At 66.6% G+C, this 221,519-nt stretch carries 207 protein-coding genes, 1 tRNA gene, 1 pseudogene and 1 riboswitch (1 of these 210 cut by a window edge); of the genes and pseudogenes, 78 read left to right on the forward strand and 131 right to left on the reverse strand.

Annotated features, from left to right (window positions below; translation table 11 throughout):
• On the reverse strand, positions 1-1,639 hold the 5' portion of the coding sequence (locus N8I71_RS03850; protein WP_262876610.1) for a heme lyase CcmF/NrfE family subunit. It extends 347 nt beyond the left edge of the window; 1,639 of the gene's 1,986 nt are visible here — the first part of the coding sequence; it begins with the start codon at positions 1,637-1,639; its stop codon lies beyond the left edge, outside the window.
• A gap of 110 nt (positions 1,640-1,749) precedes the next feature.
• Positions 1,750-3,297, reverse strand: coding sequence for a DUF853 domain-containing protein (locus N8I71_RS03855; protein WP_262876611.1), 1,548 nt, complete (start codon positions 3,295-3,297; stop codon positions 1,750-1,752).
• Between the two features lie 539 nt (positions 3,298-3,836).
• On the opposite strand from N8I71_RS03855, the gene N8I71_RS03860 reads away from it, so the two are divergent.
• Positions 3,837-4,472 (forward strand): invasion associated locus B family protein, encoded by a 636-nt coding sequence (locus N8I71_RS03860; protein WP_262876612.1) that lies wholly within the window; start codon positions 3,837-3,839, stop codon positions 4,470-4,472.
• A gap of 63 nt (positions 4,473-4,535) precedes the next feature.
• Here the strand turns inward: N8I71_RS03860 and N8I71_RS03865 are convergent, their stop codons facing one another.
• The 4 genes from N8I71_RS03865 to N8I71_RS03880 are packed head-to-tail and all read right to left on the reverse strand — an operon-like array spanning position 4,536 to position 8,793.
• Positions 4,536-5,747, reverse strand: a complete 1,212-nt coding sequence (locus N8I71_RS03865) for a beta-ketoacyl-[acyl-carrier-protein] synthase family protein (protein ID WP_262876613.1) — start codon at positions 5,745-5,747, stop codon at positions 4,536-4,538.
• 10 nt (positions 5,748-5,757) lie between these two features.
• The gene (locus N8I71_RS03870) at positions 5,758-6,027 is read right to left on the reverse strand and encodes an acyl carrier protein (protein ID WP_262876614.1); all 270 of its coding nucleotides are present in this window, start codon (positions 6,025-6,027) and stop codon (positions 5,758-5,760) included.
• 35 nt (positions 6,028-6,062) lie between these two features.
• A complete protein-coding gene (locus tag N8I71_RS03875; RefSeq protein WP_262876615.1) occupies positions 6,063-7,163 on the reverse strand; it encodes a UDP-3-O-(3-hydroxymyristoyl)glucosamine N-acyltransferase in 1,101 nt (366 codons plus the stop codon).
• 31 nt (positions 7,164-7,194) lie between these two features.
• Positions 7,195-8,793, reverse strand: a complete 1,599-nt coding sequence (locus tag N8I71_RS03880) for a L,D-transpeptidase family protein (protein ID WP_262876616.1) — start codon at positions 8,791-8,793, stop codon at positions 7,195-7,197.
• A gap of 428 nt (positions 8,794-9,221) precedes the next feature.
• On the opposite strand from N8I71_RS03880, the gene N8I71_RS03885 reads away from it, so the two are divergent.
• From N8I71_RS03885 to msrA, 3 genes are all read left to right on the forward strand, one after another.
• On the forward strand, positions 9,222-9,782 hold the full coding sequence (locus N8I71_RS03885; protein ID WP_262876617.1) for a YcbK family protein: 561 nt from the start codon (positions 9,222-9,224) through the stop codon (positions 9,780-9,782).
• Positions 9,783-9,925: 143 nt separating this feature from the next.
• The gene (msrB, locus tag N8I71_RS03890) at positions 9,926-10,375 is read left to right on the forward strand and encodes a peptide-methionine (R)-S-oxide reductase MsrB (protein ID WP_262876618.1); all 450 of its coding nucleotides are present in this window, start codon (positions 9,926-9,928) and stop codon (positions 10,373-10,375) included.
• Positions 10,372-10,878, forward strand: coding sequence for a peptide-methionine (S)-S-oxide reductase MsrA (gene msrA / locus N8I71_RS03895; RefSeq protein ID WP_262876619.1), 507 nt, complete (start codon positions 10,372-10,374; stop codon positions 10,876-10,878). The genes msrB and msrA overlap by 4 nt, the downstream gene beginning before the upstream one ends.
• A gap of 100 nt (positions 10,879-10,978) precedes the next feature.
• On the opposite strand, the gene N8I71_RS03900 is transcribed toward msrA, so the two are convergent.
• The 5 genes from N8I71_RS03900 to N8I71_RS03920 all read right to left on the reverse strand — a co-directional run bounded on the left by N8I71_RS03900 (position 10,979) and on the right by N8I71_RS03920 (position 15,048).
• Positions 10,979-11,662: a hypothetical protein gene (locus N8I71_RS03900; protein WP_262876620.1), complete on the reverse strand. Its 684-nt coding sequence runs from the start codon at positions 11,660-11,662 to the stop codon at positions 10,979-10,981.
• Positions 11,634-13,151: a PucC family protein gene (locus N8I71_RS03905; protein WP_316249128.1), complete on the reverse strand. Its 1,518-nt coding sequence runs from the start codon at positions 13,149-13,151 to the stop codon at positions 11,634-11,636. Before N8I71_RS03905 ends, N8I71_RS03900 begins: the two co-directional genes overlap by 29 nt.
• A gap of 154 nt (positions 13,152-13,305) precedes the next feature.
• Positions 13,306-13,644, reverse strand: coding sequence for a light-harvesting protein (locus N8I71_RS03910; RefSeq protein WP_262876621.1), 339 nt, complete (start codon positions 13,642-13,644; stop codon positions 13,306-13,308).
• A gap of 12 nt (positions 13,645-13,656) precedes the next feature.
• Positions 13,657-13,812, reverse strand: coding sequence for a light-harvesting antenna LH1, beta subunit (pufB, locus tag N8I71_RS03915; RefSeq protein ID WP_109665289.1), 156 nt, complete (start codon positions 13,810-13,812; stop codon positions 13,657-13,659).
• Between the two features lie 294 nt (positions 13,813-14,106).
• Entirely contained in the window at positions 14,107-15,048 is a 942-nt protein-coding gene (locus tag N8I71_RS03920; RefSeq protein ID WP_262876622.1) for a 1-phosphofructokinase family hexose kinase, read from the reverse strand.
• 99 nt (positions 15,049-15,147) lie between these two features.
• Here N8I71_RS03920 and glgB point away from each other — a divergent pair, with 99 nt between their 5' ends.
• On the forward strand, positions 15,148-17,358 hold the full coding sequence (gene glgB, locus N8I71_RS03925; protein ID WP_262876623.1) for a 1,4-alpha-glucan branching protein GlgB: 2,211 nt from the start codon (positions 15,148-15,150) through the stop codon (positions 17,356-17,358).
• A 6-nt stretch (positions 17,359-17,364) separates the two neighbouring features.
• Here glgB and malQ read toward each other — a convergent pair whose 3' ends face one another.
• The 19 genes from malQ to N8I71_RS04020 all read right to left on the reverse strand — a co-directional run bounded on the left by malQ (position 17,365) and on the right by N8I71_RS04020 (position 40,410).
• Positions 17,365-19,281 (reverse strand): 4-alpha-glucanotransferase, encoded by a 1,917-nt coding sequence (gene malQ, locus N8I71_RS03930; protein ID WP_262876624.1) that lies wholly within the window; start codon positions 19,279-19,281, stop codon positions 17,365-17,367.
• Complete coding sequence (gene glgX, locus N8I71_RS03935) at positions 19,274-21,367, reverse strand: glycogen debranching protein GlgX (protein ID WP_262876625.1); 2,094 nt, start codon at positions 21,365-21,367, stop codon at positions 19,274-19,276. Before glgX ends, malQ begins: the two co-directional genes overlap by 8 nt.
• Complete coding sequence (gene glgA / locus N8I71_RS03940) at positions 21,364-22,794, reverse strand: glycogen synthase GlgA (RefSeq protein ID WP_262876626.1); 1,431 nt, start codon at positions 22,792-22,794, stop codon at positions 21,364-21,366. Before glgA ends, glgX begins: the two co-directional genes overlap by 4 nt.
• Positions 22,791-24,059 (reverse strand): glucose-1-phosphate adenylyltransferase, encoded by a 1,269-nt coding sequence (gene glgC, locus N8I71_RS03945; protein WP_262876627.1) that lies wholly within the window; start codon positions 24,057-24,059, stop codon positions 22,791-22,793. Before glgC ends, glgA begins: the two co-directional genes overlap by 4 nt.
• A 129-nt stretch (positions 24,060-24,188) precedes the next feature.
• On the reverse strand, positions 24,189-26,567 hold the full coding sequence (locus N8I71_RS03950) for a glycogen/starch/alpha-glucan phosphorylase (protein WP_262876628.1): 2,379 nt from the start codon (positions 26,565-26,567) through the stop codon (positions 24,189-24,191).
• Positions 26,568-26,883: 316 nt separating this feature from the next.
• Positions 26,884-27,699 (reverse strand): inositol monophosphatase family protein, encoded by an 816-nt coding sequence (locus N8I71_RS03955; protein WP_262876629.1) that lies wholly within the window; start codon positions 27,697-27,699, stop codon positions 26,884-26,886.
• A 27-nt stretch (positions 27,700-27,726) separates the two neighbouring features.
• The gene (locus N8I71_RS03960; RefSeq protein WP_262876630.1) at positions 27,727-28,740 is read right to left on the reverse strand and encodes an ABC transporter ATP-binding protein; all 1,014 of its coding nucleotides are present in this window, start codon (positions 28,738-28,740) and stop codon (positions 27,727-27,729) included.
• A 24-nt stretch (positions 28,741-28,764) separates the two neighbouring features.
• Complete coding sequence (locus tag N8I71_RS03965; RefSeq protein WP_262876631.1) at positions 28,765-30,951, reverse strand: ABC transporter permease; 2,187 nt, start codon at positions 30,949-30,951, stop codon at positions 28,765-28,767.
• A 3-nt stretch (positions 30,952-30,954) separates the two neighbouring features.
• Positions 30,955-31,977 carry an ABC transporter substrate-binding protein gene (locus tag N8I71_RS03970; protein ID WP_262876632.1) on the reverse strand — a complete coding sequence of 341 codons (1,023 nt, stop codon included), beginning with the start codon at positions 31,975-31,977 and terminating at the stop codon, positions 30,955-30,957.
• A 177-nt stretch (positions 31,978-32,154) separates the two neighbouring features.
• Positions 32,155-32,231, reverse strand: a tRNA-Arg gene (locus tag N8I71_RS03975).
• A 73-nt stretch (positions 32,232-32,304) separates the two neighbouring features.
• The gene (locus N8I71_RS03980; RefSeq protein ID WP_262876633.1) at positions 32,305-33,525 is read right to left on the reverse strand and encodes a cysteine desulfurase; all 1,221 of its coding nucleotides are present in this window, start codon (positions 33,523-33,525) and stop codon (positions 32,305-32,307) included.
• A gap of 50 nt (positions 33,526-33,575) precedes the next feature.
• Positions 33,576-34,163 carry a Yip1 family protein gene (locus N8I71_RS03985; RefSeq protein ID WP_262876634.1) on the reverse strand — a complete coding sequence of 196 codons (588 nt, stop codon included), beginning with the start codon at positions 34,161-34,163 and terminating at the stop codon, positions 33,576-33,578.
• Complete coding sequence (locus tag N8I71_RS03990) at positions 34,160-34,666, reverse strand: YIP1 family protein (protein ID WP_262876635.1); 507 nt, start codon at positions 34,664-34,666, stop codon at positions 34,160-34,162. Before N8I71_RS03990 ends, N8I71_RS03985 begins: the two co-directional genes overlap by 4 nt.
• A gap of 4 nt (positions 34,667-34,670) precedes the next feature.
• A complete protein-coding gene (gene sufD, locus N8I71_RS03995) occupies positions 34,671-35,987 on the reverse strand; it encodes a Fe-S cluster assembly protein SufD (RefSeq protein WP_262876636.1) in 1,317 nt (438 codons plus the stop codon).
• A complete protein-coding gene (sufC, locus tag N8I71_RS04000) occupies positions 35,987-36,742 on the reverse strand; it encodes a Fe-S cluster assembly ATPase SufC (protein WP_262876637.1) in 756 nt (251 codons plus the stop codon). The genes sufD and sufC overlap by 1 nt, the downstream gene beginning before the upstream one ends.
• A gap of 56 nt (positions 36,743-36,798) precedes the next feature.
• Positions 36,799-37,110, reverse strand: a complete 312-nt coding sequence (locus N8I71_RS04005; RefSeq protein ID WP_262876638.1) for a heavy metal-binding domain-containing protein — start codon at positions 37,108-37,110, stop codon at positions 36,799-36,801.
• Positions 37,111-37,147: 37 nt separating this feature from the next.
• A complete protein-coding gene (sufB, locus tag N8I71_RS04010; protein WP_262876639.1) occupies positions 37,148-38,668 on the reverse strand; it encodes a Fe-S cluster assembly protein SufB in 1,521 nt (506 codons plus the stop codon).
• 163 nt (positions 38,669-38,831) lie between these two features.
• Positions 38,832-39,890 carry a cysteine desulfurase family protein gene (locus tag N8I71_RS04015; protein ID WP_262876824.1) on the reverse strand — a complete coding sequence of 353 codons (1,059 nt, stop codon included), beginning with the start codon at positions 39,888-39,890 and terminating at the stop codon, positions 38,832-38,834.
• 58 nt (positions 39,891-39,948) lie between these two features.
• On the reverse strand, positions 39,949-40,410 hold the full coding sequence (locus tag N8I71_RS04020; protein ID WP_262876640.1) for a Fe-S cluster assembly transcriptional regulator IscR: 462 nt from the start codon (positions 40,408-40,410) through the stop codon (positions 39,949-39,951).
• Positions 40,411-40,587: 177 nt separating this feature from the next.
• Between N8I71_RS04020 and N8I71_RS04025 the strand changes: the two genes are divergently transcribed.
• Together N8I71_RS04025 and N8I71_RS04030 are read left to right on the forward strand one after the other, a co-directional pair.
• Entirely contained in the window at positions 40,588-41,241 is a 654-nt protein-coding gene (locus tag N8I71_RS04025) for an alpha/beta hydrolase (RefSeq protein WP_262876641.1), read from the forward strand.
• Between the two features lie 10 nt (positions 41,242-41,251).
• Positions 41,252-41,524, forward strand: coding sequence for a hypothetical protein (locus N8I71_RS04030; protein WP_262876642.1), 273 nt, complete (start codon positions 41,252-41,254; stop codon positions 41,522-41,524).
• Position 41,525: 1 nt separating this feature from the next.
• Here N8I71_RS04030 and N8I71_RS04035 read toward each other — a convergent pair whose 3' ends face one another.
• The 6 genes from N8I71_RS04035 to N8I71_RS04060 form a co-directional block, all read right to left on the reverse strand.
• Complete coding sequence (locus N8I71_RS04035) at positions 41,526-42,914, reverse strand: aspartate aminotransferase family protein (RefSeq protein WP_316249141.1); 1,389 nt, start codon at positions 42,912-42,914, stop codon at positions 41,526-41,528.
• 86 nt (positions 42,915-43,000) lie between these two features.
• Positions 43,001-44,278 (reverse strand): flavin-dependent oxidoreductase, encoded by a 1,278-nt coding sequence (locus N8I71_RS04040; protein WP_262876644.1) that lies wholly within the window; start codon positions 44,276-44,278, stop codon positions 43,001-43,003.
• Positions 44,279-44,305: 27 nt separating this feature from the next.
• Entirely contained in the window at positions 44,306-45,073 is a 768-nt protein-coding gene (locus tag N8I71_RS04045) for an SDR family NAD(P)-dependent oxidoreductase (protein WP_262876645.1), read from the reverse strand.
• 76 nt (positions 45,074-45,149) lie between these two features.
• Positions 45,150-46,664, reverse strand: coding sequence for a tripartite tricarboxylate transporter permease (locus N8I71_RS04050; protein ID WP_262876646.1), 1,515 nt, complete (start codon positions 46,662-46,664; stop codon positions 45,150-45,152).
• Positions 46,665-46,677: 13 nt separating this feature from the next.
• Positions 46,678-47,166 (reverse strand): tripartite tricarboxylate transporter TctB family protein, encoded by a 489-nt coding sequence (locus N8I71_RS04055; protein WP_262876647.1) that lies wholly within the window; start codon positions 47,164-47,166, stop codon positions 46,678-46,680.
• A 125-nt stretch (positions 47,167-47,291) separates the two neighbouring features.
• Positions 47,292-48,269 carry a tripartite tricarboxylate transporter substrate binding protein gene (locus tag N8I71_RS04060; protein ID WP_262876648.1) on the reverse strand — a complete coding sequence of 326 codons (978 nt, stop codon included), beginning with the start codon at positions 48,267-48,269 and terminating at the stop codon, positions 47,292-47,294.
• Between the two features lie 142 nt (positions 48,270-48,411).
• On the opposite strand from N8I71_RS04060, the gene N8I71_RS04065 reads away from it, so the two are divergent.
• Genes N8I71_RS04065 through N8I71_RS04075 form a run of 3 tightly spaced genes read left to right on the forward strand, consistent with a single transcriptional unit; the run spans position 48,412 to position 51,535 of the window.
• Positions 48,412-49,074 (forward strand): response regulator transcription factor, encoded by a 663-nt coding sequence (locus N8I71_RS04065; RefSeq protein WP_262876649.1) that lies wholly within the window; start codon positions 48,412-48,414, stop codon positions 49,072-49,074.
• Positions 49,071-50,531: a sensor histidine kinase gene (locus N8I71_RS04070; RefSeq protein ID WP_262876650.1), complete on the forward strand. Its 1,461-nt coding sequence runs from the start codon at positions 49,071-49,073 to the stop codon at positions 50,529-50,531. The genes N8I71_RS04065 and N8I71_RS04070 overlap by 4 nt, the downstream gene beginning before the upstream one ends.
• Positions 50,501-51,535: an ABC transporter substrate-binding protein gene (locus tag N8I71_RS04075; protein ID WP_262876651.1), complete on the forward strand. Its 1,035-nt coding sequence runs from the start codon at positions 50,501-50,503 to the stop codon at positions 51,533-51,535. The genes N8I71_RS04070 and N8I71_RS04075 overlap by 31 nt, the downstream gene beginning before the upstream one ends.
• Positions 51,536-51,541: 6 nt before the next feature.
• Here N8I71_RS04075 and paaZ read toward each other — a convergent pair whose 3' ends face one another.
• From paaZ to N8I71_RS04125, 10 genes are all read right to left on the reverse strand, one after another.
• Entirely contained in the window at positions 51,542-53,584 is a 2,043-nt protein-coding gene (gene paaZ, locus N8I71_RS04080) for a phenylacetic acid degradation bifunctional protein PaaZ (protein ID WP_262876652.1), read from the reverse strand.
• 7 nt (positions 53,585-53,591) lie between these two features.
• Positions 53,592-54,662, reverse strand: a complete 1,071-nt coding sequence (locus N8I71_RS04085) for a 2Fe-2S iron-sulfur cluster-binding protein (protein ID WP_262876653.1) — start codon at positions 54,660-54,662, stop codon at positions 53,592-53,594.
• Positions 54,663-54,672: 10 nt separating this feature from the next.
• Positions 54,673-55,140: a 1,2-phenylacetyl-CoA epoxidase subunit PaaD gene (paaD, locus tag N8I71_RS04090; protein WP_262876654.1), complete on the reverse strand. Its 468-nt coding sequence runs from the start codon at positions 55,138-55,140 to the stop codon at positions 54,673-54,675.
• Complete coding sequence (gene paaC, locus N8I71_RS04095) at positions 55,134-55,895, reverse strand: 1,2-phenylacetyl-CoA epoxidase subunit PaaC (protein ID WP_262876655.1); 762 nt, start codon at positions 55,893-55,895, stop codon at positions 55,134-55,136. The genes paaD and paaC overlap by 7 nt, the downstream gene beginning before the upstream one ends.
• The gene (paaB, locus tag N8I71_RS04100; protein ID WP_262876656.1) at positions 55,895-56,185 is read right to left on the reverse strand and encodes a 1,2-phenylacetyl-CoA epoxidase subunit PaaB; all 291 of its coding nucleotides are present in this window, start codon (positions 56,183-56,185) and stop codon (positions 55,895-55,897) included. The genes paaC and paaB overlap by 1 nt, the downstream gene beginning before the upstream one ends.
• Before the next feature lie 104 nt (positions 56,186-56,289).
• Positions 56,290-57,282, reverse strand: a complete 993-nt coding sequence (paaA, locus tag N8I71_RS04105; RefSeq protein WP_262876657.1) for a 1,2-phenylacetyl-CoA epoxidase subunit PaaA — start codon at positions 57,280-57,282, stop codon at positions 56,290-56,292.
• A 15-nt stretch (positions 57,283-57,297) separates the two neighbouring features.
• Positions 57,298-58,503 carry a 3-oxoadipyl-CoA thiolase gene (gene pcaF / locus N8I71_RS04110; protein WP_262876658.1) on the reverse strand — a complete coding sequence of 402 codons (1,206 nt, stop codon included), beginning with the start codon at positions 58,501-58,503 and terminating at the stop codon, positions 57,298-57,300.
• Between the two features lie 244 nt (positions 58,504-58,747).
• Positions 58,748-60,484: a methyl-accepting chemotaxis protein gene (locus N8I71_RS04115; protein ID WP_262876659.1), complete on the reverse strand. Its 1,737-nt coding sequence runs from the start codon at positions 60,482-60,484 to the stop codon at positions 58,748-58,750.
• A gap of 41 nt (positions 60,485-60,525) precedes the next feature.
• The gene (locus N8I71_RS04120) at positions 60,526-61,095 is read right to left on the reverse strand and encodes a hypothetical protein (RefSeq protein ID WP_262876660.1); all 570 of its coding nucleotides are present in this window, start codon (positions 61,093-61,095) and stop codon (positions 60,526-60,528) included.
• 226 nt (positions 61,096-61,321) lie between these two features.
• The gene (locus N8I71_RS04125; RefSeq protein ID WP_262876661.1) at positions 61,322-62,755 is read right to left on the reverse strand and encodes a sensor histidine kinase; all 1,434 of its coding nucleotides are present in this window, start codon (positions 62,753-62,755) and stop codon (positions 61,322-61,324) included.
• Between the two features lie 450 nt (positions 62,756-63,205).
• On the opposite strand from N8I71_RS04125, the gene N8I71_RS04130 reads away from it, so the two are divergent.
• Positions 63,206-64,558 (forward strand): cytochrome P450, encoded by a 1,353-nt coding sequence (locus N8I71_RS04130; protein ID WP_262876662.1) that lies wholly within the window; start codon positions 63,206-63,208, stop codon positions 64,556-64,558.
• Positions 64,559-64,623: 65 nt separating this feature from the next.
• On the opposite strand, the gene N8I71_RS04135 is transcribed toward N8I71_RS04130, so the two are convergent.
• The gene (locus tag N8I71_RS04135; protein ID WP_262876663.1) at positions 64,624-65,691 is read right to left on the reverse strand and encodes a response regulator; all 1,068 of its coding nucleotides are present in this window, start codon (positions 65,689-65,691) and stop codon (positions 64,624-64,626) included.
• A 422-nt stretch (positions 65,692-66,113) separates the two neighbouring features.
• Here N8I71_RS04135 and N8I71_RS04140 point away from each other — a divergent pair, with 422 nt between their 5' ends.
• On the forward strand, positions 66,114-66,833 hold the full coding sequence (locus N8I71_RS04140) for an acyl-homoserine-lactone synthase (protein ID WP_262876664.1): 720 nt from the start codon (positions 66,114-66,116) through the stop codon (positions 66,831-66,833).
• A gap of 118 nt (positions 66,834-66,951) precedes the next feature.
• On the opposite strand, the gene N8I71_RS04145 is transcribed toward N8I71_RS04140, so the two are convergent.
• The 4 genes from N8I71_RS04145 to N8I71_RS04160 all read right to left on the reverse strand — a co-directional run bounded on the left by N8I71_RS04145 (position 66,952) and on the right by N8I71_RS04160 (position 69,502).
• Complete coding sequence (locus tag N8I71_RS04145; RefSeq protein WP_262876665.1) at positions 66,952-67,224, reverse strand: hypothetical protein; 273 nt, start codon at positions 67,222-67,224, stop codon at positions 66,952-66,954.
• A gap of 239 nt (positions 67,225-67,463) precedes the next feature.
• Positions 67,464-68,084, reverse strand: coding sequence for a hypothetical protein (locus N8I71_RS04150; protein WP_262876666.1), 621 nt, complete (start codon positions 68,082-68,084; stop codon positions 67,464-67,466).
• A gap of 109 nt (positions 68,085-68,193) precedes the next feature.
• Positions 68,194-69,138 carry a fatty acid desaturase gene (locus tag N8I71_RS04155; RefSeq protein WP_262876667.1) on the reverse strand — a complete coding sequence of 315 codons (945 nt, stop codon included), beginning with the start codon at positions 69,136-69,138 and terminating at the stop codon, positions 68,194-68,196.
• 157 nt (positions 69,139-69,295) lie between these two features.
• Positions 69,296-69,502: a cold-shock protein gene (locus N8I71_RS04160; protein ID WP_262876668.1), complete on the reverse strand. Its 207-nt coding sequence runs from the start codon at positions 69,500-69,502 to the stop codon at positions 69,296-69,298.
• 473 nt (positions 69,503-69,975) lie between these two features.
• Here N8I71_RS04160 and N8I71_RS04165 point away from each other — a divergent pair, with 473 nt between their 5' ends.
• The 5 genes from N8I71_RS04165 (at position 69,976) to N8I71_RS04185 (ending at position 74,304) form a co-directional block, all read left to right on the forward strand.
• Positions 69,976-70,770, forward strand: coding sequence for a hypothetical protein (locus N8I71_RS04165; RefSeq protein ID WP_262876669.1), 795 nt, complete (start codon positions 69,976-69,978; stop codon positions 70,768-70,770).
• Between the two features lie 101 nt (positions 70,771-70,871).
• A complete protein-coding gene (locus N8I71_RS04170) occupies positions 70,872-71,087 on the forward strand; it encodes a hypothetical protein (RefSeq protein ID WP_262876670.1) in 216 nt (71 codons plus the stop codon).
• A gap of 350 nt (positions 71,088-71,437) precedes the next feature.
• Positions 71,438-71,550: riboswitch (guanidine-I (ykkC/yxkD leader) on the forward strand.
• Between the two features lie 85 nt (positions 71,551-71,635).
• The gene (locus N8I71_RS04175) at positions 71,636-72,700 is read left to right on the forward strand and encodes a putative urea ABC transporter substrate-binding protein (protein WP_262876671.1); all 1,065 of its coding nucleotides are present in this window, start codon (positions 71,636-71,638) and stop codon (positions 72,698-72,700) included.
• Positions 72,701-72,727: 27 nt separating this feature from the next.
• Positions 72,728-73,540 carry an ABC transporter permease gene (locus N8I71_RS04180; protein WP_262876672.1) on the forward strand — a complete coding sequence of 271 codons (813 nt, stop codon included), beginning with the start codon at positions 72,728-72,730 and terminating at the stop codon, positions 73,538-73,540.
• Positions 73,537-74,304, forward strand: a complete 768-nt coding sequence (locus N8I71_RS04185) for an ABC transporter ATP-binding protein (RefSeq protein WP_262876673.1) — start codon at positions 73,537-73,539, stop codon at positions 74,302-74,304. The genes N8I71_RS04180 and N8I71_RS04185 overlap by 4 nt, the downstream gene beginning before the upstream one ends.
• A 4-nt stretch (positions 74,305-74,308) precedes the next feature.
• Here N8I71_RS04185 and N8I71_RS04190 read toward each other — a convergent pair whose 3' ends face one another.
• Positions 74,309-74,608 (reverse strand): DUF6678 family protein, encoded by a 300-nt coding sequence (locus N8I71_RS04190; RefSeq protein WP_262876674.1) that lies wholly within the window; start codon positions 74,606-74,608, stop codon positions 74,309-74,311.
• Positions 74,609-74,800: 192 nt separating this feature from the next.
• Between N8I71_RS04190 and N8I71_RS04195 the strand changes: the two genes are divergently transcribed.
• The 3 genes from N8I71_RS04195 to N8I71_RS04205 are packed head-to-tail and all read left to right on the forward strand — an operon-like array spanning position 74,801 to position 76,538.
• On the forward strand, positions 74,801-75,934 hold the full coding sequence (locus N8I71_RS04195; RefSeq protein WP_262876675.1) for an agmatinase family protein: 1,134 nt from the start codon (positions 74,801-74,803) through the stop codon (positions 75,932-75,934).
• The gene (locus N8I71_RS04200; protein ID WP_262876676.1) at positions 75,924-76,361 is read left to right on the forward strand and encodes a hypothetical protein; all 438 of its coding nucleotides are present in this window, start codon (positions 75,924-75,926) and stop codon (positions 76,359-76,361) included. The genes N8I71_RS04195 and N8I71_RS04200 overlap by 11 nt, the downstream gene beginning before the upstream one ends.
• A 6-nt stretch (positions 76,362-76,367) precedes the next feature.
• Positions 76,368-76,538 carry a hypothetical protein gene (locus N8I71_RS04205; RefSeq protein WP_262876677.1) on the forward strand — a complete coding sequence of 57 codons (171 nt, stop codon included), beginning with the start codon at positions 76,368-76,370 and terminating at the stop codon, positions 76,536-76,538.
• Positions 76,539-76,601: 63 nt separating this feature from the next.
• Here the strand turns inward: N8I71_RS04205 and N8I71_RS04210 are convergent, their stop codons facing one another.
• The 4 genes from N8I71_RS04210 to N8I71_RS04225 all read right to left on the reverse strand — a co-directional run bounded on the left by N8I71_RS04210 (position 76,602) and on the right by N8I71_RS04225 (position 82,149).
• Positions 76,602-77,387 carry a carnitinyl-CoA dehydratase gene (locus N8I71_RS04210; protein WP_262876678.1) on the reverse strand — a complete coding sequence of 262 codons (786 nt, stop codon included), beginning with the start codon at positions 77,385-77,387 and terminating at the stop codon, positions 76,602-76,604.
• A complete protein-coding gene (locus N8I71_RS04215; RefSeq protein WP_262876679.1) occupies positions 77,384-79,423 on the reverse strand; it encodes an acetate--CoA ligase family protein in 2,040 nt (679 codons plus the stop codon). The genes N8I71_RS04210 and N8I71_RS04215 overlap by 4 nt, the downstream gene beginning before the upstream one ends.
• 4 nt (positions 79,424-79,427) lie before the next feature.
• A complete protein-coding gene (locus N8I71_RS04220; RefSeq protein ID WP_262876680.1) occupies positions 79,428-80,588 on the reverse strand; it encodes an acyl-CoA dehydrogenase family protein in 1,161 nt (386 codons plus the stop codon).
• 196 nt (positions 80,589-80,784) lie between these two features.
• Positions 80,785-82,149, reverse strand: coding sequence for an aminotransferase-like domain-containing protein (locus N8I71_RS04225; RefSeq protein WP_262876681.1), 1,365 nt, complete (start codon positions 82,147-82,149; stop codon positions 80,785-80,787).
• Between the two features lie 248 nt (positions 82,150-82,397).
• On the opposite strand from N8I71_RS04225, the gene N8I71_RS04230 reads away from it, so the two are divergent.
• Genes N8I71_RS04230 through N8I71_RS04270 form a run of 9 tightly spaced genes read left to right on the forward strand, consistent with a single transcriptional unit; the run spans position 82,398 to position 91,033 of the window.
• Positions 82,398-82,718, forward strand: coding sequence for an NIPSNAP family protein (locus N8I71_RS04230; protein WP_262876682.1), 321 nt, complete (start codon positions 82,398-82,400; stop codon positions 82,716-82,718).
• Positions 82,719-82,745: 27 nt separating this feature from the next.
• Complete coding sequence (locus N8I71_RS04235) at positions 82,746-83,621, forward strand: FAD binding domain-containing protein (protein ID WP_262876683.1); 876 nt, start codon at positions 82,746-82,748, stop codon at positions 83,619-83,621.
• On the forward strand, positions 83,618-84,118 hold the full coding sequence (locus N8I71_RS04240; protein WP_262876684.1) for a (2Fe-2S)-binding protein: 501 nt from the start codon (positions 83,618-83,620) through the stop codon (positions 84,116-84,118). The genes N8I71_RS04235 and N8I71_RS04240 overlap by 4 nt, the downstream gene beginning before the upstream one ends.
• A complete protein-coding gene (locus N8I71_RS04245; protein WP_262876685.1) occupies positions 84,115-86,499 on the forward strand; it encodes a xanthine dehydrogenase family protein molybdopterin-binding subunit in 2,385 nt (794 codons plus the stop codon). The genes N8I71_RS04240 and N8I71_RS04245 overlap by 4 nt, the downstream gene beginning before the upstream one ends.
• Complete coding sequence (locus N8I71_RS04250) at positions 86,496-87,473, forward strand: amidohydrolase family protein (protein WP_262876686.1); 978 nt, start codon at positions 86,496-86,498, stop codon at positions 87,471-87,473. The genes N8I71_RS04245 and N8I71_RS04250 overlap by 4 nt, the downstream gene beginning before the upstream one ends.
• Positions 87,474-87,488: 15 nt before the next feature.
• On the forward strand, positions 87,489-87,959 hold the full coding sequence (locus N8I71_RS04255; RefSeq protein ID WP_262876687.1) for an SRPBCC family protein: 471 nt from the start codon (positions 87,489-87,491) through the stop codon (positions 87,957-87,959).
• A complete protein-coding gene (locus N8I71_RS04260; RefSeq protein WP_262876688.1) occupies positions 87,959-88,765 on the forward strand; it encodes an alpha/beta fold hydrolase in 807 nt (268 codons plus the stop codon). Before N8I71_RS04255 ends, N8I71_RS04260 begins: the two co-directional genes overlap by 1 nt.
• Positions 88,758-89,357 carry a UbiX family flavin prenyltransferase gene (locus N8I71_RS04265; protein ID WP_262876689.1) on the forward strand — a complete coding sequence of 200 codons (600 nt, stop codon included), beginning with the start codon at positions 88,758-88,760 and terminating at the stop codon, positions 89,355-89,357. The genes N8I71_RS04260 and N8I71_RS04265 overlap by 8 nt, the downstream gene beginning before the upstream one ends.
• A 23-nt stretch (positions 89,358-89,380) precedes the next feature.
• On the forward strand, positions 89,381-91,033 hold the full coding sequence (locus tag N8I71_RS04270) for a UbiD family decarboxylase (protein WP_262876690.1): 1,653 nt from the start codon (positions 89,381-89,383) through the stop codon (positions 91,031-91,033).
• Between the two features lie 30 nt (positions 91,034-91,063).
• Here N8I71_RS04270 and N8I71_RS04275 read toward each other — a convergent pair whose 3' ends face one another.
• From N8I71_RS04275 to N8I71_RS04285, 3 genes are read right to left on the reverse strand one after another with little or no spacing between them, the layout of a single operon-like run.
• Complete coding sequence (locus N8I71_RS04275) at positions 91,064-91,552, reverse strand: TIGR02444 family protein (RefSeq protein WP_262876691.1); 489 nt, start codon at positions 91,550-91,552, stop codon at positions 91,064-91,066.
• Positions 91,545-92,273: a GntR family transcriptional regulator gene (locus N8I71_RS04280; RefSeq protein WP_262876692.1), complete on the reverse strand. Its 729-nt coding sequence runs from the start codon at positions 92,271-92,273 to the stop codon at positions 91,545-91,547. Before N8I71_RS04280 ends, N8I71_RS04275 begins: the two co-directional genes overlap by 8 nt.
• 6 nt (positions 92,274-92,279) lie before the next feature.
• A complete protein-coding gene (locus tag N8I71_RS04285; protein WP_262876693.1) occupies positions 92,280-94,037 on the reverse strand; it encodes a thiamine pyrophosphate-binding protein in 1,758 nt (585 codons plus the stop codon).
• 141 nt (positions 94,038-94,178) lie between these two features.
• Here N8I71_RS04285 and N8I71_RS04290 point away from each other — a divergent pair, with 141 nt between their 5' ends.
• Positions 94,179-95,609, forward strand: coding sequence for an aldehyde dehydrogenase family protein (locus N8I71_RS04290; protein ID WP_262876694.1), 1,431 nt, complete (start codon positions 94,179-94,181; stop codon positions 95,607-95,609).
• A 37-nt stretch (positions 95,610-95,646) separates the two neighbouring features.
• Complete coding sequence (locus N8I71_RS04295; protein WP_262876695.1) at positions 95,647-96,438, forward strand: sulfite exporter TauE/SafE family protein; 792 nt, start codon at positions 95,647-95,649, stop codon at positions 96,436-96,438.
• A 44-nt stretch (positions 96,439-96,482) separates the two neighbouring features.
• On the opposite strand, the gene N8I71_RS04300 is transcribed toward N8I71_RS04295, so the two are convergent.
• The 5 genes from N8I71_RS04300 to N8I71_RS04320 form a co-directional block, all read right to left on the reverse strand.
• Positions 96,483-97,994 (reverse strand): tripartite tricarboxylate transporter permease, encoded by a 1,512-nt coding sequence (locus tag N8I71_RS04300; RefSeq protein WP_262876696.1) that lies wholly within the window; start codon positions 97,992-97,994, stop codon positions 96,483-96,485.
• Positions 97,994-98,443, reverse strand: coding sequence for a tripartite tricarboxylate transporter TctB family protein (locus N8I71_RS04305; protein ID WP_262876697.1), 450 nt, complete (start codon positions 98,441-98,443; stop codon positions 97,994-97,996). Before N8I71_RS04305 ends, N8I71_RS04300 begins: the two co-directional genes overlap by 1 nt.
• 96 nt (positions 98,444-98,539) lie before the next feature.
• Entirely contained in the window at positions 98,540-99,505 is a 966-nt protein-coding gene (locus N8I71_RS04310; protein WP_262876698.1) for a Bug family tripartite tricarboxylate transporter substrate binding protein, read from the reverse strand.
• A 440-nt stretch (positions 99,506-99,945) separates the two neighbouring features.
• The gene (locus N8I71_RS04315) at positions 99,946-101,571 is read right to left on the reverse strand and encodes a UbiD family decarboxylase (protein WP_262876699.1); all 1,626 of its coding nucleotides are present in this window, start codon (positions 101,569-101,571) and stop codon (positions 99,946-99,948) included.
• A 61-nt stretch (positions 101,572-101,632) separates the two neighbouring features.
• Complete coding sequence (locus tag N8I71_RS04320) at positions 101,633-102,112, reverse strand: Lrp/AsnC family transcriptional regulator (protein ID WP_262876700.1); 480 nt, start codon at positions 102,110-102,112, stop codon at positions 101,633-101,635.
• 98 nt (positions 102,113-102,210) lie between these two features.
• Between N8I71_RS04320 and N8I71_RS04325 the strand changes: the two genes are divergently transcribed.
• The 8 genes from N8I71_RS04325 to N8I71_RS04360 all read left to right on the forward strand — a co-directional run bounded on the left by N8I71_RS04325 (position 102,211) and on the right by N8I71_RS04360 (position 110,860).
• Positions 102,211-103,674 (forward strand): aminotransferase class V-fold PLP-dependent enzyme, encoded by a 1,464-nt coding sequence (locus tag N8I71_RS04325; RefSeq protein ID WP_406676068.1) that lies wholly within the window; start codon positions 102,211-102,213, stop codon positions 103,672-103,674.
• Between the two features lie 352 nt (positions 103,675-104,026).
• Positions 104,027-105,043, forward strand: a complete 1,017-nt coding sequence (locus tag N8I71_RS04330) for a zinc-binding dehydrogenase (protein WP_262876702.1) — start codon at positions 104,027-104,029, stop codon at positions 105,041-105,043.
• Between the two features lie 13 nt (positions 105,044-105,056).
• On the forward strand, positions 105,057-105,473 hold the full coding sequence (locus tag N8I71_RS04335) for a PaaI family thioesterase (protein ID WP_262876703.1): 417 nt from the start codon (positions 105,057-105,059) through the stop codon (positions 105,471-105,473).
• A gap of 10 nt (positions 105,474-105,483) precedes the next feature.
• A complete protein-coding gene (locus N8I71_RS04340) occupies positions 105,484-106,263 on the forward strand; it encodes a VOC family protein (RefSeq protein ID WP_262876704.1) in 780 nt (259 codons plus the stop codon).
• The gene (locus N8I71_RS04345) at positions 106,260-107,774 is read left to right on the forward strand and encodes a class I adenylate-forming enzyme family protein (RefSeq protein ID WP_262876705.1); all 1,515 of its coding nucleotides are present in this window, start codon (positions 106,260-106,262) and stop codon (positions 107,772-107,774) included. Before N8I71_RS04340 ends, N8I71_RS04345 begins: the two co-directional genes overlap by 4 nt.
• A gap of 61 nt (positions 107,775-107,835) precedes the next feature.
• Positions 107,836-108,411: an amino acid synthesis family protein gene (locus tag N8I71_RS04350; protein ID WP_262876706.1), complete on the forward strand. Its 576-nt coding sequence runs from the start codon at positions 107,836-107,838 to the stop codon at positions 108,409-108,411.
• 12 nt (positions 108,412-108,423) lie between these two features.
• Positions 108,424-109,608, forward strand: coding sequence for an amidohydrolase family protein (locus N8I71_RS04355; protein WP_262876707.1), 1,185 nt, complete (start codon positions 108,424-108,426; stop codon positions 109,606-109,608).
• Positions 109,609-109,648: 40 nt separating this feature from the next.
• Entirely contained in the window at positions 109,649-110,860 is a 1,212-nt protein-coding gene (locus N8I71_RS04360) for an FAD-dependent oxidoreductase (RefSeq protein ID WP_262876708.1), read from the forward strand.
• A 30-nt stretch (positions 110,861-110,890) separates the two neighbouring features.
• On the opposite strand, the gene N8I71_RS04365 is transcribed toward N8I71_RS04360, so the two are convergent.
• The 11 genes from N8I71_RS04365 to N8I71_RS04415 all read right to left on the reverse strand — a co-directional run bounded on the left by N8I71_RS04365 (position 110,891) and on the right by N8I71_RS04415 (position 123,944).
• The gene (locus tag N8I71_RS04365) at positions 110,891-111,835 is read right to left on the reverse strand and encodes a LysR family transcriptional regulator (protein WP_262876709.1); all 945 of its coding nucleotides are present in this window, start codon (positions 111,833-111,835) and stop codon (positions 110,891-110,893) included.
• Between the two features lie 173 nt (positions 111,836-112,008).
• Entirely contained in the window at positions 112,009-112,674 is a 666-nt protein-coding gene (locus tag N8I71_RS04370; RefSeq protein WP_262876710.1) for a DUF4286 family protein, read from the reverse strand.
• The gene (locus tag N8I71_RS04375) at positions 112,671-113,105 is read right to left on the reverse strand and encodes a GlcG/HbpS family heme-binding protein (RefSeq protein WP_262876711.1); all 435 of its coding nucleotides are present in this window, start codon (positions 113,103-113,105) and stop codon (positions 112,671-112,673) included. Before N8I71_RS04375 ends, N8I71_RS04370 begins: the two co-directional genes overlap by 4 nt.
• Positions 113,074-114,039: a dihydrodipicolinate synthase family protein gene (locus N8I71_RS04380; RefSeq protein ID WP_262876712.1), complete on the reverse strand. Its 966-nt coding sequence runs from the start codon at positions 114,037-114,039 to the stop codon at positions 113,074-113,076. Before N8I71_RS04380 ends, N8I71_RS04375 begins: the two co-directional genes overlap by 32 nt.
• Before the next feature lie 2 nt (positions 114,040-114,041).
• Complete coding sequence (locus N8I71_RS04385; protein ID WP_262876713.1) at positions 114,042-115,295, reverse strand: flavin-dependent oxidoreductase; 1,254 nt, start codon at positions 115,293-115,295, stop codon at positions 114,042-114,044.
• A 294-nt stretch (positions 115,296-115,589) separates the two neighbouring features.
• Complete coding sequence (locus N8I71_RS04390; protein WP_262876714.1) at positions 115,590-116,951, reverse strand: dipeptidase; 1,362 nt, start codon at positions 116,949-116,951, stop codon at positions 115,590-115,592.
• Between the two features lie 18 nt (positions 116,952-116,969).
• Positions 116,970-118,802, reverse strand: a complete 1,833-nt coding sequence (locus N8I71_RS04395; protein ID WP_262876715.1) for an ABC transporter ATP-binding protein — start codon at positions 118,800-118,802, stop codon at positions 116,970-116,972.
• 2 nt (positions 118,803-118,804) lie between these two features.
• Positions 118,805-119,620, reverse strand: a complete 816-nt coding sequence (locus N8I71_RS04400) for an ABC transporter permease (protein ID WP_262876716.1) — start codon at positions 119,618-119,620, stop codon at positions 118,805-118,807.
• 4 nt (positions 119,621-119,624) lie between these two features.
• Entirely contained in the window at positions 119,625-120,566 is a 942-nt protein-coding gene (locus N8I71_RS04405; RefSeq protein WP_262876717.1) for an ABC transporter permease, read from the reverse strand.
• 68 nt (positions 120,567-120,634) lie between these two features.
• Positions 120,635-122,173 carry an ABC transporter substrate-binding protein gene (locus tag N8I71_RS04410; RefSeq protein ID WP_262876718.1) on the reverse strand — a complete coding sequence of 513 codons (1,539 nt, stop codon included), beginning with the start codon at positions 122,171-122,173 and terminating at the stop codon, positions 120,635-120,637.
• 112 nt (positions 122,174-122,285) lie between these two features.
• On the reverse strand, positions 122,286-123,944 hold the full coding sequence (locus tag N8I71_RS04415; RefSeq protein ID WP_262876719.1) for an amidase: 1,659 nt from the start codon (positions 123,942-123,944) through the stop codon (positions 122,286-122,288).
• A gap of 212 nt (positions 123,945-124,156) precedes the next feature.
• Between N8I71_RS04415 and N8I71_RS04420 the strand changes: the two genes are divergently transcribed.
• Complete coding sequence (locus N8I71_RS04420) at positions 124,157-124,825, forward strand: TetR/AcrR family transcriptional regulator (RefSeq protein WP_262876720.1); 669 nt, start codon at positions 124,157-124,159, stop codon at positions 124,823-124,825.
• 5 nt (positions 124,826-124,830) lie between these two features.
• Here the strand turns inward: N8I71_RS04420 and N8I71_RS04425 are convergent, their stop codons facing one another.
• Entirely contained in the window at positions 124,831-125,535 is a 705-nt protein-coding gene (locus N8I71_RS04425) for a GntR family transcriptional regulator (RefSeq protein ID WP_262876721.1), read from the reverse strand.
• 253 nt (positions 125,536-125,788) lie between these two features.
• Between N8I71_RS04425 and N8I71_RS04430 the strand changes: the two genes are divergently transcribed.
• The 15 genes from N8I71_RS04430 to N8I71_RS04500 all read left to right on the forward strand — a co-directional run bounded on the left by N8I71_RS04430 (position 125,789) and on the right by N8I71_RS04500 (position 140,070).
• The gene (locus tag N8I71_RS04430) at positions 125,789-126,463 is read left to right on the forward strand and encodes an aldolase/citrate lyase family protein (RefSeq protein ID WP_262876722.1); all 675 of its coding nucleotides are present in this window, start codon (positions 125,789-125,791) and stop codon (positions 126,461-126,463) included.
• Entirely contained in the window at positions 126,460-126,933 is a 474-nt protein-coding gene (locus tag N8I71_RS04435) for an OsmC family protein (protein ID WP_262876723.1), read from the forward strand. The genes N8I71_RS04430 and N8I71_RS04435 overlap by 4 nt, the downstream gene beginning before the upstream one ends.
• Positions 126,933-127,826: a polysaccharide deacetylase family protein gene (locus tag N8I71_RS04440; RefSeq protein WP_262876724.1), complete on the forward strand. Its 894-nt coding sequence runs from the start codon at positions 126,933-126,935 to the stop codon at positions 127,824-127,826. Before N8I71_RS04435 ends, N8I71_RS04440 begins: the two co-directional genes overlap by 1 nt.
• On the forward strand, positions 127,823-128,521 hold the full coding sequence (locus N8I71_RS04445) for a fumarylacetoacetate hydrolase family protein (RefSeq protein ID WP_262876725.1): 699 nt from the start codon (positions 127,823-127,825) through the stop codon (positions 128,519-128,521). Before N8I71_RS04440 ends, N8I71_RS04445 begins: the two co-directional genes overlap by 4 nt.
• The gene (locus N8I71_RS04450) at positions 128,518-129,405 is read left to right on the forward strand and encodes a polysaccharide deacetylase family protein (RefSeq protein ID WP_262876726.1); all 888 of its coding nucleotides are present in this window, start codon (positions 128,518-128,520) and stop codon (positions 129,403-129,405) included. Before N8I71_RS04445 ends, N8I71_RS04450 begins: the two co-directional genes overlap by 4 nt.
• Positions 129,406-129,452: 47 nt before the next feature.
• Positions 129,453-130,466, forward strand: coding sequence for a TRAP transporter substrate-binding protein (locus N8I71_RS04455; RefSeq protein ID WP_262876727.1), 1,014 nt, complete (start codon positions 129,453-129,455; stop codon positions 130,464-130,466).
• 64 nt (positions 130,467-130,530) lie between these two features.
• Positions 130,531-131,100 carry a TRAP transporter small permease gene (locus N8I71_RS04460; RefSeq protein WP_262876728.1) on the forward strand — a complete coding sequence of 190 codons (570 nt, stop codon included), beginning with the start codon at positions 130,531-130,533 and terminating at the stop codon, positions 131,098-131,100.
• A gap of 3 nt (positions 131,101-131,103) precedes the next feature.
• Positions 131,104-132,366 carry a TRAP transporter large permease gene (locus N8I71_RS04465; protein WP_262876729.1) on the forward strand — a complete coding sequence of 421 codons (1,263 nt, stop codon included), beginning with the start codon at positions 131,104-131,106 and terminating at the stop codon, positions 132,364-132,366.
• A 14-nt stretch (positions 132,367-132,380) separates the two neighbouring features.
• Positions 132,381-132,551 (forward strand): hypothetical protein, encoded by a 171-nt coding sequence (locus N8I71_RS04470; RefSeq protein WP_262876730.1) that lies wholly within the window; start codon positions 132,381-132,383, stop codon positions 132,549-132,551.
• A complete protein-coding gene (locus tag N8I71_RS04475; RefSeq protein ID WP_262876731.1) occupies positions 132,548-133,951 on the forward strand; it encodes an amidase in 1,404 nt (467 codons plus the stop codon). Before N8I71_RS04470 ends, N8I71_RS04475 begins: the two co-directional genes overlap by 4 nt.
• Positions 133,948-134,937, forward strand: a complete 990-nt coding sequence (locus N8I71_RS04480; RefSeq protein ID WP_262876732.1) for an amidohydrolase family protein — start codon at positions 133,948-133,950, stop codon at positions 134,935-134,937. The genes N8I71_RS04475 and N8I71_RS04480 overlap by 4 nt, the downstream gene beginning before the upstream one ends.
• Positions 134,934-137,189: a xanthine dehydrogenase family protein molybdopterin-binding subunit gene (locus tag N8I71_RS04485; RefSeq protein WP_262876733.1), complete on the forward strand. Its 2,256-nt coding sequence runs from the start codon at positions 134,934-134,936 to the stop codon at positions 137,187-137,189. The genes N8I71_RS04480 and N8I71_RS04485 overlap by 4 nt, the downstream gene beginning before the upstream one ends.
• Positions 137,190-137,362: 173 nt before the next feature.
• Entirely contained in the window at positions 137,363-138,037 is a 675-nt protein-coding gene (locus tag N8I71_RS04490) for a VPLPA-CTERM sorting domain-containing protein (protein ID WP_262876734.1), read from the forward strand.
• Between the two features lie 539 nt (positions 138,038-138,576).
• The gene (locus N8I71_RS04495; protein ID WP_262876735.1) at positions 138,577-139,584 is read left to right on the forward strand and encodes a hypothetical protein; all 1,008 of its coding nucleotides are present in this window, start codon (positions 138,577-138,579) and stop codon (positions 139,582-139,584) included.
• Positions 139,585-139,644: 60 nt separating this feature from the next.
• Positions 139,645-140,070: a hypothetical protein gene (locus tag N8I71_RS04500; protein WP_262876737.1), complete on the forward strand. Its 426-nt coding sequence runs from the start codon at positions 139,645-139,647 to the stop codon at positions 140,068-140,070.
• Positions 140,071-140,177: 107 nt separating this feature from the next.
• On the opposite strand, the gene N8I71_RS04505 is transcribed toward N8I71_RS04500, so the two are convergent.
• A complete protein-coding gene (locus tag N8I71_RS04505) occupies positions 140,178-140,507 on the reverse strand; it encodes a hypothetical protein (protein WP_262876738.1) in 330 nt (109 codons plus the stop codon).
• 428 nt (positions 140,508-140,935) lie between these two features.
• Between N8I71_RS04505 and N8I71_RS04510 the strand changes: the two genes are divergently transcribed.
• Positions 140,936-142,681 (forward strand): class I SAM-dependent methyltransferase, encoded by a 1,746-nt coding sequence (locus N8I71_RS04510; RefSeq protein ID WP_262876739.1) that lies wholly within the window; start codon positions 140,936-140,938, stop codon positions 142,679-142,681.
• On the opposite strand, the gene N8I71_RS04515 is transcribed toward N8I71_RS04510, so the two are convergent.
• The 5 genes from N8I71_RS04515 to N8I71_RS04535 all read right to left on the reverse strand — a co-directional run bounded on the left by N8I71_RS04515 (position 142,678) and on the right by N8I71_RS04535 (position 149,231).
• On the reverse strand, positions 142,678-143,238 hold the full coding sequence (locus N8I71_RS04515; RefSeq protein ID WP_262876740.1) for a hypothetical protein: 561 nt from the start codon (positions 143,236-143,238) through the stop codon (positions 142,678-142,680). The genes N8I71_RS04510 and N8I71_RS04515 overlap by 4 nt on opposite strands.
• Positions 143,235-144,899 (reverse strand): glycosyltransferase family protein, encoded by a 1,665-nt coding sequence (locus tag N8I71_RS04520; RefSeq protein WP_262876741.1) that lies wholly within the window; start codon positions 144,897-144,899, stop codon positions 143,235-143,237. The genes N8I71_RS04515 and N8I71_RS04520 overlap by 4 nt, the downstream gene beginning before the upstream one ends.
• Positions 144,896-147,163 carry a glycosyltransferase gene (locus tag N8I71_RS04525; RefSeq protein WP_262876742.1) on the reverse strand — a complete coding sequence of 756 codons (2,268 nt, stop codon included), beginning with the start codon at positions 147,161-147,163 and terminating at the stop codon, positions 144,896-144,898. Before N8I71_RS04525 ends, N8I71_RS04520 begins: the two co-directional genes overlap by 4 nt.
• Before the next feature lie 258 nt (positions 147,164-147,421).
• Positions 147,422-148,132 (reverse strand): class I SAM-dependent methyltransferase, encoded by a 711-nt coding sequence (locus tag N8I71_RS04530; protein WP_262876743.1) that lies wholly within the window; start codon positions 148,130-148,132, stop codon positions 147,422-147,424.
• 310 nt (positions 148,133-148,442) lie between these two features.
• On the reverse strand, positions 148,443-149,231 hold the full coding sequence (locus N8I71_RS04535; protein WP_262876744.1) for an enoyl-CoA hydratase/isomerase family protein: 789 nt from the start codon (positions 149,229-149,231) through the stop codon (positions 148,443-148,445).
• Between the two features lie 144 nt (positions 149,232-149,375).
• Between N8I71_RS04535 and N8I71_RS04540 the strand changes: the two genes are divergently transcribed.
• A complete protein-coding gene (locus tag N8I71_RS04540) occupies positions 149,376-150,137 on the forward strand; it encodes an SDR family NAD(P)-dependent oxidoreductase (protein WP_262876745.1) in 762 nt (253 codons plus the stop codon).
• A gap of 21 nt (positions 150,138-150,158) precedes the next feature.
• Positions 150,159-151,826, forward strand: coding sequence for a class I adenylate-forming enzyme family protein (locus N8I71_RS04545; protein WP_262876747.1), 1,668 nt, complete (start codon positions 150,159-150,161; stop codon positions 151,824-151,826).
• On the opposite strand, the gene N8I71_RS04550 is transcribed toward N8I71_RS04545, so the two are convergent.
• Positions 151,823-152,644: an SDR family oxidoreductase gene (locus N8I71_RS04550; protein ID WP_262876748.1), complete on the reverse strand. Its 822-nt coding sequence runs from the start codon at positions 152,642-152,644 to the stop codon at positions 151,823-151,825. The two genes, N8I71_RS04545 and N8I71_RS04550, sit on opposite strands and share 4 nt — an antisense overlap.
• A 205-nt stretch (positions 152,645-152,849) precedes the next feature.
• Here N8I71_RS04550 and N8I71_RS04555 point away from each other — a divergent pair, with 205 nt between their 5' ends.
• Positions 152,850-153,548 carry a GntR family transcriptional regulator gene (locus N8I71_RS04555; RefSeq protein WP_262876749.1) on the forward strand — a complete coding sequence of 233 codons (699 nt, stop codon included), beginning with the start codon at positions 152,850-152,852 and terminating at the stop codon, positions 153,546-153,548.
• Between the two features lie 11 nt (positions 153,549-153,559).
• Here N8I71_RS04555 and N8I71_RS04560 read toward each other — a convergent pair whose 3' ends face one another.
• From N8I71_RS04560 to N8I71_RS04570, 3 genes are read right to left on the reverse strand one after another with little or no spacing between them, the layout of a single operon-like run.
• Positions 153,560-154,984 carry a 2-oxo acid dehydrogenase subunit E2 gene (locus N8I71_RS04560; protein WP_262876750.1) on the reverse strand — a complete coding sequence of 475 codons (1,425 nt, stop codon included), beginning with the start codon at positions 154,982-154,984 and terminating at the stop codon, positions 153,560-153,562.
• Positions 154,985-154,986: 2 nt separating this feature from the next.
• The gene (locus N8I71_RS04565; RefSeq protein ID WP_262876751.1) at positions 154,987-156,000 is read right to left on the reverse strand and encodes an alpha-ketoacid dehydrogenase subunit beta; all 1,014 of its coding nucleotides are present in this window, start codon (positions 155,998-156,000) and stop codon (positions 154,987-154,989) included.
• A gap of 10 nt (positions 156,001-156,010) precedes the next feature.
• Positions 156,011-156,976 carry a thiamine pyrophosphate-dependent dehydrogenase E1 component subunit alpha gene (locus tag N8I71_RS04570; RefSeq protein ID WP_262876752.1) on the reverse strand — a complete coding sequence of 322 codons (966 nt, stop codon included), beginning with the start codon at positions 156,974-156,976 and terminating at the stop codon, positions 156,011-156,013.
• A gap of 164 nt (positions 156,977-157,140) precedes the next feature.
• On the opposite strand from N8I71_RS04570, the gene N8I71_RS04575 reads away from it, so the two are divergent.
• Together N8I71_RS04575 and N8I71_RS04580 are read left to right on the forward strand one after the other, a co-directional pair.
• Positions 157,141-158,304, forward strand: a complete 1,164-nt coding sequence (locus N8I71_RS04575) for an acyl-CoA dehydrogenase family protein (protein WP_262876753.1) — start codon at positions 157,141-157,143, stop codon at positions 158,302-158,304.
• Between the two features lie 4 nt (positions 158,305-158,308).
• Entirely contained in the window at positions 158,309-158,659 is a 351-nt protein-coding gene (locus N8I71_RS04580; protein ID WP_262876754.1) for a Rieske (2Fe-2S) protein, read from the forward strand.
• Between the two features lie 8 nt (positions 158,660-158,667).
• Here the strand turns inward: N8I71_RS04580 and N8I71_RS04585 are convergent, their stop codons facing one another.
• Genes N8I71_RS04585 through N8I71_RS04600 form a run of 4 tightly spaced genes read right to left on the reverse strand, consistent with a single transcriptional unit; the run spans position 158,668 to position 161,977 of the window.
• On the reverse strand, positions 158,668-159,420 hold the full coding sequence (locus N8I71_RS04585) for a ThuA domain-containing protein (protein WP_262876755.1): 753 nt from the start codon (positions 159,418-159,420) through the stop codon (positions 158,668-158,670).
• Positions 159,417-159,902 (reverse strand): MaoC/PaaZ C-terminal domain-containing protein, encoded by a 486-nt coding sequence (locus N8I71_RS04590; RefSeq protein WP_262876756.1) that lies wholly within the window; start codon positions 159,900-159,902, stop codon positions 159,417-159,419. Before N8I71_RS04590 ends, N8I71_RS04585 begins: the two co-directional genes overlap by 4 nt.
• Entirely contained in the window at positions 159,889-161,169 is a 1,281-nt protein-coding gene (locus N8I71_RS04595; RefSeq protein WP_262876757.1) for an aromatic ring-hydroxylating oxygenase subunit alpha, read from the reverse strand. The genes N8I71_RS04590 and N8I71_RS04595 overlap by 14 nt, the downstream gene beginning before the upstream one ends.
• 46 nt (positions 161,170-161,215) lie before the next feature.
• On the reverse strand, positions 161,216-161,977 hold the full coding sequence (locus tag N8I71_RS04600) for an SDR family NAD(P)-dependent oxidoreductase (RefSeq protein WP_262876758.1): 762 nt from the start codon (positions 161,975-161,977) through the stop codon (positions 161,216-161,218).
• Positions 161,978-162,154: 177 nt separating this feature from the next.
• Here N8I71_RS04600 and N8I71_RS04605 point away from each other — a divergent pair, with 177 nt between their 5' ends.
• From N8I71_RS04605 to N8I71_RS04615, 3 genes are read left to right on the forward strand one after another with little or no spacing between them, the layout of a single operon-like run.
• Complete coding sequence (locus N8I71_RS04605) at positions 162,155-163,432, forward strand: CaiB/BaiF CoA transferase family protein (protein ID WP_262876759.1); 1,278 nt, start codon at positions 162,155-162,157, stop codon at positions 163,430-163,432.
• On the forward strand, positions 163,416-163,835 hold the full coding sequence (locus tag N8I71_RS04610; RefSeq protein ID WP_262876760.1) for a Zn-ribbon domain-containing OB-fold protein: 420 nt from the start codon (positions 163,416-163,418) through the stop codon (positions 163,833-163,835). The genes N8I71_RS04605 and N8I71_RS04610 overlap by 17 nt, the downstream gene beginning before the upstream one ends.
• On the forward strand, positions 163,832-164,992 hold the full coding sequence (locus N8I71_RS04615) for an acetyl-CoA acetyltransferase (RefSeq protein ID WP_262876761.1): 1,161 nt from the start codon (positions 163,832-163,834) through the stop codon (positions 164,990-164,992). The genes N8I71_RS04610 and N8I71_RS04615 overlap by 4 nt, the downstream gene beginning before the upstream one ends.
• Here N8I71_RS04615 and N8I71_RS04620 read toward each other — a convergent pair.
• Positions 164,989-166,044, reverse strand: a complete 1,056-nt coding sequence (locus tag N8I71_RS04620) for an acyl-CoA synthetase family protein (protein WP_262876762.1) — start codon at positions 166,042-166,044, stop codon at positions 164,989-164,991. The two genes, N8I71_RS04615 and N8I71_RS04620, sit on opposite strands and share 4 nt — an antisense overlap.
• A 64-nt stretch (positions 166,045-166,108) precedes the next feature.
• Between N8I71_RS04620 and N8I71_RS04625 the strand changes: the two genes are divergently transcribed.
• On the forward strand, positions 166,109-166,861 hold the full coding sequence (locus N8I71_RS04625) for an SDR family NAD(P)-dependent oxidoreductase (protein ID WP_262876763.1): 753 nt from the start codon (positions 166,109-166,111) through the stop codon (positions 166,859-166,861).
• 27 nt (positions 166,862-166,888) lie between these two features.
• On the opposite strand, the gene N8I71_RS04630 is transcribed toward N8I71_RS04625, so the two are convergent.
• Genes N8I71_RS04630 through N8I71_RS04640 form a run of 3 tightly spaced genes read right to left on the reverse strand, consistent with a single transcriptional unit; the run spans position 166,889 to position 169,839 of the window.
• A complete protein-coding gene (locus N8I71_RS04630) occupies positions 166,889-167,761 on the reverse strand; it encodes an SDR family oxidoreductase (protein ID WP_262876764.1) in 873 nt (290 codons plus the stop codon).
• A 9-nt stretch (positions 167,762-167,770) separates the two neighbouring features.
• Positions 167,771-168,562, reverse strand: coding sequence for an enoyl-CoA hydratase/isomerase family protein (locus tag N8I71_RS04635; RefSeq protein ID WP_262876765.1), 792 nt, complete (start codon positions 168,560-168,562; stop codon positions 167,771-167,773).
• Complete coding sequence (locus tag N8I71_RS04640) at positions 168,559-169,839, reverse strand: aromatic ring-hydroxylating oxygenase subunit alpha (protein ID WP_262876766.1); 1,281 nt, start codon at positions 169,837-169,839, stop codon at positions 168,559-168,561. The genes N8I71_RS04635 and N8I71_RS04640 overlap by 4 nt, the downstream gene beginning before the upstream one ends.
• Before the next feature lie 175 nt (positions 169,840-170,014).
• On the opposite strand from N8I71_RS04640, the gene N8I71_RS04645 reads away from it, so the two are divergent.
• Genes N8I71_RS04645 through N8I71_RS04655 form a run of 3 tightly spaced genes read left to right on the forward strand, consistent with a single transcriptional unit; the run spans position 170,015 to position 171,473 of the window.
• Positions 170,015-170,518 carry a VOC family protein gene (locus tag N8I71_RS04645; protein WP_262876767.1) on the forward strand — a complete coding sequence of 168 codons (504 nt, stop codon included), beginning with the start codon at positions 170,015-170,017 and terminating at the stop codon, positions 170,516-170,518.
• Between the two features lie 26 nt (positions 170,519-170,544).
• The gene (locus N8I71_RS04650) at positions 170,545-171,102 is read left to right on the forward strand and encodes a nuclear transport factor 2 family protein (RefSeq protein ID WP_262876768.1); all 558 of its coding nucleotides are present in this window, start codon (positions 170,545-170,547) and stop codon (positions 171,100-171,102) included.
• Positions 171,103-171,152: 50 nt separating this feature from the next.
• Complete coding sequence (locus N8I71_RS04655) at positions 171,153-171,473, forward strand: 2Fe-2S iron-sulfur cluster-binding protein (RefSeq protein WP_262876769.1); 321 nt, start codon at positions 171,153-171,155, stop codon at positions 171,471-171,473.
• 15 nt (positions 171,474-171,488) lie between these two features.
• On the opposite strand, the gene N8I71_RS04660 is transcribed toward N8I71_RS04655, so the two are convergent.
• From N8I71_RS04660 to N8I71_RS04685, 6 genes are all read right to left on the reverse strand, one after another.
• Positions 171,489-173,120, reverse strand: coding sequence for a class I adenylate-forming enzyme family protein (locus tag N8I71_RS04660; protein ID WP_262876770.1), 1,632 nt, complete (start codon positions 173,118-173,120; stop codon positions 171,489-171,491).
• Positions 173,121-173,161: 41 nt separating this feature from the next.
• Positions 173,162-173,866: an ABC transporter ATP-binding protein gene (locus N8I71_RS04665; RefSeq protein ID WP_262876771.1), complete on the reverse strand. Its 705-nt coding sequence runs from the start codon at positions 173,864-173,866 to the stop codon at positions 173,162-173,164.
• The gene (locus N8I71_RS04670; RefSeq protein WP_262876772.1) at positions 173,863-174,630 is read right to left on the reverse strand and encodes an ABC transporter ATP-binding protein; all 768 of its coding nucleotides are present in this window, start codon (positions 174,628-174,630) and stop codon (positions 173,863-173,865) included. The genes N8I71_RS04665 and N8I71_RS04670 overlap by 4 nt, the downstream gene beginning before the upstream one ends.
• A complete protein-coding gene (locus tag N8I71_RS04675; protein ID WP_262876773.1) occupies positions 174,611-175,513 on the reverse strand; it encodes a branched-chain amino acid ABC transporter permease in 903 nt (300 codons plus the stop codon). The genes N8I71_RS04670 and N8I71_RS04675 overlap by 20 nt, the downstream gene beginning before the upstream one ends.
• Positions 175,510-176,400: a branched-chain amino acid ABC transporter permease gene (locus N8I71_RS04680; RefSeq protein WP_262876774.1), complete on the reverse strand. Its 891-nt coding sequence runs from the start codon at positions 176,398-176,400 to the stop codon at positions 175,510-175,512. Before N8I71_RS04680 ends, N8I71_RS04675 begins: the two co-directional genes overlap by 4 nt.
• Before the next feature lie 338 nt (positions 176,401-176,738).
• Positions 176,739-177,866, reverse strand: coding sequence for an ABC transporter substrate-binding protein (locus tag N8I71_RS04685; protein WP_262876775.1), 1,128 nt, complete (start codon positions 177,864-177,866; stop codon positions 176,739-176,741).
• A gap of 318 nt (positions 177,867-178,184) precedes the next feature.
• Here N8I71_RS04685 and N8I71_RS04690 point away from each other — a divergent pair, with 318 nt between their 5' ends.
• Genes N8I71_RS04690 through N8I71_RS04700 form a run of 3 tightly spaced genes read left to right on the forward strand, consistent with a single transcriptional unit; the run spans position 178,185 to position 180,495 of the window.
• Positions 178,185-178,619, forward strand: a complete 435-nt coding sequence (locus tag N8I71_RS04690) for a hypothetical protein (RefSeq protein ID WP_262876776.1) — start codon at positions 178,185-178,187, stop codon at positions 178,617-178,619.
• Entirely contained in the window at positions 178,616-179,017 is a 402-nt protein-coding gene (locus tag N8I71_RS04695) for a hotdog family protein (RefSeq protein ID WP_262876777.1), read from the forward strand. The genes N8I71_RS04690 and N8I71_RS04695 overlap by 4 nt, the downstream gene beginning before the upstream one ends.
• Positions 179,014-180,495 (forward strand): class I adenylate-forming enzyme family protein, encoded by a 1,482-nt coding sequence (locus N8I71_RS04700; RefSeq protein ID WP_262876778.1) that lies wholly within the window; start codon positions 179,014-179,016, stop codon positions 180,493-180,495. The genes N8I71_RS04695 and N8I71_RS04700 overlap by 4 nt, the downstream gene beginning before the upstream one ends.
• A 260-nt stretch (positions 180,496-180,755) precedes the next feature.
• Here N8I71_RS04700 and N8I71_RS04705 read toward each other — a convergent pair whose 3' ends face one another.
• From N8I71_RS04705 to N8I71_RS04770, 14 genes are all read right to left on the reverse strand, one after another.
• Positions 180,756-181,517, reverse strand: coding sequence for an enoyl-CoA hydratase/isomerase family protein (locus tag N8I71_RS04705; protein WP_262876779.1), 762 nt, complete (start codon positions 181,515-181,517; stop codon positions 180,756-180,758).
• Positions 181,514-182,818: a phenylacetate--CoA ligase family protein gene (locus N8I71_RS04710; protein WP_262876780.1), complete on the reverse strand. Its 1,305-nt coding sequence runs from the start codon at positions 182,816-182,818 to the stop codon at positions 181,514-181,516. The genes N8I71_RS04705 and N8I71_RS04710 overlap by 4 nt, the downstream gene beginning before the upstream one ends.
• Positions 182,815-183,114 carry a hypothetical protein gene (locus tag N8I71_RS04715; protein ID WP_262876781.1) on the reverse strand — a complete coding sequence of 100 codons (300 nt, stop codon included), beginning with the start codon at positions 183,112-183,114 and terminating at the stop codon, positions 182,815-182,817. Before N8I71_RS04715 ends, N8I71_RS04710 begins: the two co-directional genes overlap by 4 nt.
• A 166-nt stretch (positions 183,115-183,280) precedes the next feature.
• Positions 183,281-184,399 (reverse strand): AI-2E family transporter, encoded by a 1,119-nt coding sequence (locus N8I71_RS04720; protein ID WP_262876782.1) that lies wholly within the window; start codon positions 184,397-184,399, stop codon positions 183,281-183,283.
• Between the two features lie 34 nt (positions 184,400-184,433).
• Positions 184,434-184,799: a hypothetical protein gene (locus N8I71_RS04725; protein ID WP_262876783.1), complete on the reverse strand. Its 366-nt coding sequence runs from the start codon at positions 184,797-184,799 to the stop codon at positions 184,434-184,436.
• Positions 184,800-184,926: 127 nt separating this feature from the next.
• Positions 184,927-185,595: a hypothetical protein gene (locus N8I71_RS04730; RefSeq protein ID WP_262876784.1), complete on the reverse strand. Its 669-nt coding sequence runs from the start codon at positions 185,593-185,595 to the stop codon at positions 184,927-184,929.
• 193 nt (positions 185,596-185,788) lie between these two features.
• Positions 185,789-186,883, reverse strand: coding sequence for a helix-turn-helix domain-containing protein (locus N8I71_RS04735; protein WP_262876785.1), 1,095 nt, complete (start codon positions 186,881-186,883; stop codon positions 185,789-185,791).
• Between the two features lie 185 nt (positions 186,884-187,068).
• Entirely contained in the window at positions 187,069-188,595 is a 1,527-nt protein-coding gene (locus tag N8I71_RS04740) for an alpha/beta hydrolase (protein ID WP_262876786.1), read from the reverse strand.
• Positions 188,596-188,695: 100 nt separating this feature from the next.
• Positions 188,696-189,427, reverse strand: a complete 732-nt coding sequence (locus N8I71_RS04745) for an outer membrane protein (protein ID WP_262876787.1) — start codon at positions 189,425-189,427, stop codon at positions 188,696-188,698.
• A gap of 41 nt (positions 189,428-189,468) precedes the next feature.
• Entirely contained in the window at positions 189,469-190,500 is a 1,032-nt protein-coding gene (locus N8I71_RS04750; RefSeq protein WP_262876788.1) for a L,D-transpeptidase, read from the reverse strand.
• A gap of 24 nt (positions 190,501-190,524) precedes the next feature.
• Positions 190,525-190,830 (reverse strand): hypothetical protein, encoded by a 306-nt coding sequence (locus N8I71_RS04755; protein ID WP_262876789.1) that lies wholly within the window; start codon positions 190,828-190,830, stop codon positions 190,525-190,527.
• 16 nt (positions 190,831-190,846) lie between these two features.
• Positions 190,847-191,122, reverse strand: coding sequence for a hypothetical protein (locus N8I71_RS04760; protein WP_262876790.1), 276 nt, complete (start codon positions 191,120-191,122; stop codon positions 190,847-190,849).
• A 126-nt stretch (positions 191,123-191,248) separates the two neighbouring features.
• Positions 191,249-191,542 (reverse strand): hypothetical protein, encoded by a 294-nt coding sequence (locus N8I71_RS04765; RefSeq protein WP_262876791.1) that lies wholly within the window; start codon positions 191,540-191,542, stop codon positions 191,249-191,251.
• A 93-nt stretch (positions 191,543-191,635) separates the two neighbouring features.
• Positions 191,636-193,696: an SH3 domain-containing protein gene (locus N8I71_RS04770; protein WP_262876792.1), complete on the reverse strand. Its 2,061-nt coding sequence runs from the start codon at positions 193,694-193,696 to the stop codon at positions 191,636-191,638.
• Positions 193,697-194,311: 615 nt separating this feature from the next.
• Here N8I71_RS04770 and dctP point away from each other — a divergent pair.
• Entirely contained in the window at positions 194,312-195,391 is a 1,080-nt protein-coding gene (dctP, locus tag N8I71_RS04775) for a TRAP transporter substrate-binding protein DctP (protein WP_262876793.1), read from the forward strand.
• Positions 195,392-195,521: 130 nt separating this feature from the next.
• Entirely contained in the window at positions 195,522-199,190 is a 3,669-nt protein-coding gene (locus tag N8I71_RS04780; RefSeq protein WP_262876794.1) for a hybrid sensor histidine kinase/response regulator, read from the forward strand.
• Between the two features lie 403 nt (positions 199,191-199,593).
• On the opposite strand, the gene N8I71_RS04785 is transcribed toward N8I71_RS04780, so the two are convergent.
• The gene (locus N8I71_RS04785) at positions 199,594-200,565 is read right to left on the reverse strand and encodes an SGNH/GDSL hydrolase family protein (RefSeq protein ID WP_262876795.1); all 972 of its coding nucleotides are present in this window, start codon (positions 200,563-200,565) and stop codon (positions 199,594-199,596) included.
• Positions 200,566-200,836: 271 nt separating this feature from the next.
• Positions 200,837-201,148 (reverse strand): annotated as a pseudogene (locus tag N8I71_RS20605) (IS6 family transposase); the annotation flags it as partial.
• A gap of 209 nt (positions 201,149-201,357) precedes the next feature.
• Here N8I71_RS20605 and N8I71_RS04795 point away from each other — a divergent pair.
• Positions 201,358-201,948: a hypothetical protein gene (locus N8I71_RS04795; protein WP_262876796.1), complete on the forward strand. Its 591-nt coding sequence runs from the start codon at positions 201,358-201,360 to the stop codon at positions 201,946-201,948.
• A 216-nt stretch (positions 201,949-202,164) separates the two neighbouring features.
• Positions 202,165-202,395: a hypothetical protein gene (locus tag N8I71_RS04800; RefSeq protein ID WP_262876797.1), complete on the forward strand. Its 231-nt coding sequence runs from the start codon at positions 202,165-202,167 to the stop codon at positions 202,393-202,395.
• A gap of 53 nt (positions 202,396-202,448) precedes the next feature.
• On the opposite strand, the gene N8I71_RS04805 is transcribed toward N8I71_RS04800, so the two are convergent.
• The 14 genes from N8I71_RS04805 to N8I71_RS04870 all read right to left on the reverse strand — a co-directional run bounded on the left by N8I71_RS04805 (position 202,449) and on the right by N8I71_RS04870 (position 217,128).
• Positions 202,449-202,880 (reverse strand): serine integrase family protein, encoded by a 432-nt coding sequence (locus N8I71_RS04805; RefSeq protein ID WP_262876798.1) that lies wholly within the window; start codon positions 202,878-202,880, stop codon positions 202,449-202,451.
• 393 nt (positions 202,881-203,273) lie between these two features.
• On the reverse strand, positions 203,274-204,080 hold the full coding sequence (locus N8I71_RS04810) for an enoyl-CoA hydratase/isomerase family protein (RefSeq protein WP_262876799.1): 807 nt from the start codon (positions 204,078-204,080) through the stop codon (positions 203,274-203,276).
• 27 nt (positions 204,081-204,107) lie between these two features.
• Complete coding sequence (locus N8I71_RS04815; protein ID WP_262876800.1) at positions 204,108-206,360, reverse strand: 3-hydroxyacyl-CoA dehydrogenase/enoyl-CoA hydratase family protein; 2,253 nt, start codon at positions 206,358-206,360, stop codon at positions 204,108-204,110.
• The gene (locus N8I71_RS04820; protein WP_262876801.1) at positions 206,353-207,150 is read right to left on the reverse strand and encodes an enoyl-CoA hydratase/isomerase family protein; all 798 of its coding nucleotides are present in this window, start codon (positions 207,148-207,150) and stop codon (positions 206,353-206,355) included. The genes N8I71_RS04815 and N8I71_RS04820 overlap by 8 nt, the downstream gene beginning before the upstream one ends.
• Positions 207,143-207,928 carry an SDR family oxidoreductase gene (locus N8I71_RS04825; RefSeq protein WP_262876802.1) on the reverse strand — a complete coding sequence of 262 codons (786 nt, stop codon included), beginning with the start codon at positions 207,926-207,928 and terminating at the stop codon, positions 207,143-207,145. Before N8I71_RS04825 ends, N8I71_RS04820 begins: the two co-directional genes overlap by 8 nt.
• A 54-nt stretch (positions 207,929-207,982) precedes the next feature.
• Positions 207,983-209,584, reverse strand: coding sequence for an AMP-binding protein (locus N8I71_RS04830; RefSeq protein ID WP_262876803.1), 1,602 nt, complete (start codon positions 209,582-209,584; stop codon positions 207,983-207,985).
• A gap of 24 nt (positions 209,585-209,608) precedes the next feature.
• A complete protein-coding gene (locus N8I71_RS04835) occupies positions 209,609-210,826 on the reverse strand; it encodes an acyl-CoA dehydrogenase family protein (RefSeq protein WP_262876804.1) in 1,218 nt (405 codons plus the stop codon).
• A gap of 127 nt (positions 210,827-210,953) precedes the next feature.
• Positions 210,954-212,261: a TRAP transporter large permease gene (locus tag N8I71_RS04840; protein ID WP_262876805.1), complete on the reverse strand. Its 1,308-nt coding sequence runs from the start codon at positions 212,259-212,261 to the stop codon at positions 210,954-210,956.
• A gap of 1 nt (position 212,262) precedes the next feature.
• A complete protein-coding gene (locus tag N8I71_RS04845; RefSeq protein WP_262876806.1) occupies positions 212,263-212,877 on the reverse strand; it encodes a TRAP transporter small permease in 615 nt (204 codons plus the stop codon).
• A 46-nt stretch (positions 212,878-212,923) separates the two neighbouring features.
• Positions 212,924-214,087 carry a C4-dicarboxylate TRAP transporter substrate-binding protein gene (locus tag N8I71_RS04850; protein ID WP_262876807.1) on the reverse strand — a complete coding sequence of 388 codons (1,164 nt, stop codon included), beginning with the start codon at positions 214,085-214,087 and terminating at the stop codon, positions 212,924-212,926.
• A 202-nt stretch (positions 214,088-214,289) separates the two neighbouring features.
• Positions 214,290-214,925 carry a TetR/AcrR family transcriptional regulator gene (locus N8I71_RS04855; protein ID WP_262876808.1) on the reverse strand — a complete coding sequence of 212 codons (636 nt, stop codon included), beginning with the start codon at positions 214,923-214,925 and terminating at the stop codon, positions 214,290-214,292.
• A 675-nt stretch (positions 214,926-215,600) separates the two neighbouring features.
• Positions 215,601-216,236 (reverse strand): DUF3592 domain-containing protein, encoded by a 636-nt coding sequence (locus N8I71_RS04860; protein WP_262876809.1) that lies wholly within the window; start codon positions 216,234-216,236, stop codon positions 215,601-215,603.
• Positions 216,237-216,367: 131 nt separating this feature from the next.
• A complete protein-coding gene (locus N8I71_RS04865) occupies positions 216,368-216,718 on the reverse strand; it encodes a hypothetical protein (protein WP_262876810.1) in 351 nt (116 codons plus the stop codon).
• A 278-nt stretch (positions 216,719-216,996) separates the two neighbouring features.
• Positions 216,997-217,128 (reverse strand): hypothetical protein, encoded by a 132-nt coding sequence (locus N8I71_RS04870; protein WP_262876825.1) that lies wholly within the window; start codon positions 217,126-217,128, stop codon positions 216,997-216,999.
• Positions 217,129-217,634: 506 nt separating this feature from the next.
• Between N8I71_RS04870 and N8I71_RS04875 the strand changes: the two genes are divergently transcribed.
• On the forward strand, positions 217,635-218,018 hold the full coding sequence (locus tag N8I71_RS04875) for a hypothetical protein (RefSeq protein WP_262876811.1): 384 nt from the start codon (positions 217,635-217,637) through the stop codon (positions 218,016-218,018).
• A gap of 447 nt (positions 218,019-218,465) precedes the next feature.
• On the opposite strand, the gene N8I71_RS04880 is transcribed toward N8I71_RS04875, so the two are convergent.
• Positions 218,466-219,380 (reverse strand): sulfotransferase domain-containing protein, encoded by a 915-nt coding sequence (locus N8I71_RS04880; RefSeq protein ID WP_262876812.1) that lies wholly within the window; start codon positions 219,378-219,380, stop codon positions 218,466-218,468.
• A 518-nt stretch (positions 219,381-219,898) separates the two neighbouring features.
• Between N8I71_RS04880 and N8I71_RS04885 the strand changes: the two genes are divergently transcribed.
• Positions 219,899-220,189, forward strand: a complete 291-nt coding sequence (locus N8I71_RS04885) for a hypothetical protein (protein WP_262876813.1) — start codon at positions 219,899-219,901, stop codon at positions 220,187-220,189.
• The gene (locus N8I71_RS04890) at positions 220,179-221,264 is read left to right on the forward strand and encodes an ATP-grasp domain-containing protein (RefSeq protein ID WP_262876814.1); all 1,086 of its coding nucleotides are present in this window, start codon (positions 220,179-220,181) and stop codon (positions 221,262-221,264) included. The genes N8I71_RS04885 and N8I71_RS04890 overlap by 11 nt, the downstream gene beginning before the upstream one ends.
• Positions 221,265-221,519: the final 255 nt, after the last annotated feature.

A 221,519-nucleotide genomic window follows, 5' to 3' on the forward strand; every position in this document is an offset into this window, starting at 1 on the left:
GGCCGCGGACGTTCTCGTCCACCCGGACGAGTTCGATCTCGTAGGCGCCGACCTGGTAGGGTTCACCGATTTGCGCCACGCGGATATCCTCGACCTGGTAGCCGGTCAGGGTCACGATGCCGAACATGGTGATGCCGACGCCGGCATGGGCGATGGTCTTGCCCCAGTCTGCACGCGGCAGCCGCGTCAGCCGGCCAAGCCGGTAACCGATCCCGCCGCGGCCGGTGCGCGACCAGATATCGACGGCAGCGCCCGCGACAAGCCATGTCGACAGCGCGACGCCGATCGGCGCAAGCGCGGAATGGCCGGTGAACATCGCCCAGGCCAGAAGCCCGGTGGCGAGCGCCAGAACCATCGCAGGCACCAGGGCGCGCACGGCCTTGCCGAGGCTCGCCCGCTTCCACGGAAGCATCGCGCCGATGGGAAGCGCCACGGCAAGCGCGAAGACGAAGGGCGTGAAGGCGGCGTTGAAGAAGGGCGGCCCGACCGACAGCGTACGGTCGAAGAACATCTCGGCGATCAGCGGCCAGATCGTGCCGATGAAGACGACGAACGTCGACACGGCCAGAAGCAGGTTGTTCACCACGAGGCCCGACTCGCGGCTGACGGTCGCGAAGACGCCCTTGGCCTCCATCGCGCCCGCCCTGAGCGCGAAGAGAAGCAGAGCGCCGCCCATGAAGAAACCGAGAATCATCAGGATGAAGACCCCCCGCTCGGGGTCGTTGGCGAAGGCGTGCACGGACGTCAGCACGCCCGAGCGCACGATGAAGGTGCCGATGAGCGAAAAGCCGAAGGCGAGGATCGCCAGCAGGATCGACCAGGATTTCAGCGCCTCGCGCTTTTCCACCACGATGGCCGAGTGCAGCAGCGCGGCAGCGATCAGCCAGGGCATGAAGGACGCGTTTTCGACCGGATCCCAGAACCAGAAGCCGCCCCAGCCAAGCTCGTAATAGGCCCACCAGGACCCCAGGCCGATGCCGATGGTCAGAAAGACCCACGCCGCCAGCGTCCATGGCCGGACCCAGCGGCCCCAAGCGGCATCGACGCGCCCCTCGATCAGCGCCGCCACGGCGAAGGAGAACGCCATCGAGAGGCCGACGTAGCCGAGGTAGAGGAACGGCGGATGGAAGGCGAGGCCCGGATCCTGCAGGAGCGGGTTGAGATCCTGCCCGTCGAAGGGCGGTGTGCCGACCCGCAGGAACGGGTTCGACGTGAACAGGATGAAGGCGAAGAAGGCCGCCGCGACCGAAGACTGCACCGCAAGCACCCGCGCCTTGAGGGTGGGCGGCAGGTTGCCTCCGAACCAGGCGGCGCAGGCCCCGAACAGCGTGAGGATCAGCACCCACAGCAGGAGCGATCCCTCGTGGTTCCCCCAGACCCCCGTGACCTTGTAGAGCATCGGCTTCAGCGTGTGCGAATTCGCGATCACGAGGCTGAGCGAGAAGTCCGAGGTCACGAAGGCGTAGGTCAACGCCCCGAAACTGAACGCCGTCAGCAGGAACTGCGTCGTCGCGGCGGGTTCGGCCACGGCCATCCAGCCGGGGCGGTTCTGATGCGCGCCGATGAGCGGCACGATCATCTGGAAGACCGCCACCATGAAGGCGAGGATCAACGCGAAGTGTCCGAGTTCTACGATCATGACGTGTACTCTAGGCTTCTGGTGTCGGCGGGCCAAGTGGATGCGTCAGTGCGGCGCATCGAAAGTCACTATGTCGTGAACGCCCGCCCACCGGGTGGTGGCAAATGCCCTCAGCGGCCTCGGAAAAGGCCGCCGAGAACGCCCCGCACCATCGCCTGCCCCGACTTGGTGCCAAGCTGCCGAGCGAAGCTTTTGGCGAAGGTGGTGGCGATGCTGTCGGACCGCGAAGAGCTGGTGCGCGTGGACGAGCGATCCACGCCCGTTCCGGTATAGCGGCGCGCGGCCTTGAATTCGCGCTCTTCCTCCGCCTTGGCCTCGGTCTCGGCGCGTTCGGCTTCTTCCGCTTCCCGCGCGGCCTCCTCGGCGCGGGCGCGCAGGATCTCGAAGGCGCTCTCGCGGTCGACGCTTGTCTCGTATTTCCCGACCAGCGGCGACATCCCCATCAGGGCCGCACGCGTCGCGTCGGCCAGTGGCCCCAGCTGGGACGAGGGTGGGCGAATGAGCGTGCGTTGGGCCACGCCGGGGACGCCCTTCTTCTCCAGCATCGAGGTCACGGCCTCGCCCACGCCCACCTCGCGGATCGCGTCCTCGATGTCGAAATCGGGGTTCGTGCGGTAGTTCTGCGCCGCCTGCCTCAGGTCGCGCTGGTCCTTCGCGGTGAAGGCCCTGAGCGCGTGCTGCACGCGGTTGCCGAGCTGGCCCAGCACGTCCTCGGGCACGTCGGCGGGGTTCTGCGTGACGAAATAGACGCCGACCCCCTTGGATCGGATCAGGCGGGCCACCTGCTCCACCTTGTCGACCAGCGCCTTGGGGGCGTCGTCGAACAGCAGATGCGCCTCGTCGAAGAAGAACACGAGCTTCGGTTTGTCGGGATCGCCCACCTCGGGCAGCGTCTCGAACAGTTCGGAAAGAAGCCACAGCAGGAACGTCGCGTAGAGCCGGGGCGACTGCATCAACGTGTCGGCGGCCAGGATGTTGATCCGCCCAAGCCCTTCCGCGTCGGTGAGAAACAGGTCCGACAGCTCCAGCGCCGGTTCCCCGAAGAGCCTGTCGCCCCCCTGCCCCTCCAGCACCAGAAGCCGCCTCTGGATCGCGCCGATCGAGGCGGGCGAGACATTGCCATAGCGCAGCGACAGATCCTGGCGGTTTTCGCCCACCCAGACCAGAAGCGCCTGGAGATCCTTGAGGTCGAGGAGGCCGAGGCCCTGTTCGTCCGCGACGCGGAAGGCGATGTTGAGCACACCCTCCTGCGCCTCGGTCAGTTCCAGAAGGCGCGACAGCAGGAGCGGCCCCATCTCGGAGACGGTGGTGCGCACCGGGTGCCCCTTCTGGCCGAAGAGATCCCAGAACGTCACCGGAAAGGCGCGGTAAGAATAGTCGGCAAATCCGATCTTCGCCGCCCGTTCCGTGAAGGCGCCGTGAAGCTTGAAATCCGGGCTTCCCGACGCGCCGAGGCCGGAAAGATCACCCTTCACGTCCGACAGGATCACCGGAACGCCGTTGGCCGAAAAGCTCTCGGCGAGGATCTGGAGCGTCACGGTCTTGCCGGTCCCGGTGGCGCCCGCGATCAGCCCGTGACGGTTGGCGTATTTCAGGAGCAGTTCCTGAGGCGCGCCATACTCGGCGCCGCCCCCGCCGATGAAAATCCCTTCGTCCATGACGTTTTCCCGCCCCCTCGTGATTGGCGCCCCGATACGCGCGGGCGCGGTCCGGGCACGAAAATACAATCTTAATGTTTCTGCGCCAGTCTGTGTTTCGGTTCCGGCACTTCTGGCCGTCGGGACTGACTTCCTCCCTGTCGACTGGCCGCGTCCGCACACCACGGACGCGGCCTTTTTTCGCTGACGAACCGGGGCCGGGGCCCGCTTCGAGACGCCCGCCGGACGCCCTTGCAAACGAAAGAAATTGGTCGTTGACGCACGGACCCGTCTGGCATAGCGTCCGTCCCAGAAAGTCGGCCAGTCCGACAGGGAGAGAAAAAATGCAAAGGGTCCGCTTGCCGGACCCTTTCGCTATTTGGGCCGGCCACCTGCCGCGCGGCCGCACCGGCGGTCATTCGCCAGCGCCCCGCCGCACCTCGACCCGGTTGGTCTGCGTGGCCCAGTTTAGCCCCTGACACCGCGGGCGCTTCGTGGTAGCGAACGGTCCACGACAACAGGCAAGGCCATCAGGAAGAGACTGACTCATGCGGAAATTCATGCATCTTCTCCGTCCCATCGCCCTCACCGCCGCTGCCGCGACGCTGCCGTTCACGGCCATCGCCCAGGATACGGCGACAGAACGCGAGCCCGGCGAACCCTACGTGGCGGAGGTCTTCTCCGACTGGGAACTGCGCTGCATCACCGCCGCCGAGGCGGATCAGCCCGAACGCTGCGAGATGTTCCAGCTGCTTCTGGACGACCAGGACAACCCCGTGGCCGTCTTCCGTGTCTCCGTGCCCATGGTCCCGGCCGAGGATCAGGTCGCCGAGATCTCCATCGTCACGCCGCTCGAAACCCTGCTGGCGCCGGGTCTCCGGCTCCGGATCGACGACGGCGAGGCGGCGGGCATCCGCTACACGCTCTGCGAGCCCACGGGTTGCCTCGCGCGGGTGCCGCTGTCGAACGATAACGTCGAAGCCTTCAAGGCCGGCGGCGACGCCTTCCTCGAGATCCTCGCGCTGGTGCGCGGCGATCTGGGCGAGATCGGCGGCATTCCGATCCAGCTGACGGCATCGCTTCGCGGCTTCACCGCCGCCTACGACGCGCTGCAGGAAAGCCACGTCGCCTTTGCCGAACTCGTCGCCCAGCTTCAGGCCGAAGCGGCCGCCGCGAGCGAAGGCGCGACCGAGTAACGCGATCCACATTGCACGGACGCGGCCCGCCCCGGTGGCGGGCCGTTTTCGTTCCGGGAGGCGTCAGGGCGCGGCGCGCAGCGCGAGGACAGCGTTCAATCCGCCGAAGGCGAAGGCGTTGGACAGGACCGCTCCGACCTTTGCCTCGCGCGCCACGTTCGGAACGACGTCGAGCGCGCATTCCGGATCCGGTTCCTCGTAACCAATTGTCGGCGCGATGATGCCGTCCCGGAGCGCCATGATGCAGGCCAGGAGTTCGACCGCGCCCGTGCCGCCGATCAGGTGGCCGTGCATCGACTTGGTCGAGGAGATCATCAGGTCGTCGGCATGATGCCCGAAGGCATGGGCGACGGCCGCGCATTCGACCTTGTCGTTGGCCGCGGTGCCCGTGCCATGGGCGTTGATGTAGCCGATGGCCGATGGGTCGAGGCGCGCGTCGCGCAGCGCGCCGGTGATCGCTCGCGCGGCACCCTGCTGGCTCGGCATGACAATATCGGCGGCGTCCGACGTCATGGCGAAACCCACGACCTCGGCCAGGATCTCGGCCCCGCGCTGCTTCGCGTGCTCGTATTCCTCGAAGACGAAGACCGCTGCGCCCTCGCCCTGCACCATGCCGTTGCGATTGGCGCTGAACGGGCGGCAGGCGTCCTTGGACATCACGCGCAGCCCTTCCCAGGCCTTGATGCCGCCGAAGGACAGCATCGCCTCGGAGCCGCCGGTGATCATGACGTCGGCGCCGCCGCCGCGGATCAGCTGGAAGGCAAGTCCCATCGCGTGGTTCGACGAGGCGCAGGCGGTCGCGACCGAGAAGGACGGCCCCTTGAGGTTCCACTCCATCGAGACATGGCTGGCCGCCGCATTGTTCATCAGCTTCGGCACGACGAAGGGATGGACGCGGTTCTTCCCCTCCTCGTAGACCGAACGGTAGTTCTCGTCCCAGGTATTCACGCCGCCGCCCGCAGTGCCGAAGACGACGCCCGAGCGCGCGGCGAGATCGCCCGCGAAAGTCAGGCCCGCACCGTGCAGCGCCTGGCGCGCCGCGATCAGCGTGAACTGCGTGAACCGGTCATAAAGCGCGATCTGCTGGCGGTTGAACAGGGCCTCGGGGTCGTAGCCGGTGACCTGCCCGCCGATCTTGACCGACAGCCGCTCGACGTCCCGCAGCTCGAGCGGCCCGATGCCGCACCGCCCTTCGCGCATCGCCTCGAGCGTCTGCGGAACATCGTGGCCGAGCGCGTTGATCGTGCCCTGGCCGGTGATGACGACACGTCTCATGGGGTGCGGTTCACGTCGATTTCTGCTCGGCGACCAGCGCCTCGACAGCAGCGACGATGGCCGCGACCGACGAGATGTCGAAGTCGCTCGCCTCGGGCTCGTTGGCATTGAAAGGGACCTGGATGTCGAACGCCTCTTCGATGGCGAAGATCGATTCCACCAGCCCGAGACTGTCGATCCCGAGGTCCTGAAGCGTGGCATCCATCGACACGTCGCCGGGTTCCAGAACGGCCTGTTCGGCGATGATGGCGATCACCTTGTCCCTGATGCTCTCAGACATTGACCCACCTTTCCGACGCTACTCGCCCGCGTCCCTTACGGTGTCCGGTCGCCCTTGAAAACGGCTTTCTTGAGGTCTTCAACCGTCCGCGCAAGACGCGGCAGGCGACGGAGCGCCTTGTACATCTCCACATGCGTGTCCATCTTCACCGCCGGGCTGCCCATGAGCATCCGGCCGGAGGGCACATTGGAGTAGATCTTGGTCGCGCCCGCGGCCACCACGTCCGAGCCGATCTCGATATTGTCCGAGACCCCGCACTGGCCGCCGAGCACGACACGGTCGCCCAGAACCGCCGACCCCGCGAAGCCCACCTGCCCGCACAGAAGACAGTCGCGCCCGATGCGGCAGTTGTGCCCGATATGCACGAGGTTGTCGATCTTGGTGCCGTCGCCGATGACGGTATCCGCGACGGTGCCCCGGTCGATGGCCGCGTTCGCCCCGATCTCCACGTCGTCCCCGATCACAAGCGAGCCGAGCGAATGGATCCGCGTCCAGCTTTGCGCGCCGGCGCTCGCGTGATCGGCGGTGCCAAGGCTCTCGCGGGCGGTCTCGACGTGGGACTTCTCGGGTGTCACGAAGGAAAAGCCGTCGCCGCCGAGGACGGCGCCCGGCTGGATCACGACGCGGTCGCCGATGCGGACGCGCGCACCGATGCGGACACCCGAATGGATCAGGGCATCCGCCCCGATCACGGCGCCTTCGGCCACTGTGACATGCGATGCGATCCGCGCCTTCGGTCCGATAAAGGCACCGGGCCCGACGACGACGAAGGGGCCTACATGTGCGCCCTCGCCAATCTCCGCGGTCGGGTCGATCACGGCCGTCGCGTGGATGCCCGGCGCAATGACCGGCCCTGGGTCCATGCGTTGCGTGACCCCGGCGAGCGCGTAACGCGGACGCGGCGCCACGATGGCGGCCTCGAGCCCCAGCGCGCGCCAGTCCATGCCCGGCCCGATCACGGCGGCACGCGCGTTGCCCTTGGCGAGGTCGGCCGCGTAACGCTCGGCCATTGCAAGCGCGAGGTCGTCCCGCCCGGCCGCGGCCGGTTCCGCGACACCGGTGACAATAATGTCATCGGCGCCCAGGGCCTCTGCCCCGAGCGCCGCCGCGATGTCGCTGATCCTGTAACCCGTCATTATGCCCCCGCCTCTCCCGGCGGGGCCCCGATTAGCTCGCCGCGTCGGGCATGACCACCCCCATGGCACGGATCGCCTGTCCAAGACGCGCGTTCCGGCCATAGACGTCGTCACGGAAATTCAGGTCGCCATCGTCATCGACCCAGGCCGTCCAGTAGGTCAGGTGGACGGGGATATGCTGCTCGAGGTTCAGCTGCGTTTCCTGCCCGGTGTTGAGGATGCGCTGGAACAGTCCCACCGGATCGTCGGTCTGCCGCTCCAGCAGGTGATAGGCGAACTCGTGCGGGTCATCGAGCCGGATGCAGCCCGAGGAGAAGGTGCGCACTTCGCGCTCCATCAGGTACTGCTCGGGCGTGTCGTGCAGGTAGATCGCGTGCCGGTTGGGGAACATGAACTTCACGCTTCCCAGGGCGTTGCGCGGCCCCGGCGGCTGGCGCAGGTCGAAGGGGAAGCTCGACACGGAATACTGGCTCATGTCGATGGCGGCGGGGTTCACCACGCGCCCGTTCGACAGAAGCTGCATGTAGGTGCCGCCGCCCGCGATGATGTTCGGGATGTAGGACCGCATGGCGATCGAGCGCGGCACGTACCAGCTCGGGTTGATGACCATGTGCTCCATCTCGTCGGAGAACTCCGGCGTCTGCCGGTCGCGCGCGCCGACGACCGAGCGGGTCACGAACGTCGTCTCGCCGTTGTCGATCACCCGCACGTGGAAGTCCGCGAGGTTCACAAAGATCAGGCGGTCGGGAACCGTGCCATCGTTCAGCCAGCGCTGCCGCTCCATGTGCAGGACGACGTCGTTCCAGTGATCCTCGACCGAGCGGTTGACCGCCTGGATCGTCGAGCCGCCGGCGATCCCGTCCGGCGTGATGCCGTTGTCGATCTGGAATTCGACGACCGCGGCCTGAAGGCGCGCGTCGTATTCGGCGGTGATAGACCGCTCGAGATAGCCCATCGCGATCAGGCGGTTGCGCAGCGCCACCACTGCGGGACCGCTGTTGCCGGGGGCAAGACTTCCGGCCTGGACGATCGGGCCGTACCCACCCTGCCGCGCGAGATCCTCAAGCCGGAGCTTGGTGCGGAGCAGGCGCGCATAGGCGGGATCCTGCGGCGGAAGCGTCGCCATGAAGGCGTGCGGGTTCGCCTCCATGAACGCCGTCAGGAGTTCCAGCGGATCCTGACGCGGCAGGTCCTGGAAGATGTCGGGAATGATGTCGCCCGGGTCGAGGAAGCCGGAATGCACGTCCTGGGCGTATTGCAGGAACATGCGGCTGGCCATCACGTCGGCCTGGCCGCGCGCCCAGGGATTGGTCGCCTCGGCGAAGGCTGCGCGAAGCGCCTCGACGTCGTAGCGGTCTGCCGGAAGCCCGTGGGTCCGCGCGCCGTCGAGCGCGGCCACGAGGGCCGAACGGCGATCGACCGACTCGGATGAGGTCCAGACCGGCTGGAAATCGCGATCGCGGTAGAAGGCGGCGAGGCTTTCATCGGTCGATGAAGCCTCGGCGATGGCCTGGCGGAGCGCCGAGAAGGTCTGCGCCTCGGCGGTGGCGGGCAGCACGGTGACGGCGGCCACGGGCGCGAGGGCCAGGGCCAGTGCAGTCAGCGACGTGCGCGCGAATTTCAGCGTCATGATGCGGAGATCCCCAGTCTTTCGGTCAAGTCGTCGTCTTCGAAACGTGTCTTCCAAATGCCGTCATGACGCGCCCCGGGCCCCGGAGCGAGTCACATCTACGATACAACAGGCAGGATTCGATTACATTCACGGTTAAGCAAGTTTTTTCCTATACATAGGCGTCTGCGGGCCGGAACGCTGCGACCTTTTCGCACCCGTGCGGCGGTCCCACACCCTCGCCTAGCGCGGGAATTGGCCGCTTGCGGGGCGCGCGATGGGCAAAAAACTGCCGATGGGGCTCGGTTATTCACAGGGGGCGGTGACGGCACTTCCCGAAACATTACAGATGTGTCATCCAACCCGGGTGCCTGCGGGGATGGGGGCGCACCAATGCCGGGAAACGGCATGCGTCAAACGAGCTGGCGGAACTGAGGGGCATACGACCCATGGCAAACACCAATATCACGCGTCGCGCGCTTTTGCGTGCGTTCGCCGCAACCACAGTGGTGGCGGCACCGGTGATGGCGAATGCGACAGGCTTCCTTCGCGGTGCGGGCGATATCCGCCGCATCCGCATGTACAACGGACGAGCCGGCGAAAGCATCGACATGATCTACTGGGTCGAGGGCGAATACATCGCGCCCGCCCTCGAGGAGATCAACTATTTCTTCCGCGACTGGCGCGACAACACGGTGCACCGTATCGATGCGCGCACGGTCGACATCCTCACCGCCTCCCATCGCCTGATGGAGACGGACGAGCCCTACACGCTTCTTTCGGGCTACCGCAGCCCGTCCAGCAACGCGCTGCTGCGCAGCCGCTCCTCCGGCGTGGCGCGCAACTCGCTCCACATGCAGGGCGAGGCGGCGGACGTGCAGTTGCAGTCCCGCAGCGTGGGCCAGATGTATCAGGCCGCGCGCGCCTGCAACGCCGGCGGCGTCGGGCGCTACTCGCGGTCGAACTTCGTTCACATGGATTGCGGGCCGGTCCGGACCTGGGGCGGCTGAGCCGCCTCTTCCGAATTCGTCCCATTGCAGACTTGACGCCCCGGCCACTCGTCGGGGCGTTTTTGTATCTCCCGCGCGGCCGCGTGATTGGACAAGCCGCCCGCCCGTGCCCATATTCCGGGAAACGGACAGGAGGCGAATGGATGCCCGATTACACCAAGGACCCCGAGGCGATCTCGCGGCTGACGCCGGAACAGTACCGCGTGACGCAGACCGACGGGACCGAACGGCCCGGCACCGGCGAATACCTCAACAACAAGGCGCCGGGCATCTATGTCGATGTTGTCTCCGGTGAGCCGCTTTTCGCGTCCTCCGACAAGTACGAGTCGGGCTGCGGCTGGCCGAGTTTCGTCAAGCCGATCGAACCCGCGTACGTGATCGAGAAGCGCGACCTCTCCCACGGGATGGTCCGGACCGAGGTGCGCTCGAAACACGGCGACAGCCATCTCGGCCATGTCTTTCCCGACGGCCCCCGCGATCGCGGCGGCCTGCGCTATTGCATCAACTCGGCCTCGCTGCGTTTCGTCCACCGCGACGACATGGAGGCGGAAGGCTACGGCGATTACCTCGATCAGGTGGAGGATCTGGCATGAGCGAACGAGCGGTACTGGCAGGCGGCTGTTTCTGGGGGATGCAGGAACTGATCCGCCACAAGCCCGGCATCATCTCGACCCGCGTGGGCTATACCGGCGGCGACGTCCCCAATGCGACCTACCGCAATCATGGCACCCATGCGGAGGGGATCGAGATCATCTTCGATCCCGAGGTCATCAGCTATCGCGAGATCCTTGAGTTCTTCTTCCAGATCCACGATCCGACCACGCGGAACCGGCAGGGCAACGATATCGGCATGTCCTATCGCTCGGCCATCTACTACGAGGACGAGGCGCAAAAGGCCTGCGCCATCGACACGATCGCGGATGTGGAGGCTTCGGGCCTCTGGCCGGGTCGTGTCGTGACCGAGGTGGAGCCGGTCGGCGATTTCTGGGAAGCCGAGCCCGAGCACCAGGATTACCTGCAGCGCATCCCGCACGGTTATACCTGCCACTTCCCGCGCCCGAACTGGGTTCTCCCGAAGCGTCAGGCCGCCGAGTAACGACGCGAGGCTGCGGGCCGACATGAGAAGGCCGGGGTCCCTGCCCCGGCCTTTTCCGTGTCGCCCGATCCCGGCGACGTTCTTTCGACGTCGCGACGCGTCAGCGGTGTTCCTTGAGCGTCGCCCAGCCGAAGCGCTCCGAAATCAGCGGATGGCCCTTCATGATCGAGCTCTTCGTTCCGGTCCTGACAAGCGGCATCGGCCACCAGCCGCGCGACATGTGCCGTCCGCCATGCATGACCGAGGATCTCCGCGGCTTGGCGGACAAGAGCTTCTGCGGCCAGAAACGCTGGGACATGTAGCCCTTCGTCAGGTTCTTCGGCGCCTCGCGGCGGCGCGAGACCGTCGGCCAGTCGAACACGCCCGAAAGCGTCCAGTTCGCCCAGCCCGATCCCACGTAATCGTCCCGCGTCATCATGAGCGGGTGGTACTGGAGGATCGACGGCGTGTGCATGTCGAGGTCGGCGACCTCTTCAACATAGCGGTTCTGGTTCGACACGCCGGCGTCGATCCAGGGCTCGCTGTCGGCGGCTTCCTTGGCGCGGCGCGCGGCCCCGAACGGGGTGAAGGGCGCACGGCAGACGAAAAGCGCCCCGCCGTCCTTCATCGCCTTGGCGTAGCGCTCGGCATCGGCGGGGTCGACACGGGCCGCAGCCATGGCCTTCATGTCGGCCTCGGCGATGACACTCAGCGTCGCCTCGGGAAATCCTTCGGAGCGCAGCGTTTCGGCGACGCGGTTTGCGATGTCGGCTGATTCATAGAGCCGTGACACGATTGTCGTCATGGGTCTCCCTCTCCTTTTGCCGCCGCACCGGCGGCGTTGGCTCGATGGGTGCGGCGGACGTGTCCGGTCGATCCTGCCGATTACGATAGCGCGAGGTCTGGTGAAGGCGAGCCTGTTTTCTCCGGAGCACCACGATTGCAAGCAACGCGGCAAGGAGCAGCCCGAGCTCGAGGCTGAAAACGGGGGTATACGGCGTTTCGGGGCGGAAGTCCGCCGCGCCGGGAAGGGCCGTGACAAGGTCGCGGATGATCCCGCCAAGCGCCACGGCGATCCCGGCGGCGGTGGCCTGCACCGCGCCCCAGGCACCAAGCGCGAGGCCCACCTGCTCGCGCGGGGCGCTGCGCATGGTGGCCGTCAGCGTCCCGTGGCCGAAAAGCCCGGCGCCGAGACCGGCGAGCCCGGTGCCCGCGACGAAAAGCGCCGGGAGCGTAAGCGGACCGGAGGCAATGATCGCGGCAAAGGCCGGCAGCCCCGCGAGCGTGCCCCACCAGGCGACGTCGATCGGGTCGGCCCCGTCCAGAAGGACGCGCGAGGCGATCGCGAAGCCAATGAGCCCCCCGAAGGCAAAGACCGCCGTCAGCCGCGTCGTCATGGCGACAGACAATTCCAGGACCTGGCCGCCATAGGGCTCGAGCAGGACATCGGCCATCCCGAAGCCCATGGTCCCGAGGCCGATCACGACGAGAAGGCCCACCGCGGTCCGGCCGCGCACGAACAGGCGCCAGGCATCGATGAAGTCGTCATGCGTCTCCGCTTCCATGCGGCGGGCGCGGTCGCGGTCACGCGGCTCCTGCTTCCACAGCGCGAGGAGATTCAGGACAACGGTCACCACCGCCGCCCCCTGGACGACCTGAACAAGCTTTCCGGGTGTGTAATCCGTGAGGAGCGCGCCGAAGATCAGCGCGGCGCCGATCATGCCCACCAGCAGCATCACGTACATCAGGCCCACGACCTTCGGCTGATCCTCCACCGGCACGAGATCGGTGGCGAGCGCGAGACCGACGGTCTGCACCGTGTGGACGCCGGCGCCCACCAGAAGAAAGGCGAGTGCCGCGCTGGCATGGCCGATCCAGAGTGGAGCATCGGCTGCCTGGTCGTAGCCAGACAGCACCAGCAAGGCGAACGGCATGATCGCGAAGCCGCCGAATTGAAGCATCGTGCCCTTCCAGATGTAGGGCACGCGCCGCCAACCGAGCGCGGACTTGTGGATGTCGGAGCGATAGCCGATCAGCGCGCGGAACGGCGCGAACAGAAGCGGCAGGGAAATCATGACGCCAACGAGAGTGGCGGGAACGAACAGTTCCACGATCATCACGCGGTTGAGCGTGCCCACGAGCAGCACCAGCGCCATTCCGACGGTGACCTGAAACAGCGACAGGCGCAGAAGGCGCGATAACGGCAAATCGTCTGTCGCCACATCCGCGAACGGCATGTAGCGCGGACCGATCTGCCTGATCTTGCGCAGGGCGAAGTCGCGGGTCCTGAACATGGCGGGGTGGGACTAGCCCCTCCTTGATGAATGGGCGGGGGTACTGTGTCTTCGGCATTGGTCCGGGGTCAGGCCGGATCGGTAGGGTTTGGACGGGGGCGGGCCTTTGCCGTCCCCGTCCTATCTTCTGCGGTCGTTCTTCATCGGTCCGTGCCTATTGCATCAAGGCCGCGGAGGTCAGGTCATCCACAACGAGCGTCGCGGTCCTGCCGTCCGGCAGCACGACCCGAAGGCTCTCGTTGCCGTAGGCGTCAGCCTCAAGGTACATTGGAATGTCACCGGCTGCGGCGGATGCCGGAAGCACGTTCGTTCCCTGCTCGAGCGCGGCACTGTCGCCGGAGCCGAGCGGCTGCCCCTGGAGGAAATCACCGACCCACGAGGTGTTCGACAGGACGGCGACATGGACCGCGAATGATCCCACAGCGACGGCGGTGAGGAACATCGGGATCCCGACGGTCGGCTTCACGACAAGCCACATCTTTGCGTTGTTCATGATGTCGCCCCCTTATCCGAGCCAGGGCGTGGACACGGCCACGAGCACATGGGCGAGCAGCGCGATCGCGCCGAAGACGCGGGTGCCGTCGATGAGGTAGCTATGCACCTCTTCTGCTTCTTTAAGGGTCAGGCCCGTCGGCCAGACCTTGTCGGGATCATCGGACATAGTCCTCCCCTCCTCTTCGTTGCGTTGCACTATTCCGTCGCCGTGCAAGCAACACGGACGACGGACGACAGGTGCCCCTCAACTCCGGTGATCGGCAGAGGAGTTACCCGCGATCAAAGTGTCATGCCAAATTGACATTTGCAACTGTAAATCTGATTAGACCCTTCAAATAAAGGCGCTACGCCGCCAGCGCACTTGTCAACCTGCGCAACGGGGCTGGAAAAAGTGTCAGAAATTCCTGACAGATGCCCCGTGGGGCATGGCCGTCGTGGCCTGTGGGGGGTCAAGGAAACCTCAAACAGGACGGGCAAGGCAGTCCGACAGAATCACCTCGAACCCGGCGCGGTCGCAAAGTTGCGTCGCCTCGGTCGTCACGGCCGAACTCGCCGCGGAAACGCCCCAGCACAGGACCTCGGACAAGGGCAGGCCACGCGACAGGGCCAGCGTCGCGCCGGCGACGAAGCTGTCACCCGCCCCCGTGACGGAAACGACGGGCACATCGGCGGCCGGGGCGAACCAGCGGCCGTCGGCGGAGGCCAGCACCGAGCCTTCGGCACCGCGCGCGAGGATCGCGATCTCGGCGGCGTCCGCGGCCACGAGATCCTGCGCGGCCGCCGCGCTGATTTCGGGTGTCGGCAGGGAGCGGCCCATGAGTTCCTCGGCCTCGGCATGGTCCATCCGCAGGACGCGGAGCCTCAGACGCGCGCGCGCCACCTCTGCCAGCGCGGCGCCGGATGTGTCGCAGACCACGGCGGCCCCGGCCTCGGTCAACGCGCGGGCGAGATCGGCCATGGCCGAGGCCGGCAGGCCGGGCGGAAGCGATCCCGAAAGCACTGCGAAATCGCCGGCGCCCACCATCGGCAGCAGCGCGTCGCGGGCAGCGGTCAGATCCGCGGCGCTCCACTGGGGACCGGGAAAGATGAACCGGTATTGTCGGCCTGTCGTCTCCTCGATGACGGAAAGGTTCTGCCGCGTGTCGCCGGGCGCGGGAAGGGCCGCCACCGCAACCCCCGGCCCCGCCAGCAGCCGCATCAGGTCCGCGCCGATCGGCCCGCCCGCGGCCACCGCCGCCGTCGCCTCACCGCCAAGCAGCGCCACGGCGCGCGCCACGTTGATCCCGCCGCCGCCCGGATCGCGACGCGCGGGCGCGCAGCGCAGCTTGCGCCCCGCAACCAGCTCGGGCGTCCGGGTTTCGAGATCGAGCGCGGGATTGAGTGTCACGGTCAGGATGGTCATGGCCCATTGTTAGGACCTTGAACCCTCGGGGGAAACAGCGTCGTTCGGGTTGAGACGACATTCCGTTGCAGTCGGCCCGGGATTGTCTAGGCTCATGCCATGACAGAGACCCTTCCCCCGGAACCGCCGAGCCCCGGATCGGCAGAGGCGCTGTCCCGCCTGGTCAGCGGGACGCTCGACGATCCCTTTGCGCTGCTCGGGCCGCAAGGCTCGGGCAAGGCACGCCGCGTCACGGTCTTCGCGCCCGGCGCCGTGACGGTCTCGGCGGAAACCGGGGGCAAGGCGGGTCCCCATCCCCTGCCCCCCGTCGCGGGATTTGGCGGCGTCTTCGCGGGGCCCGTGCCGGGTGACGGCGCCTACCGCCTTGCCGCGCGGGCCTCGGAAGGAACCGAATGGACCTTCGAGGACCCCTACCGTTTCGGCCCGGTGCTTGGCGAAATCGACGAATACCTGATCGGCGAGGGCACGCACCGGCGTCTGTGGCACGCGCTCGGCGCGCACGTGATGGAGCACGAGGGCTGCCACGGCACCCATTTCGCGGTCTGGGCGCCGAATGCGAGCCGTGTCTCCGTCGTGGGCGGCTTCAACCTGTGGGACGGGCGGCGGCATGTCATGCGCCGGCGCGGCGCCACGGGGGTGTGGGAGCTGTTCCTGCCCGGCATCGGCGAGGGCACCGTCTACAAGTACGAGATCCTCGGGCCGCATGGCGAGGTCCTGCCCCTCAAGGCAGACCCGGTCGGCTTCGGCTCGCAGCACGCGCCCGAGAAAGCCTCGGTCGTCCGCGATATCCGGGGCTATGGCTGGCCGGACGCGGACTGGATGGACACGCGCGGCACCCGCAACGCGCGCAATGCGCCGATCTCGATCTACGAGGTGCACCTCGCCTCGTGGCGGCGCAAGGAAGGCGGGCGCCCGATTTCCTATGTCGAAGCGGCGAAGGAGCTGGTGGATTACGTCCACGACATGGGCTTCACCCATATCGAGCTCCTGCCGGTCTCCGAGCATCCTTTCGACGGGTCCTGGGGCTACCAGCCCGTGGGCCTCTTCGCGCCGACGATCCGCCACGGGCCGCCGCACGAGTTCCGCGACCTGATCGCCGCGGCACACGGCAAGGGCCTTGGCGTGATCCTCGACTGGGTGCCGGGGCATTTCCCGACCGATCCCCACGGGCTCGGCCGCTTCGACGGCACCGCGCTCTACGAGCATGCGGACCCGCGCGAGGGGTTCCACCAGGACTGGAACACGCTGATCTACAATTTCGGCCGGCGCGAGGTGAAGAACTACCTCGTCGCCAACGCGCTCTACTGGCTGGAGGAATACCACGCCGACGGGCTGCGCGTGGATGCGGTGGCCTCCATGCTCTACCGCGACTACAGCCGGGCCGAGGGCGAGTGGATCCCGAACCGCGACGGCGGCCGCGAGAATTACGAGGCGATCGCGCTGCTGCAGGAGATGAACGCGGTGGCCTACGGCGAATGCCCCGGCATCCTGACAGCGGCGGAGGAAAGCACGTCCTACCCCAAGGTCTCCGCGCCCACGGATCAGGGCGGCCTGGGCTTCGGCTACAAGTGGAACATGGGCTGGATGAACGACACGCTCGATTACATCAAGCGCGATCCGATCCACCGCAGGCACCATCACCACCAGATGACCTTCGGGCTGACCTACGCCTTTTCCGAGAACTTCATCCTGCCGATCAGCCATGACGAGGTCGTGCACGGCAAGGGCTCGATGCTGGGCAAGATGCCGGGAAACCGGGAAGAGAAATTCGCCAATCTCCGGGCCTACTACGGCTACATGTGGGGGCACCCGGGCAAGAAGCTTCTCTTCATGGGGCAGGAATTCGGCCAGGCGGCGGAGTGGAACCATTCAACCCAGATCGACTGGGCCGCGCTTTCGGACGGACGCCACGCGGGGCTGCAGCGGCTGGTGCGGGACCTCAACACGCTGTATCGCGGCACGCCCGCGCTGCATGTGAAGGATGCCGAGGCGGAAGGGTTCCAGTGGCTCGAAGCCGACGACGCGGCCAATTCGGTCTATGCCTGGATCCGGCGCGGCGGTCCCGGCGACGCCAATGCCGTCGTGGTCTGCAACTTCACGCCGGTCGAGCGGACGGCCTACCGGATCGGCCTGCCGCTTGCGGGCCGCTGGCGCGAGGCGCTGAACACGGATGCGGAGTTCTACGGCGGCGAGGGGCGCGGGAACCTGGGCGGCGTCGTGGCGGCCCCGGTTCCCCATGGCGATCAGGCCGCGAGCGCCGAGCTCTACCTGCCGCCTCTTTCGGTTGTCTACCTCGTGCACGAGGGCTGAGCCGGCTCAGCGCGTGTCGTTCATGATCCGCGCGGCGGCCAGCATCCCCGGCGCGGACGCAAGCTCCGCCGCGGCGAGGGGAAGGCGCTGACGCCAGTTGGGATATTCCGACGTCGTGCCCGGAAGGTTCGGCTGTGGCACGATCCCGAGGGCGCATTCCACCTGCACCATGGCGAGAGCGGATCCCGTCGCCCCAAGCGCGTGATGCATCGCGTCCGGAGAGGCGGGATCGGTCTCCGGGGGGGCGATCCTTGCGGTCATGGCGTCGAAGGCCGCCACTTCCGTCTTGCGGCGGGCACGTTCGGCTTCGGCGAAACCGGGCGTGATGTGCCCCAGCCGCGCCCGAGCGTCGATCTCGTGACCCTTCCGCCAGCCTGCCCAGGTCGGCAGATCATGGGTCGAGAAACTGGCGATGGAGGCACGCGGAAAACTTTCGGGCGCGCGGAAGGCCGGCGTCTTCCCAGGCCGACGCTCGAACAGCTGGAGCCGGCAGCCGAGGATGCCGGACGCCGCGAGCGCCGACCGCAAGCCCCGGGGCACGTTCCCGAGATCCTCGCCCACCACGACCGCACCGGCCCGCGCGGCCTCCATCCGCACGACGGCGAGCATGGCGTCCCGCGGCATCTGCACATAGGCGCCGGGCCCACCGCCCTCCGGCACCCAGAAGGCCCGGTCGAAGCCGAGGATATGATCGATCCGCAGCGCCCCCGACAGTGCCATCTGGCAGCGCAACGTCTCGGCCAGCGGCGCGAAGCCCGCAGCGACAAGCGCGCGCGGGTTGAAAGGCGCAAGGCCCCAGGACTGGCCATCGGCGGAAAACGCGTCGGGCGGCGCGCCGAGAGATGCCCCGAAGGCGAAGCTCTCGCGGTCTTCCCATGTCTCCGCCCCGGCGGGATGCGTGCCGACTGCGAGATCAAGGTAGAGGCCCATAGCCATACCCGCCGCCTTGGCGCGCGCATTGGCTGCGGCGAGGCCCGTCTGCGCGCGCCATTGCAGCCATGAATGAAACCTCATCTGCGCCATGAGCGTGGCCCGGGCGCGCGCGGCCGCCGGGCTGTCGGGGTCGCGGAGTTCGGCTGGCCATTCGGACCAGTAGGGCCCGTGGATGTCCGACAGCGCCTGATGGAGGGCGAACCGGTCGAGCGCGTCGCCTTCTTGCGACCGGAAATCCTCGAAAGCCGGATCGCCGCCTTGCGCCGCGAAGGCGGCGTATCCCTGTTCCAGCGCGGCGCGGCGCCGGGGGATTTCCGCGCCGTAGTCCACAAGCGGCCCCGAGGGTGCCGGGGACGACCCGTCGACCACGTGGAACGCGCTCAGACGGCGGCGGTGGGACGGTGTGTAGGGGCTGAAGCCGCCCGGATCGGCGAAGAACCCTGCGTGGATCGGATTGAGGCCGAGGAAGTCGCACCCGAGCCCGGCCAGACCCTCCGCCGCCACCGCGAGGTCGTCGTAGTCGGCAAGCCCCCCGACCGCGGCCGGACGCAGAGCGTGAAGCGGCAGCATCGTGCCCCAGGCGCGGGCGGGAATCGGCAGGCGCGCGGGCGCCACGATCAGCGTGCAGCGATGGCCTCGGACTTCCAGCCGATGAAGGCCGAGCGGCAGGGCGGGCAGCGTGTCGCCCCTGCCCTCCTCGCTGCCGCCATCTTCGCGCAGCAGCCGCCATTCGGCGCCCTCCGGCAGGAGCGAGCGCAGGGGAACGTCCGGCACGGCGATGGCCCAGTCCGGCAGGACGCGCCCGGTCTCCGCGGCCTCCAGCTCTGCCAGGCGCTCGGCGGCCTCCGCCTCGTTCCCGACCGGAAGCCCCATCGCCGAGAGAAGCGCGCGCATCGTGGCCCGCCCCGTTCGCCTGCGCCGCCGCGTCTGGTCGGTATAGGACGCCACGATGCCGACCCGCGCCGAGAGCGCCGACAGCGCGTTAGTCATCGTGGACCTCCAGCACGCAGGCCGCGACGGAAGGGCCCGGCACATCGAGCGTGCGGCCAAGCGGCTCGGCCCCGAACCAGCCTGTGGCCGTGGCGACCCGGTGGCTCCAGCGGGTGTCCCCCGGGATCGGCGGCAGGCGCACGGTCACGTCCTTCGATCCGGCGTTGAAGACGAGGAAGACCGCGTCCTCGCGTTCGGCGTAGGCGGGCGTGCCCGAGGCCATGCGCAATTCGGCGCAGAGGACCCGCGCATCGCCGTCGTCCCAGTCGGCTTGCGTCATCGGCGTGCCGTCCGGGCGCCACCAGAACAGGTCCTCCATCCCGTCGAGCGCGCGTTCGCGCGAATGCAGGAACCGCTTCTGCCGCAGGATCGGGTGACGCTTGCGGAAGGCGATCATGGACCGGGTGAAGCTCCGGAAGTCTTCGTCCGCGTTCTCCCAGTCGATCCAGCCGGTCTCGTTGTCCTGCGCGTAGGCGTTGTTGTTCCCGCCCTGCGAATTCCCGACCTCGTCGCCCGCCAGGATCATCGGCGTCCCCTGGCACAGCAGAAGCGTCGCCATCATGTTGCGCCGCCGCAGGTTTCGCGCGGCCCGGATGCGGGGGTCGTCGCTCGGCCCCTCGATGCCGAAATTGTCGGAATAGTTCTCGCCGTGGCCGTCGCGGTTGTCCTCGCCGTTGGCCTCGTTGTGACGCTCCAGGTACGCGACGACATCGGCGAGCGTGAAGCCGTCATGGGCAGTCAGCATGTTGACGGACGATGTGGCCGCCCGCCCCGAATGGTCGAACTGCAGCGCGGAGCCGGTCAGCCGGTCCGCCAGAACCGGCACATGGCCCGCATCGCCCCGCCAGAAGCGCCGCACGCCGTCGCGGAACTGATCGTTCCATTCGAGGAAGGGCGGCGGGAACGCGCCCAGCTGGTAGCCGCCGGGCCCGATATCCCAGGGTTCGGCGATGAGCTTGACCGTCGACAGGACCGGGTCGGCGCGGATCGCATCGAAGAAGGCCGCGCCCCGGTCGAAGCCGTTCGGCGTACGCCCGAGCGTGGAACAGAGGTCGAAGCGGAAGCCGTCCACATGCATCGCCTCGACCCAGTACCGCAGGCTGTCGAGGATCATGCGCAGGACCATCGGATGGTCCATGTTGATCGTGTTGCCAGTCCCGGTGTCGTTGATGTAGCCGCGATGATCCGGCGTGAGCCGGTAATAGGACAGGTTGTCCAGCCCCCGGAAAGACAGGGTCGGGCCGGTCTCGTTGCCCTCGCAGGTGTGGTTGTAGACCACGTCGAGGATCACCTCGATCCCGGCGGCGTGCAGACGGGCGACCATGTACTGGAACTCGGCGATCTGGCCCGCGTGGAGATACCGGGGCTCGGGCGCGAAGAAGCCGAGCGTCTGGTACCCCCAGTAGTTGCGTAGGCCCTTCTCGACGAGGAACCGGTCGTCGAGGAACGCCTGCGACGGCAGAAGCTCGATCGCGGTGATCCCGAGGTTCGTGAGGTAGTCCAGCACCGGATCCGAGCCGAGGGCCAGGAAGGTTCCCGGATGCTGCACGCCGGGAAACCGCCGGGTCAGGCCCTTCACATGGGCCTCGTAGAGGATCGTCTCGGCGATGCGCGTGCGCGGCGGGCGGTCGCCGCCCCACGAGAAGGTCGGGTCCTCGACGACGCAGCGCGGCATGAAGGGCGCGCTGTCGCGGCGGTCGAAGCTGAGGTCGCCGCGCACGTCGCCGACGGTATAGCCCATCAACGCGTCGTCCCAGACCGGATGACCGGTGAGGCGCTTGGCGTATGGGTCGATCAGAAGCTTGTTGGCATTGAACCGATGCCCGTGATGGGGCGCGTAGGCGCCATCGGCCCGCAAGCCGTAGAGCTGCCCGGGCCGCAGCCCCGAGACATATCCGTGCCAGACGTCGCCGTCGCGCTCGGGCAGGTCGAGCCGCTGGATTTCCCGCCGTCCGTCCTCCGAGAAGAGGCACACGGTGATCCGCGTCGCGTGTTCCGAGAACACGGCGAAGTTGACGCCCTCGCCGTCGAAGGTCGCGCCAAGGGGGGCCGCACGCCCCTCGGCCATGGTCAGGACAGGTCTCATTCGGCGCCGGAAACCTCCCGGTAGAGCCGCGCATAGGCCGCGGCCGAGGCCTCCCACCCCACGGGTTGGGCCATGGCATTCTCCTGCATCCGCGCCCAGGTTTCCCGGTCCTCGAACAGCGCGCAGAGATCCATCAGCCCCAGCGCCAGCGTTTCGGCCGTCAGGGGATGGACCTGCACGCCGGTGCTTGCGCCGGCCGCAAGCGCGGCGGGGCTTGCGGGAATGACGGTATCGGCGAGCCCCCCGGTCAGCGCGACCAGCGGGATCGTCCCGTAGCGCAGCGCGTAGAGCTGGGTCAGGCCGCAGGGCTCGAACCGCGAGGGCACGAGGAGCGCGTCGGCCCCGGCGACAAGGCGATGGGCGAGCGCCTCGTCATAGCCGATGCGGACCGCAACGCCGGGATGAGCCGTGGCGGCGGCAAGCCAGGCGGCCTCGAGCGCGGCGTCGCCCGCCCCCAGCATCACCAGCTGCCCGCCGCGATCCAGAAGCGCCGGAAGTGCGTCGAGCATCAGGTCGAGACCCTTCTGCTGGGTCAGCCGGGACACCACGCCACAGAGCGGACCGGACGATTTCTCCAGCCCGAACTCGCTGCGGAGCGCGGCGCGGTTCTTCGCCTTGCCACGCGGGCTTCGGTAGCGGGCGGCAAGCGCCTTGTCAGTGGCCGGGTTCCAGACCTCGGTGTCGATGCCGTTCAGGATCCCCGAAAGCTCCCCCGCCCGCGCCCGGATCACGCCATCCAGTCCCGCGCCGAATTCGGGGCGCGTCAGTTCCCGCGCGTAGGTGGGCGAGACGGTGGTGATCCTGTCCGACCAGATCAGCCCCGCCTTCAGCGTATTGATCCGCCCCCAGAACTCGAACCCGCCATCCTGGACGAAATCCTTCGGATCGAGCCTGAGCGCGGCCAGGCGGCCCGCGGGGGCCGCGCCGTGAAAGGCGATGTTGTGGACGGTGAAGACGCTCGGCACACGGCCCGCGCGCCGCGACATGTAGTAGGGCGCCAGCCCCGCCTGCCAGTCATGGCCATGCAGAAGATCGGGTTTCCACCCGGCCGCGCCTTCACAGGCGATGCGCGCCGCGATCCACGAGAGGGCGGCGAAGCGTTCGGGATTGTCCGACCAGTCGCGCCCGTCGGGGCCGAGATAGGGCGTTCCCGCCCGCCCATAGAGATGCGGCGCTTCCAGAACGAGAAGTTCCACGCCCGCCGCGCGCGCCGAGATCACGCGCCCCGGCCCGCCAAAGAGCGTGTTGTCCTCCATGACCGTCTCGCCCGCGCCTGCAGCCTGCAACACCTGCGGATAACCTGGCAGGAGAACGCGCATCCGCACCCCCTGCCCGTCCATGACCCGCGGCAGCGCGCCGACGACGTCCGCCAGTCCCCCGGTCTTGACGAAGGGAACGCATTCCGAGGCGACGGAGAGAACCTTCATCCGAGTGTCGCCGCCCTTCGGTCGAGCATGTCCTGGGTGATGAGCGTGACGCCGCCCTCGCTCACGCGGAACCACTTCTCATCCTCCACGGGGTCCTCGCCCACGATCAGGCCTTCCGGGATATGTACGCCCCGGTCGATCACGACCCTGGTCAGGCGTGCGTGTCGGGCCACGGTGACGTATGGGAGCACCACGGCTTCATCGAGGCTTGCGTAACTGTTGGTGTGGACCATCGTGAAAAGCAGGGAATTGCGGATCTCGGTCCCCGAGATGATGCAGCCGCCGGAGACCAGCGAACTGAGCGCCGTGCCGCGGCGGTTTTTCTCGTCATGGATGAACTTCGCGGGCGGCACGGATTCCGAATAGGTCCAGATCGGCCAGGTCGTGTCCCAGAGATCGAGCTCGGGCGTGAAATCGGTGAGGTCGAGGTTGGCCTTCCAGAAGGCGTCGACGGTGCCGACGTCACGCCAGTAGGCGGGGGCCTCGGCGCTCGTGCGGACGCAACTGTCGGTGAAGCGGTGCGCGACGGCTTTCCCGTTCTTGACGATGTCGGGAATGATGTCGCCGCCGAAGTCGTGGCTGGAATTGGGGTCCTCCGAGTCCCGGATCAGGAGGTCGCGCAGGAACGCCCACGAAAACACGTAGATCCCCATCGAGGCCAGCGCGACCGTGGGATCGTCCGGCGTGCCGGGCGGATCGGCGGGCTTTTCGAGGAAGCTCGTGATCCGGTCGGTGGCATCCACCGCCATGACCCCGAAGGCCGTGGCTTCCATCCGCGGGACCGTGAGGCAGCCCACGGTCACGTCCGCGCCGCTTTCGACGTGGTGCCGGATCATGCGCTCGTAATCCATCTTGTAGATGTGATCGCCCGCCAGGATCAGGACGTAGTCGACCTCGTAGCTGTCGACGATGTCGATGTTCTGCGTCACGGCGTCGGCGGTTCCCAGATACCACTGGTTCTCGTCGACGCGCTGGCTTGCCGGCAGGATGTCGAGATACTCGTTGCGCTCGGAGCGGAAGAAGTTCCAGCCGCGCTGACAGTGCCGGATCAGGCTGTGGGCCTTGTACTGGGTGGCGATCGCCATCTTGCGGATGCCCGAGTTCAGCGCGTTCGAAAGCGCGAAGTCGATGATCCGCGTCTTGCCGCCGAAATAGACCGCGGGTTTCGCCCGTTTGTCGGTCAACTCCTTGAGGCGGCTGCCCCGGCCTCCGGCCAGCACGAAGGCCATCGAATTGCGCATCAGTCGCGAAGTGCTGTCGACCATCCCCATTTTCCTCCCGGTTCCCATTGTATTGGACACGGGGCGCCCCAGACCCGATGCCTTTGCGTCGAGCCTAGGCGATCCCGCCCCGAAAACAACAGGCAAGCGGGCAGACCGCGGAGGATGAGGTGCCTAGAGAAGCGGTTCGGCCTTCCAGATGTCGGTCAGATACCCCCGGATCGTCCGGTCGGACGAGAACCAGCCGGACCGCGCGGTGTTGAGGGCGGCCATGCGCGCCCAGCCCTCCGCGTCGCGATAGGCGGCATCGACCTCCCGCTGCGCCCGCCAGTAGTCGGAGAAATCCGATGTGACGAGGAAATAGTCGTGCCCCGAGAGGTTTTCGACCAGATGCGCGTAGCGACCGGGCTCTTCCGGCGAGAAGACCCCTTCGCGCACCGCGTTCAGGGCAGCCGCCAGACGCGGGTCGGCGGCGATGGCGCGGGAGGCATGGCCCGACAGGGCGCGGCGGGCCGAGGCCTCCTCGGCGGTCATGCCGAACAGGAAGAAGTTCTCGGCACCGACATGATCGCGGATCTCGACGTTGGCGCCGTCGAGCGTACCGATGGTCGGTGCCCCGTTCAGCGCGAATTTCATGTTGCCGGTGCCCGAGGCCTCCTTGCCGGCGGTCGAGATCTGCTCGGAAAGGTCGGCGGCGGGGATCAGGCGCTCGGCCAGCGAGACGTTGTAGTTGGGCAGGAACACGATCTTGAGGCGGTCTCGCGTCAGGGGATCCGCGTTCACGACCTCGGCCACGTCGTTGATGAGGCGGATTATGTCCTTGGCGAAGTGATAGCCCGGCGCGGCCTTGCCCGCGAAGATCTTGACGCGGGGCGTCCAGTCGCGGCCGGGATCGGCCCGGATCGCCTGCCACAGCGCAATGGCTTCCAGGATGTTGAGGTGCTGGCGCTTGTACTCGTGCAGGCGCTTGATCTGGACATCGAACATCATCTTGGGGTCGAGGACGATGCCGTGCTCCGCCTCGATGAAGGCGGCCAGGTCCGCCTTGTTGGCCCGCTTGGCGGCCGCGTAGGCGTCGAGGAAGGTCGGGTCCGCGATGTGGCCCTCCAGCTCGGACAACCGCTCGAGGTCGGCGACCCACCCCTCGCCGATCCTGTCGGTGATGAGCGTCGCCAGCCGCGGGTTGCACGACAGAAGCCAGCGGCGCGGCGTGACGCCGTTGGTCTCGCTCACGATCCGGTCGGGATAAAGGCGGTTCAGCTCCTCGAAGACGGTGGTCTTCATCAGCTCGGTATGCAGCGCGGAGACGCCGTTGACCTTGTGCGCCATGACGAAGCTGAGCTCGCCCATCTTCACGACGCCCGGCTCGCGGATCGACGCACGACAGCCGGGGTTCGCGGCGCGGTGGGCCCGGTCGATGCGGTCGACGATCTCCAGATGCCGCGGCAGGAGGCGGCCGAAGAGATCCTCGGACCAGCGCTCCAGCGCCTCGGGCAAAAGCGTGTGGTTCGTGTAGGAAAGCGTGTTCCGCGCCAGGTCGACGGCTTCGTCGAACGGAAGGTTCTTCTCGTCGTGGAGAAGCCGGACAAGCTCCGGCCCCGCAATGGCGGGGTGCGTGTCGTTGAGCTGGATCGCCACCTTCTTGGGCAGAAGGCGCAGATCGTGGTGCTCGCCCTCGAAGCGGCGGAGGATGTCGTGAAGCGACGCGGCGGTGAAAAAGTATTCCTGCTTCAGCCGCAGTTCCTTGCCGATCTCGGTCGTGTCGTCGGGATAGAGGACCCGGCTGATCGTGCGCGCGGTCTCCTCGCGCGAGGCCGCGCCGACGAAATCGCCGCGATTGAAGCTGTCGAGATCGAAGCCCGCCTCAGATCGCGCCGACCACAGCCGCAGCGTGTTGGCCCAGACCCCGTTCCAGCCGACCACGGGCGTATCGTAGGCCGCCGCGATCACCGCCTCGCCCGGCTCCCAGGTGCCGCCCTTCGCGACGCCGCCGAAGCCGATGCGATAGCGCGTCTCGGGGCGCTCGAATTCCCAGGCGTGCGGCTCCTGAAGCCAGGTCTCGGGCAGTTCCACCTGCCGCCCGTCGACGATGCGCTGGCGGAAGAGGCCATGCTCGTAGCGGATGCCGTAGCCGTGGGCGGGCACGCCGAGCGTGGACATCGACTCGAGGAAACAGGCCGCGAGCCGTCCGAGCCCGCCATTGCCGAGTGCCGCGTCGGGTTCGTCGCTGATGACCACGTCGGGATCGCAGCCGAAGGCCAGCAGGGCCTCGTGCGCGGCATCGAGCAGGCGAAGGTTGACCAATCCGTCCTCGAGGAGCCGCCCGATCAGGAACTCCATCGACAGGTAGTAGACGCGCTTGGCGCCGGCCGCATAGGAGCGGCGGGTCGAGGCGAACCAGGCATCCACGATCCGGTCGCGGAGCGCATGGCTGAGCGCCATCCGCCAGTCGTAGACCGTCGCGTGCTCGGCATCCTTGCCGGCGGTATAGATCAGGTGGTGCAGGATCGCGGATTGCATGTCCTGCGCGCCGTAATGGGTGCTGTCGTGCATGAAATGGAGCCTCGAAAACGGATCACGGACAGATAAGTCGCGCGCGTTTTCCGTCAGCCCCCGGGGCGATTCAAGCCACGAGTTTCCACCGATCCGACAAATCGGCCGACCGTTGCACGCGCACGACCTCGTATGCCGCACCCTCCTCCCTGCCTTGGCGGGGCGACGCAATGGCGAGATGAACGCTTCGGCGGGCCGATTTCAAGACCGGACCGCATCAGAACGGACAGATCGCGCGGGCGCAGGCCCCTTCCCGCCGCACCCCCGGCCAGCGGCGTCGCCGGGATGGCGGGCCGACCACAGGGGGTCGCGCCCGTCATGACCAGTATTCGACTTCGGGCAATCCGTCCGGGAACTCGGCCGAGACGATGCTCTCCAGCGCGTCCCAGACCCCTGGCGCGGCCCCCATGGCAAGGCCAAGCCGCGCATCCGCCGGGTAGGGATGCGTGACACCTCCCGCCTCCCGGATCATGAGGAGCCCCGCGAGGCTGTCCCACGGGTTCATCGACGGCTCGATATAGCCCGCCAGCCGCCCCGCCGCGACGCAGGCCAGCATGTTGGCGCCCGAGCCGTTCCGGTAGTACATGCCGCCCGCCTCCATCAGCCTCCGGATGATGCCGGCGATGGGGGCCGCACCGCAGCGTTCGGATGCGCCCACCGCGACAAGGCCCTGGTCGATCCTCTTCGACGGATCGAGAGACAGGCGCACCCCGTCGAGCGTCACGCCCTGACCCGCGCGCGCGGCGAAATGTTCGCCCGTCACCGGCACGTCGATCACCCCGAAGAGCGTTTCGGCGCCTTCGATCAGCGTGATGACGACGCACCAATGCGGCAGACCCATCAGGAAGGGCACGGTTCCGTCGATCGGGTCGATCACCCAGGTCAGGCCGGACCTGCCCTCGGCCGCGCCCCCCTCTTCGCCGAGGATGGCGTCGTCGGGAAAGGCGGCGGCAATCTCGCCACGGATCATGTCCTCGACCGCCCGGTCGGCGATGGAAACGAGGTCCAGTTCGCCGTTCTTGGTCTCGATCTCGAGACTCGCGCGGTTTCGGTAGTAGTCGAGGGCGATCTGCCCCGCCCGGCGCGCGAGATCCGAGGCGAGGGCCGCGCGGGCGGCGATGGGGTCGGTCATGGGGGGCCTTTCGGAAGGTCGGTTCGGCTAGCGGACGAGGATGAGATCGGCGGGATCGATCTGCAGGTCGACCTTGTCGCCTGCGGTCAGGCGCGGCTCGGAGATCGGGCGGGACACGAGAAATTCGAGGTCCTCGTCCTGCACGACATATTCCATGCGACTGCCAAGGTAGCTTGCCGACAGGATGGTTGCGATCCCGCCGGGCGCAAGGCGGATGCGTTCGGGGCGGATCGTGGCCGTCACCTTGCCGGATTCGGCGCCGATAGGCAGCGCGAGGTGGGCGGCGTGGAACTTGCCCGCCTCGACACGCCCCTCGATCAGGTTCGCATCGCCGATGAAATCCGCCACGAAGGCCGAGGCCGGCCTTTCATAAAGCTCCGCCGGCGTGCCGATCTGGGCGATCTGGCCCATCTTCATCACCACGATCCGGTCGGAGACGGCCAGCGCCTCCTCCTGATCGTGGGTGACGTAGACGGCGGTCAGCCCGAAACGCTGCTGCAGGTCGCGGATCTCGGCGCGGACCTTGCGGCGCAGCTTCGCGTCGACGTTGGAAAGCGGCTCGTCGAACAGAAGCACGTCGGGCTGCTGCACGATGGCGCGGGCGACGGCGACGCGCTGCTGCTGGCCCCCGGAAAGCTCGGAAGGAAGTCGCGCCTCGAGCCCGGCCAGACCCACCTGGTCGAGGATCGCGTGCGCGCGGTCCCGCGCCTCGGCCTTGGCGACGCCGCGGATCGTCGGGCCGTAGGCCACGTTCTCCAGCACCGTCATGTGCGGGAAGAGGGCGTAGGACTGGAAGACCATGCCGACGTTACGCTCGGACGCGGGGTCCCTGCTGACGTCCCGGCCTGCGATCTTCACCTGGCCCTCGCTGGGAAGTTCCAGCCCCGCGATCAGCCGCAGCGACGTGGTCTTGCCGCAGCCCGAGGGGCCGAGGAAGGTGACGAGCTCTCCCCTGGCGATGGAAAAGCTGATGCGGTCCACCGCCGTGGCGCTGCCGTAGCGCTTCACCACGTCCACGAACTCGATGGCGGTTTCCGTCATGCCCCGTTCCTCACGCAGTGCCCCTCATTCCGCCGGCTCCGCGGCCGTCCGGCCCTGCAATTCCTGCCGGCGTCCCAGTTTCCGCGTGCCGACGAGGAACTGGATCACTACCACGCAGAGGATCATCACGATCATCAAAACCGCCGAATAGGCGATGGCGAGCGCGTATTCCCCGGCCTCGACGCGCCCCATGATGTAGGCCGTCGCCATGTTGTGCCGCGCCGAGACGAGGAAGATCACCGCCGAGACCGCCGTCATCGCGGTGACGAAGGAATAGACGAGCGCCGTGAAGACCGCCGGCCGGATCAGCGGCAGGACCACGCGGCGGAGCGTGGTGCCTCCCCCTGCCCCCATGGTCTGCGACGCCTCCTCCATCGACTTGTCGATCTGCGCGAGGGCCGCGAGCCCCGCGCGCATCCCCACAGGCATGTTGCGGAAGATGAAACAGATGATGAGGATCGCGGCCGTCCCGGTGATGTCGACCGGCGGCACGTTGAAGGCCGCGACGTAGGAGACGCCCACGACCGTGCCGGGGATGGCGAAGGACAGCATCGTGCCGAACTCGAAGGCGCGCCGGCCCGCGAAGTCCTGCCGCGCCACGAGCCAGGCGGTGAGTATGCCAACGAGCGTCGTCAGCGGTGCCGCGATGCCCGCGACCCAGAGCGTCGTGATCATCGAATCCCAGGCCGAGCCATAAAGCTCCAGCCCCGTCTCGGCGAACTCGAAGCGGAAGGCCGTGGAAAGATGGCCCAGCGTCGGCGTCAGGTCCCAGCGTCCGACATCGGTGACGAAACCGCCCACGGCGATGATGATGTAGACCGCCAGGGTGAACAGGACCCAGGGCAGCACCACCGCCAGCACCCCGATCTTCAGGATCGGCGGCAGCGGTGCGGCGAGGCCCGCGTCGGACTTGCCGGTAACGGTGACGTAACTCTTCTTGCCCATCCAGCGCATCTGCAGCCAGAACGCGATGAGCGTCAGCGCCAGAAGGATCATGGCAAGCGTCGCGGCATTGCCGAGGTCGTAGCGCGCGCCGACCACGGCGAAGAAGATCTTGACCGACAGGACTTCGTACCCGCCGCCCAGCACGATCGGGTTGCCGAAATCGGCGAGGCTTTCGATGAAGGCCAGAAGGAAGGCCGCCGCGAGGCCGGGCCGGAGGAGCGGCCATGTCACGGTGCGGAACGTCGTCATCGCCCGCGCGCCAAGCGTGCGCGAGGCCTCCTCGAGCGTGGGGTTGATGGCCTCCAGCGTCGACAGCAGGACAAGGAATGTGACCGGCGCGAAGGCCAGAACCTGCGCGATCAGGATGCCCGGAAGGCCATAGACCCAGCGCGTGGGCCGCACCTCCATCAGGTCTGCAACGAAACCGGTCACGAGGCCAGTGCGCCCGAACAGCAGGATGATGGCGACGCCGACGACGAAAGGCGGCGTGATGATCGGCAGGATCGAGATGGCGCGCAGCGCGCGTTTCATCCGGAAATCCGTGCGGTTGACCAGAAGGGCCAGCGCAAGACCGAGCGCTGTCGCCAGCGTTGCCGACAGGACGCCGAGGACGACGGTGTTCACCACCACCCCACAGCGACCGCCACCGGTGAAGCAGGCTACGCCCCAGAGATCCGGCGCGCTCAGCCGCGCCCAGAATGTGGCGAGCGCCAGGTTCCCCTCGGTGTCCACGAAGGCGGCCAGACCGAGCTTGAGGATCGGAAAGAAGACGAAGGTGGTCAGCAGCGCGACGATCGCGGTGATGCAAAAGGACGCGAAGCGTTCCCCCCGGCAGAAGCCGCGCGCCGCAACGAGGTCCGACAGAAGCCCGACAAGCGCCACGCCCGCCAGGAACCCGCCCCAGCCAAGGCCGGTCTGTCCCTCGGCCGCGCGGGCGAACACGCCCCCGACCCAGTCGCTGGACGGCCCCCGCAGACCGACCGCGAACCCCTGCCATACATAGAGGAAGGCCGCCGCGAGCGTGAGACCGAGCGCCAGCCGCGACACCTGCCAGCCCCGCGTCAGCGCCACCGCCCCAAGCGCCAGCGCGGCGGCGATCAGCGGCCAGAACCAGCCACGCCCCGACAACGCCTCGGCAAGCGCCGAGGCCGCCGGCCCCGCCAACAGCCCCGCCCCCTTGTACCAGGGCAGCGCCGTCAGCGAGAGCGCAAGAAGACCGAGCCAGGCCGCCCCGGCCCGGTCAGATGTCAGGGAAATCCTTGCCACGATCTACTGCGGCAACGATCCGATCTCGGCATCCCACCGCTGCAGCAGGCGCGTGCGCTCCTCGCTGGAGCCGTAAAGCGCGAAGTCGTAGTCGATGAGCGTGATCTCCTCGAGCCGCGGCGCCGCCTCGGGCGTCGCCGAGTTGATGTTCGACGGGATCTGGAAGCTGTTGGCCGTTGCGCCGATCTCCTGCGCGGCGGGGGTCAGCGCCCAGTCGTAGAACGCGCGTGCCGCCTCGGGGTTCGGCCCGCCCTCGATGATCGACATCGAGCCGACTTCGTAACCCGTGCCCTCGCAGGGCGCCACGGCCACGATCGGCGCGCCCTGCACCGTCTGGGCCACGGCGTCGTGCATGAAGACGATGCCGATCGCGGTCTCGCCCGTCGCCGCCGCGCGGATCGGGGCGGAGCCCGACTGCGTGTACTGGCTGATGTTGTTGTGGAGCTGCGCGAGATACTGGAACGCCTCGTCCTCGCCCATCAGCTGCACCATCGTGGCGAGCATCGTGTAGGAGGTGCCCGAGGAATTCGGGTTCGCGACCTGCACGTCATCCTCGAAGCGCGGATCGAGAAGGTCGGCCCAGCAGGCCGGCGGGTTCTCGGTCACGAGATCCGAATTGTAGCCGAAGCCGAGACCGCCTGCATAGATGCCGACAGTCCGGTACCCCGACGTCTCGGCCTGGCGCACGGACCAATCCTGCATCTGGTCGAGCATGGGCGAGCGGTATTCCGCGGTCAGCCCCTCCTGTGCCGCCTGCAGGTGCGGGTCGCCGGTGCCGCCCCACCACACATCCCCGCGCGGCTGTTCGCGCTCGGCGGCGATCTGGGCATAGGTCTCGCCCGAAGAGCGGCGCGTCATCAGCACGTTGATGCCGGTCTCGCGCTGGAATGCCTCGGACATCGCCCGGCACCACTCCTCCTGGACCGAGCAATAGAGCACGAGTTCGTCCGCCTGGGCCGCCACCGGCATGGTTGCAGAAAGTCCCGCTGCCGCGAACACCGCGGCAGAGATGTGTCTGATCGTCATGAGTTCCTCCCCTGAACTGCTTGTGACAGTTTCGTGACAGCGATTTGGCTTGGAACTTCGCCACTTGGCAAGCGTTATGTCCATTGGGGAACGGCAAGCTGCCGACGCGCGGCGCATACCCCGGAACCAGGCTGCCGCTCTGGCGCGGCTCGAAGGAAACGGAGGGATTTGGGGAAGTGGCGCACCCGAGAGGATTCGAACCTCTGGCCTCTGCCTTCGGAGGGCAGCGCTCTATCCAGCTGAGCTACGGGTGCAGCGCGGGCTTGCTATAACGGGGCGTGTGCCGCCCCGCAATCGGAAATGCGGGCAGAGGGGCCCGCTTGGGGCTCAGGCGAAAAGCTCGTGGCAGAGTTCGAGCGCTTCGACCAGCGCGTCGACCTCGCCTTCGGTGTTGTACATCCCGAAACTTGCCCTGCAGGTCGCCGTCACGCCGAGATGTTCCATCAGGGGCTGGGCGCAGTGGTGGCCCGCTCGCACCGCGACCCCCTTCTTGTCGAGCACAGTGGAGATGTCGTGGGCATGTCCCGCGCCCTCCATCGTGAAGGAAAAGATCGCGCCCTTGCGGGCCGATTTGCCCTGCACCGTCAGCCAGTTCAGCCCGTCGAGCCGCTCGCGCGCATAGGCCGTGAGCCGCGCCTCGTGGGCGGCGATATTCTCCATTCCCACGCCCATCATGTAGTCGAGCGCGGCACCAAGGCCGATCTGCTGGACAATGCCGGGCGTGCCCGCCTCGAACTTCATCGGCGGGTCGTTCCAGGTCACCATGTCGCGATGCACCTCGCGGATCATGTCGCCGCCACCCATGAAGGGGCGCATCTCTGCCATGCGGTCCGCCTTGATGTGCATCGCGCCGGACCCGGAGGGACCATAGAGCTTGTGGCCCGTGATCGCGTAGAAATCGGCGCCGAGCGCGTCGAGATCGACCGCCATGTGCACGGCCGCCTGGGACCCGTCGACCAGCACCCGAACCCCCTGGGCATGGGCCGCGTCGATCACGGGCTTCACGTCGAATACGGTGCCGAGCACGTTCGACATGTGGCTGATGGCGACAAGCTTCGTCCGGGGCCCGATGGCGTCGATCACCGCCTGGGGGTCGAGATCGCCGTTCTGGTCCACCTCCACCCATTTCAGCACCACCCCCTGCCGTTCGCGCAGGAAGTGCCACGGCACGATATTTGCGTGGTGTTCGGCGATCGTCAGGACGATCTCGTCGCCCGCCTCCATCCTCGGCATGGCCCAGCCATAGGCCACGAGGTTGATGCCCTCGGTCGTGCCCGAGGTGAAGACGATCTCGCGCTCGTCTTTCACGCCGAGGAACCGGGCGATCTTGCCGCGCACGGCCTCGTAGTTCTCGGTGGCGAGGTTCGACAGATAGTGCAGCCCGCGGTGAACGTTGGCGTATTCCATCGAATAGGCCTGCGTGATCGCGTCGATCACCACCCTGGGCTTCTGCGCCGATGCGCCATTGTCGAGATACACGAGCGGCTTGCCGTTCACCTCGCGCGAGAGGATCGGAAAGTCCGAGCGGATGGCGTTCACATCGTACATGGCATCTCCTTCACCCCCCGAGAGGGCGCGGATGGAACAAGGGGATCGGCTCAGACCACCGGTATCGTCAGGCCCAGCCATGACATGACGATGGTGAGCACGAAGGCCAGCCCGAAGGCCGACACGAGCGTGGCGACGAAGACCATGGCAAGCGAGGTGAACCCGTGCAGCACCGCCACGAAGTTCACCAGAAGCCAGAAGACCAGGACGATCGCGAGAAGCGTGATAATACCGGCCAGCGGCGGCACGATCAGGATCGCGAGGATCTGGATCACCTGCACGCAGATCAGGATGAACTGCAGCCAGATGACGAGCAGCATGGCCTCCTGGAAACTGCCGGTGCCGCCGAAGAAGCGGCCGATCCGGTGGATGGCCTGGATCATGACGACAAGGAAGACCACCTGCGCGATGGCCATCGCGACGGGCGATTGCGGCACCTGCGACTGCGCCGCCGCCCCGGTCAGCAGCAGGACGAACTCGCCCATGAACAAGGAGGTGACGATCACCAGCGCGAACATGAGCCACAGCGCCTGTGGCGCGGGCGCGAAGCTCAGCACCGTCGCCGCCCCCTCCCGAGGGTTCGACACCGTGTCGCGGGCCAGCCTCAGCAGGTTGCCCAATGTGGCGATATCCGTCATGCCGCCGCTTCCGCCTCCGGGCTTGTTTCGGCCTCCCTGAGACAGATGCCCCAGATCGACACGAAGGCCAAGAGCAGGCCGGCGCCGACCGCCGTTTGAGCCGGACCCGGCCCGATGAAACCGACGATCAACCCGTAGAACAGCCACGCCGGCGTGGAGGCGAGAAGCGCCCAGAACAGGGCCAGCCGCGCCGAGTAGAACGTGCCCCGCCCCCCGACCGCACGAGCAATCAGGTGGCTCACGCTCCCCAGCCCGTAAAGAAGAAGCGGCCAGATCATCAGCCAGGAGAAGAACGTGATCGCCAGACGCGCCTGAAGCGGCGCGCCCGCCTCGTTCAAGGCGACCTCGCGCGTGATCATCGGCCATTGCGCGACGAAGATTATGCCGCAGGCCAGCATGAGGAACATGAGGGCCCGGTCCTCGCGGCGGCCCTGGTCCAGAAGCCTGCGGATGACGGCGCGCGGCCTGCGCCACGTCGCCACGATGTCGCGCGAGACGCTCATGGGATCAGGCCTGCCGCCGCCTCTCCAGCCACTGCTCAAGCCGCGTGTGGATGTCGCCGCGCAGGCGCTCGTCCTCGATCTCCTCGATTGCCTCGGCAAGGAAGGCCAGCACCAGCAGATCGGTCGCCTCGGCCCTCGGCACCCCGCGCGAGCGCAGGTAATAGAGCGCCGTCTCGTCGAGCGCGCCGGTGGTCGACCCGTGCGAGCACTGCACGTCGTCGGCGTAGATCTCGAGTTCGGGCTTGGCCTGGAACGAGCTGTCCTCGTCCAGCAGAAGCGCCTGGCTGATCTGGTAGCCGTCGGTCTTCTGCGCGCCCGGCTTCACCAGGATCTTGCCCTGGAACACCCCCTCGGCCCCGTTCCTGAGCACCTTCTTGAACACCTGCCGGCTTTCGCAGCGCTGGGCGTCGTGGGTGATGAAGACCGTGTCGTCGTGGTGGAAGGCGCCCGATGCGCCATCGCCCATGGCGGCCCCTGCGACATGCGCCACCGCGTCGTCTCCGGCGATCTCGATGACATGCTCGTTGCGCGTCAGCACGCCGTTGGCCGTGAGGGAGAAGGACTTGTAGGTCGCGCCCTCGCCCACGCGGGCGAACATGTGCGTCACCGCCCGACGCTCGTGGTCGCGGCCCTGCGCGCGGACATGGTGGAAGGCGCCGCCATCGGCCACGTCGATCTCCATGCACTTGTTGAACCGCGCAGCGGCCGGGCCGTTCTCCAGCACGGTCACCTCGGCGCCCGGCTCGACCCGGACGAGATGGTGCAGGATCGCGTCCGAGCTCTCGTCCTGGTGCAGATAGACGAAGCTGACCGGTTTCGAGACCTTGCCCGTCGCGCGGATCACCACGCCATCGGTGGCGAAGGCGGTGTTCAGCGCCGCGAGCGGACGCAGGACCGGATCCTGCCCTCGGGTCTCGAGCACGCCGTAGAGATCGCGCGCCCAGTGGATGTCCTTCTTCAGCGCCTCGGAGAGCCGGTCGACCTCAAGCCCCTCACCGGTGAGGTCGTCGGACTGAGCGGCATCGAAGACCCCGTCCACGAAGACGATCTTGAGCCGGTCGATCCCGGAATAGAGCGGGACCTCGCCCGAGGCTTCGAACAGCGATGCCCGCGTGGCTTCGGCCTGCGTCAGGGTCGCGGGGTCCGTGTATTTCCAGTACTCGTCCCGACGGGTCGGAAGACCGGCCGCGCGCAGCCGCGCGGTTGCCTCGCGCCGCGCCTCGACCGCCCAGCCGGCCTCACCCGACGGCGCGGAAAGCGCCGCGATGCGCGCCTCCGTCAGATCGACGCGCGCCTGGACCTGTGCCGCCGACGCCGCCATCAGGCCACCTCCCCGAGAATGTCGGCATAGCCGTTCTCCTCGACCTCGAGCGCCAGTTCCGGGCCGCCCGACTTGATGATCCGGCCATCGGCCATGATGTGCACGACGTCCGGCTTGATGTGGTCGAGCAGACGCTGGTAGTGCGTGATGACGAGGAAACCGCGCCCCTCGCTGCGCAGCGCGTTGACGCCCTCGGCCACCAGCTTCATCGCGTCGACATCGAGGCCGCTGTCGGTTTCGTCGAGGATGCACATGCGCGGCTCGAGAAGTGCCATCTGCAGGATCTCGTTGCGCTTCTTCTCGCCGCCGGAGAAGCCCACGTTGACCGGCCGCTTCAGCATGTCGGCGTCGATCTGGAGTTCCTTGGCCTTCGCGCGGACGAGCTTGAGGAAATCGCCGGCGCTCACCTCATCCTCGCCGCGCGCCTTGCGCTGGGCGTTGAGCGCGGTGCGCAGGAAGGTCATGTTGCCGACGCCGGGGATCTCGACGGGGTACTGGAACGCGAGGAAGAGACCCGCCGCCGCGCGCTCCTCGGGTTCCATGTCGAGAAGATCGTCGCCGTCGAGCGTCGCCGTGCCGCCGGTCACCTCGTAGCCGTCCCGCCCCGACAGGACATAGGACAGCGTCGACTTGCCCGAGCCGTTCGGCCCCATGATGGCATGCACCTTGCCGGCTTCGACGGTCAGGTCGACACCCTTGAGGATCTGCTTGTCCTCTTCTTCAAGTTTGACCTGCAGGTTCTTGATCTCAAGCATTTTTGTTCCTCGATTTGTCCGTCTGAGCGCCTGTCGCGCGCGCCCGATGTTCCCGATCAGGCCAGCGTGACCGCCGTACCCGATGCAGAGACCATCAGCATGTTGTTGATGACTTCGTAGTCGAGATCGACGCCCACCACGGCGTTGCCGCCCATGGCGCGCGCGCGATCCTCCATCTCTTCCAGCGCGACCTTCCGGGCCTTGCCGAGTTCCTCCTCGTAGGCGCCCGAGCGCCCGCCGATGATGTCGGTGATCCCGGCAAAGAGATCGCGGAAGATGTTCGCGCCGAGAATGGCCTCGCCCACGACGATGCCATGGTATTCGGCGATGGAACGGCCCTCGACCGAAGGCGTTGTGGTCACGATCATGTTGCTCTCCAATGACTTGCAGCGCGACGTTCAGGTTTCAGCCGACCGAGCCTTCGAGGCTGATCGCGACAAGCTGCTGCGCCTCCATCGCAAACTCCATCGGCAGCGCCTGCAGGACCTCGCGGCAGAACCCGTTGACGACCAGCGCCACGGCCTCTTCCTCGTCCATCCCGCGCGAGCGGCAGTAGAACAACTGATCGTCGTCCACCTTGGAGGTCGTCGCCTCGTGCTCCACGCGGGAGGAGTTGTTCTTGACCTCGATGTAGGGAACCGTGTGCGCCCCGCACTTGTCGCCGATGAGAAGGCTGTCGCACTGGGTATAGTTGCGGCTGTCCTTCGCCTTCGGGTGCATCGACACCAGCCCGCGATAGGTGTTCTGCGCGCGGCCCGCCGAGATGCCCTTGGACACGATGCGCGACTTCGTGCGCTTGCCGAGGTGGATCATCTTGGTGCCGGTATCGGCCTGCTGGGCGTTGTTGGCGATGGCGATCGAATAGAACTCGCCCTGGCTGTCGTCGCCGCGCAGGATGCAGGATGGATATTTCCACGTGATGGCCGAACCGGTCTCCACCTGGGTCCACATCACCTTGGACCGGTCGCCCCGGCAATCGGCGCGCTTGGTCACGAAGTTGTAGATGCCGCCCTTGCCGTTCTCGTCGCCCGGGTACCAGTTCTGCACCGTCGAATACTTGATCTCCGCGTCCTCGAGCACGATCAGTTCCACCACGGCGGCGTGAAGCTGGTGCGTGTCGCGCTGCGGCGCGGTGCAGCCTTCGAGATAGGACACGTACGAGCCCTTGTCCGCGATGATCAGCGTCCGCTCGAACTGGCCCGTGTTCTCGGCGTTGATCCGGAAATAGGTCGACAGCTCCATCGGGCAGCGCACGCCCGGCGGCACGTAGACGAAGGAGCCGTCGGAGAAGACCGCCGAGTTCAGCGTGGCGAAGAAGTTGTCGGTGATCGGCACAACGGAACCGAGGTACTTCTTGACCAGATCCGGGTGCTTCTGGATCGCCTCCGACATGGAGCAGAAGATGACGCCCGCCTTCTCAAGCTCCGCCTGGAAGGTCGTGCCGACGCTGACACTGTCGAAGACGGCATCGACCGCGACGCGGCGCGGTTCGGTCCCGCCCTCTTCGCCGGCCTCGACGCCCGCCAGGATCATCTGCTCCTTCAGGGGGATGCCCAGCTTCTCGTAGGTGCGCAGAAGTTCGGGGTCGACCTCGTCCAGAGACTTGGGCTTTTCCCTCATGCTCTTGGGCTTGGCGTAGTAGTACTGGTCCTGGTAGTCGATGGGCGGGTAGTTCACCATCGCCCAGTCGGGCTCGTCCATCTGCTTCCAGCGCTTGAACGCCTGCAGCCGCCAGTCGGTCATCCACTCGGGCTCGCCGTTCTTCTCGGAGATCAGGCGGACGATGTCCTCGTTCACGCCCTTGGGCGCGAAATCCATCTCGATATCGGAATGCCAGCCGTACTTGTACTTGCCGCCGAGCGCCTTGACGGCTTCCACGGTCTCGCGTTCGACGCCTTCGCGGATCTCGGTATCGAGTGCGGTCATATCTACCTCCATGCCGCCAGGCCGGGGCCGGCGGATCCTTCGTCCAGCGCGGCCCGTTCGGGGCCGCATCGTCTCCTCGTGGGTGAGTGCGTCACCCCGTCCTGTCCTGCGGCCCCGCCCCTGGCGACCGGGCCCGGACAAAGCCGGGGTCAGGTCGCGGGGGTCATCCCCCCCTGGCGCGGAAGCGGTCGTGTGCCGCCCCCCAGGCCTCCGCGAAGGCGCGCACCTCCGCTTCGGTCGTCTCTGGCCCGAGCGACACGCGGATGGCGCTCGACGCCGCCCGCTCTTCCAGGCCCATGGCCGTCAGCACCTGGCTCGTCCGGACCTTGCCCGAAGAACAGGCCGAACCCGCCGAAACCGCGAAACCCGCCAGGTCCATCTGCATGACCTGCGTCTCTCCCTTCCAGCCCGGCGTCACGATGCAGGACGTATTGGGAAGCCGCGGTTTTCCTTTCCCGACAAAAATAGTCCCGTTCACGCGAGGGTCCAGAGTCTTTTCTAGAATATTTCTAAGTTTGTCCACCCGCTCCCAGACGCCGTTTTCCAGATCTTGTAGGGCAGCCTGCGCCGCACCACCAAATCCAGCAATACCGATGAGGTTCTCTGTTCCCGACCGGCGCCCCATTTCCTGGCCGCCGCCGCGAATCCGGGGCTCGACGTCCAGGCCACGCCGCAGGATCAGAGCACCGATTCCCTTCGGCCCGCCGATCTTGTGCGCCGAGATCAGCGCCATATCGATGCCCGACCAGTCGAAGGCGAGCGGCACCTTGCCGAAGGCCTGCGTCCAGTCGCTGACCGCAAGGCCGGGCGGCAGATCCTGCAAGATGCCGGTCTCGGAATTGGCCGCCTGAATCGTCGAGGTCGCGGGATCCGGGATCGCCACCGACCCGTCCGCCGCCACGGCAAGGTCCTCCGTCACCCAGGCGCGCACGGCGTCATGCTCGATGGCCGAACCATGCAATCCCCGCCCGGCCAGCGCCAGCGCCGCGCCCTCGGTCGCGCCCGAGACGAACACGATATCGGCCCCCTGCGCGCCGGCCGCGACCGCGATCTGCGCCCGCGCCCGCTCCATCAGCGACTTGGCCGCGCGGCCCTCGGCATGCACGGAGGAGGGGTTGCCCACGACGTCCATCGCCTCGATCATCGCCGCCCTGGCCTCGGGCCGCAGCGGCATCGTCGCGTTGTGGTCGAGATAGACGCGCGCCCGCCCGGCCATCGCCATGTCCTTCATCTGTCCGATAAATACGCGAGAGCCGCGCCCGCCGAACCGCTCGGCGGCTTCAATCCTCGTCCACGACCTCGAACAGCGTCGGCACCGCCGGGCACGGCGTCAGGTCGTTCTTGACCACGTCCGATAGCCGCGTCTGGTGCAGGAACACGTAGACATGCGCGCTGAGGCTTTCCCAGAGCCGGTTCGTCATGCTCTGCGCCCGGCTTCCCGACAGGCCGCCCGTGGCCCCGGCGCCGGTGTGCATCGCGTCCACCGTCTCGTCGACCGCGGCGAAGACCTCGACCACCCGGATGTCGGACGCCGGCCGCGTCAGCCGGTAGCCGCCGCCCGGCCCCCGGACGGATTCCACCAGCCCCGCACGCCGCAGCTTCACGAAAAGCTGTTCGAGATAGGGCAAGGAGATGCTCTGCCGTCGCGACACGTCCGAAAGCGAGCTGAGGCTGCCCTCGGGCAACATCGCGAGGTCGGCCATCGCCACCATGGCGTAGCGTCCCTTCGTCGAGAGTTTCATCGGCCTCTCCCCGGACCGGCGCCCCGAACAGCCCGGACCAATTGACCTTTGCGCCTGTGGCGCTTAACTGCGAACCACTCCGGATGGCGGCGCCTTTCGGACCGGACTTTTACTAGGGAGCGCGGGGGCGCGCGTCAAGAATGACACCCCCGCCGTCCCGCTCGCGAGGGAGACCCGATGCCCGAGGTGATTTTCCCCGGCCCCGAAGGCCGGCTCGAAGGACGCTACCACCCGCAAAAGGTCAAGGACGCCCCAATCGCGATCATCCTGCACCCGCACCCGCAGTTCGGCGGCACGATGAACAACCGCGTCGTCTACAACCTGCACTACGCCTTCCACGAGATCGGCTTTACCGTTCTGCGGTTCAACTTCCGCGGCGTGGGCCGGAGCCAGGGCGAATACGACCAGGGTATCGGCGAGCTCAGCGACGCGGCCTCGGCGCTCGACTACCTGCAGTCGATGAACCCCAACGCCAAGCATTGCTGGGTGGCAGGTTTCTCCTTCGGGGCCTGGATCGGGATGCAGCTCCTGATGCGGCGGCCGGAGATCACCGGCTTCATCTCGGTCGCGCCGCCGGCCAACATGTACGACTTCTCCTTCCTCGCGCCCTGCCCGGCCTCGGGTCTCATCGTCAACGGCACGAACGACCGCTTCGCCAAGCCGCAGGACACGCGTATCCTTGTCGACAAGCTGCACGAGCAGAAGGGCATCACCATCACCCACGAGGAGATGGAGGGCGCCGGCCACTTCTTCGAGGATCCCTACATGGACCCGATGATCGAGATGGTGCAGGCCTACGTGCGCCGCCGCCTGACCGAAACCTCCCGCTGAGGGCCCGGACATGAGCGCGATCACCGAGAAACTCGCCGATCAGCTCGCTCAGGACGTTCTCGCCGCCGTTGAGGAGATCGGCGACGACCGCCTGCCCGACGAGATCGCGCGCACCCTGGGCAATTCCTCGCCCACGACGGAGGAACTGTTCCGGACCTTCGTTCGGGTGCGCCTCGCCGAGAAGCGCGCGCGCCGGATGCTCGAACAGCGGCTCGACAAGCACCGCGCACAGGCCGAAGGCGAACCCGCGGCGAAGGCCGACCCCGGCGAAGGCGCGCCGTAGCTTACGTCAGGCCGAGCCGCCGGACATCGGCCAGCGTCTTGTCGAGCGTGACGGCGGCCTTCTCGATCAGGTCGTCCGCCTCGGCCCGGCTGAGGACAAGCGGCGGCGACACGATCAGACGGTCGCCCACCGCCCGCATCACCAGCCCCGAGTTGAAGGAATGGTCGCGCGCGATGATGCCGACCTCGGCATCTTCGGGGAAGGGAACGCGGCCGGCCTTGTCGGCGCAAAGCTGCATCGCGCCGAAGAACCCCTTCATCACCGCCTCGCCCACCAGCGGGTGATCCGCGAGCGCGGTCCACTTTTCCTGAAGGTAGGGCCCGATGTCGTCGCGGACACGCTCCACCAGCCCTTCGTCGCGCAGGATGCGCAGGTTCACGAGCGCCGCCGCCGCTGCCGCCGGATGCCCGGAATAGGTGTAGCCGTGGGTAAACTCCGAGCCCTTGTCGATCAGGACCTCGGCGATGCGGTCCGAGACCGCGACCGCGCCCATGGGAACGTATCCGGACGTCAGCGCCTTGGCCATCGTCATGAAGTCGGGCTCGGTGCCGTAGGTCTCACAGCCGAACCAGTTGCCGGTCCGCCCGAAGCCGCAGATAACCTCGTCCGAGATGAGAAGGACGCCACGTTCCTTGAGCCCGGCCCAGAGCATGGGCCAGTAGGTCTCGGGCGGGATCACGACGCCACCCGCGCCCATCACCGGCTCGGCCAGGAAGGCCGCGACGCGGTCGACGCCGATCCCGTCGATCAGCGAAAGCGTGTCGCGGGCGACCTTCTGCCCGAAATCCTCGGGGCTCATGTCGCCGCCCTCGGCCCACCAGGCGGGGCGCGGCGCATGGAAGACGTTGCCGACGGGCAGGCCCGGCTGCCTGTGCATCGCGTCGAAGCCGCCGACAGCGGCCGCCGCGACGGTCGAGCCGTGATAGCCGCCCCGCCGAGAGACGATGACGTTCTTGCGCGGCTTGTCGAGAAGCTGCCAGTAATACGTCACCAGCCGGATGATCGTGTCGTTCGCCTCGGACCCCGAGGACGTGTAGAAGAAGCGGTTGAACTGCGGCGGGGTCAGCGTCGACAGAAGCTGCGACAGCTCGGCCACCGGCTCATGCGTGGTCTGGAAGAAGGTGTTGTAGAACGGCAGCTCGCGCATCTGCTCGGCCACCGCGTCGACGATCTCCTGCCGGCCGTAGCCCGCCGCCATGCACCAAAGTCCCGCCATCCCGTCGAGGATTCGGTTGCCCTCGCTGTCGGTCAGCCAGACGCCCTCGGCCCCGGTGATGACGCGGGCACCCTTCGCATTCAGCTCGCGCGTGTTGGTGAAGGGGTGGATATGGTGCGCCGCATCGAGGGCGCGGATCTCGGCGGTGGAGTTGTGGCGGGTCATTTCGGTCAGTCCTAGGTCGTCCGGCGCCGGTTGCGCCATGCCAAGATGTGTCGCGTTTTTCCGGCCTGCGCCAGTCCCCCCGGACCTTCCAAGTGTCAGGCGATCCTCGCGCCTTTCGGGATCGTCGGCGGCGCCGCGTTCAGGCGCTCGACGGCGAAGCCTGCCGCGGCCTTGTAGTCGGCGATGAAGGCCGCGCGCTCCTCCGGCGGGATCACGTCGTCGATATCCTCGAAGACCCCGCCCGAGCGTTCGGACACCAGCGTCAGGAGGCCGAAGGGTCCCGCCTGCCGGTTTCTCAGCACAAGCTCCGAGACCGGGCCGCACAGCTCCGCGTCATAGGCGGCAAGCGCCTGCGGTGACACGCCATGGGCCAGCAGCTTCGCGCCAATGACGCGGGCATCCACGATCGCCTGGCTCGCGCCGTTGGACCCCGTGGGATACATCGCATGGGCCGCGTCCCCCATCAGGGCCACGCGCCCCTCGACCCAGGTCGGCACCGGATCGCGGTCGATCATCGGGTTCACGTAGGCCACGTCCGAGGCCGAAAGCATCGCCGGCACATCCAGCCAGTCGTAGCGGAAATCATCGAAATGATGGACGAAATCCTCCGTCTCGGCTGGGATGAACCAGCGTTCGCCGGGCCAGCCGCCATCGCTGTCCTGCGTCACCTCGGCGATCCAGTTGATCAGCGCGCGGCCGTCCGCGTCGGGCTTCGAGATCGGGTAGATCACCATGCGATGCCGGTCGGTGCCAAGCCCGACGAAGCTCGACCCAGTGCGGATGGGCCTGGCCCTCACGGTGCCCCGCCACATCAGCGCCCCGCCCCAGTGGATCGGCCCCTGTTCGGGGTGCATCTGCGCGCGGAGCTCCGAATGAATCCCGTCCGCGCCGACCAGAAGCGCGCCGTGCACGTCTTCCGTGGTCCCGTCACCGTGGCGCAGGTGGAGCGTGACACCGTCCGCGTCCTGCGCGTAGCCGGTCGCGCGCGCGCCCGTCATGACGGCGTCGGACCCCAGCCGCTCCAGCACCGTGCGGTAGAGCAGCATGAGGAACGCGCCGCGGTGCACGGCGTATTGCGGCCAGAGGTAACCCGCGGAGAGGCCACGCGGCTCGGCATGGATGTCGTTGCCGTTCAACCCGACCAGCGCCCATTCGAGCGCGGGCAGCCCCACCTCGTCGAGCGCGTCCTGCCCGATCCCGAGGTCGAACAGCTCCCGGACGGCGTTCGGTTGCAGGTTGATCCCCACGCCCAGCGGCTTGACATCGGGGCTCGCCTCGAAGACGCGAACCGGCACCCCGATCTGGTGCAGCGTAAGTGCCAGCGACAGGCCGGCGATACCGCCGCCCGCGATTAGAACCGTGTCGCCGGACATGCCGCACTCCCGAACTTGCCGATACCCCTACCTTGGTGCCATCCGGATCGCGCCGTCCAGCCGGATCACAGTACCGTTCAGCATGGGATTTTGCACTATGTGAAGCACGAGCGCCGCGAATTCGTCCGGGTCGCCAAGCCGCGAGGGATAGGGAACCTGGCTACCCAGGCTGTCCTGGACCTCCTGCGGCAGGCCCTTGAGCATCGGCGTGAGAAAGAGGCCCGGCGCGATCGCGCAGACGCGCACGCCCTTGTCGGCGAGGTCGCGCGCCATGGGCAGCGTCATGGCCGCGACGCCGCCCTTGGAGGCCGCGTAGGCCACCTGCCCCACCTGCCCCTCGAAGGCGGCGACGGAGGCTGTGTTGACGATGACGCCGCGCTGCCCGTCGGGGCCGAGCGGCTCGGCCTCCACCATCCGCGCCGCGGCCTGGCTCGCCACGTTGAAGGTGCCGAGAAGGTTCACGCCGATGGTGCGGGCGAAGACGTCGGGGTCATGGGCGGCACCACGCGAGACGGTTTTGGCCGCAGGCGCGATCCCGGCGCAGTTGATGGCGATGCGGATCGTGCCGACTTCGGCCTCCACCCGGTCGAGCGCGGCGGCGACGGAGGCCGGGTCGGTCACGTCGACCCGGCAGAACAGGCCCCCGGTCTGCGTGGCGAGCGCCTCTCCCGCATCGGCGTTGACGTCGAAGATCGCGGGCCTCAGGCCGGCGCCGGCCAATGCGCGCGCGCTCGCCTCGCCAAGTCCCGATGCGCCGCCCGTGACGACCGCCGCCTGCCCTTCGAAAATGACCATGTCCCGTCTCCCATCCGGTTGTCCGCCACCTGCCTAGCGCCGGGATGCGGACGGGTCCATGCGGCGGAACGCGGCGTCAGTCCCCGTCGGCCACCCCCTCGGCCCGCTTGCGCGCCCGCCGTGCACGATAGCTCGGCAGGACCACGAGCAGGCCAGCCAGGACCAGAAGCGCCAGGGTCATCGGCCGTTCGAGGATGAAGCCGAACCCCTGGTAGAGCTGCATCGCGCGGGCGAAGTTGTCCTCGAGCATCGTGCCGAGGATGAACCCGATCAGAAGCGGCGCGAGCGGATAATCCGCGAACCGCAGGATCGTCGCCACCACCCCGAACCCCACGAGGATCAGAAGCTCCACATGATTGTTCTGGCCGATGTAGCTTCCCATCAGGGTGAAGAAGAGGATGAAGGGGATCAGATAGTTCCTTGGAACCGCGAGGATCTTCGCGATGTAGGGGATGAGCGGAAGGTTCAGGATCAGGAGCACGAGGTTCCCGATATACATGGAGATGATCACCGCCCAGAACACGTCCGGCTGGTCCGTCATCAGCCGCGGCCCCGGCGTCACATTGAGCGCGATGAGCGCGCCCAGAAGGATCGCCGTCGTCCCCGACCCGGGGATCCCCAGCGTCAGAAGCGGCACGAAGGACCCGGTGCAGGCCGCGTTGTTCGCGGTCTCGGGCGCGGCGAGGCCCTTGATCGAGCCCTTGCCGAATTCCTCCTGCTCGGCGCCCTTGGCGATGTTGCGCTCCACCGCATAGCCGAGGAAGGAGGCGATGGTCGCCCCCGCGCCCGGCAAGACACCGATGAAGAAGCCCTGAAGCGACTGCCGCCCGATCACCGGGGCGATCGACCTCGCCTCTTCCCGCGAGATGCGCAGGCCCGTGATCTTGCCGCTTTCGCCCTGGGCCTGGCGGGCGGGGTTCATCACGAGAAACAGCGCCTCGGGCAACGCGAACATGGCCATGGCGAGCGTGATGAAGGAAAAGCCCGACTGAAGCTCCATCATTCCGAAGGTGAAGCGCGGCATGTTCGACAGCGCGCCCTCGCCCACGGTGCCCATCATCAGGCCCAGGATCGTCATCATCAGCGCCTTGCCGACCTGCCCCGTGCCCGCGAAGGCCGCGATGGCGGAAAGGCCCACGACCATCAGCGCGAAGTATTCCGCCGAATGGAACAGGAGCGCGACGGTGGAGAGCGCGGGCGCGAAGATCATCAGGAGGATCGCGCCGATCGTGCCGCCCGCGAAGCTCGCGATGGCCGCGATGGTCAGCGCCTTGCCCGCCTGCCCCTTTCGGGCCATTGGATAGCCGTCGAAACTGGTCGCGACGGTGCCCGCGACCCCCGGCGCGTTCAGCAGGATCGAGGAGGTCGAGCCTCCGAAGATCGCCCCGTAATAGACCCCCGACAGGAGGATCAGCGCCGCGGTGGGGTCGCCCAGACCGATGGCCACCGGGATCATGATGGCGATGATCGACATGGGCCCGAGCCCCGGCAGCATGCCGATCAGCGTTCCGATGACACAGCCGAAGACGACCATCATCAGGTTGAATGGCGTGACCGCAGCGGCCAGACCGATCATCAGACCTTCAAGCATGGCGCGTGTCTCCTCAGACCAGGAAGGCCGGCCAGGGGCGCAGGAAGATACCCAGCACCTCCTGCACGAGATACCAGATCGACCCGGCGCCGATGACGGCCACGGGGATCAGGATGTGAAACTTGCGCTCGCCCAGAAGCGTCGCGCCAAGCACGAGAAACAGCACCGTCGAGGTCAGAAAACCCAGCGGCCGGAGCGTCATCGCGTAAGCCACCATGAGCGCCAGGAGGCCGATCGCCTGCCAGATGTGGTACTCGCCTAGGCGGCTCAGATCGATGGTTCCGTCGGCCTTCTCCGCCTTTGCCGCGGGTTTGGCCGAGAACAGGACGATCAGGCCGACGATGATCCCCGCCACCGCCAGGATCTTGGGGAAGGTGGAGGGCCAGATCGGGTTCCGCCTGAGGATCGGCGGCAGGATGTCATCCATCGTGAAAAACGCGGCATAGCCATAAACGCAACACAGCGCGATAAAGGCCAGCGCGATCCAGCGGTCGAGCGCCATCGTATCTCCCTCCCTCCCCCGTTTCGGGGCCTTGTCCTTGCCCCCTGGGCCGGACATGCCGACCGGCCCAGGGAGATCGCGTCGGGCGGAGGCACGCCCGCGACGCGGGCGCGCGCGCCGGCCCCTCAGAGGAAGCCGAGTTCCCGCATCAGGTCGCCGATCTGCTGCTCCTGCGCTTCGAGGAAGGCCTCGAACTCGCCGCCGGGGCGGTAGATGTTCACGAGGCCCATGCGGCCGCGAACCTCTTCCCACTCGGGGGTTTCCAGCATCGCGCCCAGCATCTCCTGATAGGCGGCGACCTGCTCTTCCGGCATGCCCGGGGCGCCGAAGAAGCCGCGCCAGTTCACGAACTGGGCGTCGATGCCCTGTTCGGCGAAGGTGGGCGCATCGGCATAGGCCGCAACGCGCTCGGGCGCGGTCACGCCGAGGATGCGCACTTCGCCCTGCTCGGCCAGCGCCACGGCCTCGGAGAAGCCGGTGGACAGCGCGTCGATCTCGCCCGAAAGGAGGCCGGCCATCGCCTCGCCGCCGGCGTCATAGCCGATGTAGTTGAAGGCGGTCGGATCTTCGCCCGCGGCCTGCATCACGATGGCCGCCACCAGATGGTCCATGCCGCCCGGAACCGAGCCGCCGCCAATGGCAAAGCCCATGCCGTCCTCGCGGTACATGTTCAGAGCGTCTTCCATCGTCTGGATCGGGCTGTCGGTGGTCACGACGAGCGCCGCATAGTCACCCACGGTGCCCGCAACCAGCGTCAGGTCCCGGAAGCTCTGGGCGATCTCGCCGGTGAGCGCGCGGATCACGATGGGCGTCGAGTTCACCATCAGCGTGCCATAGCTCGACTGCGCGTTCTCGATGAGGTGCGCGATGGCCACGCCGCCCCCGCCGCCCGACATGTTCTCGTAGGTGGCGTTGCCGACGATGCCCGCGTTCATCAGGGCTTCGCCCGTGCCGCGTGCCGTGCCGTCCCAGCCGCCGCCGGCGCCGCCGGGGATCAGGAAATGGACCGAATCCATCATCTGGTCGGCGCGCGCGCCACCGGAAAACGCCATTGCCGCAACAGCCGCAGCCATCACGACCCGACGGGTCATGGTGATCTTCATCTTGTCTCCTCCCATTTGACAGGCGGTTGCAACCCGCCGATGCTGCATTTCTGCACGCCAAGCTGACATCTGCCTGACACGGGGCGGGGCCAGGCCGGGCGGTGAAGGCCCTGGGTGGGGAGGACGGGGGAGGACGTCCGGGATGCGCTATCTCCTTGTGGAGGACAACCGCGAGCTGGCCGAGGCCGTGATCGCGCGGCTTTTGCTCGACGGCCATGCCGCCGATCACGCCGCGACGCTGGCGGAGGCGCGCGACTGGCTCTCGGTGGCCGACTACGACCTGATGCTTCTGGACGTGATGCTGCCCGACGGCGACGGGCGGCAATTCCTCACCGAACACCGCGCGACGCGCGATTTGCCGGTGATCGTGCTGACCGCGCGCAGCCAGATTTCGGACCGGGTCGATACGCTCGACCTCGGGGCCGACGACTACCTGACCAAGCCTTTCGATTTCGCCGAGCTGGAGGCGCGCTGCCGCGCCGTGCTGCGCCGACGATCGGGCCCCTCGCGCAACGAGATCCGGCTTGGCGAAGCGCTGTTCGATCCGGGCGCGGGGACCATCGACTACGGAAACACCACCCTCGGCCTCAGGAACCGCGAGTTGCGCCTGCTTGAGGTCTTCGCGCGGCACAAAGGGCAGATCCTGTCGAAATCCCAGCTGATCGACCGGCTGTTCAGCCAGGATGCCGAGATCTCGGAGAACGCGATCGAGGTTTATGTCGGCCGTCTCCGGCGCAAGCTCGAACCCGCCGGCGTGCGCATCGAGACCGTGCGCGGCATCGGCTACCGGCTGACGACCGAATGACCGACGCCGCCGCCTCCCGCCCCGTGGCGCAGAAGGTGCGTCGCCCCGCGGCCGGCCAGGCCGCCGCAGGACGCGCGGCCTCGCCTTGGGGTTTCTCGCGCTCCATCGGGCGGCGCCTGACGATCCTTCTTGCCGGCATCGCGGCGGTCCTGGCGCTCGTGTCCTGGGCGATGGTCACCTCCTTCGCGCGCGCGGCGGCCGAGCGGACGCAGGACGGCGTTCTGGCGGCCTCCGCGCTTTCGATCGCGGGGGCGCTCGGCTCGGAACAGGGCAACATCCGGCTGGAACTGCCCTATTCGGCCTTCGCCATGCTCGACGCCATCGGCCAGGACCGCGTGTTCTACCGGGTGGCGACGGCGGACGACACCTTGACCGGCTACGAGGACCTGGAGGTCCCGCGCCTGCCCCGGACGGCGGGCGAGGTCGTGACAGACACGATCGCCTACCGTGGCACCACGGTGCGCGTGGCCACCGTCACGCGGTCGGTCCTGTCGGGGCAGGTGCCGGTGCGGATCATGGTATCGGTGGCACAGACCCGCTCGGGCGTGGACGAGATCGCGGCGGGCCTCTCGCGCAGCGCCGCCGCGCTGTCTGTGGGCTTCTTCCTGCTGGCGACCGGCCTTGGCTGGGCTGCGGCGCGAAACTCGCTTCGGCCGCTGAACGAGATCGCGCAGGCGGTGGGGCGTCGCGGGCCGTCCGACCTGCGTCCGGTGCAGCGCGACGCGCCGGGCGAGCTTGCCCCGCTTCTGGCCGCCCTCAACCGGCTGATGGAACGGCTCGGCGCCTCGATCCGCCGGTCCGAGGACTTCATCACCGAGGCCGCGCACCGGGTCCGCACGCCGCTCGCCACCGTCCGCGCGCAGGCGGAGGTCGCGCTCCACTCCGCCGAAAGCGAGGAGGTGAAGGCCACGCTCCGCCGGATGATCCGCGCCGTCGACGAAAGCTCGCGCTCGGCCGGCCAGCTTCTCGACCATGCCACGGTCGGCTTCCGGGCCGAGACGCTGCGCGCCGAGGACCTCGACCTCGCTGCCGTGATCCGGCGCGTGACCGACGGGCTCGCCCCCACCGCCGAGATGAAGGACATCGCGTTTTCCGTCTCGCTGGTGCCCGCGCCGATGCGCGGCGACGCGATCTTGCTGGAAAACGCGGTGCGCAACGTGCTCGACAACGCGGTGAAGTATTCCCCCGCCGAGACCGTCGTGACCGTCACGCTGGAGCGGGCGGGAAGCGCGTGGCGCATCACGATCCGCGACGAAGGCCGGGGGTTCGGAGACGCGGCGGTGCCGCAGCTGGTCGAACGGTTCCGCAGGGGCGCGAACGTGGAGAAGGTCGTGGGCTCAGGCCTGGGACTTACCATCGCGGACGAGGCGCTGCGCGCGCATGGCGGAACCCTGACCCTCAGCCCCGGCGACAACGGAGTTGGCGCATGTGTCACGCTCACCCTGCCCGCCGCCTGATCGCGGCCCTCCTGCTGGCTGTCCTGCCCGGTGTCGCCCTGGCGCAGGTGCTGGAGGACCGGCGCGTCTGGCCCGGCACCGGCGAGCGGACGATCCGCGTCATCTCGACCGCCGATATCGACGTCTTCGCCCCGTTCGTGGAGCGTATCGCCGCCGAGCGTCCGGATCTGGGGATCGACTATGCCGTCGCCTCCAGCGCCGAGTTGCACCGCGCCATCGCAGAGGGGGCGTCCTATGACCTCGCCATTTCTTCGGCCATGGATCTCCAGTTCCAGCTTGCCAACGATGGCCTCGCACGCGCCCACCGCTCGGATGCGACCGCCGGACTTCCCGGCTGGGCGCGCTGGCGCGACCTGCTGTTCGCCTTCACCGCCGAGCCTGCGGTCGCCGTGATCTCCCGCGCGCGCTTCGCCGGGCGGGACCGGCCGCGCAACCGGCAGGACCTGATCGCGCTGATGCGGACCGACCGCGAGGCCTTCGCCCGCGCCGTCGGCACCTACGACGTGCGCGACAGCGGCCTGGGTTACCTCTTCGCGACGCAGGAGGCGCGGAACTCCGACACCTACTGGCGCCTGTCCGAACTGATGGGCGGGCTCGACGTCCAGCTTTATTGCTGCTCGGCGCAGATGATCGACGATGTCGCTTCGGGGCGGCTGGCCCTGGCCTACAACGTGCTCGGCTCCTACGCGATGGCACGGATCGCGCGCGACGACCGGTTGGAGATCCTGGCACTCCAGGACTACGCCACCGTCATGCTGCGCACCGCGTTCATCCCGGCAAGCGCCGAGGACCCCGAGGGAGCGGGCGCTGTCCTGGACGCGATCCTGCGCATCGGGATGCGGGACGACGCCGACGCGCTTCCCTTGCCGCCGCTCGGCGCGGTGCAGGGGCCGGAGGCCACGGCATTCGGCCCCATCCGGCTGGGCCCCGGTCTTCTGGTCCATCTCGACCGGTTAAACCGCGAGGCTTTCCTCGCCGAATGGTCCGACGCCATGCTGCAGTAGCCCCGGCTAGCGGTCGGCGCGATAGGCGACCATGGTCAAAAGCTCGTATGCGGCCACCGCCTCGCCCTCCCCGTCCGTGACCTCGACGTTCCAGCGCACTTCGCCATAGGTGTCGGTCCGCCGCGTCTTGCGCTTGACCGTCAGGTGCGCGCGGATCGCTGCGCCCGGTGACAGCGGCTTGAGGAAACGCAGGTTCTCCAGCCCCGTGTTGGCCAGCACAGGCCCCTCGGAGGGCTCGACGAACAGCCCCGCGGCGAAGGACAGGATCAGGTAGCCATGGGCGACCCGACCGGGAAAGAACGGGTTCCGCGCCGCCGCGTCCTCGTCCATGTGGGCATAGAAGCGGTCGCCGGTGAACTCGGCGAAATGCTCGATATCCTCCATGGTGACGGTGCGGGGTTCGGTGACATGGGTATCGCCGATCTGCAGGTCGTCGTAGACGCGGGTGAAGGGATGCGTGTCGGTTTCGGGCCGCGCCGCGCCCTCGACCCACTGCCCGACGATGCCCGTCAAAAGGTCGGGGCTGCCCTGAACCGCTGTCCGTTGCATGTAGTGCAGGACCCCGCGCACCCCGCCCAGTTCCTCGCCCCCGCCCGCGCGGCCCGGCCCGCCATGGACCATGTGCGGCAAGGGCGAGCCGTGGCCCGTGCTTTCCTTCATCGAGGCGCGGTTGTTGATGTAGATGCGCCCGTGCCACGCCCCGCTTTCCAGCGTGACGGAGCGGGCCACCTGCGCGTCCTGGGTGACGAGGGACAGCACAAGGCTCCCCCCGCCCCGGTTGGCAAGCTCGCAGGCATGGCCGAGGTCGCGGTAGCCCATGACGGTCGCGACCGGCCCGAAGGCCTCGGTGTCGTGGACGCGGCTCGCGCGGTCGGGCTCGGCGCAGTGGAACAGCATCGGCGGAAGAAAGGCGCCTCGCGTGGCGTCTGCGCCCTCGACGTCGAAGGCGTCGGGGCTGCCGAAGACACGCTCAGCCTCTCTCCCGAGGATCGCGGCGCGGTCGAGCACGTCCTGCCGCTGCGCCTGCGAGATCAGGGCGCCCATCTGAACCCCCTCCCGCTCCGGCGCGCCGATGCGGGTGGACGCAAGCCGGTCCGAGACCGCCTCGATCAGCGCCTGCGCATGGATCTCCGGAATCAGGATGCGGCGGATCGCGGTGCATTTCTGCCCGGCCTTCGCGATCATCTCGCGGTGGACCTCCTTCACGAAGAGGTCGAATTCCGGACTGCCGGGCGCGGCGTCTGGCCCCAGGATCGTGGCGTTCAGGCTGTCCTGCTCGGCCACGAAACGGACTGCGTTTTCCAGCAGACTGGTCGAGGATTTCAGCTTGAGCGCGGTCGCGGCGGACCCGGTGAAGCTGACGACATCCTGTGCGCCCAGCCGGTCGAGAAGGTCCCCGGTCCCGCCCGATACGAGCTGCAGCGCGCCTTCGGGAAGAATCCCGCTGTCGAGGATCAGGCGCACAGCCGCCTCGGCGAGGTAGGCGCTGTCGGTCGCGGGTTTCACGATGGCCGGCATGCCCGCCAGAAGTGTCGGCGCAAGCTTTTCCAGCATCCCCCAAACCGGGAAATTGAAGGCGTTGATATGGACCGCGACACCGCGGAGCGGCGTGCAGACATGCTGCCCCACGAAGGTCCCGCGGCGCGACAGCATCTCGGTCCCGCCGTCGAGATAGATGTCCCCGTCCGGCATCTCGCGCCGTCCCTTGGAGGCGATCACGAACATCGTGCCGATGCCGCCGTCGATGTCGATCTTGCTGTCGGCCAGCGTCGCGCCCGTGCGGTAGGACAGGCGATAAAGCCCCTCGCGCCGTTCGTTGAGCCAGGTCGCCAGCGCCTTCAGCATCCGCGCCCGGTCATGGAACCCCATGGCGCGAAGCGCGGGCCCGCCGCGCGTCACCGCGAAGTCGCGCATCAGCCCGAAGTCTAGGCCGTCATGCCCGCAGCTCGCGAAGACCTCGCCCGTGGACGCATCCGCGACCGGCCGCGCGGCACGCCCCAGACCGACCCATTCGCCGGCGGCGAAGCTCTGCACCTGAAGCAGCGTCATCGGCCCCTCACTGGTCGTAATCCACGGCGAGCCGCGCCGAGACGGGCCGCGACTGGCACGAGAGCGCGTAGCCCGCCCGCACTTCGTAATCCTCGAGCGCGTGGTTCGCGTCCATCTCCACCTCGCCCTCCGTCACCTTGCAACGGCAGGTGGAACAGACGCCCGCCCGGCAGGCATAGGGCACGTCGATGTCCTGGGCGAGCGCGGCCTCCAGCACGGTCATGCCGGGGGGCATCTCGAAGCTGCGCGTCGCCCCGTCGAGCGTCACGCTGAGCATCGTCGCGGCCCCGAACGCCGCGGCCTTGCGCGAGACCACGGGCTGCGCCAGCCGCCCGGCCTGCGCCTCGGCACGAAAGAGCTCGAACCGGATCTTCTCCCTCGGCACGCCATGGGCCTCAAGCGCTGCCGAAATGCCCTTCATCATCGGCTCGGGCCCGCAGAGAAGCGCCATGTCGATGCCGCCCACATCGATCCAGCCCTCGAAAAGGGCCGCGCATTTCTCCTGCGTCACGCGGCCGGTGAAAAGCTCGATCTCCTGCGCGTCGTGTTCGAGCACATGGATCACCCGAAGACGCCCCATGTGCAGGTTCTTCAGGTCCTCGATCTCCTCGCGGAACATGATCGTGTTCACGCCCCGGTTCGCGTAGACCAGCGTGAAGGAGGACTTCGGCTCCCGGCTCAGGACGGTGCGGATCAGCGACAGGATCGGCGTGATCCCAGAACCGCCGGCGAAGGCGAGATAGCGATGGGCGGCGGTGGGCTCGATTTCGACGGTGAAGCTGCCCATGGGCGGCATGGCCTGCAGCACGTCGCCCACGCGCAGCTCCTCGTTGGCGAAGGTCGAGAAGGCCCCGCCGTCGACCTGCTTTATGCCCACCTGCAGGACCCCGTCGTCCAGCCCCGAGCAGACCGAGTAGGTGCGGCGCAGTTCCTGCCCGTCGAAATCGCGCCGGAAGGTGAGGTACTGGCCCGGACGGAACGAGAAATCCGCCCCCTCGGGCGGCCGGAGCGTGACCACCACGGCGTCGCGGATGGTCTTCTCGATCGCGGTCACGGTCAGGTCGTGGAAGCGTGGCAAGGCCGCCCTCTCAGATGCACTTGAAGTAGTCGAAGGGTTCGAGGCACTCGCGGCAACGCCACTGCGCCTTGCAGGGGGTGGAGCCGAACTGACTCACGCGTTCCAGGTCTCTCGCGCCGCAGCGCGGGCAACGGTCGGGCCCACCCGCCTTCTGTGGCGGCGCGATGCCGAATTCCTCGAGCCGCGCACGGCCCTTCTCGCTCAGCCAGTCGGTGGTCCAGGCGGGTGCGATGCGCGTTTCGATGCGGATGTCCCGCACCCCCTGCGCGGCCAGCGCCGCCTCGATTTCCAGCGCGATCAGCGACGTCGCCGGGCAGCCCGAATAGGTCGGCGTCACCGTGACGACGAGCGTGCCGCGGTCCCAGTCGACGTCGCGCACGATGCCGAGATCCACGACCGAGATCACCGGGATCTCGGGGTCGGGAACCAGGTCGAGCCAGGCCCAGACCTCCTCCGTGGACGGATGCGACCCTACCATGCCGCCCCCGGATACGCGCGCTGGAGCCATTGCATCTGAGTCAGGATGTGACCGAGATGCTCGGAATGCCGCACGCCGGACTTGCCGCCGGTCTGCGCGAAACGCCGCTCGGGGACGGTCAGCGTCGCGGCGTCCATCACCGCCCCGACCTTTTCCATGAAGGCCCCGCGCATGGTGCCCGGATCAGGTGCCACACCGGCCTCGGTCATCGCGGCATCCACCTCGTCGGCCTCGAAGGGCTCGGCCATGTAGGGCCAGAGCAGGTCGAGCGCGGCCTGCATGCGCGCGTGGCTTTCCTCGGTCCCGTCGCCGAGGCCGATGACGAGGTCGGCCGAGCGGTCGAGATGATAGGCGGCCTCCTTCGCGGCCTTGGCCGCGATCTCGGCGATCCGCTCGTGGCCGCCCACGGCCAGCATGGTCAGCATCGGCAGGTGCCAGGCGTCGAACAGGAACTGGCGCATCATCGTCTGGCCGAAATCGCCGTTGGGCTGCTCGACCAGCAGGAGGTTCCTGAAGTCCCAGGCGTCGCGCAGGAAGGCGAGATCGTCGGCGCTGCGCCCCTGTCCCTCGATCTCGCCGGCGAGCCCCAGCCACATCTGCGTCTGCCCGATGAGGTCGAGCGCGGTGTTGGCCAGCGCGATGTCCTCCTCCAGCACCGGCGCGTGCCCGCACCACTCGGAAACCCGGTGGCCGAGGATCAGCGTGTTGTCCCCCATCCGCAGGAGAAACTCGAACAGCGCAGCGTTCTCGTCCATCACATGTGCCCCGCCTCGTCGGGAATGTCGAAGAAGGTCGGATGCCTGTAGACCTTGGAGCGCGCCGGCTCGTAGAGCGGGCCCTTGTCCGACGGCGAGGAGGCCGCGATGTGCCGCGCCTCGACCACCCAGATCGAGACACCCTCGTTCCGGCGGGTGTAGACGTCGCGCGCGTTGCGGACAGCCTTCTCGGCATCGGGCGCATGGAGCGAGCCCACATGGCGGTGGCTGATCCCGTGCTGGCCCCGGATGAAGACCTCCCAGAGGGGCCACTCGGTTCGGTCGGTCATGCTGTCCTCCTCTGCTTCGCCGCCGCGCCGGAGTTTTGCAAAACTCCGGTCAGGCTCTTGCAAGAGCCTGGGGGCAGACTTTTGCAAAAGTCTGCCCCGCCAGGTCATTCCGCCGCGACCTTCGCCGCGCGCTTCTTTTCCGCATGCGCCATCAGGCCCTCCCGGACCCAGGCGCCGTCGTCCCAGGCCTTGCGCCGGGCGGCCATCCGTTCCGCGTTGCAGGGTCCCTCGCCCGCGATCACCGCGAAGAACTCCGACCAGTCGGGCTCGGAGAAATCGTAATGCCCGCGCTCCTCGTTCCACTTCAGGTCCGGGTCGGGGACGGTCAGCCCGAGGAATTCCGCCTGCGGCACCGTCTGGTCGACAAATTTCTGGCGCAACTCGTCGTTGGTGTTGATCTTGATCTTCCAGGCCATCGACTGCGCGGAATGCACGCTGTCCGCGTCGCTGGGGCCGAACATCATGAGCGAGGGATACCAGAAGCGGTTCAGCGCATCCTGCGCCATGCGCTTCTGCGCGGGCGTGCCGCGCGCCATTTTCAGCATGATGTCGTAGCCCTGCCGCTGGTGGAAGCTTTCCTCCTTGCAGATGCGGATCATCGCGCGGGAATAGGGCCCATAGGACGTCCGCTGCAGCGGCACCTGGTTCATGATCGCCGCCCCGTCGACGAGCCAGCCGACCGCGCCCATGTCGGCCCAGGTCAGCGTCGGATAGTTGAAGATCGAGCTGTATTTCATTCGCCCGCTGAGCAAATCCTCCGTCAACTCGTCGCGGCTGACGCCCAGGGTTTCGGCAGCGCAATAGAGATAGAGGCCGTGGCCCGCCTCGTCCTGCACCTTGGCCAGCAGGATCGCCTTGCGCTCAAGCGTCGGCGCGCGGGTGATCCAGTTTCCCTCGGGCAACTGGCCGACGATCTCGGAATGGGCATGCTGGCCGATCTGCCGGATGAGCGTCCGCCTGTAACCCTCTGGCATCCAGTCCTTCGGCTCGATCTTTTCGCCCGCATCGACCCGGTCCTGGAAGCGGCGTTCATCTTCCGTCATCTCCGCGCGGGATTTCACGCCCTTGCCCGTCGACTGCACCATTTGCGCATACATGGCAAAATCCTCCGTTCAGGTCCGTTCGATCACCATGGCCGTGCCCTGGCCCACGCCCACGCACATCGTGGCCAGCGCATAGCGCCCGCCCCGACGCTCCAGTTCCCGCGCCGCGGTCAGGACAAGGCGCGCCCCCGACATGCCAAGCGGATGGCCGAGCGCGATCGCCCCGCCATTGGGGTTCACATGGTCCGCGTCGTCGCGGAGCCCGAGCGCGCGCGTCGTGGCCAGAACCTGCGCCGCGAAAGCCTCGTTGAGTTCGATCACATCCATCTGGCCGATGCTCAGGCCCAGCCGGTCGAGGAGCTTGCGCACCGCCTCCACGGGACCGATGCCCATGACGCGGGGCGCGACCCCGGCAGACGCCATCCCGAGGACCCGCGCGACCGGCCTGAGCCCGTGTGTCTCCGCCGCCTCAGGGCTTGCGATCAGAAGTGCCGCGGCACCGTCGTTCACGCCCGAGGCATTGCCGGCGGTCACGGTCATTTCCGGCCCGTTGATGCCCCGAAGCTTCGCGAGCCCCTCGGCCGTTGTCTCCGGGCGCGGATGCTCGTCGCGCGCCACGATGACGGGATCGCCCCGGCGCCGCGGGATGCTGACTGGTACGATCTCCTCGGCGAATATGCCCGCCGCATCGGCACGTGCCCACCGTTCCTGGCTTCGCAGCGCATAGGCATCCTGGTCGGCGCGCGCGATGGCGAATTCCTCCGCTACGTTGTCGGCCGTTTCCGGCATGCTGTGAGTGCCATAGGCGGTGTGCAGCGCCGGGTTCACGAAGCGCCAGCCGATCGTGGTGTCATGGATTGACGTCACCCGCGAAAAGGCGGCCTCCGCCTTTGGCATCACGAACGGCGCGCGCGTCATGCTCTCGACGCCGCCGGCGACGGTGAGCGCGAAGTCGCCCGCGCGGATCCCGCGCGCGGCGAAGCCGATCGCGTCCATTCCGCTGGCACAAAGACGATTGAGCGTGATGCCCGGCACCCCGACGGGCAGTCCCGCGAGAAGGGCCGCCATGCGTGCCACGTTGCGGTTGTCCTCGCCCGCCTGGTTGGCGCAGCCCAGAAGAACCTCGTCGATGCCGGCAGGATCGAGGCCGGAGTTGCGCTCGAGAAGCGCACGGATCGGGACCGCGGCCATGTCATCGGGCCGCATGGCGGCCAGCGCTCCGCCATGTCGGCCGATGGGCGTCCGCACCCCGTCGCAGATCAGCGCCTCGGCCAAACTCTCCTCCCGTATTCCCGACCGTTTGGTCGAATTTACGCGATTCTGCGCCCGGTGCAAACGCCGAATTCAAGGGCTACGGAGCACGCTTAGCAAACGCGGCGACTGCAAGGTGGCGGACGGCCGAGAGCCGGCGAGATCGCACCGGTCGAACGGCTCGGGGCCGCGCCGGAAGGGATGCAGGGCAGGACGCGATCGTCACACTTGTCCGGGCACGCCATCGTGTCACCGGATCGGGACAGCATCAGGCGGACAATCGATGCGGCGCCGCACGGTCGGTGTCGACGGACGCCCCGGGAAGGCGGAAGACGGCGATGCTCTGCGCCATGATTTCCGCTTCACCGCGCAGCGTCTGGCTCGCCTCGCTCGCCTCGCTCACCATGGCGGCGTTCTGCTGGGTGACCCGGTCGAGTTGCGACACGCCGGAATTGACCTCGGCGAGACTCGCGGATTGCTCGCGCGCGCTGCGGCTGATCCCCTCGACATGGGCAGAGATGGTCGAAACGCTCTCGGTGATGGCGGAGAGTTCCGCGCCGGCGCTGGCCACGAGTTCGACCCCACGCCCGACATGGCCGGAACTGTCGGCGATCAGCCCCTTGATCTCGTTCGCGGCGTCGGACGAACGCTGCGCGAGCGCCCGCACCTCGTTGGCCACGACCGAAAAGCCACGGCCGGCCTCGCCTGCGCGCGCCGCCTCTACGCCGGCATTCAGCGCAAGCAGGTTGGTCTGGAAGGCGATCTCGTCGATCACAGAGGTGATGCGGGTGATCTGGCGCGACGACTCCTCGATCCGTGACATGGCGTCGACGGTCTGCTCCACGACGCTGCTGGACTGGAGGGCCCGCGCCCTGGCCTCTGTCACGATCCTCTCGACATCCTGAGCGGCGACGGCTGATGCATTCACGTTCCTTGTGATCATGTCCAGCGCGGCCGCGGTCTCCTCCAGCGAGGCGGCCTGGTTCTCGGTCCGGGCCGACAGATCCGCCGAACTGTCGGCGATGGCCGCGGCACTGCCCCGGATCGTCCCTGCATTTCGCGCCATCTGCTCGATCACGCGCAGGATCGTCGCGACGGTCTCGTTGTAGTTTTGCCTCAGTGGCTCATACCCCGGGGGAAAGGCGGCCTCGATCGGGCGGGTGAGATCACCCTCGGCAAGGCGCTGGAGCGCAACGGTCAGGTCCTGCACGACACGTGTTTGCGTCGCTTCGATGAGGGCGCGCTCCTCGGCGGCGCGCGCGGCGCGGGCCAGTTGCGCCTGAAGGGCGCCGAGGTTGCGCGCGATCGTTCCGATCTCGTCGCCGCGATCCTCGTGGGGGATCGCCTCGTCGTAGGTTCCACCCGTCAGCGTGACGATCTGCCCGGCAAGGTCCGTGATCGGACGGGAGACCGCGACCTTGAGCAACGCGGCCGCGCCCACGAGGAGGAGCACCAGGACGAGCGCCGATGCGCCGAGGTTCATCGCCTGCTGCAGGCGCGCGGCGTCGCGGCCCATTTCGGGCGACCACCGGAACGCGATCGCACCTGCCAGCGTGGACCCGTCCGCACCGGCAAAACTCGGGTAGGCCAGCATAAAGCCTTCGGCATCGGCCTGTGGCTCACCTGTCGCCGCCGCCGCCTGCGCGAGCGCGTTCAACGCGTCCCCTGCCCCGTCCGTCGCCGGGCCGGCTTCGGCGACGACCTCGCCGCGCGCATCCACCGCCACGCCCCGGAGCGCCGCGCCGTCCGAACGCTCGACGATCTGTTCGAGCGCAGCGCCCACCGCCTCGGCGTTGCCGAAGCGCAGGGCCGACCCCTGGACAAGTGCGGCCCCCGCCGTGACCTCCGCGCCGAGGTCCCGCACGCCGTTGTCCACCGCTCGGTTCACCGTCCTCACACTCAGCACCGACAGGACGGTCGCCACGAGGATGGTGGCGCCCGCCATCAGCAGGAGGCATTTCACGAAGACGGAGGCATTGACGAAGCGCAGGCGTGCGGTTTCCATTCTCGGGCTCCGATATGGGAAATCAGGACGTGCGCGCGGCGTCAGAGCAGCGCTTCGGCATCGACGCCAACCGTCATCGCGCCGATGGCGTCGCCGCTGTCGGGATCGACGATGGTGACGGAAATCTGCGCCTGGTAGCGTTGCGTCGACTCGTCCAGTTCCACGTCGCTGAAATGCACGGCGTCGGGGCCCAAGGCGAACGTTTCGGTGAACTTCGCCTCGTCACCCTGCCACATGTCGGACGTCATGGCCGAGGCCGCGACGTTCAGACCATGGCGGTCCATGATGAAGACTTCCGTGATCCGCCCGCCCGATGCCTCGACGCGGGTGCGCAGGAAATCGGCGGCTGCGTTCTGGAGCACCGGATCGATGGTTGGCGAGGCCGCAGCCCCGATTTCCGCCTGCCATGCGGCATCGAGGGCGCCGATGGCGGCGGCGTCGAGCCCGTCGTTGACCATGTTCTGGGTCAGGATGGCCGACACGATCTCGCCCGATTGGGCCCAGTTGCGGATCTCGCCATCGAGGAAGGCCTGCATGGCAGGCTCGAAATCGTTGGCGAGGACCGGCGAGCCGAGGCCCGCCGCGATGAGGACAAACGCGATCTTGCGCATTATGGGACCTTTCCGAAATCACACTCAGGTGACGCGCCCAGGGGCACGCCGTCCTGTCAGCTTGGCCGGCCGTTCTTTCGGAAAGATGAACCGCGGAATTCGAATCCTTCGCGCCATCGGCGGAACGAAATCTGCCCAACCGTCTGAAAACACGAATGGTTGCCTCGGCGGCCTCGGCCGACCATGGGCAGTTGCGCTGCATTTGAAGGATATTGGCCGGCCGACTTCAGGCGCCGCTGGCCACGCGGGGCTTGGATGTGACGTTGGCCGCCTCGTAGCCCGGCAGCGACGGCGCCGGACGCGCGACGGGGAATTCGACGAAGAAGGTCGTGCCGACGCCCACCTCGCTTTCGTAGTCGATGCGTCCGGACAACTGCTCGACGATCTCGCGCGAGATGTTCATGCCGAGACCGGTGCCCCCCGCGCGCCGCTGGTCCGAGCTGTCAAGCTGGGTGAAGCGGTCGAACACCTTGTCGCGCGAGCCTTCGGGGATGCCGACGCCATGGTCGCGCACGAAGATGCGCACCTTGCCGCCCTCCAACGAACAGCCGACAACGACATCGCCGCCTTCGAACGAGAACTTGGCGGCGTTCGAGATGATGTTCGACAGGACCTGCATCAGGCGCGCCTCGTCGGCCAGGACGAAGAGCGGGGTCTCGGCCATGGCGCCGAGGCCGAGGGTCACGTTGTACTTGCGCGCCAGCCCCTCGTTGGCGGCAATCGCGTCGGCGACAAGGCCCTGGATGTTCACGCGCTCGCGCTTGAACTTCATCTCGCCAGCCTCGATCTTCTGCAGGTCGAGCAGGTCGTCGATCAGGTGGGCGAGCCGCTGGCTGTTCTTGCTGGCCATGGCGATGAGCGGCATGAGCCGCGGCGGGATCTCGCCCAGCTGCCCCGAGTTGATCAGTTCGAGCGAGCCCTTGATCGAGGTCAGCGGCGTCCGGAGTTCGTGGCTCACGATCGAGACGAACTGCGACTTCACGACGAGGGCGGCCTTGGTGCGCTCATGCTCGGCCTTCAGTTCCTGAAGCTGCGCGAGGTTGCGGCGGTAGAGCCGCAGGAAGACGACCGAACAGTCGATCAGGAAGTACATCACGAAGACGACCGTGAAGAACTGCAACCACAGTTCCGAGGACAGGTCGGGACGCACCATCAGGATGTCCTGAACGGTGATGTAGAGGAACGACAGCCCGTAGATCGCGAGGCGCACGGCAAGCGCCCAGACGATCTGATGGTTGTTCATCGCCGCGAAAAGCGCGGCGGCGAACAGGAAGAAAAGCGGCGTGAAATGGCCGCCGGTTTCCTGCATCGCCGCGACCGAGATCACGTAGGCACTGATCGCGCCCGAACTGAGGATCGTGTTGAACAGGACGGAAAAGAGGCATTGGCGTATGCCCGCCTTGTCATCGGGGCTGAGCACGGCGACCCGCTTGGCGATCCAAAGATCCTGGATCTCGCAAAGAATGATGACGACGTAGAAGAGAACGGCCTTGATCGGATCGAAATAGAACGCAGTCAGCAACGCCGCGGCGAGGAAGATCGCCTGGCGTTGCCAGATCAGCGCAAAGGCCGCATCCGCGTAGTCGCGCAGGTTCTGAAGAAGCTGCTCGCCACGCTCCGCGTTGTTTTTCCCACGAGACGCGGGATCAGCGGCGCTCATCTTTTTCCCGTTCTATCAACACCTTGGGTCATCTTGCCGTCCGAATTCGCCCCAGATTCACGACCGCGTCGCCACGGCAGAGGCACAGGCCCCGCACCGGATCGGATGGGCGTAGTGTTAACCTTTGCACAGCAAGTCTGTTGAAAAATTGCTGAGAAAGTGGCGCTTTTCTGCACGACCGTTTCCGCAACGCGGCATTTCGGGATTAATGTTCCTAGCCAATGGCATGGCATTCCTGCCACAAGCCATTTTCCGCCCAAAAGTCCGCCGGGACGCCGCGTCGCCGATGTCAGGGGTTGCAATAATCCGTGGGGCGCGCATGTTCGGCACCAGCTGCCGCCGGTCGGGACATCCTCGTCCGGAACGTTCGTCGCAGGTCCCCTGGGGAGGGCGCTTGCGGAAATCCTGTCGGTTGTATTGGCCGGTTCGGGCGACAAGGGCGCAGTGAACATGAACCAGATGACGTACTCGATGGCACAGCGGATCGAACCGATCGCCGCCCAGCTTGCCGAGGGTCCGGTCGGCCTGTTGCGGTTCGCCCAGCTTGCCGGACGCAACATGCTGGAAGTCATCCCGATCGAGACCGTGCGCCAGACGTACATGCGCGGCCCGCTGAACATTCACTACATCTGCGACCCCGAGATCGTGACCGAGCTGCTGGTCGGCGAGGGTCGCGCTTTCCCGAAAGCCAAGTTCACCAAGGACATCATCGGCTCGGCCGTGGGCAACGGACTGATCCTGTCGGAGGGCGAAAAATGGCGCCAGCAGCGGCATCGCTACTCGCCGCTCTTCGCCGCGCGCAATCTCCCCCGCCTCTCCGCCTATTTCGCCGAGACGGGCATCGAGATCGGGCGCTCGCTGGCCGACAACCCGGGGCCCGTGGATTTCGTCCAGGTGGCGCCGGCCGCCACGCTCGCCAACATCTCGCGGGTCATGTTCTCGGGCACGGTCGACGTGACCTCCGAGCAGATCCGACGCGGCCTGCTGACCTATTTCGAGTACATCTCGAAGATCTCGCTTTTCGACGTCATGGGCTTGCCCAAATGGCTGCCGCGCAAGAAATGGCTGCGCAGCATGGCGCCGGTGACCACGATGCGCGACCTCGCCCGCCATGTGATCGAGGCGCGCCGGGCCGAGAAACGTCCCGAACCACTCGATTTCCTCGACCTCCTGATCGAGGCCGTGGACAACGATTTCGAGGACCTCGAAACGACGGTCGACAACCTGCTGACCTTCGTCGTGGCAGGTCACGAGACCTCGGCGAACGCGATCGCCTGGGGCTTCTACCTCCTGTCGCTCGATCCCGACACGCAGGAGCGTATCCGCCAGGAAGTCCTTTCCGTGCGCCCGGAAGGTCCCATCGGTTTCGACGACGTGCAGGCCATGCCACTGCTGCATTCCCATGTGCAGGAGACGCTCCGCCTCTACCCCTCCGCCGCTTTCTTCGCGCGCGATGCCGACAAGGACGTCGAGGTGAAGGGCATTCACTTCAAGACAGGCGACGCGCTGTTCTTCCCGGTCTATTCGCTGCACCGGAACGAGGTCTTGTGGGACGCGCCTGCGCAATACCGCCCCGAGCGGTTCCTCGACGTCGCGCCGCCGCGGGGTCAGTACATCCCATTTGGCGACGGGCCGCGGATCTGCATCGGCGCGCAATACGCGCTGACCGAGATCAAGATCCTGATGGCGTCCGTTCTGCGCGAGGTGCGGATCGCGCCCTCCTCGGTTCCCGTGCCCCGGCCGGTCCTCACGTTCACGATGCGCCCCGGCGGGCCGCTCGTGCTCGACGTGGCACCGGTCTGACCGTCCGGAAATCCGGAATGCGGGGAAACCGCGCACACAGGAATGCAACCCGGACCGAAAGGCCCTCAGGCGCGACCGAGATACGTCGCGTCGCCGAACATTTCACGAAGCACGGTTTCGTAGAGGTTGGCGCCCTGGTCGGTGCCGCGCCTTGGGCCGCGCAGTCGCGCCGCCGCGATGCGGGCCTTGTGCTCGGTCCGGCCAAGTGCATCACGGATGGACGGCACGATATCCTCGCGCCCGCGCCACCGCATCGGCACCGGATCGCCGACTACCAGCCGGCACCCGTCGCGCGCGGCGTCGAAGCCCGTCTCGGCCTCCAGAAGATGTTCGAAGCGACCGGCCGGTCCGGGCGCGAAACGGGCGGACGGCCCCTGCGTCAGCACGAGGAACGTGTCCGCGCCGTAGTAACAGAACAGCCCGTCGAAATGCTCGGTCGTCCGCGAGATACCACGCGCCAGACGCGGAAGCGGATCGCCGGGCCGGAGCATCTCGGACGCTCCGTCTTCGGCCTCGGACCGCAGGAGCGTGACCGCGCGCAGTTCCGCCTCCGCCAGGCGCAGGGGGGAAAGATCGGCCACGGCGTCCCGGAAATGAAGCCTGCCGATGAACCGCGAAAGGCTGGACCGGGGCGGGGCCGCCGTCTTGCCGGCCAGGTCCCGCTCCACATGCTCGATGGTGGCTTTCCGCAAGACGGGCTCGCCATCGGAGTCGTCGTCATCGGGGTCGAAGAGGCTGAGCGCTTCCTCGATGCGGAGGAACAGGTCCTCGTAATCGAACGGCTTGGTGATGTAATCCTGCGCGCCCGCGCGGTAGGAGGCCTCCGCGTGATGGCGGTCGCTCATGGCCGTCAGCATCAGCACCGGCGTGAGGGAATAATCGGGCCGGCGCCGGATCTCGCTCAGCAATTCGATCCCGCCCATGCCGGGCATCTGGATGTCGAGAATAACCACGTCGAAGGGACGCGGGGCGGCGGCGATCTCGCGCAGGGCGATGCGCGCCGTCTCGGCCGGAACCACGACATAGGACCGCATCGCGCTCAGCGCGACCGACAGCAGGTCGAGCACGTCCTTGTCATCGTCGACCACGAGCACGCTCGGAGCCGGTCCGTTCTGCTGGATTTGGTTGTTCATTCACTCGTCTCCCGCCCGGCCGGGTACAACGCTTCGCCAGGCTATCGGGCGACAGAATCGCAAGCACCTTGCCGCCACCGGGAGGATCTAGCGGTCCGGTTTGGCTGCTCTGGGGCAGGCGTATGGCGTTCTTCCGGTATCGCGGTGAAAGTGGGGCTTTTGGATGGCCCCGGTTTCGGCATACAGAACACTTCGCCCGTCCCGGCGTTCTGGCGCCGGAGCGGAAACGGTCGCGCAACCCAAACCGCATGGTCCGCCGCAAGCCGGTCTGCTGAAAAAATGTGCCAGTCGGCATCCAGGTTCTTCCACAGCGCAAGTTCCTGTGGAGCAAGCCGCCGACATGCGGCATGGTAAAAAGAAAAAAGAGTTCGAGCAGGTTAATGAACGACGAACGTCCGACTCTTTCCTCCCGATCCGGGAGGATGGGTTTCCCTGAACTGGAGCCTGCAACGGCCGTCCGGGACACCTCCGGCGAGCGCGTCCCCTATCCGGGAACGGGCGCCCCGCCTCCCACGGACATCGGCAACATCAGGGTCACGGCCCTGTCGTTCCTGAACATCCACGAGCATGGCGACCTTTTGCTGCGATACCTCCAGGCTCGGCGGAGCATCTTCATCGATCGCCTCCACTGGAGCGTTTCGGATGTCGACGGCCTGGAGTTCGACCAGTACGACAACCCGTTCTGCCGCTGGGTGACCCTGCATGAATTCGGCGTGATCCTGGGTGGCGTCCGCCTGATTCCGACCGATGCCGCCTGCGGGATTTACAGCTACATGCTGCGGGACGCGCAGAACGGAACGCTGGAAGATCTGCCGACCGATGTCCTGTTCTTCAAGGCCCCGGTCGACAGCCGCGTCTGGGAAGCGTCGCGCTTCTTCATCACCGACAAGGTGCCGGCCGCCCGCCGAAGGACCGTTCAGCGCATCCTTTTCCAGAGCATGAGCCGCACAGCGGGCGCGAACGGGGCGACATCTATCCTTGGCATCGTGCCCGCCGTCTGGTCCCGCTGGGCCCGCCGCCTCGACGCGGGTGCCACGCCCATCGGCGCACGGTTCTCGATCGAAGGGACCTGGAGCCAGTCGGTCCTGTTCCACATCGGCAAGGACGCGCCCGAGGACGAACTGGTCATCGACGGCCTCTGACGCTGCACGCGCGCCACTCTGCGGCATGTCATTGTTTCAAAACGTTTTTCGCGTACGGGCCGGGTCCGAGGCAAGGCGTCGCTTCGTCCTATACTGACGAGGCCGTGCTGCCGGCGGATCACTCGCGCATCGCGCGCAGGATCCGGCAAAGACCGATCAGAAGCCCGATATTGACGACCGGCGCGAGGATGCCGACCCAGGGCAGAAGCGGGTCCGGCAGACCGTTGGCAAGCATGTTCCAGGGTAGCCCGAGCGGCAGCAGGAATATGCCGGCCAGGGGATCGGCCTCCTGCCCGAACCAGCCGAATGTGCCCGAAAGGAACAGGGCCATCGCCGTCAGATAAAGCAGAACGACGACGATCAGGAAGATCCGGCAGAACCCGTAGGCCATGGCAAACTCTCCGGTCGGACAAGGCCGGCAGGGCCCGTAACGGGGCACAGTCTACACGGACAAGACGCGGGATACGAGGGCACGAAGCCGACGCGGCGGCCTGCCACGCGCCCCGCAGGTCCAAGAGACCGGGGGCAGTCCCGTGCCGGGCAACAGGCCGCGCATAGCCTGCAAGGATGGAGCCGCCGATCCCGTCGTGGGCGTTGCCCAAGCAGGGGATCGGCGGTCTTCCGGCCGTGTCACATTCCGGCGCGCACCGCGTCGCGCAATTCGGCGTGCAAGATCCACTTTCCGGCGGCGTTGACGCCGCCGTCAGCACTGCGATAGCCCAGCAGCGAGGTGCCCTCGGGATCGTTCGACGGTTGGGTCGAGGCGGTCTCGATGGACAGGAATTCCCCGATCAGCAGGCCGGCGCCGGCCAGCGACTTGTTGGCCGAGGCGCGAGACTTGTAGCCCGCGACCCCCGCGATCTTGGTTTCCGTGAGACCGTCTTCTCCCGCGATGGACAGCGCCGTCAGCATCGCCATCTGCGGCGCCGACAGCGCGACCTGGGCGATCGCTTCCACGTATTCCTCGACGCTCGGCACAGGAGTGCCGGAGTGATCGTCCGTGCGGCGCTCACCGACCCTGCGGTTCTCGCGGGCGTCGATGGCTTCGTGAAGCGCGGCGATGGCCGCCTCCTCGGTCGCGCCGGTCGCCTCGGCGATCATGCCACGCGCCTTGGCCGGCGGCTTGGGAAAGGCGCGCGCGACGTATTCGCCGGAAAGGCGTCCCGACTTGATCTGGTAGCGCCCGTGTTCGCCCACCATGATCGACGGTGCGGGCTCGGGCTTGGGCGCCTTTTCCTTCTTCTTGGACATGCCTCTGAAAGGGTCGGCTCCGCTGTTGGAGCGGCTTGTCGCGATCGAGCGTGTCATGGGAACCCCCTGTTGGTTTCGGGTCGTTCGCGGATCTGTTGATCCGCGTGTTTCATGCGGGCCGGTATCGGGCCTCGGCGAAGGAGACGAGCTTTCGGCTATCCTCGTCCCAGAGCGCGAGCCGGGTGCAGCCGAGGCTCTCGCGCAACGTGATGCGCCGGACATCGGACAACGCCTCGTGATCTCGCAGCACTTCGCCGAGGCGATAGAACGGGATCTTGCTGGCGAGGTGATGGACATGGTGCACGCCGATATCGGCCGTGATCCATCGCAGCAGCGGCGGCAGGACGTAGTGCGACGACCCTTCGAAGGCCGCATCCTGCACCGACCAGTCGGTGTCACGCTCCCACGTCGTCTCCTCGAACTGGTGCTGCACGTAGAACAGCCACATCCCGGCCGACGCCGCCAGAAGCATCATCGGCAGGTAGACGAAAACGAGCACGGGCACACCGCCCAGCAGGTAAAGCGCGCCGATCAGCCCGAAGATGGCAACATTGGTGCCAAGCGCACTGATCCAGTAGCGCATGCCGGACCGCATCTGCCCGATCGGAATGCGGTTTTGCAGGAAGAACGTGTAGAAGGGCACGATCCCGAAAAGGACCACCGGATGGCGCAACAGACGGTAGAGAAACCGCCGGATGAGGGGACTTTGCCGGTACTCGGCCACCGTCATGGTCGGGATGTCTCCGACGCCCCTGCGGTCGAGGTTTCCGGTCGTGGCGTGATGGATCGCGTGGTTCCGGCGCCAGACGTCGTAGGGCGTGATCGTCAGAACACCGATGACCCGGCCGAGCCAGTCGTTGAGCTCGCGGCTGCGGAAATAGGCACCGTGGCCGCAATCGTGCTGAACCATGAAGAGACGCACGACGAAGGCGGAATTCACGAGGGACAGGCCAAGGGCGAGCCAGGGGCTGACCGACAGGGCCATCCAGGACAGCGCGAAAAGCACGGTGAAGGGAATTGCCGTCGCGGCGAGCTCGAACAGGCTGCGCGACACCGAGGGCGTTCGATAGGCGGCCAGCCGACGGGCCCATGCCGCGGCCGAATCCGTTTCCCCCAAGCTGACACGACCGGTCCCGGTTTCGGGATCGGTCGTGGCCGGCCGGGGCCGAGAAGCGGCCGGGCGGCCCGAGGGACGCCCGGCGAAAGTTGTGTCAGACAAGCGCGAGATCTGTCGCGCTCTCGCGGCCGTCACGACCGCTTTCGACCTCGAAGGTCACCTTCTGCTCATCGGCAAGGCCGGTCAGGCCGGCGCGCTCGACTGCGGAGATGTGGACGAACACGTCCCTGCCCCCGCTTTCAGGTTGGATGAAGCCGAAGCCTTTGGTGGTGTTGAACCATTTCACGGTGCCATTGGCCATGTCCGTGGTCTCCTGTTTCCGTTCGCCGCCCGCAACACGCGGCGGCCAGGCAAAGTCAGTCCAGATCGATCAACTGAGAGCCGGATGAACGGAGGCAGCGGTTCGAAGAGAGCAACAATCGCCAAATGCATATGGGCGTTCGCCCGCACCTAAACAAGGGCCAAAGCACGCTTGATCTTCCGTGTTTCATCCCCACTTGAGAAAGGCGTGACGGTTCGATGGCCCTTTCCGGGGCCCGGAGGACAGACCCGAGGCGCGCCTTCCCGGATCGAGGACCTCGGTTTCCCGCAGACACGCGGACGGGCGGCATCGGCCGCACGCCGCAGGCGGGACCGGATCCCTTCCCGGGTGTCCTTTCCATGGCGGGCGCGCCATCCAAGAACGTCACCTGCAACCGATCGTTTGTCCCGTTCCCCGGCCGCCTCCGCTGCCCCATGATCGGACAGCCAGGCCGAAGGCCGGAAGGAACCAACTTGATCAACCCACCCAGACCCGCACGGGCCCTTCGCCCGGCCCTCGCCTTCCTCATCTTCTGCCTCTTGGCGGTTCCCGCCGCCCCGGTCTCGGCCCAGGACGGAACCGGCGCCGTCCCCGAGAACGCAAGCGCCCGCGGCTTTGGCGGCGGCTGGGACTGCGACCTCGGCTACGGCGAGGAAAACGGCGCCTGCGTCGAGATCGACCTGCCCGAAAATGCCTATGCGACCGGCCGTTCCTACGGGCCCGGCTGGGCCTGCAGACACGGCTTCAGGGAGCGTGACGGCACCTCCTGCGAGGAGATCTTCGTTCCCGAAAACGCCTTCCTGAATTCCTCGGGGCATGGCTGGACCTGCGCGCGCGGCTTCCGCGAGGCTCAGGATGCCTGCATCGAGATCGTCGTGCCCGAGAACGCCTACCTCACCGAAGAGAACACCGGAACCGGCTGGCTGTGCGAACGTGGATATGTCGCCGTCGAAGGCCGCTGCGACCCCATCGCGGTCCCGGAAAACGGTTTCCTGACCAATGCGCCGCGCGGGGCCTTGTGGGAATGCGAGCGCGGCTTCGTCCGCGACGGCGACCGATGCGACGCCATCTCCGTCCCGGAAAACGCCTATCTCGACACCCGCTCGGGCGGGCCGGGCTGGCGCTGCGAACGCGGCTTCGAGGCGCGGGAGGAAACCTGCGTCCGTCTCATTGTGCCGGCCAACGCCCATCTCGACCGGTCGGGAAACGGCTGGCAGTGCGACCGGAATTTCCAGTTGTCTGGCGGCCGCTGCGTCCTCGGGCGCTGAGACGGCACGCGACGCAAAACCCGGGCCATCCGCCCAAACGCGACCCCGATCTCCGTGCCCCCGTCGGTGCGGCGACAGCGACCCAAAACGAGGAAGACACCATGAACGATCAGATCGAAGCGACCATGTCCATCGCCAAAGCCTGCGGCGACGTCGCCCGGATGCGCACCTGCCTGCGCTGCCGTGCGGAATTCCCCAGCGAGGGCTTCGGCGAACGCGTGTGCCGCAAGTGCAAGTCCTCCTCCACATGGCGCAGTGCGGCGCCGCACAGCGGCGGACACGGTACCAAACGCAGCCGGTCGGGCGGTTCCTCCTAGGGCCGGAGCACCGGCCGCGAGGGGAGCGTCCCCGACGGCATGGCGGGACGCGCTGGCGTCTTGCCGTGAGACTGGTTCATCCAGCCCCGCGATCTCGTTCTGACGGCGCCTTGAGGTGCCCGACACGCGCACAGGTCACGCCAGGGTCTTGCCGACGCCCTGGCAGGCGCATCGGCAAGACCGTGAACGCGCGAAATCATCCTCCGCCACCCACGCCCGTCGCAGACGTGCCCGATTTTCCGACATGCGAACCGCATTGCGGTGCATTTTTCGGCGTTGCCCGGCATCGCGGCCCACCGGGACCGACAGCGCTTTTGACACCGTCGCGTCGCCTCACCCAACGATGGGAAGCGCAGAGCATTTAGGGTTCCGCCCGGACGCCACGTTCCGGGGCCTGGTCCGAGAAATGCAGCCGGCCGGCAAATTCCGGCGCGGTACACGGCGGGCCAAAATCCCGGGAGAGCACTGCGACACCAGTTCGGCCGCTCCCGCCATCCCCGCAGCTTTCGGTCGGACGTCATATTGGATCCGATCGGAGGAACCGCCTGATGACCAGACTTGCACTCGCCACCACGACGGCTCTCAGCCTTGCCCTCGTCCCGGGCTTCGCCACCGCGCAGGACCGCACGGAATTCCGCGTCGCATGGTCGATCTATGTGGGCTGGATGCCCTGGGGCTACCTTGAGGACAGCGGCATCATGGACCGCTGGGCCGAACGCTACGGGATCGATGTCGAGATCGTGCAGATCAACGATTACGTGGAATCGATCAACCTCTACACCGCCGGCGAATTCGACGGGGTCAGCGCGACGAACATGGACACCCTGTCGATCCCGGCGGGTTCGGGCGTCGACACCACCGCGCTGATCGTCGGCGATTTCTCGAACGGCAATGACGCGGTGATCCTCAAGGGCGAAGGCACGCTCGAAAGCCTCGCGGGGATGCCCGTCAACCTCGTGGAACTCTCGGTTTCGCACTACCTGCTCGCCCGCGCGCTCGACAGCGTGGGGCTGGCCGAGCGCGACCTCGCGGGCGTCGTGAACACCTCGGACGCGGACATGATCGCGGCCTTCCAGACCGACGACGTGCAGGCGGTGGTGACGTGGAACCCGCTGGTCTCGACCATCGCCGAGGACCCCGAAGCGAACATCCTGTTCACCTCGGCCGACATCCCCGGCGAGATCATCGACATGATGGTGGTCAACACCGAGGTGCTGGAGGCCAACCCCGATTTCGGCCGCGCGCTGGTCGGCGCATGGTACGAGCTCATGGCCATCATGTCGTCGGACACCGAGGAAGGCATCGCCGCGCGGACCGCCATGGCCGAGGCGTCGGGGACCGACCTTGCGGGTTACGACGCGCAACTCGCCTCGACCGAGATGTTCTGGGATCCCGCCGATGCCGTCGCCTTCGTCGAAAGCGGCGCCCTGCCCGACACCATGGTCAACGTGGCCGAGTTCCTGTTCGACCAGGGCATCCTCGGGGAAGGCGCGCCAAGCGCGGACTTCGTGGGCGTGGCCTATCCCGATGGCTCGATCACAGGGGACCCCGGCAACGTCCAGCTGCGTTTCGACACCAGCTTCATGCGGATGGCGGCCGAAGACGGGCTCTGACGGCACGCAACCGGCGAGGGCGGCGCGATGCGCTGGATCAACCGAAACCCGGGGCGGCTGGCCAGCGTCGTGCTGGCCGCCCTGCCCTTCGTCCTCGTGGCGCTCGTCTATTCCGCCGGTTCTGCCGCGCGGCTGGCCGAGAACCCGCAGGACCGGATCCTGCCGGCCCCCTCGGCGCTGTTCGAGACGACGATCCGCCTCTTGACCGAACCCGACAGGCGGTCGGGCGAGATCCTGTTCTGGAGCGATACCGCCTCCAGCCTGACGCTTCTGGCAAGCGGCGTCGGCATCGCGGCCCTGATCGGGCTGAGCCTCGGGCTCGCCATCGGGCTCGTTCCCATGGTTCGCCGGACATTGCAGGGCTTTGTCGCGGTGGTGTCGATGATCCCGCCGCTCGCCGTGCTGCCGATCCTGTTCATCACGCTCGGCGTGGGCGATGCCGCCAAGGTCGCGCTCATCGCCATCGGCATCACGCCCTTCCTGATCCGCGACCTGTCCGCCCGCACGCTGGAGTTGCCGCAGGAGCAGATCGTGAAGGCGCAGACGCTCGGCGCCTCGTCCCTCTCCATCGCCCTTTCGGTCGCCCTGCCGCAGATCATGCCGCGCCTGATCTCCGCGGTGCGCCTGTCGCTCGGACCCGCATGGCTGTTCCTGATCGCCGCCGAGGCCGTGGCCTCCGACAGCGGGCTCGGCTACCGCGTCTTCCTCGTCCGGCGTTTCCTCGCGATGGACGTGATCCTGAATTACGTCGCCTGGATCACGCTGCTGGCTTTCCTGATCGACTGGGCGCTCGCGCGGGCGTCGCGCTATTTCTACCCTTGGGCCGAGGTTCGGTCATGAGCTTCGTGGAAGTGGAAAACCTGTTTCACGCCTATGGCGGCAGGCCGATCCTCGAACGCGTCTCGCTTTCGGCGGAGGAAGGCGAATTCGTCTCGATCGTGGGGGCCTCGGGCTGCGGAAAATCGACCTTCCTGCGCCTCCTCCTCGACCAGGAACGTCCCGAGCGCGGCGAGATCTACGTCGACGGCGACCCCCTGCAGGGCGAGCCGAGCCGGTCGCGCGGCATCGTGTTCCAGCGCTACTCGGTCTTTCCGCACCTGACGGTGCGCGACAACATCGTTGCGGCCGAGGCGCTGTCGCGTCCGCTGGGGCGGCTGTTCGGCAACATAAGGCGCGCCGCCCGCGCCCGCGCCGACGCGACGCTGGAGCGGATCGGCCTCGGGCACGTGGCCGGCCAGTATCCTTCCGCGCTTTCGGGCGGGATGCAGCAGCGCCTCGCCATCGCCCAGGCGCTTGCGGGCAAGCCCCGCATCCTGCTGCTCGACGAGCCCTTCGGCGCGCTCGACCCCGGCACGCGGGAACAGATGCACGCCTTCCTGCAGGAGCTGCGCGCCGAGACCGGGATGACCGTCTTCATGGTGACCCATGACCTGCCCGAGGCCTTCAAGCTCGGCGACCGGGTCATCGTCTTCGACAAGGTCCGCTGGGACCCGCACGATCCCGCAGCCTACGGGGCGACCATCACCTACGATTTCGACGCCCGGAACGGCGGCATCCCCTACCAACTGCAAAAGGACGAGATCCATGGCCTTGCAGAGAGCTAGTGGCTCAGATCCAGTCGACCGGCGTGCCCGGTGGGGCAAGACCGATCACCCTCAACCGGTCGGAACGCACCTCGCCCGGCACATGGATGGCACGGAGCACGGCGAGAATTTCCTCCCTCTCTGTCGCGGTGTCCGGAAGGATGTCCACGTGAACCAGGTCGTGAAAGCCACCCGCGCGCAGGTGATGGTGCCACTCCCGTTCTGGTCCATGCGTGTGGCCGTTTGCACTCAGAGACGTCCACCGGGGCCGCGGGTTCCGCGCCGCCATGGTGGCGCAAAGCTCGGACCACTTGGTGTCGTTCATCAGCCGCTCCATCGCATCACCCCTCCGGCAGGCCGGCCCGTTGCCAGCGCCAATTCCTAACCGAAAGACAAGAGCACGCCCATGTTTTATGCGCCCACCGACCGAACCCGGTCACGCCATCCAGCCGATCTCCAAGGCGAGCGCCGACGCGCCCATCACCCCGACCTGACGAAACTGCAGGGCTGGCGGAGCATGCGCGCGGAGGCCGGCATCCCCGAGGGCCGCTGGGACGAGGAGCGCCGCTGGGCGCTGCGCATGGGCCTGACCGGCGCGGAGTCGATCGAGGACAAGTCGATCCCCACCTTTGCGCGCGGCGAGCTTCCGCATTACGCGGGGATAAACACCTTCCTCAAGGCGCCCTACGCGGAGGACGTGCTGGAGGTCGCCAATTACGACGCGACGGTCCTCGGTATCCCCTTCGACGGCGGCACCACCTACCGCCCCGGCACCCGTTTCGGGCCGCAGGGCGTGCGGAAGATCTCGGCGCTCTACACGCCCTACAACTACGAGATGGCCGTCGACCTGCGCGAGCAGATGACGCTCTGCGACGCGGGCGACGTGTTCACGATCCCAGCCAACATCGAGAAGAGCTTCGACCAGATCAGCCGGGCGGTCAGCCACGTGTTCTCGTCGGGCAGCTTCCCGGTGATGATCGGCGGCGACCATTCGATCGGCTTCCCCTGCGTGCGTGGCATCGCCGAATGCACCTCCAAGACCATCGGCATCGTGCATTTCGACCGTCACGCCGACATCCAGGAGAAGGACCTGGATGAACGCATGCACACAACCCCCTGGTTTCACTCGACGAACCTGCCGAACGTGCCGGCCAAGAACCTCGTGCAGGTCGGCATCGGCGGCTGGCAGGTCCCGCGCGAGGCGGTGAAGGTCGCCCGCGAGCGCGAGACCAACATCATCACCATGTCCGACATGGAGCGCATGGGCATCGACAAGACCGCCGAGATGGCGCTCGAGATGGCGTGGGACGGGGCCGACATGGTCTACATGTCCTTCGACATCGACTCGATCGATTGCGGTTTCGTTCCCGGCACCGGCTGGCCCGAACCCGGCGGCTTCCTTCCGCGCGAGGCGCTGGCGCTTGCCTCCAAGGTCGCGGCCGAGGGGCTGTGCGGCATGGAACTCGTCGAGGTCTCGCCCCCCTACGACACCTCGGACATCACCGCGCTGATGGGGACGCGGGTGATCGTGGATGTCCTCGGCTCCATGGTGGCGGCGGGCAAGATGGGCGCGCACAAGCGCCATATCGACAAGCCGGTGACGATCCCGCACGGAGACTTCGAGGGACGGAGGTGGTCCAATGCCCCATGATCACCACGACCATCATCACGATCATCACCATCACGGTCACAACCACAATCACCACCATCCCGACCACCTGCATTCGCACCTGACCCCCGAGGACGAGGCGGCGGACCTTCAGGTCCTGACGGCGCAGTTCATCGACGGCTTCGTTCAGGCCCGCGACAAGGCCGCGTATCTGAAGCTGGCGGGCGTGCCGCTGGAACGGCCCGGCAAGGCCGGTCCCAGCACGCTGAAGCTGGTGGACGTGGAACTGAAGACCGAATGGCAGGTCGGTACCGCCTCGCCGTCCTTCGGCACGCGGGAACTCAGCTACCTGCCCTTCCCCGGCGAGATGGTCCGGGAACGCACCAACATGTCGCTCGTCTACGTCTCGCTCGACGAGAAGGACAAGCTCGATATCCGCGATTTTCTCGCATCCCGTGAAAGGAATTGACCGATGATGACCCGTATCGCAATCGCCTCGGGCGCAGCCCTCGCCGCCCTGCCCGCCGCAGCCCACGAAGCCGGGGGCGTTGTCCACATCCACCCGCACGGCACGGAGGCGCTTCTTGCCCTGGCCACCGTGTTCGCGGCCTTCCTTCTGTGGCGGTCCTCGCGCAACAAGCGCTGATCCCGGCCTGATTGCCCGCACCGGTCCCGCAGGGCGCCGGTGCGGCGCGGCCAGCTGGCCCGTCTAGCGGCCCTTCCAGACCGGATCGCGCTTCTCGGCGAAGGCGCGCGCGCCCTCCAGCTGATCCTCCGAGCGGTAGAGCCGCTCCACGGTCTCGAACTGGCTTCTCGTGATCCGGTTCAGGGCGTCCTGGAACTTCATGTCCTCCGCCTCGCGCACGATCTCCTTGATCGCGGCGAAGACGAGCGGCGGCCCGGCGGCGAGATCGTCCGCCATCTTCCGCGCGGCCTCCATCAATTCGCCCGCCGGAAGAACCCGGTTCACGAGGCCCCAGCGCGCCGCCTCCTCGGCGTCGAACCAGCGCCCGGTGAACAGAAGCTCCATGGCGATATGGTAGGGAATGCGCTTGGGCAGCTTGATCGAGGCGGCATCGGCCACCGTACCCGAACGGATCTCGGGCAAGGCGAAGGTCGCGTGATCGGCGGCGAGGATGATGTCCGCCGAGAGCGCGAGTTCCAGCCCCCCGCCGCAGGCGATGCCGTTGACCGCCGCGATGACCGGCTTGTTCAGGCCGCGCAACTCCTGCAGCCCGCCAAAGCCGCCCTTGCCGTAGTCGCCGTCGACCGCCTCGCCCCCCGCCGCGGCCTTGAGGTCCCAGCCCGGGCAGAAGAACTTCCCGCCCGCGGCGGTCAGGATCGCGACCCGCAGCTCGGGATCGTCGCGGAACACGGTGAAGACATCGCCCATGATCCGGCTCGTGGCGAAGTCGATGGCGTTGGCACTGGGCCGGTCCAGCGTCACCTCGAGCACGGCGCCGCGGCGGTCCGTCCGGATCGGTGTATCGGTCATCTCGGTTCTCCCAGTCTGATGAGCGCGTCCACCGCGACGGCACCCTCGGCCGTGACGATCAACGGGTTGACCTCCAACTCCACGAGCGTGTCGGCGTGGGTCAGGGCGTAGTCCTGCACGGCGGCGATCGCCGCGAGAAGTGCCGCGCGGTCGATTGCCGGCCGGCCGCGATACCCCGAAAGTAGCGGCGCGATGCGCAGCCGGTCCAGCGCCACGTCGATCTCGGCCGCGGTTGCGGGCAGAAGCAGGGAGACGGTGTCGGCGAGTATCTCGGCCAGCACACCCCCCGCGCCGAGGGTCAGCACGAAGCCATGGGCCGGATCGCGGATCACGCCCACCAGAAGCTCGGCAACAGTGCCCGAGACCATGTCCTCCACCAGGTAGCGGTCGGACGCCATGCGCAGCGCCGCGGCCTCAACCTCGGTGGCCGAGGCGAGACCGACCGCGACGGCGCCCGCCTCCGTCTTGTGCGCAAGACCCAGGGCTTTCAGGACGACCGGGAAGCCGAGTTCGGCGGCGGCCCCTGCAGCCTCCCGAGGGGAGGACGCCATGCGGGAGCGCGGCACCGGCACGCCATGGCGCGAAAGCGCCTCCTTGGCCTCCGCCTCGTTAAGAAGGCGCGGCGCCTCGGGCTCCGCCCCCGGAACGGTGATGTCCGTGCCTCCGGTCATGGACCCGAGCCGAGCCGCGGCCTCCAGCGCGGCCAGCCCCTCGGCAAAACCGCACAGCGGCACGATCCCGCGCGTCAGCATCGCCTGCGCGGTGGCCTCGGGAATGGTTTCGGTCAGACTCGACAGGATCGCCATGGGTCGCCCCGCGGCCTTCACCGCATCCTCGGCCGCGTCGATCACGATTTCCCAGGCGCCCGCGTCGCAGCGATCGGGCCGTGGGAAGTCGAGGATCGCGACACCCATGGCCATGTCGGGCGCCAGCATGGCGGTGAAGGTCCGCGCCAGCGCCTCGCGGTCACCCCAGATATAGGTATGGTAATCCAAAGGGTTGGCGAGGGCGACCTTGGGACCCAACGCGGCGCGGAGGGCCGTGCGCTGCGCCTGGGAAAGCGGCGGACATTCCAGCGCGCGGGCCGCGACCATGTCCGAGATCAGACCGGCCTCGCCGCCCGAACTCGACAGGACCCCGATCCGCGCCGACGGCAGCGGGCCCACGGCGTGGAGCAGTTTCAGCGTCTCCAGCAATTCCGCCGGGCTGCGCACGCGCGCCATGCCCAGCCGGTCGAAAAGCGCGGATGCCCCTGCGTCGCTTCCCGCAAGCGAACCGGTGTGCGACATGGCCGCCGCGCGCGCCGCTTCCGAGGCGCCGGACTTCAGCACCGCGACCGGCTTGCCGAGCGTCCGGGCGCGGCCCGCCATGGCGGCGAAGCGGGCCAGATCGCCGACCCCCTCCACATGGAGGCCGAGCGCCGTGACACGCGGATCCTCCAGCAGCGCCTCCGCGATCTCCGCCATCCCCGTCTGCGCCTGATTGCCGACCGTCACCACGTAGGCCAGCGGCAGACCGCGCGATTGCATCGTAAGGTTCAGAGCGAGGTTCGAGGATTGCGTGACGATGGCGACGCCTTCGGTCACACGCTCGGCCCCGTGCTGGTCGGGCCAGAGCGCGGCACCGTCGAGGAAGTTCAGAAACCCGTAGCAGTTGGGCCCGAGAATGCGCATGGCGCCCGCCGCCTCGACAAGGGCAGCCTCCAGCTCGTGGCCGTCGCCGGTTTCCGCCACCGACTCGCGAAATCCCGACGCGAAACAGACGGCGCCCCCGCTTCCCCGGGCCGCGAGGGCGCGCAGCGCCTCGATGCTGGTGTTGCGGTTGACGCCGATGAAGGTCGCGTCGGGCGCCTCGGGCAAGGCCTCGATGGAGGCGAAAGCCGGGACACCGCCGATCTCGGCGCGGGTCGGATGAACCGGCCAGACCGGCCCCGCGAACCCGATCCGGCGGCATCCCTCGACCACGGCCGCGCACCAGGTTCCACCGCCGATCACGGCGATGGAGCGCGGTCTCAGAAGACGCGAAAGCCCGTCCAAGGCGTCAGGACCCCAGTGGGCGGAACAACTCCCGCCCGATGATGTGGCGCTGGATCTCGGAGGTTCCGTCCCAGATCCGTTCGACCCGCGCATCGCGCCAGAACCGTTCGATCGGAAGATCGTCCATCAGACCCATTCCGCCGTGGATCTGCAGCGTCGTGTCGGTGACCCGCGCCAGCATCTCGGAGGCATAGAGCTTGGCGCTCGCGATCTCGCGGTTGGCGGGCAGGCCCTCGTCCAGCCGCCAGGCGGCGGCCAGCGTCAGCCAGTCGGCGGCGTCGATTTCCGTGATCATGTCCGCGACCTGGAAGCTCACGCCCTGGAACCGCGCGATGGGCTGGCCGAATTGCCGGCGCTCGGCGGCATGGGTGACCGCCATGTCGAAACAGCGCCGCGCCCGCCCGACCGAGAAGGCCGCCACCGTCAGGCGCGTGGCATATAGCCAAGTGTTCATCACCTCGAAACCGCCGTCGACCTCGCCCAGGACCTGCGCGTCGGACAGGCGGCAATCGTCGAATTCGAGGATGCAGTTCTTGTACCCCTTGTGGCTGACCGAACGGTATCCGTCGCGCACCGTGAAGCCCGGATGCCCGCGATCCACCAGGAAACAGGTGATCCGTTTTTTCGGCCCCTGGGCCGTGTCGTCGACGCCGGTCGCCACGAAGACGATGAAGAAATCCGCATGGTCCGCGCCCGAGATGAAGTGCTTCGTCCCGTTCACCACCCAATCGCCGCCCTGCCGCGCCGCCGTGCATTTCATGCCGCGCACGTCACTGCCCGCGTCGGGCTCGGTCATGGCGAGAGCGTCCATGCGCTCGCCCCGCACGGCCGGCAGGAGATAACGCTCGCGCTGCTCGCCCTCGCAGGCCATCAGGATGTTCTGCGGTCGCCCGAAGAAATGCGTCAGCGCCATGGAGCCACGCCCAAGCTCGCGCTCGACCAGCGTGAAGTCGAGATGGCCAAGGCCCCCGCCACCGACCTCCTCGGGGAAGTTGCAGGCGTAAAAGCCCATCTCGATGACCTTGCGCTTGATCTCCTGCGCAAGCTCGGCCGGCACCTCGCCGCTGCGCTCGACCTCGGCCTCATGGGGATAGATCTCGGTCTCGACGAAACCGCGAACGGTGGAGACGATCATCTCCTGCTCGGAACTGAGACCGAAATGCATGCCGCCCCCCTTTGGTTGTCCGCCGCACCGGCCCCGGCGCGTCCCGCAATGCCGGGTCGATCCCGAGGGGCCGGTCCCGACCATGGGTGATACTCCCGCCGGTTGAAACCGTCGAGACTGGAGTGATCCGGGAACGGGTTTTTCGTGCGACGGACGCTTGCCGCATCGGACGCGGCCGGCAGGCCCTGGCGCCGAGCTACACCAGCGACATCGCCTCGGTGCCCTCGAGGATGTCGGCCAACGTGCTCAGCGCCGTGTCGAGAGCGGCGATATCCGGCGCCCCGCCAAGGCAGATGCGGATGCCGTTGCCCATCGTGTCGAGCGGCTGCAGCGGCGTGGGCGTGGCCACGGTGATGCCCGCCTGCGCGGCCTGCGTCATCAGGCCGACCGGTGCCCGCCCCGGCGGCAGCCGCATCCAGACATGGAAGGCGGGCACGTCCGACATCGGGTCCAGCGCCGGACCGAGCCGCGCGCGCGCCACCTCCGTGCGTTCGGCGGCCGCGGTGCGCTTGGCCCGGACCTGCCGGGCCATCAGGCCGTTCTCGATCATCCGAGTGGTGACCTCGGCCATGATCGGGTTGGCCATCCATCCGGTCGAGCGGATGGCGTTGATGATACGGTCCCGCATGCCGGCGGGCGCCACCATCGCGCCCACCCGCAGGCTCGGCGAGAGGCACTTGGCGAAACTGACGACATAGACGCTGCGCTCGGGCAGGAAGGCCGAGAGCGGCATGACCCCGTCGGGAGGCAGGAAACCGTAGGCGTCGTCCTCCACGATCCAGCCGTCATGGCGCGCGACGATCTCGGCGATCTCGGCCCGCCGTTCGGGCGGCATCAGCGAACCGGTCGCCGCCTGAAGCGTGGGCGTGCAGTAGAGCACGGCGGGACCGCTGGCCCGGAAAGCGGCGTCCAGGCGCTCGGGGATCAGCCCGTGGCGATCCATGTGAACCCCCCGCAGGTCGTACCCCTCCATGAGGGCGAGCGACATGATCCCGGAATAGGGCAGGTTCTCGGTCAGGACCGGCGCGCCCGAGCGCGCCAGAAGGCGCAGCGCGATCGCGATGGCATGCTGGGCGCCGTGGGTCACGTGCAGGCGATCGGGCGCGGCCTCCATCCCGAGGGTCGATACCCAACCGGCCATGGCGGTGCGGTGCGCCTCCAGTCCCTGGTGCGGCAGGTAGCCCATCAGGCCGTGGAGCGCGTCGTCGCCGATGAGTTCCCCCATCGTGCGCGCGAAATCCTCCGCCTCCCCGGTTGCGGGCGGCGCGTTCAGCGCGAGGTTCACGCCCCGCTGCGCCCATGCCGCCTCGGTCACGCCCAGTTGCGGCGTCTTGCCCGTGACGAAGGTGCCGCGCCCGACCTCGCCCGAGATCAGCCCCCGGGCCTCGGCGAGCGCGTAGGCGCGCGAAACGGTGCCGATGCTGAGCCCCAGACGGCTGGCCATCTCCCTGTGGGTCGGCAGCCGCTGACCCACGGCCACCTTGCCCGTCGCGATGTCGTGTTCGAGCGCAGCGACGATCTGGAGGTATCGTGGTCCGTCATCGTTATCCAGCCGGGGCATCCAAGTCATCTCCGCGCCCTTTCGTTCAGACACGTGTAAGACAATCGGGAAATTGTCGCAATACCTGACACCCCAACAGGGGCCGCGAATGTTCAGGATCCTGAGCAATCAGGATCGTCCGCGCAATATGCAAACGCAAGCATATGATAATTAGCCATCTTATTGTGACACCCGGTTGTCTCGATCTTACCGATTGACCGCCGATTGTCGCATAAGATAGGGTGAGTCAAAGCACGTGGGAGGGTGATTTGATCTACGATTTGCGCGTGTACGAGCATGCCGATGGCTGTGCGGACGCGGTGCGCGAACGGTTTCTGGCCGAGGTCGCGACTCGCTTTCCGGACCATGGCATCGAGCTGGTCGGCGTCTTCGTCGACGCCGCGACGGACCGACTGACCTACCTGACGCGGTTCGCCGACGAGGCTGCGCGCGCGGCGGCCTGGGCATCCTTCGGGTCCGATCCCGGCTGGCAGGCCGCGAAGAAGGCCTCGGAGGTCAAAGGCCCGCTCGTCGTCAAACAACAGGTCTCGCTCCTGTCGCCTGCCATGCCGGGCCTGCCGCTCGCCTGAGCAAGCCCCGGAAAAAAGGGAACGTCCGTGAAGCCAGCCCAGTTCGACTACGCGCGTCCGAAGACGGTCGAGGAGGCCTGCGGCATCCTTGCGGCCGACATGGACGCCCGGGTGCTTGCCGGTGGCCAGACGCTGGTTCCGATGCTGGCCATGCGGCTTTCGCGTCCGTCGGTCCTTGTGGACATCACGCGGATCGCGGGCCTGCAGGGCATCGCCTGCAGCGACGACACCGTCGAGATCGGTGCCGTCACCCGGCAGGCCGCGGCGTTGGCCTCGGAGGTGATCCGGGCCGAGGTGCCGCTCCTGGCGAAGGCGCTGCGCCATGTCGGCCATCCGCCGACGCGCTGCCGGGGAACGGTGGGCGGCTCGGTCGCCCATGGCGATCCCTCGGCCGAGATCCCGTTGGCCGTGACGGTGCTGGGCGCCGAGATCGTCTTTGTCGGCGAAGACGGTGAAGAGGAGCGCTTTGCGCCCGAGGATTTCTTCATCGGCCCGATGCTGACGACGGCGCCGATGGGCGGATTGCTGACGCGGCTCGTCTTTCCGCGAAGGGCGGCCGCACCGACCGGGACCGGCTTCCGCGAGGTCGCCTCGCGGCGCAGCGACTATGCCTTCGCCTCGGCGGGCGCGCAGGTGGTGTTGAACGCGGACGGAACATGCGCCGAGGCGCGGCTCGGCATCGGCAGCGTGGGGGACACACCCGTCGCGGTCGACATTTCCGGCCTTTCCGGAACGCGCCTGACGGCGCAGGACATTCGCGGCGCGGTCGTCGAAGCGCTCTCGGATCTCGAGACCGTGGACGATCTTCACGCAACGGCGAGCTACCGCAAACGCGCCGCCGTGCGGCTGGCGGAACTGGCCCTGGCCGAGGCCCGCGACGACGCATTGGAGCAGGCAGGATGAAGACCGAACTGACCGTCAACGGGCAGACCCGCGTCATCGACGTCGAGCCGCGCACGACCCTTCTGGATGTGCTTCGCGACGGCCTCGGGCTGACGGCGACCCATGCCGGATGCGAGCACGGGGTCTGCGGCGCTTGCACCGTGCTGGTCGATGGCGAGGCCGTGCGCTCCTGCCTGATCCTCGGAGTGCAGGCCGACGGGCTCGACATCCGCACCGTCGAGGGCCTCACCTCTGGCGACGGCGCCCTCGACATCGTGCAGGACGCGTTCTGCGAGACCCACGGCCTGCAATGCGGATACTGCACCTCCGGCATGATCCTGGCCGCGCACGCGCTGTTGCGGGTGAACGCCGCTCCCGACGAGGAAGAGATCCGCGAGGCGATCTCGGGCAACATATGCCGCTGCACCGGCTATCAGCAGATCGTCGAGGCTATCCAGCTGGCCGCCGAACGGATCCGGACATCGAACACGCTCAAGGCCGGCGAGGTCGTTAAATGACCGATCAGCAACGCAGGTTCGTCTCGACCAACCGCCGGGTGCGCGAGGATCGGCGTTTCGTCGCCGGCGCGGGCCGCTACGTGGCCGATCTGGACATGCCCGGCACGCTGCATGTCGCGCTCGTCGCCTCGACCGCTCCAGCCGCGCGGATCCTCGGGATCGACGCCAGCGAGGCTTTGGCGATGGAGGGCGTGGTCGACGTGCTGACCGGCGAGGAACTCTCGGCGGCCGTGACCCCGCTCATGAACGGGCTGGACACACCGCTGGTGCGCCGTTTCCCGCTGGCCGTGGGACAGATCCGCTATGCCGGAGAATGGGTGGCCGCCGTGGTCGCCGAAAGCCGCGCGCTGGCCGAGGACGCCGCCGAGAAGGTGCGCGTCCGCACCGAGGCCCTCCCCTTCGTGATCGACGCCGAAGCGGCGCTGGAACCGGACGCAACCCCGGTCCATCCCGAACACGGGTCGAACCTTCTGCTCGACCGGACCTTCGACTGGGGCCCCGTGGCCGAGGACTTCGCCGCAGCCGAGGAGCGCCTCAGCCTCCGCGTCACCTGGGGCCGCAACTCCACCGTGCCGATCGAGACCTTCGGCGTGATCGCGCGCTGGAACCCCTGGGAAGAGATGCTCGATGTCTGGGCCTCGATCCAGATGCCGAAATACGCCGACCAGATCGCCCGCGCGCTGAAGCTGCCGGGCAATGCCGTGCGGGTTCACTACGACGTCGATGTCGGCGGCAGTTACGGCGTGAAGCGCGGGATCAAGCACACGGTGCTGGTCGCGTATCTCGCGCGCAAGCTCGGCCGCCCCGTGCGGCTGATCGAGGATCGGCTGGAGAACATGCGCGCTGGCGATGCCCAGGGCCCGGAGCGGATCTTCGACATCGACGTGGCCTTCGACCGCGACGGCACGGTGCGCTCGATGAAGATGCGCGCCCTCGACAATGCCGGCGCCTATGCCGGCCGCGCGCCGTTCCAGCTCGGCAAACCGATCGGCGCCATCGTCGGCCCCTACCGCATCGGCTCGGTCCAGTACCGCGCCATGTCCGTCACCACCAACAAGGCGGTGCAGGAGGCGGTCCGCGGCTTCGGCCAGGCGCCCACGAACTACGCCATCGAGACGATGATGGACCGCGTCGCGGCGCATCTGGGGATCGACCGGCTGGAGCTGCGCCGCCGCAACCTCATCCGCGCCGAGGAATTCCCCTACACGATCCCCTCCGGCAGCACCTACGACAGCGGCGACTATCACACCGTCATCGACAAGGTTCTGGCCCATGCCGATTACGAGGCGCTGAAGGCCGAACGCGACCGGCTGCGCGCCGAGGGGCTGTGCGCGGGCATCGGCATCGCGGCCTGCCTCGAACCCTCGGGCGGCAACTCGTCCTTCGAGCCGCTCCTGAACGAGAAGAACCGCACGTCGACCTGGATGGAGGGTTCTCGCGTCACCATCGATGCGCTGGGGTTCGTGACCGTCGCGATCCACACCACGAGTTCCGGGCAGGGACACGAGACGCTCGCGGCCACGGTGGTGGGCGAAGAACTCGGGATCGACCCTGACCGCATTCGCGTGACGCGGCCCGACAGCCTGTCGAGCCTGCCCGGGAACTCGCCCGTGGGCAGCCGCATGGCGATCATGCTGGGCGGCGCGGCGGCCCGGGCCGCGCGCAATCTGAAACGCCAGCTTGTCGCCATCGGCGCCCATGCGATGGGGATCGACCCCGATACGGCGAGCTACGAGGCCGGCACGATCACCGCGCCCGATGGGCGCAGCATCGGCTGGGACGAGCTGGTGGATATCGGCCACCGGCGGTTCCACGACCTGCCGTCCGGCACCAACCCGGGCCTCACCGCCTCGTTCATCCAGCAGGTGCCCACCGGCGTCGCGCTGCCGAAGGACGGCAAGGTGCAGATGTATCCCTGCTATTCCTTCGAATTCCACCTCGTGCTGATGGCCTTCGACCCGGTGCTCGCCAAGCCCGAGATCCGCCGCTACGTGATCGGCCACGACTGCGGCACCGTCATCAACCCGCATATCGTGCGCGGCATGACGCTTGGCGGGATCGCCCATGGCATCGGCGCGGCCCTGCTCGAGGAATTCACCTATGACGAGGGCGGTCAGCTCATGACGCAGAGCTTCCTCGACTACCTCATGCCCTCGTCGCACGAAGTGCCTTCGGTCGAGATCGTCCACCACTGCACCCCCTCCCCGCTGACCGAGTTCGGCCAGAAGGGTTCGGGCGAGAGCGGCTATCTCGGTGCGCCGGCGGCGATCTCGGGCGCGGTTCAGGACGCGCTGTCGCCCTGGGGGGTCACGGTCGACAAGCTCCCGCTGCGCATGAGCACGATTTCCGACACCATAGCCGACGCGGAGACTGCGGCATGATCATCGACACCCACGCCCATTTCGTCCCCCCCGCGCTGCTCGACGAGTTGCGGGACCGGCGGACGGACTTCCCCTCGGTCGAGATGATCGAGGCAAAGGACAGTCTCGCCTTCTCCTTTTCCGGCAAGAAGCCGACGCGGCCCGTGGCGGGTTTCCTGCGCGACAAGCCGGGACGCCTTGCATGGATGGACGAGAACGGCATCGACATGCAGGTGATCGCCGGATGGCTCGACATGTTCGGCAACGACATGCCGGACGCGGAAGGCACCGAATGGGCGCGGACGATCAACCGCCACCTGAAGGAGACGGCGGACACGTCGAATGACCGGTTCCGAAGCCTCTGCGTCGTGCCGCTGCAGGATGGCCCCCGCGCCGCCGAGGTCCTGCGCGAAGCGATCGAGCAGGGCTTTGCCGGCACGATGATCGGCACCCAGCCCTTCGGCAAGGGCGGCGTTCTGGACGATCCGGGCCTCGATGCGTTCTGGGAAGCGGCGGACGAGCTTGGCGCGGTCGTGTCGATCCATCCCGTGTTCGACGCGGGCGACGACAGGGTCCATGACTACGGCATGGCCAATGCCGTCGGCCGCATCACCGACACGCTCATCGCCGTCAGCCGGCTGATCTACGCGGGCCACGTGAAGCGCTATGCAAACGCGAAGATCCTTATCGGGATCGGCGGCGCCGCCCTGCCCTACGTGCTGGGTCGGCTGGTGCGCAACGCGTCGCTCGACGACAGCCTCGGCGATCCGCGGGAGGCGCTGTCGATGATGTACTACGACACCTTGCTGCACGACCCAGAGGCGCTGAAACTCCTGCTCGGAACGGTCGGTGCCGAGAGGGTCATGCTTGGGTCGGACATGCCCTTCCCGATCGGCGACCCCACCCCGCGCGCCATTCTGGACGGGGCCGGAGTGAGCGCGGCGGAACGCGACCTGATCGAGAGCGGTGTCGCCCGGTCGCTGCTTGGTCTCTGAGAGAGGGAAAACGCCATGCACATGGACATTTCCGGCAGCGAGGAGATCGAGGCCAGCCGCCAACGGCTCTGGGAGGGTCTGAACGATCCCGACGTGCTGACGAAATGCATCCCCGGCTGCCGGAAGATGACGGAAACGGCCCCCGATGCCTATGACGTCGAGCTGGAGCTGAAGGTCGCCGCCGTCGGCGGAAGCTTCAACGGCACGGTCGCACTGACGCACAAGAGGCCGCCGGAATACTGCCGGATCACGGTATCCGGCGAGGGCTCGCTCGGGACTGGAACCGGGACCGCGGAATTCACCATCGTCGAGACCGGCCCCGAGACCTGCAGGCTGGACTATTCCGGCGAAGGCGAGATCGGGGGGCTGGTGGCCGGCGTCGGCCAGCGCATCCTGAAGTCGGTGGCCAAACACCTGACGAAGCAGTTCTTCAAGGACCTCCGCAAGCATTTCGACGAGACGCGGCAGGACGCGGGGGCGTCGTGATGGCGGACGGCAAGGTTATGGACCTCGGCGAAGGCCGGCACCTGTTCGTCTCCGTCTCGGAGGGCGGCGGCATGCCCGTCCTCTTCCTCAACTCGCTGGCGGCGGACCTGGGCATGTGGGACGGCGTGCGCGGGCGCATGTCGCGGCGCTCGGTCGCTTTCGACGCCCACGGGCACGGCCGTTCCGGTGTGACCCCTGGCGACTGCACCGTCGACGACCTCGCCGAAGACGCGCTGGCGGTCATGGATGCCACCGGTCTCGACCGCGCGGTTCTGTGCGGCCTGTCGCTGGGCGGGGCGACCGCCATGGCGATGGCCGCGAAGGCGCCCGACCGTGTCGCGGGCCTTGTCCTCGCGAACACCGCCATCAGCTTTCCGCCGCCCGGGATGTGGCAAGACCGCGCCGCGACCGCGCGGAGCGGCGGTTTCGCATCGCTGGTGGAGCCGACGCTGGAGCGCTGGCTGACCGAAGGCTACCGCGCCGCCAATCCCGGCACGACCGACCAGGTGCGCGCAATGATCGCGGGCACCTCGGCCGAGGGCTATGCCGCCTGCTGCGCCGCGCTGGCCGTCGCCGACCTCGGTCCGGCGCTCGGCGGCTATGGCGGCCCGGTCCTCCTGGTCGCGGGCGCGCATGACGCCTCGACGCCGGTTGCGCGCGCCGAGGAGATGCAGGCGCTTTGCGACCGGGCCGACCTCGTCGTGCTCGACGCCGCGCATATCTCTTCCATCGAGGCGGAGGCCGACTTCGCCGACCGCCTCGAGGCTTTCGTGACATCGCTCGAAAAGGGGCAAGGCCATGGCTGACCGCCGCATCATCATCGGGATAAGTGGCGCCTCCGGCACGATCCTCGGCATCCGCCTGCTGGAGCTTCTGCGCCCCATCGACGACATCGAGACGCATCTCGTGATGTCGCCGGCCGCCGTGCGCACCATGAAGATCGAGACAGACTACACGCCCGAACGGGTTCATGGGCTGGCCGACCAGGTCCACAACTTCAAGGATATCGGCGCCAGCATCGCCAGCGGTTCGTTCCGCAACGAAGGGATGATCGTCGCGCCATGCTCGGTCAAGACGCTGAGCTCGATCGCCACCTGCCAGGCGGGCGACCTTCTGTCCCGCGCCGCCGACGTGGCCCTGAAGGAACGCCGCCGCCTCGTGCTTCTGTTCCGCGAAACCCCGCTCCATGCGGGCCATATCGCGTTGATGGACCAGGCGACGCGGTCGGGCGCAATCGTGATGCCGGCGGTGATGGGCACCTATTACCAACCCAAGAGCGTCATGGACATCGTCGACCACCTCGCCGGCCGCGCGCTCGACCTGCTGGGCATCGAAACCGGAACCGTGAAGCGCTGGCAGGGATCGGCGCCGGGCCGGAACGCGGACGACGAGGACTGAACCCCGCCGGGAGGAGACCAGGCATGAAGGATACCCCCACGACGCCCTACCGCGATCTGCACGACCATATCGCGCTGCTCGAGGAGAAGGGTCTCCTGGTGCGCGTCGACCGCGAGATCGACAAGGACAGCGAGATGCACCCGCTGGTCCGCTGGCAGTTCACCGGCGGCCTGAAGGAGGAGGACCGCAAGGCGTTTCTCTTCACCAACATCCGCAACAAGGCCGGGCGCAAGTACGAGATCCCCGTCATCGTCGGCGGACTGGCCGCGAACCGCGCGATCTACGCGACCGGCATGGGATGCGACATCGACAGCATCCGCGACAAGTGGGACGCCGCGATCGCCAACCCCGTGCCCCCGCGCGAGGTGACGGACGCCCCCTGCCACGAGATCATCGAGCAGGGCGACATCCTGAAGGAGGAAGGCCACGGCATCGACCTCTTGCCGATCCCGGTCTCGACCCCCGGTTTCGACAGCGCGCCGACGCTGAGCGCGACCAACGTGATCACCGCCGACCCCGATGACGGGGTGCAGAACATGGGCACCTACCGCTGCGGGCTGAAGGCGCCGGATCGCCTTGTTGTGCGGATGGCGACCCGCGTCGGCGGCGCGGGCGGCTACCAGCACTATCTCAAGCACCAGGCGCGGGGCGACACCGAGATGCCGGTCGCCATCGTGCTCGGCTGCCCGCCCTATGTCGCCTTCATGGGCCCCCAGAAACTGCCGATCGGGATGGACGAGTTCACCGTCGCCGGCGGTCTGGCCGGCGCACCGATCAACGTCGTCAAGGCGCGGACCGTGCCGCTGATGGTGCCGGCCGAGGCCGAAGTCGTGATCGAAGGCTACATCGACGTGACCAAGGTCGAGCCCGAGGGGCCGTTCGGCGAAAGCCACGGCCATGTCGCGCTCGAGGAATACAACATGCCGATGCGCGTGACGGCGGTGACGCGGCGCCGGGACGCGGTGATCCCGAGCTACATCAGCCAGGTCGCGCCCAGCGAGTCGAGCGTCATCAAGCGCGTCGCCTACGAGCCGCTGTTCTTCCACCACCTCAAGCACACGCTCAGCATCAAGGGCGTGAAGAAGGTCGCCCTGCACGAGCCGCTGACCGGTCTTCTGCGCGTGACCGTCATCACCATCGAACCCGGCACGCCGCCCTCGGAGGTCTGGCGCGCGCTTTACGGCGCGGCCTATTTCAAGGGGGATTGCGGCAAGATCTGCATCGCCGTGAACGAGGATATCGACGTCGACAGCCCCGACGCGATCCTCTGGGCGATGGCCTACCGGACCAACCCGGTGAACGATGTGCAGACGCTGGCGCATCGTGGACAGGGTCACGGCCCGAAGCGCGAACACGCCGGCGAGGAGGACAGCACGCTGCTGATCGACGCGACGATGAAGTCGCCGATGCCACCCCTGGCCCTGCCCGCGCGCGAATACATGGAGCGCGCCAAGGACATCTGGGAAGAACTCGGCCTGCCCCGCCTGACGCCGCAATCGCCCTGGCACGGTTATCAGCTGGGCGCGTGGCACGCTGTCTGGGACGAGGCCGCGAAGCGCGCCGCCGAGGGCAACTACCTCGAGAACGGCCGCATGAGCGAGAAACTGCAGGTGCCCGGACTGAAGCCCGAGACGGCCGTCGACCCCGAGGAAAGTCTGCGCAAACTGGGCAAGTGACGCCTTTCCCCGATCGGGGAAAGGCGAGGCTCAGGCGACGGCCTCAAGCCGGTCGAGGAAGACCCGCACGAGGCCGTCGGGCAGATCCGTGCCCAGCATCGCGCCATAGGCGGCCAGGCTGCGGGTTGCGGCGTCGCGCGGGGCGAGACCCGTCATGCCCGGAGGCGGCGCGTTCCCCTCGAGCACCGCCTGCTGCAGCTTCTCGGCGTCGAGTTCCACCTTCTTGATCTTGGCGCGGAACCCCTCCTGCGCCTCGCGGTCCGGAAGGTAATCCTGTGTCTTGAGGACCCGCCGCACGGCGCGCAGCGGGCGCACGACCTCCTCGCGCCACGGCGCGACAGCGGCATCGACGGACGCCACGCCGGCTGCATCGTAGGCCCCGCCATCCCGCGCACGGAACAGCAGGTAGAGCATCACGTTCACATCCCCGCCATGGGTGTCCTGGAACGCGATGCAGGAGGCCTGCACCTCAGCATCGTTGTAGAATGAAAGGGAAAAGGGCCAGAACCCGTCAGCCATCGCGCGCCTCCCGCGAAGCGGTTTCAAGATAGTCGACGGCCAGGTCGCCCACCGACCGAACGTGCCGCTCGATCGAGGCCTGGGCGCCCGCCACGTCGCGCGCAAGGATGCGGTCGACGATCTCCTGCAGCTCGGCGGACCGAAGTGCCGCGTTGTCGATCCGGCGCAGCGACCGCGCGCGCAGGAAGCCGATGCGGTTGAACAGCCGGGTGAAGACGGTCTGCATCGGCGGGTTCCCGGCGTGGCCGAACAGCGTCTCGTAGAACGCGGACTTGAGCTGCAGGCGTGCCTTCACGTCGCCCCGGTCGAGCGCATCCGCGAAGGCCCCGCTCAACCGCTCCAACTCGGCGAAGGCGGTCTGCGGCGCGCGGGCGATGAACATCGCGACGGCCGACTTCTCCAGAACGACGCGGAACTCGTATATCTCGCGCGCGGCCTCGGCGGAAATCTCCGTGACGAAGGGGCGGCCGCGCGGGCCGACCGACACCAGTTCCTCGATCTCCAGCTGGCGCAGCGCCTCGCGGACCGAGGTGCGGCTGACATCGAGCATCTCGCACAGCTCGCGTTCCAGAAGACGCTCACCGGGGCGATAGACCCCGGTGATGATCGCTTCGCGCAGCTTGGCTAGCACCTGGTCGCGCAGGAGCATCTGCGGCCGCTCGACCGCGAAGAGGGCGCGCGCGCCGGTATTCGCTTCGTTGCTGTCGCTCGCGCTGTCCATGCCGCCCTATTCCAGCGCGGTGATGACCTCGACCACCGCGAACTGTCCCTGTTTCACCCGGCTGACCGCTTCGCGCAAGACCGGGGCGAGGGTCGCGGGATCTTCGACCACCTCGGGTGCCCATGCGCCGAAGCCCCGCGCGATGCTCACGAGGTCTGCATGCGGTTCCTCGGTGCGCTGGCCGATATGGGCGCGACTGACGTCGCGGCCGCGCTGATGGGCCACCTCGCGCTGGTGCAACTCGTCATTGCCCCAGGAGTGGTTGTTGAGGATCACCATGAGAAGCGGCACTTCCATGTGCGCCGCCGACCAGACCGCCCCCGGCGCCATCATGAAGTCGCCGTCGCCGATCATCGCGACCGGGAAAACGCCGCTGCCCTTGAGCGCCAGTGCCGCACCCACCGCCGCACCGGGGCCATAGCCCACGCCGCCGCCGCCATCGCCGCCGAGGTAGTCGCCCGCGCCCGAGAAGGGGAAATACCCGTCACGCCAGGTGCGATGGTTGCGCACCACGAGACGCCAGTCCTCGTCCTTCACGGCCTGGTAGACCTCGTGGGTCAGCTTCTCCATCGAGATCGGGCTTTCCTCCGAGCGGCGGGCCAATGCCTCCGCGTGCCGCGCCTGGATCGCATCGTGGCGCGCGGCCAGCGCGGCCTTGCGCGCGGCGATGCGCGCGGCGTCACCCCCGATGCGCTCCACCGCGTCCGCCAGCGCCTCGAGCGTCGTGAGCGGATCGGCAAGGATCTGGTCGTCGAGCGGCGGGGTCGGGCCGCCGAAGCGGCTCCACGAGTTGCCGAAGTAGTCGTTGAGCGACACGTCGACGATCCGCGCGCCGGCGGCCCCTGCCCCGGTCCCCATGATGTTGCTGCGACCCACCCCGTACCCCTTGGTGGCAAGTGTCAGGTCCTGCACGTCCACGGCGACGATGAGGTCGGCGAGTTTGCGCACCTCCTTGTCCCCGTTGAGATTCTGGGGATGGAGCGAGGGGAAGCAGACCGTGGTCCGATCATCGAGATAGGCAACGCCCGTAGCTTCCGCGAGACGGACGAGCGGCGCGGTGGCGCGGGCGTCGATCCCGAGGCGGCCGCAGACGATCAACGGCATCTCGGCGTCGAGCAGCGCGCGCGCGACCCGTTCGACCGCGGCCGGATCGGGATGGATGGGGGCAGCAGGACGATAGCGCGGCAGGTCCGCGCCCGAGGCACGCGGCGCGGACAGTTCTTCCTCCTGCAGCCCGGCATCGAGCGAGACATAGACCGGCCCCTTGGGCGCGGTGCCCGCGATGCGGAAGGCGCGCAGCATCGAATCCATCGCGCCGTCGAGTGACGCGGGCTCGTCCGTCCATTTCACGTAAGGGCGCACGAGATCGGCCTGCGTGTTGGCCGAATGGGCCCAGTCGATGAAGCGCCGCTGCCCGGGATCCGCCGGGCCGCTGCCGCCGAAGATCACCATGGGCACCTGGTCGCAGAACGCGTTGAAGATGGCCATGGAGCCGTTCATCAGTCCCACGAGGTTGTGCAGGATGCAAACCCCGGTCTTGCCGGTCGCCTTGGCATAGCCATGCGCCATCGCGACCGCCGTCATCTCGTGGGTGGCGAGCACCATCTTCGGCGTCTCGTCGCCAAGATAGTTCACCAGGGAATCGTGCAGCCCCCGAAAACTGGAACCGGGGTTGATGAACACGTACTCGACCTCGAGATCGCGCAAGGCCTGCGCCATCAGGTCCGAGCCATAGGCCATGTGCAGCGTTTCTGCGTCCCTCATGATCTCCCCCGGTTGCCTATCGTGATTGCCCGCATCGGTAAAACGTATTACGTATTATGTCGGACAAAACAGAATCCCGCAAGCGCTCCGGGGGCACCACCGGCGGCGTTTAAAGGGTACGCCACGGGGAGGATCGCCACCATGAGCCATACGGAGTCCATCTTCATCGACGGCACCTGGCGCGCGCCTGCGAACGGCCGCCCCTTCGACGTGATCGACCCCGCGACCGAGGAGGTCGCCGCAACGATCATGCTGGCCTCCGAAGCGGACGTGGACGACGCCGTGGACGCGGCGCGCAGGGCCTTTCCCGGCTTTGCCGCGCTCAGTCCCTCCGAGCGTGCCGACCTTCTGGAGGCGATCGTGGCGGAATACGACAGGCGCACCGACGCGCTGGTCGATGCCGTGATCACCGAAATGGGCGCGCCCGAAGGATTCGCGCGGAATGTCCAGATCAAGATGGCCCGCGAACGCTTTGAACGCGCGGCGAAAATCGTGCGAAGCTACGACTTCGAACAGATGGTGGGAACTTCACTCGTCGTGCGGGAACCGATCGGCGTCTGCGCCTTCATCACGCCTTGGAACTGGCCGCTGAACCAGGCCGCCTCCAAGATCGCCTACAGCCTCGCGGCGGGCTGCACCTCGGTCTGGAAACCCTCCGAGGTCTCGCCCCTGAGCGCTGTGATCCTGACCGAAGTGATGGACGCGGCGGGCCTGCCGAAGGGTGTCGTGAACCTGGTTCAGGGCGATGGTCCCTCGGTCGGCGCGGCCATGTCCCGCCATCCCGGCGTCGACATGGTGTCCTTCACCGGCTCCACCCGTGGTGGGATCGCGGTGGCCCATGCCGCCGCCGACACCGTCAAGCGCGTCCACCAGGAGCTTGGCGGCAAATCCGCCAACATCATCCTGCCCGACGCCGACCTCGAAAGCGCCGTCGCCACGGGCACGACACGGGCCTTCCGCAACACCGGCCAGTCTTGCCAGGCCCCGACACGGATGCTGGTCCCGCAGGACCGGATGGACGAGGCCGCCGAGATCGCCCGCCGCGCCGCCCTGGCCATGCGCGTCGGCGATCCGCGCGCGCCGGACACCGATCTCGGCCCGCTCGTCAGCGCGCAGCACTGGGCCAAGGTGCAGGGCCTGATCCAGACGGGCATCGACGAGGGTGCGACGCTGGCCTGCGGCGGCCCGGGCCTGCCGGAAGGCTTCAACAAGGGCTACTTCGTGCGCCCGACGGTCTTCGCCGACGTGACCAACGACATGACCATCGCGCGCGAGGAGATCTTCGGCCCCGTCCTGTCGATCATCGGCTATTCCGACGAGGCCCACGCGATCGAGATCGCCAATGACAGCATCTACGGGCTTGCCGCCTACATCAGCACGCCAGATCTCGACCGTGCGCGCGGTCTCGCCCGCAACCTCCGGGCCGGGCGGGTCTACCTGAATTACGCCGCGGCGCGTGGCGATGTGCCGTTCGGCGGCTACAAGCAATCCGGCAACGGGCGCGAACAGGGGGTCCATGGGCTCGAGGACTTCACCGAACTGAAGGCCATCCTGGGATACGAACCGGCATGATCGTCCAAAGGCATTACTCGGGCGGCAACGGCTGAGCATGGAGATCGCCGGCATCCCCATCTTTCCCGGGATGACCGGGTGGGAAATCGCGGCGCTGGCGGCGATCTACGCCATCGCCTTCATGATCAAGGGCGTCTTCGGCTTCGGCGCGGTGCCCCTGCTGATCGTCGGCGGGACTTTCGTCGTCGAGGCGCACCACGCGGTGGTCCTGGCCGCGATTTCCAACCTGATGACCCATGTGCAGCTGATGCCGAACGGCATACGGCACGGGCGGCGGTCGCTGGTGCTGAAGCTCGCGATCTTCGTGCTGCCGGCCATCATCCTCGGGGTCTGGATCTTCGGCAGGCTCAGCGGACCGAACCTGTCGGTCCTGGCCGGCGGGATCATCCTGATGTCGATGGCGATGGACCAGTTCCGCCTGCTTGACCCGCTGCACCCGCTGGTCCGCAAGCACCAGGGCATCGTCGGCCCGGTCTTCGGAACCATCACGGGGCTGATCGCGGGCGTGGTCGGCGCGGCCTCGATCGCCTTCGTCTCGCTCTATATCCGCGCCTTCGTCCCCGGCCGCCAGGAATTCCGCAGCACGCTGATCCTGTTGATCGGCATCGTGCTGCTTTGGCGGATCTCGGTTCTCGGGGTCAGCGGGCACGTCACCACGACGATCATGATCGAGGCGGGACTGCTGCTGCCCTTCGGGTTGGTGGCGGGCTATCTCGGCAGTCTGGTGACGGACCGGCTGAGCGATGGCGACTACTTCACATGGTACCGCGCGGCGCTCAGCTTCGGGGCGCTCCTGATGATCTACCGGGGACTGGCCGGGGGCGCCTGACGTTCACGCCGGCGCGGCCCCGGTCCTTGCCTGCCTTCCCGCCATCACGCCGCGCTGCCGGCCTTGGATTTCATCTTGGCGCGCACCGTCCGGTAGAGTGAATGCGCCAGCAGGATCCCGGTGAGGCACATCACGACCGCCGAGATCGGCCGGTCGAAGAAGAACCCGAAATCACCTCCGGAAATCAGCATCGCGCGGCGGAAATGCTCCTCCATCAGCGGTCCCAGCACGAAGCCCAGCAGGAGCGGCGCGGCCGAGAACCCCAGAACGCGCATCAGGTATCCGACAACGCCGAAGAAGGCGACCGTCCAGACGTGGAAGATGTTCTGCTGCACGCTGAGCGTGCCGATGCAGATGAACACCAGCACCGCGGGATAAAGGATGTAATAGGGCACCAGCAGCAGCCGCGCCCAGAGACCGACGAGCGGGATGTTCAGAACCAGCAGCAGAAGGTTGCCGATCCAGAACGACATGACGAGGCCCCAGAACAGCTCGGGCTCGCGGGCCATGAGGGTCGGGCCGGGCTGGATGCCGTGGATGATCAGCACGCCCAGCATCAGCGCCATGGTCGCGCTTCCAGGAACACCGAGGGCGAGCGTGGGGATGAAGGCCGTCTGGTCGGCCGCGTTGTTCGCGGCTTCCGGGGCCATGATCCCCTCGATCGCGCCCTTGCCGAAACGCTCGGGCGTCTTCGAGATCCGCTTTTCGAAGGCATAGGCGACGAAGGAGGCGATGGACGGGCCCGTGCCCGGAAGCGTGCCGAAGAACGAGCCGAAGCCCGCGCCCCGCAAGACCGGCATCCAGGACCGGCGCCGGTCGTCCTTCGTGGGGATCATGGCGCGCAGGCGGACAGAGTCCTTCGTGACCATCGTCGGCTCCCTCCGGCCCGCGGTCGAGATGATCTCGGCGATGCCGAAAAGGCCGATGGCGAGCGCGATCAGGTTGAGCCCGTCCATGAGGTTGAGCGAGTCGAAGGTGAAGCGCTGCGCGCCCGAGTAGATGTCGGTCCCGATGCAGCCGAAGGCTACACCGAGCGTCACGACCGCCAGACCCTTCGCCGGGGGGCCGTCCGACAGCGAGGCCGCCGCGACCAGCCCGAGCAACATCAACGCGAAATACTCCGTCGGCCCGAAATTCAGGGCGTATTGCGCGATCAGCGGTGCGAAGCCCATCATCACGATGATCCCGATGGACCCGCCCGCAAAGGACGCCACCGCGGTCATGAAGAGCGCGACGGAGGCCCGGCCCTGCTGCGCCATCGGATAGCCGTCGAGCGCGGTCACCGCCGCTGATGTCGTCCCCGGCACGTTCAGGAGAATGGACGCCGTCGAGCCGCCATAGGTCGTCCCGTACCAGATCCCGGCCAGCATGATCAGCGCGGGCGTCGGGTCGAGGTAGAAGGTCAGCGGAATGAGCATCGCGATGGCCGCCAGCGGCCCGACGCCCGGAATGACCCCGACGATGGTGCCAAGAGCGACCCCGAGGAAGCAGTAGAGCAGGTTGGTCGGCTCCAGCGCGGTTTCGAGACCGAGCGCTACGTTGGCGAGGATTTCCATTACCAGCTCCAGTCGAACATCGGGATGGGAAGGTTGAGGCCTTGCACGAACAGCAGCCAGATGGCCGCGCTGAGCGAGATCGACACGAGGAACGAGAACAACGGTGTGAGGCGCCGGTCAGCCAGCGACGAGATGAACACGGTGGCGAAGATCGCCGGAACCACGCCGAGCCGCGGCACGCAGAAGGCGAAGGCGCAGACGGCCGCCAGGATGATCAGTGGCGTCCGGATGGCGAACTCGATCTTGGGTCCGGGCTTGCGCAGCGCGGGCAAGACGATGAGCACGCCGAGAATCATGAGAATGATGCCGACACCCAGGGGAAACGCACCCGCGCCCATGCGGCGGAGAGATCCCAGGTTCATGGTGTGCTGGGCATACCAGGCGAAAAATGCACCGAAGGCGATGATGAGTACGCCGCCCCAGATGTCCTGCCAGTTAGGCTTGTTCATGTCCGCGTCCCACGAGGTCGACTGATCGAGACGATCCGGCACGGACCGACCCGGGGGTGGGGGTGCCGCCCCGGCCGAAACCGGGGCGGCAGATGATCATTCCTGCGACGCCGCGACGGCCACCGGTCCGAACAGCTCGAACTGGGTGACCTGGTAGGCCCGGAACTCCTCGGGGGTCATCAGCTGGACGATGAAGCCCTGGTTCTCGAGCGCCTCGATGATCTCGGGACGCTGAAGAACCTCGTTCACGCCCGCGTTCAGTCGTGCGACGACCTCGGGCGAGGTGCCCGCGGGGGCCGCGAGGCCGAACCAGGTGACCGAGGTCAGGTCCGGGTGGCCAAGCTCGGCGAAGGTGGGAACGTCGGGGTAGGACGGAACCCGCTCGGGGGTCGAGATCGCGAGCGGAATGAGCGTTCCCTCGTCAAGCTGCGGCCGTGCCGTGGAGAAGGTCGTGCCGGTGAACGGGATGTGGCCCGCGACGGCATCGATGACCGCTTCCGCGGCACCCTGGTAGGGCACGTGCTCCACTTCGACGCCGATATCGGAGAAGAACTTGGCCGGGACGAGGTTGGACATCGTCAGCGTGCCGGGCGAGCCGTAGGCCATCGGCGGAGAGGCGTTGCGCGCGGCCTCCACCAGTTCCTCGAGCGTGTTGATCCCGACATCGGGGTTGACGGCGATGACCGTCGGCGCACCGCCCAGCATGGCGATATACTCGAACGAGGTCTGCGCGTCGTAGGTGAGGTTGTCGCGGACCGCGGGCGCGATCACGTTGGTCGACACGTTGATGACGCCGATCGTGTAGTCGTCGGGCTCGGAGTTCGCCATGGTGCCGACACCGATGGTTCCCCCTGCGCCGGTGACGTTCTCGGCGATGATCTCGACGCCGAGCAGCTGGCCCAGCGGTTCCGCCACGGTCCGGCCCAGCGTATCGGCGCCGCCGCCCGGTCCGAAGGGCACGATCATCCGGATCGGACGCTCCGGCCACTCGGCCATCGACGCGGTCGGGACCGCTGCGGCCATCGCCAGGATCGCACCTGCGAGAATTGCTCTTCTGTTCATTTTACTTCCCTCCTGTTGTCCGGGTACGGGACCCGTTTGCTTGTGACTGTGGAAGCGCCTCGGTCGATTAGTCCAGCGCTATTCCGCCTCTCCACCCCTCCTTGGTGGTAGCCGGTCTCCTCCCCGGCGCGATCCCATGAACGGTTTATGTCATGGGCTTGCCCCGCGAACGTGTCGGGCCTTTCCGGGGCCCGTCCCGCGCATCATCCGGCTGGCGATCTGCGGCCGGGTCGCCCCGGCCCGCCACAGCGACGCTGCGCGCGACCTCGGTCTCTCAGATGTCGTGCCGGCCCTCCCTTCGCTTCGTGAGTCTCGAGTGGCGGCGGCGCGCCCGCGCGCCCGCGCCAGTGAAACATCCCATGGCCACCGGGCGCAAACCCCGCGCCGTCCCCGTCGCGACGGGAGGAGCCGGGCCGCGGACATGGGCGATGGCCCGCATCTCAGCGGGCCGTCGGCGGCTTGGCCGCGAAGTCCGACCCGCGCAGACACATCCGCCCGCGAGGATCCTGCCAGAGCCGCTCGGTGGCATGCAGCTGCCCCAGAGCCCGCGCGACGATCGGGAAGGCATAGTCCGAGAATGCCTCGGCGATGGCCTGGTAGTAGACCGGCTCCTTGCCGATCATGTCGGCGATCTTGTCGGCCAGTTCGGCAATCTCGGCATGCTCGGCGGCGGCGCGACCTTCGGCATCCGCCTTGCCGGCCACGTAGTCGTCGATCTTTGCGGTATCCGCATAGGCATAGGCGATGCGTTCGAACCGCTCCTTCGGGATACCCTCGCCGATGGTGGCGTCGATGCCCACCTTGGCCGTCGTGGGCACGACCCCCACCGGCGTCGGCGCCAGCGACGGGTCGAGCGGCTTGCCGCGCGCGCCCGGAATGACGATCACGTCGCGGTCCCCCTGCACGCGCGTCGCGATGGCCCATTCCACGTCCGTCGCGTCGAAGACGTCGATGTCCTCGTCGACGACCACGACATGCTTGATGTCCATCACCGACAGCGCCGCGAGAAGCGCGTTCTTGCCCTCGCCCGCCTGCTTGCGGATCGAGATGACCACGTGCCAGAAGGCGCAGCCGCCGAGGGTGACGTTGATGTCCTTGACGTTGATGCCCGCGGTCTTCAGCGCCTGCCGGATTGCGGTGTAGCGCGTGGGCGCGGCAAGCCAGGTGTTCTCCCAGGGCATGTGCAGCGCGTAGTAGACGGCGTCCTTGCGGCGCAGCACGGACTTCACCCGCACCAGCGGGTTCCAGTGCAGACCGCCCATGAGCCGGGTGAACTCGCCGAAGCGGCCCTCGGGGTGGACCCAGCCCGTGGGCAGGATCTCGGCCTCGAGCACGATCTCGCTGTCGGCGATGTGCGGCACGTCGATCGTCTGCCCCGCGCCGAGCGCCACGGGCATGCCCCGGATGCCGCCCGCGATCGCCATCTCGTCCATGCCGAGCGGCGCGCGGAAGCCCGAGCCCATGATCTCGTAGGGATGGTTGCCGATCGAGATAGAGATCGGCAGCGGGCGGCCGGCCTCGTAGGCGCGCTGCGCGAACAGGCGCATGTTGTTCGGCGTCACGATGTCGATGCCGGTCAGGTTCCGCTCCTTCACCATGAAGCGGTAGATGCCGGAGTTCATTCCGTATTCCGGGTCCCGGGAAATCACGATGCCCGCGGTGATCATCGGCCCGCCGTCATGGACCGAGGACATCGGGATCGGCAATTCGTAGAGGTCCACATCATCGCCCGTCTGGATCACTTCCAGCGTGCTCGATGTCTCGACCCGCACGGGCGACACCGGCGCGTCGATGGCGGCCTTCAGCTTGGCCTCGATCTGGGGATAGTCGGTGCAGCCCATCGACATGATCGCGCGCTTCTGCGACCTTATGATGCCCGACACGACCGGCATGTCGTAGCCGATCACATCATGGAACATGAGCGCCTTGTCGGACTGGTCCACAAGCGTCGCGATGTGGCGGATATCGACGGGCTGGTGCAGGTCCACCAGTTCACCGGCCGCGCGCAGCCGTTCCAGAAAGTCGCGAAACGTCTCGTCGTCCTGCTGCTCTCGTCCGTCCTTCATTGCTCTTCCCGTCCCGTTTTCGGTTTCCTGTCGCGCCCTGCCCCGGCATGGCGCGGTTCGATCAATGGGTCAGCCGCGCCATCAGCGGGCGCCCCTCGAATATCGTTTCCATCGAGAAATACCCGGTCACCGTCGCCAGATCGAAATGCTCGATCAGCCGGATGTAAACCTTGTCGTATCCCGACATGCTGGTCGTCACGACGCGGATCAGGTAGTCCCACTCCCCCCCGATGCGGTGGAACTCGGTCACCTCGGGAATCGCCTCGACATGACGGCGGAAATCGCGTGACCATTCCCCGGAGTGGTGGTGCGTCTTGATCATCATGAACACGGTAAGATCGAGGCCAAGCGCCTCGCGGTTCAGAACCGAGCGCGACCCCTGGATGACCCCGATTTCCTGCAGCCGCTTCAACCGCCGCCAGCACGCGTTCAGGGAAACATCGACCCGCTCTGCAAGCTCACGTTGAGAAAGCCCGGCGTTCTGCTCAATCGCAAGTAGAAGCCGGCGATCAACTTGATCTAGTTCGATGCCATCCTTCATAACAAACCTTGCACGTTTCGCCCATTTGCGGGGTAATTGTGTGGTGATTCCACGGTTGAGTGACGATATTGTTCTACGCGGTAAGGGAAGGTGCGGCAATGTTTGATTCGTCCCCGACAACGCTTTTCGAACGGTTTCAGGCCTCTCTCGGAGGCCCGGACGCCCTTGAGACACTGCGTTCAGGGCTCATCGGCAAGGATATGCCCCTCGCCGGCCCCTTCGGCCCCAAACCGATCCTCTATTGCGACTACACCGCCTCCGGCCGGGCGCTTCTCCAGACGGAGCGATTCGTTCTTGAAGAGGTGCTGCCCTGGTACGCCAACAGCCACACCGAGGCCTCGCACTGCGGCGCGCGGATGACGGAGATGCGGCGCGCGGCCAGGGCCCTCGTGGCGCGCTCCTGCGGCGCCGGACCGGAACATGCAGTGATCTTCTGCGGCTCAGGCGCGACCGCGGGGATCAACCGGCTCGTGCACCTGTTCGGGATCGCGGCGGCGGCGGCGCGCGGTGAACGGCCCCTGGTCCTGATCGGCCCCTACGAACACCACTCCAACATCCTGCCCTGGCGCGAAAGCGGCGCCGAAGTGCGGCAGCTGCCCGAGGCCGAAGGCGGCGGGCCCGACCTTGCGGCGCTGGACGCGGCGCTGGCCGGGGCCGCGGGGCGGCTGGTGGTCGGCGCCTTCTCGGCCGCATCGAACGTGACGGGCGCGCGCACCGACGTCGCCGAGGTGACCCGCAGGCTTCGCGCGGCCGGGGCGAAATCCGTCTGGGACTACGCCGCCGGCGGCCCCTACCTGCCGATCGCGATGACCCCGGACGCAGGTGCGGAGCTCGACGCCATCGTCCTCTCGCCGCACAAGTTCGTCGGCGGCCCGGCCAGTTCGGGCGTGCTGATCGTGCGGCGGGACGCCGTCGTGACCGAACGGCCCAGCTGGCCGGGCGGCGGCACGGTGAAATTCGTCTCGCCCGAGGGTCACGACTACAGCGATTGCCTGGAGGCGCGCGAGGAGGCCGGCACACCCAACGTGATCGGCGACATCCGCACGGCGCTGGCCTTCGCGGTGAAGGAGGCGGCGGGCCTCGACCGGATCGCCGCGCGCGGCGCCGCCCTGCGCGACATGGCGATCGCGGCCTTCGCCGCGGAACCCCGGATCGAGCTTCTCGGCAATCCCGGCGGCGACAGCCTGCCGATCCTGTCCTTCCGCGTCCGCGACACCGAGGGACATCTCGTGCATCACCAGTTCGTCACGCGGCTCCTGAGCGACCTGCATGGCGTGCAGGTGCGCGGGGGATGCGCCTGCGCGGGCCCCTATGTCCACGATCTACTCGGCATCGACGCCGAGGCCTCCGAGCACATGCGCCGGGCGATCCTGGAGGGGCGCGAGACGGAAAAACCGGGCTTCGTCCGGATGAACCTGTCCTATCTCCTGACCGACGAGGAGGCCACGCGCGCCATAGGTGCGGTGCTCGACGTGGCGCGCCGCGCGCCGTCGCTGTTGCCAGCCTACGACGTCGATCCGGCCTGCGCGATCTTCCGCCCGAAGCGGATGGACGCCGCATGAGCGATGGGCAAGAAAAACGGTCCATGTCGACAATTGGCCGGGCGAGGCGGCGGAGCGTTCGAACGCTGCGCGCCGGTCGTGCCCGGTCGTGACTTCGAAGGAATGACGGTGAACACTCGCGACACGTCACTGCGCGGAACGCACGGCCCTGCCAAGGGACACGGGGCTGTGCCACCCGTCGCGGGCCCGTTCACCGCCTGGCGCCGCCATGGCGCCGCCACGGCCGGGGCCGCACCGCCCCGGCCGTGGACAGGGAGCTGCAGACCACCGTGACCCATCGACCCCTGCCCTGCCCGCGACCCGCGTGGCACAACCACGACAGACATCGAAACCAGCAACGAAAAGAGAAACCATGTCCAAGACTATGAAGGCCCTCGTGCTGCGCGAACACGGAGATCTCGACCAGTTGAGCGTCGTGAACGACTACCCGCGTCCCGAGGTGAAACCCGGCCACGTGGTCATCCGGGTCGGCGCATCCTCGTTCAACTACCACGACGTGTTCACCGTGAAGGGCATGCCCGGCATCAAGGTGCCGATGCCCGTCATCATCGGCCTCGACATGGCAGGCGAGATCGTCGAGATCGGCGAGGGTGTCGAAGGCTGGTCCACGGGCGACCGGGTCCTCGTCAATCCGCTCTGCCCCGGTGTCGGCCTCATGGGCGAGATGCTGGACGGCGGAATGGCGGAATACTGCGTCGTCTCCGCCGGGCAGCTGATCCGTATGCCCTCCGATGTCAGCTATGTCGATGCCGCCTCGCTTCCGGTGGCCTATGGCACGGCGCACCGGATGCTGGTGACGCACAACACCATCAAGAAGGGCGACAAGGTCCTGATCCTCGGCGCCTCAGGCGGCGTCGGCACGGGCTGCGTGATGCTCGCCAAGCAGATGGGCTGCGAGGTCATCGCCTGCGCCGGAAGCCAGGACAAGCTCGACCGCCTGAAGGAGCTGGGCGCCGACCACGTCGTGAACTACCGCGAGGAGGATTTCTCGAAATGGGCCATCGCCCAGTTCGGCAAGCCGCAGCGCCGGAATTATGACGGCGGCGTCGATGTCCTCATCAACTTCACCGGCGGCGACACCTGGATCCCCTCGCTCAAATGCGTCAAGCGCGGCGGTTCGATCCTGACCTGCGGCGCGACCGCCGGCCACGATCCCAAGGAAGACCTGCGCTACATCTGGAGCTTCGAGCTGAAGATCATCGGTTCGAACAGCTTCTACGACGACAACCTCGCGGCGCTGATGGACATGATCCAGGAAGGCACGCTGAAGCCCGTCGTCGACAAGGTCGTCCCGCTGGAAGAGGCAGCCGAAGGCCTGCGCCTGATCCGCGACCGCGAGGTCATGGGCAAGGTCGTGGTCACGCCCTGAGGAAGGAAACGAGATGTCAGAGACAACGATGACCCCCGCCGAAGTCGAGGCCAAGCTCCTGCGCGGCCCGTTCCACCAGTGGCTCGGACTGAAGGTGACGGAGGTCGGAGACGGCACCATCACCATCACAGCAACCTGGCGGCCCGAATGGGTGGTGAACGCCGACGCCGGCTACACCCACGGCGGCATCCTCGCCACGCTCGTCGACCTGACGGCGGACTGGGCGCTGGTGTCCCAGACCGGGCGCGGCGTACCGACCGTCGACATGCGCGTCGACTATCACCGCCCGGCGATGCAGCAAGACCTGACCTGCAAGGGCCGGGTCGTGAAATCGGGCAAGGCCCTGTCGGTCTGCGAAGCCGAGATCTTCGACGACCAGGGACGCCTTCTGGCCAGTGGGCGCGGCGTCTACGCCATGCCCAAGGCCTGAGGGAGACGCGATGGCAGCCCTCGACCATGTCGTGATCAACGCCCTGCGCGACACCGACGCGGCCGAGGCGCTGTTTTCCGCCCTCGGCTTCCAGCTGACCCCGCGTGGCTACCACACGCTGGGGTCGGTCAATCACCTGATGATGACCCCCGGGGCCTACCTGGAGATCATCGGCGTCCCTCCCGAGGGACGCCAGCGTCAGGAGGTGCTGGACAGTCCGCGCGGCCTGAACGGGATCGTCCTGAAGATCTCCGACGCCGACGAGACCTTCGCCCGGCTGGTGGCGGCGGGCTTCGACCCGTTGCCGCCGATGGACTTCTCCCGGCCGGTGACGGTCGGCGACGAAGAACATGTCGCGTCCTTCCGCACGGTGCGGCTCAAGCCCGATTTCTTCGGCGGCGGGCGCGTCTATTTCTGTCACCATCTCACGCCCGACCTTGTCTGGCGTCCCGAATGGCTCGACCATCCCAACGGGTTCCGTGCCATCGAGTGCATCGAGATCGAAAGCGACGATCCGACGGCGACGGCCGAGCGTTTCGCCTTGGCCTTCGAAGGCAGGGTCGAAGCGGGCGCCGTCCCGGCGCGCGTCGTGCTCGACGACTGCGAGATCCTCGTCCATGCCGGACAGCGCGAGCGGATGCGCGCCACGCGCCTCCGCTTCGGATCGCTCGACGGCATCATCGCCCGTGCGGAGGCTGCGGGGATCGCCGCGGCCGAGACCTCGCCGGGATGCGTGACCCTCAACCTGCCGGGCCTCGATACGACGCTCGAGTGCCGGAGTGACACATGACCGGCTCCCTCAACCTGGGTGATTTCCTCGACCGATCGGGCGACCCGGACCGGACGCTCTTCATCGAACCGGCCGCCGGTCCGGAGCCGAAGGTCACCACGCTGTCGGACTTCGACGCGCGCTGCAACGCCTTCGCCCGCGGACTTCTGGCGCGCGGCATCGCCCGGGGCGAGCGTGTCGCCATCCTGTCGGCAAACCGGGTGGACTATATCGTGGCCTTCATGGGCGCGATGCGCGCGGGGATCGTGCCCGCCCCCGTGAACCACAAGCTGCCGCGCGCGACGGCAACCCAGGTCGTCGCCGATTCCGGCGCCCGCCTGGTGCTGTTCGATGCCGCGCGCGAGACGGAACTCGACCGTGGCGCCCTGCCCGGCGTGGCCTTCGCGGGCTTCGACGACCCCGGTCCCGGCGGGTTCGAGGCACTTCTCGATCCCGGCGCGTTCACGCCCGTGACGCCCCGCGAGGACGAGACCGGCTTCATGATGTTCACCTCGGGGTCCACAGGCCGACCCAAGGGTGTGCTTCTGTCCCACGGCTCGCACCGCTGGACCGCCGAGATGCGGATGATCCAGACGCCGATGAAGGGCGAGCGGGTGCTGATCGCGGCGCCGCTCTACCATATGAACGCGCTGGCGCTGTCGCTGCTGGTTTGCGCCGGCGGGGGCGAGTGCGTGCTGCTGCCGCAGTTCGAGGCGGCGGCCTTCATCGACGCGATCGGCCGCTTCAAGGTGACCTGGCTCACCGCCGTGCCGCCGATGATCGCCATGATGCTTCAGGAGAAGGAGGCGCTGGCGAAGGGCGACCTGTCCTCCGTCGGCACCGTGCGGATGGGCTCGGCCCCGGTCAACGACGCGCTCGACGCCCAGATCCGCAACCTCTGGCCCAATGCGCGCGTCATCAATGCCTACGGCACCACCGAGGGCGGCCCCCTCGTCTTCGACGCGCATCCCGATGGCCTGACGCCGCCGGTCGGCTCGGTGGGCTACCCCCATGCCGCGGTGCAGGTCAGACTGACCGGACCCGACGCGCCCGACCGCGGCGTACTCGAACTCAAGAGCCCGGCGGTCATGAGCGGCTACCACAACAGGCCCGACGTGAAATCCCCGATCACCGAGGACGGGTTCTACAGCACGGGCGACGTCTTTCGCCGCGACGAGAACGGGTTCCACTTCTTCCTCGGGCGCGACGACGACATGTTCGTGTCGGGGGCCGAGAACATCTTTCCCGGCGAGGTCGAACACGTGATCGAGACCCACCCCGAGGTGATGCAGGCCTGCGTCGTTCCCGTGGCCGACGAGATCAAGGGGACCAAGCCCGTGGCCTTCGTGGTGCGGCGAGAGGGCTCGACGCTCGATGAGCAGACGCTGAAGAGCTACGTCCTCGACAACGCGCCCGCCTACCAGCATCCGCGCCGCGTCTGGTTCATGGACAAGCTGCCGCTGGCCTCGACCAACAAGATCGACCGCAACGCCCTGCGCGCCCGGGCCGAGGCCGAGGTCAATGGCGGTTGAGGTCAAGCCCGGTCCCTGACGGACGGCGTCGGAACGGCAGATTTCGCGGAGGAGCACGAGAATGCAGATCAGGAAGATCTTCACCCAGGTCGAGGACATCCATTCCGAAGCCGGCCGGGACGCCTCCACGCCCCTGCGCAAGGTCGCGGTGGTGGCGGTGGTGAAGAACCCCTTCGCCGGGCAGCCCTACCGCGAGGACCTGTCGGACCTGACGGAGGCGAGCGCCGCCATCGGCCGCGAGATAACCGCCCGCGCCGTCGCCGCCATGGCGCCCTACGAGGCCGTCAGCTACGGCAAGGGGGGCGTCGTCGGCCTGAACGGCGAACAGGAGCATGTCGTCGCCATGCTGACCACGGTCTACGGCAACGTGATGCGCGAGGCGGTCGGCGGCGGCGTCGCCTGGATCTCGTCCTACACCAAGCGCGCCGCACCGGGCGAAGTGGTGCAGATCCCGCTCGCCCACAAGGATGCGCTCTACGTCCGCTCGCATTATGACGGGATGGAGGTGTTCCTGTCGGACGCCCCCCTGCCCGACGAGATCGCGATCATCTGCGTCTATGCCAACCGTGGGCGTCTGAACGCACGCGTGGGCGGTATCGCGGCCGACGAGATCGAAGGCGTCGACGGGCTTCGCTGAAAGGGCCGGCAGATGAAGACAGCGATCGTCAATCTCGGCACCATCGTCAGCGGCGACTGGCGCGCGCCTTTCGCCGAGGGCGACGCGATCCTGTGCGAGGACGGGCTGATCGCGGCCATCGGGGCCGAGGCCGACCTCGACATCGGCGCGGCCGACGTGGTCATCGATGCAGGGGGCGCGACCGCCGTGCCCGGCTTCATCGACAGCCATGTGCACATCACCTTCGGCGACTACACGCCCCGGCAGAAGACCGTGGGTTTCCTCGAAAGCTACCTGCACGGCGGCACGACCACTTCGATCAGCGCCTCCGAGGTGCACACACCCGGCCGCCCTTCGGACCCGGCCGGAGTGAAGGCGCTCGCCATCGCGGCGCAGCGCTGTTTCCGCGAATTCAGACCGGGCGGAATGCGTGTCTTCGCGGGCTCCGTGATCCTCGAGCCGGGGCTGCGCGACAGCGATTTCGCGGAGATGGCCGCCGAGGGCGTATGGCTGGCAAAGGCGGGCTTCGGCGCCTTCGCCAATCCGATGGAATACGCCCCCTACATCGAGATGGCGAAGGCGCACGGCATGGTCACCACCATGCATACCGGCGGCGCATCGATCCCCGGTTCCTCGCCGATCTGGGGCGATCATGTCATCGCCGTCGCCCCCCATGTCTCGTTCCACGTCAACGGCGGTCCCGTCGCCATGCCGGACGCGGATTTCGAGCGGGTGATCCGCGAGAGCGGGGCCGCGCTCCAGATCTGCACGGCAGGCAACCTTCGCACGGCGCTCCTGTGCCTGGAGACGGCGCGCGCGCTCGATGCGTTCGACCGGGTCCTGATCGCGACGGACACGCCGACCGGAAGCGGCATCATGCCGCTCGGCATGATGTACACGATCACGCACCTGTCCGCGCTCGGCGGGCTCGAGCCGGAACTGGCCATCGCGGCGGCGACCGGCAACAACGCACGGGTCTACGGCCTCAACTCCGGCATCCTGCGCACGGGGCGCGACGCCGATATCGCGATCCTGGACGCGCCGCTGGGCGGAAGCCGGGACACTGCGCTTGCGGCCATCGCGAACGGCGATCCGGCGGCCGTGGGCGCGGTCGTCACCGCTGGCGTTCCGCGCTTCGTCGGCCGCAGCCGCAACACGCCCGCCACGACGCGCCCGGTCACCGTCGTCCGGAGCACGCTGGTGCAGAGGTTCGAATAGACCGCGCCCCGCATTCCGGCAACGATGAGGGAACGAAAGCATGACGAAGGATACTGTCATCATCGCGGGCGGCGGGCCCGTGGGCCTGATCACCGGACTGGGCCTGGCGCGGGCCGGCGTGCCCGTCACCATCTTCGAGCGGTACGAGGAATTGCCCGACGACCCGCGCGCGGCGACGGTGCATCCCGCGACGCTGGAGCTTCTGGCCGAATACGGCATGGAGGAGGACGTCCGGAAGGCGGGCCTCGTTTGCCCGACCTTCCAGCACTGGGACCGCGCCACCGGCGAGCTGATCGCCGAGTTCGACCATGCCGTCCTCGCCGGCGAGACCGAGTTTCCCTACGTCGTCCAGTGCGAGCAGTTCAAGATCTCGCGCATCGCCCTGGCGCTTCTGGCGAAGGAACCGCTGGCCGAGCTGCGCCTCGGGGCCGAAGTGACGGGCTTTACCCAGGACGCAAGCGGCGTGGACGTGACGGTGCAGGCGGGCGATGCCGAGGAACGGCACCGCGTGTCCTGGCTGGTCGGCGCGGACGGGGGCCGCAGCACCGTGCGCAAGGCGGCCGGAATAGAATTCCGCGGCTTCACCTTCCCCGAACAGTTCATGGTCCTGACCACGCCCTTCGACTTCGAGAAACATCGCGGGTTCAGTTACCGGAACTACCTGTCCGATCCCGAGGAATGGGCCAACTGCTTCAAGGTGGCGGCGGACGGCCCGCCGGGGCTGTGGCGCATCGTGCTTCCGGTCGATCCCGAGAAGGGCGAAGCCGAGCTGCTGTCCGACGAAGCGGTGCAGGGCAAGATGCAGAAGTTCTTTCCCAAGCCCGATGATTACGAGATCGTGCACCGCAAGCTCTATACCGTGCATCAGCGCGTGGCCGAGACCTTCCGCAAGGGTCGCGTGCTGCTGGCTGGGGACGCGTCGCACGCCAACAATCCCATCGGCGGAATGGGACTGAACGGCGGGATCCAGGACGGTGCGAACCTCGCCGACAAACTCGGGCGGGTCTGCGCGGGCGAGAGCGAGGATCTCCTCGACCTCTACGACAAGCAGCGCCGCACGATCGCGACGGATTTCGTCCAGCGCCAGACGATCGAGAACAAGAAGCGGCTGGAATCCCGCGACGAGGCGACCCGGCAGGAGAACTTCCGCGAATTGCGCGCCATCGCCGCCGATCCCGAGCGCGCCCGCGTCTTCGTGCGCCGGGCCGCGATGCTCGAGGCGCAGCGCAGGGCGGCGGCGACGGTTCTCTAGACGTCCACGCCGCGCGACCGGCCCGCCGGATCAGTCGGGGACATCGCTCGGGTCAGCCGTTTCCGGGGCCGGCATCTCGCCGTTCGACGTCCGGGCGCAGACGCTGAGGAAACGCCGCCTCGAGACGCTCGTCACGTGCCGGTGGAAGGCGACGTTCAGCGGAACGGTCACGTCGTTGTCGTCGGAAAGCGCGCGATAGACCACGTTGGGCAGCCGAAAGGCCTCGGCGGTGCGCGGAACCACCGTGATGCCAAAGCCCGTGGCCACCATGTTGATGGCCGAGATCACCCGCTCGGTCGTTCCCACCACGCGTGGCCGGAACCCCCTCGCCGCGCAGGCCTCGATCAGCGTGTCGTAGATCCCCGCCCCGTTGCTCTGGCGGTACATCACCCAGTCGAGCGCGGCGAGGTCGTCCAGGCACAGCGGTTCGGGCGCGCCGTTGGCCAGCGGGTGCTTGCCCGGTATCGCCACCACCATCGGTTCCTTGGCGAGCGTGTTGCGGGTCACGAGCGGATAGCGGTCCACCTCCGACCGGACGAAAGCGAAATCCAGCCGTTCCTCCTCCAGCAGCCGAAGGAGGTCATGGTTCGCGCCCTCCTCGATCTGCAGCGAGACGAGCGGTTGGGCGGCCCGGAATTCCTCGATCACCGAGATGCAGATCGGGTGCACGGAGGCCGAACTTGTCATCCCGATCAGGAGTGTCCCTTCCTGCCCGAGGTCGAACTTGCGCACGCGGTCGATGGCATCCTCGGCGGACGCCAGAATGCGCCTTGCATCGGAGAGAAAGACCTTGCCCGCCGCGTTCAGCGTGATCCGCTTCGGCCTTCGGTCGAACAGCTCGACGCCGATCTCCTGTTCAAGCTGCTTGATCTGCTGGCTGAGCGGCGGCTGTTTCATCCCCAGCCGGGCGGCGGCCCGGGTGATGTGCTCCTCCTCGGCGACGGCCACGAAGTAGCGCAGGTGGCGAAGTTCCACGAATGACCCTCCGGCTGTGATGTCGCCTGGCGGCGCAAGGTCATGCTACGTCGATGAATATTCCGTTTGTATCGACGCCGGCGTTTTCGGGGGCTTCCGGCAGCATGGGCGACGGTATGCGGGGGCGCCGAACGACGCCCCGCGCGAAGGCCGGGATATGTCCCCCGGTCCGGTCAGGACGCCTTCACCGCGTGGTGCCGCCCGCCGAAGGCTTCGAACAGACGGTAGCGCCCCTGGCCGAACCAGGGATGCCGCGTCATGCGATCACGAAATTCGGTCGAGCGGGCGGCCGCCCGTTCCGGCGACGACAACGCATCCCGCGAGGCGAGGTAGTGGATCGTCAGCCGCGTGTAGCGCACGGGCTCGGCCACCGGGAGCGAGAAACGCCGGATCGCCAGCCAGTCCTTGCACCCCATCAGAAGCGGCGCGTGATCCTCGGTCATCCAGGCGTCGAACTCCGCCTCGTCCTCGGCCGGCACGTCGAACATGCTGGTGAAGATCAGCGGCGCGGTGATGCCGGCCTCCAGATCGCCATGGCGGCCAAGCTCGGCCCCGATGAAACGGGTGAAGTTCGACACGTTGGCGAGCATCCACTTCGTCTCGTCGCTCGGATCGGTCTTCACCTTGTCGTATTCGGGCGTCTTCAGCGCATCCGACGACGTCAGGTCGTAGACCACGAGGTAATCCTCGTCCTCGTCGGATGTGTAGCGCTGCGCCCCCTCCCAGCCGTCCAGCACCATGCGGACCGGGATATGGTCCTCGTGATACCAGGTGTTGAAGCGGTCTTCCCATTCGGGTGCTGGCCGCATCTCGGAGTAGAGGATCGTCTTCCCGATCATGCCTTGAGACCCGTCTCGGCGTGGAAATACTCCAATGCGGCCTCCGCCACCTGGACATCCTCGCCGGCCGTGCCCGAACTGATGCCGATGCCGCCCACGATCTCGCCGTTCACGGTGACGGGCATGCCGCCCCCGATGATCGAGAAATGGCCGCCATTGGTGATATGGATGCCGAAGGTGGGCTGCCCGGACTGGCACAGCTGATTGTAGACATGGGTCGGCTTGCGCGCCGTGGCGGCCGTGAACGCCTTGTCCACCGCGATCGAGATCGACGAGATCTTGCCCCCGTCCATCCGGTCGAACGTGATGAGATGCCCCGACTCGTCGCAGACCGCGATGCACATCGGGATCCCCATCTCGTCGGATTTCTTCACGGCGCCTTCGATCAGCACCCTGGCCTCAGCTATCGACAACCTCGCGACCGTCAGCATGCGTTTCCTCCCTTTGCTTGCTGGTCCTGTTCTGCACCATGTCGGTGGTGGCGAGATAGGCGTGCAGCTTCTCCAACGCGTCACCGCTGACCGGCTCGTAAGGCGGATAGGGCGCGCCGGCGGGCACACCAAGGTAGTTCAGCGACGCCTTCATCACGGCGGCGAGGCCGAAGGGCATCCAGCGCGCGGGCCAGACCGTGAACTGCCGCTGCAGCCGCTGCGCCTCGGCGATGTCGCCGGCCACGAAGGCATCGGTCAGCTTGCGCGCGATCAGCGCCGCCGGCGCCGGTAGCGTGACACCAGACCCGCCGAGCGACAGGGTGGCGAGATACATCTGCATCGTCGTGAAATAGTGCGCGTGACCGGCGTGCTCGATTTCCTCGACGAGCCGCGAGACGCGCGCCAGGTCGCGGGAGCTTTCCTTGACGTAGGCGATGCCATCGAGACTGGCGAGTTCCACCGTCGCGGGCAGTGGCACGTCCGCGCCCGGACCGGCATTGAGGTAGAGCATCATCGGCAGGCCCGTCTCGCGCAGGACGGCCTCGTAGTAGGCGACATGCTCGGACAGTTTCGCGGGCCCGCCGGTGGGCCGGTTCGGCGCGAGCAACTGAACCACGGACGCCCCCGCCGCCTCGGCGAAATGCGCCAGCTCGACGGCGATGCGGAAGGACGGGTGCGAGATGCCGGCCACCACCGGCGCGCGCCCGTCCACCATCTCGATCGTCTTGGCCATCAGCTCCTTGCGGGCCTCGAAGTCGAGATACTGGTACTCCTGTGCCTCGACCCCGGCCGCGACCACCATCGCGGCGCCGCAATCCTCCACCACGTAGTCGACGATGCCCGCCAGCTTGTCGTAGTCCACCTTTAGATCATCGGTGAACGGTGTGACCGGCGGAACGATCGTCCCCGGCAGCTTCACGTCAGGAAGTTTCATCGTCACTCCGCCGCAAGCTGCTGCTGGTGGAAGCCCGCGACCCGCTTGTAACGGTTCACGATCTCGTCCAGCTCGTCTTCCGAGATGACGTCATGCACGTTTTCGAACGGCTTGCCGCCCGTGCGCTCATAGACCTCGCGAAGGATCGTATCCGGCGGGTTTTTCCTGTTCATCAGAACGACTTCGCCGGTCTTCTTCACGCGCTCCACGTCATAGGCCTGAAGCGCGTCTGGCCCCACGCCCATCTCGCAGAAACGCTCTGTCATGACGCGGGCGTCGATGATCGACTGCCCGGCCCCGTTCGAGCCGCGCGGATACATCGGATGCGCCGCGTCACCCAGAAGCGTCGCCCGCCCGAAGGTCCAGGTCGGCAGCGGATCGCGGTCCACCATCGGGAAGATCAGCGGACGCTCGGTCTTCTTCAGCAGGTCCGGAACGTCGAGCCAGTCGAAATGCCAGTTCTCGAACGGCGCGAAGAAATCCTCGAGGTTGGCGGGCTTGTTCCAGTCCAGCACCTTGGGACGCGGACGCTCCTGCGTCACGACCCAGTTCATGAGCTGGTTGCCCTCGTCGTCGATGTTGTTCCGGATCGGGTAGACCATGATCTTGCCCACCGGCATCCAGCCCGCGCGGATCGTGTTCGCGCCGCTGAGGAAGGGCTTGTAGGGCGTCACGCCGCGCCAGATCGTGTAGCCGGAATAGACCGGCTCGCCCTCGTCGGGGTAGAACTGCTTGCGCAGCACCGACTTGATGCCGTCCGCGCCGACGGCGACCTTGGAAGTCACGGGCGGAAGGGCATTGCCCTCGCCGTCCACGAAATGCGCCGTGACGGTATCGTCATCCTGCTCGACGCCCGTGCAGCGGTAGCCGGTCACGACCGATTCCGGCCCGAGACGCTCGATCACGGCATCGAGGAGAACCTCGTGAAGATCGCCGCGATGAATCGAGAACTGGGGCCACAGGTAGCCGGCATCCATGCCGGCGGCCTCGGTGTAGATATGCTGGCCGTACTGGTTGAAGTACGAGGCGTCCTTGGTGCGGATGCCGACGCGATCCAGCCCTTCGAGCAGGCCGAGCGAATCAAGCTCCTTCACGGCGTGCGGCAGCAGGTTGATCCCCGCCCCGATGGCCTTGATCGTGGGAACCGCTTCGTAGACGCGGCAGGAGATGTTGTTCTGATGGAGGAACAGCGCGAGGGTCAGGCCCCCGATACCGCCTCCAATGATGGTTACGTCCTTCATCGTTTCCGTCGTCATGTCGGCACCGTCCAGTCTGATGGAAGATCTCTGACAAGATGTTTAGGTCATACCCAGGAAGTACGCAACAAACGGATATTATAGTAAATCATACTTGCGAGATATCATTGGTCGGGCTGGGACTGCCCGCGCGCGATCCGCAACCTGCCCTCCCCCGCGCATGACCGGCGCGGGGCGATCGGGAGTGTAGACGCCACCGACGCGCCGCACTCCGACTTGGCGTACGACCCGATGGCCCCCCGGGGGACGGCCATGAAATCGGAGATCGGTCTTCGCCGGGGCGGCGGCCGCGCGTCAGAGGCTCTCGAACAGGCGGCAATAGGCCTCCTGCCCGCGCCGGAAGGTGTCGAGCCGGAAGAACTCGTCGGGGGCGTGCATGTTCTCGTCGTCGTGGCCGAAGGCGAACATCGTGGCGTGCACGCCCAGATGCTCCAGCAGCGTCGTCATGACCGGGATCGAGCCGCCCGCCCGCGTCCGGTAGGGGCGTTTGCCGTAGATCTCCTCCAGCACCTGCGCCGCGATCACGCTCGAATTGTGCCCCCGCGGGACGAGGAACGGGTTGCCGCGCGCGGGGCCGGGCTGGAAGTCGACGACGACACCCTCGGGACAGTGCCGCTCCACATGCGCGCGCAGCACCTCCACGATCCGCTCGGGCGACTGGTCGGCCACGAGGCGGCAGGTGATCTTGGCGCGCGCCTCGGCGGGAAGAACGGTCTTGGTGCCCTCCCCCTGCCAGCCGCTCGTGAGGCCGTTGACCTCCAGCGTCGGACGCGCCCAGAGGCGTTCTCGGGTGGTATAGCCCGGCTCCCCGAACTCGGCCGGCGCGCCCGTCTCGGCAAGGTAGGACGCAGGATCGAAGGGCACTTCGGCGATGGCCGCGCGCTCGGCCTCGGTCAGCGGGCGCACGTCGTCGTAGAAGCCGTCCACGGTGACCGTCCCGTCCGCCGCCTTCATCGAGGCGAGGATCTGCGCAAGCGCCATGGCCGGGTTCGCGATGCCGCCCCCGTGGAGCCCCGAATGCTGGTCCGACCGCGCGCCGCGCACGACGATCTCGCACGATGCGAGCCCGCGCAGCCCCTCGACGATCTGAGGCTGGTCCGGCGCCCATTGGGAGCCATCGGCGGAAAAGATCATGTCGGCCGCGAGCCGGTGCGCGTTCGCCGCGACGAATTCGGGCATGTCGGGCGAGCCGATTTCCTCCTGCCCCTCGAAGAAGAACCGCAGGTTGACCGGCAGCCGTCCACCAGTCTTCAGCATCGCCTCGACCGCGACGATGGGGATGAACATGCCGCCCTTGTCGTCCGTGGCGCCGCGCCCCCAGAGCTTTCCGTCCCGCACCTCGGGATCGAACGGCGGAGACGACCACAGCTCGAACGGCTCGGCGGGCTGCACGTCGAAATGCCCGTAGACGAGGACGGTCGGACGGTCGGGACCCGCATGAAGCCAGTCGGCCAGAACGACGGGATGGCCCGCGGTCGGCAGGATCTCGACGTTCTCGGCGCCGGCCGCGGTGAGGCGCTGCGCGACCCAACTGGCCGCGCGCCGCACGTCCGGCGCGTTCTCGGGCTTGGCCGAGACCGAGGGGATGCGCACGAACTCGATCAGCTCCGACACGAAACGATCCTGTTCCCGGTCGAGGTAATCCTTCCAGGCCATTGAGTTTTCTCCCTTCCTTCAGTCGTCCCGCAGCACGAGGTGCCCCGGCGAGACCTCATCGTAGACCGGCGCCGGGCGCGTGTGACCGGCCGGAAAGACCGGCGACGGCAACGGCTTGAACTCGGCGCTTTCCTTGAGCATGCGCTGCGTGGGGTCCGCGATGGGCACTCCCGCCAGCAGGGTCCGCGTATAGACGTGGCGCGGGTCCTCGAAGATGTCGGCGCGCGATCCGATCTCGACGATGCGGCCCAGATACATGACCCCGACGCGATGCGACACGCGCTCCACCACGGCCATGTCATGGCTGATGAAGAGGTAGGACAGGCCGAAATCGACCTGAAGCTCCATCAGGAGGTTCAGCACCTGCGCCTGCACCGAGACATCGAGCGCGGAGACCGCCTCGTCCGCGATGATGAGCTTGGGGTTGACCGAAAGCGCACGGGCGATGGCCACGCGCTGACGCTGTCCGCCCGAAAGCTCGTGCGGGAAACGGCGCATGAAGTCTCGCGGCAGGCCCACGCGGTCGAACAGGAAGGCGATGCGGTCGTCAAGCTCGGAGCCCCGCGCGAGATCGAAGTTCAGGATCGGTTCGGCCACCTGCTTTCTCAGCCGCATGAAGGGGTTGAGCGAGGCGAACGGGTCCTGGAACACCATCTGCATGTTGCGTCGCGCCCGCCGGAGCCCGCCCGCGTCGAGGCCGAGGATGTCCTGCCCGTCCATCACCACGTCGCCGGATGTCGGTTCCACCAGCCGCAGGATGGAGCGCGCCGTCGTGGACTTGCCGCATCCCGACTCGCCGACAAGTGCCAGCGTCTCGCCATGGGCCAGCTCGAAGCTGACATTTTCCACCGCGTGCACGTTCGCCACGACCCGTCGCAGGACGCCGCCCTTGATCGGAAACCGGGTCGTCAGCCCCTTCACCGACAGGACGGGCCGCCCCGTCGTCGAAACCGACGCCGGCCTGGTCGCGACCGGTTCCGGCGCGCCGGGGATACGCAGGGGTTCGGGCGCCGGCTTGCCGCGCATCTCGCCGAGCTTCGGCACCGAGGCCAGGAGCGCCTTGGTATACTCCGCCTGCGGTTCGGCGAAGATGCGCTCGACCGGCCCTTCCTCGACCTTTTCGCCGTTGCGCATCACCACGACCCGGTCGGCAAGCTGCGCCACCACCGCCATGTCGTGCGTGATGAAGAGGACAGCCATTCCGAACTCGCGTTTCAGCCGCTTGATGAGGCCGAGGATCTCCGCCTGGATCGTCACGTCGAGCGCGGTCGTCGGCTCGTCGGCGATAAGAAGCTGGGGGCGGCAGGCCATCGCCATGGCGATGACCACACGCTGACGCATGCCCCCCGAAAGCTCGTGCGGATATTGCCTCAGCCGCCGCTCGGGCTCGGGCAGGCGCACCTCGCGCATCAGTTCGATCGCGCGTGCGTCGGCCTCGGCTGCCGAAAGGCCGCGATGACGGCGCAGCCCGTCCGTCAGTTGCCGCCCGATGGTGAAGACCGGGTTCAGCGCCGTCATCGGTTCCTGGAAGATCATCCCGATCCGGTCGCCGCGCAGGTCGATCATCTTCTCCGCAGGCATCTGCGCGAGGTCGATCGCCTCGCCCTCGCCGGGCCGGAACCAGAGCCGACCGGAGACGATCCGCCCGCCGCCGAATTCCACGAGGCGCAGAAGCGAGAGGGAGGTGACGGACTTGCCCGATCCGCTTTCGCCGACGACGCAGACGGTCTCGCCGGGGTTCACGGTGAAGCTGACGTCCTTCACGCCGGCGATCGGTCCGCTCTCGCCGTCGAATTCGACGCGGAGGTTCTCGATGGAGACGAGAGGTTGCTGCGGGGGCTGGTCGAGCATGGTCACCTCACCCTCGGGTCGAGCACGTCGCGCAGGACATCGCCAAGCAGGTTCAGCCCGAGGATCGTGATGGCGAGCGCGGCCCCCGGCACCAGTGCCGTCCAGGGCGCGATGTCGAGGAATTGCCGCGAGGCCTGGATCATCAGCCCCCAGGAGGCCATCGGCGGCTGCGTGCCCAGGCCGAGGAACGACAGCGCCGCCTCGGCCAGCACCGCGAAGGCAAGGCTGATCGTCGACTGCACGATGAGCGCGGGCATGATGTTGGGCAGAATGTGCCGCAGGATCATCTGCCCGTCGCGGGTGCCGGCGGCACGTGCGGCCTCGACATAGGGCATCTGCACGACGCGCAGCGCCTCGCCCCGCACGATCCGCGCGAGGAAGGGCGTGAACGCGACGCCGATGGCGATGATCGTGTTCTGCAGGTTCGGCCCCAGCACCGCCGAGATCGTCAGAGCAAGAAGCAGGACCGGAAAGCTGAGGAGCGCGTCGATGATGCGCATCAGCACGTTGTCGATCCGCCCGCCATAGTAGCCCGAGACGATCCCGAGCGGCAGGCCCAGCACGATGGACATGCCGACGGCGAGGACCGCGATGCTGAGCGAGGTCTGCGCCCCGAGCATCACCCGCGCGAAGAGGTCGCGGCCGAGCTGGTCGGTGCCGAGCGGATAGGCGAGCGACGGCGGCTGTAGCCGCGCGCTCATCACCATCTGCGTCGCCCGCTCCGGCGGAATGAAGAAGGGCGCGAGGACCGCGACGGCGAGCACCGTAAGCAGAAGGGCGAGCCCGATCAGCGCCTTGGCGGAGAGAAACTTGCGCATCGCCCTACCCCAGCCTGATCCGCGGATCGATCACCCGGTAAAGGAGATCGACGGCGAGGTTCACCAGCATCACGACCGCCGCGATCACGAAGATCGTGCTCTGGATCAGCGGGATGTCACGGTTGAGCAGCGCCTGATATGTCAGCCAGCCCATGCCGGTGTAGGAAAACAGGCTCTCAATCACGATGATGGAGCCGAAAAGATACCCGATCTGGAGGCCCGCCACCGTCATCACCGGGCCGATGGCATTGGGCAATGCGTAGCCCCAGACGACGGTGCGTTCGGGCAGGCCCTTGGCGCGGGCCACGCGGATGAAATCCTGGTTGAGGATGCCCATCATGGCCGAGCGGGTCATGCGCGTGAGGTGCGCCATGAGACCCAGCGCAAGGGCAAGGGACGGCAGGAAGGCATGGCGCACGGCGCCGCCGAAATTCTCGGTGGGGTCGACGAACCCCGAGGACGGAAACCAGCCGAGATAGGCCGCGAAGAACAAGATCAGCATGATGCCGATGAAGAAGTCCGGCATGCTCAGGCCCAGAAGCGCCGTGGTCGACGAGGTCGTATCCTGCCAGCGGTCGCGATGCCGCGCGGCCCAGACCCCGAGCGGGATGGCGAGCGCGAGTGCCATCATCATCGTCATGACCACGATGAGCCCCGAGGCGAGGACCTTCTGCGAGATGAGCGGGGCGATGGGTTCGTTGAACAGCAGCGACTCGCCCCAGTTGCCCGTCAGCATCCCCCCCATCCAGCGCCCGTACTGCACCAGGAGCGGATCGTTGAGCCCGAGCGACTCCCGCAGACCCTCGAGTGCCTCGGGGTTGGACTGGGTGCCCATGATCATCATCGCCACGTCGCCCGGCAGGATGTTGGTGATCCCGAAGGTGACGATGGAAATGAGAAACAGCGTGAGGGCGACCGACAGAAGCCGGTTGAGGAGGTAGACCATCGGGGCTGGGTCCGGGGCTGGGATGGCGGGCGGGGCGAACCTGTGGCGCGCCCCGCCCCGATATCAGGTCAGGCGTTCAGCCATACCTTGTGGAAGGTCAGGTTCGACCCGTTCGGATGCACCACCCCGTCAAGGCCGCCCACCGAGGGCAACGCGGCGATCGACCCGTTGCGATACCACAGCACGACGTCCAGCGACTCGTCGAAGATGTGCTGCTGGATGCGCTTGTAGATGTCGATGCGCGCCTGCGGATCGGTCTCGCCCCGCGCCGCCTCGGCCAGCTCGTCGATGAGCGGGTCCGAGATGTTGCGGTAATTGAAGCCGCCCGTGGTGTGGTAGAGGCTGTAGTAGAGGCGATCGGGCTCCCAGATGGTGAAGAAGTTCATCATCGTCATCTCGAAGTCGCGGTCGACCCAGACCTGGCTCAGCCAGTCCGCCCAGGTGAGTTGCTCGATCGTCATGTTGACGCCCGCCTCGCGCGCCCATTCGGCGATGATCTGGGCGCTGTCCACATGGTAGGGATAGTTCGTCGTGACCTTGAAGACGACGCTGAGGCTTCCGGGCGGATAACCGGCCTCCTCCAGAAGGGCGCGGGCCGCGGCGATGTCCTGCGCCCGCTGCACGAGGTCGCCGTTGCGCGAGGCGTCGTTCGGGAAGCTCGGCGTGGGCGTGGTCTGCCCCTGCCCCCAGAGCGCGCCCTGAAGCAGCATCTCCTTGTCGATCATCAGGTCGAAGGCCTGGCGGACGCGTCTGTCCTGGAACAGCTCGAGGCTGTGGTTGAAGTTCAGGAAGTCGAAGTTGAGCGGCGCCCAGGTGCGGACCTGAAGCTCGGGGTCGGCCTCGACCTCGGAGATGCGCTCGGCCGGGATATCGTTGATGAAGTGCAGCTCGCCCGTGCGCAGACCGGTCAGGCGCACCGTCGGCTCGGTGATCTCGCGCGCGAGGATGCCGTCGAGATAGGCCGGGCCGTCCCAGTAGTCGTCGAAGCGCGCAAGCTCCACCTCGTTTCCGAATTCGCGGCGGATGAAGCGGAAGGGGCCCGCGCCGATCGGTGTCTCGCCCTGGATGTCGCCGGAGCCCGCCGGCATCACGACGCCCGCCCCGTTCTCGGCCAGACGCGCGAGGAACGGCGCGTTCGCCCGCGACATGCGGATGACGACGGTCATGTCGTCCGGGGTCTCGATGGCATCGACGTCGTTGAACACCTCGAAGTTCACCGCCCCGGTCTCGGGATTGCGGAGACGCTCGAAGGAATAGACGACATCCTCGGCCGACATGGTCGAGCCGTCGTGGAACATCACGCCCGGCCGGAGACGGAAGGTGTAGGTCAGGCCATCGTCGGAAACCTCGAAGCTCTCGGCGAGTTGCGGCACGACCTCCATGTTGGAATTGATGGTGACGATCCCGTCATGGATGTTCTGCAGCACGCGCGCGGTCGAGGCGGTGCCCGTCTGGTGCATGTCGAGGTTCTGCGTCGTCTCGGAATGGCCCCAGATCAGCGTACCGCCGGTGACCGGCTCCTGCGCGCGGAGGGCCGAGGGCCCGAAACCGAATCCGAGCGCGCCCGTCGCGATGATGCTGCTGGCAAGAAACTCCCTGCGTTTCATGATCTTATCCCCTATGTTGCCGACGGCCTAGGCCGGCTGTTGCAGCGTCCGAAGCCCGCAGGCATCGGTCTTCGGTTATGCGAGGCGCCGGGGCGGCCGGCGCGACGCGGCGTCAGCGCGCGAAGGTCGGGCGGCGCTCGGCCACCCCCAGCGCGGTCTCGAGGGCCATGCCGAGATTGAGGATCGGCCCCTCCTCGAACAGGCGGCCCCACAGGGAGATCCCCTGCGGCACCGTGAAGATCTGGCCGGCGACGTCCTCCTCGCCCACGCTGAGCTTGCCCGCGCCAAGGCTGGCCTTGCCGCGCGTTCCCACCTCGAGAAAGCCCGCGCGCAGATGCAGGCAGGGATGACCGGTGAAGTTCGACGCGACGAGCATGGGGCCGGTCATGAATGGCCCGACAAGGACGTCCACCTCGCGGAACAGGCCGTCGAGCGCCTTCATGACGCGCAGGCGCAGCCGGTCGAGCTGCACGTGATCGACGGCCGACAGGAAACGCGCCTTGCGGAAGGTGTTGGGCCAGGCGCCGGCATCCTGCCAGGTCAGCGTGTCGTCGGTGTTCTCCAGCGTCAGTTCCTCGAAGGCGGCGGCCGCCTCGGCATAAAGCGTGTTGATGAGCGCGCCGTAGGGCAGATCGGGCAGCTTGACCTCCCGCACCTCGACACCGAGGTCGCGCACGGCCTGAAGCGCGGCATGGTCGACGGCCGTCGCGCCCTCGCCGAAGGCTTCCGGGAGATAACCGACCTTGAGATGCTTCCACTCCGCGCCCGCATCGAAGTGGAACGGCGCCGCGATGGTCGAGGGATCGCCGAGGTCGGGACCGTTCAGCGCCGCGAGCACCATGCCCGTATCCTCGACCGAGCGGCAGATCGGCCCCACCTTGTCGAGCGTCCAGCACAGCGCCATGCCGCCCGTCCGTGGAATCCGCCCGAATGTCGGCCTGAGCCCCGTGGTCCCGCAACGCTGCGACGGCGAGGTGATGGAGCCGAGCGTCTCCGTCCCGATCGCGAAGGCGCACAGACCGGCGGCCGTGGCCGAGGCGGACCCGGCCGAGGACCCGCTCGATCCTTCGTTCAGGTTCCAGGGGTTGCGGGTGACGCCGCCGTACCAGATGTCGTTGTAGGCGAGCGCGCCGACCGTCGTCTTGCCGAGAAGCACGGCGCCCGCGGCGCGCAGGCGATCGACGATCACCGCATCCCGGTCCGGGACGCGATTCCGGAACGGCTCGGCGCCCCAACCCGTCACGACGCCCTTGGTATCGAAAAGATCCTTCAGCCCGTAAGGGATGCCATGCAGCGGCCCAAGCCAGATGCCGGCGCCGATCAGGGCATCCGCCGCGTCGGCCTCCGCCCGCGCGATCTCGGGCGTGACGGTGGCGTAGCATTCGAGATCGGGGTTCAGCGCCTCGATCCGCGCGAGGTAGATCTCGGTCAGCCGGCGGCTCTTGAGCTTGCCCGCCCTGATCCACGCGGACAGCAGGGCGACCGGGGCGAAGGCGATATCCTCGTCCGTACCGGGCAGCTCCACGGCGGCGTTGTCCGAAAACCGCAGCGGGCCGACCGGCGCGGGCATCGCGAAGGTGGGCAGACGCGGATCGAACCGCGTCGCCATCGGTTCATCGTTGGCAAGGCGCACGGCACGCCGCATCCGCGCCGAGGCGAGCTGTCCCTCCAGGTTGTCGAGCATCAGCTGCCGTTCCTGTGGGGTGTAGCTTACGCCCGCGAGGCGTTCGGCGCCCTCGATATCGGCCAGAGTGAAGGAATCCTTGGTCATGCCCACCGCTCATCGATCCATTCGCAGACAATGCTTTCTGCGTCACAAACCGTTTGTCAACTATGCTCTGTTCGAAATAAATCGTATTCATCATATGGTTTTTGTGGAAGCTTCAATATCTGCCGCGGGAATCGAGGGTTTGCCGCGTTTTGTGGCAGCGTGTTATCTGCACCCTGCCGTCGCGGGGGCGCGCCGAGGGGACAAGTGTGACGATGGACCAGCCTGTTGCGCGCGTGCGCGCCTACAATATCGAAACGCCCGACCGTCTCCTCGACGCGGCCGAGAGGCTGTTCGCCGAGCGGAACTATCAGACCGTCACGCTGAAGGAGATCGCCGCGGAGGCGAACGCCAACGTGGGCCAGATCGCCTATCACTTCGGCAAGAAGGAGACGCTGGTCCGCGAGACGATCCAGCGCCGCGCCGGCGAACTGAACCGCGAGCGCATCGCGCTTCTGGAGCAGTACGAGGAACTGGTCGGCCCCGCCAATGTCGAGGTCGAGCCGCTCGTCCGCGCCCTCATCCTGCCCTACTACAACAAGCTCGACGGGGAGGACGAGCAGTGGCGCCACTTCGCCACGTTCGTGGGTCGATCTGTCTGGGACGGCACCCTGTCGGCCTACATGAGCGAAAGCTTCGACGACGTGGCGAAGCTTTACATCGCGGCCTTCCTGCGGGCGATGCCCGAACTCGCGCACGAGGACGCGATCCGGGGCTTCCATTTCCTGATGGCGGTGATGCATGCCGCAACGGTCCGCGACGCGCGTGTCGAGGGCCTGCTCGACGCCGCCGGCAAACAATCGGACTGGGCCGCCTACCGCGACATCGTCATTCCGTACATCAGCGCGGGCTTCAAGGCGATCGCGGCCGCGCGCGGCGCCTGACCCGCCTAGCGGGCCGGCCGACGCTCCAGCTCGTTGTACTTCACGCTGGTGACGTGCTCGCGCATCAGCAGCTCGGCGCGCCAGCCATCTCCCGCACGGATCGCGTCGTAGATCCTGTGGTGATCGTCGTGGCGCCGCCGCACGGGGTTCTGGCTGAAGGAAACGATGTTGCGCAGGCTCGTGGCCGGCCGGGCAAGGGCAAGGCGCAGCGTGTCCTCGAGCATCTGGTTGTCCGCCGCGGTGATGACCGCGGTGTGGAACAGGACGTTGGACTGGCGATAGGCCTCCATCTGCGCGGTCGTGCCCTCGAAACCGGCGACCACGTCGTCCCCGAGGGCGAGTGCGTCCTCGAAAAGCGCCGTCACCTTCGGGTCCGGCGGACGCGCCGCCGCGAGACGGCAGGCCAGCCCCTCCAGAACGGCCCGGATCTCGTAGCCTTCCGCGACGCTTTGCGGCGAATACTCGCGCACCGTGAACCCGCGGTTCGTCTCGTAATCCAGCAGACCTTCGGCCGCGAGCGCATGAAGCGCGGCGCGCGTCGGCGTGCGCGATACCCCGAGCCTCTGGCTGAGCTGCACCTCGTTCACCCGCTCACCGGGGGGAATCCCGCCTGACAGGATGCTTTCGCGCAGCTGGTCCGCGACCTGGAGCGATCGTGGAACGGCCTTTCCGGACGACGACGATTCGTAGCCTTCAAAGGACTTGTTCATGACTGCGCTCTCCAAGCAGCGAACGTTGGCGTTTCCAGCACCGGGGCCCCAACTGTGCACAATTTTTCGGCTTCGTCGGAACCCGTTTTTGGCCACCTGATACATGATATCATAAGATACTCTTTTTTCACATGAAATTTTTCCCGGCCCGACGCCGGTTCAGATTTTTTCCCGCGATGTTGACACGTCCAGCCTAAAGTGCGCACACTTTGCGCATCGGAAGCCGGACCATGGGTCTGGGGGGATCTTCTAAATGGCCGACCTGAAAAGCCGCCTGTACGGTGACGCGCCGCTGATAGCCGTCAATCCCGGTGGGCTTGCCGTTTCCGTCGCCGACGCGCTGGCCGGGCAGGACGATCTGGCCATCTTCATAGATTGCGAGCGTACGCCCGTGACCGTCTCGGAGGCCGCGATCATGGCCCGCGCAGCACGGGCGAACGGGCTCTTCTCGATCCTGCGCACCGAAAGCGCCGATGCTGCCATCGTGACGCGCTATCTTGATTGCAGGATCGACGCCATCGTGCTGCCGCAGATGGAAAGCTCCGCCCAATGCGCGGCCGTGCACGCGGTGTTGGAAACCCATGCTGCCACCGCGAAACGGACGACCTTCATCGCACAGATCGAGAGCGCCGCAGGCCACGCCGCGCTCGACGAGATCGCGCGGACGCCGGGCATCGACGCGATCCTGATCGGACCCAATGACCTCGCCGCCTCGATGGGACTGCCGGGACAGCCCCAGCATCCCGACGTGGTGGCGGCGGTCGACGACATCTCCGCCCGCGTCCGGGGCCACGGCCTCGCCTTCGGCCTGCCCGTCAAGGCCGCCACTGCGAGCGACTGGGCACACCGCGGCGCACGGCTTTTCTACACGGTGCTCGGGCAGTTTCTGGGTGACGGGCTGAGGCAACTTCGGGAGGCACGGGCTTGAAGATCAAGCAAAAGCCCCTGATCCGTGTCTTCGTGGAGGGCAACTGCCCCACGATGAGCCTGACCGAGGTGCGCACCCGTGGGCACGCTTTCGTGGTGGACGAGCCGCCCTATCGTCACGGGACCGATGTCGGCCCGACGCCCCTCGAAACCATGCTCGGCGCCCTTGTCGCCTGCACGAACGTGATCGCCCGCCGGATCGCCCATGAACGGGACATCAAGCTGCATTTCCGGAAAATCGGCTGTGAAGGGATGCTGGATCATCGCGGCATCGACGCCGAGGCGGATGTGCCCGTGCCCTTTCCCGACATCCGGCTGACACTCGAAGCGGAAACCGACGCAAGCGAGGCGCAACTCGAGTCCCTCAAGGAGGCGCTCGAGCAGCGCTGCCCGATGTCGGTGATCCTGCGCAACGCCGGAAGTCGCCTCTCAACCGAATGGCAGATCGTACCCACGAAGGAAGCAATGTGATGACCTCTTCCCCCACCCTCCCCTCCGATCGCGTGCCGTTTTCCGCGATTGTCGACAGGCCGCCGATGGAATTGCCGGGCAAGGCGAAGATCATCGTCTGGACCATCGTGAACCTCGAGGTGTGGGACATCTCCCGTCCGATGGCGCGGCAGGTCATCCCGGCGCCAACGGGCCAGGTCCTCTTGCCCGACGTGCCGAACTGGTCGTGGCACGAATACGGGATGCGGGTGGGCGTCTGGCGCTTTTTCGACCTCTACAAGCGTCTGGGCATCAAGCCCACGCTCTCGATCAACGCGCGCGTCGTCGAGGATTACGCCCGCGTCGCGCAGGAGGCCAAGGATGCCGGGTGGGAGTTCATGGGCCACGCCTGGGAACAGATGCCGATCCACAAGGTCGAGGACCAGGCGGCTATGATCAACCGCTGCATGGACCGGCTGGAGGAATTCACCGGCAAGCGCCCGGTGGGCTGGCTCGGGCCGGGCCTGACGCAGACCTACGAGACGCCGGAACTGCTGGCCGAGGCGGGCGTGAAATACATCGGCGACTGGGTCTACGATGACGAGCCGACGGTCATCAGGACGGACAAGGGGCCGCTGGTGACGCTGCCCTATTCGGTCGAGTTGAACGACATCCCAACGATGATCGTGCAGCATCACGAGTCGGGCTACTGGCAGCAGAAGTGCTGCGACCAGTTCGACCGTCTCTGGCAGGAGGGCGGAGACCGCCCCCGGATCATGGCGATCGCCATCCATCCCTACATCTCGGGCCAGCCGCATCGCATCAAGTACCTCGAGGAGGTCTACGCCCACATCAACAGCCACGAGGGCGTGCTCCACTGGAACGGCGAGCAGATCTACGACTGGTACAACGGGCAGCATCAGGTGCACGGGTGAGCGACTTCGTCTTCACTCCGCCGGCGCAGGTCAGCCTGGCGATCTCCGGGACCACGGCGCGGTTTCCGGTGCGCAGGGTCTATTGCGTGGGCCGCAACTACGAGAAGCACGTCCTCGAAATGAACGAGGGGGCGGACCTGCGCGACCCGCCCTTCTTCTTCCAGAAACCCGCCGATGCGGTGGTGGAGGATGGGGCGACCGTCCCGTTTCCGCCGATGACGGAAGACCTGCAGCACGAAGTGGAACTCGTCGCCTGCATCGGAACGGGCGGCGCGAACATCGCGGTGGCCGACGCCCTGGACCACGTCGCCTACTACGCCGTCGGGATCGACCTGACCCGCAGGGACCTGCAATTTCGCGCCCGCGAGAAAAGCTGGCCCTGGGAGATGGGCAAGTCCTTCGACCATTCCGCGCCGATCGGCGTCCTCACGCCGGTGTCGGAGGCGGGGCACGGGGTGCGCGGCATCAGCCTGTCGGTGAACGGCACGGAGCGCCAGAACTCCGACACGGCGCACATGACGTGGTCCGTGGCCGAGGTCGTCTCGCGCTTGTCCGAACAGTACCGCCTGGAACCCGGCGACATCATCATGACCGGAACGCCCGAGGGCGTGGGCGTGATCGGGCCGGGCGACGTGGTCGTGGCCAGGGCCGACGGCCTTCCCCCCCTGAGCATCACGATCGGAGGTCGCGCATGACACGCCTTCTGCCCAATCAGCGCCTCGCGTATTCGCCGATATCGCAGCGCCCGCCCCTGTCCCTGCCCGACGGAAAACGCCTTGCCGTGTGGGTGATCGTCAACATCGAGGAATGGGACCCCGAGCGGACGATGCCGCGCACCGTGCTGACGCCCCCCGCGGGCGGCTCGCCGACACCGGACGTGCCCAACTGGGCGTGGCACGAATACGGGAACCGCGTGGGGTTCTGGCGTCTTCTCGAGATCTTCGACGACTACAAGATACCCGCCGCGCTCGCGATCAACGGGTCGGCCATCACCACCTATGAGCCGATCTCGCGCGCCGCGAAGGATCGCGACTGGGAGTTCATCGGCCACGGCTTCACCCAGCTCAACATGCAGAAGGTCGAGGACGAGCCGGAAGACATCCGCAAGACCACCGAGGCGATCGAGACCTATACCGGCAAGAAGCCGCGCGGCTGGCTCGGCCCGGGCCTCACCGAGACCTGGGAAACGCCCGAGCACCTCGTGGACGCCGGCTACGACTATGTCTGCGACTGGGTGCTGGACGATCAGCCGGTCGATCTGAAGACGGCCAACGGCAGCATAACGAACGTGCCCTACACGCAGGAATGCAACGACGTGGCGATGATGCTGATCCAGCATCATCCGGCGCGCGAATACCGCGACCGCGCCATCGACCAGGCCGAGCAACTGCTCCATGACGCGCAGGGCTCCGCCCGCGTCATGGCCCTCGTGCTGCACCCCTACATCATGGGTGCGCCACACCGCTGCCGGTACTTCCGCGAGGTGATCGAACATCTCTCATCGCGCGAAGGCGTGATGTTCACGACCGGTGGCGCGATCTGCGACTGGCACAAAGCCGCAAACCCCGAAAAAACCTAACCCAGCTGGGCCCGACCGGGCCGCACTATCAACAGGAGAGCACGACAATGATGTTCAAGACTGCCCTACAATTGACAGTCGCCGCGGGTGCGGTGGTGGCCCAACTTGCCACCGCGACCGTCGTCCAGGCCCAGACCTTCAACCTGAAGATCGCGCATCTTCTGCCGCCCGGCGACCCGCGCGACCTCGGCGCGCAGCGGATCGAGGAACTCCTCGAAGCCGACGCGCGCTGCGACATCGACGTGCAGGTCTTCCCGTCGGGCCAACTCGGCGGCTTCACCGAGATCAACGAAGGGGTCCAGTTCGGCTCCATCGAGATGAGCATCCAGCCGGCGGCCTACATGGCGCCGATCAACATCACCTCGGCGATCCTCGACTTCCCGTTCTTCTGGCCCACGGACACGGAACAGCTTCTGGCGCTCCACCATGGTCCGGCAGCCGACATGCTGGCCGAGTCCTTCACCCCCTACAACATGGTGATGCTCGACATCTGGCATACCGGCTTCATGCAGTGGACCGGTAACGAGCCGATGAACACGCTCGACGCCTACCAGGACCGGATCGCCCGCGTGATGCCGTCCGAACTGATGACCGAGCGCCAGGTGCTGTTCGGTCTGAACCCGGTCACCATGCCGTTCTCCGAGACCTACAGCGCGCTGCAGAACGGCGCGATCGCGGCACAGGAAAACCCGATCCCGACCACCTTCAACATGCGCTTCCACGAGGTTCAGGACTACCTGACCCTCACCTCGCACGGCACGCTTGACCAGTACGTCACGGTCAACAAGCCCTGGTGGGACGGCCTGACCGACGATTGCCGCACCGCGATCACCGAGGCGGTGGCAGAAGGCAACCGCGTCTGTCTCGAAGAGACCCAGCGCCAGGAAGTCGCGGCCCTTGCCGCGATGCGCGAAGCCGGAGTGACGGTCGTCGAACTGACCGAGGAAGAGCGTGCCGCGATGCGTGACGCGACCCTTCCCGGCATCCGCGACTGGTATCTCGCCCGCACCGGCGCCGAAGGCCAGGCCATCTACGACGCCTTCGTCGCAGAGATGCAGTAACCCGGATCGGGACCGCCCCTGACCAGGGGGCGGTCCCTTCCCCTTTCGACATGGAGGACCTGCCGTGATCGGCCACCTCGCCAGCCGGGCGCTCGACGCCATCGACAAGCTGATCGATGGCTTTTCCGCCGTGGCCCTCATACTGGTCACCGCCATCGTCTTCCTGAACGCCGTCGGGCGCTACTTCCTCTCGTTCAACCTGATGGGAGCGGAAGAGGCCTCGCGGCTCCTCATGGTCTACATGTGCTTTCTCGGGGCCTACACACTGCTGCGCCGGGGCGGACATGTCAGCGTCGACGTCGTGACGCTACTGGCCTCGCCGCAGGTCGTGCGCATCATGCGCGGGCTCGTGGGCCTGGTCATCATTCTGGTCATGGGCTTCCTGGCCTGGACCAGCTGGGAGCTCGTCGCGTTCTCCGCGGGGACCGGCCAGCGCAGCACCACCCTGCCCGTCCCGCGCTACCTGTTCTTCCTGCCGGCCGCGATCGGCGCGACCCTGTCCACGATCGCCGGCATCGAAATCGTCATCCGCGCGATCACCAATACGCTTCGGCCGCTTCCCAATGCCGTGCTGGCAGAAGCCGAAGCCGCCGCAGACGACATCGAAACCTCCGCCGAACAAACGAAAGGCTGAGCGATGCCAGCGGTCATCTTTTCCATCATCGCGTTCGGACTGCTGATACTTGCGGCACCGATCTTCCTGGCGATCATCACCGCCACCTTCATCAGCTTCGACCTCTTCGCGCCGCCGATCCCGTCCATGGTTCTGCCGCAGCGCATGATCGATGGCGTGAACCGCTTTGCCCTCGTGGCCATTCCGCTGTTCATCTTCGCCGCCGACGTGATCTCGCGCGGGCAGATCGGCAAGCGGCTGGTGGCCCTTACCGAGGCCACGATGGGCCATATCACCGGCGGCGTCGCGATCGCCACGGCGGGCGCCTGCGCGATCTTCGGCGCGATGTCGGGGATCGGGCCCGCCGCGGTGGTGTCGATCGGGCCCATCGTCTACCCGTCGCTGGTTCAGCAGGGCTACAGCAAGGGCTTCGCCGTGGGATTGATCCTGTCGGCCTCGACCATCGCCATGCTGATCCCCCCCGGCATCGCGATGATCCTCTACTCGATCGAAACCAACAACTCGGTCGGCGCGATGTTCATCGCGGGCCTGAGCACGGGGATACTCCTCACCCTCGTTCTCGCCCTCTATTCCTACGCCTACGCCAAGGTCAAAGGGATCGGCCGCGCGCCCAAGGTTTCCTGGGCCGGGCGGATGCGCGCGTTGCGCCGCGCGGGCTGGGCGCTTGGCTTGCCGGTGATCGTGCTGGGCGGCATCTATTCGGGTGCCGCGACCCCGACGGAGGCCGCCGCCTTCGCCTGCGTCTACGCCATCTTCGTCGAAACGCTGATCTACCGTCAGCTGCGCGTCCGGGACCTCTTCAAGGTATCGGCCGCGTCCGCGCAGACCATCGCCGTTCTTCTGATCCTGATCGCGTCCGGCACGGTGATGACCTACTTCATGACGCTGATGCAGTATCCCGCGCAGATCAGCCAGGCGATCGGCGGGTTCCCCCCGGTGATGCTGCTGGCGATGATCAACGTCTCGTTCCTGATCGCGGGCATGTTCATCGATCCGAACTCGGCCATCATCGTGCTGGCCCCGCTCATCTACCAGTCAGCGATGAGCGCGGGGATCGACCCGATCCACCTGGGGGCGGTGATCGTCGTGAACGTCGCGATCGGCATGGTGACGCCGCCCTTCGGCCTGAACCTCTTCATCGGGATGACGACCTTCCGTATCGGCTATTTCGATGCCGTGAAGGGCGTCATGCCCTTCGTGCTGCTGATGATCGTGGTGCTTCTGCTGGTGACATACATCCCCGGCATCGCGCTCTTCCTCCTCTGACATCCGGGACCGACATGACCGAAACACGCACGCCTCCTGCCACGGATGCCGTATTCCAGCGCCACGCGGGGCTGATCGCGGCGACCGAAAGCGCGGTGGACGCCCTGCCGGCGCTGTCGCCGGACGCCTCGCCGCAGAGTTTTCCGGCGCTCAAGGCCTCCGAACGCCCCGGGGCATCGGAATGAGCGGCCTGGTCGAAACCGCCGACGCGATCCGCCGCGGCGAGACCACCGCCGAGGCCGAAACGCGCGCAGCCTTCGCGCGGCTCGAGGCCGCCGGACGTTCGTTCAATGCGGTGGCGGCGCTGGACCTCGACGCCGCGCTGGAACAGGCCGGCGCGGTCGACAAGGCGCGCGCGGCGGGCGAGACGCTTGGCCCGCTGGCCGGTGTGCCGATGGCGCACAAGGACCTCTTCTATCGCAGCGGACGCGCCTGCCATTGCGGCAGCAAGATCCGCGCGGGCTTCGTGCCCGACACGACGTCCACCGCGCTGTCCCGGCTCGACGCCGCGGGTGCCGTGGACCTCGGCACGTTGCACATGGCGGAATTCGCGCTCAGCCCCACGGGCTACAACGAGCATTTCGGGCATGGCCGGAACCCCTGGAACCCCGCCCATATCTGCGGCGGGTCATCCTCGGGATCGGGCATCGCGGTCGCGGCGCGGGCGGTGCCTGCCTCGCTCGGGACCGACACCGGCGGCTCGGTGCGCCATCCGGCGGCGGCCTGCGGCCTGACCGGCGTGAAACCGACCCATGGCTGTGTGAGCCTCGCGGGCGCGATGCCCCTGTCGGCGACCCTCGACACGGTCGGCGTTCTGACCTGCAGCGCGCGGGACGCGGCGCGGGTCATGGATGTCGTCTCCGGCGAGGATCCGGCCGACCCGACGACCGCCTGGGCGCCGTCGCTGTCCCACGAGGCCGCCCTGACCGGAGACATCGGCGGCCTGACCATCGCGCGCCCGCGCGGTTATTACGACGACGAGCTGTCCACCGAAGTCGAAACCGCCCTGAACGAAGCCTTCGGCTGTCTCGTCGGTGCGGGCGCGAGCGGCATCGAGACACGCGCCCCCGATATGGTCGGGGTCAACGCCTTCGCCCATCTGGTCGTCGCGGTCGAGGCCGCCACCCTGCACCGGCGCTGGATCGAGGAACGCCCCGATGACTACGCCGATCAGGTCCGGGCGCGGATCGAGCCGGGTCTGTTCTACGGGGCGACCCATTACCTCGAAGCGCTGATGCGGCGCGGAGCGATGGCCCGGGACTGGCTGGACGCCGTGCTGGGAGAGGCCGACGCGGCGATATTGCCCGCCTTTCCCGTGGCCGTGCCCACGATAGCCGACACCACCGAAGGCGGCGCCGAAGCCGTGGCCGCGACCATCGGCAAGCTCACGCGCAACACGCGCGGGATCAACTACCTTGGGCTGCCCGCCGTGGCGATACCGGTCGGATTTTCGGCCAGCGGCCTGCCCATCGCCTGCCAGATCGTGGGCAGACCCTGGAGCGAACCCCTGCTCCTGCGCATCGCGGACGCGTTTCAGCGCATGACCGATTTTCACAGGCGGACACCGCCGGAGGCCGTTGCATGATCATCGACATCCACACGCATACGCTCTGCCCGGGAGTGAACGACCTTCTGGGCGGTCCGCCGTCCCCCGAACTGATCCCCTATCAGCGCGACATGGCGCCGGAAGGAAAGGCCGTCGACGCGGCGCAGGGGCCCGAGCTCATGCGCAAGTTCAACGATCTGGAAACCAGGCTGGCCGCGATGGACGCCATGGGGGTCGACTTCCAGATCGTGGCCCCGGCGCCCGGGCAACAGCACTACTGGGCCGAGGCCGAACTGCTGGCCGCCGTGTCCGCGCTCCAGAACGATCACGTCGCGGCCCTCGTGGCGAAGAAGCCCTCGCGGTTCGGCGGTTTGGGGACCCTTCCATTGTCCGCCCCGCTCGCCGCGGTAGCCGAAGCGACCCGCGCCGTGGAAGAACTCGGTCTTCTCGGCTTCCAGATCGACAGCCGGGCGGATGCCATGGAATTGTCGGACCCTGCCCTCGACCCGGTATGGGCCCGGCTCGCCCAGCTTGGCGCGGCCCTCGTCATTCACCCGCTGGGGTTCAGCCACGGCCAGCGTTTCGGCGACTTCTTCATGGTCAACACCGTCGGCCAGCCGCTGGAGGAGATCATTGCCGCCAACCACCTGATCTTCGGCGGCATCCTCGACCGTCACCCGGAGCTTCGGGTTCTGATCGTGCATGGCGGCGGCTATTTTCCGTTCTATCTCGGGCGGCTCGACCATGCCTGGAAGGCGCGTCCCGAACTGCGCCGCCTGACATCGCAACCGCCATCGGAATACCTGCGGCGGATGTGGTACGACACCTGCGTCTTCGACACAGGCACGTTGACACGGCTCCTCGATCTGGCGGGGCCGGACCGCGTCATGATGGGAAGCGACTGGCCCTTCGACATGGGCGACACCGATCCCGTCGGGCTGGTGAAGAAGACGGTCACGGATCCGGCCGCGCTGGAACAGGTTTTCTCCCGCACGGCCAGGGACTTTTTCGGGATGACGTCTTGAACCGACCACTTCTGGGGATAGCGCGGTACACGGCGGATATTCCGGCGGAGGGCGCGCTTCATGTCGCGTTCCTGCGGTCCGATCACGCACATGCGGACCTGCTCGGCCTGGATACCTCCGACGCGCGCGGGGTGCCGGGCGTGGTGGCCGTGCTGACGGCCGAGGACCTTGGCCCGCTTGGCGCGTTCCCCGCCTTCCTGAGACAACGCACGGTCGATGGCCGTCCCCTCGTCGTGCCGCGCCGCCCGGTGTTGTGCGAAGGCCGGGTGCGCCATGTCGGCGAGCTGATCGCGATGGTGGTCGCCGAAACCCGTGCGGCCGCCCTCGACGGGGTCGAGGCGCTGGCCCCAGACTTCGAGGATCTGCCCCCCGTCATCGGCCTCGACGCCGACGGCCTGCCCGACATACATCCCGAAGCGCCGGGAAACACGGCCGCGACCGTCGCCACGGGAGATGCCGCCGCCGTCGCCTCGGCTTTCGCGAAGTCCGCGCACGTGGTGGAGACGCAGGTCCACCTGCCCCGCATGGCTCCCGTCCCGCTCGAGCCGCTCTCCGCGATCGCGGCCCACGACCCGGAGACCGGGACATTCGATCTCTGGACCCCGCACCAGGGCATCGCCGAACAGCGGCGCGATTTCAGCGCGGTCCTGGGGGTCGCCCCCGGAGCGGTCCGCGTCCACGCCGAGCGGGTCGGCGGCGCCTTCGGCGTGCGGGGGGCCGCGTTTCCGGAAACCGTGGCCCTTCTCGCGGCCGCCCGCCATCTTGGCCGCAGCTTGCGCTGGCAGGGGACGCGGAGCGAAGGCTTCCTCGGCGACTACCATGGCCGCGGGATGCGCCTGTCCGGGAAGATCGCACTGGACGAGACGCTTCGCTTTACCGCGATCGACGTCAGGGTCGAAGCGGACCTCGGGGCCTATGTCCACCCCGTGGGCGCCCATATCTCGGTCAACAATCCGCTGGCCACGCTGACCGGATGCTACCGCATCCCGGTGACGGCGGCGGAATTCGCGCTCAGGTTCACGAACACGCTTCCGATCGGGCCTTTCCGGGGCGCGGGAAGGCCGGAAATCGCGCTTCTGGTGGAGCGGCTTGTCGACGAGGCGGCCGCGGCCACGGGGTGCGACCCGCTCGACCTGCGGATGCTGAACGCGCTCGCGCCCGACGCCTTCCCCTACACGACGCCCGACGGGTTCATCTACGATAGCGGCGACTATCCGAGGCTCGTCGCGATCGCCCGCAAGGCCGCCGACTGGGACGGTTTTCCGGCGCGGGCCGAGGCGGACCGCGAACGCGGCCTTCTTCGGGGGATCGGGGCCGCCCTGTTCGTCGAAGTGGCCGGCGGCGGGGCAGCGCCGCGCGATGCGGTCCGCCTCGAGGTGGACGAGGCGAACGGAATGGCCCGCATCGCCATCCTCACGGCCACCCAAAGCACCGGGCAGGATCACGAAGGCCTGTTCAGGGGCATGTTGTCGGCACAGCTCGGCATACCGGAGACGGCCATCACGCTGAGGCAGAGCGCGCCCGAGGATACGCCGCAGGGCCTCGGTTCCTTCGGGTCGCGCACGACGATCCAGGCGGGGTCGGCCCTGCACAACGCGGGCAAGGCCCTGATCGCGCATCTCGTCGGCATCGAGGCGCGGCGCCGCGATCTGCCGGAAGAGGACCTCGTGGCCGATCCGCAGGCCATCCGCGACGGGTCCGGCCGCGTGCTCTGCACCCTTGCCGAGGCTCTCGACCGCGCGGCGCGAGCGGGCGGTTTTCACGTCACCGGCGATAGCCCGGTGGTGAACACCTTTCCGTCAGGTTGCCATATCGCCGAACTCCGGATCGACCCCGAGACGGGTCAGGTCGAGAACCTTGGCTACACCGCCGTCGACGACGCCGGCCGCGTCCTGTCGCATCACGGCGTCGAGGGGCAGCTGCGGGGCGGCATCGCGCAAGGCATCGCCGGCGCGCTGATGGAACAGCACAGCTTCGATGCCTCCGGTCAGCTTATCACGGGCACCCTGATGGACTACGTGGTGCCGAGGGCCGGGGACATGCCGCCGGTGCAGGTTCTGGCCCATGACGTGCCGTCGCCGACCAACCCGCTCGGCGTCAAGGGCGTGGGCGAGGCCGGCACCACAGGCGCGCTTGCGGCGACCTGCAACGCCACCGCGAATGCGCTGAGGCGCGCGGGCGCATCCTTGCCGGAGATTCCGTTTACGTCCGCGACGATCTGGAACGCCCTGCATCCCGACAGGGTCGACTGACCAATTCCGGGCGGCCTGTGAAGGAAAAGGGTCGACGGACTTCATAATTGCAGGAAGCGGTTCGCCCATCGAGCACCTCCCCGAGAGGTGCAAACCGTGAACCATTGACACGAGGGGCGCGCCAAGCTACCAAAAATGTGGCATTTATGTGGCCGGATTTACGGAATTAATCCATGAAATATGTTCTCAGCGCTGCACTCGGCCTGGCACTCTCGGGCCTGGTCGCGACAACCTCCTCCGCAAGTACCGTGACCCTCGAATATCTCGGCATCGCCGATGGAGCGCGCGTGAGTGCGCAAATCGACGGTGTGGAGGTCGAGCCGCGTGGCCCGTTCCTCGCCGGTTCGTTCGACATTCGGGACCACTTCACCGCCGACACCTTCCTTGCCTGGTGCGTGGAGGTCACGCAGCTGATCGCCGACAAGGCGACCTACACCGTGACGAACTCGTTCCTCGACCCGCAAAGGGATACCTTCCTCAGCCAGCTGTTCACCGGCTTCCTTGGCCAGACGGGAACGGATGTCGGGGCAGCGGCGTTCCAGCTTGCGATCTGGGAAATCGTCGAGGAAACCGCGACGTCCAACCCCGGCGACCTGAGCCTGACCACGGGCATCTTCACCGCAGCGTCCTCCACTGCAGAGGTCATCTCGACGGCGAACTCGTGGCTTGCGGCGCTTGGCCAGTATGATCCCAGCTATCGGATCACCTACTTCGTCTCGCCGACCAGCCAGGACATCATCACGGTTGCGCCCGTTCCGCTTCCGGCCGGCATCCTGCTGCTCGGGGCCGGTGTCGGTGCCCTCGTGCTCGTCCGCCGACGCGGACAGTCGAAGACGGCAACGGCCTGACAACAGGCGGCGGCCTCAACGGCCTGCTGCAGAGAACGTCGCGGCGCCAGACCTCTGGGCCGCGACGATTTTTTTGCACCATCGCCATCGGGAAACACTGCGTTTCACCCTGCGCCACCGGCATTGCGAGAGGCCCGCATGCCTCGGTCCACGTGGACGGCGAGGCGGGTGTGCCGTCACCAGGCGTATGCACTGGCCCTGCCCCCCTCCGACCCGCGCAGGTGAAGGCTCTGATTTCCTTTTGCACCAGAAGGTTGGACATCCAGCGCGGACCGGCGCCGCCGGGACATGGCGGGGATCGGCGGTTGTGGGCCTCGGGAGCGTGCAAGCCTTCCCGCCACCGCCCTACGGAAGGGCCAATTTGCGAAGAAATCTCCCGTTTTCCGGGCCGATACGCCAACGTCGCAGTTGACAGCGACGGAAAATAAGGCGCTATCTAGGCAGGAATATGACGCACTTGGGAAGGATCCCGCTGTCGTGGTCGCAAGATTTTTTATTAATACTTTTCAGATACATGTTCATTTCCTGAGGAGACCAGAATGAAATTTTCGGGAAGGGCGATCGGCTTGCCAGTCGGATTGGCCCTTTTGGTCGGACCCGGCATCGCGGTTTCGCAAACCCTCGACGCCTCCATCATCGACGACGATCTGCGCGGGCAGATCGATTTTCGGGACGTGTCCTTCCAGGACTGCTTCGAACAGCCCCAGTGCTCGGCGCAAGGCGTCACGATCACGGCGGAGCGTCGGGGCAATGACGGCGTGACCTGGGTTCCGGCGCAGATCTACTGGGACCCGGTCGACGGCGTGGCCGTGATGGCCGGCGGTCAGAACGACGAGATCGATTTCGACGAACGCCTTCTGATCGTGTTCGACGGGACGAAGGAAGGCACCATCAACATCGAGCGCGTCTGGCTGAGCGACATCTTCATCGGCGAGGATGAACGCTATGGCAGCATCGATCCCGCGGGCGACGAAGATGTCGAGGTGGCCGTCATCCAGTCGATGTTCGCCAATTCGATGGTCGCCGAGGCGATCGTCGATGGCGCCAACGTGCTGCCGCCCGATCCGTTCAATGCAGAAGTCATCGCCGGAAACCAGGAAGATGGCGACCTCTTCCGCCGCGTCGTCATTCGGGACGACGTGATCTCGGTTGTCGTTCCGGACGGCGGCGCCACCGGCACCGGCGAGCTTCTTTCGTTCCAGATCACCGAAGTAGACGAGGCCAAGCTGTCCCTTTTCGAAGGCATCGAAACCGTCGAGATCGAGCTGGCGGACATCCTTCTCGGCTTCAACGACGTGCCGTTCTACATCGGGGGCACCGTCAACGCCGATATCATCGAAGCTTCCCTCGGCAACGAGGCCGACCTGCTCGGGATCAACGAGAGGGCCCAGCGGACGCGTCTGGTCGGCTCGGTTTCGAATGGTGAACTCGGGGTCGAGATGGACGGAACGCTCGATGTCGACATGCTGATTTTCATGTCCGTTCTCGGGGGCAGCAACGACTACTCGGTCGCGGGTATCGTGCAAGCCGAAGACGGAGGACGCTGAATTGAACCCCAGACCCTTCAGGACTCAGGCAATGACATTCGTCATGCATGGATTTTCAAGATGAAGTCCCCATTCCTCCCGAAATTCGCCCGGCTGATCCAGCTTGTCCTTATCGGCTCGACGGTCATCACCCGCACGGCGTCCGGCGCCGGCGCGCCCGATAGCGCGCTGGAGCATGAACTCACCTGGATGAAGGTGCGCGAAGGCATCGCCGGCACGACCGACAGCGTCCTGTTGCCCGCCGATGTGCGGCGCCTTGCCGAAGAAGGCTATGGCGAGGACTTCCGCTACCGGGTTGGCTCCACGTATCGCGCGATTTCGCCGGAAGGCGTGGCGCGGCTCGATGCGCTCTGGATGGAGTCGCTGGCGCAAAGCGGTGCAAGCGCCGAGGTCGTGGACTCGTTCCTCGAGGCCCGGTCCTCCGTGCTGACCGAGACCACCGACGCCCCGTCCACACGCATCTTCAAGCGCGCCTACGAATTCTGAAATCGCCAAGGCGGCCGCGCAGCCCGTCACGGCCGTCGCTGCGCCCACGACGGGCCGTGTGGACCCCAGTTGAGGCGAACCGGGCCCTTTCGGGGCCCGGGCGTGCCTCAGCCGCTCAGGTTGGCCAGCTGCACGGCAAGGCCCTGATCGCCGCTTCCCGAAGCGACGAGGCAGGACAGACCGCGATCCGGGAGGCTCACGAGGATTGTCCAGGACTGGCTCGCCGGGTTGGAATAGACCTCCAGCACTTCGCCGGTTCTGGAAACGGCATTGCCGTAAAGCGCTTCGCCGAAGCGATCGTTCAGCGCCTGGACGACATGGGTCCGATCGGCGCAGGTCGCGGTGGTGGCCGAAGCCGCCGGCGCGATCAATGCATTCGCCGCGCAAGCCGCTGCGAGAACGAGGGAATTGCCGGTCTTCATAATGATCAACCTCATCCGAAATATGGGTAGCTGGCGGTGAGCGGATTCCATCCGCTCCGGTCTCGATGGTGTCTGGTCGTCCCTGAGGACCATCAGCTACGCGTCCATTGGGTCGTGCCGATGTCCAGATATTGGCAATCTGTGGACGGCCCGGAGGCCAGGGCCGCGTCCCTGCCCCGCCAACCGGCGGCGGGGCGATACGCGCGTGGCACGATCGGGAGTGCGCGGCGGGATCGTCATCGGGGGTGGAAGGACGACATCCCGCGATGCACCGGGCCTCTCCGCGCTCTGCGTTTGTTGGGTGAAGCCATCGCGGGGGCCAGCTTCGCAAACGGGTTGAACGTCCGGTCGGGCGAGGCGATGCTGACGCGGCGCCCCACGTTTCCGGACGGCGGCCCCCGGCCTGGCGCATCGGGAAACACATCGTTTTGGATCGGGACACAATGAGCGCGCATCACGACGTCTTCGCAATGGACGAGATCCCCACGATGATCTCGAGCCAGGATGGCGACATGGCCCTCCGGCTGACGCAGGACCTCGGGCCGGACGCCACGATCGTCGAGCTGGGGCCATGGCTCGGCGGGTTGAGCCAGATCCTCGCCCCCAAGGGAAACCTGCACGTCATCGACACCTTCGTGTGGACCAGGGACCACGACAAGCGCGTCCCCGACCTCGTTGCGCCCGGAGACAGCTTTCGCCCGGTCTTCGAGGCGCTGATGCGGTCCCGCGACCTCCCCTGCGAGGTGCACGAGGCCGATTTCACGGCCTTTCGCTGGCCGGGAGGCAGGATCGACCTCGCCGCGATCGATGCCCCGAAGAAGCCCGAGCAACTGAAGGACGCGCTCCTCGCGATTGCGCCGGGTCTTGGGGCCGGCTCGCGCCTGCTGATCAAGAACGGCAACAACTCGCGCTACTTCCCGATGATGGCCTACCTGCAGGCTCTGGCCGATCAGGGCGCTCTCGCCCTGCTGGAGGCCGATCCCGAAGGCACGTGCAACAGCGCGGCTTTCGAGGTGCGTCTGTCATCGGACGAACTGACGGACGTGATCGGGCAAACGCCGCTTGAGTACACCGCAAGATCGCGGCTCCTCGACGGGGCCCTCGGAAGGCTCGGCACCTTCCAGCTTGGGCTTGTCTGCGAACTCGTCGGCCTGAATGCCTGGACCGAGGCCTATGTGGTGATCGGCGAGATGGACTCCAGCCGCCGCATCCTGAGGGACTGGGACAAGCGCGAACTGGACCTCGCACGGTCCGGTGCAGACCCCGAGCAGCTGGGCTGGCTCGCCGAGATCATGTCGCTGCAGCATTCCAAAGGCGGCTTGCCGGCGCCCCCGACATCCTTCAAGGCGTCCGCCGCGATGACACGGCGCGCCTTCTGGATCAACAACCGCAACAAGCCCTGGCGCGGTCGCGCCTTCCACCCCGAGGTGCTCGATCGGGCCTACCAGTACGGTTACGTCAGCTGGGCCAACGCCATCCAGGATCACGTGCGGGACAAGTCGATCCTCGATGTGGGTTGCGGGCCGGGCCTGCATGGCTTCGGGTATCTCGCGGCGGGGGCCTCGGACTATCTCGGGCTCGATCCCATCATCGATGTGGATCGCGACAGGGTTAAGAACCTCGCCGCGAAGTCGGCGAAGATGCCGTTCGGATGGACGCCCGCCGAGCTTTCGGCGATGGTCGAGCCGTGGCTCGTCCGGCCCACCGCGATCGAGGACCTGCCCGAGGAGCGCGTCTTCGACCTGGCTGTCATGCACAACGTGACCGAGCACCTCCAGAACATCGAAAGCGTGTTCGCCGCCATCGCGATCCGGCTCAAGCCCGGGGGCAAGCTACTGTATAACCACCACAATTTCTATTGCTGGAACGGGCATCACCTGCCGCCCAAGGTCGTCAGCGCGATCGACAAGTCGGATCCGTCGCAGGCCGAACTCATGGACTGGGGGCATGTGGGATACGACCCCAGCCCAGATCACTACATCGCGCGCGGATTGAACCGCATCCGGCTCGACGACCTGATCGCGCTGACCGAACGCTATTTCGATATCGAGGTCAGCGAGGAAAAACCGTCACGGCCCGAAACCGGCCTCGGCAGGCTCACGGACAAGATCCGCCGCCGCTATCCCCATCTTGCGGACAGGGATTTCGAGACGCAGAACCTTCTTTGCATCGCGACGGTGAAGACCTAGCCGCCCTGCCATCGGGCGATCAGGTCACCGGACCCGACGGAACGGATCTGGACCACGCCGTAGCGCCGCCGAAGCCTCGGCAACAAGGTCGCGGGATCGGCACGGCCGACCTGCTCGACGGCAAACCCGTAGCGCCCGAGGAAGGGCACGGCCTCGAAGCCCGAGCAGAGGAAGACAAGCCTTGCGAAAGGCTTGTCATACTGCGTCTTCAGAAGCCCCATCAGCGCGGCGGCGAGCGGACGGCCACTCAATCCGTCGTCATGCACGGCGATCACCGGCAGGTCCGGGGACAGGAGGTCCCGGGCGATGGTCCCGGCGGGAACCGGAAGCCGGGGAAGCAGGACGTCGTCCACATCCGGCAGCATGACATCGCCCGGAGCCGTTGCCTGCGGTCCCAGCACATCGAGCCGGAACGGATCTTCCGACGTCAGTTCCTGCTGCATCTGCCGAAACTCGTGACGGGCGAGCTTCCCGCGAAGATCGTCGTTGTCCTGTTCGAGCCGCCTGAGCGTCTCGTCGTAATCCCTTGTATTTCCGCCCACTTTCACTCCGGTCACCCTCCGGCCCCGAGGAGATCGCCAAGCGCGCCCGCGACCTCGGACGCGCCGTTGCGCCATTCCGGTCGTGCCGGCACGCGCCTGGCCGCCCTGACATCGGCCATGAAGGCGGACAGGACGTCGTGCTGGGCCCCGCCCTCGGCCAGATGCGTCGCCCAGCCCCGGGATGCGGCGAACTGCGCGCGGGCCGCCTGATCGTCGAGCCGCGAATGCCGCCCCGGCACGAACAGCACGGGTCCGTCATAGAGCTGCATCAACTCATGGAAACTGTTGTAGCCCACCGACGACACGACGCCGTCGAAGGCGGCAAGACAGGGCGCCAGCGGATAGACACTCCGGGTGACGATGTCAGGCCGGAGCCCGAGCATCGGGTCCGGCGCCGCCAGCGGCGAACGGGCCCAGACCAGTCCGATGCGTGCCCTGTCGGCGGCGGCGACGAGGTTGCGCGCAAGCAGGTTCCAGTCGCCGATGGCCTCGCCGCCGAGCGAGACGAGGCACAGGCGCCCGCGGCCGAGGCCAAGCGCCCGGCGCGCGCTTCGGCGGTCCAGCACCTCGTCGCGCCCGGTCAGCGTGACGGGCGCGGAGACGGCCATCCTCGCGAAGCCGGTCCGGTTCGCGGATCGCCCCCGCGTCACCCCGCGATCGGCCTCCGAGGCGAGGTCGCCGGGTTCCAACACGAGGTCGGCCAGCTCTTCGGAGGCCAGCGCCTCGGTCCCCAGGACCGAGGCCTGCCACATGCCCCGCCGGATGAGCGCGAGCCGCGCCGCACCGCTGCCGGGACGCGCCAGCGCGTCGACGACGAACCGCTGCAGCGCGCTTGAATCCTGCACGACGAGATCGGGTTTCAGACCGCGCAAAAGGGCCGCGAACTCCTCGGTTTCCCATTTCAGCCAGTCGCCGGTCTCGGCGCCGAGGTGCTGGGCGGTCTGCCTCAGGACCGTCTCGAACCCGAACCGCGAGATAATGCCGGCCGCGCGGGAAAAGCTCCAGAAGACGACCCGCGCACCGCGGTCCTGGCGAAGGTGCCGGGCCACGGCCAGCATCCGCGTGACATGCCCCAACCCTATCCCGTTGGGCACGACGACGACCACCACAGGCGCCCGCGCGCCGTCCCCGGCATCCGCGCCCGCCACTCCATTGGCATGGGCCGCGAGATCCGAGAGATCCGGGTCCCCCGGCGCTGCGTCGATCACCGCCATGCGGCGCAGGCGCGCGAGGTTGTATTGCCGCGCCGGCAGAGGTCCGGCCTCGATGCGCAGGATCTGCAGCGGCCCCTCGGCGCGCGACAGCGTCAGCCTGCACGCGCCCGCGTAGCGGCGCGGCAGGTCCGGCAGGGCCGCCACCGGCAGGCCCGTCTCGCGGGCCAGGAAATCGGCGGCTGCCGGGTTCAGCGCGAGAAGTCGGACGTCCTTGCGCGACCCCGAGATCAGCCGCAGCAGGATCGCAAGCCCGTCACGCCATTCCGCCGGTTCTTCCTGGCCGATGCGCCGCAAGACGATGGATACCTCGCCCGGCCAGCGCTCGATGCTTTGCCAGTCGGCCAGGGCCGCAACCTGAGAGGCGGCGATCAGCCCCCCGGCCCCGTCGAGGCTGGGATGTTCCGACAGAAGCTGCGGCAGCGGGTCGGTCGCATGGGCGAGCCATGGGCGCGGCCCGCTCATGTCCGCGCTCCGTAAAGGCCGAGGAGGTTACGCGCCAGGGCCTGCATCGAGTAGTTCCGGCGAATGAAGTCCACCCGCGCCTTGCCGGGCGCGGCCAGCGCTTCGGGGAGCCAGGCCGCGATGGCCCCGGCTGCATCCGCGGCCCCGACATCGGCGTCGAGAAGCAGGCCCGCGTCCTCGCCGTCGAGATGCATCGCCTTCTGCACACCGCCGACCTGGCACGCGGCGACGGGAAGGCCGCAGGCCTGCGCCTCCAGAACGACGTTGGGCGTCCCCTCGACGCTCGACATCAGGAGGAGGACATCGCTGCTCCTGTAGATGTCGGAGGGGTCCGGCAGCGGGGCCTCGATCGTCAGATCGTCGAGGCCGAGCCGCGCGGCACTGCGCCTCACTTCGTCGGCCATCGGCCCGGCACCGACGAGGCGCGGGGCGATCTCGACGGCATGGCTGGCGCGCAGCGCGGCGATCGTCTCCAGCCAGAGGATCGGGCGCTTGTTCTCGGTCAGACGGAACACCCCGAGAATGCGGATCGGCCCGCCCGGTTGCCGCGGTCCGGACCGAGGCTTGAACACGGCCTCGTCGATGGCATTGGACAAAACCGACAGACTGTCCCCGGCAAGCCCGAGCCAGTCTTCGTAATCCCTTGCACCCTCGAATGAATTGGCCGTGATCGCGACGGAGGGACTTGCCAGCAGCTCCCTGTAGACAGAGCGCGGCACCCAGTCGAAATCCTCGCCGCGTTTCCTCGGGCGCATGTTGCGCACGCTCAGCACGGTGCGCTCGACCTCCAGCATCCGGCCGACCAGCCCCGCGGCGATCGAGGCGCGGTCCTGCCAGCCGTGAACGACCGCGGGCTCCAGGCGCTGCACGAGACGCCAGAGCGGCAGGACATCCGTGCTCAGCCGCGCGGGGAGCATCGCGACGATGTCCCGGTCACGGTCGCGCATCGCAATCTTCGAGATATCCTCGCGCGACAGGTCGTGCACGTGGATGCCGGTCGCGCGCAACTCGGCCTCGAAATGGTCGTGACCACGGTCGCCCTCCATCGAGAACAACGCGGCGTGCAGACGGTCCGGGGAAAGGCCGGCGGCGACCAGCGAGCGGGCGACCATGAGAAACTGACGCTCGGCGCCCCCGGCCGAGAGAACCGAGTTCACCAGCAGCACCCGGTCGCTGTCCCGCAGGACCGGCGCGGAGGCGGCCTGCGGTGTTGCCTCGGCACATTCGGGATAAAGCGGGAAGAGGATGTCGGGACTTCTGATCGAAAGCGCTTCGTCGAAGCTCTGGGGCAGCTGCCGGCCGGGGTTCACGCCGAAGCCGAACCGCTCCAGCAGCAGCTTCTCGGCGGGCGCGATCGGCAGGCCTGCCTGCCAGAGAAAGACGGCAAGCCCGACATAGCCCTGCTCGAGAAGAAACCCGATGACCTTGCCGGCCTCGTCGCCGGTGACCTCTGCGCGCGCGAACTGCGCGGGAAGCAGGCTCACGAGGTGTTCCAGAAGTCGCGGTTGACCCAACGCCCGGGCCAGCCGGAGCTTTTGCGTCGGTCGCGCGTCGAGGCGAAGAAGATCGGCCGCATGCGCGATCGTGGCAGCGCGGTCCCCCAGCCGACGATGAATGCGCACCAGCCGGTTGAGCGCCTGCGCCTCGCCCTCGATATCCCCGGCGCGGGTCGTCGACACGATCGAAATGGCCGTCTCGAAATCCCCGGTGCCCTCGGCGATCCATCCGAGGCGATTGGAGAACATCGCGTTCCGGGGGTACCGCTCCAGCGCGGCCTCGCACAGCCGACGCGCCCGTCTCAATTCGCCGATGTCCCGCAGCGCGTCGATCGCCAGAAGCGTCGCGGCCTCGGTTCCGGTCGCCGCCCCCTCGAGAAGACGAAGCGCCCTCTCCTTGTCTTCGCTGGTCAGCGCCACGCCAAGCAGGACGCGCGCCTCGTCGTTTCCGGGATCGGGACCGAAGGCATTCTCGATATAGGTCCTTGCCCGGCCGGGGCGGTTGTTCTCGATTTCGTAGCGCGCCTCGTTCAGAACGATGTCGGTGCTCGCCACCTCCGCCGCCAGCAAGTCGCGGCGAACGCGATGGGCCAGCAGAGCGTCGCCCGCCTCGACGAAGCGTCGTTCGAGGAATTCCCACAATCCGGGGTGATCGACGGCGTCCAACCCGCTGTCGAGCAGGCGCAGATGCGCAGTGGCCAGCTGGCCCTTGCTGCACAACTCCACAAGCTCGAGCCGAACGGTTCCGGCACCGACATTAGACCGCATCAGCTCAGGGCTTCCTCGAGTTGATTTGCTGCGTTCCGACTATGGAAGGCGCGCAAAGGGCTTACAACGGCGAAGTGCGGACCGCTTGACAGTTCACCGACACCGGAGACGTGCAGGGCGGGTCATTCCCATCCCGTGGCCACATGGGATGCCTCACCCGCCCGTCCGGTCGCAGCCTGCCGGCCCTGCCACCGAAACCCCCTCCGCCGACCTCCGCCGCTGACAGGTTCCGACCCCGATCCCGCCGAACGATTGACCTCAGGCGAACGCGGATTTGGGGATCAGGAAATCGAAGTGTTCGGTCGCCTTCACGGAGGTATCGCGCATCATGTCCATGATGCGCCCGTCCTTGAAGAACACGCCCGGGTCGGTTTCCGTGGGATGGATCAGGTAGTTCGGCTTGATGAAGATATGCCCGCCCGGATTGAGCCGCGAGGCGGCGTCGCGCAGGAAGTACTGCCATTCGTCGAGGCCCCAGGGCTCGGCGCTCTGGGGGCCGTAGTCGAGCCTGTCGAACTTGATCGCGATCGCCGAGATCAGATCGAGCCCCTGGAATTCCTCGGGCAAGGGCGTGTTCGCCAGCACCGGCGAGGCCCGCCAATCCACCCCGAGGATCTCGGCCATCCGTCGGTACATTCCGGAATCGATGTCGAGGCCGACGCCATGATGTCCGAGCGTGCGGCAGATGAAGAGGAAGATCCCCGCGCCGCACCCGAGGTCGAGGATGCGCTTGGGACCCTCGCCATCGTGCAGGTCCGCCGTCATCACGTGGCGCGAATGGTATTGCAGCCACTTTTCCAGCTCGAAGTACTTCGAATAGTTCCGTTCCAGTTTCTCGATGCGATCCTGGGGCCAGACATCGCGCTGCGCGGCGATCTTGTCGGCGTACTCCCTGTGGAGGTTTTCCCAGGCTTCGAAGTTCACCTCCGAAAGGGCCTTGTCGACGATTTCCTGCTTGCTCGGTAGCATCGCGCGCCGCCCCTCTCGCCTGCGTCGTGACGTTCATTGCAGCTGTCATAGTGAACGCCCGCGACAGCCCGTGGCAACGTTTCTTTTCCGGCAAACGCCGGCCCCTCTGCAAGCGCGGATCGTCCAGGCCGCAGGTGCGAAATCTCCGCACGATGGTGCAGCGAGCGGCAGATCTCCGATCGGTCCTCGACGGCCAGATCCTCCCAAGCGGCGCGACGGAACGGCCCTTCGGGCAGGCCATATGCAAGCGGCACATTCGTCGCCTCCATGGTCTCGGAGGTGGTCATGTGAACTTGCCGCTTGCCGGTGTTCAGCGGCCCGTGAAACGCGGGCGCGTCTTGCCCAGAAAGGCGGCGACGCCGGCGCGAAAATCCTCGGATCCCGCCGCCGCGACAAAGGCCGCCCGCTCGGCCTCGAGCTGTTCGGCGAGCGTGTTCTGCCCGGCGCGGTCCAGCAGGCGGCGGACCGCGCCGAAGGCTTTCGTGGGACCAGACGCAAGCAGCTGGGCCAGTTCAAGCGCCCGTGCCTCGACCGCGTCCGCGTCACACAATTCGCTGACGAGACCGAGATCTCGCGCCGCTTCCGCGGTCAGCGTCTCGCCCAGAAGCACCAGCCTGTGCGCCGCGCCGCGCGGAAGCCGCCGCGCGAGGTACCAGGTGGAGCCGCAATCTGGGACGCCTCCGATCTGCCCGTAGGCCATCGAGAACCGCGCCGCGCGGTCGGCCACCACAAGGTCGGCCCCGAGCATGAAGGCGAAACCGGCCCCGGCCGCGACGCCACGCACCGCCGCGACGACCGGCGCGTCCTGTTCGGCCAGTGCCAGGATCGCCGGGTTCAGGATGGACAGGAGCGTATCGACGACCTGGGAGCCGCTGTCGGGGTCCGCCCCCATCGCCGCCAGATCGCCGCCGGCGACGAAGCCGCGCCCGTTCGCAGCCAGGAGGATCGCCCGCGCATCGCCCTGTGCGATCGTGGCTTCCACCGCCTCGGCGAAGGCGGCCGCAAGCTCGACGCTGAGCGCATTCAGGCTGTCGGGACGGTTGAAGCGGATCTCGGCCACGTCGCCGACCCGGCGCTGGACAACCAGTGGTTCGCTCACGGCGGTGCCTCCCTGTCTCACGGCCAACATACCTGAGTCTATCACCGCGTGTATTTTGAATTGTGTTTCCGTATACGCAAGCTAGTATCGGAACTCAAGGACGAGGCGCCGCGATTGATCGCGGACCAAGGGGAGGAGTTCGGCATGGATTTGGGCCTGAAGGGCAGGAAAGCGATCATCACGGGCGCGACCAAGGGCATCTGCCGGGCGACGGCCGAGCTTCTGGCAGCCGAAGGGTGCGACCTTGCCATCTGTTCGCGGAACCCCGACGACGTCGCCGATGCCGTCGCGGCGCTGTCGGCGCATGGCACCAAGGTCTGGGGCAGCGCCTGCAACGTCCGCAAGGCCGAGGAATACGACGCCTGGCTCAAACAGGCCGCCGCCGAACTCGGCGGTTGCGACATCTTCGTGCCCGGCGTCAGTGCCGGAGGCGGCATGGAGGGCGAAAAGAGCTGGTACCGCAACTTCGAGATCGACGTTCTGGGGTGCGTCCGGGGCGTCGACACGCTGTTCGAGTTCCTGAAGGACTCCGGCAACGCGGCGGTGGTCTTCATCTCGACGACGGCCGCCGTGGAAACCTTCATGGCGCCGATGGCCTACAATGCCCTCAAGGCATCGCTGATCACCTACGCCAAGCAGATGTCGCAGGTCCACATGAAGCGCGGCATCCGGTTCAACGTGGTCTCGCCGGGACCGATCATGGTGCCGGGTGGCGCCTGGGACCAGATCCGCGCGCAGGACGAAGGCTTCTACAACTCCATCGTGGCTCAGCAACCCGACGGCCGGATGGGCGACCCTGACGAAGTGGCGCGCTGCATCGCCTTTCTGGCGAGCGACGCGGCCAGCTGGGTGACCGGGGTCAACCTCATCGTGGATGGCGGCTTCACCAAGCGCGTCCAGTTCTGACCGGCCGCGGAGGATGGGGCGATGGCGGCGGACCACCCCTCGTCCGGCGTGGTGCAGGCGGGCCGGCTGAGCACGGCGCAGTTGCTGGCGCGAACGGCCGGGACATGGCCTGACAACACCGCGCTTCTCATCGACGGGGAGAGGTTGGGCTACGCGACCTTGCTGCACGAGGCACGGGAAATGGCGCGCGGCCTGCTCGGCATGGGCCTTCGCCCGGGCGACACGCTGGCGCTCTTGATGCCGAATACCGCCGACCTCGTCCGGCTGTTCTACGCGGCGGGGATGGTCGGGGCCTGTTCGCTGACGCTCAACACGCGGTTTCGCGGCCCGGAACTGGCCTTCGCCATCGGCCATTCCGAAGCGACGATCCTCGTCGTCGGGCAACATGCCCTGCCCGACCTGGACCTCAGGGGCCGCCTCTTGGAGGCCCTGCCCGAGCTTGCCGGATGGGACGGCGCGGCCCCCCTGGCGATGGAGGCGGCGCCGGCCTTGCGGCGCCTCGTGGTGCTCGGGTCCGACGCACCGGACGCCTGGCCCGGCGCGGCCGATCTGGAGGCGGCCGGGGCGACGATCGCACCAAGCGAGGTCGCGGCACGGGCAGACACCGTTGCGCCGGACAGCCCGGCGCTGATGATGTACAGTTCCGGCACCACCGCGCGGCCCAAGGCCTGCCTGCTGAGCCACGCCTCGCTGAACATGATCGGCGCGGCCTTCGCCGAACGCTTCCGCATCGGACCGCAGGACCGGATCTACAATCCCCTGCCCTTCTTCCACATGTCCACCATGCTGCCGATGGCGGCCTGCCGGGCATCGGGGGCGATGCAGATCTGTACAGCACACATGAACCCGGCCGAGGCCCTAGACACTATCGAAGCGGAACGGGCCACTATGGCCTACCTGTCCTTTCCGGCAATCGTGTCACAGATCACGGACCATCCCGACTTCACGTCCCGCGACCTTTCCTCGCTGCGCCTGTTCCACGCTGTGGGCCCACCCGAGTTGATGCGCCGCTATGCCGGCTGCTTTCCCACGGCGACCTACGTCAACGCCTACGGCCTGACCGAAGCCACCGGGGTGCCGGTCTGGACGGGCCCCGACGATCCGCTCGAGGTGGCTCTGACATGCAGCGGGCGGCCCTTCGACGGCCTGGAGGTCCGGGTCGCCGACCCCGAGACCGGAGCCCTCCGCGGCAGGTCGACCTCGGGCGAGTTGCAGCTTCGGGGGTATTGCCTGTTCTGCGGCTACAATGCCGATCCCGAGGCCACGGCAGCGGCGCTCACGCCGGATGGCTGGCTGCGCAGCGGCGACCTCGGGCAGGTCGATGACGAGGGGCGCGTCGTTTTCGAGGGGCGGCTGAAGGACATGCTGAAGATCGGGGGCGAGAACGTCGCGGCCCTCGAGATCGAGACGCTGCTGGCCAGCCACCCGGCGGTCAAGCTGGCGCAGGTCATCGGGGTTCCCGACGCGCGGCTGGGCGAGGTCGCGGCCGCCTATGTCGAACCGGTGGCCGGCATGGACTGCGACCCGCAAGCGCTGGTCGACTGGTGTTCCGGCCGGATCGCCGCCTTCAAGGTGCCCCGTTACATACGATGCGTCACCGACTGGCCGATGAGCACCACCAAGGTGCAGAAGTTCCGCCTGCCCCGGGATTTCGACGCGGCCGACCGCCTGACACCCCGGTCGGGCTAGCCAGCATCCTCGGGCGGGGGCGTCCCGTCCCGCGCGGCCCGGGCGGCCCTCGCGGCAGCGACGATCTCGGCATTTGTGGGGTTGCGCCTGAGGGTCAGCCCGCCATTGACCTGTATCGTCTCGCCGGTGACGAAGCAGCCGTCCGAGCAGAGCCAGATGATCGCCTCGACGGCGTCCTCCAGAGTGCCGACCCGGCCGAGCGGATATTCCTTGGCGAAGGCGCCCACCACGGCGGCATTGCCCGCCACCTTCGCCGTCATCGGCGAGGCCATGAACCCCGGCGCGACCGAATTCGCGCGGATTCCGCGCGCGCCGAACTCGTTGGCGATGCAGCGCATGACGTGATCGAACCCGGCCTTGGTCCCCATGTAGGCCGCGTGATCTTCCATCATGATGGTCGCCGTGGCCGAGGAGACCTGAACCAGCGCCCCGCCATCGGCCATCACCCGCAGCATCGACTGGAAGAACTGGTATGGGCCGATGAACTGCAGCCGGCACATCCGTTCGAGCTGCTCCCGCGTGGTATCGAGGAACGGCACCAGGAGCCCCCACCCCGTGCAGTTCACGGCGAAGTCGACGCCGCCCATCCGATCGACTGCCTGCCTGGCCAGCGCGATGTTGTCCGCCTCCACGGTGATGTCGCACAGGGCGGCATGCCCACGGATCTCCCGTGCGAGGGCGTCGAGCGGTTCGGCGTTGCGCCCCGCCACCAGCACCTCCGCCCCCTCCCGCGCGAAGCGGCGGGCCACCGCCTGGCCGAGATTGCCGACGCCGGCGGCGCCGAGCACCACGACCCGCTTGCTCTGGAATTCACTCATCCTGCCATTCCCTCGATCCCGATTGCCAAGATGCCCCAAGGCGCGAAATGCCCCCACACGGCCAGAAGAACCATCCGAAGAGTGTCAAAAATATACGCGACACATTTCCAAAATATGCTAAGTAGGGTGTGAATTCGCGCAGCACGCAGATCGCCGTGGCCTGCGCACCCGTAACAATTGACGACAATACCGAGAGATGCACCGCATGCCCAAGACCCGAGGAGTGACACATTCCGCCCACGTCTTGCTGACGCTCGAGAACGAGATTTTCTCGGGAGCTCTCCCCCCGGGAGCGGCGCTCGACGAGGAGGCGCTGGCCCAGCGGTTCAACGTGTCGCGCACGCCGGTTCGGGAGGCGATGTTGCAATTGATCCAGTCCGGACTGGTCGAGAAGAAGCCGCGCCAGGGCGCGACCGTGTCGCGGACGGACGTGGGCGACATGATCCGCCTGTTCGAGGTGATGTCGGAACTCGAGGGGATCTGCGCGAAATACGCCGCGCGGCGCATGACCGATGCCGAACGCAGCGCGCTCGAGGATCTGCACCGCCGCTCGGAGAAGGCCCTGCGCGCGGCTGACGACGACACCTACTACAAGCTGAGCCGCGCCTTCCATCTCGCGATCATCCGGGGAACGCACAACGACGACCTGATCGACATCACGAACCGCATGGGCATCAAGCTGGTGCCCTACCGCCGGTTCCAGTTGTCCTATCCCGGCCGGTCCGAAAGCAACCTGACCGACCACGAGGCCATCCTGAAGGCGATCCTCGACCGCGATCCGGAGCTTGCCGCAGAGCTGTCGCGCAAGCACACGAACCTCCAGGGCGACGTGCTGGCCGAATACATCGCCACCAGTTCCGGCAAGGCGATCGAGTTCGAGGCCGCGCAGCAGAAAGCCGGCTGACAGGGGCGGCATCAGTTCAGCAGCGCGATCGGGGTTTCGACCAGGTCGCGCAGCACGGCGAGGAATTCGGCCGCCATGGCGCCGTCGATGGCACGATGATCGGCCGACAGGGTCGCCATCACCACGGTCTCGAAACAGATGCCGCCGCCGGGCGCACGCGCCGCCCGCTCCTGCGGCCCGCCCAGGGCAAGGATCGCCCCCTGCGGGGGCGTGATGATCGCGTCGAAGGACGCGACGCCGTACATCCCGAGATTGGAGAGCGTGAAGGTACCGCCCTCGAGGGCCTCGGCCGCCAGCGTGCGCGCCCGCGCGGCCGCCACCAGATCCGCCGTCTCACGGGCGATGGCGGTGACGCTCTTGCGGCCGGCATCGCGCAGCACGGGTGCGAGCAGGCCGCCATCCACCGACACCGCCAGACAGAGATCAACCTGGTCGAACCGCCGGACACCATCCTCCGTCACATGGACGTTGAGGTCGGGGCAGCGCTCCAGCGCCACTGCACAAGCTCGCAGAAAGAAGTCGTTGACCGTGATTTTCACGCCGGGCGCGGCCGGCGCGGCCTTGAGATCGGCGCGCAGGGCGTTGAGCGCGTCGATGCGGATCGGCATGGCGGTGTAGAAATGCGGGACATCCCGCTTGGAGGCGGACACCGAGCGGGCGATGGCCTTGCGCATCGAGGTGAAAGGCTGCACCCCCGTCACGGCGGCGCCCGGGGCTGTCGCCGATGGCCGGGGCGCCTTCGGGGCCGGACGCCAAAGTCCGTCGCGTTCGGCCGCCGCCTGCGCATCGCCCAGCGACACCCTGCCCTTGCGGCCCGTGCCGGGAACCCCGGTCAGGTCCAGTCCGGCGGAGTTGGCGAATTTCCGGGCGATCGGACTGGCATGGACCTGCGCATTCCGCGCCGCCGCCTCGGCCGGGCTGAGCGCCGCAGGGCGGCCCGCGGCGGCGAGAACGTCGTCGCGCGTGATGCGTCCGCGGCTTCCCGACCCGGTCAGTTCCGACAGGTCGAGCCCATGGTCCCGCGCGAGGCGACGGGCCAGGGGCGTGGCGCTGACCGCTTCTGCCGCCTCCACCGGGGCGGTGCCTGCCGGCGCGGCCGTCGGGGCCGACGCGGTATCCGACCCGGGCTCGAAGCCGGCGTCGACGGGCGTGAAGCCCGCGATGAAGGCATCGACCTCGGCCTCTGGGACGGAATCATCGGCAAGGACGGCCATCAGGGCGCCGACCGGTGCGATCTCGCCCGAGGCGACAAGGATGCGACGGATGCGGCCCGAGACATCCAGCTCCACCGTGTTGACGATCTTGTCAGTCTCGATATCGACGAGGTCGCTGCCCCGTTCCGCGATGTCCCCCTCGGCGACATGCCAAGCGGAGACGGTGCCCTCGGACATCTCGAGACCCCATTTCGGGAGGGTGATCGGATGGATCCTCGCCATGGTCAGCCTTCCTTCAACACGTCGCGGATAGCGGCCTCGATCCGGTCGGGACCCGGGACGTAGAGCCGTTCGAGTTCCCTTGCGAAGGGCACGGGCGTGTGCGGTGCGGTCACGCATTGCACCGGGGCGCGCAGATGGGCGAACCCCTTGCGCGCGGCCAGCCCCGCGATCTCGGAAGCCATCGAGCACATCGGGTTGGCCTCGTCCACGACGACGAGCCGCCCGGTCAGGGACAGGCTCTCGAGAATGGTTTCTTCGTCCAGCGGCGAGGTCGTGCGCAGGTCGATCAGGTCGCAGGTGATGCCTTCCGCCTCAAGCTTGTCGAGCGCCTTTTCCGCGAACGGCACCATGCGGGCGATGGCGACCACCGTGGCGTCCTGCCCCTCGCGCACCAGCGCGGCCTCGCCGAAGGGGACCAGGTGGTCGCCGTCCGGCACCTCGCCCTTGCGCGCGTAAAGCGCCTTGTGCTCGAGAAACATGACCGGATCGTCGTCCCGGATCGCCTGAGTCAGCAGGCCCTTCGCGTCGGCAGGGTTCGATGGCGTGACCACCTTGAGGCCGGGCACCATGGTCAGCATCGGGTAGATGACCTGGCTGTGCTGAGCCGCGGCATTCATGCCGGCGCCCATGGACATCCGCAGCACGACGGGGGTCTTGGCCTTGCCGCCGAACATGTAGCGGAATTTGGCCATCTGGTTGAAGATCTGGTCGAAGGACACGCCCACGAAATCCGCGAACATCAGTTCCGCGACCGGGCGCAGTCCAGCCAGCGCGGCGCCGTTGGCCATGCCCACGATGCAGCTTTCCGAGATCGCCGTGTCGATGACGCGCTTGTCGCCGAACCGCGGCAAAAGTCCCTTGGTGACGCCGAAGATCCCGCCAGCGGCGTCGCGACTGCCCGAGGTGCCACCCGCGCCGCCCGACACGTCCTCGCCCAGCACGATCACGCGTTCGTCGCGTTCCATCTCTCGGTGCAGCGCGTCGTTCAGCGCGTCCCGCATCGTCATCACAGCCATGACAGCGCCCTCAGTAGTCCAGGTAGACGTCTTGCAGCATGATCTCGGGGCCGGGACGCGGACCTTCCCGCGCCGACGCGACGGCGGCATCGATCTGCTCGATGACCGCCGCGTCGATTGCGTCGAGATCGCTCTCGGAGAAGATCCCGGCCTCGACGACACGCCTGCGCATTTGCATGAGGCAGTCCTTTTCCTCGCGGAACCGCTTCACCTCGTCCTTGGCCCGGTAATTCTGCGGGTCGCCCTCGAAATGGCCGAAATAGCGCGTGGCCGTTGCAAGGACGGCAACCGGCCCCCTGCCGGCCCGCGCTTCGGCGATGGCGTCGCGCGCGGCCTCGTAGACCGCGAAATAGTCGAAGCCGTCCGCCTCCCAGACCGGGATACCGAAGCCCTCGGTCCGGGTCTTGAGGTCGCCACCGATGCCGTAGGACGCCCCGGTATGCTCGCTGTATCCGTTGTCCTCGAAGACGAAGACCTTGGGCGCCTTCAGCACGACCGCCATGTTCATCGCCTCGAAGACCGTTCCCTGGTTCGATGCGCCGTCGCCGGTGAACGAGACCGAGACCGACCCGTCGCCGCGCAGGGCGCAGGCGATCGCCGCCCCGAGCGCGATCGGCTGACCGCCCCCGACGATCCCGTTCGCCCCCAGCATTCCCTTCGAAAGGTCGGCGATGTGCATCGACCCGCCACGCCCTTTGCACAGGCCGTCGGCACGCCCGTAGATCTCGTGCATCATGTCGCGTGGATCGCATCCCCGGGCGAGGCAATGGCCATGACCGCGATGCGTCGAGATGATGTAGTCACGCTCGTCGAGGTTCTCGCAGATGCCGACGGCGATCGCCTCCTGCCCGGCATAGAGATGTGTGAAACCGGCGATCTCTCCCTTGGGGTTCTCGACGTGCAGCCGCTCCTCGAACTCGCGGATCAGGCGCATCCGCGTGTAGGCATGCCGGATCTGTGCCGGGCTTTGCTGCATTGACGCTCCTCCCCTTTTCCTTCGGTGCGGCAGAGCCTGGGTCGCACCGCTCGAGCCGGATCCCGAAGACCACGGCCGCCATTGCCTTGTATATGCTTTACCGCCTCTCTTGTATATGTAAAACATACTCCGTGCATCCAGAATGCCCGAAAAGGGGGATAACTGTGGATTTCAGACTGACCGAAGACCAGGTGATGCTGCAGGAGCAGGCCCGACGTTTTGCACGCGAACAACTGCCGGCGCTTGCCGCCGAGCTGGAGGCGACGAACCGTCCGGTCCCACACGAGATGGTCGCGCGCTACGGCGAGATGGGGTTCCTCGGGATCAACGTCTCCGAGGCATATGGCGGCCTTGGCCTCGGCAACCTCGAGGCGCTGCTCGTCATCGAGGAGTTCGCAAAGGTGTCGGCCGCGGTTGCCTTTCCGGTTTTCGAATCCTGCGTCGGCCCGGTGCGCGCGATCGAGCATTTCGCAGCCGAATCGCTTCGCCAGCGGGTCGTGCCGCGGGTCTGTTCGGGCGAGATCGTCGTCGCGGTCGCGATGAGCGAACCCAATGCCGGCAGCGCGCTCACCGACCTCAGCACGAAGGCTCGGATCGAGGGGGACACCGTCATCCTGTCCGGCAACAAGCGTTGGTGTTCGGGTGGCGGCCATGCCGACGGCTACGTCGTCTATTGCCGGTTCGACGATGTGCCGGGCGCCAAGGGCATCGGCGCCGTCTATGTCGAGAAGGGCACCCCGGGCTTCAGCTTCGGTCCGCAGGAAGAGTTGATGGGCTTTCGCGGGGTTCCCTCGAGCGATCTCTATTTCGATGACGTGGAACTGCCGCTCGACGCGATCATCGTGCCCGGCGGGGGGTTCAAGCGGCTGATGGAGGCCTTCGACCTCGAACGCTGCGGCAACGCGACCATGGGGCTGGCGCAGGCCTCGGGCGCGCTGGAAGACGTGGTGGAATACGTGCAGGAGCGCGAACAGTTCGGACGCCCGATCATCGAATTCCAGGCGGTGCAGATGAAGCTGGCCGAGATGAAGATCCGTGTCGAGGCCGCGCGCCTGCTGATCCATCGCGCGGCCGCGAATGCCGAGGCGGGTATTCCGTCGGTCCTCGATAGCTCGCTGGCCAAGTGCTACGCCAACGAGATCGCCCGGGAAGTCACCGGCATGGCCATGCAGCTCATGGGTGGCTACGGCTATTCCAAGCAATACCCGATGGAGCGCCGGATGCGCGACGCCTGGGGCTGGGGCATCGCCGGTGGCGCGATCGACATTCAGAAGACCAACATCGCGGCTGCGATGGTGGGACGACGCTTCAACCAGCGGGCGGGGTAAGCCGATGCTCCCCCGGGGGATCGGCGGCAGCGACGACTTCGTCGACGTCTGCACGACGCTTCAGGTGCCTGCGAGCGGTGCGCACTTCGTGTCCGCCAGGGGCCGGGACGTGATGCTGACACGCGGCAAGGACCAGCAGATCATCGCCTTCGCCGGCAACTGCACGCACGCCTTCGCGCCGCTCAAGGACGGCCGGATCGAGAACGGCGAGGTGGTCTGCGCCCTGCACGGCGCGCGCTTCGATCTGGCCACCGGGCGGGCGCGGTCCGGGGGCTGCCCGAACCTGCCGCGCCTTGCCGTCCGCATCGAGGGTCGCCGCGTTCTGGTGCGCCCGACGCCGGGCCCCGCGCGCTGAACCAGGGGTCAGTCCCGCGCGGCCATGGCCCAGGCGATACCCCGGCGCAGCAGGGTCTGGAACACCGGATGCGCCCAGCTGCCGCGTTCGACGAAAGGGTAGCTGTCGGTCAGCGGGCGCATGTCGTAGCGCCCGCGCGCATGGCCCAGCGTGAGATAGAGCACCGCCCCCCTGCCCCGCGGCCGAAGATACATGACCTGGTGGTCGCCCTCGGGCCAGTCGGCCTGCTCGAACAGCGGGGTCCTTCCCTCGAAACGCGTGGACAACAGCACGTCGTTGCCCGGCAGATGGCGCTGCAGGTAGTGTTCGTCCTCGACGAAGAAGGTGCCGATCCCTTGTGTGAGGGGATGGTCCGGCGCCGCCACGCTGACCTTGAACGTCCCGGGCGCGGGATGCGCCATGAACTGGCTCCCCAGCAGATCGAGGAACCGCTCGGGCAGCGGCGGGCAGTGGACCGGCTTGTCGCCGTCAAGGACAAGGGCCGAATTGGTGCCATGCAGGGCGAACCACCGGCCGCCGTCCTCGACGAAGGTCTCGAGCGCGCCGATGGCGGCCTCTCCGGGCACGAGATTGCAGGTATAGGTGAGCAGGACATCCGATCCTGCGAGCGCGGGCATCGCCGCCTCGTAGGTTTCGAACACGCGCACGCGCAGGCGTTCGTGTTCCTGCAGGTAACGCAACACCTCCAGCCGCGCGAAGTCGATGTCGTGCCATGGCCCGGCCGCGATCAGAACCGCGTCGATCGGCTTGGGGCGGCTCATGCCGGCGGCTCCCTGCGGTAGACGAGATTGGTCGACCGGAATTCGAAGACCCGCGCCCCGTCCTGGTTGGTCAGCGCATGCGCCAGCACTGCCAGGCCGACGCCCGGCCGGCTGGACGAAGGACGCTTCGACAGGATCTCTGAATGGGCCTGCAACCGGTCGCCCGCGCGCACGGCCCGGAGCCAATGCACATCGTCCCACGCAACGCCGCAGACCCAGGCGATATCGCCGTTGACCTCGTGGTCGAGAACCCGCCACAGCGCCGCCGAATAAAGGCCGCTCGCGATCACTTCCCCGAAGAGCGAGGCCTTCGCCGCATCGGGGTTGGCGTGAAACCATTGCGGATCATAGCGCTCGGCGTAGGCGACCATGTCGTCCAGATCGACGGTCATCTCGCGCGACAGCGTGGCCTCGCCGATCTCGAGGTCTTCCCAGAACCGCGACGGGCGGGTCGCCTGCACCGCCCCCTTACTCTCCGACATAATCGGCGAGGACCTTGTGGAAATGACGGATGCGGAGTTCCTGATCACCGATCCAGAGCCCCGGCAGCCCGTTCGAATGCATGCCACGCTGCACGCCGGGAAGGTTGTAGGCATCCTGGTCGACCACCAGGCCGAGCGAGATTTCGCCATGCTTGTAGGTCGCATTGCGCGGCGGGTCGGGCCGTTCCTCGCCGGCCTTGAGAAGCCGGAAAAGGTACATGTCGAAATACATCTTGTCCGGGTCGGTCGGATGCGGGCGCTGGCGGAACAGCATCAGATCGTCGGCATGGGTATTCAGCGTCAGGTTCGGAAAGATCAGGTAGTGGTAGTCATCGGTCAGCTGATCATCGTTGAGGTCCGAATAATCGAGCCCGAGGCGCGGCCCGTGTTCCCGCTTCCATTGCTGCAGGGCACGCCGCACCTCGCGCGCCTGGCCATCGAAGTCGGCCGGGTCCATCTCCGCCTCCTGCATGGCATGCTTGATCAGGTGCGGCAGTTCGGTGGTCTCCCTGACGCGCTTCGACAGGGTCACGAAGGGCACGAGATACCGGCTGTGGCGATCGTAGCAGTCGATCTGGATGTCGTAGTCATCGAGGAAATACAGCAGCTCGGGATGGATGCCCTGCACGTGATAGGACTCGTTGAAGGCATCGACCGAGGTCTTCCAGTTGCAGTCCCACTCCACCGTCACGTCCATGATCTTGACCATGCGGTCGAAGTGGTAGGGGTCGAGATGCGCCGGCAGCGGGTCGAGGTAGTCCAGCAACGGCTCGACATCGGGGTTCAGGCTGAAGAAAACGAAGCTGTTCCAGGTGTCGCATCGCACCTCGGACAGCCCGGAACAGGGCGGTGCGCCCTGCGGGAAGGTCTCGCGGTCGGGGATGTCCCGAAAGGTCCCGTCGACGTTGTAGTCCCAGTGATGATACCGGCACTTGAAACTCTCGGCATGGCCCTGCCCCACCATGATCCGGTTCCCGCGGTGCAGGCAGACGTTGTAGAAGGCGCGCACCGAACCGTCGGCCTGCCGTGCGATGAGGATTTCCTCCGGACCGATCGAGGTCACGTGGTAGTCGCCCGGTTCGGGTATGTCATCCTCGCGGCAGCCCAGGAGCCAGACCTTGGTCCAGAGCCTGTCCCATTCCTTGCGCATGTAGTCGGCCGAGATGTAGCGCTCCTTCGGAATCATCTCGTAGCCGAGGTCGGGCGTCGGCGCCTTGTCGATCGGGGTCTTGGTGAAATCCTGCCCGGTCACACGCTGGATCGTCATCTCGGCCTCTCCTTCATCGAAACGGGCGCGGCAGCGGCCCGCGCGCTCAAAATGGCACCCTCTTCGAATAACCGCCATCGACGAGGAGGTTCGCCCCCTGGCACCAGCTGGCCGCGGGGCTCGCGAGGAACACGGCGGTCCGGGCGATCTCGTCGGGCCGGGCCATCCGTTTCAGCGGGTGGCGCCGCTCGGCCGAGGCGAAGATCCTGCTTCTGGCGATGCGGATCATTTCCCAGTTGCTCCCCTCGTAGAGCGTCGGCCCCGGCGACACCACGTTGACCCGGATGCCCTTGGGCGCCAGCTGCTGGGCGAGTTGTTGCGCCCAGATGGTCAGTGCGGCCTTGATGCCGTTGTAGGCCATGGGTCCGACGAAGGTCTCGGCCGAGGCCATCGAACCCATGACCAGGATCGACGGCGCGCGCGATCGTTCGAGAAACGGCATCGCCTCCTCGACGGTGCGAACGGCGCTCATCATGTCGATCTCGAAATTGCGCCGCCAGTAGCCGGGGCTGCCGGTTCCCCCTCCCGCGCTGAGGTTGGCGAAGACGAGATCGATGCCGCCAAGGGTTTCGGCCGCCGCCCGCGTCCAGGCCCGCACGGCGTCCCCGTCGCGCCCCTGGAGCGTCGCGCCGTAGGCGCGGACCCCGAGAGACTCGTACTCGGCCACCGCCTCCCGGACCGCCGTCTCGCCGCGCCCGAAGGTGGCGACGTTGCAGCCTTCGCCAGCCAGCTGTCGCCCGATTTCGCGACCGATGCCGCGGCTGCCGCCCGTCACTACGGCGTTCAGCCCTGCAAGGTTCAAATCCATCCGGTCCAGCTCCCGCGCGGCCTGCCCTTCGCGGCATGTGTGACGATCGTTGCGCTTTACATGTATACTAGCAATCTCATATTGTATATTTCAAGATAAAGCTATGCATAACAAAGCCGGGTTTGCCGCGCGGCCCGTCGAGGGCACCACCACGCCGAAACTGGGAGCCGAAGCGAGATGTTGCAGGACCAGACACCTTCGCCGGCGCACTCCGTCGATCCGGGTCCAGGCGATGAGGGAGGCATCCTCGCCGGGATACGGGTGCTCGATCTAAGCCGCGTTGTCGCCGGTCCGCTCGCGGGCCAGACCCTGGCGGATCTCGGCGCGGACGTGCTCAAGATCGAGCGGACCGGTGGCGGCGACGACCTGCGCAGCCTCGGGCCACCCTGGATCGGGGGCCGGGACGGGCGCCCGGAGCAATCCACCTATTTCCAGACCGTCAATCGCGGGAAGCAGTCGCTGACGCTGGATTTCGCCCAGCCGGAGGGGGCGGATATCCTTCGCCGTCTCGCCGCCGAGAGCGACGTGATCATCGAGAACTTCCGCACCGGAACGCTCGCCCGGTACGGGCTTGGCTACGAGGATCTGCACGAGATCAATCCGCGGCTGATCTACTGCTCCATCACCGGCTTCGGACAGACGGGCCCCTATTCGGACCGGTCCGGCTACGACTATCTCGCGCAGGCGATGGGCGGGCAGATGGCGGTGACGGGCCTGCCGGAGGGAATGGCCGGCGCGGGTCCGATGCGGGTGGGCGTGCCCATCGCCGACATCACGGCGGGCAACAACGCCGTCATCGCGATACTCGCGGCGCTGATCCACCGGACCCGAACCGGACAGGGGCAGCATGTCGACATCGCGCTTTTCGACTCGCAGGTGGCGCTGCTGCTGAATTCGCTCGGCGCATGGCTGAACGCGCGCGCGCCCTTGCCCAGGACCGGCAACGATCACCCGACCGCCGTGCCCAACGGCGTGTTCGCGACCCGGGACGGCCACATCCTGATCGCCACCTTCAACGATCGCGAGTTCGCGCGGCTTGCGGCGGCGCTCGGCCACCCCGAATGGGCCGAGGACGCCCGCTTCGTGCGATCCCGCGACCGGCTTGCGCACCGGACCGAGCTTGCGGCACTGATGAACGGGGTTCTGGGCACAGAGGGGAAGGCGCACTGGATGGAGGTGCTGAACGCAGCCAAGGTGTCCTGCGGTCCGATCAACGACATGGCAGATATCGAGGCCGATCCGCAACTGGCGGCTCGGGACATGATCCAGACCCTCGTCCATCCCCAGCTCGGCGAAGTGCGGGTGGTCGGCAGTCCCCTGAAGTTTTCGGAAACGCCCATCCGGCTGAAACAAAGCGCCCCGCTGGCCGGCGAGCACACCGCCTCCGTGCTGGCGACCCGGCTCGGGCTGGACGCCGAGGAGATCGCGAGGCTTCGGGATGCCAATATCATCTGAAGACGGAACGGGGTCCGAGCCCGTCGCACCGGACACCGGGCCGGAGGCGCAGTTCCTTGCGCATCTGCGCGCCGGCCGGCTGATGCTCCAGCGCGACCCGGAGACCGGCCGGACGGTGTTCCCGCCCCGGCTGCGAGCCCCCGGCACGGGTGCGCCGCTGACCCATTGGGCGCCGGTCAGCGGGCGGGGAACGATCCATGCCTTCACGGTCGAGCATCGCCGCCCTCCCGCCGCCCCGGAGGCCTTGGTTCTGGTCGATCTGGACGAAGGCGGACGTGTCCTGTCGCGAATTCCCGGGGCCGATCCCGATGGCCTGACGATCGGCGCGGCCGTGCGGGCGCGGATCGTCGTGCCTGACGAGGGCACGCCGCACATTGTCTTCGACCCGGACCCTTCGGCATGACGGCGGCGGGGGCCTTTCCACGCGGACGCACGGCCTTCGCGGGCGCGGCGACATTCGGGATCGGCGAATGCCCGGGCTATACCGCGCTCGAAATGGCCGCGCAGGCCGGATACCTCGCGCTGGACGATGCCGGGCTGACCGTGGCCGACGTCGACGCGCTGTTCGTGTGCCTTCCGGACGATTTCCTGTCGGGCCTTGCCCTGGCGGAATACTACGGGATCCGGCCCGCGTTCACCGATAACAACCGCACCGGGGGATCGAGCTTCCTGTGCCATGCGATCAGTGCGGCGCTGGCGCTCGATGCCGGTCTGTGCGACGTGGCGCTGGTCACCTACGGCTCCAACCAGCGCACGGCCTCCGGCGGCCTGATCTCGGCCCTCAGGAGCTCGGCCGTCGAGGCGCCTCATCGGCCGATGATGCCGGTCGCAGGATACGCGCTGGCGGCGATGCGGCACATGCACCTCTACGGCACAAGCCGCGGGGATCTCGCCGCGGTGGCCCTTGCGGCGAATGCATGGGCACAGCTGAACCCGGAGGCGTTCGGGCGAGCGCCCCTCACCGAAGCGGCCTATTTCGCGGCGCGCATGGTCTCGACCCCGCTCGGGGTGAAGGATTGCTGCCTCGTGACCGACGGCGCGGCGGCCGTCGTGATGACCCGGCTGGACCGCGCCCGCGACCTTGCGAAACCGCCGATAGCCCTGCTGGGCGGCGCGGCGGAGGTGACGCACAAGGAGATCGCGGCCATGCCCGACCTGACCGTTACCGCCGCCGCGCGGTCCGGCGCGCGCGCCTATGCGCATGCGGGCGTCGTCCCGGGCGACATCGACGTGGTTCAGCTCTACGACGCGTTCACCATCAACACGATCCTCTTTCTCGAGGACCTCGGCTTCTGCGCCAAGGGCGAGGGCGGAGCCTTTGTCTCGTCGGGGGCGATCGCACCCGGTGGCAGCCTGCCGGTGAACACCAATGGCGGCGGCCTGTCCTGCGTCCATCCGGGAATGTACGGCCTGTTCACCATGGTCGAGGCGATCCGCCAACTGCGCGGCGAGGCCGGCGCGCGCCAGGTGCCCGGGGCAGAACTGGCCCTGTGCCACGGCAACGGCGGCGTCCTGTCCAGCCAGGCCACGCTGGTCCTGGGAACTTCCGCGACAGTCTAGGCGACGGACGGCGCCGGCGATCGCAGAACGAGGCGGCCTTCGCGGTCCAGATGTCCGAACTGTCCGGTGGGCTGGAATCCGTCCGGACGGTGAACCGGGTCCGGACGGTCCGGGACGGGCCCTCCCTGCCCCGGCGCGCCGGACCAGTGGCGCAGCCAAACCTGTCCCGGCTCATCGACCTGGAGATCGAGGCCGCTTGCAGGGTCGACGATCATGATCTCGACGCCGGGCAACCGCCTGCCATGGGTGCTGCCCGAGATCTCGGGCGGATCTCCCGGGTCGCCAAGCGTCGCAAGCCCGCCGAAACCGGGCGCGGCCCAGGCGTTCAGGACGCAAAGGTCGGGCCGACGCTGGCGAAGCGCGCGGCCCAACGCCTCGGGCCCGTCCGTCACGACGAGGCGGACGCCGGAGGGAAGCGAAACCGCGTCCGCGTTGCAGGCCCCCGAGATCACGAGAATGTCGCAGACCGCCGGATCCGGCCAGGCAGTCAGGGGCACCGCATCCCAGCAGGCGCCAACGGCCTCCGCCGCGAGGCAGGCCAGAAGAGCCAGCGGACGGCCGGCTTCGGCCACGACAAGAACGCGGTCGGAAGACGTGAGGCGCAGGCGCGCGGCCATGGCGCCGGCGGTGCTGTCGATGGATTGGAAGCTGCGTCCGGCGGATGCGCCGCCGGCAGGCGATCCGGCCGCGGAAGACCAGATCAGGCGCCCCGCCTGCAGGGCCGCCGCCGAGGCGGACGCCGCCGGAGGACCTGGCGTCACCGCGTCGCCGAAATGATCCGTGTCGGCAATCCACAGGTCCGGTTGGAAACCTTCGGGCGGGCGCGGGTCCGCCGGGCCCATCACGGCGAGGTCGATGCCCGACCGCGCACAGGCGCGCAGCACCGCCACCAGGTCCGCGACCGAAGACCGGGCCGCCGCGACGCGGCTTCCAGCGCCGAGACCACGTTCGCGAAGCGCGGCGGCCACGGCCTCGGCCTCCAGCCGCGCCGTTGTCCGCTCAGTGCCCATGATGAGCCTGTCCGGGATTCCAGGCAGGCTGCCTTCGTTCATTCTTCATGGCTTTTTTGTATACAAGAAAATGTCGCTTTGTATAGTTGCGTCGGGAGGAGACAAGATGACAAGAACAGCGTTCATCACGGGGGGGGCGCAAGGCCTTGGCCTGTCCATCACCGAGGCCGCCCTCGAGGCCGGCTACGGCGTGATGGTGTTCGACCGCGACCGCGCAGCGCTCGACCGCCTCGCCGCCGCGCGGCAGGACGTGCTCTGCCATGCGGGGGACGTCACGGACGCCGCGTCGATCGAAGCCGCCCTCGACGCCATGCCCTCGCCTCCCGACCTCGTCGTCAACAATGCCGGGATCGTGCGGTTCCACCCGCTGCTCGAGACCACCGAGGAGACATGGCGGTCGGTCATCGACATCAACCTGACCGGGCCGGTCCTGGTCGCGCAGGCCTGCGCGCGACGGATGATCCCGCGCGGATCGGGCGTCATCATCAACATCACTTCTACCGCCGGGATCGCGGCAAGCCCCGGGGTGAACGCCTATGTCGCGGCCAAGGCCGGACTGGCCGCGATGACCGAGCTCATGGCACAGGAATGGGGGCCGCTGGGGCTCCGGATCAACGCCGTGGCTCCCGGGATGATCGATGCCGGCGTATCGGCGCCAATCTACCGCGACAATCCCGAGGCGCGGAACCGCCGCGGTGGCGCGGTGCCGTCCCGGCGCCTCGGGGCGCCCGAGGACATCGCCGCCGCCGTGCTGTACCTCGCATCCGACGCCGCCAGCTACGTGCAGGGCCACCAGCTGGTGGTCGATGGGGGTCTGACGATCAGCGTGATGTCGCAATTGCCGCGCGGCACCGGCTGAGGACGGCACCGCGCCCGCAACTGGGCATCAGGGCACGTTGAAATGCTCGGGGACGCCCGCCGGCCATACCGTGCCCCACATCTGCATTCCGCCGTCGATGGTCAGGACCTCGCCAGTGACGAAGCCGCCGCTGTCGGCCGACAGGTAGACAACCCCCTCGGCCACGTCCCAGACATCGCCCATCCGGCGCTGCGGATTGACGTCGTTGAACCGTGCGGTGGCTTCGGGCGGATAAGCCGAGAGCCCTTCGGTCGCGATGGCCCCCGGCGCCACGCAGTTGACCCGGATGCCAAGGGGCGCCCATTCCGTCGCCACGGTCTTGCTCAGGTAGATGACGCCGGCCCTTGCGGCACAGGTATGCGCGGCCTGCGGCATGCCGCGACCGACATGGGCCACGATGTTGACGATGCTGCCATTGCCCCCCTTCGCCCGCCAGCGTTGCGCTGCGCCCTGCATCATCCACCACGTTCCGTTGAGGTTCAGATCGATGACCGAGCGCCAGCCATTCCGGGAGAAATCGATGGCGTCCTGCGGGAACTGCCCGCCGGCATTGTTGACCAGGATATCCAGACCGCCGGCGGCGAAGACCTCATCGAGAAAGCTGTCGACCGCTTCGGGTTCCCGGATCGACATCGCCCGGGTCTCGACGGTCGCGCCACACAACTCCTGCACCGCCTGCGCGGTCGCCTGAAGCTTTTCCTCGCGGCGCCCGCAGATCGTGACGCTTGCCCCGAGCCGCGCGAAGAGGAACGTCATGGCGCGGCCCATCCCGGTGCCGCCGCCGGTTACCACCACGCGCTTGCCCGCCATCAGATCGGGACGGTAAACGGTCGGGTGCTCCGCCAGTTCGGCATCTGTGAAGCTCCACTTCACGTCGTTCCGGATCGTGTTCGCCGTCATCGTCCTCTCTCAATCCTGCTCGTTGTATCGGTTCCGCCCATCCGCGTAGGCCGCGATCCCGCTGCGGCTCGCGGGCGATCGCATCAGCCGATCGGCGCGGGCATGCCCCTCGGCGATCGCGTCCGACAGTGTCCGGTCACGCGCCACCTCGTAAAGCGCGCGGGCCTCGCGTACCGCCGACCAGGGGTTCGACAAGATCCCTTCGGCCAGGGCGAGTGTCTCGGCCATGAGCCGGTCGGCCGGGACAACCCGATTGACCAGCCCCAGCGCCGCCATCCGCTCCGCCCCGAAGGTCCGTCCGCCGAGGATGATCTCCATCGCCACCGGCCGCGGCAGGGCCTGCGCCAGGCGCTGGACGCCCCCGGTGAAGGCCACCATGCCATGCGTGACCTCGGGCAGGCGGAAGGTCGCGTGTTCGGCGGCCACGACGAGGTCGCAGGCGAGGCACAGCTCGAACCCGCCGGCCACGGCCGCACCGTTCACAGCGGCGATGAGCGGCTTCGAGATCGTTCGCTCGGTCAGGCCGCAGAACCCGCCATCGGGAAGCAGGCCATGTCCTGCACCGATCGCGGCGGCCTCCTTCATGTCCATGCCCGAGCAGAAAGCCCGGTCCCCCGTGCCGGTCAGCACGATCGCGCCGATGGACTCGTCGGCCTCGGCCTCGCGCACCAGCCGGTCGACCACCCGCGAGGTCGCCGCGTCGACGGCATTGCGGCGCTCGGGCCGGTCGAGGGTCACGATGGCGACCGGACCGTCACGGTGCAGACGGGCCACGGCCCGGGACGAGCCGGGGTCGCTCACGATGCGGCGGGGGCCGATGCGGCGGCGCTCCGGGCCCGCTCCTGCGGGTCGCGCGGGCCCTCGCCCGGCTGGTCGACGAAATCGCCGAGCACCTCGGGCACGCGCAGTTCCTGCGGGATGTTGGCCGCCCCGATCCGACGGTCGAGTTCCTCGTGCCAGTGGTAGATGCGGCGTTCCTGGTAGTTCAGCGGGAAGCCTCGCAACCCGGCCGACTGGACCGAGCGCTGGATCTTGTCGGCGAACTGGAGGTCTTCCTCGAGAATGGCGTGGAAGTTGGCGATCCGCATGTCCCACCGCTCGGGCCGCGGACCGTCGCCCCAGTCGGGGCCGAACCAGTGCACGTCCACCACCATCGTGGTCAGGGTCTTGGGCCAGAAGAGAAGGATCGGGATGCCGTAGGGCGAGACCGGGCTGACCATGTTCGGATAGCCCATGACCGACAGGTTCGTGCCCTCGTACCAGGGATCGACGCCATCGACCATCGGCAGGCCCTTTACGCCGGGGTCCTTCCAGTCGTCGCGCTTGAAGGGCGTGACCATCCGCGAATGCCCCCCCGGCCAGAGCGTGATGCAGGACCCGCGATGGTCGAGGAAACGGTCCACGGTGTTCTGGTGGATCGACTTGAGGTGGTAGACCTCGAGAAAGGCGTCGATCAGGATCTTCACGTTGCAGGCGACCTCGATCGAGTCGCTGTGAACGAGCTTCAGCTTTTCCGGCGCCATGTCGTCCAGCGTGCGGGCCACGGGCCCGAGGTAGTCCCGGAGTGGCATCGCCGCGGGATCGAGGTTCACGAAGATCAGGTTGCCCAGTGCCTCGCAGCGCACCTCGATCAGACCGCGGCACGACATGTCGAGATCGACGAAATCGCGGCGGTCCCGCAGGTTGATAAGCTCGCCGCGGGTATTGTAGGTCCAGCCGTGATACTTGCACGTGACTCCTCGGGACGTCCCGCTCTGGTCGGTCACCACCGGGGCGCCGCGATGCCGGCAGGTGTTGTAGAAGCACCGCACGACCCCGTCCTCGCCGCGGATGAAGAACAGCGGCTCGCCCAGCCTGTCCCACTGCCTGTAGCTGCCCGGTTCCGGAACCTCGTCGGCATGGATGCCGTAGACCCAAGACTTGTGCCAGAGATGCGTTGTCTCGAGCGCGTTGAATGCCGGATCAACGTAGCGGCCACCGGGAATGTCGGGCAAACGGGGGAAGCCCTCGGGAGGTCCCTTTCGGGCGGATTCATAGGCCTGGCGCGCTTCGATCGCGTCTCGTTCGGATACGGTCATGCGGTCTCTCCTTGGGGCCGAGCCACGCTGCGCCCGGGCCGGTGACAGCCTTGCGACAGAGTCCCCTGTATGCTAACAGAGCCCTAATGTATACGCAAACCCCCCCTTGTTGCATAATTAGCTGGACGGACGGCGTCCGGGGCGGCGGGAATTGAGTCGGTTTGCCTCCCCCATCATGCAGCTTGGATACGTCGTCGACGATCTCGACGCCGCTTTGGCGCACTGGACGCAGGTGCTTGGTGTCGGGCCTTTCTTCGTGGCCGAGGGCATCCCGATGGACACGCTGCACTACCGTGGCACGCCGATCCGGATCGATCAGCGCGTCGCCATTGCGCAGGACGGACCGGTGCAGGTGGAACTCCTGCAGCAGACAGGCGGCGACCGGTCCTGCTTTACCGACTTTCTGGCCGCGCGTGGGCCGGGCCTGCACCATGTCTGCGTCCTGTGCGAGGATTTCGACGCCACGATCGAAGACTGGGCGGCGCGCGGGGTGGGCGTGCTTCAGGGCGGCAAGACCGCGACGGGCCTGCCCTTTGCCTACATGGACACCGACCCGGCCCATGGCGGACAGGTGCTCGAGATCGTGCCGGCGAGCCGGGGGCTGATGCGGTATTTCACGATGGTGGCCGAAGCCGCCGAGGGCTGGGACGGCACCGATCCGGTGCGTCGCGTCGGCTGAACAGGGGACACGGGAGAGCAACGCAGATGGCAAGCATGGACCTGGAGGCCCGCATCGACCGCCTCGAGTCGCGGGCGCAGATTTCCGAGTTGGTGGCGGCCTATTGCAAGGCCTGCGACGACCGCGACGTGCCCCTGCTGGAGAGCCTGTTCACGGAGGACGCGGTGGTCCGGTCACATGACGGCGTGATGACCTCGGAGGGGCGCGCGGCCGTGATGCAGATGTACAAGGGCCGCTTCGACGTGCTCGGAATCTCGTGTCACTGGACCCACGACCACATCCTCCGCTTCGACCCGCAGGATCCCGACCATGCCACCGGCGAAGTGTTCGGCCATGCCGAGGCGCATCGCAACGGTCAGACGCTGGTCGCGGCGCTGCGCTACGCGGACGACTACAGGCGCTGCGACGGGACGTGGAAGTTCTCCAGCCGGACCCTGGCCTTTCTCTACTATGTTCCGGTGGAGGACTACGCCGAGGCACTTGGCGGTCGCCTACGGCAGCGCGCCTACGGCGACAAGCGCCCCGCCGATTATCCCGAGACATTCGAGAGCTGGACCGGGTGGGTCCGCCATTTCGGCGGCTGAAACGGACAGCCGCTCCACCCTGTTCAAGACGCGGAAAGGACAGCGCGCCCATGCCGACAATCCACGCGACCGACCGCACCGGTGTCACACGCGAGGTCGAGGCCGAGACCGGCCTGAGCCTGATGGAGAACCTCCGCGACAAGGGTGGGATGGACATCGCCGCGATTTGTGGCGGCATGGCCTCCTGCGCCACCTGCCACGTGCATGTCGATGTCGACTGGATGGATCGCCTGCCTCCCGCCGAACCGGACGAGATCGAGCTGGTGGAATTCACCGAGGCCTACGACGAGGCGCGGTCGCGGCTGAGCTGCCAGATCCGGGTGACCGAAGACCTGGACGGGCTGCGCTTGACCCTGGCGCCGGAAGCCTGAGCGGCGGGTGGGCCGTCAGCCCGCCTCGGCCATCTCGCGCAGGCGGAATTTCTGGATCTTGCTGGCCGACATCGGCCACTCGGTGATGAACCGCACCTCGCGCGGCACCTTGAAGCTGGCGATCTTGCCACGGCAGAAATCGACCAGGTCCTCCGGGCCGATCTCGGCGCCGGGCACCAGTTCCACGAAGGCAACCGGCACCTCGATGAGCCGGGGGTCCGCGCGCCCGACCACCTGGCATAGCTTGACCGCCTCGTGCTGGTTGAGAACGCTTTCGATCTCGTGTGCCGCGACGTTCTCGCCGCCGACCTTGAGCATGTCCTTGAGACGCCCATGGAACATGAGCGTCCCGTCGGCATCCAGCGCCCCGAGGTCACCGGAATGGAACCAACCGTCGCGCAACGCTTCGGCGGTCTTGTCGGGATCCTTGTAGTAGGCCGTGAAGACGCCGAACCCGCGCACGAGGATTTCGCCAACCTCACCGGGCGCCATGTCATTGCCCTCAGGGTCCACGACCCGCAGGTCGACCCCGTCGAGCGGCTTGCCCAGCCGCTGTGTGCGCGCCTCGTAGCTGTCTTGCGGGAAACTGGTGGTCACCGTCCCCGAGGTCTCGGTCATCCCGAACGTGCCGACCTGGATACAGTCGGGCATCTTGCGGCGCAGCGCCTCGCGAAACGCCGGAGGCTGCATCGCCATGTTGCTGTTCATCAACCGGAGCGAGGACAGGTCACGCTGATCGAACTCCGGGTGATAGATCATGTCGGCGATGAAGGTCCCGAAGGCCGGGTAGCCGATCGTGGCCCGCTCGCGCTCGATCAGGCGCAGGGCTTCGCCACCTTCGAAATGGGGCATGGACACGTAGGTGCCCCCGACCGCGAAGGTGGCGCAGAGCGGAAAGAGCGCGCCGATATGGAACATCGGCAAGGGGGACCAGAAGACATCGCGGTCCGTCATCTCATAGCGGATCGCCAGGCCCTGCGCAGTTCGCACCAGCGCCTCGTGCGCGATCAGGCAGCCCTTGGGATGCGAGGTGGTGCCGGAGGTGTAGAGGATCAGGCCGGTGTCGCGCACACGGACCCGGCGCCGCATCCGTTCGATCGCTTCGGGCGGGATGGTTTCGCCGAGTTCGTCCACCGCCGCCGCCGACAGGAAACCCGGCGCGGTGCTCTCGCCGATCAGGGCGATCGCCGCAAGACAGGGGGCCTCGGACAGCGAAAGGGGCATCGCGGCCGGCTGCGTGGCAAGGTCGGGAAAGGCTTCGGTCAGCCGTTCGATGAAATCGACCTTGTCCGTGACCTGGCCGGTGGTGACGATGACCTTCAGATCGGCATTGGCGACGAGATAGCGCAGTTCCAGCGCCCGATAGCGGGCGTTGATCGGGACCGAGACCGCCCCGAGCAGCGCCGTGGCAAAGAACAGCTCGGCATATTCGAGACGGCTCGGCAGCAGGATGCCGACGTGATCGCCGGGCCCAACCCCCAGCGCATGCAACGCGCGCGCGCGACGGATCGCAGCCTCGGCGAGCCCGCGATAGGTCAGCCGTGCATCGGGAAAAACCAGCGCGTCGTGATCGGGCGTGTCCCGCGCCGCGCGAAGCAGCAGATCGCCGATCGTGGTCACGGCCGTGAAGTCGCGAAAGTCCAGCATGCCGTCCCTATGCGGACCGCGCGCGGCGCGATCCCTTCCCTTCAGACCCCCAGGTAGCTGGCGATGATCGACGGATCGTCAGCCAGGTCCCGGCTTTTTCCTTCGCGCACGACGAGACCGCGATCCAGGACATAGGCCCGCGACGTCAGCTCCAGCGCCCGGTGGGCATTCTGTTCCACCAGCATCACGGTCAGACCGTCAGCGTTGAGGCGACCCAGCGCGGCAAAGACCTGGTCCGTCATCAGCGGCGACAGCCCGAGGCTCGGCTCGTCGAGAAGAAGCACCTCGGGCGCGCCCATCATCGCCCGCCCGATCGCCAGCATCTGCTGCTGCCCGCCGGACAGGGTGCCGCCAAGCTGGGCGTGGCGTTCCTCGAGCACCGGGAACAGCGCGTAGACATCGGACAGGCTGTACTTCGCGGGCCGCCCGCCGAGCGCGAGCTGACCGACCTGAAGGTTTTCCAGAACGGTCATCTCGCCCAGGATCTGCCGCCCCTCGGGCACCTGCAGCACACCCAGCCGCGCGACCTTGTGGGCGATCGAGCGGCGCAGGTCGACCCCGTTGAAGACGATCCGACCCTCGCCTGCCGGGACAAGGCGGCTGATCGCATTCAGGAGCGTCGACTTGCCCGCCCCGTTCGACCCGATGATGGCGACCATCTCGCCCCTGTCGACCTGGAGGCTCACGCCCCGGAGCGCCTTGATCCCCTGGTAGGACACGTAGAGGTTCTGGATATCCAGCATCATGCCGCGCTCGCCCCTCCGATATACGCCTCGATGACACGCGGATCGTTGACGATCTGTTCGGGCGGCCCCGAAGCCAGCAGACGACCGGCATCGAGCACGTAGATCTGTCGGCACAGCCGGGTGACAAAGCCCACGTTGTGCTCGATGAGCAGCAGCCCCAGGCCCTGTTCGGCGAGTTGCTTGAAGATTTCGGCCAGTTCGTCGGACTCCACGTCATTCATGCCGGCCACCGGCTCGTCCAGCATCAGGATCGCGGGGTCGCTGGCCATGGCGCGCATGATCTCGACCCGGCGCTGGTGACCATAGGCGAGGTTTCCCGCCGCGAGGAAAGCGTATTCCTGCATGTGGAACCGCTCCAGCAGGTCCCACGCCTTTTCGCGCAACTCGCGCAATTCGCGCGTGGCGCTGGGCAGGCCAAGCAGGGCCGCAAGCGGGCCCGCCTTCTCGTGGCGGTGAAACCCGATGACGATGTTGTCGAGGACGGTGGTTTCCGGCAGCAGACGGATGCTCTGGAATGTGCGCGCGATCCCCGCGCGGGCCACCTGTTCCGTCCGGTCGGTCGAAATCGACCGGTCGCCGAGCTTGATGTCCCCCGAGGTCAGGCTCAGCACCCCGGCGATCATGTTGACCACCGTGCTCTTGCCCGCCCCATTCGGTCCGATCAGGCCGGTGATCTCGCCGGGCGGCACCTCCATTGAGAAGCCGTCGACCGCCTTCAGGCCGCCGAAGTGTTTCGCGATATTCTCAATCCGAAGCGACGGCATCTGCAACCTCCTGCTTCTGAGGCCGTGAAGCCCCCCGGCGCTGGCGCCAGCGGTGGCGAACCGCATCGACGATCGTGTCGCCCACCCCCCGCGGCAGGAAGGTGATGACGAGGATCATGATGATCCCGTTGACCATTGTCCGGTTGTCGGCGAGCGGCCGGGCGACCTCGGGCAGGATCGCCATGATGCCCGCGCCCATGATGGGCCCCAGAAGCGTCGTGCGTCCGCCAAGAACCACGACCGTGAGGATCGTGACGACGAAGGCGAAGCCGAAGGCGTTCGGCTCGATATTGTATACATAAAGGCTCTGGAGCCCGCCGAAGAGCCCGCCGATCGCCCCCGAGACCATGAACCCGATCATGTGGTAGCGGCGGATCGAGACCCCGAGCGAGGCGGCCACGGATTCATCTTGCGCCAGCGCCGCGAAGATCCTGCCCAGCGTGGTCCGGCCGATGGACCAGTTCACGTAGATCACCAGCAACGCCATCAGGGCGAGCGACCAGGTATCCATGATGCGCGGAATGTTGGTGACACCGATGGCGCCGCCCGTGAGGTCTTCGAAATACAGTGCAAGTGCGATGATCACCTTGACGAAGGCGAGCGTCGCGATCGCGACGAAGGCTCCGCGAAGCCGGGCAAGCGGGATCGACAGGACGTATCCGCCGAGCGCGCCGATGGCGGCGCCGGCCGGGATGATCACCCACATCGGCACCTCGGTCCGGGTGGCCAGGATGGCCACGAGGTAGCCGCCGAGCGCGGCGAACCCGGCCGTCCCGATCGAGAAAACGCCGGCCCTCAGCGCGATCTGCTGCGAATAGGCGAAGCCGAGGCTGAGCAGGAAGAAGTCGATGACCGGCTGGTAGGAGTAGTAGAAGTGGATCACTTGCGGTCCCCCCCGGCACTGAGCACCGCCCGACCGAACAATCCGTTGGGAAAGAACAGGAGCGCCACGAACAGCAGGCTGAAGATGATGGCGTCCGAAAGCGTCGACGACAGGTAGGCCTTGGTCAGGGCCTGCGTCACCCCGAGCAGGATGGCGGCCACGACGGCCCCGGGCACCGACCCGATGCCGCCGATGACCACGACGACGAAGGCATAGAGCAGGTAGGGTTCACCCATGAGGAAGTGGATCGAGTTGAACGACAGGCCGATCAGCACCCCCGCGACGCCGGCCAGGGCGCCCGCGATGAAGAACGTCTGCCGGTAGACACTGGCCGCGCTCACGCCGAGCAAGGCGGCGGCGCGCTCGTTCTGGGCGACCGCCCGCACCTGGCGGCCGAAGGACGTTTTCTGAAGATAGTAGACCAGAGCGCCCACGAGGGCCGCGACCAGCACGAGGATCACGATCTGCAGCAGCGAGATCCGCAACCCGAAGATGTTGTAGAACTCGATTGGAAAGGTCCCGAACGGCATGCTCAGGACCCGCGTGTTCGAAAGGTTCTGCGCGATGTTGATGAGGATGAGATCCACCCCGAGCGACGACACGATGGCCGGGAACTCCGGATCGACCTGTTTTCGGATCTGCCTGAACGCCACCAGTTCGACGATGATCGAGATCACGCCCGAGGCGATCATCGCGAAGACCAGCCCGACCCAGAAAGGAAGGCCGATGATCACGCAGTAATACGCGATGAAGGCACCCGCCATGAACACCGCGCCATGGGCCAGGTTCAACAGCTTCTGGACGCCGAAGAGCAGGGTGAAGCCGAGCGCGAACAGGGCATAGATCGACCCTGACACCACACCGTTGAGTATCTGTTGTGCCAGCATTCCGCGCGCTCCCTCGCACGATCCCCGGCCGCCGGACCTCCGAGTGTCCGGATCTTGCGCCGCGGATATCCTCCCTGTCGCCCCGGCCCACCTTGCGATCACCGCCCGAAAACGGAGACCGCGCGCGCCTGGACCAGGCCGCTACACCGTCATCAAACACCAGCTTTGCATACCAAGCAATGAGTATTTGTATTTTTGATTATGAACAAAAAAATATCTTGCGCGCCGGGGCGTCGCCCGGATCGGCCCGCCCCAAAATGAACGCCCGCCCCGAAGCCATGGCCGGGGCGGGCGCGAGTTGAGGGACGCGGCGACCGGGATCGCAGCGTCGAATTATGTCATTCGGCTGCGACGAACGCCCCGTCCTGGACCTGGAGGATGTTCACGCCGATCCGCGGGATCCGCTCTTCGTCCAGTTCCCAGACCCCCTGCCCGACGACGACCGGCACATCACGGATCGTCATGATGGCATCACGGATGGTCTCGCGCGTGACGTTGGGCTGTGCTTCGCGGATCGCGGCAGCGATGACCTGCATCCCGCCGTAGCCCACAGCCGCCCAGTTGTCCGGCGGATTGCCGAACCGTTCGGCGAAGCGGGCGTCGAAGCCGGCGCTGTACTCGTTGAAGCCGCCCGGAACGTAGTCGCCGAAGAGGTACACCCCTTCCACCGCCGCGCCGCCGCGCTCAATGAACTGGGGCGATGCGAAGGCGCTGTGGCCGATCACGGCCGTGTCGGGGTCGAGGCCGGCCTGCCGCAGCTGGATGATGATGTTTGCGCCCTGCGCCGCGGGCGCCGAGATGAAGACGCAATCCTGGTTGCCGGTGGCGATCCGCGTTGCGATCGCCGAGAAGTCGGACGCGGTGGCCGCGATGCCGTCTTCCGAGACGATCTCGATCCCTGCTTCGCGGATCAGGTCCTTGTAGGTGTTTTCCACCGTCACATAGGATTCCACGTCGTTGATGCCGATGACGGCGCAGCGTTCGACATCCAGCGAATTCGCCGTGAAGTCCGCGAGGTAGGGCATGGTCACGAAGGCGGGCTGCGTCAGGATATAGGACCAGGGGCCGTTTTCGAGAACCTGAAGGCTGTTGGTGATCGTGATCGCCACGACGCCGACCTCGTTGGCCACGCTGGTGCCCGAAAGGGCCGTCGCGGAACTGGTGGGGCCAAGCACGGCCAGCACCTCGGGGTCGTTGGCATAGCGCGTCATCAGTGACAGCGTCTGCGTCCGGTCGGTGGCGTCGTCGCCAACGATCAGGTTCAGCGAGTTGCCCTCGCCCAGAACGCCGCTGGCATTGATTTCTTCCGCGGCCATGATCATGCCGTCGCGGATGGGTGCGCCGATGAAGGCCGCCCCCCCGGTGGATGATTGCAGGACGGCGACGGTATATTCCTCCGCCATGGCCGACGACACCGCCATCATCGGCAGGATCGCGGCCACTGTCGCGAGATACTTAGAGATCATGTCTTTCCTCCCCAATTCATTGACCCGCGCCTCATCGAAGCCCTGGGCTGCCGGGTGCCGCCTCGCGGTCACCCTCCGGACCCGGTATGCGCTTCGTCCCGTCCGGCAACCGGCCTCCTTTCCGGTCCCGTCCGATGTCACGCATCCCGCTCATCCCGCGAACGTCGAAGCTCGTGAAGGATCTGCACCGTCAGATCGTGCATATCTAGAATCAAGAACCGTGTTCGCATTCGCACGATCAACATACTAAAAGGTGGCCTTTTGTATACAAAGAAGTTAGGAAGGCCGTGCAATGCGTGCCGCGACGGGGTGGGCAAGATGGCGACACAAGAGGAAGCGCTGGCCTTCCGGGTTCCGCAGGGCCGCTATGACGTCACCGCGGCGCTCGATGAACGGCTGCGCAGCGCCGCAAGGGCGCCCGGGCGGCACGATGCCGAGCCGGCCCATCCCATCATGGCCTTCGTCGCGGCTCTTGGCGGCATGGGAATGTCGATCCGGGAACTGTCCGAGGCATTGGGCCTTGCATTCGCGCAAGGCCCGGTCCTCGGCGGATGCCACATCCGCCTGCACCGCCCCGTCGCCGTGGACAGAAGCTACGTGATCGATACGCGTGTGAGCGCGTTGCAGCGCAAGCCCAGCCGCCGTTTCGGGCTGGCCGATCACCTTACGCTGGCCTTCGAGGTCACCGACGGGTCCGACCGGGTCTGCGAGGTCGAACTGGCGATGGTCTTTCCGGGCGGAGAAGCGGCATGACCGACGACATCCTCTGGTCTCTCGACGACGTGCCGGCGGACGCGATGGCCGAATGGTGCGCCGCCCTCAACGACGACAATGCCATCCACCTCGACCGCGCTGCCGCCGAGGCCAACGGCTTCGGCCCGCGGCGTGTCAATCCCGGCCCCGCCAACCTCGCCTATCTTCTCAATGCGCTCATGGCCGCGGGCCGCGGCAACGAGATCGTCGAGATCGAGGCGCGGTTTCTCGGCAACGTCCTGGAGGGGGACCGTGTGCTGGTTGCCGGCACCCCCGCGACGCCAGGCATGGAGGACACCAGGCTCACACTGGCGCGCGTCACCGGGCCCGGAGCCGAAGACATCGAGCCGGTGTTGCAGGCCCGGATCGGGTTCAACGGACGGAGGCCGGAGGAATGACCATGGCCATCGGCAACCAGGGATCGGTCTACGACCTCGTCGCCGCGCGGACGCGGGCCGCCCCCGATGCGCCGGCCCTGATCTCGGGCGACCGGCGGCTCAGCTACGCCGAGGCCCTCGCCCTGGTCGATGCCATCGCGGCCGATTTCGCCGCACGCGGCGTCGCGCATGGCGACAGGGTCGCGATCCTGTCGGAAAACCGGATCGAGTATATCCTCGTGCAACTTGCCTGCGCAAAACTTGGCGCTATGGCCGCATGCCAGAACTGGCGCCTCGCGGAGCCCGAACTGCGCTATTGCGTTGAACTGGTCGACGCCGGCCTGATCGTGGCCTCCGAACGCTACCATGACACCGCGCAGCGCATCGCGGGCGCCGTCCCGGTGGCCGACATCGCCCGGCTTGGCCGCGACGGCGCGACCGACAGTGTTGCCCGGCCCGAGGACGGGCTTCTCATCATCTATACCAGCGGGACCACCGGCCTGCCGAAGGCCGCGGTGATCAGCCACCGGGCCGAGATCGCGCGGATGTGCGCGCTTCGACTGGATCTCGGGATCTCGCAACAAGATGGCTACATCGCATGGCCGCCGATGTTCCACATGGGGGGCACGGAACACACGCTGGCGACGTTGATGTCGGGCGGCGTGGGCGTCGTGATCGACGGGTTCGACCCCGATGCCATTGTCGATGCCCTCTCCGCGCACCGCATCGGCTGGCTGCTGCTGGTTCCCGCGACGATCGGCCCGCTCCTCGACCGGCTGAGGGCACGGCGGATCGGGATCAAGGGTGTGCGGGCGGTCGGCTGCATGGCCGACCTTGTGCCTGCCGCCGAGATCGTTGCGATCACCGAGGCGCTCGACGCGCCGTTCCTCAACACCTTCGGCGCGACCGAAACCGGGATGCCGCCCCTCTCTGCAGGGCTGATCCCCGTGGGCACAGCCCCCGACAGCTTTGCCAAGACCCTGAGTATCCTCGCGGACCTGAGGCTGGTGGACGAGGCCGGGCAGGATGTCCCGGACGGCGCCACGGGTGAGGCCTGGATGCGTGGCCCGACCCTGTTCAGCGGCTACTGGAATGCACCAGAGGCCAACGCCTCGTCCTTCCGGGATGGATGGTTCCGCATGGGAGACCTGTTCCGCAAGGAAGCGGACGGCTACCATTTTGCCGGGCGTTCGAAATACCTGATCAAGTCGGGAGGCGAGAACATCTACCCGGCCGAGATCGAGCGCATATTGCTGTCCGACCCCCGCGTTCTGGAGGCGGTCGTGGTACGACGACCAGATGCCAAGTGGGGCGAGATTCCAGTCGCGGTCGTGGCCCGCAACGATGACAGCTTCGACGCCGAAACCGTCGACCAACTCTGTCGCGCTTCGCTGGCGGGCTACAAACGACCGAGGGAGACGATCTTCCTCGCCTTCGAGGACTTCCCTCGCAACGCCACCGGAAAAGTCCTGCGAGAGGCGATCGAGCAGATGATATGAGCCCGTGGCGCGCTCATCCTGAACCGCGCTGCAACTGGCAGGCTATTCGACCTTGTCTCCGGATGAGCGGTGAAGCTGTTCCTTGTGCCGCGAAGAGAAGGCGAGGGTTTTCCGTGCCGCCGTGAAGGCCGTTGAACCGGTCTGGTCACGGTCCGACGCCACGCGGCCGCCCTGCCCGTCTCGGCCGGAGATACAACTGGTGGCGTGGACACCTCGAGATCGCCCGCTTCGCGGTCAGGAGGGTCTACTCGCCATGCCCTTCAAAACGCCTTCAGAAGCCGCGTGGTTTCCGGGTCGAGGAAGCCCGCGACGGTCGCCTCGGTCTCGAGCTCGATGGCCGTTTCGAGGGCGCTGGCGGAGACCTGGTTGAGGACCCGTTTCATGGCGCGGACGGACAGGGGCGGCAGCGCCGCGAGGCGTTCGGCCGTCGCTTCCGCCTCGGCCCGCAATTCCGCATCTGGAACGACCTTCCAGGCCACGCCGAGCTCCGCCAGGTCCCGGGCCGCATAGCGTTCGCCGAGAAACAGCATCTCGCGGGCCTTCACCGGACCGACGATCGCCGGCAGGAGGCTCGTCACGGCCCCGGTGACGAACAGGTTCAGCGACACTTCCGGAAAGAACCCCTTCGCGCTCTCGCCCCAGATCGGGAAGTCGCAGTTGATCGCCCATTCGAACCCGCCGCCGACAGCCCAGCCGTTGATGGCCCCGACGACGGGCTTCGCGCCGAAGACGATGGCTTGCGTCGCGCGCTGGATGGCGTCGACCAGGTCGCGCGCCTGTTCCTCGGTCTCGGGATGGACGTGTTCGTGCCGGTCGTCCCCCGCGCAGAAGGCACGCCCCTCTCCGGTGAACACGATCGCACGCGTCCCGGGGTCCCGGTTCGCGTCGTCGAAGGCGGCCGCCACCTCGTCGATCAGGCGCCGGTTCATGGCGTTGAGCGCCTGCGGACGATTGAGCGCGATCGTGCGGACGCCCTCTCGGGTCATGGTGGACAGGATCGTGTCGTAGGTGAAATCGGTCATGCGTAGGTCCTGAGGACGCGGCGTGTCTTGCCTTCGGTGGCGGGGAAGGTGCCGGCGGGCACGATGGTCACGCGCGCGGTGGCCCCGAGCTTCGCCTTCAGCGCCGCCTCGAGACGTTGCGCGAGGGTGCCGTCGTCGATGCGCCCCTTCGCGAGTTCGGCGTGCACCGGCATCACGTGATGCGGCGGCGGCGCGTCCAGCACGATCCGGTAGTCGCCCGAAAGCTCGGGGAACCCGTTGACGACGGCGGCGACCATCGTCGGGAACATGTTCAGCCCGCGCACCACGATCATGTCGTCGGACCGCCCCACCACGCGAAAGCGGAAGCCCGCACAGCCGCAGGCGCAAGGCTCCGTCGCCTGCACCGCGATGATGTCGCCGGTCCGGAACCGGACGAGCGGCTGGCATTCCCGGTCGAGATGGGTGAGCACCAGTTCGCCCTCGGCCCCGGCCTCAAGCGGCTTGGGCGTCCCGTTCTCCGGGTCGATCAGTTCCACGTGCAGCACATCATGCGCGACGAAGTGGAGGTCGGTCTCGTGCTCGCACTGGGACGCGAAATTGCAGAACACGTCCGAGACGCCGTAGTTGGAATTGCGGGGCTCCATCCCCCATGTCTCGCGGATCCGCTGCCGATAGGCCGGGTCATCGAGCCCCGGCTCGCCGCCGAAAAGCCCCAGCCGGAGGCCGAGATCGGCGGGGCTCAGGTCCGGAAACTTCTCGGCGATGACCCGTTCGAGCACCGTGGGATAGGACGGCGTGCAGGAAATCGCGCTGATCCCGGTCTCGAGGATGGTGCGGACCAGCAATTCCGTCGAGCCGACGCCGAAAGGCACGACGGTCGCCCCGGTACGTTCCAGCGTCATGTGGTCCGTCAGCCCGCCCATCCACATCTGGTAGTTCAGGCAATGCACCACCATCATGCCCGGCCCGAGCCCGGCGAGCGCCTGGGCGCGCGCGCCCACGATCTCGGTGATCTCGCAATCGCGCCTGCTGAGCGCGAGGTTCATCGCCTGCCCGGTCGTGCCCGAGGTGCGGTGCAGGCGCGAGACCCGCTCCGGCGGCGCCGCGAGATAATCGCCGAACGGGGGATGGGCCGGTTGCGACAGGCGCAGCCCCGCCTTGTCCGAAAACGGAAGCTCCGGCAGGTCCTCCAGTCGACGAGGGGGCGCCGTCCCGTCCCACAGGGTCCGGTAGAACGCCGAGTTTGCCGCGACATGGGCGCTCTGACGCTCCCAGGCGGCCTGCCTGTGGCCGGCGAGGTCCGCCACAGGCACGCGGTGGCCCTGATCGATCAGCGTCATGCCTGCCTCCCCTGTTTCCGGCGGTCGGTGAGAAGCCCGAGAACCCCGGCCGAGATCGCGTTGAGGTTCTCGAAGCGGACACGGAATGTCCCATGTGCCATGCCGGCCGACTTGCCGAGTGCTGCAAAGGTCAGCCGGTCGAAGGGTTCGGCGACGAGAAGCCGGGCGCAGGTGGCCACCCATGCCTGTCGCGTGCGACCGCCCTTTGCCCGGGGTCGGTCGTGCGCGACCGGCCATAGGTGGAAATCGCGCTGCGCCTCGACAGGGTCGGCCGGTTTCCGTTCGGGACTGCTCATCTGGTCTTCCATTCGCCGGGAAGGTCCGAATTCTCCATGGCCAATCCTAAAGCGGAGGCACGGACGCTGGCAGACTATTTCGTCGCAGTCTCCACCAGGACAGCGACGCTGTCCATTCTGCCGCGCGCGACCGCCCTGCCCCGGCCCACCCGGAAACCTTCCGACATCAACCGCGGTCCTCCTGGTCCCGCGGCGTGTGGGCCGATGTCATGGATGGGTCGATGGCTGATCCGGGCCTGTGCCCGCCCGTCTTGCCCGCGTCCAGCCACCACAGCGTCAGCTGCAGGCAGAGCGCAAGGACGACCGGCCCCACGAAGATGCCGACGATGCCCCAGGCCAGAAGCCCACCGATGGCGCCGAGAAACACGAGGATGGCGGGCAGATGGGCCCCCCGGGACACCACGAGCGCCTTGACGAGGTTGTCCGACAGCCCGACGGCGAAAAGGCCCCAGAGCACTAGGAAGATCGCCAGTCCGGTCTGGTCGTCGATCCACAGCCAGGCCGCGAGCGGCGCCCAGATCAGGACCGGACCCACCTGCAGCAAGCCGAGCAGAAAGGTCACGAAGGCGAGGATCGGCCAGTGCGGTGCACCGACGATCCAGTAGGCGAAGGCCGCCACGGCCGTCTGGACCGCCGCCGATCCGAGAATGCCGAGCACCGTGTATCGGATCGTCAGCACCGACTGTGCGCCAAGCTCATGCCCGCGGTCGCCGCCCAGCTTCATGGCGGCCCTTGCCGCGAGACGCGCGAGGCGCTCGTGATTGTGCAGGATGATGGCGGCGAGGATGAGGCCCAGCAGGAACTCGAGGATGAAATGCCCCATCAGGCGGCCCTCGAACATGACGGAGGACAGCAGGAGCCGCAGGTCGCCGCCGATGACGTTCCTCAGGGCCTGGAGATCGTTCCCGAGATTGTCCCAGACATCGCGCCACGTCGATGGCAACTGAGCGGGAAGGTCCAGCCCGATCCGATCGAGTGCGTCGCCTTCGGCGATCGCCGTTGCGAGATCGGGGACGACCGCGATGATCGACCGAAGCAGAAGCAGCATCGGCACGAGAACGAGCCCGACCAGCGCCGCGAAGGTCAGCACCGTGGCGACGCCCCGCCGACCGCGCAGCCCGGCGGCGAGCTGCTGGTGGAAGGGAAGGACGGCGACCGAAATGAAGACCGACCACAGGAGCGCAGGCACGAACGGGGCAAGTGTCAGCGCGCCGAGCAGGAAAGTCGCCACGAGCGCGGCGATCGGCAGCGTCTTCTCGATGATGTCTCGTGTCCCTGCGCGCATATCAATCCCCGCCCATGATGACCAAACGCCGGTCTCACCCGAACACGGCGAAACCCTCGCCGATGCGCGACAGGATCCCGGTCAGAACGAGCGCGAGACCGAGAAGAAGCCCGGCACCGCCCACGATCAGGAACAGGAAGAGCCGGGACAAACGATGGAGGAACCCGCCATCGGCCGCCTCGGCAACCGCGGGCAGGACATGTGATACTCCTGTCGCGTGGTAGGCTGTCCCGCCGAACAGAAAGCCTATGACGAGAAAGAGGGCGGCCACGACAAGATGCACTCCCAGATAGCCGCTGGAGACCGGGTGCGCGGCGAGGAAGAAGCTCGCGACGACCAATATCGCCGCCATGAGCGCGAGGGCCGCCGCGACCCATGAAATGGCCGCGAAAAGGAACATCAGGCGTCTCATCGGGAACGGCCAATTCCTTGAGAAAGGCAGCCCGGGGCTTAACCGGCCCGCTGCGGTCAAGACTTCCCCTCGACGGTGTGCGGCGCCGGAGACCGCCGAGGGGACATGGCGTTGCCTACTCGATCTCGAAGTAGATCTGGAAGGTGACCGTCGATCCGCTGCGATTGATCACTTCGACCACATGGTCGCCCGACTGCCAGAGTTGCCCGCGATACGGGATGCCGACCGAAATGGCGTCCAGAAGCGCCGAGCCGTCGGGGTTCACGATGCGATACTGGAGCGGCCCGCCCACGCCCGCGAAATTCACGTCGAGGAACTGGCCGTTGCGCGCGCCAAGCTGGTAGCGCACCGTCATGCCCGGTGGAAGCTGCGCGGGAAACTGGGTCCAGGTGGTTCCTGCCGGAAACCGCACGCGCTCCGTCGAGACGCTGCTCGCTGGCAACTGCGTCGCGCTGCCGCTGCCGACCTGGTAGGGGCTGCCGCCGCCGCGCACGAAGCTGGGCCAGGATTGCTGTTCGGCGAAGAACTCGACGAGCGTATCGCCGGTCCGGTTGTAGGAGCAGCTGTAGTAGGCGCTGCGGTTTTCCAGGTAGATCGTGCCGTTCACGGCGTGGGTGCCGTCGACCCGCTGGCCCTCGTAGGTGGCCTGGCTCGTGGCCCCGAATTCCTGGTAGAATTGCTGCGAGGCGAGTTGGCAATCTTCGATCATGTAGGCCGGGGACTGGGCCAGGGCCCCGGTACCCATGACGCTGGCGACGAGCGCCACTGCTGCGAAGTTTTTCATCTGTAGGGTCCTTGCTGGACAGCCGGCCCGGTCGCGGCGCGAGACGTCCGGCGAAGGCGTGTGGGAGTGCCGGGACAACCCGGCGGATCACGAAGCCGAAAATACGGAAACGGGGCCAGCGCGTCGTTGGACGGGACTCGCAATTTCGGTTGTCCGACTGTCTCAGCGATACAGTGCGGCCATGCCGCGCGGTTCAATTGAACCGGTCGTAGGACCATCGCAAGGCCGCGATGCTCCCCGTGGGGAGCACCATATCCGTCGGTTGATCGCCCACGTCCGACCGCTCGATATGCGGCGTCCAGGTCTGCCACTGGCCCAGCACATCGCTCGGCCGCTCGCCGAAATGTGCCCGGAAGCTGCGGCTGAAATGGGCGAGTGTCTCGAACCCGCAGGCCTCCGCCACGGCGAGCACGGCGCCGCGCGTCGGCATCGCCTCCGAAAGGGCGCGGTAGGCGCGGTGCAGACGCCGCGACAGGATGAAATTCTTCAACCCGCCGTCGTCGGCGAAGTCACGATAGACCGTGGCCCGCGACGCTCCGAACTTCTCGAGGAGCATGTCTATGCCGAGATCCGGTTCCGCGAGGTTCTGGTCGATGAAGGCCTTCATCGCGGCGGTGCGGGCATGCCGGTTGTGATCGCTGGCCTCGGGGCCGATGCCGCCCGCGATCACGCCCCTGACAAGCCCCTTGATCGCCATCGCGACGCCGGCCGCCTCACCCCGATCGAGTGTCCGCACCTCGTCGAACAGGCTGGCCAGCCCCACATGCAGGAGCCGCCCGCGCGGGCTATCGAGCGGAATGTTGAAATAGGCGGGGTGCAGCATCGGATCGTAGCCCACCGCATGATACGGCAGGCCCAGCGTGGAGTGCTCCATCTCGGTGCCGATCTGCCGGTGCGGCCGGTTGTGGTCGATGAAATGGATGGCGCCCACGCCCATCCGCGTCTGCGCCTCGCCCTGCACGAGCAGGCACTCGCCACGGTGGTAGATGCGCACCTTGAGTACCGGCGTCGGATGCGCCGCGATCAGGTCGGCGCTGCGGTTGATCGCATGCGCCTCGCCCTGAAATGTCGCGACCAAGAGGTCCTCGAGGAAGGTGACAGCCGTGCGCGCCCGCGCCCCGCCACCGGGCGAGTCCGCCTTTTCGAACCTGAACGTCCCCTCGTAGACCGCCCGCCGGGTCCGCCACGCCTCGTCGAGCGGCATCGAATAGGTGTCGATGCCATAGCTGGGGAGCGGCGAGGCCGGCGCTCGCCTCGGACCTGAGGCCTTTTCGCTCCCGGTATTCATGGTCTTCAGAACATATACCCAACAAACTTGTTTCATTTGATATCATGACCATTGGACATCGATAACAGTTTTCTTTGCCCGCTCCGGGCACACGGAGGCGGGATCGGGGTTCATGCCGGGAAAGGTCTTTGCGGGCGTCGCATCAGGTAGCGATGCGCGGGCGATCGTCTCGTTCGCTTCGTGGCTCAGTCTCCTTCGGGCATGGTGAAATCCGGACGCATGAACGGCAGCGGCTCGGCCTCGGTGACGCAGGCCGTGTCGGGCGACGCGCCGGGGTCGAGGACGAAGTCCCGCATGATGGCAATGGCGCAGCGGTTCAGGTTCATGACCTGCACGTGGAACCCGGCGGGAAAGATGACATGCGTGGCATTTGGCAAGGCGTCCACCACCTCCTGGCTGACATACCACGGTGTCTGAACGTCCAGCCCGCCGCTGAGGACAAGGGTCGGGACATCCGCGCTCGCCAACTCGTCGGCGCGATCGGGCAGTTGCGGCAAGTCCAGCACGTCGCACAGCTCGACATAGAGGGTGGCGCTGTTTCGGGCGAACAGGCGTCCGTAGAGGCCGACATCCTCCGTGACCACGTCGTCGGCCGACACCGGCGGATCGTCGCTGCAGACCATCGCGGCATGCATCAGGATCGCCATGGCGGCGTCCATCGCGGCGGGATCGGCCAGAAGTTCCGCTCCGCGCTGCGCCGCCATGTCCGCCGCGATACGCTCCCGCCCCTCCGTGACGTAGGCGTTCAGAAGCGCGGGGAACGCCATGACGGCGAATATCTCGGTCTGCAAACCGTGCAGATAGGACGCGAATTGATCCTGCGTAACCGTCAGGGCAAAGGTGGCGTCCGGTTGATCCGGCACGGTGTAGGTCATCTCGATCGGCCCGTCGTCGAAGACAGCGAGGGCCGCATCGAGCAGTGCGGGGATGTCATAGCTTGCCGCGCAGTCGGCATCCTCGGCGCAGAGCCCGGTCAGGTTGTCGATCCCCCACTGCGCGAAACTGGAGCGCTGCGCGCTCCAATCCGTCGAGGCGAGGGAGGCCGCGCCATCGAGCACCACGGCCTCGAGGATGCCGGGAAACTCCCGCATGACGTTCTGGCCGAGTTCCGAGCCGTAGGATTCGCCGTAGAAGACGATCCGTTCGTAGCCGAGCGCCCGCCGCATGTCGTTCACGTCGGCGGCATTCTCGAGGTTGTTGTAGGCGGCAAGATCGACGCCCTCCGCGCTGTGGCGAGCCACGCATTCGCTGAAGCGGGCGCGCAGGACCAGGCGGCCTTCCTCGTCGTCCAGACCACGCTCCACGGCCTCGCGTTGCGCCGTCCAGAGCTCCGGACAATCCAGGTAGGGCCGGGATCGCAGCGTGCCGCGCTGCTCCATCAGCACGACATCGCGGGTCTCGAGGATCGGGCCGAGCAGTTCGGGCTGGAAAAGCGCCACGATCGCCGGATCGCCGGTGATCGCTTGCCCCGGCCCGCCCGCCAGCATGAAGAGCGGTGCGGCATCCGACGGGGACTGTGCGTTGAGCCGCATGAAAGCCAGACGCACCTCGCCCGCACCGCCCGTCCGGTCTTGCGCGACCACGACATGACCGCAGTCGGCGCCGCGCGTCTGCGTGACTTCGGGGGGCAGGTCGAGGAAGCAGGTTTCGAGGGGCTCGACGCGAGGCAGGTCCTGCGCCTGGACGGGCAAGGCGGCGAGGAGCATGGTCATCGCCCCTAGGGCGAGGGCGGCGTGCCGTCTTCCCCGCATGTCGGTCCGTCTTTCCGTCATGGTCCTCACCGCACCTCCGCAACCTTGTTTCCCGCGCGTCTCAGAACCTCATGGCGATGCCCACCCGGATCTCGTGGGTGCTGAGATTGCCAAGCAAGTTGTTGACGGCCAGGGCGCCTCCGAACGGCCGATAGAAGAGATCGCCGAAATCCGTGTAGCGATAGTCGATCCGGCCGACCCAGCGGTCGTTCAGGACGTGTTCCAGGCCGATGCCCGCCGTCCAGCCGCGCGCCGTGTCCGACCACGGAAGTGGGTTGCCGACGATCGGGGGGCCGGCGGCGGGGTTCGTTGTCCCGAGATAGACCCCTTCATGCCTGATCCATGCCAGCCCGGCGGTCGCATAGAAAAGCGTGTCGCCCGCAGCGTAGCCGACCCGCCCCCGCAAGGCCGCGGTCCCTCGGACATTCGTATCGACGGCCTCCACAACGTTTCCGCCGGCAAGGAGGGGTGTTGTCACAACCGAGCGTCCCTCGGCGCCGCTCCAGTTCACGTCGGCCTCCACGCCGTAGACCAGCGAAGCGCCGCGCTGCCAGTTGTAGCCGAGGAAGACCCCGCCGCTCGCACCATCGGGGTCAGGGGACCAGGTCCGCACGACGCCCGCGGCCGTGCTGACGTTGTCGACATCCTGCATCGCCGACAGCGCGCCGAACTGCAGACCGGCATAGGCGCCGGTCCAGCCGGTCGGTCCGAGCGCCCGTGATTCCTGCGCCGAGGCGGCCATCGGCAGCAGCGAGGCGATTGCGATCGCCGCGATATGTCTGACCTTCATCATTGCACTGCACCTCTTTCTCGTTTCGCGCACGATCACGCGTGTCACTCTCTCGGGTTCCGGAGCGGTCTTGGTGACGTAAGGTTCTCACCGGTCATGATGACGAAGTCGGTGCCCGACTGGCGGTCCGGCGTTGCGGCGAGGTCCGAGACGATGAGGACGAGACCTGGATGCAGCCTCGTGCTCATCGCGCGGGCGAAGTCCGACGGGATGCTGAGCCGGTTCAGCACCTGCTCTTCCGGCCAGAGAGGATGGCCGGGGTCGGGATGGTGCGTGATCCCGGTCCAGTGCAGCCCGCCCTCGCGCGCGGCCTGCACGACGAGGACGTGCTCACCCAGCGGGCGGTCGTCTCCGAGTTCGATTGGCGCCTCCGTGACCTTCCGCCCGTTCTCCATCAGCACGATCTTGCGGTCGGCGGCGGTGGCGAGAACCGACGTGACCGGGTAGCTCTGCCCCTCGGTCCAGTCGGCCGGATGCTGGCGCGCCTCGAGGCCCGACACGGCCTCCTCCATCTCGGTCTCGGCGAAGCCCGACAGGACGAAACCCGGGTGGACCAGTTCCCACGGATCGTTGCGCGCGCCCGAGATGATGACGGGCGTGCCGATATGGGTGACCTCGAACAGGAGCGCCGAGAATTCCAGCGGCAGGCGCACGCAGCCATGGCTCGCCGGGTAGCCGGGCAGGTTCCCGGCATGGAGCGCGATCCCGTCCCAGGTGAGCCGGTTCATGTTCGGCATCGCCGCGTTGTTGTAGGTGGACGACCGGTGATCGGCGTCCTTCTGCAGCACGGTGAAGACGCCAGTGGGCGTGGCGTGCCCCTCGCGGCCCGTCGAGCAGGTGGACACCGCGATGCGGATGCCGTTGCGGTAGACATGCACCCTCTGCTCGGGGATCGAGACGACGACGGCGACGGCGCCCTCCGGCTCGCGCTCGGGGTGCCAGGTGAAGTCGCCGGGCAGCATGTTGGCCTCGTCGAAAACGACCTCCTCCTGCTCGGCGCGCAGGCGCGTGGGCACGAACTTCAGCCCGCCTAAGGCGGCGAGGCTCATCAGGATCTGGCGTCGGTCAGGTGTCAAAGTGTGGCCTCCGGAACTGGGGGGTCAGTTGGAGGCAGCCGCCGTCAGCTCCTGCATGACGCGCTCGCAATCGGCGGTCGAACCGACAAGCTCCCCGGCCTCGGCCATGCCGCCGAGGTCGGTGGCGGCGCGGGCGAGGACCTGTGCGACCTGTTCCTCGGTCAGCAGACCTTCCTCCATCGCGGCCGTGACCGTCGAGCAGATGCCCGCGCTGAGCCCTGTGGCGACGCCGACGCCCGTCGCGGCCCCGCCCAGAAGCGACCCTCCGATCACCGCGCCGCCGATGAAGCCCACGACGAGGCCGAGAAGTCCGAAAAGCGTTTTTCCCATGGGTTCGGTTTCCTTTTCAGGTAAGCTTGGAAGGCCGCAGCCAGGTGCAGAGCGCGGCGAGGATTGCGATGTTCAGGAGCGGTGTCAGGGCCGCCAGCCAGGGGCGGACGGTCTCGGCAAGACCATCGAGCCAGAGGTTCCACGGCAGGCCCAGAGGCACGAGGAAGACACCGGCAAGCGGCGTCCGTTCCTGCCCGAACCAGCCGAAAGCCCCCACGAAAAAGAGGAACAGCGCCGCAAGATAGAGCAGCGCGACGAGGATCACCGCGATCCGGCAGAGCCTGTGTCCCATGCGCGCGCTCCCAGGGTTGGTCTTCCCCGCCGCCGATGGGGTACCCGCGGCGGGGAAGGATCCATGCGCGCGGGTCCGGCCACGAGGTCAGCGCCGGACCACGCCCATGGTGTGGCTTCAGAGGTTTCAGCCGTTGAATTCCATGGCGGTGATGTTGCCGGCGCCGTCAGCCCGGCAGGTCCAGTTGCGGCCGTCGGCGTTGATCAGGAAGACGGCGCTGCCTTCGGAGGATCCGGTGGAGCCGGCCACGCTGACCTGGTTCGTGCCCAACATGGAGTCACGCGCCAGCTGGTTCACACAGGATTGCTCGACCTCGGCCATCGTGGCGCGGCCGGGCGTGACCGGACCCGCGACATCGACGCAGCCGGCGAGCGTGGCGACAGCAGCGGCGCCGCACGCGAGAAGAAGTGTCTTTTGCATTGCTTTGTCCCTTTCGATGGGGTGAACCGCGGCCTTCGGGCGCGCGGGATGACAGGCGACCGGACCACCCGGCCCGGCCGCCCGATGGATGTGTCAGTCGCCGACGATCAGGGCCTCGGGGATGACGAACCGGGCGTCGCCGACAAACACCGTGAAGGTGCCGTTGGCGTCCTGCGTGGCCGAGAATGCCGCGCCGCCATCGGCCTCGGATTCGTCGTAGCGGACCGGCGTGTTGCCTTCGAAGAAGATCACGCGGCCGCCGCCATCGGGCCAGAACACCGTGACGAACCCGCTGCCATTGCCCTCGCGGACGACGCCGGCCTGGCACATGGCCGTGGCGGCATCGCGATCACGGGTGCACTCGATCTCTGCCGTGGCGTTGAAGTCGGTACCGGCCACCAGAGCATCGCCCTGATCCTGCATCGGGGCGGGGGCCAGTGGCAGGGTGGTGCGCGACACGACATCCGGGTGGGCCTCGAAGAGCGCGGCGGGGATCTCGAAGCGGCGCGGCCCGATCTGGATGCTCCAGATGTCACCGAGCCGCACAACGTCCATCGTCACGTCGCCATCGGCCTGGGACTGATCGAAGTAGACCGGCACGCCGTTCTCGAAGGAGATGGTCCGCCCGCCGAAGCCCGCTTCGGTGATCTGCACGTAGCCGTTGCCGCTGCCCTCGTGGACGGCGCCGTAGCTGCAGGTCGCGGCCGGGGCGTCGATGCCGTCGACGCAGGTCAGGCCGCCGGTCGTGTCATAGGCCGGGCCGAGAACCTGCGGCTCGGTCGCCGTTTCCGCCGGCGGCACGGGCATCGCGCCCACGGGCAACGGCAGGTGGGTGGCCACGCCGGGGGCCGAGCCCTCGCGAAGGTAGTCGCCCGCGACCCAGCCCGTGACATCGCCAGCGATCGAGGTGACGTAGCACCAGCGGCGCCCGTCGCTCATCCGGCAGCCATCGGCGTTCCGGAGCGTCGCGCCGTCATGGAACCGCGCGATGACCGGGGCCTGCGTGGAGGGACGGGCGTGAACGCGCAGCGCGCTGCCCGAATTGCCCATATCGACGCGCCAGAAGTCCGGGCCGCCCGCCATGCCGTCGGCGAAGTCATCGGTGACGGGACGCGGTGCGCCCGTGGCCGTCGTGACCTGCGAGGCCGGAACCTGGCCGTTGCGGAGGTATTCCGCCGCGACCCAGCCCGAAACGCCGCCGCCGGCCTGCATGATGTCGCACCAGGTGTGCCCGCCCGACTCGACGCAGCCACCGACGTTCCGCACATCCGCGCCGTCGGGCAGCCGGCCCACGCGGATCGAGCCCCCGGACGGTTCCGCGTGCACGTTAAGATGCCCGCGGGGATCGCCGAGATGGACGTGGAAGAATTCCGACGTGGTGGAGAAGTTCGCCGACAGCGTGGGCCGGGGGGCCGTCGACGCCGCCACCTGACGCGGGGGCGCCACCGGCGCGGCGGCGCGGCGGGGCGAGACGGGCGCGAGGAATTCGCGCGCGGCCCAACCGGCCAGCCCGCCTTCATAGGCCATCACCTCGCACCAGTCGCGTCCGCCATGTTCCGTGCATCCACCGATATCGCGCAGTACGGCGCCGTTATTGAACCGCCCGAGCCGCTGGGCATTGATGTCGGGGTCGGCGTGGACGTTCAGGTGACCGCCGGCCGTGCGCGTGCGCACCTGGAAAAAGCGTTCTGCGGCGTTAGGGTCGTTGGCGTCGTCCGGCTGAAGCAGGTCGATCTCGATCGCGTAGGGCGCCACCTCGTCCCGTCGGGCTGCGGCACGCACCATGTAGACGACGACCTCGTAGACCCCGGTTTCGGGCAGGACGCCGGAGAACTCGTTGATCTCGCGAACCGGCCCGCCAACGATTTCACTGTTGGCGAGCGCCTCATCGCCCGGCCCACGGCCCGGAGCGTAGACGTTGAAGTAGGTGGCCGTGTTCGGCGAGTGCAGAAGCACCGTCAGCGTGTCGCCCGCCACCGCGTTCAGCTCGTAGCGGTCGAACTCACGCCCGACGATCTCGCCATCGATCGCGGTCCCGGTCCAGCCCGAGAAATCGACATGCGTGCGGCTCATCTCGGCCTCGGCCACGGTCAGACTGCCGAGCAGGACAGACAGCGAGAGGGTCAATACTTTGGTTCGTGCAGCCCAGGTCATCGAGCGGATCTCCTTGGTTTGCGGCAAAGGCTCGCCGCCGCCGAAGTTGCGACCGGCTGGGCCTTGCCAAGCTGGGGAGATACTAATCGGACGGGACCTGGGCGTCGTTGCACCGGGATCGCAAAGAACTTTGTCCCGGCGTCTCAGCCCCGGCCTCGGCAGCATGGCCGGACGCTGGAGTGGACTGGGCTATTTGTCCCCTTGCCCATTGAGTCAGATGTCGAATTGAAAACCACCGATGGGAAGAATGCGGGTTGCCACAAAAGGTCAGCCTTTTCCGCCGGGCGGTCGTTCTTGACTTTCGGAGCGAAAGGCTGCTCCGAGGCCAGAGCGGTTGTTCTTGGCGCCGCATGCGGCGCCCCGGCAGCGCGATATCGGACGCTTGTCTCGTTCGTGAAGATCATCGCGTGCGAGAAACGGGAGACGCGACGCCCCACGCTCACGGATCCGCAGGACTGACGGCAAACGCGAAGTTGATTTCCGGAAAAAAGCGTCCAAACCTTCATAATCGTGCGGCTTGTTTTTTTACGATCAAGGAGAGTGGAAATGACGGGCAAGATCGCGCCGGAACGAAAATGCACCCCCTTGGCATCGGCCCGAACGACCCGCAGGGCCTTGATCGCTTCCGCTCCGCTCGGTGCCGCGGCGCTGGCCGCGCCCTTCATCGGAAACGCGCAGGTGGCGGCGGGCAGGAGACTGACGCTGCAATCGCTCTGGACCGAAGACACGATCGGCTACAACACGTTTCGGGACTGGTGCGGACGGGTTGTCGAACTGACGTCCGGAGAGGTCGATTTCGTCCCCTTTGCCGGTGGATCCGTCGCCGAAATCTTCGACATGATGGCAGCCACTTCGGCGGGCGTTCTCGACGGGATGCACTGGGTCCCGCACTACGCCGCGATCAACGGTGTCATGCCCGCAGGCGCATTCCTGACCTCCTTCCCCATGGGCCTGCCTCATCCCCACCAGTGGGACATGCTCTTCGATAGCTACGGCGGCACCGAGCTTGCGCGGGAACTCTATGCCCGGCACGGGCTGCATTTCGTCGGGCATGTGCATCACGACATGAACCTGATCCATTCGAACGTGCCGATCCGGTCGCTGGAGGATTTCGAGGGGCTCATTGTGAGGATGCCCGGCGGCATCGTCGCGGACTGCTTCGAGGCGATCGGGGCCCGCACCGTGACGCTGGCGGGTTCCGAGGTCCGCCCGGCACTGGCGTCCGGAGCCATCGACGCCGCCGATTTCACGGGCCCGGCGATGAATTTCGACCTCGGTTTCGCGGAGGTGAGCGATTACATCGTCATGGGTCCGGCCTCGACGCCGTGCCTGCATCAGCCCGTCGATCTGACTATTGTCGTGTTCAACCAGGACGTCTGGAACAGCCTCGGTTCGCCGATGCAGAACCTGATAACCGAACTCGTCCAGGCCTTTTCGATGGAGCATTTCACGGCCCACCAGCAGGCCAACATCGCCGCATGGCAGCAGTTCGCCGATGCCGGCGTCGAGGTCACGCGCCTGTCGGAGGAGGATGTCGAACGTTTTCGCCGGGTCGCCATTCCGCTCTGGTTCGACTGGGCCAACCGGGACCGCGATGCCGCGCGCGTCTTCTCACTCCACCTGCAGGTGATGCTCAATCCCGCCGTGGCATATCTCACGCCGGACGATCTCGAGGGGCTGGAGCTGCGTCTCTGAAGCGCGGCGGACCAGCGGGACGGCGTAACGTGGGAAGCATGGAAAGCTGAACGGCACCGACACATACGGCATCCGGCGCCAACGGATTGCGGGCCTGCTCCCATCCACGATCCGGGGCAAGCTTCTGCTTGTGATCGCGATCATCCTGACATCGGCGGCCGTGGCAGCGCTGATTGCGCATCGCACGAACATCGTCGTTCAGTCGCAACTCACCTCGATCACGAGCGAAGGCATCCCTGCCCTGATCACTGCACACGAAGTGTCCCAGATCACCACGAATATCCGCAGTGCCGCCGCATCGGTCGCGACATCCGCCAACCCGGACCAGCTGGCGGCCCGGCACACCCAGCTTCAGCGCGATCTGGACAGCGCGCGCGCGGTGATCGACCGGTTCGATCCAGGCACCGGAACCGCAGAGCTGGTGGCGCAGATGGAGGCCTCGGTCGCCGCCGTCGAAAGGGTCTCGCAGCGACTGGCGGAAACGATCGCGGCACGTATCGACGTGCGGATCGCGCTCAACGACATGATCCAGGACCTTGCCCGGACGCACAGTGCCTTCACCACATCGATCACACCCGTGATCGCCGACCAGCTTGCCGTTCTGAGTGCCGAAAGCGAACGGGTGGGCAGCGGGACCGACACCACGGTCACCTATCTCAACGAGTTGAGCGTTCTGGGGCTGATCCCGCTCCTGAGCATGCAGGTTCAGCTCGGCGTGATGGAGCGATCGCTGGACACCGCGCTGTCGGCGTCCTCCGAGGACGTCTTGCAGGCGGCCTGGAGCGCGTTCGTGCCGGCCAGTTCCATCGCGTTGCGCAACCTCGGGGAACTGCGCGAGAACGCGTCGGTCCGCCAGGTCGTCGACGTCGATGCGCTCTCTGAAAGCCTCGATCAGATCGTGGCGCTCGGTGCAGGCGACACCAGCGTCTTCGAGCGGCAGAGGGCGGTGTTCCGCGACCCCCAGGCGCCGCCCCTCGACGCCGCGGCCGTGCGGAGCGATCTGCGGCGCGCCCTCTCGCAGCTCGAGTTCAATCTGCGCAACTCGATCATCCAGATACGTGGCCGGACCGTGACGGTCTCGTCCGACCTTCGCCGGCAGGTCGGCGAAAGCCTCGACGCCATCAACGCCGCCGGCGTCGAAGGCTACGGCGCACTTCTCATGCTGGATGCCCTGGGCAATCAGGCCGTGGGCATCTTGTCCCTTGCCCCCTTCGCCGAGGATTCCGGCGAACTTCAGGAATTCCGCAATGATCTCCGGGTGGTCGGCACGGAGACGATGCGCCTCCTCGACAGCCTGAGTGCGCGGGCCGAAGTGTCGGAGACCGCCGATCTGGCCGCACGGCTCATCGGCTTCGGAACAGACAGCGGAAACCTCTTCGAGTTGCGGGCACGCGAACTCACGGCGCTCGAGCGGACCAACCAGCTTCTCCAGAGCACGGACGATCTCACTGGCGGGATGAGTGACCTGGCCGCCACCATCGTGGCCGAGACGCGCGGTGCGGCCGACGCTTCGGCGGCGCGCGTCCTCGACACGCTGGAGCGGAGCCGGATCAATCTCGCGCTTGTGCTGTCGGCGTCGCTGATGGTCATCCTCGGGGCCATCGTCTACGTGAATCGCAGCCTCGGCTCGCGCCTGAGCGCGTTCTCAAATGCCGCGCTTTCGCTCGCGGGTGGCGATCTTCACGTCGCCCTGCCCCAGCCGTCCGGGAAGGACGAGGTCTCGCGCCTGATGCGCGCCCTGGCGGTGTTCCGGGACACCGCCGTCGAGATGGAGCGCAGCAATCTTCGGGAAATCGCCGAGACCCGCCAGCGCCTCATCGACGCCATCGAAAGCATATCGGACGGGTTCGCCTTCTTCGACGCCAGCGACCACCTCGTGCTGTGCAACACGCGGTACAAGGACTTCCTCGGAGATCGTGCCGGACGGATCGTGACACCCGGCGTGTCCCTGGGCGAACTCGCGGCCCGGCTCCCGGCTGGATACGGACTGCGTGTCGGCGTGAGTCCCGTCGGGGAGAGTCTGGCACGCGCTGCCAGCGGAGCGGACATGTCCAATGTCCGCCGGCTGCCGGACGGACGTTGGGTCAATATCGACAAGCGCCGCACCACCGATGGCGGAACCGTTGTCGTGTATTCGGACATCAGCGAGCTGAAGACGCGGGAAGAGCAGCTGACCGACGCGAAGGAGCAGGCGGAGACGGCCAACGAGGCGAAGAGCACCTTCCTTGCAACGATGAGCCATGAGATCAGGACGCCGCTCAACGGCATCATCGGCATGAGCAACCTGCTGTCCACCACCAGGCTCGATACCGAGCAACGTGACTTCGCGGCCACGATCAAGACTGCCGCCGACACCCTGCTTTCCATCATCAACGACATTCTCGATTTCTCGAAGGTGGAAGCGGGCGCCCTCGAGCTCGAGGAAATCCCGATCGACCTCGCCGAGACGGTGGAGACGGCGGTGGAACTGGTGATGCCGCGCGCCGAGGAAAAGGGTATCGAGCTTGCGTGCAGGATCAGCCCCGACCTTCCGCACGGGGTGATCGGCGACCCCACGCGGCTCAAGCAGGTGCTGCTCAACCTCCTGAACAACGCGGTGAAGTTCACGGACGAGGGCGAAGTCCTGGTGACCGTGACGCCCGCTGACGGGGACAGTGCGCCCGAGAAGGGTACGGCCATCCGCTTCGCCGTCCGCGATACCGGGATCGGCATCCCCGCGGACCGCATGGATCGCCTGTTCCGGTCCTTCAGCCAGGTCGATGCATCCACGACCCGGCGGTTCGGCGGGACGGGCCTCGGCCTCGCGATCAGCCAGAGGCTCGTTGAACGCATGGGCGGAAGGATCGAGGTGACGAGCGAGGTGGGCGCCGGCTCGACCTTCTTCTTCGAGATCCCCCTGCGCCCCTGCGAACCACCGGGTTCGGAGGCGCGGCGCAGGCAGATCGAGGCGCTCGCGGGTGCGCGGGTTCTCGTGGTCGAGCGGCACGACACCAGTTCGAGGATCATGGAGGAGCGTCTTAGGAACTGGGGCGTCGAGCCAGAGGTCACGCGCACCGGAAGTGAGGCGCTTGACCGCCTGGCAAGATGCGGGTCCTTCGACGCGATCGTCATCGACGACAGGCTGGAGGACATGACCGGCCTCGCCCTTGCCGGGCGTATCCGCGAGATCGTCGGCGCCCGGACGCCACCGATGATCGTTCTGACGTCTCTGACGTCGACCGCGGCAGGCTCCTGGTCGGACATGCGGGCCGGCGGGTTCTCCTCCATCATCGCGAAGCCTGCCCGGACGGCGCAACTGCTCGAGGGTCTGGCCAAGGCCGTCGCTCCCGGGGTGCTGCCGGAGGCCGAGACAAAGGCAGGCGGCGCGGATGCAACGCAAGCCGGGGGCCTTTCGATCCTTCTGGTGGATGACAACCGGATCAACCGCAAGGTCGGGACGAAAGTGCTGGAAAAAAATGGCTTTTCCCCGGAGGTTGCGACGGGCGGCCCGGAGGCCGTCTCGATGGCGCTGGCCGGTTCTTTCGACGTGATCCTGATGGATATCGAAATGCCGGACATGGATGGCGTGACAGCCGCGGCGAAGATCCGCGAGGCCATGGGAGACGGCCCAAGGCCGTTCATCGTGGCACTTACCGCGAATGCGCAGGTGTCCGACCGCGAAACGTATCTCAGGGCCGGTATGGACGATTACCTCAGCAAACCGGTGAACGAGGCCGAACTGCTCGGCAGTCTGAAGCGGGGCGCGGCCTTCCGCGCGGCGCAGCTCGGCCAGCCGGCCACCGAAGAGCGTAGCGACTGACCTATACGGGCGCCTCGGACCCCGGACGGTTCGACCCAGCGGCCCTGCCCCACGCGGCGTCACCGGTCCAGCGACCGGCGGCAAAGGAACGGGAATGCGGGGCGGACTTCGCGTCTTTTTCGGAGCATTGACAATAGACTGAATGGATCGTGGAGAAGACGTGACCGGGATCGGCCGCACCCCACCCCGCAAGCCAATTTTTTCAGCCGATGGTTCGCATGTCCACTTGGTCCATCCGCCAATGGCGGCGAGGCGCGATCCTGATCGAGGCCATGCTTTTCCTTCTGGCCGCACCGGACCCGCCCGTTGCCTGAAGGCCGCCGCGGGATGCAACCCTTCCCCGTGCGAGAGATGCGCCGACCTCAGGCCGGCGCATCCAACTGGTCTGGATACGCGTCTGCTCTCAGATCAGGCGCCGACGCCGCGCCAGCAGGCCCAGACCGCCAAGTCCGGCCAACAGCAGCGGCAAGCTTGCGGGCAGCGGCACCACAGCCGGACCGTTTGCGGCGATGATGGCTGCCGAGACCTGTTGTGACGCCAACAGATGCACGGGTGCGGTGGGGTGCACGGGATCTGCAAACAGGAAGGTGTTCGGGTCTCGTCCAGCGTCCAGACAGCTTGTCGGGTCGCCATCGGTGAAGCCGGCCGCGCAGGGCGCAAGCAGTTCCGTAATGCCGTAGAGCGGCGATCCATTGAAGAAATCTGCCGTGATGGCATCGAAGGTCATCGATGGGTCGAAGCGCAGAATGTTGAAACCGTCGGCGCGAAGTGCAGCAGCATTCGCATCGAGTTGAGTGTTGAATGCATCGATCGCATCCGCCGCAACGCCCGGGATGGACGGCAGGTCGAACAGAAGGAATGTATTGAAACTCGTGCCGGCGCCCGGGCCAAGCGTGCCGATCGTGCGGACACCCGCTTCTATCAAGTTGGCAGCTTCGACCGAGCTTTGACCGGTAAAGATATCGTTCGCGCCGAACCAGAGAGAGACCAGCGGGTTGCTGCCGGGATCACGCAAAAAGGGAAGTTCCGCCTGGAAGGCCGCGATCTGTTTTTCCAGCGTGCCAAGCGGTCCGACGGGATTGCGCGGGTTCACTGGACTGGCCGTGGCGCCGCCGAGGGCATAATTGCGGGTGTCATCACCGGCCGCTTGAAATTCATCTTCGATGTACTCCGACCATGTAAGGCCGGTGGTAAATCTTCCGCCGAAACTCGGTGCCTCCAGCAACCCTCCGGCGCTGGCCAGCCCGAATTTCCCATCATCGGTCAGGCTGTCTCCGAAGCTGTAGAAGCTGGTGAAGATGTCGGATACCGTCGTGGCCGACAACGGCCCGGACATGCAAACCAGGCAAAGCGCAATCGCTGAAAATCTCTTCATGTGTATTTTCCCCCTGTTACTTCCTTTTTTTTGCAGAACGGCGCTGCGTGTCCACTCGTTTTCGTGCGGAGCGGATACTTTCCACAGGTTATGCAAAGCAGGTGGCCGGATCGGGAGAACGCTATCGCGGGGGGAAATGGCGGAGGGGACGGGACCAGGATCCAACGTTCTCCATCAGATAAGCTCTTGTTATTACATGCATGGCCTTGGGTTTGGATTGCCGCGCGCACCTGATGCGACCGGAAACCAACAGGTCCGATCCATTGCCTCAGTCATTTGTGAGCGTGCGCTCCAACAGGTGCCGCTCGCCGTTGATCTTCATGAACATCTCGTCCAGGAGCCATCGCCAGTCGCTGGACTCCATGCCCTCGATGCGGCGTTTCCGGAACTCGGATGCGAACAGCGGGCCGAAGCGATGCCACCAGAACCGCACCGTCTCGTGGCTGATCTCGACGCCACGCTCGTGAAGCAAGTCTTCGACGTTGCGCAGCGACAACGGAAACCGGACGTAGATCATCATCACCGCCAGGCGGATGATCTCTGGGCTAGTTTTGAAGTATCGGAAGGGGCTGCGCCTCGTCATCCGGGGACGCTTGCCAGCACCCTGCCCCGCCTCAAGCCTGTTCTTCTGACAGAGCCCAAACGGGCCGTACGGCCAAGATCGTCGGCGACCAACTTCGGATTTGAGATAGCGCAGGCATCATCGAGCACCCGGGGCCTTGTTGGATCGCCGATCTCCAAGCTAACGTCTTGCTTGAACTTTCCCATCACGGCAGCAGACCGGGTGCGCACATGAATGATGAGGAATTTCAAGCAAGCCTCGGGAGGTTCCAAAGCATTCTGCGTACTAGACTCGATGCCGTGGTGCCTAAAGCTGTACTGCCTGACACGTCTGATCCGATCTTCAAGCTTCCTGATCCAGTGAACATCGAAAAGATTTGGACGGAGGAATGCGAGAAAGTAGGCATCGCAGAAGAAGATCGTCTAGCCGTAGATGCGGCCTGGCCTTGGCAACAAAATGGCTCCGGTTGGCCGGGCGGCGAATGGGGCAGCAGAGTAGATTTTCAACTTTGGTTTGGGTTTGCCCCCTTTCCAACCTCAGGCTTCGGGATTTCGGGTTTGAATTGGGGCGGCGAGTGGTCTTTCATCGCCTTGGAAAATGACGATCAGGGCATCTCGATTATTGGTGCTGTTCCATCGGTGGCACCAAGGGCTAAATATATCGCTCTTCAGGAGCTGATCCGCACTGATGGGCAGTGCCTCGGCGGGATAGAAGTCGTCATGCCTGCGGTTCCATCGGAGGTTACCGTGCGCGGCCTCTACCCTCTGGAATACGTAGTTGACCTCCTGGTAGCCTACTTTAATATTGCGAGCACGAAATAAAATAGCAAGGAAATCTGGCCCGAGCTGTTCGAATATATTCCAGATATCTCGGCGATCTATCTTCAACATGAGCGACTGGTAGAGGGAATACATACCTCGGCCGAGAAGGTTTGGTTCGAATTTCCGGAGCCTGAAACAATATCAGATGCTGTTGCGGCGTATGTCGAGAAAAACCCCTCACCTGTACCCCGACCTCCACATTCAATGATCTCCGCCATGGGGTATTCGTTCGAGGCGGGGAGGCTCGAAGAGAAATTTGCCCGCGATTTGCGCGAAATCAGGAACCGCTTCATGCCAGACGAACGGCTAACCAATCCAGAGCCGACCAGGGAATACCTCGAGAGCAAGCTCAAGGATGCCCTGAAGCCGCTCGCCATCAGGGGCTTCCTTTGGGACAAACTCTTCATTGACCAGAAGATGCCATGGTGGAAGCCTGACCGGCCATGAACGTCGACAGAATGAAGTTCATAGCTGCGGTTTCCATGCCGCAGAGGGCCCCATCACGAAGCGTTCTCGCATTTTCGGCCAATTCGCTGTAACAGGTTCCTGACGTTCGAAACGTACCACCGTCCGCCGCGCCGGGTCATCATACCCCGAGCGTTTAGCGCATCTGCCATGGCACGCAGCGTCGTGTGGCCTTCCGTCCTCAGCGCCTCGACCACCGGCGCCAGCGCAGCCGCATGCTCGTCGGCGTTCTGTCGAATAGTGTCACGAAGCGCCGCCCCACCCTTCCCCGCCCGCCTCAGCGCCGCTGCGCCGTTCGGGTTGCCGAGCTTCACCCCTCGCACCTTCGCCGCCGCCAGCGCCTCCCTCGTCCACCGCGAGATCGCATCGCGCTCCTGCTGGGCCACCAGCGCCATGATCCCCACCGCTAGGTCTGTCGCCTCCGGCATGTCGTAGGCGACGAAGCTGCCGTTCGGATTGGCTAGCATCAGCGGCCGCAGTGCGGACGGAGCTGACCTTCGCCAAATCTGCTCCAAAGCCAGTCTTGGAAACGAAGCAGCTTCCTAATCTCGTTTCTTGTGCTGAAGCAGACGCGCACGAGGGGCTACATTCCACGGTGCTTCGATGAGTCCTTTTTCCTTAAGCTGAGACAGGCCAGATGCGGCACTGAAACGGAAACTCGACTAGGTCTAAGGAAGTGACAGAGCCTGAAGACTCCACGCCAACCAGCCGCAAGCACCCCAGACAGACCATGAGGACGCTCGGCTTGTTCGTTGCCGCTACTGCAGAAATCGAATGTGGGGCCGTAGCACAATAATTCATCGGACGGGTCAAAATGAGGGACACTGGCAGCGTCGTGCTCGCACACACACCCGCCCGCCTCAACTGCTTGGACGCCCGAGGCGCCGTTTCCGGACGAGAATGCTTTCGGGATCGGACATCCCGATCCGCACGGCGTTCTCCTCTGGTACCGAGAGGTCGGTGGAGGCCATGTGTTCCTTGGCGGCACGCAGTTGGGCCTTGGTGGTCTCGAGCACGAAGCGGGACAACTGGCAAAGTTGCCTCGCTACGCCGTCCGCATGCTCAAACAGTGCCTGTGGCTCGACCACGTCGTTCAGGATGCCAAAATCCTTCAGCGCAGCAGCGGCCGACCGCTTACCCAGTAGGACGATTTCGGCGGCACGGACTGATCCGACCTCCCGCACCAGCCGCGGCACCCCCCCCCAAGGAAGCGGTATGCCAAGGTGCGTCTCGGGCAGTAGGCAGGATAGATCGTGTGATGCATACCGGAAATCGCCGGCCAGCAGGAGGATCAATCCACCGCCGATACAGTGCCCGTTCGCCGCGCAGACAGTGAGGGGGCGCATGCGTTCGAGCGTGTCGATCATGCGCCGCCCAGTGTCGATATTGCGCGCCACAGCCTCGGCGTCGGCATTGCGGAACTGGTCGAGATGGAAGCCGGAGGAAAAGGCCCGCCCGGTCGAGTAGACCAACACCACCTTGACGTCGCGCCGGGCGTCGAACCATTCGGCCGCCGCCGTGATGTCTTCGATCATGGCCATGTCGAAGGCGTTCAGCGTGTCCGGCCGGTTGAGTCCAAGGTAGCCGATCTCGCCCTCGACGCGGAGGGATAGCGACGGCAATTGCGGAATGTCGCCTGACGTTGTTTCAACGGGACCTTGCGGCATGTCGCGTTCCTTTCGTTTCCGCCGCCATCAGGCCACGATCCGGTCGATCGCGGCGCGGGTCTGAGGCCGCCCGACCATGCGCAGCACCGCGGCGCGTTCGAGTACATGCATCTGGGATGGCGCCGCCGACCATGGCGCCTCGCCGCCCGGCTGTCCGGTCAGTACCGCCGCCATATCGCGGCCGACCGTCTCATGCCAATCCGCGTCCGTGTCGGACAGCGGCGGCACTCCGGCCATGAGCATCGCCGCCGCCGCGCCCCCGGCAAGCGAGATCGCGGCCGGTTCGGGCGCTCGATAGCCCTCGGCCATGCGGTTCGCCATCTCGATCGCGACGCGCTCCACGTCATCGAGATGCATCGCGATCGCCGCCGTGCGGTCGAGATACCCGATGCTTTGCGCCTCGCGTGCATTCGCGGCGACGGTTCCAGCCCGAAGGATTGTGAAGGCCCGCGCTGCAGCCGCAGTTGGGTCCGCAGCCCCGAGTGAAAGGCAGCGGTCCAGCATCCTCGTGCATCCGCCCCAGCCGGGGAGGATGCCGAGCGTGGCCTCCGGCAAGCCGATCCTCGTTTCGACATGGGCCACCACGGCATCGCAATGCAGCATCAGTTCACAACCTCCCCCGAGTGCCAGACCACGCACGGCCGCAACTACGGGTACAGGCGCCAGCCGGAGGCGCTCATAGGCTCGCTGCCCGCGTTCGAGAAAGGCGTCGAGCGCGTCGGCACGGTCCATTAGGCTCAGAAAATGCCGGAGGTTCACACCGGCAGAAAAGGCCCGGCGTGTTTCTCCGGCGATGACCAGAGCGCGCAAGTCGCCACCAGCCTTGTCGAGCGCTGCCTCGAGAACATCGAAGGTTTCTGGCCCGATGACACCCATTTTGGAGGTCAGCCGGAAGATCCCGATACCGTCGCCAGCATCTTCGAGGCGTGCCACCGGCGTTTCCTGTATGATGCGAGGCGCCCTACGTCCCTCTGCTGTGAGTTGGCCATTTATGAGGAAGGTGCCCCGCAGGGCCGCGCGCTGCAATTCAACGGGCACGCGTCTGCCCTCGGCAGCAAGACGCGCCGCGATATCCGAGAGACCGACCCGTTCGGCGAGCGCAAACGGCCCCTGACGCCAGCCATACCCAAGGGACACTGCGGTATCGAGCGCATCGGCGCTTTGTGCGATCTCCTCCACCGTCTCGGCCGCGTACACCACCAGATGGCTGAAGACGGACCACGCGTAGTCCCCGTAACGGCCAGCGGCGTCAATCAAGGCCTTGGGATCGCGGCCCGCCGCTGGCAGGTCTGCGGCCGCGACAAGCGCCAATGGCCGGTATTCTCCTATCTCGAGGTCCAGCGCCTCGCGCGTCCCGGTCTTGTCGTTGCGAAAGAAGCCGTCGCCCGACTTCCGGCCGAGCCGCCCGGCCTCGAGTTGTCGCAACACGATCGGGTGGGTGGACAGGTCATGCCGATGGATGGCGTCATGCGCGGGGAGACTGTGCGCCAGGCTGCCCCAGACCGGTGGGACGAGGTCGAGACCTACCAGATCGAGAAGGCCGAAAATGCCGGTTCTCGGCACGCCGAACACCGCCAGCACGGCGTCAGCCTCCTCTACGCGCAGGGCATGGCGCTCAGCCTCGATCGCGGCGACGGCCATCCAGTAGCAGCCAATGCGATTGGCGATGAAACCGGGCGTATCGAAGCAGGCAACGGTCGTCTTGCCCAGCACCGCGCGACCGGCCCGGTGGACACGCTCCACGATCTCGTCTGGCACATCCGGGTCCGCGACGACCTCGAGCAGTTCCATGTGCCTTGGTGGGTTGAAGAAATGGGTGATTAGGAAGTGCGACGCGACATCGTCCGACATTTCCGAAGTGAGCGTGCCGCGAAGGAGCGTCGAGGTATTCGACGAGACGATGGCGTCCGGTTTTCTATGAAGGGCAATCCGCGCGTAGAGGTCCTTCTTCAGCGCCGCGTTCTCGACGACCGCCTCGATGATCCAGTCGGCCGCTGACAGCCGCCCGAGGTGATCCTCGACATTGCCGGGACGAACCAGCGCCGCTGCCTCCGGCACCGTAAAGCCGCCGATGCCAAGCTGCCGGGTGACACCGGCCTCTGCCGGGGCGTTGCGGTTCTGCGGCCCGATGCCGGGAAGGTCCAGAAGATCGACGGGAATGCCGGCATTGGCGAATTGCGCGGCGATCCCCGCTCCCATTGACCCCGCGCCGATAACGGCGGCGCGACGGATGCCGGTTTCTTCTGTGCCGCGCGCGGCATTGGGCCATGTGTCAGACATCCGACTTTCCTCCTTTTTCGGACGGCCTGCTGCCACCGAAGAACGCGGCGACTGCATCATCGAAATCATCGGTCCGGGCGCAGGCTTCGAAGGCCTCGGCTTCGGCGTCCAGTTGCGCAGCGAACGGCGTTTCGAGCGCCTGCCGGTAAAGCCGCTTGGTCGCGGCCTGTGCCACCGCGGCGCCGTCGCGCAGCCGTTCGGCAAGCCTGCGTGTCTCCACCGTAAGGCTATCGTCGGCAATGACCCGCGAGATGAGGCCAAGTTCCAGCGCGCGGTCCGCTGGGATGCCGCCATCTTCGATAAGCGCGATCTGCAGAGCGCGGCGATGGCCCACCAGCCGTGGCAGCGCCCATGTGCCACCGCAATCCGGCGAAGCGGCCACGCTGGAGTAGGCGAAATGGAACACGGAGCTCTCGGCCGCGATGGCGAGGTCGAGCCCCATGGCGATCGACAGGCCGGCCCCGGCCACCGGCCCATGCACCGAAGCGATGGTGATCTGACCCGATCCGGAAAGCCGAAGGAGCGCGGCATGGATCGGATCGATCAACTCACGCGCGGCGCGGCCGCGGTCGGACGCCCCGGCCATGTGCCTCAGGTCTCCGCCGGCCATGAAGGACCGCCCCTCACCAGACAGGACGATCACGCGCACTGAGGCGTCGGATACCGCGCTATCGACCGCATCGCGTAGGCCTTCGGACACCTCAACGCTCAGAACATTGAGCCTGTCGGGACGGTTTAGGCGGATCGACGCAATCCCGTCCTCCACATCCAGCAAAACCGCATCAGCCATGCCTATGATCTTCCCCCGCGTCGAGTATCGTCGTCCCGGCAAGGCCGAGACCTCCGTCCATTTGCAATAACTGCCCCGTCATCAGCGCCGCCGCCGGGCTGGCCAGGAACGCAACCAGTTCGGCCACCTCCTCGGGCGTTGTGTCACGGCCGATCGGACGGCGCGCAGACAGCCGGTCGCGCGCTTCGACGGGATAGTTTGCTATGTAAGCATCGGTCGCCACGATCCCCGGCGCGACGCAGTTCAGACGAATGTTCCGATCTGCCCATTCCAACGCCAGCGTGCGCGTAAGCCCCAGCACGCCGGCACGGGCGGCAACCGAATGCGCAAGCCCGGGCGCGCCGGTCTCGACAGGCGTGATCGACATGTTGATCACGCTCCCGCCGTGTCGGGACAGGAAAGGGAATGCGGCCTGGGTCAGCGAAAACAGCGCCGTCAGGTTTAGGTCGATCACCGCGTCCCAGCCTCTTGCGGAGATCTCCTCAGCCCGTGACGGAAACTGCCCGCCCGCGTTGTTCACAAGGACATCGATACCGGCCATCTCGCCGATGTCCGCGATAAGGCTGGCGGCGGCCTCGCGGTCGCGGATATCGCAGGGGAAGGCCGTGAACGCGGCCCCGGCCTCGATGGCGACGGAATGCAGGGGCTCCGCGCGGCGCCCGATACCCGAAACCTTCGCACCCAGTGCGCAGAAGCGCAGCGAGATGGCCCGGCCGATCCCGGTTCCGGCCCCGGTCACGATGCAGGAGAGCCCGGCCAGCACACCAGGGCGCAGCACTTTGCTGGCACCGGCCGGTGCCCCGGTCGATACGGGGGATGGCATCAGGTTACCTCAAAAGACGGACGTGTCCGATGTCACCCCGTCATCCCGAAGCTGGGTCTTGCGGATCTTGTTAGTGGGTGTCTTAGGCATCTCCGGAATGATGCGGAGATATTTAGGGACCATGAACCTCGGCAGCCGTTCCTTGAGGTAGGCGTTGAGTGCAATCGCATCGACGCTATGCCCAGGCTTGCAGACAAGGGCGACCATGATCTCCTCCTCGCCGAATTCAGAGGGCACGCCATAGGCCGCGCATTCTAACACGCCCTCAAAGGTGACGACCTCGGCCTCGACCTCGACGGACGAAACATTCTCGCCCCGGCGGCGGATCATGTCCTTCTTGCGGTCGACATAGTAGAAATTGCCTTCCGCATCCCGGGTGAAGATGTCGCCGGTGTGGAGCCACTGGTTGCGCCACGCCTCGACCGTCTTTTCGGGTTTGCCAAGATAGCCCGACATAAGCGTCCATGGTTGCTCGCTGCGGATCACCAGTTCGCCTGGCTCCCCGACGGGCACCTCGTAATCCTCATCATCGACGAGACGACAGATCATGCCGGGACGCGGACGGCCACAAGAGGCGGAGTCCACGAGGTCGAACCCCGGCGAAACGATCGGGCTCGAAGTCTCGGTCATGTTCCAGCATGTGCAGACCTCGAGATCGAACCGCTTCTTGAACTTTTCCACATCGGCGATCAGCGGCACCATCAGGACCTTCTTCATCGCGTTTTGCGCGTCGTCGGGCGTCTCCGGCTGGCGGTATAGGAAGTTGGCGACCGCGCCGAGGAGGATCGCGACGGTGCATTGGAATTCGTTCACGTCCTTCCAGAACTCTGTGGTGCTGAACCTGTCACGCAGGACGGCACGCCCGCCGACCAGCGCCATCGTGTAGATCGAAAGCTTCCCCGCAATATGAAACAGCGGGTAAGGATTGTAGTAGCTGTCCGTCTCGTCGAGGTTGTCGAGCGGGATGGTCCACGTGCAGCATTCCGACACCTGCCCCCACGACACCATGACCCCCTTTGACGGCCCGGTGGTGCCGGATGTGTACATGATCGTGGCCAAGTCCGAGAGGCGTGGTCTTACCGGTGCCTCGGGCTCCGGGCCGGCCTGCAAGAAGTCGTTCAGCGCGATCACCTTGGCGCCACCGAGGCCTGACGTGTCCGTCGCACCGTCGCCCCCCACCATCACGATGGTATCGAGCATGTCGAGCCCGTCGGAGGCAGTACGGATCAAGTCGAGATACTTCGCATGCACCACGAGGAGCCGGGCTCCGGAATCCTTGATGATGTAGTCGAGCATCGCGCCCTTGTACTCGTAGTTTATCGGCGTCTCTACGGCCCCGATCCAACCGAGCCCAAGCCATGCGAAGACCGCCTCGACGGAGACGGGCATCATGACGAGGACGCGGTCCTCCTGTCCGATGCCCTGTGCCTCGAAGGCACGCGCCCAGCGGCGGCCAATCGCGTGGCTCTCAGCGTAGGTATAACAGCCTTCGGCGTCTTGCAGATAGACGGCGTCCCCGTGTATCGCCGCCCGGGTCTCGATGACCATTGGAAGGACGGATTTGTTCGCCGCCTCTTCCCGAAGTCCTGCATCGCGAATATCGCCGTCCATCTTCTCCTCCCAGATTGGATGTTGTCAGATCGCGGACACGCCGAGTGCTTTTCGCCCAACGATCAGCTTCATGATCTGGCTAGTGCCTTCGGCAATTGTGAGAAACCGGGCGTCGCGGTAGTGCCGTTCCGTCAGAAACCCCTCTTCGGTCGTCAGGCCGCGCCCGCCCAGGATCTGGATCGCGTTGGCCGTGACGCGCTGTACCGCTTCGGTAGAGTGCAGCTTGGCGAGACACTGTTCGTAGTCGCAGCGCTCGCCACGGTCCATGAGCGAGGCCGCCTTGTAGGTCAGCAATCTGCTTGTCTCGAGGTCGACATGCATTTGCACGATCAGGTCCTGGATCATTTGGTGCTCGGCGATGCTCTTGCCGAAGGTGATGCGTTCCTTCGCGAAGGCGGTAGCATCCTCGATCGCCGCCTCCATCAGGCCCACCGACCACGCGGCAAGCAGAAGACGCGCCCATCCGCGCACGATCAGGTTCTCGCGGTAGCCTTGGCCCGCGTCGTGAAACAGGAATTCCTCGGGTACGCGGGCATCAAGGAAATTGATCTTTCCTGTGGTGCCAGCCTTGAGCCCGATGATCGGCAGGTCGCTGACCTCCCAGTCGACCCTTGACTTGTCCATGAGCAGGTGGACGACCCCCTCCGATGGCTTGCGGCGATACGCCTCCTCGTCGACTACGGCCGTCAGAATCGCGACATGGGCCCATACGCCATTCGTAGTCCACATCTTGGTGCCGTTGACGACATAGTGCCCATCCCGCAGCTCGGCCCTTGTCTTGAGGTTGCGGGTGTCCGACCCGGCCTCTGGTTCGCTCATCATGTCCCCCATGATGAGTTCACCTGAGATCCCGCCCGGCACATAGCGCTCGATCATCCATGGCGCTCCTTGGCGCGCAATGATCTCGACCACGATGTTGTGGCTGTCTACCGTCACCGCGAGCGAAGGCCAGGCTCGGACGAATTCCTGGGCGAGGATCACTCGCTCGAGGAAAGACCGGTTGGTGCCGCCCACTTCCTCGGGCAGGCTGGCCTGCATGATGTCGGTCTGTTGGAGGATGCCGTAGAAATGCTGAAGCTCTTCGAGGCTCAGCGGGCCCTTCGGATCGCGCTCTATTCCCGGACCCCGGATTTCCGCATCCAGCACCTCGCGGAATTCATGCCGCCGTTGCACGATCTCGGCGGGAATGTCGAAATTGAGCGTCGGCGCGCCGGAAATACCACCCTTGGCCTGTGTGTTCATCGTCGTCTTCCTCAACTTGCAGATTTGCGGCCGGCGCTTTCGCAACGAAGGCGGTCAGGTGTCACCCCCGATTCCGACCCGCGAGTCTTTGTGTTACTCATGAGTATATTTTGTTGTCGCCCTCCTGTCAGCCCAACAGTTGCGGCAGAAACAGCACGAGGCCCGGAACGGCGATCATCAGCGCGAGAATTAGCAGGTCCACGAACACGAACCACATCACGCCCCGGAAGATTGCCGTCGTCGTCGTGAGCTTTCCCACCACGCTCTTGATCACATAGACGTTCATCCCCACCGGGGGCGTGATCATCCCTACCTCGAGGACCTTCGCCAGCAGGATCCCAAACCACAGCAGACTATAGCCCGTTTCCTCCACTATCGGCAGGACGATCGGCAGGGTCAGCAGCATCGCCCCGATGGGCTCGAGGATCATGCCAAGCAGAAGATAAACGCACACGATCCCGACCATGATTGCTGCAGCCGGCAGGCCCAGCGCCAGCACAGCCTCCAGCAGGACATCGCCAAGTCCCGACAGCGCGAGAAAACGGGTCAAAAGACTCGCACCAATGGCGATGACAAGAAGCGAACTCGTCGTGACCAGCGTCTCGCGCGCGGACGTGCGCAGCGCCTGCCATGTCAGGGTGCCCTTGAAAAAGCTGACCACGCAGGAGAGGAACGCACCCACTGCGCCCGCTTCCGTCGGCGTGAATACACCCGAGAAGAGGCCGCCGAACACGCCGCAGATGATCAGGAGAACCGGCCAGGTATTGGCGAGCGCTCTCAGACGTTCCCTTCCCGTGACCTCCTCGTGAAAGGACGGCGCGAGGTCGGGGTTGAGCTTCACCCGTACGATTATGACCAGCACATAGGCCATCGCAGTCAGAAGTCCGGCGACGATGCCGCCAAGAAAGAGCTGGTTGATCGAGACTTGCGCGATGATCCCGTAAAGGATCAGAATAATGGAGGGTGGGATGAGCGCGCCGATCGTGCCCGAGGCCGCCACGGTACCCGTAGCCAGCCCCACGTTGTAGCCGCGTGCGCTCATCTCTGGCACCGCAACCTTGCCCATCGCCGCCGAACAAGCCACCGAAGAACCCGTAACAGCAGCGAAACCCGCGCAACCGAAAACTGAAGCCACAGCGAGCCCGCCCGGCAGCGCCGAAAGCCACACTCGAGCGGCCTCGAAGAGCCCCTGTGTCAGTTTTGCATGGTAACAGATGAAGCCCATGAACAGGAAGGTGGGCACCGAGCTAAGCACCCAGTTGGAGGCGAACTGGAACGGGACCGTTCCGAGGCTGGCCCAGGCGATGCGCCAGTTGAGGGACTCGCCGATGCCGACGACGGCTACCGCGATCAGCGTCACGCCGATCGGCATGCGCAGGAGGATCAGCAGGAAGAGCAATCCGAAAAGGATCAGGACGGTGTTTTGGTCCGCCACGCTACTCACCTCCCCGGCGCAACTTCTGTGCGATATCCAACTCTCGCGAAGTACCTTCCGGGCGCGAGCCCAGCGCCATCGGCTTGCCTGTCACCTCGCAGATCAACTTGTAGAAAAGGACGAGCAGCATCAGGCCGAACCCGACCGGTAGGGCGAAGTATGCGGGCCATGTCGGGATGCGCAGGCCGGCTTCCATGGCGAAGGTGCCTGTGTCGTATTTCAGCATCGCTTCGTTGAACGTGCGTAGTGCAAGCGCACCGAAAACCGCGATCGACAACAGGTGGGATAGGACGCGCAGCACTCTTTTGATCCACGCAGCGAGCAAGTCGTAGATGAGCTCGACCGTGATGTGGCCGTCTTCCTCCTCGACCGCCGCGAGCGGGAGGAAGACGATGGGCACCATGTAAAAAACCGATACGACCATGATCGTGGCCGGCAAGGGGGAATTGAACAGGTAGCGCAGCCCGACATCGGCCGTGACGTGAACGATCAGGAGGAACACGACGATGGTCCCGAACCAGATCGCCAGCCCATTCAGACGGGACAAAAGGCGGCCTATTATCTGCACGACGACACCTAAGGATGGATCAGGAGAGACCGAGCCTCCGCGCGGCATGCGCGGGGGCTCTCCGAACTCATGAGCGTTTCCGAAGCTGGTCGGCTCAGTTCACGCCATAGGTCTCTGGATCGACCTTCGAAAAGATCTCGTTCCAGTAGATTTCGGCGAGGTCATCGACCGACTCGACCCCGGCTACTAGACCGTTCCAGCGGTCAAGGACTTCCACGAACTCATTGGCGATCTCATCCGTCCGGGTGATGCCGTAGTTGTCGGCATAGATCTGACCGACCAGCTGGACATCCTCGCGGACGTAGTCCTGCACCGCGCTCATCATGTCCGCATCGGGTTCAATGACCTCGATACCCTGCTCGCGGGCCATGTTGAGGTTCTCTTCCTGAAGCTCGTAATAGGACCACGTCATGTGGGCGTTGATGTAGGCGGCCCCGCGCAGCAGAAGCTCGCGTTGCTCGGGTGACAATCCAGCCCAAACGTCGCGGTTCACGTTGCTGGCCTGGGAGCCGCCGTAGACGGTGCCGGGGAACCGTACTGTCACCGAATCCACGATCTCGATCAGGCGCAGGCTCGTCAGGTCGCTCGCCGCCAGCCACGCGCAGTCAAGTATGCCCTGGTTCATCGCCTCATAGGCTTCGCTGGCGGCGAGTTGAACCGCGACACCGCCGAAATGCTCGGCCATGCGCTGGTAGCTGGAACTGCCGCTGCGGAAGCGCACACCTTGCACATCGTCGAGGCTGTCGATGGTCACATCATTGCAAAGCGACAAATAGGGCGAGGTCGACATGTGCCCCATGTAGACGTGGTTTTGCGCGGCATATTCATCGAGGCATTCTGGGCAACCGTTCATGATGTAGTCGGTCATCGCCCCGGCATAGGCAGCGCCTTCCCGTCCCGTAGGCTCGGCCAGGAGCTGCCGCAGGCTGTTCTCGGCAAGATAGTTCGAATGGGCGAACTCGGCGGGGTAGTACGGGCCGGCCATGAAGCCGAGATCCGTCAGGCCATCGCGGATGCCTGGCCCCATCTCGGCAAGGCTTACGAGCGACAGCGGAAACACGCGGATGGTCAGCTCGCCATCCGAGATCTCGTTCATGTACTCAGCATATGCGTCCGCCGACAGAGCGAACAGCGAGTTGGGCCCAAACCCTACAGAGTAGTTCAACTCCTCGGCCGCTGCGGGGCTGGCGGCGAGGGCAAGGCCGGCACAGGCAGCCGCAAGTGCCTGCATGCGCTGGGTTTTCCAGATCATCTTCATGGTATTCCTCCCTGTTTTGCTGACGGCCCCTCCAAAGCCGCCAGAGTGGGCAGTCAGGGATCAACCTGCCGCGATTACACGTCGCAACGAAGAATCCTACTGACCCGAAACCACTCTACTCGCGAGTATTCTGACTCGCGTTCGCGTTGTCAAAAGGATTGTTCAGGTTAAGTGTTGGAGCGCGATTGGGAGACATCACGGTCTACCGACGGGGGGCAAGCCCGTTGATGAGAATCTCCACATAGGTTTCCGCGATTTCCTCCGGCGACAGGCTGCCATCCTGTTCGTACCAACGTGAAATCCAGTTCAGCGCCCCGCTGACGCAGAACGTAACAAGACGTGGATCACCCGGCGTGATTGACCCGTCCTGCATGCCCGACACCACGACCTTCCGTATGACTGAGTCGGTTTCCCGCTTGAGCCCCCTGAATTTCTTCCGGCTCGCCTCCGACAGGTCGTGATCGGCGGTGCGGGTCACGCATTTTCCGAACGGTTCCGTGGCGATCACTGCGTAATCATGGATGAGGGACTTCAGCCGCTCCAGACCGTTGCCGCCCTGCTTCTCCACCTTCTGCGCCGCGTCCAGCGTGACCTGCAGCCCCTTCCTAACGCATTCGAACAGGATCTCGTCCTTGTTGGAGAAATAGTGATAGATCGTAGGCTTCGTCACGTTCAGGGCGATGGCGACCTGGTCGATTGAGGTGGCGCGAAAGCCTTTTTCGTTGAACATGCGAACCGCGGTGTCGAGGACCGCATCCCGCTTGACGATCCTGTCGCGTTCGCGCTCCTCCTGCTTTGGCCAGGGGGAGTCCGGATTGGGTTCTGGTCGTCTATTCATGGCGATGCTCGTGGGCTGCTGCACGGCTGCGGGACATGTTTGTGTTTACTACTCATTAGTATGCAAAGGATGGAGCAGTAAAGTGATACCCGAGTGAACAGGAGCGACATGCACATCAGGCGACGACCGCTCAGGGCTCGAAGCAGGCGTTCGCTGCGGTCATCACCAAGGTCCGGTATGGGCCGAGAACGACGGCAAGGGCGCACAGGGCGGGAAGCCGTCATTCGCTACGGCCTGCGCCAATGTCTCCATTGCGGACAATGCTGCCTTATGCAGGTGCTGCGACACACTCCTTGGCTGCTCGACCGATGAAGGAAATGGCTCGCGGCGGTGCAGCACGGTTTCCCCGAAGCGGTCATTCAAGACGGTGAAATCGGCTAAAAGCCAAACCGGACATTCGCCGCGCTGGTGTCCGATGTCTCACGTGCCGACAGAGTGGCTAAACGACAGTAGAGATAAGCACTCCCCCTCGCAATCCTCAGCAAGGATGCTATCCCTAGTCTTCCACAACGCTTTGGTCCGCGCGCATTGCGTTGTTGATGTATGTCGTATCCCCTTATCGTCATTGACGCCCCAACAGACTTGCTTTCAGCCAACGAGAACGGCCTGCCAGGTCGCGGTCGGAGTTGGCGCCCGGAAAGACGAGAACAGCAGCACGCCTGAAGCAGGCCACCGTCAGGAAGTGGTCGTGGCCCCGCCCCTTTGCCAGCGGCGCAGCCTGACATGGCCCAAAAGCGCCAGAAGCGCGGTGCCAAGAGCGATCCCGCCGATGGCAAGCGGCAGCATCCGCTGCTGTCCCACCTCGGCCAGCCGCAATTGCCCCCGCTCGGAAGGGTCGTAGAGCACCGCATGACGCGAGCCGACCTCGAAATTCCAGTCGCGGTGACGTTGTCCGGGGGTGGCGCAGGTCTCGGCCCCGTCGGTCCAGACGTAGCACAGGACAGGCGAATACTGCACCACGCCGCGGTCGAAGGGCGTCTCGCCCTCCCAAGCGTAGACTTGCCGCACATAGGCCTCGCCGCGTTCCCAGCCAAGGGTCTGCACCAGCGCGACACCGCCCAATAGCAGAGTCGCCACCGCGAACAGCGCCGGAAAGACCCAGAGCAGCAGCCATACCCGCCAGCCGACATGGCGCTGGCCTTGCGCATCGGTCCAGAGATATTGCCGCCGCAAGGTCTCTCGAAACGCCTCGCCCGGCATCGGAGGCCGCCCCTCCGCCTCGGTCATCTCGGCGATAGTGGTCTCGTTCTGCTGACCTTCGCGCATCATGAGGCGAACGGTCAGCCAGGCGATAATGCCGCTGCGTGCCATGGGTGCGTCCTCAGTAGCATTCTTCAAATCCGATCCACCAAATGCCGGGACTGAACAGCACCTCTAGGATCGAAAAAATCCTACCAAGGTAGCGGAAGAGATCAATCGCGGCGCGAGCACCCGCTTGTCGGCTAGTCAGCCGTGCAGTTGACGAAGCGGTCTTCCAAGCCGTTGGAGCGCAGCACAAGCGCGCCCTCGGCATCGCGGAAAAAGACAACCGTTTGCGGCTGCGGGCCGGAGCCGTGGTCACAGGCCATGGTGTATTGGATCGCGCCCGCGGGCTGGGCTTGCGGAGCGGCGTCTGACAGCGTGCAGGGTGTGTCGTAATAGGACACCTCGGCGCCCGCGATCGTCAGCGCGACGAACGGCGGGTTGTCGCAGAAAGCGTATTCGTAGACGCCGTCGAACTCCTGCGCCATGGCCGCGACGGGCAACGCGTAGAGAGCGAGGGCTGCGAAGGCGCGGACGGGAAATGCCGACATGAGGAATCCCCCAAATCAATTTAACGATAAGCAAACCCGACATCGCCCCGGTGGCCTCGGGCCTCGCCATAATATCGTCAGAATGTGCCCGCCGGACAAGCTTTTTGCGCCCCAAGCGGCGTCCGCGGTCGCGCAGACGGGTGGAACTGGGCGGATGAGACCGCAAAGCGGTCGCGTCGTGGCCTGACGGCGGCGTTTCCCAGTGCGGCGGACATACCTGTTCCGCTGCTTTCGTTAGGCCTAGACCGGGATTGCGGTCATGCGCATGACGGAGGTGCTCAAAGACTGCGGGTGACCGCGACGGCCTGCGCCTTGACCTCGGCCTCTATGATCCACTCCGCAGCGAAGCCCAGCATCTCACGAACAAGATCGCCGTCCGCCTGCTTCTCAACCATCTCAATCAGCGCCATTCTCTATTCGGTCATCGTCGTCTCCGTCCTCGGTTCCAGGTCTCGCACCCCGTACCTTCTCCCAAGATCGGCGGTGACCGCCAGCGTCACCCACAGCCGCGCGCTGCGCGATGCCAAGGGCTCCACGCGAGGCCTCTTACACTACCCGGTGGGACATACCCGACTGCTCCGGGCTAGAAGGACTCGTTCGCTACGCTTGTCGTGAACGGCCGCTGCGTCAGAGACCGGACGTTCGCCGCGGGAAGGCCGGGCGACGGCACAGCGGACCAAGCTGCCTGATGCTGGTGCAGCGATACGTCCCTGGGTTGCTGGTTGGCTTGCCTTGGCACAGTTGCTCATGTGGCACCCTTGGATAGAGTCCTTCGCCGACGGCGATCGCGAAGCCGCCCAAGCTGGCCCAAAGCAGTCAATAGAAATTTGATGGTATTTGACAACGATCAAATATGTCATCCTTTTTATATGTAAAAATATGGCATGGTGAGTATGGAAGCTAGGAGGGTAAGCTCATGACAAACCGTGCAATTCTGATTGCGGCGGCTTTGGCCACAGGACTGTTTGCCGGACCGGTATCGGCGGATGTCGTCGGCGTCAGCAGATGCGACGAGGCGGTGAACGGCGTCTTTCGACCGGGCCTTTTGACCGTGGAGTCGGACGGGACGCGTACTTTTCACCCTGTCGGCGAGAACGGGTTGACCGAGACAATCACCTTCAACCAGTCACGTGCCTTCGAGTGGGTCGCGGCCCAAGGTTTCTATCCGGAAGACACAACATTCGCGGACTACGATGACTTCATCTGCGGCTTGCCTTGCGAGGAATGCCCCGCGGAAGACGCACCGGAACCCGACCTGCCGGACAATGACGAAGATCCGACACACGGTACGGGCGGCTAGCGCCAGGATAACACGTTTTTGACGTGGGCTTGCGAGGCCTGCTGCCCGGGCTTGGACGGCGCCAGAACAGCGGCCTCGGATGCTCCTCATCGCAATACCGTTGAACATGAAAATTTCCGGGCTATTCAGGTCTCCGGCTCGACATGTGTGCCCTTCCAGAATGCCAACGGAGCAAGCGGTGCGCGCCCAATCCGAACTGCCGGAGGTGCGGAAGATAGATTTAGGATTTGAGGGCAGCGGAGAGCCTATACTTGCGAAGGCTGTGGCCGCGAGATCCATCTAGAGCCTCGGCTGAAATGGGCTCACAGCCGTCGATCGTTACGGTCGCGCTGAACGTCTGCTGATCCCGATAGCGGCCGCACACCGTGGGGCCGCCGGCGGACTGCTTCGCGGACAAAACCGCCGACTGGCCAGACGGCCCCTTGTCCGCGCTTGTTTGGATAACCGTTACGAAGCGGTCGGCTTGGAGCGGTTGCCATATTGGAGCCATGCACGCGCCTTTGCATCCGGTATATGGTCGGCCAACCGCGTTTCGTAAAGATCAAGCGCGTCCTGGGTCATCTGGCCGAGCCATTTCCGAGACTGCGCAGAGTCGAAAAAACCCTCGTCGGCTCTGAAGAACCCCGTCCCGCCAGCCGGTGCAAAATCCGCCGCTTTCGCTTTCATGGCTCCGAAGGAAGACGCCTCCACAACGACGTCTATCAGCGTTTCGTCGATCTCGACATCGGCAATCTCTGCGAGCAGCCCGACCGTCCGACGACGATCCGCCATCATGTCTGCGTAGTGCAGCATTGCCGGCCTTCGCCTTCTGTCGGTCTGTAGCGTCTCGAGATAGTGCCCGGCCACAGACTCGAGTGTCCTGCTGCTGTAGTCCTCAAGGTCGAGTGCGCCGCACAGGAAGTGGTGGATGGAATCCGGCAAGGGCTGACGCATTGGGTCGTCCTGACGCCCGACCGTCATGTTGGCGTAGTGTTTTCGAAGCGAGAAAAAGACATCCAACGGGTGGCGATAAACCGTAATCACAGTGACACCGTCCCAAACTGGAAAGCCATCCAGCGGCGTGTGGGTTTTTACGACGCGACGCCCGGTTTGTGCCGCAAGCGCCGCAAAAACATCATCGGCCGGAATTCCGAGATCGGCATCGATCCAAGGGGAAAGCGCAGGCAACTTCATCGGCAGATCAGCGCCGCGATGAAGCAGCATGGCAAGCATCGTCTGCGTCCAAGTCGTACCGCTTTTCGAAGGTGTACAAACAATGATGTCACCCCGCCTTGGTTCATAGGCTTCCCATCGTTCGGGTCGCGGGATCAGGCCGCTGTAGCGACGTAGTGCTGGTCTGATCATCGGGGCCGTGTCGGTCATCGCAGTACATCCTCGTCGCCTCACTGGCACGCCCTAGTATGCTCAGCTTTCTCGCTTCTTGTCCTCTTGCTCGGACATTCCACGCCCAAGTGCTTGCTCTCCGATAGCAGCTGCAAGAATAATCTCTCATCACCCTCCGGCCGCAGGCGTCCGACTGGGAACTATCATCGCTCGGACTGGCGTGCCTTTCTTGAGGGCAGTCATTCGCCGCGCTACCTCACCTGGGCTGGCTGGGCTCGCAGCAGTCGATCGCTGCGATGCTGCCCAAGGTCCACTGCCTCCGGTACCGGCCGTAGCTGTCAGGCTTCAGAATCGTCCGGATCGCGGACAAAGCCGTCGCGCAGGGCAACCGAGGTCTTCAAGCACTCGGGAGGGCGCCCATTGCGCATAAGTTCGAAAAAAAGCCAGGCGGAAAAATGCATCCAGTTTTCCACTGCTTCTGTCCGGCAATGGGAGGTGACAGTCTTAGTCGAAACCTGTACACTAAATGAAACGAGAATCTTGCATAGGAGGTAAATGTGGGACCTTACACTGTGATCATTGGTGCAAAAATCGTTGGGGCATCAACTGAATCAAAAACAAAAATCATCACGCCCCAAGGCGATGAGATTGAGTTCGACAACGACGACCTAGTGTCTAGCCAAACGGTTGACACCTCTGAGCTGGCACGGTTCATTTTGAAAAAAGATGCCGCCGTGTCAGTGAATTTTTCCTCTGAGGCGCTTAGAGGTTTCGATTTTGCTAGCCATACCATTCTCAAATATCACGACGACGGGAGCACTATAAGCAAGTCGCGCGATGACATCTGATTATGGGAATGGGCGTAGTGAAGTTCATCACCCTGAGATTGTTGTATTAAGTCATACTGGTGACGAACACGCATTAGCGTTTCTAACAGCATTGAACCCCGACTATGGCGTTATTCTCTTGGATGTTTCTAAGTTAGGAATCGATTATGTTGCGAAATACGATCTAGCATCAGGCCTTCAAATCCGTACGCGCGATGGGCGGATTTATTGTTTCGATCGTGTAAGATTTTGGTGGAATAGACGCCCACGAATCGAAACCACTAATAGTATTGACCAGAGATATATCCGCTTCAGAGAAGTCGAGCTCGAAGCATTCTGGAGAGGGTTTTTTTATACTTGTCAGACGGGATTTTGGTGTAACGACTTTTGGTCCCAGGAACGGTGCAACAACAAAATCTATCAATTGCAACTTGCTGGCGAAGTTGGTTTGAATACTCCCGAAACAACTTGGACAAACTCACCATTTGAAGCAACGGTTCTAGCCGAGAAGTTCGAGCGTGGCGCTGTCGTGAAGATGCACGCAGGAACAGAGGCATTGTGGCAGCCCTGCCGGGAGCTTGACAAAGTGCTCATGTCGAAATCTGGTAACTTTCGTTTCGCTCCAGCGATATTTCAAGAGTTTTTGCAAGGCTCTAAGGAGTATCGAGTAACAATGTTTGGCAATGAGTGTTTTGTTGCGATGGCTGACATGCGAGGTTCTCGATATCCCCATGATGTGAGAATTGATCTCTCGGTTTCGAGGGTCGAAGATTCTTTGGATGCTACGATAGTTTCAAAACTCTCGGATTTTATGAAGGCCGCGGGCTTATCATTCGCGGCCTTTGACCTTAGGGAAGACAGTGACGGAAAGGTGACCTTCCTTGAGGTGAATCCGGCAGGTCAATTCCTGTATCTTGAGAAGGTGCATTTGCAATCCATCCTGGGGAAGTTTTGTGAATTTGCAGTCAGCCATTGTGTGCCCGACGGTGAAAAGGTTGAAAGCGATTTTCACAATAGGAGTTCGGAAGTTGACTTCCAAGACATTGACGAGGTTCCCATCTACGTCGCCGCCGACAGTTGGGTGAAGCACTTCTGAAAGTGCTATAAATCCAGAAACAAAACGGCGGCTAGTAGGCGGCTAGAAAGCGGTTAGTCTGTATGAGGCGATGCTCTCCGACGATCGCTTTGGGCTCCGAGCGGTCGCCCGCGGCGCCAAGGACGAACGTCCGTTCAGGAGCTGGTCCTTACGAGATGGAAAGTCTCGCCAGCAGGTTCCTGACGTTCGACACGTGCCACCGTCCTCCCCGACGGGTCATCATACCCCGAGCGTTTAGCGCATCTGCCATGGCAC

The sequence above is a fragment of the Roseicyclus sediminis genome (genome assembly GCF_025515305.1).
Lineage (GTDB): Bacteria > Pseudomonadota > Alphaproteobacteria > Rhodobacterales > Rhodobacteraceae > Roseibacterium > Roseibacterium sediminis.

Coding starts and splice junctions, on each gene's coding strand:
- N8I71_RS03855 (WP_262876611.1), bottom strand. CDS start 3,297: ATGGACGAAGGGATTTTCATCGGCGGGGGCGGCGCCGAGTATGGCGCG.
- N8I71_RS03860 (WP_262876612.1), top strand. CDS start 3,837: ATGCATCTTCTCCGTCCCATCGCCCTCACCGCCGCTGCCGCGACGCTG.
- N8I71_RS03865 (WP_262876613.1), bottom strand. CDS start 5,747: ATGAGACGTGTCGTCATCACCGGCCAGGGCACGATCAACGCGCTCGGC.
- N8I71_RS03870 (WP_262876614.1), bottom strand. CDS start 6,027: ATGTCTGAGAGCATCAGGGACAAGGTGATCGCCATCATCGCCGAACAG.
- N8I71_RS03875 (WP_262876615.1), bottom strand. CDS start 7,163: ATGACGGGTTACAGGATCAGCGACATCGCGGCGGCGCTCGGGGCAGAG.
- N8I71_RS03880 (WP_262876616.1), bottom strand. CDS start 8,793: ATGACGCTGAAATTCGCGCGCACGTCGCTGACTGCACTGGCCCTGGCC.
- N8I71_RS03885 (WP_262876617.1), top strand. CDS start 9,222: ATGGCAAACACCAATATCACGCGTCGCGCGCTTTTGCGTGCGTTCGCC.
- msrB (WP_262876618.1), top strand. CDS start 9,926: ATGCCCGATTACACCAAGGACCCCGAGGCGATCTCGCGGCTGACGCCG.
- msrA (WP_262876619.1), top strand. CDS start 10,372: ATGAGCGAACGAGCGGTACTGGCAGGCGGCTGTTTCTGGGGGATGCAG.
- N8I71_RS03900 (WP_262876620.1), bottom strand. CDS start 11,662: ATGACGACAATCGTGTCACGGCTCTATGAATCAGCCGACATCGCAAAC.
- N8I71_RS03905 (WP_316249128.1), bottom strand. CDS start 13,151: ATGTTCAGGACCCGCGACTTCGCCCTGCGCAAGATCAGGCAGATCGGT.
- N8I71_RS03910 (WP_262876621.1), bottom strand. CDS start 13,644: ATGAACAACGCAAAGATGTGGCTTGTCGTGAAGCCGACCGTCGGGATC.
- pufB (WP_109665289.1), bottom strand. CDS start 13,812: ATGTCCGATGATCCCGACAAGGTCTGGCCGACGGGCCTGACCCTTAAA.
- N8I71_RS03920 (WP_262876622.1), bottom strand. CDS start 15,048: ATGACCATCCTGACCGTGACACTCAATCCCGCGCTCGATCTCGAAACC.
- glgB (WP_262876623.1), top strand. CDS start 15,148: ATGACAGAGACCCTTCCCCCGGAACCGCCGAGCCCCGGATCGGCAGAG.
- malQ (WP_262876624.1), bottom strand. CDS start 19,281: ATGACTAACGCGCTGTCGGCGCTCTCGGCGCGGGTCGGCATCGTGGCG.
- glgX (WP_262876625.1), bottom strand. CDS start 21,367: ATGAGACCTGTCCTGACCATGGCCGAGGGGCGTGCGGCCCCCCTTGGC.
- glgA (WP_262876626.1), bottom strand. CDS start 22,794: ATGAAGGTTCTCTCCGTCGCCTCGGAATGCGTTCCCTTCGTCAAGACC.
- glgC (WP_262876627.1), bottom strand. CDS start 24,059: ATGGTCGACAGCACTTCGCGACTGATGCGCAATTCGATGGCCTTCGTG.
- N8I71_RS03950 (WP_262876628.1), bottom strand. CDS start 26,567: ATGCACGACAGCACCCATTACGGCGCGCAGGACATGCAATCCGCGATC.
- N8I71_RS03955 (WP_262876629.1), bottom strand. CDS start 27,699: ATGACCGACCCCATCGCCGCCCGCGCGGCCCTCGCCTCGGATCTCGCG.
- N8I71_RS03960 (WP_262876630.1), bottom strand. CDS start 28,740: ATGACGGAAACCGCCATCGAGTTCGTGGACGTGGTGAAGCGCTACGGC.
- N8I71_RS03970 (WP_262876632.1), bottom strand. CDS start 31,977: ATGACGATCAGACACATCTCTGCCGCGGTGTTCGCGGCAGCGGGACTT.
- N8I71_RS03980 (WP_262876633.1), bottom strand. CDS start 33,525: ATGTACGATGTGAACGCCATCCGCTCGGACTTTCCGATCCTCTCGCGC.
- N8I71_RS03985 (WP_262876634.1), bottom strand. CDS start 34,163: ATGACGGATATCGCCACATTGGGCAACCTGCTGAGGCTGGCCCGCGAC.
- N8I71_RS03990 (WP_262876635.1), bottom strand. CDS start 34,666: ATGAGCGTCTCGCGCGACATCGTGGCGACGTGGCGCAGGCCGCGCGCC.
- sufD (WP_262876636.1), bottom strand. CDS start 35,987: ATGGCGGCGTCGGCGGCACAGGTCCAGGCGCGCGTCGATCTGACGGAG.
- sufC (WP_262876637.1), bottom strand. CDS start 36,742: ATGCTTGAGATCAAGAACCTGCAGGTCAAACTTGAAGAAGAGGACAAG.
- N8I71_RS04005 (WP_262876638.1), bottom strand. CDS start 37,110: ATGATCGTGACCACAACGCCTTCGGTCGAGGGCCGTTCCATCGCCGAA.
- sufB (WP_262876639.1), bottom strand. CDS start 38,668: ATGACCGCACTCGATACCGAGATCCGCGAAGGCGTCGAACGCGAGACC.
- N8I71_RS04015 (WP_262876824.1), bottom strand. CDS start 39,890: ATGGCGATGGCCGGGCGGGCGCGCGTCTATCTCGACCACAACGCGACG.
- N8I71_RS04020 (WP_262876640.1), bottom strand. CDS start 40,410: ATGAAACTCTCGACGAAGGGACGCTACGCCATGGTGGCGATGGCCGAC.
- N8I71_RS04025 (WP_262876641.1), top strand. CDS start 40,588: ATGCCCGAGGTGATTTTCCCCGGCCCCGAAGGCCGGCTCGAAGGACGC.
- N8I71_RS04030 (WP_262876642.1), top strand. CDS start 41,252: ATGAGCGCGATCACCGAGAAACTCGCCGATCAGCTCGCTCAGGACGTT.
- N8I71_RS04040 (WP_262876644.1), bottom strand. CDS start 44,278: ATGTCCGGCGACACGGTTCTAATCGCGGGCGGCGGTATCGCCGGCCTG.
- N8I71_RS04045 (WP_262876645.1), bottom strand. CDS start 45,073: ATGGTCATTTTCGAAGGGCAGGCGGCGGTCGTCACGGGCGGCGCATCG.
- N8I71_RS04050 (WP_262876646.1), bottom strand. CDS start 46,664: ATGCTTGAAGGTCTGATGATCGGTCTGGCCGCTGCGGTCACGCCATTC.
- N8I71_RS04055 (WP_262876647.1), bottom strand. CDS start 47,166: ATGGCGCTCGACCGCTGGATCGCGCTGGCCTTTATCGCGCTGTGTTGC.
- N8I71_RS04060 (WP_262876648.1), bottom strand. CDS start 48,269: ATGAAGATCACCATGACCCGTCGGGTCGTGATGGCTGCGGCTGTTGCG.
- N8I71_RS04065 (WP_262876649.1), top strand. CDS start 48,412: ATGCGCTATCTCCTTGTGGAGGACAACCGCGAGCTGGCCGAGGCCGTG.
- N8I71_RS04070 (WP_262876650.1), top strand. CDS start 49,071: ATGACCGACGCCGCCGCCTCCCGCCCCGTGGCGCAGAAGGTGCGTCGC.
- N8I71_RS04075 (WP_262876651.1), top strand. CDS start 50,501: ATGTGTCACGCTCACCCTGCCCGCCGCCTGATCGCGGCCCTCCTGCTG.
- paaZ (WP_262876652.1), bottom strand. CDS start 53,584: ATGACGCTGCTTCAGGTGCAGAGCTTCGCCGCCGGCGAATGGGTCGGT.
- paaD (WP_262876654.1), bottom strand. CDS start 55,140: ATGGTAGGGTCGCATCCGTCCACGGAGGAGGTCTGGGCCTGGCTCGAC.
- paaC (WP_262876655.1), bottom strand. CDS start 55,895: ATGGACGAGAACGCTGCGCTGTTCGAGTTTCTCCTGCGGATGGGGGAC.
- paaB (WP_262876656.1), bottom strand. CDS start 56,185: ATGACCGACCGAACCGAGTGGCCCCTCTGGGAGGTCTTCATCCGGGGC.
- paaA (WP_262876657.1), bottom strand. CDS start 57,282: ATGTATGCGCAAATGGTGCAGTCGACGGGCAAGGGCGTGAAATCCCGC.
- N8I71_RS04115 (WP_262876659.1), bottom strand. CDS start 60,484: ATGGAAACCGCACGCCTGCGCTTCGTCAATGCCTCCGTCTTCGTGAAA.
- N8I71_RS04120 (WP_262876660.1), bottom strand. CDS start 61,095: ATGCGCAAGATCGCGTTTGTCCTCATCGCGGCGGGCCTCGGCTCGCCG.
- N8I71_RS04125 (WP_262876661.1), bottom strand. CDS start 62,755: ATGAGCGCCGCTGATCCCGCGTCTCGTGGGAAAAACAACGCGGAGCGT.
- N8I71_RS04130 (WP_262876662.1), top strand. CDS start 63,206: ATGAACCAGATGACGTACTCGATGGCACAGCGGATCGAACCGATCGCC.
- N8I71_RS04135 (WP_262876663.1), bottom strand. CDS start 65,691: ATGAACAACCAAATCCAGCAGAACGGACCGGCTCCGAGCGTGCTCGTG.
- N8I71_RS04140 (WP_262876664.1), top strand. CDS start 66,114: ATGGGTTTCCCTGAACTGGAGCCTGCAACGGCCGTCCGGGACACCTCC.
- N8I71_RS04145 (WP_262876665.1), bottom strand. CDS start 67,224: ATGGCCTACGGGTTCTGCCGGATCTTCCTGATCGTCGTCGTTCTGCTT.
- N8I71_RS04150 (WP_262876666.1), bottom strand. CDS start 68,084: ATGTCCAAGAAGAAGGAAAAGGCGCCCAAGCCCGAGCCCGCACCGTCG.
- N8I71_RS04160 (WP_262876668.1), bottom strand. CDS start 69,502: ATGGCCAATGGCACCGTGAAATGGTTCAACACCACCAAAGGCTTCGGC.
- N8I71_RS04170 (WP_262876670.1), top strand. CDS start 70,872: ATGAACGATCAGATCGAAGCGACCATGTCCATCGCCAAAGCCTGCGGC.
- N8I71_RS04175 (WP_262876671.1), top strand. CDS start 71,636: ATGACCAGACTTGCACTCGCCACCACGACGGCTCTCAGCCTTGCCCTC.
- N8I71_RS04180 (WP_262876672.1), top strand. CDS start 72,728: ATGCGCTGGATCAACCGAAACCCGGGGCGGCTGGCCAGCGTCGTGCTG.
- N8I71_RS04185 (WP_262876673.1), top strand. CDS start 73,537: ATGAGCTTCGTGGAAGTGGAAAACCTGTTTCACGCCTATGGCGGCAGG.
- N8I71_RS04190 (WP_262876674.1), bottom strand. CDS start 74,608: ATGAACGACACCAAGTGGTCCGAGCTTTGCGCCACCATGGCGGCGCGG.
- N8I71_RS04195 (WP_262876675.1), top strand. CDS start 74,801: ATGCGCGCGGAGGCCGGCATCCCCGAGGGCCGCTGGGACGAGGAGCGC.
- N8I71_RS04200 (WP_262876676.1), top strand. CDS start 75,924: ATGCCCCATGATCACCACGACCATCATCACGATCATCACCATCACGGT.
- N8I71_RS04205 (WP_262876677.1), top strand. CDS start 76,368: ATGACCCGTATCGCAATCGCCTCGGGCGCAGCCCTCGCCGCCCTGCCC.
- N8I71_RS04210 (WP_262876678.1), bottom strand. CDS start 77,387: ATGACCGATACACCGATCCGGACGGACCGCCGCGGCGCCGTGCTCGAG.
- N8I71_RS04220 (WP_262876680.1), bottom strand. CDS start 80,588: ATGCATTTCGGTCTCAGTTCCGAGCAGGAGATGATCGTCTCCACCGTT.
- N8I71_RS04225 (WP_262876681.1), bottom strand. CDS start 82,149: ATGCCCCGGCTGGATAACGATGACGGACCACGATACCTCCAGATCGTC.
- N8I71_RS04240 (WP_262876684.1), top strand. CDS start 83,618: ATGAAGACCGAACTGACCGTCAACGGGCAGACCCGCGTCATCGACGTC.
- N8I71_RS04245 (WP_262876685.1), top strand. CDS start 84,115: ATGACCGATCAGCAACGCAGGTTCGTCTCGACCAACCGCCGGGTGCGC.
- N8I71_RS04250 (WP_262876686.1), top strand. CDS start 86,496: ATGATCATCGACACCCACGCCCATTTCGTCCCCCCCGCGCTGCTCGAC.
- N8I71_RS04255 (WP_262876687.1), top strand. CDS start 87,489: ATGCACATGGACATTTCCGGCAGCGAGGAGATCGAGGCCAGCCGCCAA.
- N8I71_RS04260 (WP_262876688.1), top strand. CDS start 87,959: ATGGCGGACGGCAAGGTTATGGACCTCGGCGAAGGCCGGCACCTGTTC.
- N8I71_RS04265 (WP_262876689.1), top strand. CDS start 88,758: ATGGCTGACCGCCGCATCATCATCGGGATAAGTGGCGCCTCCGGCACG.
- N8I71_RS04270 (WP_262876690.1), top strand. CDS start 89,381: ATGAAGGATACCCCCACGACGCCCTACCGCGATCTGCACGACCATATC.
- N8I71_RS04275 (WP_262876691.1), bottom strand. CDS start 91,552: ATGGCTGACGGGTTCTGGCCCTTTTCCCTTTCATTCTACAACGATGCT.
- N8I71_RS04280 (WP_262876692.1), bottom strand. CDS start 92,273: ATGGACAGCGCGAGCGACAGCAACGAAGCGAATACCGGCGCGCGCGCC.
- N8I71_RS04285 (WP_262876693.1), bottom strand. CDS start 94,037: ATGAGGGACGCAGAAACGCTGCACATGGCCTATGGCTCGGACCTGATG.
- N8I71_RS04290 (WP_262876694.1), top strand. CDS start 94,179: ATGAGCCATACGGAGTCCATCTTCATCGACGGCACCTGGCGCGCGCCT.
- N8I71_RS04295 (WP_262876695.1), top strand. CDS start 95,647: ATGGAGATCGCCGGCATCCCCATCTTTCCCGGGATGACCGGGTGGGAA.
- N8I71_RS04300 (WP_262876696.1), bottom strand. CDS start 97,994: ATGGAAATCCTCGCCAACGTAGCGCTCGGTCTCGAAACCGCGCTGGAG.
- N8I71_RS04305 (WP_262876697.1), bottom strand. CDS start 98,443: ATGAACAAGCCTAACTGGCAGGACATCTGGGGCGGCGTACTCATCATC.
- N8I71_RS04310 (WP_262876698.1), bottom strand. CDS start 99,505: ATGAACAGAAGAGCAATTCTCGCAGGTGCGATCCTGGCGATGGCCGCA.
- N8I71_RS04315 (WP_262876699.1), bottom strand. CDS start 101,571: ATGAAGGACGGACGAGAGCAGCAGGACGACGAGACGTTTCGCGACTTT.
- N8I71_RS04320 (WP_262876700.1), bottom strand. CDS start 102,112: ATGAAGGATGGCATCGAACTAGATCAAGTTGATCGCCGGCTTCTACTT.
- N8I71_RS04325 (WP_406676068.1), top strand. CDS start 102,211: ATGTTTGATTCGTCCCCGACAACGCTTTTCGAACGGTTTCAGGCCTCT.
- N8I71_RS04330 (WP_262876702.1), top strand. CDS start 104,027: ATGTCCAAGACTATGAAGGCCCTCGTGCTGCGCGAACACGGAGATCTC.
- N8I71_RS04335 (WP_262876703.1), top strand. CDS start 105,057: ATGTCAGAGACAACGATGACCCCCGCCGAAGTCGAGGCCAAGCTCCTG.
- N8I71_RS04340 (WP_262876704.1), top strand. CDS start 105,484: ATGGCAGCCCTCGACCATGTCGTGATCAACGCCCTGCGCGACACCGAC.
- N8I71_RS04345 (WP_262876705.1), top strand. CDS start 106,260: ATGACCGGCTCCCTCAACCTGGGTGATTTCCTCGACCGATCGGGCGAC.
- N8I71_RS04350 (WP_262876706.1), top strand. CDS start 107,836: ATGCAGATCAGGAAGATCTTCACCCAGGTCGAGGACATCCATTCCGAA.
- N8I71_RS04355 (WP_262876707.1), top strand. CDS start 108,424: ATGAAGACAGCGATCGTCAATCTCGGCACCATCGTCAGCGGCGACTGG.
- N8I71_RS04360 (WP_262876708.1), top strand. CDS start 109,649: ATGACGAAGGATACTGTCATCATCGCGGGCGGCGGGCCCGTGGGCCTG.
- N8I71_RS04370 (WP_262876710.1), bottom strand. CDS start 112,674: ATGATCGGGAAGACGATCCTCTACTCCGAGATGCGGCCAGCACCCGAA.
- N8I71_RS04375 (WP_262876711.1), bottom strand. CDS start 113,105: ATGCTGACGGTCGCGAGGTTGTCGATAGCTGAGGCCAGGGTGCTGATC.
- N8I71_RS04380 (WP_262876712.1), bottom strand. CDS start 114,039: ATGAAACTTCCTGACGTGAAGCTGCCGGGGACGATCGTTCCGCCGGTC.
- N8I71_RS04385 (WP_262876713.1), bottom strand. CDS start 115,295: ATGACGACGGAAACGATGAAGGACGTAACCATCATTGGAGGCGGTATC.
- N8I71_RS04390 (WP_262876714.1), bottom strand. CDS start 116,951: ATGGCCTGGAAGGATTACCTCGACCGGGAACAGGATCGTTTCGTGTCG.
- N8I71_RS04395 (WP_262876715.1), bottom strand. CDS start 118,802: ATGCTCGACCAGCCCCCGCAGCAACCTCTCGTCTCCATCGAGAACCTC.
- N8I71_RS04400 (WP_262876716.1), bottom strand. CDS start 119,620: ATGCGCAAGTTTCTCTCCGCCAAGGCGCTGATCGGGCTCGCCCTTCTG.
- N8I71_RS04405 (WP_262876717.1), bottom strand. CDS start 120,566: ATGGTCTACCTCCTCAACCGGCTTCTGTCGGTCGCCCTCACGCTGTTT.
- N8I71_RS04410 (WP_262876718.1), bottom strand. CDS start 122,173: ATGAAACGCAGGGAGTTTCTTGCCAGCAGCATCATCGCGACGGGCGCG.
- N8I71_RS04415 (WP_262876719.1), bottom strand. CDS start 123,944: ATGACCAAGGATTCCTTCACTCTGGCCGATATCGAGGGCGCCGAACGC.
- N8I71_RS04420 (WP_262876720.1), top strand. CDS start 124,157: ATGGACCAGCCTGTTGCGCGCGTGCGCGCCTACAATATCGAAACGCCC.
- N8I71_RS04425 (WP_262876721.1), bottom strand. CDS start 125,535: ATGAACAAGTCCTTTGAAGGCTACGAATCGTCGTCGTCCGGAAAGGCC.
- N8I71_RS04430 (WP_262876722.1), top strand. CDS start 125,789: ATGGCCGACCTGAAAAGCCGCCTGTACGGTGACGCGCCGCTGATAGCC.
- N8I71_RS04440 (WP_262876724.1), top strand. CDS start 126,933: ATGACCTCTTCCCCCACCCTCCCCTCCGATCGCGTGCCGTTTTCCGCG.
- N8I71_RS04450 (WP_262876726.1), top strand. CDS start 128,518: ATGACACGCCTTCTGCCCAATCAGCGCCTCGCGTATTCGCCGATATCG.
- N8I71_RS04455 (WP_262876727.1), top strand. CDS start 129,453: ATGATGTTCAAGACTGCCCTACAATTGACAGTCGCCGCGGGTGCGGTG.
- N8I71_RS04465 (WP_262876729.1), top strand. CDS start 131,104: ATGCCAGCGGTCATCTTTTCCATCATCGCGTTCGGACTGCTGATACTT.
- N8I71_RS04470 (WP_262876730.1), top strand. CDS start 132,381: ATGACCGAAACACGCACGCCTCCTGCCACGGATGCCGTATTCCAGCGC.
- N8I71_RS04475 (WP_262876731.1), top strand. CDS start 132,548: ATGAGCGGCCTGGTCGAAACCGCCGACGCGATCCGCCGCGGCGAGACC.
- N8I71_RS04480 (WP_262876732.1), top strand. CDS start 133,948: ATGATCATCGACATCCACACGCATACGCTCTGCCCGGGAGTGAACGAC.
- N8I71_RS04490 (WP_262876734.1), top strand. CDS start 137,363: ATGAAATATGTTCTCAGCGCTGCACTCGGCCTGGCACTCTCGGGCCTG.
- N8I71_RS04495 (WP_262876735.1), top strand. CDS start 138,577: ATGAAATTTTCGGGAAGGGCGATCGGCTTGCCAGTCGGATTGGCCCTT.
- N8I71_RS04500 (WP_262876737.1), top strand. CDS start 139,645: ATGAAGTCCCCATTCCTCCCGAAATTCGCCCGGCTGATCCAGCTTGTC.
- N8I71_RS04505 (WP_262876738.1), bottom strand. CDS start 140,507: ATGAGGTTGATCATTATGAAGACCGGCAATTCCCTCGTTCTCGCAGCG.
- N8I71_RS04510 (WP_262876739.1), top strand. CDS start 140,936: ATGAGCGCGCATCACGACGTCTTCGCAATGGACGAGATCCCCACGATG.
- N8I71_RS04520 (WP_262876741.1), bottom strand. CDS start 144,899: ATGAGCGGGCCGCGCCCATGGCTCGCCCATGCGACCGACCCGCTGCCG.
- N8I71_RS04525 (WP_262876742.1), bottom strand. CDS start 147,163: ATGCGGTCTAATGTCGGTGCCGGAACCGTTCGGCTCGAGCTTGTGGAG.
- N8I71_RS04530 (WP_262876743.1), bottom strand. CDS start 148,132: ATGCTACCGAGCAAGCAGGAAATCGTCGACAAGGCCCTTTCGGAGGTG.
- N8I71_RS04540 (WP_262876745.1), top strand. CDS start 149,376: ATGGATTTGGGCCTGAAGGGCAGGAAAGCGATCATCACGGGCGCGACC.
- N8I71_RS04545 (WP_262876747.1), top strand. CDS start 150,159: ATGGCGGCGGACCACCCCTCGTCCGGCGTGGTGCAGGCGGGCCGGCTG.
- N8I71_RS04550 (WP_262876748.1), bottom strand. CDS start 152,644: ATGAGTGAATTCCAGAGCAAGCGGGTCGTGGTGCTCGGCGCCGCCGGC.
- N8I71_RS04555 (WP_262876749.1), top strand. CDS start 152,850: ATGCCCAAGACCCGAGGAGTGACACATTCCGCCCACGTCTTGCTGACG.
- N8I71_RS04560 (WP_262876750.1), bottom strand. CDS start 154,984: ATGGCGAGGATCCATCCGATCACCCTCCCGAAATGGGGTCTCGAGATG.
- N8I71_RS04565 (WP_262876751.1), bottom strand. CDS start 156,000: ATGGCTGTGATGACGATGCGGGACGCGCTGAACGACGCGCTGCACCGA.
- N8I71_RS04570 (WP_262876752.1), bottom strand. CDS start 156,976: ATGCAGCAAAGCCCGGCACAGATCCGGCATGCCTACACGCGGATGCGC.
- N8I71_RS04580 (WP_262876754.1), top strand. CDS start 158,309: ATGCTCCCCCGGGGGATCGGCGGCAGCGACGACTTCGTCGACGTCTGC.
- N8I71_RS04585 (WP_262876755.1), bottom strand. CDS start 159,420: ATGAGCCGCCCCAAGCCGATCGACGCGGTTCTGATCGCGGCCGGGCCA.
- N8I71_RS04590 (WP_262876756.1), bottom strand. CDS start 159,902: ATGTCGGAGAGTAAGGGGGCGGTGCAGGCGACCCGCCCGTCGCGGTTC.
- N8I71_RS04595 (WP_262876757.1), bottom strand. CDS start 161,169: ATGACGATCCAGCGTGTGACCGGGCAGGATTTCACCAAGACCCCGATC.
- N8I71_RS04600 (WP_262876758.1), bottom strand. CDS start 161,977: ATGGATTTGAACCTTGCAGGGCTGAACGCCGTAGTGACGGGCGGCAGC.
- N8I71_RS04605 (WP_262876759.1), top strand. CDS start 162,155: ATGTTGCAGGACCAGACACCTTCGCCGGCGCACTCCGTCGATCCGGGT.
- N8I71_RS04610 (WP_262876760.1), top strand. CDS start 163,416: ATGCCAATATCATCTGAAGACGGAACGGGGTCCGAGCCCGTCGCACCG.
- N8I71_RS04615 (WP_262876761.1), top strand. CDS start 163,832: ATGACGGCGGCGGGGGCCTTTCCACGCGGACGCACGGCCTTCGCGGGC.
- N8I71_RS04620 (WP_262876762.1), bottom strand. CDS start 166,044: ATGAACGAAGGCAGCCTGCCTGGAATCCCGGACAGGCTCATCATGGGC.
- N8I71_RS04625 (WP_262876763.1), top strand. CDS start 166,109: ATGACAAGAACAGCGTTCATCACGGGGGGGGCGCAAGGCCTTGGCCTG.
- N8I71_RS04630 (WP_262876764.1), bottom strand. CDS start 167,761: ATGACGGCGAACACGATCCGGAACGACGTGAAGTGGAGCTTCACAGAT.
- N8I71_RS04640 (WP_262876766.1), bottom strand. CDS start 169,839: ATGACCGTATCCGAACGAGACGCGATCGAAGCGCGCCAGGCCTATGAA.
- N8I71_RS04645 (WP_262876767.1), top strand. CDS start 170,015: ATGCAGCTTGGATACGTCGTCGACGATCTCGACGCCGCTTTGGCGCAC.
- N8I71_RS04650 (WP_262876768.1), top strand. CDS start 170,545: ATGGCAAGCATGGACCTGGAGGCCCGCATCGACCGCCTCGAGTCGCGG.
- N8I71_RS04655 (WP_262876769.1), top strand. CDS start 171,153: ATGCCGACAATCCACGCGACCGACCGCACCGGTGTCACACGCGAGGTC.
- N8I71_RS04660 (WP_262876770.1), bottom strand. CDS start 173,120: ATGCTGGACTTTCGCGACTTCACGGCCGTGACCACGATCGGCGATCTG.
- N8I71_RS04665 (WP_262876771.1), bottom strand. CDS start 173,866: ATGATGCTGGATATCCAGAACCTCTACGTGTCCTACCAGGGGATCAAG.
- N8I71_RS04670 (WP_262876772.1), bottom strand. CDS start 174,630: ATGCCGTCGCTTCGGATTGAGAATATCGCGAAACACTTCGGCGGCCTG.
- N8I71_RS04680 (WP_262876774.1), bottom strand. CDS start 176,400: ATGCTGGCACAACAGATACTCAACGGTGTGGTGTCAGGGTCGATCTAT.
- N8I71_RS04685 (WP_262876775.1), bottom strand. CDS start 177,866: ATGATCTCTAAGTATCTCGCGACAGTGGCCGCGATCCTGCCGATGATG.
- N8I71_RS04690 (WP_262876776.1), top strand. CDS start 178,185: ATGGCGACACAAGAGGAAGCGCTGGCCTTCCGGGTTCCGCAGGGCCGC.
- N8I71_RS04695 (WP_262876777.1), top strand. CDS start 178,616: ATGACCGACGACATCCTCTGGTCTCTCGACGACGTGCCGGCGGACGCG.
- N8I71_RS04700 (WP_262876778.1), top strand. CDS start 179,014: ATGACCATGGCCATCGGCAACCAGGGATCGGTCTACGACCTCGTCGCC.
- N8I71_RS04705 (WP_262876779.1), bottom strand. CDS start 181,517: ATGACCGATTTCACCTACGACACGATCCTGTCCACCATGACCCGAGAG.
- N8I71_RS04710 (WP_262876780.1), bottom strand. CDS start 182,818: ATGACGCTGATCGATCAGGGCCACCGCGTGCCTGTGGCGGACCTCGCC.
- N8I71_RS04715 (WP_262876781.1), bottom strand. CDS start 183,114: ATGAGCAGTCCCGAACGGAAACCGGCCGACCCTGTCGAGGCGCAGCGC.
- N8I71_RS04720 (WP_262876782.1), bottom strand. CDS start 184,399: ATGCGCGCAGGGACACGAGACATCATCGAGAAGACGCTGCCGATCGCC.
- N8I71_RS04725 (WP_262876783.1), bottom strand. CDS start 184,799: ATGTTCCTTTTCGCGGCCATTTCATGGGTCGCGGCGGCCCTCGCGCTC.
- N8I71_RS04730 (WP_262876784.1), bottom strand. CDS start 185,595: ATGAAAAACTTCGCAGCAGTGGCGCTCGTCGCCAGCGTCATGGGTACC.
- N8I71_RS04735 (WP_262876785.1), bottom strand. CDS start 186,883: ATGAATACCGGGAGCGAAAAGGCCTCAGGTCCGAGGCGAGCGCCGGCC.
- N8I71_RS04740 (WP_262876786.1), bottom strand. CDS start 188,595: ATGACCATGCTCCTCGCCGCCTTGCCCGTCCAGGCGCAGGACCTGCCT.
- N8I71_RS04745 (WP_262876787.1), bottom strand. CDS start 189,427: ATGATGAAGGTCAGACATATCGCGGCGATCGCAATCGCCTCGCTGCTG.
- N8I71_RS04755 (WP_262876789.1), bottom strand. CDS start 190,830: ATGGGAAAAACGCTTTTCGGACTTCTCGGCCTCGTCGTGGGCTTCATC.
- N8I71_RS04760 (WP_262876790.1), bottom strand. CDS start 191,122: ATGGGACACAGGCTCTGCCGGATCGCGGTGATCCTCGTCGCGCTGCTC.
- N8I71_RS04765 (WP_262876791.1), bottom strand. CDS start 191,542: ATGCAAAAGACACTTCTTCTCGCGTGCGGCGCCGCTGCTGTCGCCACG.
- N8I71_RS04770 (WP_262876792.1), bottom strand. CDS start 193,696: ATGACCTGGGCTGCACGAACCAAAGTATTGACCCTCTCGCTGTCTGTC.
- N8I71_RS04785 (WP_262876795.1), bottom strand. CDS start 200,565: ATGAAGAGATTTTCAGCGATTGCGCTTTGCCTGGTTTGCATGTCCGGG.
- N8I71_RS04795 (WP_262876796.1), top strand. CDS start 201,358: ATGAATGATGAGGAATTTCAAGCAAGCCTCGGGAGGTTCCAAAGCATT.
- N8I71_RS04800 (WP_262876797.1), top strand. CDS start 202,165: ATGGGGTATTCGTTCGAGGCGGGGAGGCTCGAAGAGAAATTTGCCCGC.
- N8I71_RS04805 (WP_262876798.1), bottom strand. CDS start 202,880: ATGCTAGCCAATCCGAACGGCAGCTTCGTCGCCTACGACATGCCGGAG.
- N8I71_RS04810 (WP_262876799.1), bottom strand. CDS start 204,080: ATGCCGCAAGGTCCCGTTGAAACAACGTCAGGCGACATTCCGCAATTG.
- N8I71_RS04815 (WP_262876800.1), bottom strand. CDS start 206,360: ATGTCTGACACATGGCCCAATGCCGCGCGCGGCACAGAAGAAACCGGC.
- N8I71_RS04820 (WP_262876801.1), bottom strand. CDS start 207,150: ATGGCTGATGCGGTTTTGCTGGATGTGGAGGACGGGATTGCGTCGATC.
- N8I71_RS04830 (WP_262876803.1), bottom strand. CDS start 209,584: ATGGACGGCGATATTCGCGATGCAGGACTTCGGGAAGAGGCGGCGAAC.
- N8I71_RS04835 (WP_262876804.1), bottom strand. CDS start 210,826: ATGAACACACAGGCCAAGGGTGGTATTTCCGGCGCGCCGACGCTCAAT.
- N8I71_RS04845 (WP_262876806.1), bottom strand. CDS start 212,877: ATGCCGCGCGGAGGCTCGGTCTCTCCTGATCCATCCTTAGGTGTCGTC.
- N8I71_RS04850 (WP_262876807.1), bottom strand. CDS start 214,087: ATGAAGATGATCTGGAAAACCCAGCGCATGCAGGCACTTGCGGCTGCC.
- N8I71_RS04855 (WP_262876808.1), bottom strand. CDS start 214,925: ATGAATAGACGACCAGAACCCAATCCGGACTCCCCCTGGCCAAAGCAG.
- N8I71_RS04860 (WP_262876809.1), bottom strand. CDS start 216,236: ATGGCACGCAGCGGCATTATCGCCTGGCTGACCGTTCGCCTCATGATG.
- N8I71_RS04865 (WP_262876810.1), bottom strand. CDS start 216,718: ATGTCGGCATTTCCCGTCCGCGCCTTCGCAGCCCTCGCTCTCTACGCG.
- N8I71_RS04870 (WP_262876825.1), bottom strand. CDS start 217,128: ATGGCGCTGATTGAGATGGTTGAGAAGCAGGCGGACGGCGATCTTGTT.
- N8I71_RS04875 (WP_262876811.1), top strand. CDS start 217,635: ATGACAAACCGTGCAATTCTGATTGCGGCGGCTTTGGCCACAGGACTG.
- N8I71_RS04880 (WP_262876812.1), bottom strand. CDS start 219,380: ATGACCGACACGGCCCCGATGATCAGACCAGCACTACGTCGCTACAGC.
- N8I71_RS04890 (WP_262876814.1), top strand. CDS start 220,179: ATGACATCTGATTATGGGAATGGGCGTAGTGAAGTTCATCACCCTGAG.